Origin of the sequence: Salinadaptatus halalkaliphilus, assembly GCF_006543045.1 — an archaeon.
Lineage (GTDB): Archaea > Halobacteriota > Halobacteria > Halobacteriales > Natrialbaceae > Salinadaptatus > Salinadaptatus halalkaliphilus.
The window spans coordinates 109,873-318,400 of the sequence record NZ_RBZW01000003.1; the positions used below are offsets into that span (position 1 = coordinate 109,873).

General features: G+C 63.4%; 194 protein-coding genes, 6 tRNA genes and 9 pseudogenes (1 of these 209 cut by a window edge). 108 read left to right on the forward strand and 101 right to left on the reverse strand.

Annotated features, from left to right (window positions below; all coding sequences use genetic code 11):
• The 4 genes from D8Y22_RS00630 to D8Y22_RS00645 all read left to right on the forward strand — a co-directional run.
• Positions 1-139: the end of a cupin domain-containing protein gene (locus D8Y22_RS00630; RefSeq protein WP_141462627.1), read on the forward strand. Its footprint begins 233 nt before the window's first position; the window shows 139 of its 372 coding nt (coding positions 234-372); the start codon falls outside the window, past its left edge; the stop codon is at positions 137-139.
• Between the two features lie 87 nt (positions 140-226).
• Positions 227-1,336 carry a FecCD family ABC transporter permease gene (locus D8Y22_RS00635; protein WP_141462628.1) on the forward strand — a complete coding sequence of 370 codons (1,110 nt, stop codon included), beginning with the start codon at positions 227-229 and terminating at the stop codon, positions 1,334-1,336.
• On the forward strand, positions 1,336-2,223 hold the full coding sequence (locus tag D8Y22_RS00640) for an ABC transporter ATP-binding protein (protein ID WP_141462629.1): 888 nt from the start codon (positions 1,336-1,338) through the stop codon (positions 2,221-2,223). Before D8Y22_RS00635 ends, D8Y22_RS00640 begins: the two co-directional genes overlap by 1 nt.
• 90 nt (positions 2,224-2,313) lie before the next feature.
• Positions 2,314-3,450 (forward strand): ABC transporter substrate-binding protein, encoded by a 1,137-nt coding sequence (locus D8Y22_RS00645; protein ID WP_141462630.1) that lies wholly within the window; start codon positions 2,314-2,316, stop codon positions 3,448-3,450.
• Positions 3,451-3,473: 23 nt separating this feature from the next.
• Here the strand turns inward: D8Y22_RS00645 and D8Y22_RS00650 are convergent, their stop codons facing one another.
• Positions 3,474-3,992: a DUF2062 domain-containing protein gene (locus D8Y22_RS00650; protein WP_141462631.1), complete on the reverse strand. Its 519-nt coding sequence runs from the start codon at positions 3,990-3,992 to the stop codon at positions 3,474-3,476.
• A 166-nt stretch (positions 3,993-4,158) separates the two neighbouring features.
• On the opposite strand from D8Y22_RS00650, the gene D8Y22_RS00655 reads away from it, so the two are divergent.
• The 4 genes from D8Y22_RS00655 to D8Y22_RS00670 all read left to right on the forward strand — a co-directional run bounded on the left by D8Y22_RS00655 (position 4,159) and on the right by D8Y22_RS00670 (position 11,151).
• Positions 4,159-6,225, forward strand: a complete 2,067-nt coding sequence (locus D8Y22_RS00655) for a DEAD/DEAH box helicase (RefSeq protein WP_141462632.1) — start codon at positions 4,159-4,161, stop codon at positions 6,223-6,225.
• A gap of 103 nt (positions 6,226-6,328) precedes the next feature.
• Entirely contained in the window at positions 6,329-7,975 is a 1,647-nt protein-coding gene (locus tag D8Y22_RS00660; protein WP_141462633.1) for a DUF255 domain-containing protein, read from the forward strand.
• Between the two features lie 81 nt (positions 7,976-8,056).
• Positions 8,057-8,875, forward strand: coding sequence for a TrmB family transcriptional regulator (locus D8Y22_RS00665; RefSeq protein ID WP_141462634.1), 819 nt, complete (start codon positions 8,057-8,059; stop codon positions 8,873-8,875).
• A 179-nt stretch (positions 8,876-9,054) separates the two neighbouring features.
• The gene (locus D8Y22_RS00670; RefSeq protein WP_141462635.1) at positions 9,055-11,151 is read left to right on the forward strand and encodes a bacterio-opsin activator domain-containing protein; all 2,097 of its coding nucleotides are present in this window, start codon (positions 9,055-9,057) and stop codon (positions 11,149-11,151) included.
• A gap of 386 nt (positions 11,152-11,537) precedes the next feature.
• Here D8Y22_RS00670 and D8Y22_RS00675 read toward each other — a convergent pair whose 3' ends face one another.
• Both D8Y22_RS00675 and D8Y22_RS00680 read right to left on the reverse strand, forming a co-directional pair.
• Positions 11,538-12,305 carry a protein-L-isoaspartate O-methyltransferase family protein gene (locus D8Y22_RS00675; RefSeq protein WP_141462636.1) on the reverse strand — a complete coding sequence of 256 codons (768 nt, stop codon included), beginning with the start codon at positions 12,303-12,305 and terminating at the stop codon, positions 11,538-11,540.
• 163 nt (positions 12,306-12,468) lie between these two features.
• Positions 12,469-12,541 (reverse strand) — tRNA-Pro (locus D8Y22_RS00680).
• 82 nt (positions 12,542-12,623) lie between these two features.
• Between D8Y22_RS00680 and D8Y22_RS00685 the strand changes: the two genes are divergently transcribed.
• From D8Y22_RS00685 to D8Y22_RS00725, 9 genes are all read left to right on the forward strand, one after another.
• Complete coding sequence (locus D8Y22_RS00685; protein WP_141462637.1) at positions 12,624-12,878, forward strand: pro-sigmaK processing inhibitor BofA family protein; 255 nt, start codon at positions 12,624-12,626, stop codon at positions 12,876-12,878.
• 113 nt (positions 12,879-12,991) lie between these two features.
• Positions 12,992-13,618 (forward strand): FxsA family protein, encoded by a 627-nt coding sequence (locus D8Y22_RS00690; protein ID WP_141462638.1) that lies wholly within the window; start codon positions 12,992-12,994, stop codon positions 13,616-13,618.
• A gap of 68 nt (positions 13,619-13,686) precedes the next feature.
• Positions 13,687-13,760 (forward strand) — tRNA-Ile (locus D8Y22_RS00695).
• Between the two features lie 117 nt (positions 13,761-13,877).
• Complete coding sequence (locus tag D8Y22_RS00700; RefSeq protein WP_141462639.1) at positions 13,878-14,432, forward strand: DUF192 domain-containing protein; 555 nt, start codon at positions 13,878-13,880, stop codon at positions 14,430-14,432.
• 214 nt (positions 14,433-14,646) lie between these two features.
• Positions 14,647-14,862: a MarR family transcriptional regulator gene (locus D8Y22_RS00705; protein ID WP_394348177.1), complete on the forward strand. Its 216-nt coding sequence runs from the start codon at positions 14,647-14,649 to the stop codon at positions 14,860-14,862.
• Positions 14,849-15,394 (forward strand): HTH domain-containing protein, encoded by a 546-nt coding sequence (locus D8Y22_RS00710; protein WP_141462641.1) that lies wholly within the window; start codon positions 14,849-14,851, stop codon positions 15,392-15,394. Before D8Y22_RS00705 ends, D8Y22_RS00710 begins: the two co-directional genes overlap by 14 nt.
• 94 nt (positions 15,395-15,488) lie before the next feature.
• Positions 15,489-19,088: a S8 family serine peptidase gene (locus D8Y22_RS00715; RefSeq protein WP_141462642.1), complete on the forward strand. Its 3,600-nt coding sequence runs from the start codon at positions 15,489-15,491 to the stop codon at positions 19,086-19,088.
• Between the two features lie 82 nt (positions 19,089-19,170).
• Positions 19,171-20,355 carry a 7,8-didemethyl-8-hydroxy-5-deazariboflavin synthase subunit CofG gene (cofG, locus tag D8Y22_RS00720; RefSeq protein WP_141462643.1) on the forward strand — a complete coding sequence of 395 codons (1,185 nt, stop codon included), beginning with the start codon at positions 19,171-19,173 and terminating at the stop codon, positions 20,353-20,355.
• Positions 20,356-20,492: 137 nt separating this feature from the next.
• Positions 20,493-21,902 carry a hypothetical protein gene (locus D8Y22_RS00725; protein WP_141462644.1) on the forward strand — a complete coding sequence of 470 codons (1,410 nt, stop codon included), beginning with the start codon at positions 20,493-20,495 and terminating at the stop codon, positions 21,900-21,902.
• Between the two features lie 27 nt (positions 21,903-21,929).
• On the opposite strand, the gene D8Y22_RS00730 is transcribed toward D8Y22_RS00725, so the two are convergent.
• From D8Y22_RS00730 to serS, 3 genes are all read right to left on the reverse strand, one after another.
• Positions 21,930-23,042 (reverse strand): DUF4350 domain-containing protein, encoded by a 1,113-nt coding sequence (locus tag D8Y22_RS00730; protein WP_141462645.1) that lies wholly within the window; start codon positions 23,040-23,042, stop codon positions 21,930-21,932.
• Positions 23,039-24,091 (reverse strand): S49 family peptidase, encoded by a 1,053-nt coding sequence (locus D8Y22_RS00735; RefSeq protein ID WP_141462646.1) that lies wholly within the window; start codon positions 24,089-24,091, stop codon positions 23,039-23,041. Before D8Y22_RS00735 ends, D8Y22_RS00730 begins: the two co-directional genes overlap by 4 nt.
• A 250-nt stretch (positions 24,092-24,341) precedes the next feature.
• On the reverse strand, positions 24,342-25,718 hold the full coding sequence (gene serS / locus D8Y22_RS00740) for a serine--tRNA ligase (protein WP_141462647.1): 1,377 nt from the start codon (positions 25,716-25,718) through the stop codon (positions 24,342-24,344).
• 129 nt (positions 25,719-25,847) lie between these two features.
• Between serS and D8Y22_RS00745 the strand changes: the two genes are divergently transcribed.
• The 5 genes from D8Y22_RS00745 to D8Y22_RS00765 all read left to right on the forward strand — a co-directional run bounded on the left by D8Y22_RS00745 (position 25,848) and on the right by D8Y22_RS00765 (position 34,429).
• A complete protein-coding gene (locus tag D8Y22_RS00745; RefSeq protein WP_141462648.1) occupies positions 25,848-26,342 on the forward strand; it encodes a hypothetical protein in 495 nt (164 codons plus the stop codon).
• A 150-nt stretch (positions 26,343-26,492) separates the two neighbouring features.
• The gene (locus D8Y22_RS00750; protein WP_141462862.1) at positions 26,493-27,920 is read left to right on the forward strand and encodes an MATE family efflux transporter; all 1,428 of its coding nucleotides are present in this window, start codon (positions 26,493-26,495) and stop codon (positions 27,918-27,920) included.
• A 64-nt stretch (positions 27,921-27,984) separates the two neighbouring features.
• Entirely contained in the window at positions 27,985-30,585 is a 2,601-nt protein-coding gene (locus tag D8Y22_RS00755; RefSeq protein ID WP_141462649.1) for a heavy metal translocating P-type ATPase, read from the forward strand.
• 97 nt (positions 30,586-30,682) lie between these two features.
• Positions 30,683-31,144 carry a DUF2267 domain-containing protein gene (locus D8Y22_RS00760; protein ID WP_141462650.1) on the forward strand — a complete coding sequence of 154 codons (462 nt, stop codon included), beginning with the start codon at positions 30,683-30,685 and terminating at the stop codon, positions 31,142-31,144.
• Between the two features lie 216 nt (positions 31,145-31,360).
• Positions 31,361-34,429: an FAD-binding and (Fe-S)-binding domain-containing protein gene (locus D8Y22_RS00765; RefSeq protein ID WP_141462651.1), complete on the forward strand. Its 3,069-nt coding sequence runs from the start codon at positions 31,361-31,363 to the stop codon at positions 34,427-34,429.
• An 846-nt stretch (positions 34,430-35,275) separates the two neighbouring features.
• Here D8Y22_RS00765 and D8Y22_RS00775 read toward each other — a convergent pair.
• From D8Y22_RS00775 to D8Y22_RS00795, 5 genes and pseudogenes are all read right to left on the reverse strand, one after another.
• Positions 35,276-35,905, reverse strand: coding sequence for a YdbT family protein (locus D8Y22_RS00775; RefSeq protein ID WP_141462653.1), 630 nt, complete (start codon positions 35,903-35,905; stop codon positions 35,276-35,278).
• A gap of 113 nt (positions 35,906-36,018) precedes the next feature.
• Positions 36,019-36,561: a hypothetical protein gene (locus D8Y22_RS00780; protein WP_141462654.1), complete on the reverse strand. Its 543-nt coding sequence runs from the start codon at positions 36,559-36,561 to the stop codon at positions 36,019-36,021.
• A gap of 212 nt (positions 36,562-36,773) precedes the next feature.
• Positions 36,774-37,634 (reverse strand): aldo/keto reductase, encoded by an 861-nt coding sequence (locus tag D8Y22_RS00785; protein WP_141462655.1) that lies wholly within the window; start codon positions 37,632-37,634, stop codon positions 36,774-36,776.
• 117 nt (positions 37,635-37,751) lie between these two features.
• Positions 37,752-38,258: a DedA family protein gene (locus D8Y22_RS00790; RefSeq protein WP_141462656.1), complete on the reverse strand. Its 507-nt coding sequence runs from the start codon at positions 38,256-38,258 to the stop codon at positions 37,752-37,754.
• Positions 38,259-38,538: 280 nt separating this feature from the next.
• A pseudogene (locus tag D8Y22_RS00795) lies at positions 38,539-39,192 on the reverse strand (IS200/IS605 family transposon protein TnpB); the annotation flags it as partial.
• A 53-nt stretch (positions 39,193-39,245) separates the two neighbouring features.
• Here D8Y22_RS00795 and D8Y22_RS22110 point away from each other — a divergent pair.
• Positions 39,246-39,389 carry a hypothetical protein gene (locus D8Y22_RS22110; protein ID WP_174811710.1) on the forward strand — a complete coding sequence of 48 codons (144 nt, stop codon included), beginning with the start codon at positions 39,246-39,248 and terminating at the stop codon, positions 39,387-39,389.
• 157 nt (positions 39,390-39,546) lie between these two features.
• Here D8Y22_RS22110 and D8Y22_RS00800 read toward each other — a convergent pair whose 3' ends face one another.
• A complete protein-coding gene (locus D8Y22_RS00800; protein ID WP_141462657.1) occupies positions 39,547-41,232 on the reverse strand; it encodes a sensor histidine kinase in 1,686 nt (561 codons plus the stop codon).
• A 210-nt stretch (positions 41,233-41,442) separates the two neighbouring features.
• Here D8Y22_RS00800 and D8Y22_RS00805 point away from each other — a divergent pair, with 210 nt between their 5' ends.
• Together D8Y22_RS00805 and D8Y22_RS00810 are read left to right on the forward strand one after the other, a co-directional pair.
• Positions 41,443-42,843, forward strand: coding sequence for a PQQ-binding-like beta-propeller repeat protein (locus D8Y22_RS00805; RefSeq protein WP_174811711.1), 1,401 nt, complete (start codon positions 41,443-41,445; stop codon positions 42,841-42,843).
• A complete protein-coding gene (locus D8Y22_RS00810; RefSeq protein ID WP_141462659.1) occupies positions 42,840-43,472 on the forward strand; it encodes a hypothetical protein in 633 nt (210 codons plus the stop codon). Before D8Y22_RS00805 ends, D8Y22_RS00810 begins: the two co-directional genes overlap by 4 nt.
• Before the next feature lie 184 nt (positions 43,473-43,656).
• On the opposite strand, the gene D8Y22_RS00815 is transcribed toward D8Y22_RS00810, so the two are convergent.
• The 3 genes from D8Y22_RS00815 to D8Y22_RS00825 form a co-directional block, all read right to left on the reverse strand.
• The gene (locus tag D8Y22_RS00815; RefSeq protein WP_141462660.1) at positions 43,657-44,364 is read right to left on the reverse strand and encodes a hypothetical protein; all 708 of its coding nucleotides are present in this window, start codon (positions 44,362-44,364) and stop codon (positions 43,657-43,659) included.
• A 376-nt stretch (positions 44,365-44,740) separates the two neighbouring features.
• Positions 44,741-45,712, reverse strand: a complete 972-nt coding sequence (locus D8Y22_RS00820; protein WP_141462661.1) for a DUF2800 domain-containing protein — start codon at positions 45,710-45,712, stop codon at positions 44,741-44,743.
• Between the two features lie 155 nt (positions 45,713-45,867).
• Positions 45,868-46,416 (reverse strand): hypothetical protein, encoded by a 549-nt coding sequence (locus tag D8Y22_RS00825; RefSeq protein WP_141462662.1) that lies wholly within the window; start codon positions 46,414-46,416, stop codon positions 45,868-45,870.
• A gap of 213 nt (positions 46,417-46,629) precedes the next feature.
• Between D8Y22_RS00825 and D8Y22_RS00830 the strand changes: the two genes are divergently transcribed.
• The 4 genes and pseudogenes from D8Y22_RS00830 to D8Y22_RS00845 all read left to right on the forward strand — a co-directional run bounded on the left by D8Y22_RS00830 (position 46,630) and on the right by D8Y22_RS00845 (position 49,667).
• Entirely contained in the window at positions 46,630-47,430 is an 801-nt protein-coding gene (locus D8Y22_RS00830; RefSeq protein WP_141462663.1) for an SWIM zinc finger family protein, read from the forward strand.
• 40 nt (positions 47,431-47,470) lie between these two features.
• Positions 47,471-48,199 carry a hypothetical protein gene (locus tag D8Y22_RS00835; protein ID WP_246084319.1) on the forward strand — a complete coding sequence of 243 codons (729 nt, stop codon included), beginning with the start codon at positions 47,471-47,473 and terminating at the stop codon, positions 48,197-48,199.
• A gap of 537 nt (positions 48,200-48,736) precedes the next feature.
• Positions 48,737-49,111: pseudogene (locus tag D8Y22_RS00840) on the forward strand (SWIM zinc finger family protein); the annotation flags it as partial.
• Positions 49,112-49,160: 49 nt separating this feature from the next.
• A complete protein-coding gene (locus tag D8Y22_RS00845; RefSeq protein WP_141462664.1) occupies positions 49,161-49,667 on the forward strand; it encodes an ERCC4 domain-containing protein in 507 nt (168 codons plus the stop codon).
• A gap of 144 nt (positions 49,668-49,811) precedes the next feature.
• Here D8Y22_RS00845 and D8Y22_RS00850 read toward each other — a convergent pair whose 3' ends face one another.
• Both D8Y22_RS00850 and D8Y22_RS00860 read right to left on the reverse strand, forming a co-directional pair.
• Positions 49,812-51,068 (reverse strand): RNA-guided endonuclease InsQ/TnpB family protein, encoded by a 1,257-nt coding sequence (locus D8Y22_RS00850; protein ID WP_141462665.1) that lies wholly within the window; start codon positions 51,066-51,068, stop codon positions 49,812-49,814.
• Between the two features lie 671 nt (positions 51,069-51,739).
• Positions 51,740-51,813 (reverse strand) — tRNA-Phe (locus D8Y22_RS00860).
• Positions 51,814-52,128: 315 nt separating this feature from the next.
• Between D8Y22_RS00860 and D8Y22_RS00865 the strand changes: the two genes are divergently transcribed.
• On the forward strand, positions 52,129-52,575 hold the full coding sequence (locus D8Y22_RS00865) for a DUF7344 domain-containing protein (RefSeq protein ID WP_141462666.1): 447 nt from the start codon (positions 52,129-52,131) through the stop codon (positions 52,573-52,575).
• Between the two features lie 325 nt (positions 52,576-52,900).
• Here the strand turns inward: D8Y22_RS00865 and D8Y22_RS00870 are convergent.
• Positions 52,901-52,974: transfer RNA gene (locus tag D8Y22_RS00870), tRNA-Val, on the reverse strand.
• 61 nt (positions 52,975-53,035) lie between these two features.
• On the opposite strand from D8Y22_RS00870, the gene D8Y22_RS00875 reads away from it, so the two are divergent.
• Both D8Y22_RS00875 and D8Y22_RS00880 read left to right on the forward strand, forming a co-directional pair.
• On the forward strand, positions 53,036-53,527 hold the full coding sequence (locus D8Y22_RS00875) for a DUF192 domain-containing protein (RefSeq protein ID WP_141462667.1): 492 nt from the start codon (positions 53,036-53,038) through the stop codon (positions 53,525-53,527).
• 72 nt (positions 53,528-53,599) lie between these two features.
• Entirely contained in the window at positions 53,600-55,546 is a 1,947-nt protein-coding gene (locus D8Y22_RS00880; RefSeq protein WP_141462668.1) for an ABC transporter ATP-binding protein, read from the forward strand.
• Between the two features lie 146 nt (positions 55,547-55,692).
• Here the strand turns inward: D8Y22_RS00880 and D8Y22_RS00885 are convergent, their stop codons facing one another.
• Positions 55,693-56,427 (reverse strand): hypothetical protein, encoded by a 735-nt coding sequence (locus D8Y22_RS00885; protein WP_141462669.1) that lies wholly within the window; start codon positions 56,425-56,427, stop codon positions 55,693-55,695.
• Positions 56,428-56,666: 239 nt separating this feature from the next.
• Positions 56,667-57,011, reverse strand: coding sequence for a DUF5789 family protein (locus D8Y22_RS00890; protein ID WP_141462670.1), 345 nt, complete (start codon positions 57,009-57,011; stop codon positions 56,667-56,669).
• 210 nt (positions 57,012-57,221) lie between these two features.
• Here D8Y22_RS00890 and D8Y22_RS00895 point away from each other — a divergent pair, with 210 nt between their 5' ends.
• On the forward strand, positions 57,222-58,439 hold the full coding sequence (locus D8Y22_RS00895; RefSeq protein ID WP_141462863.1) for an MFS transporter: 1,218 nt from the start codon (positions 57,222-57,224) through the stop codon (positions 58,437-58,439).
• A gap of 92 nt (positions 58,440-58,531) precedes the next feature.
• Here D8Y22_RS00895 and ppsA read toward each other — a convergent pair whose 3' ends face one another.
• Complete coding sequence (gene ppsA / locus D8Y22_RS00900) at positions 58,532-60,862, reverse strand: phosphoenolpyruvate synthase (protein WP_141462671.1); 2,331 nt, start codon at positions 60,860-60,862, stop codon at positions 58,532-58,534.
• 223 nt (positions 60,863-61,085) lie between these two features.
• On the opposite strand from ppsA, the gene D8Y22_RS00905 reads away from it, so the two are divergent.
• Positions 61,086-61,301 (forward strand): hypothetical protein, encoded by a 216-nt coding sequence (locus D8Y22_RS00905; protein WP_141462672.1) that lies wholly within the window; start codon positions 61,086-61,088, stop codon positions 61,299-61,301.
• A gap of 172 nt (positions 61,302-61,473) precedes the next feature.
• Positions 61,474-61,824 carry a DUF7344 domain-containing protein gene (locus D8Y22_RS00910; protein WP_141462673.1) on the forward strand — a complete coding sequence of 117 codons (351 nt, stop codon included), beginning with the start codon at positions 61,474-61,476 and terminating at the stop codon, positions 61,822-61,824.
• 84 nt (positions 61,825-61,908) lie between these two features.
• Here the strand turns inward: D8Y22_RS00910 and D8Y22_RS00915 are convergent, their stop codons facing one another.
• Complete coding sequence (locus D8Y22_RS00915; RefSeq protein ID WP_141462674.1) at positions 61,909-62,808, reverse strand: PhzF family phenazine biosynthesis protein; 900 nt, start codon at positions 62,806-62,808, stop codon at positions 61,909-61,911.
• A gap of 181 nt (positions 62,809-62,989) precedes the next feature.
• Between D8Y22_RS00915 and D8Y22_RS00920 the strand changes: the two genes are divergently transcribed.
• Positions 62,990-63,715: a hypothetical protein gene (locus tag D8Y22_RS00920; RefSeq protein WP_141462675.1), complete on the forward strand. Its 726-nt coding sequence runs from the start codon at positions 62,990-62,992 to the stop codon at positions 63,713-63,715.
• Positions 63,716-63,734: 19 nt separating this feature from the next.
• Here D8Y22_RS00920 and D8Y22_RS00925 read toward each other — a convergent pair whose 3' ends face one another.
• The 4 genes from D8Y22_RS00925 to thiC form a co-directional block, all read right to left on the reverse strand.
• Positions 63,735-64,163: a universal stress protein gene (locus D8Y22_RS00925; RefSeq protein WP_141462676.1), complete on the reverse strand. Its 429-nt coding sequence runs from the start codon at positions 64,161-64,163 to the stop codon at positions 63,735-63,737.
• 49 nt (positions 64,164-64,212) lie between these two features.
• Entirely contained in the window at positions 64,213-65,388 is a 1,176-nt protein-coding gene (locus D8Y22_RS00930) for an inorganic phosphate transporter (RefSeq protein ID WP_141462677.1), read from the reverse strand.
• Between the two features lie 162 nt (positions 65,389-65,550).
• The gene (locus D8Y22_RS00935) at positions 65,551-66,984 is read right to left on the reverse strand and encodes an MATE family efflux transporter (protein WP_174811712.1); all 1,434 of its coding nucleotides are present in this window, start codon (positions 66,982-66,984) and stop codon (positions 65,551-65,553) included.
• Positions 66,985-67,244: 260 nt separating this feature from the next.
• Positions 67,245-68,723, reverse strand: coding sequence for a phosphomethylpyrimidine synthase ThiC (gene thiC, locus D8Y22_RS00940; RefSeq protein WP_141462678.1), 1,479 nt, complete (start codon positions 68,721-68,723; stop codon positions 67,245-67,247).
• Between the two features lie 248 nt (positions 68,724-68,971).
• Here thiC and D8Y22_RS00945 point away from each other — a divergent pair, with 248 nt between their 5' ends.
• Both D8Y22_RS00945 and D8Y22_RS00950 read left to right on the forward strand, forming a co-directional pair.
• Positions 68,972-69,625 (forward strand): hypothetical protein, encoded by a 654-nt coding sequence (locus D8Y22_RS00945; RefSeq protein ID WP_141462679.1) that lies wholly within the window; start codon positions 68,972-68,974, stop codon positions 69,623-69,625.
• 169 nt (positions 69,626-69,794) lie between these two features.
• Entirely contained in the window at positions 69,795-70,493 is a 699-nt protein-coding gene (locus D8Y22_RS00950) for a phosphoribosyltransferase (RefSeq protein ID WP_141462680.1), read from the forward strand.
• A 162-nt stretch (positions 70,494-70,655) separates the two neighbouring features.
• Here D8Y22_RS00950 and D8Y22_RS00955 read toward each other — a convergent pair whose 3' ends face one another.
• The 5 genes from D8Y22_RS00955 to dapA form a co-directional block, all read right to left on the reverse strand.
• The gene (locus tag D8Y22_RS00955; RefSeq protein WP_141462681.1) at positions 70,656-71,000 is read right to left on the reverse strand and encodes a cupin domain-containing protein; all 345 of its coding nucleotides are present in this window, start codon (positions 70,998-71,000) and stop codon (positions 70,656-70,658) included.
• Between the two features lie 80 nt (positions 71,001-71,080).
• Positions 71,081-72,223, reverse strand: coding sequence for a hypothetical protein (locus tag D8Y22_RS00960; RefSeq protein WP_141462682.1), 1,143 nt, complete (start codon positions 72,221-72,223; stop codon positions 71,081-71,083).
• Between the two features lie 165 nt (positions 72,224-72,388).
• On the reverse strand, positions 72,389-73,225 hold the full coding sequence (locus D8Y22_RS00965) for a 2,3,4,5-tetrahydropyridine-2,6-dicarboxylate N-succinyltransferase (protein WP_141462683.1): 837 nt from the start codon (positions 73,223-73,225) through the stop codon (positions 72,389-72,391).
• Positions 73,222-73,989 (reverse strand): 4-hydroxy-tetrahydrodipicolinate reductase, encoded by a 768-nt coding sequence (gene dapB, locus D8Y22_RS00970; protein WP_141462684.1) that lies wholly within the window; start codon positions 73,987-73,989, stop codon positions 73,222-73,224. Before dapB ends, D8Y22_RS00965 begins: the two co-directional genes overlap by 4 nt.
• A complete protein-coding gene (gene dapA, locus D8Y22_RS00975) occupies positions 73,986-74,927 on the reverse strand; it encodes a 4-hydroxy-tetrahydrodipicolinate synthase (protein ID WP_141462685.1) in 942 nt (313 codons plus the stop codon). Before dapA ends, dapB begins: the two co-directional genes overlap by 4 nt.
• A gap of 344 nt (positions 74,928-75,271) precedes the next feature.
• Between dapA and D8Y22_RS00980 the strand changes: the two genes are divergently transcribed.
• Positions 75,272-76,105 carry a M48 family metallopeptidase gene (locus D8Y22_RS00980; RefSeq protein WP_141462686.1) on the forward strand — a complete coding sequence of 278 codons (834 nt, stop codon included), beginning with the start codon at positions 75,272-75,274 and terminating at the stop codon, positions 76,103-76,105.
• Between the two features lie 371 nt (positions 76,106-76,476).
• On the opposite strand, the gene D8Y22_RS00985 is transcribed toward D8Y22_RS00980, so the two are convergent.
• Together D8Y22_RS00985 and D8Y22_RS00990 are read right to left on the reverse strand one after the other, a co-directional pair.
• Positions 76,477-77,538 (reverse strand): zinc-dependent alcohol dehydrogenase family protein, encoded by a 1,062-nt coding sequence (locus D8Y22_RS00985; RefSeq protein ID WP_141462687.1) that lies wholly within the window; start codon positions 77,536-77,538, stop codon positions 76,477-76,479.
• A 111-nt stretch (positions 77,539-77,649) separates the two neighbouring features.
• The gene (locus tag D8Y22_RS00990; protein ID WP_141462688.1) at positions 77,650-78,657 is read right to left on the reverse strand and encodes a DUF5784 family protein; all 1,008 of its coding nucleotides are present in this window, start codon (positions 78,655-78,657) and stop codon (positions 77,650-77,652) included.
• Positions 78,658-78,804: 147 nt separating this feature from the next.
• On the opposite strand from D8Y22_RS00990, the gene D8Y22_RS22115 reads away from it, so the two are divergent.
• The gene (locus D8Y22_RS22115; protein WP_246084326.1) at positions 78,805-78,978 is read left to right on the forward strand and encodes a DUF5786 family protein; all 174 of its coding nucleotides are present in this window, start codon (positions 78,805-78,807) and stop codon (positions 78,976-78,978) included.
• A 97-nt stretch (positions 78,979-79,075) separates the two neighbouring features.
• On the opposite strand, the gene D8Y22_RS00995 is transcribed toward D8Y22_RS22115, so the two are convergent.
• Entirely contained in the window at positions 79,076-80,104 is a 1,029-nt protein-coding gene (locus tag D8Y22_RS00995; RefSeq protein WP_141462689.1) for a YkgJ family cysteine cluster protein, read from the reverse strand.
• A gap of 75 nt (positions 80,105-80,179) precedes the next feature.
• On the opposite strand from D8Y22_RS00995, the gene D8Y22_RS01000 reads away from it, so the two are divergent.
• Positions 80,180-80,422: a DUF7561 family protein gene (locus D8Y22_RS01000; RefSeq protein ID WP_141462690.1), complete on the forward strand. Its 243-nt coding sequence runs from the start codon at positions 80,180-80,182 to the stop codon at positions 80,420-80,422.
• Between the two features lie 177 nt (positions 80,423-80,599).
• Here D8Y22_RS01000 and D8Y22_RS01005 read toward each other — a convergent pair.
• A tRNA-Gly gene (locus D8Y22_RS01005) sits at positions 80,600-80,688 on the reverse strand.
• A 178-nt stretch (positions 80,689-80,866) separates the two neighbouring features.
• On the opposite strand from D8Y22_RS01005, the gene D8Y22_RS01010 reads away from it, so the two are divergent.
• The gene (locus tag D8Y22_RS01010) at positions 80,867-82,672 is read left to right on the forward strand and encodes a helicase C-terminal domain-containing protein (RefSeq protein ID WP_141462867.1); all 1,806 of its coding nucleotides are present in this window, start codon (positions 80,867-80,869) and stop codon (positions 82,670-82,672) included.
• Positions 82,673-82,858: 186 nt separating this feature from the next.
• Here the strand turns inward: D8Y22_RS01010 and D8Y22_RS01015 are convergent, their stop codons facing one another.
• Positions 82,859-84,055 carry a class I SAM-dependent methyltransferase gene (locus D8Y22_RS01015; protein ID WP_141462691.1) on the reverse strand — a complete coding sequence of 399 codons (1,197 nt, stop codon included), beginning with the start codon at positions 84,053-84,055 and terminating at the stop codon, positions 82,859-82,861.
• Positions 84,048-85,199: a 60S ribosomal export protein NMD3 gene (locus tag D8Y22_RS01020; protein WP_141462692.1), complete on the reverse strand. Its 1,152-nt coding sequence runs from the start codon at positions 85,197-85,199 to the stop codon at positions 84,048-84,050. The genes D8Y22_RS01015 and D8Y22_RS01020 overlap by 8 nt, the downstream gene beginning before the upstream one ends.
• Positions 85,200-85,522: 323 nt before the next feature.
• On the opposite strand from D8Y22_RS01020, the gene htpX reads away from it, so the two are divergent.
• Entirely contained in the window at positions 85,523-86,416 is an 894-nt protein-coding gene (gene htpX / locus D8Y22_RS01025; protein WP_141462693.1) for a zinc metalloprotease HtpX, read from the forward strand.
• A 180-nt stretch (positions 86,417-86,596) separates the two neighbouring features.
• Positions 86,597-86,857, forward strand: coding sequence for a DUF7472 family protein (locus tag D8Y22_RS01030; protein WP_141462694.1), 261 nt, complete (start codon positions 86,597-86,599; stop codon positions 86,855-86,857).
• Between the two features lie 207 nt (positions 86,858-87,064).
• On the opposite strand, the gene priL is transcribed toward D8Y22_RS01030, so the two are convergent.
• From priL to D8Y22_RS01045, 3 genes and pseudogenes are all read right to left on the reverse strand, one after another.
• The gene (gene priL / locus D8Y22_RS01035) at positions 87,065-88,156 is read right to left on the reverse strand and encodes a DNA primase regulatory subunit PriL (protein ID WP_141462695.1); all 1,092 of its coding nucleotides are present in this window, start codon (positions 88,154-88,156) and stop codon (positions 87,065-87,067) included.
• A 70-nt stretch (positions 88,157-88,226) separates the two neighbouring features.
• Positions 88,227-89,646: pseudogene (locus D8Y22_RS01040) on the reverse strand (RNA-guided endonuclease InsQ/TnpB family protein).
• Between the two features lie 3 nt (positions 89,647-89,649).
• Positions 89,650-89,796, reverse strand: coding sequence for a DUF2080 family transposase-associated protein (locus tag D8Y22_RS01045; RefSeq protein ID WP_394348178.1), 147 nt, complete (start codon positions 89,794-89,796; stop codon positions 89,650-89,652).
• Positions 89,797-90,158: 362 nt separating this feature from the next.
• On the opposite strand from D8Y22_RS01045, the gene D8Y22_RS01050 reads away from it, so the two are divergent.
• A complete protein-coding gene (locus D8Y22_RS01050) occupies positions 90,159-91,061 on the forward strand; it encodes an alpha/beta fold hydrolase (protein ID WP_141462697.1) in 903 nt (300 codons plus the stop codon).
• On the opposite strand, the gene D8Y22_RS01055 is transcribed toward D8Y22_RS01050, so the two are convergent.
• The 5 genes from D8Y22_RS01055 to D8Y22_RS01075 all read right to left on the reverse strand — a co-directional run bounded on the left by D8Y22_RS01055 (position 91,058) and on the right by D8Y22_RS01075 (position 94,766).
• Entirely contained in the window at positions 91,058-91,381 is a 324-nt protein-coding gene (locus tag D8Y22_RS01055) for a HalOD1 output domain-containing protein (RefSeq protein ID WP_141462698.1), read from the reverse strand. The two genes, D8Y22_RS01050 and D8Y22_RS01055, sit on opposite strands and share 4 nt — an antisense overlap.
• A gap of 90 nt (positions 91,382-91,471) precedes the next feature.
• On the reverse strand, positions 91,472-92,152 hold the full coding sequence (locus tag D8Y22_RS01060) for a helix-turn-helix domain-containing protein (RefSeq protein ID WP_141462699.1): 681 nt from the start codon (positions 92,150-92,152) through the stop codon (positions 91,472-91,474).
• Positions 92,153-92,283: 131 nt separating this feature from the next.
• On the reverse strand, positions 92,284-93,027 hold the full coding sequence (locus D8Y22_RS01065; protein WP_141462700.1) for a DNA polymerase sliding clamp: 744 nt from the start codon (positions 93,025-93,027) through the stop codon (positions 92,284-92,286).
• A gap of 337 nt (positions 93,028-93,364) precedes the next feature.
• Positions 93,365-93,829, reverse strand: coding sequence for an HTH-type transcriptional regulator Lrp (gene lrp / locus D8Y22_RS01070; protein WP_141462701.1), 465 nt, complete (start codon positions 93,827-93,829; stop codon positions 93,365-93,367).
• A 550-nt stretch (positions 93,830-94,379) separates the two neighbouring features.
• Positions 94,380-94,766 (reverse strand): DUF6841 family protein, encoded by a 387-nt coding sequence (locus D8Y22_RS01075; RefSeq protein WP_174811713.1) that lies wholly within the window; start codon positions 94,764-94,766, stop codon positions 94,380-94,382.
• Between the two features lie 338 nt (positions 94,767-95,104).
• On the opposite strand from D8Y22_RS01075, the gene D8Y22_RS01080 reads away from it, so the two are divergent.
• Positions 95,105-95,983, forward strand: coding sequence for a hypothetical protein (locus D8Y22_RS01080; RefSeq protein ID WP_141462703.1), 879 nt, complete (start codon positions 95,105-95,107; stop codon positions 95,981-95,983).
• A gap of 11 nt (positions 95,984-95,994) precedes the next feature.
• Here the strand turns inward: D8Y22_RS01080 and D8Y22_RS23270 are convergent.
• The 4 genes and pseudogenes from D8Y22_RS23270 to D8Y22_RS01100 form a co-directional block, all read right to left on the reverse strand.
• Positions 95,995-96,310 (reverse strand): annotated as a pseudogene (locus tag D8Y22_RS23270) (PIN domain-containing protein).
• Positions 96,301-97,205 (reverse strand): annotated as a pseudogene (locus tag D8Y22_RS01090) (IS630 family transposase). The pseudogenes D8Y22_RS23270 and D8Y22_RS01090 overlap by 10 nt, the downstream one beginning before the upstream one ends.
• Before the next feature lie 162 nt (positions 97,206-97,367).
• Positions 97,368-97,529, reverse strand: a pseudogene (locus tag D8Y22_RS01095) (PIN domain-containing protein); the annotation flags it as partial.
• Positions 97,530-97,538: 9 nt separating this feature from the next.
• On the reverse strand, positions 97,539-97,769 hold the full coding sequence (locus tag D8Y22_RS01100; RefSeq protein WP_141462704.1) for a hypothetical protein: 231 nt from the start codon (positions 97,767-97,769) through the stop codon (positions 97,539-97,541).
• 277 nt (positions 97,770-98,046) lie between these two features.
• On the opposite strand from D8Y22_RS01100, the gene D8Y22_RS01105 reads away from it, so the two are divergent.
• From D8Y22_RS01105 to D8Y22_RS01115, 3 genes are all read left to right on the forward strand, one after another.
• On the forward strand, positions 98,047-98,742 hold the full coding sequence (locus tag D8Y22_RS01105) for a DUF305 domain-containing protein (RefSeq protein ID WP_141462705.1): 696 nt from the start codon (positions 98,047-98,049) through the stop codon (positions 98,740-98,742).
• 195 nt (positions 98,743-98,937) lie between these two features.
• Positions 98,938-101,202, forward strand: a complete 2,265-nt coding sequence (locus D8Y22_RS01110; RefSeq protein ID WP_141462706.1) for a heavy metal translocating P-type ATPase — start codon at positions 98,938-98,940, stop codon at positions 101,200-101,202.
• Between the two features lie 406 nt (positions 101,203-101,608).
• Positions 101,609-101,965, forward strand: coding sequence for an SHOCT domain-containing protein (locus D8Y22_RS01115; RefSeq protein WP_141462707.1), 357 nt, complete (start codon positions 101,609-101,611; stop codon positions 101,963-101,965).
• A 221-nt stretch (positions 101,966-102,186) separates the two neighbouring features.
• Here D8Y22_RS01115 and D8Y22_RS01120 read toward each other — a convergent pair.
• A tRNA-Ile gene (locus D8Y22_RS01120) sits at positions 102,187-102,293 on the reverse strand.
• A 102-nt stretch (positions 102,294-102,395) separates the two neighbouring features.
• On the opposite strand from D8Y22_RS01120, the gene D8Y22_RS01125 reads away from it, so the two are divergent.
• On the forward strand, positions 102,396-102,707 hold the full coding sequence (locus D8Y22_RS01125) for a DUF7091 family protein (protein WP_141462708.1): 312 nt from the start codon (positions 102,396-102,398) through the stop codon (positions 102,705-102,707).
• A gap of 2 nt (positions 102,708-102,709) precedes the next feature.
• Here D8Y22_RS01125 and D8Y22_RS01130 read toward each other — a convergent pair whose 3' ends face one another.
• Genes D8Y22_RS01130 through D8Y22_RS01145 form a run of 4 tightly spaced genes read right to left on the reverse strand, consistent with a single transcriptional unit; the run spans position 102,710 to position 105,750 of the window.
• Positions 102,710-102,922: a CbaC protein gene (locus tag D8Y22_RS01130; RefSeq protein WP_141462709.1), complete on the reverse strand. Its 213-nt coding sequence runs from the start codon at positions 102,920-102,922 to the stop codon at positions 102,710-102,712.
• A complete protein-coding gene (locus tag D8Y22_RS01135) occupies positions 102,922-104,718 on the reverse strand; it encodes a b(o/a)3-type cytochrome-c oxidase subunit 1 (protein ID WP_141462710.1) in 1,797 nt (598 codons plus the stop codon). Before D8Y22_RS01135 ends, D8Y22_RS01130 begins: the two co-directional genes overlap by 1 nt.
• Positions 104,711-105,508, reverse strand: coding sequence for a cytochrome c oxidase subunit II (locus D8Y22_RS01140; protein ID WP_141462711.1), 798 nt, complete (start codon positions 105,506-105,508; stop codon positions 104,711-104,713). The genes D8Y22_RS01135 and D8Y22_RS01140 overlap by 8 nt, the downstream gene beginning before the upstream one ends.
• Positions 105,505-105,750, reverse strand: coding sequence for a hypothetical protein (locus D8Y22_RS01145; RefSeq protein ID WP_141462712.1), 246 nt, complete (start codon positions 105,748-105,750; stop codon positions 105,505-105,507). The genes D8Y22_RS01140 and D8Y22_RS01145 overlap by 4 nt, the downstream gene beginning before the upstream one ends.
• 99 nt (positions 105,751-105,849) lie before the next feature.
• Between D8Y22_RS01145 and D8Y22_RS01150 the strand changes: the two genes are divergently transcribed.
• Both D8Y22_RS01150 and D8Y22_RS01155 read left to right on the forward strand, forming a co-directional pair.
• Entirely contained in the window at positions 105,850-106,056 is a 207-nt protein-coding gene (locus D8Y22_RS01150; RefSeq protein WP_141462713.1) for a cytochrome-ba3 oxidase subunit, read from the forward strand.
• A gap of 6 nt (positions 106,057-106,062) precedes the next feature.
• Positions 106,063-108,558 carry a heavy metal translocating P-type ATPase gene (locus D8Y22_RS01155; RefSeq protein WP_141462714.1) on the forward strand — a complete coding sequence of 832 codons (2,496 nt, stop codon included), beginning with the start codon at positions 106,063-106,065 and terminating at the stop codon, positions 108,556-108,558.
• 82 nt (positions 108,559-108,640) lie between these two features.
• Here D8Y22_RS01155 and D8Y22_RS01160 read toward each other — a convergent pair whose 3' ends face one another.
• Positions 108,641-108,868, reverse strand: coding sequence for a CDGSH iron-sulfur domain-containing protein (locus D8Y22_RS01160; RefSeq protein WP_141462715.1), 228 nt, complete (start codon positions 108,866-108,868; stop codon positions 108,641-108,643).
• 89 nt (positions 108,869-108,957) lie between these two features.
• Between D8Y22_RS01160 and D8Y22_RS01165 the strand changes: the two genes are divergently transcribed.
• Complete coding sequence (locus D8Y22_RS01165; RefSeq protein WP_141462716.1) at positions 108,958-109,251, forward strand: DUF7521 family protein; 294 nt, start codon at positions 108,958-108,960, stop codon at positions 109,249-109,251.
• Between the two features lie 42 nt (positions 109,252-109,293).
• Here D8Y22_RS01165 and purQ read toward each other — a convergent pair whose 3' ends face one another.
• The 3 genes from purQ to D8Y22_RS01180 are packed head-to-tail and all read right to left on the reverse strand — an operon-like array spanning position 109,294 to position 111,605.
• Entirely contained in the window at positions 109,294-109,974 is a 681-nt protein-coding gene (purQ, locus tag D8Y22_RS01170) for a phosphoribosylformylglycinamidine synthase I (protein ID WP_141462717.1), read from the reverse strand.
• A gap of 59 nt (positions 109,975-110,033) precedes the next feature.
• Positions 110,034-110,285, reverse strand: coding sequence for a phosphoribosylformylglycinamidine synthase subunit PurS (gene purS, locus D8Y22_RS01175; RefSeq protein WP_141462718.1), 252 nt, complete (start codon positions 110,283-110,285; stop codon positions 110,034-110,036).
• Positions 110,286-110,336: 51 nt separating this feature from the next.
• The gene (locus D8Y22_RS01180) at positions 110,337-111,605 is read right to left on the reverse strand and encodes an FAD/NAD(P)-binding protein (RefSeq protein ID WP_141462719.1); all 1,269 of its coding nucleotides are present in this window, start codon (positions 111,603-111,605) and stop codon (positions 110,337-110,339) included.
• Positions 111,606-111,829: 224 nt separating this feature from the next.
• On the opposite strand from D8Y22_RS01180, the gene D8Y22_RS01185 reads away from it, so the two are divergent.
• Entirely contained in the window at positions 111,830-112,273 is a 444-nt protein-coding gene (locus D8Y22_RS01185) for an SHOCT domain-containing protein (protein WP_141462720.1), read from the forward strand.
• Positions 112,274-112,283: 10 nt separating this feature from the next.
• Here the strand turns inward: D8Y22_RS01185 and D8Y22_RS01190 are convergent.
• Both D8Y22_RS01190 and D8Y22_RS23275 read right to left on the reverse strand, forming a co-directional pair.
• Positions 112,284-113,282, reverse strand: a pseudogene (locus D8Y22_RS01190) (nucleoside recognition domain-containing protein); the annotation flags it as partial.
• A 50-nt stretch (positions 113,283-113,332) separates the two neighbouring features.
• Positions 113,333-113,449, reverse strand: a pseudogene (locus D8Y22_RS23275) (hypothetical protein); the annotation flags it as partial.
• 188 nt (positions 113,450-113,637) lie between these two features.
• Between D8Y22_RS23275 and D8Y22_RS01195 the strand changes: the two are divergent.
• Together D8Y22_RS01195 and D8Y22_RS01200 are read left to right on the forward strand one after the other, a co-directional pair.
• Positions 113,638-114,999 (forward strand): GTP-binding protein, encoded by a 1,362-nt coding sequence (locus D8Y22_RS01195; RefSeq protein ID WP_141462722.1) that lies wholly within the window; start codon positions 113,638-113,640, stop codon positions 114,997-114,999.
• A 20-nt stretch (positions 115,000-115,019) separates the two neighbouring features.
• On the forward strand, positions 115,020-115,235 hold the full coding sequence (locus D8Y22_RS01200) for a DUF7511 domain-containing protein (RefSeq protein WP_141462723.1): 216 nt from the start codon (positions 115,020-115,022) through the stop codon (positions 115,233-115,235).
• A 223-nt stretch (positions 115,236-115,458) separates the two neighbouring features.
• On the opposite strand, the pseudogene D8Y22_RS01205 reads toward D8Y22_RS01200, so the two are convergent.
• Positions 115,459-115,968, reverse strand: a pseudogene (locus tag D8Y22_RS01205) (NAD(P)-binding domain-containing protein); the annotation flags it as partial.
• Positions 115,969-116,159: 191 nt separating this feature from the next.
• On the opposite strand from D8Y22_RS01205, the gene D8Y22_RS01210 reads away from it, so the two are divergent.
• Both D8Y22_RS01210 and D8Y22_RS22120 read left to right on the forward strand, forming a co-directional pair.
• Positions 116,160-117,110 (forward strand): formyltetrahydrofolate deformylase, encoded by a 951-nt coding sequence (locus D8Y22_RS01210; RefSeq protein ID WP_141462725.1) that lies wholly within the window; start codon positions 116,160-116,162, stop codon positions 117,108-117,110.
• 201 nt (positions 117,111-117,311) lie between these two features.
• Complete coding sequence (locus tag D8Y22_RS22120; RefSeq protein WP_174811714.1) at positions 117,312-117,485, forward strand: DUF7556 family protein; 174 nt, start codon at positions 117,312-117,314, stop codon at positions 117,483-117,485.
• A gap of 88 nt (positions 117,486-117,573) precedes the next feature.
• Here the strand turns inward: D8Y22_RS22120 and D8Y22_RS22125 are convergent, their stop codons facing one another.
• The 3 genes from D8Y22_RS22125 to D8Y22_RS01220 all read right to left on the reverse strand — a co-directional run bounded on the left by D8Y22_RS22125 (position 117,574) and on the right by D8Y22_RS01220 (position 119,308).
• Complete coding sequence (locus tag D8Y22_RS22125; RefSeq protein ID WP_174811715.1) at positions 117,574-117,732, reverse strand: DUF7576 family protein; 159 nt, start codon at positions 117,730-117,732, stop codon at positions 117,574-117,576.
• A gap of 128 nt (positions 117,733-117,860) precedes the next feature.
• Entirely contained in the window at positions 117,861-118,073 is a 213-nt protein-coding gene (locus tag D8Y22_RS01215) for a hypothetical protein (RefSeq protein ID WP_141462726.1), read from the reverse strand.
• A gap of 170 nt (positions 118,074-118,243) precedes the next feature.
• The gene (locus tag D8Y22_RS01220) at positions 118,244-119,308 is read right to left on the reverse strand and encodes a phosphoribosylaminoimidazolesuccinocarboxamide synthase (RefSeq protein WP_141462727.1); all 1,065 of its coding nucleotides are present in this window, start codon (positions 119,306-119,308) and stop codon (positions 118,244-118,246) included.
• Between the two features lie 332 nt (positions 119,309-119,640).
• Between D8Y22_RS01220 and D8Y22_RS01225 the strand changes: the two genes are divergently transcribed.
• Positions 119,641-122,238: a methyl-accepting chemotaxis protein gene (locus tag D8Y22_RS01225; protein WP_141462728.1), complete on the forward strand. Its 2,598-nt coding sequence runs from the start codon at positions 119,641-119,643 to the stop codon at positions 122,236-122,238.
• 23 nt (positions 122,239-122,261) lie between these two features.
• Here D8Y22_RS01225 and D8Y22_RS01230 read toward each other — a convergent pair whose 3' ends face one another.
• The gene (locus D8Y22_RS01230; protein ID WP_174811716.1) at positions 122,262-123,527 is read right to left on the reverse strand and encodes an MFS transporter; all 1,266 of its coding nucleotides are present in this window, start codon (positions 123,525-123,527) and stop codon (positions 122,262-122,264) included.
• A 128-nt stretch (positions 123,528-123,655) separates the two neighbouring features.
• Between D8Y22_RS01230 and cofH the strand changes: the two genes are divergently transcribed.
• Positions 123,656-125,038, forward strand: a complete 1,383-nt coding sequence (gene cofH / locus D8Y22_RS01235; protein ID WP_141462730.1) for a 7,8-didemethyl-8-hydroxy-5-deazariboflavin synthase subunit CofH — start codon at positions 123,656-123,658, stop codon at positions 125,036-125,038.
• Positions 125,039-125,249: 211 nt separating this feature from the next.
• Here the strand turns inward: cofH and D8Y22_RS22130 are convergent, their stop codons facing one another.
• Positions 125,250-125,420 (reverse strand): hypothetical protein, encoded by a 171-nt coding sequence (locus D8Y22_RS22130; RefSeq protein WP_174811717.1) that lies wholly within the window; start codon positions 125,418-125,420, stop codon positions 125,250-125,252.
• A 53-nt stretch (positions 125,421-125,473) separates the two neighbouring features.
• On the opposite strand from D8Y22_RS22130, the gene D8Y22_RS22135 reads away from it, so the two are divergent.
• The gene (locus D8Y22_RS22135) at positions 125,474-125,617 is read left to right on the forward strand and encodes a hypothetical protein (RefSeq protein ID WP_174811710.1); all 144 of its coding nucleotides are present in this window, start codon (positions 125,474-125,476) and stop codon (positions 125,615-125,617) included.
• Positions 125,618-126,030: 413 nt separating this feature from the next.
• Positions 126,031-126,789: an SDR family NAD(P)-dependent oxidoreductase gene (locus tag D8Y22_RS01240; protein ID WP_141462731.1), complete on the forward strand. Its 759-nt coding sequence runs from the start codon at positions 126,031-126,033 to the stop codon at positions 126,787-126,789.
• Between the two features lie 201 nt (positions 126,790-126,990).
• On the opposite strand, the gene D8Y22_RS01245 is transcribed toward D8Y22_RS01240, so the two are convergent.
• A complete protein-coding gene (locus D8Y22_RS01245) occupies positions 126,991-129,177 on the reverse strand; it encodes an elongation factor EF-2 (protein WP_141462732.1) in 2,187 nt (728 codons plus the stop codon).
• A 289-nt stretch (positions 129,178-129,466) separates the two neighbouring features.
• Between D8Y22_RS01245 and D8Y22_RS01250 the strand changes: the two genes are divergently transcribed.
• Entirely contained in the window at positions 129,467-130,222 is a 756-nt protein-coding gene (locus D8Y22_RS01250; RefSeq protein ID WP_141462733.1) for a DUF5781 family protein, read from the forward strand.
• Positions 130,223-130,387: 165 nt separating this feature from the next.
• Positions 130,388-130,582, forward strand: a complete 195-nt coding sequence (locus D8Y22_RS01255) for a cold-shock protein (protein WP_090378222.1) — start codon at positions 130,388-130,390, stop codon at positions 130,580-130,582.
• Between the two features lie 214 nt (positions 130,583-130,796).
• Here D8Y22_RS01255 and D8Y22_RS01260 read toward each other — a convergent pair whose 3' ends face one another.
• Both D8Y22_RS01260 and D8Y22_RS01265 read right to left on the reverse strand, forming a co-directional pair.
• The gene (locus D8Y22_RS01260; protein ID WP_141462734.1) at positions 130,797-132,635 is read right to left on the reverse strand and encodes an acetyl-CoA carboxylase biotin carboxylase subunit; all 1,839 of its coding nucleotides are present in this window, start codon (positions 132,633-132,635) and stop codon (positions 130,797-130,799) included.
• Between the two features lie 70 nt (positions 132,636-132,705).
• Positions 132,706-133,365, reverse strand: a complete 660-nt coding sequence (locus tag D8Y22_RS01265; RefSeq protein ID WP_141462735.1) for a helix-turn-helix domain-containing protein — start codon at positions 133,363-133,365, stop codon at positions 132,706-132,708.
• A 90-nt stretch (positions 133,366-133,455) separates the two neighbouring features.
• Here D8Y22_RS01265 and D8Y22_RS01270 point away from each other — a divergent pair, with 90 nt between their 5' ends.
• On the forward strand, positions 133,456-134,886 hold the full coding sequence (locus tag D8Y22_RS01270) for a cytochrome P450 (RefSeq protein ID WP_141462736.1): 1,431 nt from the start codon (positions 133,456-133,458) through the stop codon (positions 134,884-134,886).
• Between the two features lie 53 nt (positions 134,887-134,939).
• Here the strand turns inward: D8Y22_RS01270 and D8Y22_RS01275 are convergent, their stop codons facing one another.
• Together D8Y22_RS01275 and D8Y22_RS01280 are read right to left on the reverse strand one after the other, a co-directional pair.
• Entirely contained in the window at positions 134,940-135,284 is a 345-nt protein-coding gene (locus D8Y22_RS01275) for a hypothetical protein (RefSeq protein ID WP_141462737.1), read from the reverse strand.
• Positions 135,285-135,290: 6 nt separating this feature from the next.
• Positions 135,291-136,835, reverse strand: a complete 1,545-nt coding sequence (locus D8Y22_RS01280) for an acyl-CoA carboxylase subunit beta (protein WP_141462869.1) — start codon at positions 136,833-136,835, stop codon at positions 135,291-135,293.
• Between the two features lie 285 nt (positions 136,836-137,120).
• Here D8Y22_RS01280 and D8Y22_RS01285 point away from each other — a divergent pair, with 285 nt between their 5' ends.
• Complete coding sequence (locus D8Y22_RS01285; protein ID WP_141462738.1) at positions 137,121-138,374, forward strand: ABC transporter substrate-binding protein; 1,254 nt, start codon at positions 137,121-137,123, stop codon at positions 138,372-138,374.
• A 111-nt stretch (positions 138,375-138,485) separates the two neighbouring features.
• Here D8Y22_RS01285 and D8Y22_RS01290 read toward each other — a convergent pair whose 3' ends face one another.
• A complete protein-coding gene (locus D8Y22_RS01290) occupies positions 138,486-138,761 on the reverse strand; it encodes a PadR family transcriptional regulator (protein WP_141462740.1) in 276 nt (91 codons plus the stop codon).
• A gap of 193 nt (positions 138,762-138,954) precedes the next feature.
• Between D8Y22_RS01290 and D8Y22_RS01295 the strand changes: the two genes are divergently transcribed.
• The 3 genes from D8Y22_RS01295 to D8Y22_RS01305 all read left to right on the forward strand — a co-directional run bounded on the left by D8Y22_RS01295 (position 138,955) and on the right by D8Y22_RS01305 (position 141,922).
• Positions 138,955-139,680: a queuosine precursor transporter gene (locus D8Y22_RS01295; RefSeq protein ID WP_141462741.1), complete on the forward strand. Its 726-nt coding sequence runs from the start codon at positions 138,955-138,957 to the stop codon at positions 139,678-139,680.
• 90 nt (positions 139,681-139,770) lie between these two features.
• The gene (locus tag D8Y22_RS01300) at positions 139,771-140,868 is read left to right on the forward strand and encodes an aminopeptidase (RefSeq protein ID WP_141462743.1); all 1,098 of its coding nucleotides are present in this window, start codon (positions 139,771-139,773) and stop codon (positions 140,866-140,868) included.
• A gap of 439 nt (positions 140,869-141,307) precedes the next feature.
• On the forward strand, positions 141,308-141,922 hold the full coding sequence (locus D8Y22_RS01305) for a DUF309 domain-containing protein (protein ID WP_141462744.1): 615 nt from the start codon (positions 141,308-141,310) through the stop codon (positions 141,920-141,922).
• A gap of 403 nt (positions 141,923-142,325) precedes the next feature.
• On the opposite strand, the gene azf is transcribed toward D8Y22_RS01305, so the two are convergent.
• Positions 142,326-143,069, reverse strand: coding sequence for an NAD-dependent glucose-6-phosphate dehydrogenase Azf (gene azf, locus D8Y22_RS01310; RefSeq protein ID WP_141462745.1), 744 nt, complete (start codon positions 143,067-143,069; stop codon positions 142,326-142,328).
• A 127-nt stretch (positions 143,070-143,196) separates the two neighbouring features.
• Here azf and D8Y22_RS01315 point away from each other — a divergent pair, with 127 nt between their 5' ends.
• The 3 genes from D8Y22_RS01315 to D8Y22_RS01325 all read left to right on the forward strand — a co-directional run bounded on the left by D8Y22_RS01315 (position 143,197) and on the right by D8Y22_RS01325 (position 145,412).
• Entirely contained in the window at positions 143,197-143,553 is a 357-nt protein-coding gene (locus D8Y22_RS01315; RefSeq protein WP_141462746.1) for a dihydroneopterin aldolase family protein, read from the forward strand.
• 309 nt (positions 143,554-143,862) lie between these two features.
• A complete protein-coding gene (locus D8Y22_RS01320; protein ID WP_141462747.1) occupies positions 143,863-144,291 on the forward strand; it encodes a DUF5790 family protein in 429 nt (142 codons plus the stop codon).
• A gap of 140 nt (positions 144,292-144,431) precedes the next feature.
• Positions 144,432-145,412, forward strand: coding sequence for an LLM class flavin-dependent oxidoreductase (locus D8Y22_RS01325; RefSeq protein WP_141462749.1), 981 nt, complete (start codon positions 144,432-144,434; stop codon positions 145,410-145,412).
• 169 nt (positions 145,413-145,581) lie between these two features.
• On the opposite strand, the gene D8Y22_RS01330 is transcribed toward D8Y22_RS01325, so the two are convergent.
• Positions 145,582-146,859: a DNA double-strand break repair nuclease NurA gene (locus tag D8Y22_RS01330; RefSeq protein ID WP_141462750.1), complete on the reverse strand. Its 1,278-nt coding sequence runs from the start codon at positions 146,857-146,859 to the stop codon at positions 145,582-145,584.
• A gap of 126 nt (positions 146,860-146,985) precedes the next feature.
• Between D8Y22_RS01330 and D8Y22_RS01335 the strand changes: the two genes are divergently transcribed.
• From D8Y22_RS01335 to D8Y22_RS01355, 5 genes are all read left to right on the forward strand, one after another.
• Entirely contained in the window at positions 146,986-147,240 is a 255-nt protein-coding gene (locus D8Y22_RS01335; protein WP_141462871.1) for a hypothetical protein, read from the forward strand.
• 61 nt (positions 147,241-147,301) lie between these two features.
• Positions 147,302-148,858, forward strand: a complete 1,557-nt coding sequence (gene gpmI, locus D8Y22_RS01340) for a 2,3-bisphosphoglycerate-independent phosphoglycerate mutase (protein ID WP_141462751.1) — start codon at positions 147,302-147,304, stop codon at positions 148,856-148,858.
• Positions 148,859-148,943: 85 nt separating this feature from the next.
• Complete coding sequence (locus D8Y22_RS01345; RefSeq protein ID WP_246084324.1) at positions 148,944-150,680, forward strand: histidine kinase N-terminal 7TM domain-containing protein; 1,737 nt, start codon at positions 148,944-148,946, stop codon at positions 150,678-150,680.
• A 120-nt stretch (positions 150,681-150,800) separates the two neighbouring features.
• On the forward strand, positions 150,801-152,087 hold the full coding sequence (locus tag D8Y22_RS01350) for an O-acetylhomoserine aminocarboxypropyltransferase/cysteine synthase family protein (RefSeq protein ID WP_141462754.1): 1,287 nt from the start codon (positions 150,801-150,803) through the stop codon (positions 152,085-152,087).
• A 90-nt stretch (positions 152,088-152,177) separates the two neighbouring features.
• A complete protein-coding gene (locus D8Y22_RS01355; RefSeq protein WP_141462755.1) occupies positions 152,178-152,567 on the forward strand; it encodes a DUF7522 family protein in 390 nt (129 codons plus the stop codon).
• Here D8Y22_RS01355 and D8Y22_RS22140 read toward each other — a convergent pair.
• On the reverse strand, positions 152,564-152,740 hold the full coding sequence (locus D8Y22_RS22140; RefSeq protein WP_174811718.1) for a hypothetical protein: 177 nt from the start codon (positions 152,738-152,740) through the stop codon (positions 152,564-152,566). The two genes, D8Y22_RS01355 and D8Y22_RS22140, sit on opposite strands and share 4 nt — an antisense overlap.
• A 169-nt stretch (positions 152,741-152,909) precedes the next feature.
• On the opposite strand from D8Y22_RS22140, the gene D8Y22_RS01360 reads away from it, so the two are divergent.
• The gene (locus tag D8Y22_RS01360; RefSeq protein ID WP_141462756.1) at positions 152,910-153,437 is read left to right on the forward strand and encodes a DUF5813 family protein; all 528 of its coding nucleotides are present in this window, start codon (positions 152,910-152,912) and stop codon (positions 153,435-153,437) included.
• A gap of 102 nt (positions 153,438-153,539) precedes the next feature.
• Here the strand turns inward: D8Y22_RS01360 and D8Y22_RS01365 are convergent, their stop codons facing one another.
• Positions 153,540-153,770 (reverse strand): Lrp/AsnC family transcriptional regulator, encoded by a 231-nt coding sequence (locus D8Y22_RS01365; protein WP_141462757.1) that lies wholly within the window; start codon positions 153,768-153,770, stop codon positions 153,540-153,542.
• Between the two features lie 143 nt (positions 153,771-153,913).
• Between D8Y22_RS01365 and D8Y22_RS01370 the strand changes: the two genes are divergently transcribed.
• A complete protein-coding gene (locus D8Y22_RS01370) occupies positions 153,914-154,621 on the forward strand; it encodes a potassium channel family protein (RefSeq protein WP_141462758.1) in 708 nt (235 codons plus the stop codon).
• Positions 154,621-154,851, forward strand: coding sequence for an Lrp/AsnC family transcriptional regulator (locus D8Y22_RS01375; RefSeq protein ID WP_141462759.1), 231 nt, complete (start codon positions 154,621-154,623; stop codon positions 154,849-154,851). The genes D8Y22_RS01370 and D8Y22_RS01375 overlap by 1 nt, the downstream gene beginning before the upstream one ends.
• A 45-nt stretch (positions 154,852-154,896) precedes the next feature.
• On the opposite strand, the gene tmk is transcribed toward D8Y22_RS01375, so the two are convergent.
• Entirely contained in the window at positions 154,897-155,493 is a 597-nt protein-coding gene (tmk, locus tag D8Y22_RS01380) for a dTMP kinase (protein ID WP_141462760.1), read from the reverse strand.
• Positions 155,494-155,594: 101 nt separating this feature from the next.
• On the opposite strand from tmk, the gene D8Y22_RS01385 reads away from it, so the two are divergent.
• The 3 genes from D8Y22_RS01385 to cofC all read left to right on the forward strand — a co-directional run bounded on the left by D8Y22_RS01385 (position 155,595) and on the right by cofC (position 158,636).
• Positions 155,595-156,503 (forward strand): complex I NDUFA9 subunit family protein, encoded by a 909-nt coding sequence (locus D8Y22_RS01385; protein WP_141462761.1) that lies wholly within the window; start codon positions 155,595-155,597, stop codon positions 156,501-156,503.
• A gap of 227 nt (positions 156,504-156,730) precedes the next feature.
• Positions 156,731-157,909, forward strand: coding sequence for a tubulin/FtsZ family protein (locus D8Y22_RS01390; RefSeq protein ID WP_141462762.1), 1,179 nt, complete (start codon positions 156,731-156,733; stop codon positions 157,907-157,909).
• Between the two features lie 88 nt (positions 157,910-157,997).
• The gene (gene cofC, locus D8Y22_RS01395) at positions 157,998-158,636 is read left to right on the forward strand and encodes a 2-phospho-L-lactate guanylyltransferase (protein WP_141462763.1); all 639 of its coding nucleotides are present in this window, start codon (positions 157,998-158,000) and stop codon (positions 158,634-158,636) included.
• 65 nt (positions 158,637-158,701) lie between these two features.
• On the opposite strand, the gene D8Y22_RS01400 is transcribed toward cofC, so the two are convergent.
• Both D8Y22_RS01400 and D8Y22_RS01405 read right to left on the reverse strand, forming a co-directional pair.
• A complete protein-coding gene (locus tag D8Y22_RS01400) occupies positions 158,702-159,628 on the reverse strand; it encodes a Vms1/Ankzf1 family peptidyl-tRNA hydrolase (RefSeq protein ID WP_141462764.1) in 927 nt (308 codons plus the stop codon).
• A gap of 29 nt (positions 159,629-159,657) precedes the next feature.
• A complete protein-coding gene (locus tag D8Y22_RS01405; RefSeq protein WP_141462765.1) occupies positions 159,658-160,071 on the reverse strand; it encodes a DUF5802 family protein in 414 nt (137 codons plus the stop codon).
• A 263-nt stretch (positions 160,072-160,334) separates the two neighbouring features.
• Here D8Y22_RS01405 and D8Y22_RS01410 point away from each other — a divergent pair, with 263 nt between their 5' ends.
• Together D8Y22_RS01410 and D8Y22_RS01415 are read left to right on the forward strand one after the other, a co-directional pair.
• On the forward strand, positions 160,335-161,150 hold the full coding sequence (locus tag D8Y22_RS01410; protein ID WP_141462767.1) for a hypothetical protein: 816 nt from the start codon (positions 160,335-160,337) through the stop codon (positions 161,148-161,150).
• 70 nt (positions 161,151-161,220) lie between these two features.
• Positions 161,221-161,874 (forward strand): ArsR/SmtB family transcription factor, encoded by a 654-nt coding sequence (locus D8Y22_RS01415; protein WP_141462768.1) that lies wholly within the window; start codon positions 161,221-161,223, stop codon positions 161,872-161,874.
• Positions 161,875-161,976: 102 nt separating this feature from the next.
• Here D8Y22_RS01415 and D8Y22_RS01420 read toward each other — a convergent pair whose 3' ends face one another.
• Entirely contained in the window at positions 161,977-162,177 is a 201-nt protein-coding gene (locus D8Y22_RS01420; RefSeq protein WP_141462769.1) for a DUF7835 family putative zinc beta-ribbon protein, read from the reverse strand.
• Between the two features lie 276 nt (positions 162,178-162,453).
• Here D8Y22_RS01420 and D8Y22_RS01425 point away from each other — a divergent pair, with 276 nt between their 5' ends.
• Positions 162,454-162,993, forward strand: a complete 540-nt coding sequence (locus D8Y22_RS01425) for an HIT family protein (protein WP_141462770.1) — start codon at positions 162,454-162,456, stop codon at positions 162,991-162,993.
• Between the two features lie 161 nt (positions 162,994-163,154).
• Positions 163,155-163,559, forward strand: a complete 405-nt coding sequence (locus tag D8Y22_RS01430) for a cupin domain-containing protein (RefSeq protein ID WP_141462772.1) — start codon at positions 163,155-163,157, stop codon at positions 163,557-163,559.
• Between the two features lie 12 nt (positions 163,560-163,571).
• Here the strand turns inward: D8Y22_RS01430 and D8Y22_RS01435 are convergent, their stop codons facing one another.
• Both D8Y22_RS01435 and D8Y22_RS01440 read right to left on the reverse strand, forming a co-directional pair.
• Positions 163,572-163,811, reverse strand: coding sequence for a glutaredoxin family protein (locus tag D8Y22_RS01435; RefSeq protein WP_141462773.1), 240 nt, complete (start codon positions 163,809-163,811; stop codon positions 163,572-163,574).
• A gap of 350 nt (positions 163,812-164,161) precedes the next feature.
• Positions 164,162-165,787, reverse strand: a complete 1,626-nt coding sequence (locus D8Y22_RS01440) for an acyl-CoA carboxylase subunit beta (RefSeq protein WP_246084325.1) — start codon at positions 165,785-165,787, stop codon at positions 164,162-164,164.
• A 164-nt stretch (positions 165,788-165,951) separates the two neighbouring features.
• Here D8Y22_RS01440 and D8Y22_RS01445 point away from each other — a divergent pair, with 164 nt between their 5' ends.
• Entirely contained in the window at positions 165,952-166,431 is a 480-nt protein-coding gene (locus D8Y22_RS01445) for a redoxin domain-containing protein (RefSeq protein WP_141462775.1), read from the forward strand.
• 80 nt (positions 166,432-166,511) lie between these two features.
• On the opposite strand, the gene D8Y22_RS01450 is transcribed toward D8Y22_RS01445, so the two are convergent.
• A complete protein-coding gene (locus D8Y22_RS01450; RefSeq protein ID WP_141462776.1) occupies positions 166,512-167,765 on the reverse strand; it encodes a tRNA (N(6)-L-threonylcarbamoyladenosine(37)-C(2))-methylthiotransferase in 1,254 nt (417 codons plus the stop codon).
• 192 nt (positions 167,766-167,957) lie between these two features.
• Between D8Y22_RS01450 and D8Y22_RS01455 the strand changes: the two genes are divergently transcribed.
• From D8Y22_RS01455 to D8Y22_RS01475, 5 genes are read left to right on the forward strand one after another with little or no spacing between them, the layout of a single operon-like run.
• Positions 167,958-169,049 (forward strand): M48 family metalloprotease, encoded by a 1,092-nt coding sequence (locus tag D8Y22_RS01455; protein ID WP_141462778.1) that lies wholly within the window; start codon positions 167,958-167,960, stop codon positions 169,047-169,049.
• Positions 169,046-170,698: a DUF4129 domain-containing protein gene (locus D8Y22_RS01460; protein WP_141462780.1), complete on the forward strand. Its 1,653-nt coding sequence runs from the start codon at positions 169,046-169,048 to the stop codon at positions 170,696-170,698. Before D8Y22_RS01455 ends, D8Y22_RS01460 begins: the two co-directional genes overlap by 4 nt.
• A complete protein-coding gene (locus tag D8Y22_RS01465; RefSeq protein WP_174811719.1) occupies positions 170,695-171,405 on the forward strand; it encodes a DUF7269 family protein in 711 nt (236 codons plus the stop codon). The genes D8Y22_RS01460 and D8Y22_RS01465 overlap by 4 nt, the downstream gene beginning before the upstream one ends.
• Positions 171,402-172,784, forward strand: coding sequence for a DUF58 domain-containing protein (locus tag D8Y22_RS01470; protein ID WP_141462781.1), 1,383 nt, complete (start codon positions 171,402-171,404; stop codon positions 172,782-172,784). The genes D8Y22_RS01465 and D8Y22_RS01470 overlap by 4 nt, the downstream gene beginning before the upstream one ends.
• Positions 172,781-174,199 (forward strand): hypothetical protein, encoded by a 1,419-nt coding sequence (locus tag D8Y22_RS01475; RefSeq protein WP_141462783.1) that lies wholly within the window; start codon positions 172,781-172,783, stop codon positions 174,197-174,199. The genes D8Y22_RS01470 and D8Y22_RS01475 overlap by 4 nt, the downstream gene beginning before the upstream one ends.
• Positions 174,200-174,230: 31 nt before the next feature.
• On the opposite strand, the gene D8Y22_RS01480 is transcribed toward D8Y22_RS01475, so the two are convergent.
• Positions 174,231-175,196 carry an AAA family ATPase gene (locus D8Y22_RS01480; RefSeq protein ID WP_141462785.1) on the reverse strand — a complete coding sequence of 322 codons (966 nt, stop codon included), beginning with the start codon at positions 175,194-175,196 and terminating at the stop codon, positions 174,231-174,233.
• Between the two features lie 477 nt (positions 175,197-175,673).
• On the opposite strand from D8Y22_RS01480, the gene hemE reads away from it, so the two are divergent.
• A complete protein-coding gene (gene hemE, locus D8Y22_RS01485) occupies positions 175,674-176,678 on the forward strand; it encodes a uroporphyrinogen decarboxylase (protein WP_141462788.1) in 1,005 nt (334 codons plus the stop codon).
• Between the two features lie 50 nt (positions 176,679-176,728).
• Here hemE and D8Y22_RS01490 read toward each other — a convergent pair whose 3' ends face one another.
• The 7 genes from D8Y22_RS01490 to D8Y22_RS01520 all read right to left on the reverse strand — a co-directional run bounded on the left by D8Y22_RS01490 (position 176,729) and on the right by D8Y22_RS01520 (position 182,769).
• Positions 176,729-177,211 carry a hypothetical protein gene (locus D8Y22_RS01490; RefSeq protein WP_141462790.1) on the reverse strand — a complete coding sequence of 161 codons (483 nt, stop codon included), beginning with the start codon at positions 177,209-177,211 and terminating at the stop codon, positions 176,729-176,731.
• Positions 177,212-177,736, reverse strand: a complete 525-nt coding sequence (locus D8Y22_RS01495) for a DUF7342 family protein (protein WP_141462791.1) — start codon at positions 177,734-177,736, stop codon at positions 177,212-177,214. It abuts the gene before it with no gap.
• Positions 177,737-177,857: 121 nt separating this feature from the next.
• Positions 177,858-178,919 carry a ferrochelatase gene (gene hemH, locus D8Y22_RS01500; RefSeq protein ID WP_141462793.1) on the reverse strand — a complete coding sequence of 354 codons (1,062 nt, stop codon included), beginning with the start codon at positions 178,917-178,919 and terminating at the stop codon, positions 177,858-177,860.
• A 136-nt stretch (positions 178,920-179,055) separates the two neighbouring features.
• The gene (hemG, locus tag D8Y22_RS01505; RefSeq protein WP_141462794.1) at positions 179,056-180,327 is read right to left on the reverse strand and encodes a protoporphyrinogen oxidase; all 1,272 of its coding nucleotides are present in this window, start codon (positions 180,325-180,327) and stop codon (positions 179,056-179,058) included.
• 62 nt (positions 180,328-180,389) lie between these two features.
• Complete coding sequence (locus tag D8Y22_RS01510) at positions 180,390-180,806, reverse strand: universal stress protein (RefSeq protein WP_141462795.1); 417 nt, start codon at positions 180,804-180,806, stop codon at positions 180,390-180,392.
• Positions 180,807-180,988: 182 nt separating this feature from the next.
• Complete coding sequence (locus tag D8Y22_RS01515; protein ID WP_141462797.1) at positions 180,989-181,762, reverse strand: ABC transporter permease; 774 nt, start codon at positions 181,760-181,762, stop codon at positions 180,989-180,991.
• Complete coding sequence (locus tag D8Y22_RS01520) at positions 181,759-182,769, reverse strand: ABC transporter ATP-binding protein (protein WP_141462798.1); 1,011 nt, start codon at positions 182,767-182,769, stop codon at positions 181,759-181,761. Before D8Y22_RS01520 ends, D8Y22_RS01515 begins: the two co-directional genes overlap by 4 nt.
• 127 nt (positions 182,770-182,896) lie before the next feature.
• Here D8Y22_RS01520 and D8Y22_RS01525 point away from each other — a divergent pair, with 127 nt between their 5' ends.
• Entirely contained in the window at positions 182,897-183,853 is a 957-nt protein-coding gene (locus D8Y22_RS01525; protein ID WP_141462801.1) for a TIGR03557 family F420-dependent LLM class oxidoreductase, read from the forward strand.
• 51 nt (positions 183,854-183,904) lie between these two features.
• Positions 183,905-184,105: an antitoxin VapB family protein gene (locus D8Y22_RS01530; RefSeq protein ID WP_141462802.1), complete on the forward strand. Its 201-nt coding sequence runs from the start codon at positions 183,905-183,907 to the stop codon at positions 184,103-184,105.
• Here the strand turns inward: D8Y22_RS01530 and D8Y22_RS01535 are convergent.
• Positions 184,027-185,151 (reverse strand): radical SAM protein, encoded by a 1,125-nt coding sequence (locus D8Y22_RS01535; RefSeq protein WP_141462803.1) that lies wholly within the window; start codon positions 185,149-185,151, stop codon positions 184,027-184,029. The genes D8Y22_RS01530 and D8Y22_RS01535 overlap by 79 nt on opposite strands.
• A 148-nt stretch (positions 185,152-185,299) precedes the next feature.
• Between D8Y22_RS01535 and D8Y22_RS01540 the strand changes: the two genes are divergently transcribed.
• The 3 genes from D8Y22_RS01540 to D8Y22_RS01550 all read left to right on the forward strand — a co-directional run bounded on the left by D8Y22_RS01540 (position 185,300) and on the right by D8Y22_RS01550 (position 187,695).
• Positions 185,300-185,731, forward strand: a complete 432-nt coding sequence (locus D8Y22_RS01540; protein ID WP_141462805.1) for a universal stress protein — start codon at positions 185,300-185,302, stop codon at positions 185,729-185,731.
• 105 nt (positions 185,732-185,836) lie between these two features.
• Positions 185,837-186,859 carry an NADP-dependent oxidoreductase gene (locus tag D8Y22_RS01545; protein WP_141462808.1) on the forward strand — a complete coding sequence of 341 codons (1,023 nt, stop codon included), beginning with the start codon at positions 185,837-185,839 and terminating at the stop codon, positions 186,857-186,859.
• A complete protein-coding gene (locus tag D8Y22_RS01550) occupies positions 186,856-187,695 on the forward strand; it encodes a VOC family protein (RefSeq protein ID WP_141462810.1) in 840 nt (279 codons plus the stop codon). The genes D8Y22_RS01545 and D8Y22_RS01550 overlap by 4 nt, the downstream gene beginning before the upstream one ends.
• Before the next feature lie 72 nt (positions 187,696-187,767).
• On the opposite strand, the gene D8Y22_RS01555 is transcribed toward D8Y22_RS01550, so the two are convergent.
• Positions 187,768-188,745, reverse strand: coding sequence for an MBL fold metallo-hydrolase (locus D8Y22_RS01555; RefSeq protein WP_141462812.1), 978 nt, complete (start codon positions 188,743-188,745; stop codon positions 187,768-187,770).
• A gap of 74 nt (positions 188,746-188,819) precedes the next feature.
• Positions 188,820-189,929 (reverse strand): AI-2E family transporter, encoded by a 1,110-nt coding sequence (locus D8Y22_RS01560; protein ID WP_141462815.1) that lies wholly within the window; start codon positions 189,927-189,929, stop codon positions 188,820-188,822.
• 140 nt (positions 189,930-190,069) lie between these two features.
• On the opposite strand from D8Y22_RS01560, the gene D8Y22_RS01565 reads away from it, so the two are divergent.
• Positions 190,070-190,522 carry a hypothetical protein gene (locus D8Y22_RS01565; protein WP_394348179.1) on the forward strand — a complete coding sequence of 151 codons (453 nt, stop codon included), beginning with the start codon at positions 190,070-190,072 and terminating at the stop codon, positions 190,520-190,522.
• Here D8Y22_RS01565 and D8Y22_RS01570 read toward each other — a convergent pair.
• Positions 190,503-191,168, reverse strand: coding sequence for an O-methyltransferase (locus D8Y22_RS01570; protein WP_141462819.1), 666 nt, complete (start codon positions 191,166-191,168; stop codon positions 190,503-190,505). The genes D8Y22_RS01565 and D8Y22_RS01570 overlap by 20 nt on opposite strands.
• 127 nt (positions 191,169-191,295) lie before the next feature.
• Here D8Y22_RS01570 and D8Y22_RS01575 point away from each other — a divergent pair, with 127 nt between their 5' ends.
• Together D8Y22_RS01575 and D8Y22_RS01580 are read left to right on the forward strand one after the other, a co-directional pair.
• Complete coding sequence (locus tag D8Y22_RS01575) at positions 191,296-191,745, forward strand: dCTP deaminase/dUTPase family protein (RefSeq protein WP_141462821.1); 450 nt, start codon at positions 191,296-191,298, stop codon at positions 191,743-191,745.
• Between the two features lie 278 nt (positions 191,746-192,023).
• The gene (locus tag D8Y22_RS01580) at positions 192,024-193,883 is read left to right on the forward strand and encodes an alpha/beta hydrolase family protein (protein ID WP_141462823.1); all 1,860 of its coding nucleotides are present in this window, start codon (positions 192,024-192,026) and stop codon (positions 193,881-193,883) included.
• Here D8Y22_RS01580 and D8Y22_RS01585 read toward each other — a convergent pair.
• Positions 193,880-195,163: an MFS transporter gene (locus tag D8Y22_RS01585; RefSeq protein WP_141462826.1), complete on the reverse strand. Its 1,284-nt coding sequence runs from the start codon at positions 195,161-195,163 to the stop codon at positions 193,880-193,882. The genes D8Y22_RS01580 and D8Y22_RS01585 overlap by 4 nt on opposite strands.
• A 336-nt stretch (positions 195,164-195,499) precedes the next feature.
• Positions 195,500-197,119 (reverse strand): long-chain-fatty-acid--CoA ligase, encoded by a 1,620-nt coding sequence (locus tag D8Y22_RS01590; RefSeq protein ID WP_141462828.1) that lies wholly within the window; start codon positions 197,117-197,119, stop codon positions 195,500-195,502.
• 140 nt (positions 197,120-197,259) lie between these two features.
• On the opposite strand from D8Y22_RS01590, the gene D8Y22_RS01595 reads away from it, so the two are divergent.
• The 4 genes from D8Y22_RS01595 (at position 197,260) to D8Y22_RS01610 (ending at position 200,016) form a co-directional block, all read left to right on the forward strand.
• A complete protein-coding gene (locus D8Y22_RS01595) occupies positions 197,260-197,397 on the forward strand; it encodes a DUF7560 family zinc ribbon protein (RefSeq protein WP_141462831.1) in 138 nt (45 codons plus the stop codon).
• Positions 197,398-197,509: 112 nt separating this feature from the next.
• Positions 197,510-198,136, forward strand: coding sequence for a universal stress protein (locus D8Y22_RS01600; RefSeq protein ID WP_141462833.1), 627 nt, complete (start codon positions 197,510-197,512; stop codon positions 198,134-198,136).
• Between the two features lie 102 nt (positions 198,137-198,238).
• Positions 198,239-198,817: a hypothetical protein gene (locus D8Y22_RS01605; protein ID WP_141462836.1), complete on the forward strand. Its 579-nt coding sequence runs from the start codon at positions 198,239-198,241 to the stop codon at positions 198,815-198,817.
• Between the two features lie 8 nt (positions 198,818-198,825).
• The gene (locus D8Y22_RS01610) at positions 198,826-200,016 is read left to right on the forward strand and encodes a hypothetical protein (protein ID WP_141462839.1); all 1,191 of its coding nucleotides are present in this window, start codon (positions 198,826-198,828) and stop codon (positions 200,014-200,016) included.
• A 4-nt stretch (positions 200,017-200,020) separates the two neighbouring features.
• Here D8Y22_RS01610 and D8Y22_RS01615 read toward each other — a convergent pair whose 3' ends face one another.
• Positions 200,021-201,388: a heme-copper oxidase family protein gene (locus D8Y22_RS01615; RefSeq protein ID WP_141462841.1), complete on the reverse strand. Its 1,368-nt coding sequence runs from the start codon at positions 201,386-201,388 to the stop codon at positions 200,021-200,023.
• A 201-nt stretch (positions 201,389-201,589) separates the two neighbouring features.
• Between D8Y22_RS01615 and D8Y22_RS01620 the strand changes: the two genes are divergently transcribed.
• Complete coding sequence (locus tag D8Y22_RS01620) at positions 201,590-201,982, forward strand: MoaD/ThiS family protein (RefSeq protein ID WP_141462843.1); 393 nt, start codon at positions 201,590-201,592, stop codon at positions 201,980-201,982.
• A gap of 94 nt (positions 201,983-202,076) precedes the next feature.
• Positions 202,077-203,219, forward strand: coding sequence for a thiolase family protein (locus D8Y22_RS01625; RefSeq protein WP_141462845.1), 1,143 nt, complete (start codon positions 202,077-202,079; stop codon positions 203,217-203,219).
• A gap of 186 nt (positions 203,220-203,405) precedes the next feature.
• Here the strand turns inward: D8Y22_RS01625 and D8Y22_RS01630 are convergent, their stop codons facing one another.
• The 3 genes from D8Y22_RS01630 to D8Y22_RS01640 form a co-directional block, all read right to left on the reverse strand.
• Positions 203,406-204,545, reverse strand: coding sequence for an acyl-CoA dehydrogenase family protein (locus tag D8Y22_RS01630; RefSeq protein ID WP_141462847.1), 1,140 nt, complete (start codon positions 204,543-204,545; stop codon positions 203,406-203,408).
• Between the two features lie 314 nt (positions 204,546-204,859).
• Entirely contained in the window at positions 204,860-207,079 is a 2,220-nt protein-coding gene (locus D8Y22_RS01635) for a TRAP transporter permease (protein WP_141462849.1), read from the reverse strand.
• A 9-nt stretch (positions 207,080-207,088) separates the two neighbouring features.
• On the reverse strand, positions 207,089-208,171 hold the full coding sequence (locus D8Y22_RS01640) for a TAXI family TRAP transporter solute-binding subunit (protein WP_141462851.1): 1,083 nt from the start codon (positions 208,169-208,171) through the stop codon (positions 207,089-207,091).
• Positions 208,172-208,528: the final 357 nt, after the last annotated feature.

Sequence of the window (208,528 nt, forward strand, 5' to 3'; positions counted from 1 at the left end):
GGCGTACGATGTCGAGGCCGGCGACTCGCTGTTGATCCCCGCCGGGGCCGTCCACTGGTATCGTAACGAGAGCGACGAGGACGGTGCCTTCCTCTGTGCAGTACCCAACGGCGACGACGAGATCGAACTCCTCGAGTGAGTGGGTTGTCATCCGCGGGTTCCCTCGCCATTTAGGTCCACCTAATATCGCAACACCTAACTATTATTTAGGTGGACCTAAACGCATATGTCGAGATCGCGGGCAGTCGACGTGGATACGAGTCGGTCGGGGCGAGACGGCTGGCTCACCGGAACGCTCGCGGCGTTCTGTCTGGTGAGTGTCCTGGTCACCGTCGTCGCCGGTTTCGTGCAAGTACGGTTTGGCGCGTACTCGATGACACGTTCCGAGGCCTGGGCAGGGGTGACCGACCCGGCAGTCGTACTCGAGCCCGCGGTCTGGCTGGCCTTCGTATTGGGTGGTGAGCTCCCCGAACTGAGCCAACACACGATCGTCGTCTGGGATATGCGACTGCCGCGGGTGCTCGTCGCCGCTATCGCTGGTGCGACTCTCGCAGTCTCCGGGGCGATCTTTCAGGCGGTAACGCGAAACGAGTTGGCCAGTCCCTTCGTCCTCGGGGTCAGTTCCGGCGCCGGGTTCGCCGTGCTGGCGACGCTGGTCGTCTTCGGCGGCCTCGCTCCGTTCCTGCCGCTGTTTGCAGCCCTCGGCGGGACGCTCGCGTTCGTAATCGTCTACGTAATCGCCTGGAAAGGCGGGACGAGCCCGGTTCGACTCGTACTGGCCGGCGTCATCGTCAACATGGTCTTTCAGTCCCTCCAGCAGGGACTGTTCTTTTTCGTCGACGACATCGGCGTCGCCCAGACGGCCATCTCGTGGCTGACGGGGTCGCTCACCGGCACCGGCTGGGACGAGGTTCGCATCGCGTCCCTGCCGGCCGTCGTCGCGATCACCATCGCGATCGCCGGCGCGCGCCAACTCAACGTCCTGTTGCTCGGCGAGGACACCGCCAGAGCGCTCGGGATGCGCGTCGAGCGCACGCGATTGCTCCTCTCTAGCGTCGCGATTCTGGCCGCCAGCGCCGCCATCGCCGTTGCCGGCATCGTCAGCTTCTTCGGGCTCGTTGTCCCCCACATCGTCCGGACCGTCGTCGGCAGCGACTACCGGCAGTTGATCGTCGGCTGTCTGTTCGCCGGCCCCGCGTTGCTCGTCACCGCCGACGTCGGCGCGCGGCTGGCGCTCAGTGGTACCCAGCTTCCCGTCGGCGTCGTGACGGGGCTGATCGGCGGCCCCTACTTTCTCTATCTGATGCGCACGCGCCAATCGATGGGTGAAATCTGATGACAGGAACCGATGTCGACCCAACCCCCGACCGACCCGAATCGGACGACGAATCACGCAACCAGCTCACCGACGACGACGCCCTCACCGTCGAGAGCGCACTCGTCGGCGACGACCTCGAGATCGGCTACCCGACCAGCGAGAAACCGGTCGTCGAGTGCTCCCGAATCGACATCCCCGCAGGCGAGGTAACCGCGCTCGTCGGTCCGAACGGCAGCGGCAAGAGCACCCTCCTGAAGTCGCTCTCGAATCACCTCCAGCCCGAAACCGGGACGATCCGGCTCGATGGCGACGCACTCCAGTCGTTCGACCGGAAGACGCTCGCGCGCGAGCTCGGCGTTCTCCTCCAGGAGACCGACTCGCTTGGCACTATCACGGTCGAAGACCTCGCCTATCACGGTCGCTATCCCCATCGAGGGTTCTTCGACAGCATCACGCGCGAGGATCGACGGGCGGTCGACCGTGCGCTCGAGCTTACGGGCATCGAGCATCTCCGGGACGCCGAACTCGGACAATTGAGTGGCGGACAGAAGCAACTGGCCTGGATCGCGATGGTGTTCGCCCAGGAGACCGATGTCCTCCTGCTCGACGAGCCGACGACGTTTCTGGACGTTTACCACCAGTTTCGGGTGCTCGAGACGATACGCGAGCGAAACGCCCGCGAAGGCGTCACCGTGGCCGTCGTGTTACACGACATCTCCCAGGCCGCCCGCTTCGCGGACTACCTGATCGCCATGCGCGACGGGGTGCTGTACGACTGGGGGCCGCCCGACGAGGTCGTCACCGAACAGCTGCTCGCCGATGTCTTCAACGTCGAGGCGACCGTCCAGTACGAGCCCGAACTGCAGGTACTACCGAAGCGAGCCCTCCCGGACGACTCGCGGTGAGCCGCACCCTCCACCAGGGCGTGTCTCGAGGTCGGCCACCGACTCCGATACTTTCGGAAGACTTTTGAATTTTTAGGTCGGCCTAAAAATATGGTCGCCCGATCGACGTGGACGAGACGACAGATTCTTGCAACGAGCGCTGCAGTCACCAGCGTCGGCACGCTCGCTGGCTGCATGTCAGACGATGGGATCAGCATCGATGACGGGGCCAACGACGGTACCTCAAGCGACGGCTACTCGGTAACGATGGAGCCTGTCGGAACCCTCGAGTTCGACGCGGTTCCGGAGCGATGGGCCGCGAACAACGGCAGTTGGGCGGATATGGGCATCGCACTCGGACAGGAGCCACCCGAGGCAGTCTACCTCACCGACCGATACCACACCCAGTACTACGACGAGATTCCCGGCCTGAGCGTCGACAAGAGTGACATGGACGCACTCTGGGGCGGCGAACTCTCACAGGAAGAGTTCATGTCGCTGTCGGAAGACGTGGACGTGTTCGTCATGGATCCGAACTTCATCGTCGGCCGCACCGACCACTGGGACCACGACGACATCGCGACCATCGAGGCGACGGGGACGCCGTTCTTCGGCAACAGTAGCTTCTCGCGGGGCTACGAGTGGCACGATTACGATTACCTCACGCTGTACGAGGCCTTCGAGAGCCTCGCGGAACTGTTTCAGGAACGCGAGCGCTACGAGGCGTTCGAAGCGCTTCACGCGGAGTTCCAGAACGATCTCGAGGAGATCGTTCCGCCGGAAGCCGATCGGCCATCGGTGGCCATCATGTGGCCGCAGCCGACCAACGAACCCGAGGAGTTCTCGCCGTACCTCATCGACGAGGGAACGAGCTTCAAGCAGTGGCGGGATCTGGGCGTCGAGGACGCCTTCGCGACGACGGATCTCGAGGACTTCCACGCTGGTCGTAATCGGGTCGACTACGAACTGTTGTTGGAGATCGATCCCGACGTGTTGTTGCTCCGGGCCAACGAGGACAAGAGTGTCGACGACTTCCGCGACACCGTCGTCTCGCACATGCAGTCACACAACGTCGCCAGTCAGTTGACGGCCGTTCAGAACGACGATGTCTACCGCGGCGGGCCGTTGTACCAGGGGCCGATCGCAAACCTCGTCCTGACCGAGCGCGGGGCCCAGCAACTCTACGACGCCGACGAGGCGCTGTTCGATCGCGAGCGCGTCGCCGATATCGTCGCCGGCGACCTGTAGCGATATCGATCGGTCCAAAACCGTCAACCGGATTCCGAGTCCGAATCCAGCGTCGTCTCGGCGATCTCCTCGAGTGTCTCGTCGATCGTTTCCGCGACGGCAGTCGACTGGTATCGTCTCGCGAACCGGTAGACGACGACGTAGCTCAGGATCGTCGCGAGTACCGCCAGAATCAGGTTTCCGACGAGCAACCGGACGACGATGTCGGGGCCGGCGCTGAACGAGACGCCGGCCGCCGAGACGCCCTCGACGGGACCGAGCAGGATCGTTCCCAGGGCGAAACTCGCCGCGTAGACGCCCCATTTCACCGCGGGATTGAACACGAGCACCGACGCAAACAGCGCGAGTTTGCTTACCCACCCGAAGACGTACCCGATCGCCACGAACGCGACCAGGCCGATCCCGAACGTCGGCAACATCGTGATGAACGCCCCGATCGCGAAGCTGCCGGAGAGCTCCCGCGGCGTGAAATCCTCGCGGAAGGCGTCGTGAAGCTCCCCGCGAACTCGCTCTGTGTACCGACCGATCCGACCTCGTCCCATCTCGACTACCTACATTCTGCTTCGGGTAATTAAACGTATCCAGCGAACCCTTCACACGATCCCCGAGCACAGCGACGACCGATTACCGTCGGTTCACCGCCGTTGGTACGTCGCCGGAAAACTCGAGTCCGAATCGCTCAAGTAGGCCAGCCGAGTACCGCATATCGTGTCGAAGCAGGTTCAGGAGGTCGAGACGATCTTCTGTCACGAGACCGGCGGGGACTACCTCGTCGTCGTCGAGCGTGATGGCAAGCGGCTGTTCCGTGCGAAGGTCGGTCTCTCCGAGACGTCGGCCGGCCCCCGTCCGGCGAAGTTCCGGCTGAAAGACGGCTCGAGCGAGGAGCCACGCCAGCCAGACGAGTTCGTCGAGCTCGCCCGACGAGCCAAGCGGATCCGCATCTCGGAACAGACCTCTCCCGCCGGTCGTCGCGAGGTTATGGACATGCTCGCCGGCTACCAGCTCGAGGACAAGGCGAAGGCCGTCCGGACCTGTCGCTACTGCGCCTCCGCGGGGCGGTACTCGCCGATCACGACCGAGACCGCGGTCAAGGACGACGAAGACTGGATCTGTCGGGACTGTGCGCGCCAGGAACTCGAGCGTCAGCTCTCCTACTCGGGCGGCGGACAGGTGACGGGCGCGGCCAAAGAGCGTCTCGAGGAGCTCATGATGGAGGTCCAGGATCTGGACCGGATCGTCAACCTGCTCAAGGGCCGACTCGATCCCGATCTGACGAAGTTCGATACGATCTCGGCGACGACCGACGAGGTCGACCCCGTCCGTACCGACTCGCTGGATCTGCATCCCGATCTGCAGGACCTGCTCGAGGATCGCTTCGAGACCCTGCTGCCGGTTCAGAGCCTCGCGGTGGAAAACGGCCTCTTTGGTGACGAGGATCAAATGGTCGTCTCGGCGACGGCGACCGGGAAGACCCTCGTCGGCGAGATGACGGGACTCGATCGCGTGTTGAACGGGAAGGGGACGATGCTCTTTCTCGTCCCCCTCGTCGCACTCGCGAACCAGAAGTACGAGGACTTTCAGGACGAGTACGGCCACCTCGTCGACGTCTCCATCCGCGTGGGCGCGAGTCGGATCAACGACGACGGCAACCAGTTCGATCCCAACGCCGACGTCATCGTCGGCACCTACGAGGGGATCGACCACGCCCTGCGGACGAACAAGGAGATGGGCGATATCGGGACCGTGGTCATCGACGAGGTCCACACCCTGAAAGAGGAAGATCGAGGCCACCGACTGGACGGGCTCATTTCTCGGCTCAAATACACGTGTGAACAACGGGCCAAGCGTCGGGACGAGTACTCCGGCGCGCAGTGGGTCTACCTCTCCGCGACCGTCGGCAACCCCGAGCATCTGGCAGCGTCGCTCGAGTCGACGCTCATCGAGTTCGAGGAACGGCCGGTCCCCATCGAGCGCCACGTCACCTTCGCCGACGGCCAGGAGAAGGTAAACGTCGAGAACAAGCTCGTCAGACGCGAGTTCGACACCGAATCCTCGAAGGGGTATCGCGGACAGACGATCATCTTCACGAACTCCCGTCGCCGGTGTCACGAAATCAGCCGGAAACTCGAGTACTCCTCGGCGCCGTATCACGCCGGGCTGGATTACAAACGCCGCAAGCGCGTCGAGCGCCAGTTCGGCGACCAGGATCTCGCGGCGGTCGTGACGACCGCGGCGCTGGCGGCGGGGGTCGACTTCCCGGCCTCGCAGGTCGTCTTCGACTCGCTGGCGATGGGCATCGAGTGGCTCTCGGTCCAGGAGTTCCACCAAATGCTCGGCCGCGCAGGCCGACCGGACTACCACGACGAAGGCAAGGTGTACGTCCTCGTCGAGCCCGACTGCTCGTATCACAACTCGATGGAGATGACCGAAGACGAGGTCGCGTTCAAACTCCTGAAAGGCGAGATGGAGTCGGTAATGACCCACTACGACGAGGCCGCCGCCATCGAGGAGACCCTGGCGAATGTCACCGTCGGCGGCAAGGCCGCCAAGGCGCTCAACGACCGCATGCTCGGCGACGTCCCCACGAAACACGCCATCGGGAAACTGCTCGAGTACGAGTTCATCGACGGCTTCGAACCGACGCCGCTGGGACAGGTCGTCACCGAGCACTTCCTCGATCCCGGTGCGGCCTTCACGCTGCTGGATGGCATCCGAAAAGATGCTCATCCGTACGATCTGATCGTGGACATAGAGCAACGGGATTCGGAGCTGTAAGCAGGAGCTAGCACGTAGTCGAACGACCTGATTCTGCATACGTGTACGCTGCCTCCCGAAGCGCGAACGAAGGGCTTTCCCTCGCGGCCGGCGACGCTCGAGTATGGACGATTCAACGCGCGTCGAGTGGCGCGAGTGGGGACAGGCGGCCTTCGACGAGGCGGCGGCGGCAGAGTGCCCGGTCTTGCTCTCGCTGACCGCGACGTGGTGTGATCACTGTCACGAGATGGACGCGGAGACGTATTCCGAGCCCCGGATCGCGGCGAACGTCAACGATAGCTTCGTCCCGGTTCGCGTCGACGTCGACCGCCACCCGCGGGTTCGGGATCGGTACAACATGGGCGGCTTCCCCTCGACGGTCTTTCTCGCCCCCAACGGCGAGTTGCTGACCGGCTCTGGCTATCTCGGCCCCGACGGGATGCGCCAGGTGCTCGACAGCGTCCGGACGATGTGGCAGACCAAAGGTAGCGGCGCCGGCCGGGTGCCGCGTCCGCTACGCGAGGATAACCCGCCAGCCGGCGAGCTGACCGACGACGTCGAGGCCGCGATGCTCGGCCAGCTAACCGAGAGCTACGACGAGGTCGCCGGCGGCTGGGGGACCGAGCCGAAGTTTCCCCTCCCCGACGCCCTCGAGTTCGCGCTGAAACGCGACCGGGAGATGGCGCTGCGATCGTTCGACGCGGTGAGTGCGAACTTGCTGGACGAGTACGACGGTGGGTTCTACCGGTTCGCGACCGATCAGGACTGGTCGGGACTGCAGTACGAGAAACTGTTAGATTCGAACGCCGCGCTCGTCCGGGCGTTTGCCAACGCCTACCTGCATACGGGTAGCGACGAGTATCGCGAGCCAGCCGCAAAGACGATCGAATTCCTGACGACGACGCTGTGGAACGACGACGCCGACGCCTTCGCCAACAGTCAGGCCCCGGGCGAGCTCGAGGCCCACGGGATCGACGCGACCGATCGCGAACTCGCGGACGAACCGCCCGTCGACGACGGCGTTTTCGCCGGGCCGAACGCACTCGCCATCGACGGGCTCCTGACCTATTACGGCTACACCGACGACGAGCGCGCCCGCCGGTACGCCGAGCGTGCCCTCGAGACGCTTCGAACCGACTTTCTCGTCGACGGCGTCGTCGCCCATAGCCAGGAGACCACGCTCGGTCCCGAGAGCGAACCGATTCCGCTGCTCTCTACCCAGGCCCGGACGCTCGAGGCGCTGACGACGGCTGCGAGCACGCTCGAGCCCGGCCTACTCGCGGACGCGCGAGCGGTTGCGGACGCGACGGTCGACCGCCTGCGTGACGAGCGGTCGTTCCTCGATGGGCCGGCGGCGGGCGTCGGCCTGGTAGCACAACCGCTGCGACCGCTCGATTCGAACGTCGCCGCTGCCGAGGCGCTGGCCGACCTTGCGGTTCTTACCGGCGACGACGAGTACAGAACGTACGCTCGTGAGACGCTCGAGTCCTTCGCCGGCGCGAGCGATCGGTTTGGCCCCCAGGTCGCTCGCTACGCGACCGCGACCTCGCGGCTGCTCGAAGGGCCGCTCGTGATTCGGGTCGGTGACGGGGCGGGAAGTGACCTCCACCGCGCGGCGCTCCGGATGGCCGATCACGAGAAGGTAGTCGTTCCGGGGGCGACCGATGTACTGTCGGCCGAGCAAGCGCGGGTCGAACGCGGCGAGTTCGCCTCCGACGTAGCCGAAACTCCCGAACAGTTGAGCCAGCGTGTTCAGGCTGCCCTCGAGTAGCGTTGGGCGGGAACGGTCGTGATTTCGGCCTGGTGAGCAACTACCACAGTGTTTATGTTTCTTCGGTTGCCAGACACGTACATGGCCAGTCTCAGGGATCTCGGGCTCTCGGAGTACGAAGCAAGAGCCTATCGCGCGCTGCTGAATACGGGCCCCACAACCGCCAAGGAGTTGTCTCGAGCGAGCGACGTTCCGATGGGACGGATCTACGACGTGCTAAACAGCATCGAACAGTACAATCTCGTGCGGAGCCAGACGGCGAGTCGGCCGAAAAAGTACGTCGCCGTCGAGCCCTCGACTGCGCTGGATCGGTTGCTCGACGACAAGAAACGGGAACTCGAGGAGAAGGCCGAACAGTACGAGTCGATCGTCGACGACCTGGCGAACGAACTCGACGCTGCCGAGCCGGTCGAAGAACAGTTTTGGACCGCCGCCGTCGGTCCGGACGAGACACTGGACCTCCTGTTAGAACGATTAGCAGCCGCCGACGACCACATCGTGATGGTGACGGCCGATCCGATCCCCCAGCGGGACATGCAGGCCGTCAGCGAGGAGGTCAACGCCCAACTCGAGGATGCACTCGACCGGGGTGTCTCGATCGACGTGTTGATGACGCGCAAGATGGTGTCGTCGCTTTCGGAGAAGGTCGGCAAACGCTATCGGACGACCCTCCAATCCCGGGAGAATTACAACGTCCGAACCTACGAGGACGAAGCCGATTCGTTCAACACCGGCTCGTTCAACATCATCGACGGCGTCGAGGTTTGTATCCAGGTTCCGAACCCTCTCTCTTCGGACGATGCCTTCGGTATGATCGATCTCAAGGATCCCGAATTCGCCGCGAGCGTCCACGAGGAGTTCGCCCCGAAGTGGGACGAGGCCGAGCCACTCGAGTTCTGATCCGTCTGCTGGAACCGTATACCGGGAAACCGGAGAGGTGTCGTGGTTTCCCGGTATTGACTGACAGCGGTCCGTATGAATGCTAATCGTTTAGTACATTCGAGCAGGACTGCGGACACGCGTCGCAGTAGCTGACCGTCGCTGCTGTCAGACTATCTCGATCCACAACGAGTCGATCCATGTCTCAACCGATTTCCGTTCTCGTCGTCGACAACGAACCCGGGTTCGCCGACCTCGCGGCCGAGATGCTCGAGCGCGAACGCGAGGACATCGCCGCCGAGTCGGCGACCAGCGGTCCCGACGCACTTGCCCGTCTCGACGAACAGCCGATCGATTGTATCGTCAGCGACTACGAAATGCCCGATCTCTCCGGACTCGAGTTGCTCGAGCGCGTTCGTGAGCGCGATCCGGAGCTACCGTTTATTCTCTTCACCGGTCGCGGGTCCGAGGACGTCGCCAGCGAGGCGATCGCTGCCGGCGTGACCCAGTATCTCCAGAAAGAATCCGGCAGCGAACAGTACGCGTTGCTAGCGAACCAGATCACGAACGCCGTCTCACGATACCGAACCGAGACGGCGCTGCGAGAGAGCGAGCGCCGCTACGAACGAACCGTCGCGACCCTCCACGAAGCGACGCGACGGCTGATGCGAGCCGAGACGAAAACCGATATCTACCAGCAGGCGGTCGACGTCGCCAGCGACATCCTCGAGGCGACGGTCGCCGTCGCCTACGCCTTTGATCCCGGTCGTGGCGTTCTCGAGCACGCGGCGTCGGCGCGAACGTCTCGCGAGCCGGTCGATCCGGTCGAATCGTTCGAACGCGGCGACGGACGGATCTGGGACGTGTTTTCGGCTGGCGAACGCGAGTCTGTCTCCCACGATGCCGATGACGGCGTGACGATCAACGAGACGGTCAGCCGACGTGAACTGCTCGTCCCACTCGGCGCACACGGCGTCATCGCGGCGGGGACCTCGTCGACCGACGGGTTCGACGAGACGACGACGGAGCTGTTTCAGGTACTTGCAGCCAACACGGAAGCGGCACTCGACCGCGCCGAGCGCGAGCAGCTGCTCCGGGAACACGACCGCACGCTGACCGATCAAAACGAGGAACTGACGCGGCTCAACCACATCAACGAGATCGTCCGCGAGATCAATCACGGTATTGCGCAGGCTTCGACCCGCGAGGAGATCGAAACGACGGTCTGTAACCGACTGGCCGACACCGACCGCTATCGGTTCGCCTGGATCGCCACGACTGACGACGACGCGAGCGGTCCGGACACCTGGGACGGCATCGATGCGAGCTACGTCGATCGCATCCGCAACGACGACCGGGCGCCCGAAACGACACTGGCCGAGCGAACACTCGAGCGCGGCTGCGTCCAGATCGTCGAGAACGTCCTCGAGGCCGATGGCTGGGATCGTCGACGAACCGAGGCGTTGACCTACGGCTTTCAGACGATCGTCGCCGTCCCACTGTCGGCCCAGGACCACCAGTTCGGCGTCTTGTTCGTCCACGTCGACGGCGTCGACGCGATCGGCGATAGCGGACGAGACGTCTTCGCGGAACTCGGCGAGACGATCGGTTACGCGATCCGATCGGTCGAGCGGACGCAGGCGATGCTCACCGACAGCCACCTCGAGCTCGAACTCGTCTGTCGAGACGAGCGGCTGCTGCTCAACCGGCTCGCCGAATTCGTCGACGGTGAGATCACGGTCGAGGGGGTCGTCGACCGCGATGGCGACCCCAGCGTCTTCGTCAGTACGCCGGTGACGGCCGATCTCTCCGCTCTCGCCGACGAACGCGCGACTGTCGAGGCGACGACCCTTGTTTCGTCGGGCGAGGACGAACGCCTGTTCGAACTGACCCTGACGTCGATGCCGCTCTGGTCGGTACTTCGGAGCCACAACGTCCGATTGCGAACAGCGACCGCAGTCGACGGCGCCGCGACGCTCGTCCTCGACGTGCCCCAGCCGACCGAAACTCGCTCGCTCGTCGAAGCCATCAAAGCGGAGTTTCCGGCGACGGAACTGGTCGCACGTCGCGAAACGGAACGGACGCGGTCGGCCCACCAACTCGATACCTACCTCGAGGAGCGATTGACCGATAAGCAGTTTGCCGCCCTGCAGGCGGCCCACTACGGCGGCTTCTTCGAGTGGCCACGCGAGAGCACCGGCGAGGATCTCGCCGACGCCCTCGATATCTCTGCGCCGACGTATCACTACCACCTGCGAGCGGCCGAACGCAAGCTCGTTTCCCTCGTCTTCGAGTGACCGCGCCCCTGTTTCTCGAGTGGATCGCCACCACTCCCGAGAACCATCTAAACAATTAGAACTCTCTCAAAACCATCACTAAACAGTTAGAGGACATATTTATTCACATCCCAGCCATACGCTGAAATGGCGATCTTCGATAGACTGTCGCCACCCCCAATCCCCCACCCCCACTTTCGTGACGACCGATTATGTCTCGGGAGGTGCTACCTCGTCGAACGCGCAGTACCGATACACACAGCCCGTCGAACGCGCAGTACCGATACACCACGGCCGATCCGTGACCGGCACGCGTCGTCGCCACTCGAGAGCACAGCGACGGGCTGCTATACAGCGTCCCGTCCACCCGACGGATTCGACCCAGCAGTGCAGGGATGGGACGCCACTCAGGAACGTGGATATCGCGACGGCGCTTCCCTGGCGTCGTCCCACTCGATCCACTCCTGTTCCCAACCACGACGGCTCTGGGCACGTCGACGCGCGTGTTCCCGATCTTCGCGAGTCATCCGGTTTCGTTCGACTGCGCCGGGCTGTTCACCCTCGACGAGCAACGGATCGAGCGCCACGCTATCGAACTGGACGCGGTCGCCCCCGGCCGAGATCGCCTCGAGTTGCTGGATCTGGCTCCCACGAGGGTAGACGAGTCGCCCATCCTCGTGTAACTGCTCGAGGAGGGCTTGTGGCGGCTCGACGACTGCAGCCTCGAGCAGGATGCGATCAAAGGGTGCGTACTCCGGCAGCCCGTCGGCACCGTCGCGACAATCGACGAGGATGCCGTCGTACCCCGCCGCCTCGAGGTTCGTTCGCGCTTCGAAGACGAGCGGCCGTGCGATGTCGATGGCGTGGACGTTCATCTCGTCGACGAGTTCGGCCGCGACGGCCGCCGTGTAGCCGATTCCGACACCGACGACGAGCACCGTCTCGTCGTCCTCGAGTGCCAACGCCTCGAGCAACTGGGCTGCCGTACTCGGAGCGAGCGCGCGCGTCCCGAGTACCTCGTGATCGCGGTCGGCGTAGGCTCCACGCTCGTCAGGTAGAAACTCGTGACGGGGTACCTCCCGCATCGCGACGGCGACGCCCTCGTCGCTTACCACCTCCTTCGGTGGGGACTCGAGGCCGTCGACCATATCCTCTCGGAGTACCGCGGGATCCATACTCGAGCTATCGCGCCGGCGATTATGAAAGGCGCGCTTGCTCGCTCGGTGGTGGGAATCGGGTTGCTGGAACACGGTGGTCCACAGCAACGAGCCCGCTCCGATCGAGGACACTCGAACGAACCGATATGTGCGGCTCGTGCCGTTGTGCGCCACAAAAGTATGGGATCGCCCGGATTTGAACCGGGGTCACGGGCACCCAAGGCCCGAAGTATACCAAGCTAACCCACGATCCCGTACCTACTCCTTTCGGGTGGATTAGTTAAAGGGTTTCGTTCCGTGCCGAAGGGTTTTGTCTCTCGCAAGCGTCTCTCAACTATGGGTACAGGACTCGAGATCCTGCTGTTGATTCTGGTCCTCGCCGCCGTATTGGGCGCGTCGACGCTCATCGAGACGGTCAGGCCGTTTCTCGTCAACGCCGTCGTCGGTCTGGTCGTGTTGTTTCTCGCTAATGCGGTCTTCGGACTCTCGGTAACCGTCACGCCGATCGCGCTCGCGGTCGTCGCTATCGGCGGCATCCCCGGCGCGCTGTTAGTTATTCTGCTGGCGCTGTTCGGCGTCGCGTTCGTTTGAGGCGGTCCCGTCCCTGTCACCGTGGCTCGTCTACGAACGGTCCGTGAACCGTCTGCGTCGCCGACGTGCGACGAGAGTAAAGCGTTTTCACCCTCCACCGGCTATATCGGGGTATGCTCCGGTGGATCTTCGCGCTGTTGCTCATTCCGTTTCTCGACGCCGTCTTGCTCGCGGTCGTCGTCAGCCAGACCGGTGCCATCGGCTGGGTCGGGATGGTGCTGTTGGTCGTCCTCACTGGACTGGTCGGCATGCTCCTCGTTCGCGCAGAGGGACGGCGCACCTTGCGGAAGATGCAACGCTCGTTAGCCCAGGGTGAGCCCCCGACCAACGAGTTACTCGATGGCGGCCTGTTGATCGCCTCGGGCGCGTTCCTGCTGACGCCGGGGCTCGTGACCGACGCCATCGGCTTTCTGTTGGTCGTCCCGCTGAGTCGCATCCCGATCCGGGCCGCGCTCAAACGCTGGGTCATCGTCCCCTACGCCGACAAGAAAACCGACGGCTTCGCAAGCGGCGCCGTCTGGACCTACGGTTTCCCCGACGAGGCCGGTGCCGGCGGGTCGTCCAACGCCGGTCGCAGCGATGCTGCCTCGAGTGGGGACGGCACGTACGACCTCGGCGAGGACGCCTACACCGTCGATACCGGCGATAGCTCGAGTGCGGATAGCTACACGATCGACTTCGGCGAGGACGACCCACAATCGTCCGACGATCCCGACGACGGCGATCGGTTCCCGCGGTAGCAGTTCCCACGCCATTCTCGGAAAGAAACGTTTAAACATACCACCCGGCAACTATCGAGTGCAGACGCGGGCCGATAGCTCAATTAGGTTGAGCGCCACTCTGATAAGGTGGAGGCTCTCGGTTCAAATCCGAGTCGGCCCATCCTTCTCGCCGCAGCGTCGTCTGGGTTCGAGTGTTGCTGTCTCGTCGCACTCGAGGGAACTCACGAGAACACTCACAAACACTTTTTATCGGCGTTGTGGTCACACGGATCGGAGGATGACGTCACAGCGCTACCTACGAACGGACCGTCGGACGATGCTCGCTGGGCTTTCGACTGGCCTCGGTCTCACGGCAGTGGCTGGCTGTACCGGAATCTCTGACGGTGACGAAGCGACGATAGCGGATTCGGATGCCGACGACGCCGAGCCACCGGCCCACGCGGAGTACGAATCGACCGACGTTCGCGTGACAGATCCCGATGGCGACGAGTTGGGCGAAGTGACGGCGGCGATCGCCGATACGTCGGAGTTACAACGAACCGGGTTGAGCGACACCGAAACGCTCCCCGAGAACCGAGGAATGCTGTTCGTCTACGACTCGGTCGAGGAACTGACGTTTTCGATGCCGGAGATGGCGTTTCCGATCGACATTCTCTTCGCCGACGACGCGGGCGTCATCACGAGCATCTACCGCGCTCGAGCGCCTGCGCCACGCGAAGACGGCACCGAGCAGATCTACTACGGCGAGGGACAGTACGTGTTGGAAGTCGTCTACGAGTGGACCGCCGATCGCGATGTCCAGGTGGGTGACAGTCTCGAGTTCGAACTGTGAGGGCGGAGCGCGATACTGGTTCCCGTCGCTCACCGTTTCTCGGCCGGGGACTTGCTACGTGCCCAACCGCCACCACCTCTGTCTCTCGCGCTGGCAAATCCAGTTGTTCGCCGTCGAATCCCCGCCGATAATTACACCCTCCTATCTTCATGCGATATGAACACATGGCTCATCCAACATTTATGCGCCCATCCGTTGGCGATGTTGGTGGTTGTTGTCAACACCCGAACACCAAGTCACGGTACCGGATACTATCGACTCACCCGCAACCAAGCTCGTGTACGTGGCGATTACCGTGATCGAGACGGCGACAGTCTCGAGACTCCACCGCCTGCTCGATCTCTCGAAACTGACGTTGCTTCCGATACTCTGGTCGCTCGTCGACGCCGGTTTCATCCAGCGACAGGAGGGACGCTATGTCCGCCGATAACGGTCGTGCGAGGCTGCCGATGGCCCTCGAGGCACGGGAGTCGGTCCACGTCGAGTGCTACGTTCGCTCGCAACTCCCCGGACCGGTCGCCGAGCGGGCCAACACGATCGTCGGGCGGCTCAGGCGACTTCGCGACCACGACCGCCTCGACTCGTTTCGGGTGGTCGACTGGCCGCCAGTACATCGCCACCTTGAGTACTCGGTCAGCGAGCCGACGCGAGACGAACTGGTGCGGACGTTCGAACGGTGGGCCGACCGCAGCGAGGTCACGCTCGAGCCGGCGTTTCGCCGACGGGAGTCGCTCTCCTCGCCACTCGAGGGCGACGAGCTCCACGGTCGCCTCCGGGTGCCGGTCGTGGCACTCGCGGTGTACGACGACGTGGGGCCGTCGGAGACGCTCTGTGGCGTCGTTCCGTATACGGAGCCACGCGAGCAGGGTCAGGACCGAACGGTCACGGTCGCCGACTGGCTCGCTGCTGTCGAGCCGCCGGAGCTGACCGGGCAGGTACAGGTCCCGAAACCGACGACCTGAGGAGTGACGTAGCCGTTCTGCGAGGGATGATCTCAGTAGGCTGCAAGCGAAACGAGCGCTTATATGTGTTCACTGGATATACTCGAACGGTTACATGCCCTCCAGGCAGTCTGCACTGCTCGTCGGTGCAGTCATCGTGGCCCTCCTCGTGGTCGGTGGTTTCGCCGCTATGCCGAGCGGGAACGCCAATGGGGTCGCCGTCTCGGATGACGACATCGACGATACCACACCCGCTGACGACCCTCGACCGACCGGTGACAGCATCACCGTCGCCGTCGTCGATACCGGCATCGACGACAGCCACGCGGCGCTCGAGGGGCAGGTCGTCGACCGCATCGATCTGACGGACGACGGCGCCGACGCTGAGGGTGGCGTCGACAAGCACGGCCACGGCACCCACGTTGCAGGCGTCGTGGCCGGACAGGACGTGGACGGAGCACAACCGGGCGTCGCTCCCGGTGCCGATCTCGTCGATGTCCGGGTTCTGAGCGAGGAAGGCGAAGGCGACGCCGAACGGATCGCGGAGGGAATCACTTACGCCGTCGAGGAGGCCGACGCCGATATCGTGCTGTTGAGTCTCAACGTCGCGGGCGTCGACGACGAACCGATCGACGAAAGCGTCGCTCGAGCGACCGACCAGGGCGCCGTCGTCGTCGCCTCGGCGGGCAACACGGGCGCGACGCGCTCGATTACGACACCCGGGCGCACGCCAGAGATGATTACCGTCGGCGCGACTGCCGAGAACGGCTCGGTGCTTTCACACTCTTCACGTGGACCGACCGAGGAAGGCCATCTCAAGCCCGAGCTCGTCGCCCCCGGCCAACGAATCCCCGGGCCGGACGCCGGAACCGGGACCGAGTATACGACCCGAACCGGCACGAGTCTCGCCGCGCCCCAGGTCGCCGGCGCGGCCGCACTCGTCCTCGAGGCCGAGCCGGAGCTGCCGCCCGCCGCAGTCGAGAGCCGACTCGTGACGACCGCTCGGCCGATCCCGGATGCCGACGTCTTCGCGGCCGGCGGCGGCGAACTCGACGTCGATCGCGCGCTCGAGCCGGGTATCGTCGTCCACGATGGCGTCCTCGACTTTGGCTTACTCGAGGACGACGCGCCGGTCGAACGAACGGTGACGGTCGAGAACCGCGACGACCGGCCCCACGAACTCACGCTCGAGACATCCATCGAAAATCTCGACGCCGACGGCCCGGCAGGCCCTGCTACCGGCGAGACGCTCTCGGCGAATCGTACCGACCTCTCACTCGATCCCGGCGAGACGGCCGATATCGCGCTGACGGCCGATGCTGACACGTCGTCGGGCGTCTACTCGGGAGCGCTCGCGTATACGGTCGACGGCGAGGCACGGACGGCGCCGGTCGGGTTCGTCCGTGGCGGGACGCTGACCGTCGAGAAGCGGCCGTTCTCGGACGACGATCGGATCGACGGTGACCCGCTGTTTTTCTTCACCGAGGAGGGGACGCATTCGGGCATTCAGGACTTCGAGGACGGCGAGACGTCGTTCGTCGCTGGCAGCGGGACCTACGTGCTCTGGACGCGAGGCGTCGACCAGGAAACTGGCTCGATAATTTTCGTCTCCGAGCGAATCGACGTCGACGGGACCGAACGCGTCGTCCTCGACGAGGCCGAGACGGATCCGATCGGCGTCGACGCCGGCCCGCTTGTCGAGGCGTACGGGCCGCTCGAGAACCACACCATCGCGGTCTCGATGAGCGCAACGTCCGGCGATCAGCGGATGGAACTCTCACGGACGGTACTCGACGCCGACAACCGAACCGTTCGCGTCTCCTCGGAGCCGAGTAGCTCGATCGCGACCACGTACTTGCTCACGACCGACCCCGGCGGCGCGGGCAGACTCGAGGCCGGAGACGTGTTCCAACTCTCTCACGAGGCACCCAGCGCGGGCTGGAGTTCTCCGGTGACGGTCGAGCCCGCGGATCTCGAGACGACCGAACACCGCCTCCACCGAACGACGGCCGACATCGGTCCGGAAGTTCAGGACCGGACGGTGACGGCGACGGTCTGGAACAATCCGGCGCGGTACTGGTTCGACGCCGGCACGCAAGACGTTCAGCACGTCCACCGCAACACCGATCGCGCCAGTCACGAGCGTCGCGTCCGTGGGGACGGCTGGCAGGCCGTCGTCGACGATCGCGACGCCGCGTCGGTCGACATCCTCGCCCACCCCATGATCGCACAGGTCGAATCGCTCTCGGTGACCGACGGCACCGCGACGGTCGAGGGAGAACCGCTCGCCGACGGCGCCGGAACGGCGTTCGATCCGGGCCGGGCCCACGCCGTGTCACTCGCCATCGACGACGAAATCGTCACCGAGCGCGAGACCGACGCCCTCGAGCTCGTGGCCGAGGCCCCGGTCGAGCCGGGCGAGTCGGTCACCGCCCGACTCGAGGGCAACAACTCTGACGGGCGACTGTCGACACGGACGGTGACCGAAGTGAGAATCGACGAGTACGATCCCGAGCGCCCCCATCGAGCGCCGCTCGTCAGCGACGTCGACGTCGACGCGGATACAACAAACGCGGCCGGGCCGGGCGAGACGACCGTCGCGATCGACGCGACGGAACTCCGGTCGGTCTTCGAACCGATCGTCTGGTACACGACCGAGGATCGGGAGACGGCTCCCTGGGCGGACCCGACGGGCTGGAACACCGCGTTGACGGGCTACGCTGACGGCCAGCTCCTGGCGACGCTCGAGGTCCCCGAGGACGCAGCTACCGTGAGCCTGGCGGCGGAACTTGAGGCCCACGGCGACCGCACGCGCCTGCTGACGACCGACGCCTTCTATGCGGGTGCGGCCCCGAACACGTCCACGCGGACGATCGAGGGCCACCTCCAGGGCGCCGACGGGACGCCAGTCGCCAACGACAGCGTCCTCGCGACGCCCGTCGACGGCGACTCGCCGACGGTCACTCGAACCGACGCCGACGGCGCGTTCGCCCTCGAGGTGCCCAGAGACGAGACCTACGATCTCGAGTACCGCCGGGGAGAACCCTGGCGGCTCAACGCCTCCCTCGAGGACGATCGGCCCGCACTGGCGGCCCTCGAAGGGGTTACCGTCGGGGACGAGGACGTCGCACTCGAGCGAACGCTGCCGGCGGCCGAGCCATTCGACCCGCACGTCGTCGACGAGCGCGGCGAGCCCGTCTCGGGTGCGCGCGTCGAACTCGAGCACCGCGGCGACAACGTCACCGTCGATGTCGCCGGCGAATCGAACGACGACGGGCGGCTCCAGGCGGCAGACGCCGATCGTAGCGGGTTATCGATGGCCGGATCGATCGGCCTCACGGTTATCCCGCCCGAGGACGGGCCCTACGTCCAGGGCGCGTATCGGGCGAACCGTACGGTCGGCGACAGCCCGGAGCCGACGGTCGTCCTCGAGACGGAGCCGCCCGAGGCCGCCCTCGAGACGAACCGTAACTGGATGCTCGAGGGAACGCCGGTGACGCTCGATGCGGGCGACAGCGATGTCCCCGCAGGCGTCGCGGCGTATCGCTGGGATCTCGACGGCGACGGCTCGATCGATCGGACGACCGACGAAGCGCGCATTCGTCACGAACTCGAGCCCGGCGAGACCGAACTGCGCGTCACGGTCGTCGACGACGCCGGCAAGACCGATACGGCCCAGCGGACGGTCCAGGTCGACCCGCTCGAGGAGTCGTGAGGACGAGACGAGCCGTCGTGGATCGATGACGATACGTACCGGAACTGAAGCCCTTATGTGCGGCCGGACGACACACGGTGATATGATTCCCGGCGCGAGCGAGTACGGCGTCGACATCGCGGTCGCGGACGACGCCATCGACGACCTGCTTTCGGTCGAGCCCGCGGACGTGGAGGCGCCGCCGGCGTTGACGTTCGCGCGCAACGTCTTCGTGCCGCTGACGACCGCGTGTCGCTACACCTGCACCTACTGCACCTACTTCGATCCGCCGGGTCAGGCCTCGCTGCTCTCGCTCGAGGAAGTCCGTGAGATCTGCCGACAGGGTGCCGACGCCGGCTGCACGGAGGCGCTGTTTACGTTCGGCGATGACCCAGACGAGCGCTACACGGAACTGTACGACCAGCTTGCGGAGTGGGGCCACGACTCGATTCACACCTACCTCAGAGAGGCCTGCGAGGTCGCCCTCGAAGAGGGACTGTTGCCCCACGCGAACCCGGGCGACCAGACTCGCGAGCAGATGGCCGAAGTCGCCGACGTCAACGCCAGCATGGGCGTGATGCTCGAGTCGACGGCCGCGGTCGACGCCCACGCAGGGCCGCGCCGGAAGGAGCCGGGTCAACGGCTGCGAACGATCGAGAACGCGGGCGAACTCGACGTGGCGTTCACGACAGGCATCCTCGTCGGCATCGGCGAGTCCTGGCGCGACCGCGCCGAGAGTCTGCTCGCGATCGCCGAGATGCACGACCGCTACGACCACGTCCAGGAGGTGATCGTCCAGCCGGTCGTGAACAACGAGCGCTGGGACGATGGCTCGCCGGACCTCGAGACGATGCGCCGGGTGACGGCGATGGCGCGTGCGGCCTTGCCCGAGGAGATTTCGGTGCAGGTGCCGCCGAATCTCGCACCCGCTCGCGAGTTGATCGATTGCGGTGTCGACGATCTCGGCGGCGTCTCGCCGGTCACCGCCGATCACATCAACCCCGACTACTCGTGGCCCGCCCTCCGGGAACTCGAGGGGATCGCCGATCACGCGGGCGTCCCACTGGGCGAGCGACTGCCGGTCTACGAGCGATTCTTCCCGGCAGAGATGCGTACCGACGACTTCGAGGGCGTACCCGCCGAGGGGACGAGTCCCGACGACGCGAGCGATCGCGAGTGGCTCTCCCCGACGATCCGTGCGGCGTTGACGGCCGACGACGGGGCCGGAAACCGGTATCGACGTGTGCTCGAGTCGAACGCGGAGTTACTCGAGTCGAGTGCGGATTGAGACGGATTGCCGCCACGAAGTTGGATTTCTGACACGTTACTGTCGGTATCGCAGTCATTTACTATCGGCCCAGTGGCGGTGCAGTCGGACGTGACCAGCCCTCCAGCTCGAGCGAACGGAGTTGAGCAGCGGTGCGTGTGAGGACAGTCCTGCTCGTCGCCGTGCTCGTCGTCGGTGCCGTCGCGGGCGGTACGAGCCACGGTGTAGCGGCCCAGTCGAGCCCACCACCGGACGCTGTCGATAGCTACGTCGTTGAACAAGGCGACATCTGTCAGCCGATCGAGGCCCTCGAGACCGACGGGACGGTCGGCTCGCTCTACGATTACCGGAATCACGAGACCCATCCCGACAGCGACGACAATCTCTACAGTTCCTACGGTACACAGCACCTGCAGGCGGACGACACCAGCATCCTCATGCTTCACGAGGGAACCGACGGGACCAGCCTCGTCGTGGTCCACGACCGTCTCGAGGGCCAGACGGCTGGCGGCATGGTCTCGTTCGATGTCGTTGGCGTCCCGCCCGAGGCCGACTGGGTGGTCAGAGACGACGCCTACGAAGGCGAAACCAACATGGCCGAGTGGTACGGCGGTGAGGGCTGGCTGGGGGCGTCCTGGATCTGGGCCGACGGCCGAACCGACGGTGGCGCGATTAACGGCGGCCTCTCCGAGGAGTTCGCCCTGACGATCCATCCCGGGTTCAACGAACACTCGGCCTTCCACGACAACCCCGACCTCCACGACCCGGACTGGCACGACGACGGCCGCATCGAACGCTGGGAGGTCCTCTCCGGCGACATCGAGGACCCGGAGCGAACGACGCTCTCGCTCGCGGAACCGGTGACGATTCGAACCGGTACCTGTGACGGACCGGCGGTCACGTACGATCGAACCGCCGACGGTATCTCGGCGACGATCGACAGATTCGACGACGCTGCGGGCAACGGCGCCAACGACAGCAACTCGTCGCCCCACTCGAGCGACGCCGTCCAGTTCGAGCGGCTGGAACTGGCGGATGTCGGCCCCGCCGAACCGATCCGCGCCGACATCGATCCGGTTGACGACCTGCCGGCGCTGCCGGACGACCGCGACGCACTCTCGTCGCTCGCCGTCGACGGCGCCCACGGGGCCAGCGGAACCCTCTCGTTTAGCGTCGACGCTGTCGAACTCGAGGACGCGACCGGCAAAGAGAGCCTCGAAGCGGACGATTTCGTCCTCTACGAGGCCGACGGCGACGGCTGGGCCGAGGTATCACTCGAGGTCTACACCGCCGAGGACGGTACACTTCGGTTCGACGCGACGGTCGCGTCGGTCGAGCGACTCGCGGTCGCACTCGCGGAGCCGCCGGATCCGCCGGCACAGAACGCAACGACCTCGTCGGAGCCGGCTACGGAACGCGATACCGAGACGACTCACTCCGAGACCGACGGTTCACAGCAGAGCGTCGACGCCGACGTGCTGTCGATACCCGCCATCGCGGTCGTCGGAGTCGCCGTTACCGTGCTCTGTGGGCTGTTGTGGCTGTACTCGAGCCGGCATCTGGAGTGACCGACCGTCGCCGGTCGGTGGCGCAGATCAGTCGGTTTCCTCCTGACTGTCGTCGACGGATTCTTCGTCCGCGTCTGTCGTCGCGTCGTCCGCACTGCCATCGCCGTCGGCTTCGTCGAGTTCGTCAGCCAGTTCGTCGGGAATCTCCTCGTCGACAGCCGTGTCGGCTCCGGTATCGTCCGTCGGGGTTCCGGCGGGCGCGGTTTCGGCACCGACGAGGAACTCGAGGAGGTTGCCGATGAAGGCCTCGTTGTCGGCGCGGTTGTAGTGCTCGCTGGTCATGAATCCGACGTCGCCGACGGCGACGGCATCGTCGTTTTCGACGGCGACGGGGTAGACGCCGGCCTCGCGGCTCTCGGAGTGTTCGGCCGACGCGCTCGTCGTCAGTAGCGACTGGCCTGCCGTCGCGACCTGCGTCGGCGTGTCGAAGACGACGCTGTCGACGCCCTCGGTGAGCGGGCTCTCCGCGTCGGGCGTCGCTTCGATGGTGCGATAGTTGTTGTCCGATTCCATATCGTAGACGTAGCCGGTATCGTATCCGATGGCGAACTGGGAGGTGACCGAGGCGAACTCACCGTTGTCGGTCGGCGTACTCGTCCCGGCTGGCTGCGTCGTCGGCGCCAGGAGTGTGTCGCCGGCAGTGTCCGGACCGCCGGCGAACAGGACTCGGCCGTCGCCGCCAGCAAAGTCCGAAACGGCGTCGGCTTCGCCGGGTGTGTACCGTATCTCGGGTTCGACGACGACGAAGGCGTCGGCGCCCTCGAGCGCGTCCGAAAGCGCTTGCTCGCGTTCCTCGGCGGGCGCGTTCGGATCCTGGTTCGGCGGATCGAGGTACTCGACGGTGTGACCGCTGGCGGTCAGCGCCGAGACGACCGGCTGGAGATCGGCTTTCGAGATGTCGTTAGCGTGGGCGGCGTCGATCAGAACCGTCTGCGAACCGGCGGCATCGACGGTGATCTCGCCGCCGCGCTCGAGGTCGTGGCCCTCGACGGTCTCGGGCTGGAAGTGAGCGTGGTCGACGGACGGACGGTCGGTCGATCCCTGGTTCGTGACGATGCCGGCCGCGGCGACCGCGGCGACGGTCACCACGACGATGACGCCGAACAGTACGAGTCGGGACTGGACATCGTCGCGATTCACGGCGACGCACCTCCGTTCTCGGTGGCCGGTTCGTCGCGCGTCGACTCGGTGGCCGGTTCGTCGCCCGTCGGCTCGTCGGTATCCTCGTGTTCGGTGGCCGTGGCTTCGTGCGTCGCGGTTGCGGATGGCGGCTCGCGCGTATCGGCGATCGGTTCGCCGCCGACCGAGCCGTACATCGCGAGGAACGCGACCGTCTGGATCTCGCCGTAGTCACCGAACGTCTGGGGGTGGGCGTGTGGATCCTCGAGTGGCTCGCCGCCCTCCTCGATGAGGATGGCACCCGCCTGGGGTGGCTGGTCGTCGCTTAACTCCTCGACCTCGTAGTCGTCGAGGCCGGCCTTCTCCGCAGCGGTGCCGATCGCGACGTCGGTGTCACCGATCTCGTCGGCGAGACCGTTTTCGACGCCGTCGATGCCGGTATAGGTGTTTGCGTGGGCGAGTTCGTCCTCGGTAATCGTCAGTTCGTCACCGCGGTGCTCGAGGACGGCACCGAGGAAGGCCGCTTTCATCGTCTCGGCCTGGGCCGTCGCGTGGGCTTTCGTCGGCCCGGCTTTGTCCGGCCCGGTCGTGATCTGTTGGTCGGTCGTCGGCTGGTCGACGTGGGTCGCGACCACGCCGATGCTGCCGATCATCGAACCGGGATTGACGTAGATTTTGTCGCTGGGGGCGCTCATGTAGTAGCCCCCGGAGGCGCCCATCGACTGGACGCTGGTGACGACGGGCATCTCCTGGGCCGTCCGTTCGACGGCGAGATAGAGGCTTTCACTGGCGGTGACGCCACCACCCGGACTATCCACGACGAGCACGACCGCGTCGATCGACTCGTTCTGACGGGCCTCCCGGAGGTCGTCGGTGACGGCCTCGGCGGTCGGTTCGGTTATCGAACTATCCATCTCGATCACGGCAACCGTCCCATCCGGCCCGCTCGCTGCGCCCCAGGCGACCGGAGCGATCGCGGCGCCGACGAGAAGGGCAACGACGACGATCGTCACGTACGACCGTGCGACCGTCTCGAATAGGGACCGTATGGTGGGTAGCGTTCCACTCATGTGGCGAGTTACGGCATCGACTAGACAGTATAAAAAACATTCTGTTTAAATAACTAGTCAGTCGTCGGTCCATCCCGGAGTGCGAACGGCGGTCGAAACCCGTCCACGGAACGCTACGAGCGGCCCACTATGACAACCAACGGGAGAAAGAGCCCTCTCACGACGAGTGTGGGCAACGGCAACCTGCCAGACCGAACTGTCGGACGATACAGACTGGCGGTATCGTCCCGTCGATGCGGGGCTGCTGGTGCTACTCGCGCTCGCCCGCACCGAGTGCGCTCTCGCCGACCTTCTCGTGGCCCTCGATAACCTCCTGGCCGTCCATGTACGGTCGCAGTGGCTCGGGAATCGTCACCGTGCCGTCCTCGTTCTGGTAGTACTCGAGGATGGCGACCATCACGCGGGGCAAGGCGACGCCCGAGGCGTTCAGGGTGTGCAGATACTCGGCCGATTCGTGGCGTTCGGGTCGGTAGCGCAGGCCGGCGCGACGCGCCTGGAAGTCCTCGAAGTTCGAGGCCGAGGAGACCTCGAGCCAGCGCCCGCCCTCGTCGGGACCGTCCTCCATATCGTCGCCGGGCGCCCAGACCTCGATATCGTAGGTCTTGGCCGAGGCGAAGGTCAGATCGCCGGTACAGAGCTCGAGAATGCGGTAGGGAAGCCCGAGGCGTCGGAGCACTTCCTCGGCTTCGTCGAGCAGTCCCGCGAGGCGGTCGTAGCTCTCCTCGGGTTCGACGAAGTTGACGAGTTCGACCTTGTTGAACTGGTGGACGCGGACGATACCCCGCGTCTCGGTACCGTGCTCGCCGGCCTCACGCCGGAAGTTCGGGGTGTAGGCCTGGTGTTTCAGCGGGAGGTCGTCGTCTAACAGGATCTCGTCGGCGTACATGTTGGTGACGGGGACCTCCGCGGTCGGACAGAGCCAGAGATCGTCGTCGTCGTAGCGTTCGTTGTCGCCGCCGAGTCGGTAGGCATCGTCCGCGAACTTCGGCAATTGGCCGGTGCCACGCATCGACTCGCTCGAGACGGGAACCGGCGGGAAGACATCGACGTACTCCTGCTCGCGGTGGAGATCGAGCATGAACTGGATCAGCGCATGCTCGAGTCGCGCGCCGTCACCCTTGAGGAAGTAGAAGCCGGCGCCGGTGGTCTTCGCGCCGCGGCTCTCGTCGATGATATCCAGGTCTTCCCCGAGTTCGTAGTGGGGGACGACCGTCTCGGGCAGCTCGTGGTCGTCGTCGAATCCCCAGCGGCGATCCTCGACGTTGTGGCGCTCGTCGACGCCAAGCGGAACGCTCTCGTGGGGAATTTGGGGGATCTCGAGCAGGCGCCGGTCGAGTTCGTCCTTTTTCGCGTTGGCTTCCTCCTCGACCTCGACGAGTTCGGACTTGAGTTCCCGCGAGCGCTCGATGGCTTCCTCGCGCTCGTCCTCGTTGTCCTTGCCGACGAGTTTCCCGATCTTCTCGTTGATCCGGTTGCGGTCGTGACGCAGCGAGTCGCCGCGGGCTTTCAGTTCGCGCCATCGTTCGTCCAACTCGAGAATGCCGTCGAGATCTACGTCTGCGCCCCGATTGTCGAGGGCCTCGCGTACTTCCTCGGGGTGCTCGCGCAGATAGGTCCGGTCGATCATCGCCTGTGGCTTCTTTGTGCCCGTCCAAAACCGTATCGGAAGGCGTCGTGGAGCGCCGACGGACCCACGGCGTCGGCGGCCCGCTCGCAGCGAAAGACCTATTCTGGACTCGCGTGAATTGACACCCAAATGGCACGACCCCGCCGTCACTCGAGCGCCGCCGACGGGTTGGTCCGCGTGGCGGATTACGCCGGGTTCGCTCTGCTGTGGTGCTGGATTCTCGTCTCCGTCTTCTTTGTCCCTACCTGGTTGGGCTACTGGTGGGTCGGCACAGTGCTGTTCGTGCTCGGACTCGTCGTCTGCTGGCAGGCCGCGGACGCTTCCCACGATTCGGTTACGACGGTCGGCACGAAACGCGACGTTCGGACCGGCACGGTCGAAGACCCCGACATCGACTGCGACGAGTGCGGTCGTCGCGCCAAAGGCGGCGAGTCTCGCCGATACGAGCAGCGTCGTGTTCTCTTCGGGACCACGATCGCCGTCCTCGAGTCCGGCGAGAACGTCTACTGTCCGCACTGTCTGGACGATCCTCGCGATCGAATCGAACTCACGGAGGAACGACGTGACGAGGCCGACTCGAGTGTGGATCGCGACGACCATAACCGCGAGTTCGAACGCTCGTGATCGGTGCGGAGTCGATACGCGTCCGACAATATTGGTTGGCGATACCACATATCACTAGCGATCAAGTAGGTCTGGCTCTACGGTGTGAACGTGCCCGCCGCTTCGCAACCGGCCGAGAGCGATCTCACCGAGGGATCGCTCCTGGGGCCGATGTTCAAGTTGGCCTGGCCGCTCGTGGTCATTCAGCTCCTGCAGGTCGCGTACAACGTCGGCGACACCTTCTGGCTCGGTGCGCTCTCGCCCGACGCAGTGGGAGCGGTGAGTCTCGCGTTTCCCTTACTATTCCTGCTGATCGCCGTCGGGAGCGGCTTTACGACGGCCGGCGCGATCTTGATTGCCCAGCATACGGGTGCCGACAGCGGCAAGGGTGGGCTGATCGCCGGCCAGACGCTCTCGTTCATCTCGCTGCTCGCTATCGTTCTCGGGATCGTCGGCTATCTCGTAACCGATCCGATGCTCGCGGCCCTGCCGGCCGACCCCGACACCGAGGCCGCGATCATCCCGCTTGCAGCCGACTACCTGCGGGTGTTCTTTCTCGGGCTCCCCTTCGTCTTCGGCTTCTACGTCTTCGTCGCGCTCATGCGAGGCTACGGCAGCACCCGCATGCCGATGCGCGTGATGGCCATAAGCGTCCTCATCAACCTCGCGATCGACCCGCTGCTCATCTTCGGCGTCGGCCCGCTGCCCCGCCTCGAGGTCGCCGGTGCAGCCGTCGCGACGGTCATCTCCCGCGGGATCGCGACGGCCCTCGGGTTCTACCTGCTGTACTACACCGACGTCGGGCCCACGATCGACGCCGAGCACCTCCGGCCGCGGCTGGAGTACGTCGGCGAGATCGTACGATTGGGCGTCCCGACGGCGTTCGAGCAGTCGATGACGGCGCTGGCGATGGTCGCGATGACGGCCATCGTCGTCACGTTTCCGTCGGCGGTCGTCGCGGCCTACGGCCTCGGGAATCGGCTCATCTCGCTGGCGTTCCTGCCGGCGATGGGGATGGGCCAGGCGATGGACTCGATCGTCGGGCAGAATCTGGGTGCGGACAAACCCGATCGGGCGGCCTCGGCGACGTGGATCGGCGCGGGGGTCATCGGCGCCATCATGGCCGTCGCGGGTGCGATCGCGTTCGTCTTCCCTGAGCCGTTCGTCTCGGTCTTTCTCACCGCCGAGGCCGAGGGCCGGGCGGCGACGATCGCCTACGGCACCACCTACCTCCAGTTCGCCGCCGTCGGCTTCGTCTTCATGGGCGTTATGCAGGTCATTCTGGGCGCGTTTCGCGGTGCCGGCAACACGAAAACCGCGCTCGCCTTCGCCGTCTTCGGGCTCTGGCTCGTCCGCGTCCCCGTCACCCTCGCCCTGATCGTCGTCGCGGACTGGGGGACGACCGGGATTTGGGCCGGCGTCCTCATCGGCGACATCGTCGGCGCGATCGCCGCCGTCGCCTGGTTTACGCGTGGCACCTGGAAGGCGTCGCTCCTCGAGGACGACGCTGACGGTTCCGACTCGAGTGGTGGTCCCGAAGCGAGCGCCGACGCCGACGAGATCGGCGATTCCAGCGAGAGCGAGACGATGGCGGAGTGACGACCGCCGACACGCCCACCAACTCGCCGGACATCGTTATTAGCCTCGAGCGCGCACTGCCACTGTGGCACACGATCCGGAGACAGCCGACCAGTGTGCACTCTGCGGCGAGCAGCTTCCCGACCGGGCCGTCGACCGTGTCGGCGACACGTTCTGCTCGGACGGCTGCCGACATGTCGCGCGGGAGCTACCGCTCCCCGACGGGTCGGCGTCGGTGGACGTCGAGGAAACGCCGCCCGTCGACGCCCGCTCGTCTTCCGACGACGACCTCGAGCGGACGTTCTTCCGGATCGACGGCATGTACGCAGCGACCTGTGAGGCGTTCCTCGAGGCCGTCGCCGAATCACGAGACGGCGTCGTCGAGGCGACTGCAAGCTACGTCACCGAAGCCGTTCGCGTCGATCACGATCCCGACCGGTGCTCGGCAGCTGACTTGGAGGACGCACTGACGACGACCGGCTACACGGCGTATCGGCGCGATCAGGCCGATACCGGCGACGAGGACGCGGGCGGGACGCGACGCGCTCGAGAGATGTCCGGCCTTCGCAAACGGCGCTCGGAGGACACCCTCGAGATACGGTACATCGTCGGCGTCGTCTTCGGGACCTTCCTCCTGGTGCCGTACGTGACGGTCTTCTACCCGGTTCATCTCGCCGCATTTTCCGACTGGGGGATGCTCGGCCTGTACGGCGAGACCTTCGCCGACTTCGATGGCTTCCTCTTTCTCCCGCTGTCGTTCGTCGTGACTGGCGTCGTGCTCTATCTGGCCGGGATGCCCCTGCTTCGCGGTGCTTACATCAGCCTGCGGCTGCGGCGGGTGAACACCCACGTCCTCGCGGCGTGGACGATCGTCAGTGCGTACGTCTACGGCACGCTTGCGCTCGCGCTCGGGCGGACCGACGTCTACTACGATCTGACGATCGTCGTCGCGGCGCTGGTCGTCGGTGCGATCTTCCACGAATCGACGTGCAAGCGCCGGGCGAGCGAGCGCCTCACCGATCTCACCGCCTCCCAGGTGGCCGAGGCCCGCGTCTACGAGGCCGACGGCTCGACGCGGACGGTCCCGGTCGACGACCTCGAGGCCGGCGACCGCATTCTCGTGCGAGCGGGCGAACGAATCCCGGTCGACGGCGTCCTCCGGGAGGACGGCTGCACGGTCGACGAAGCGGTCGTGACGGGCGAGTCGCTCCCGGTTCCGAAAGCGCCCGGCGACCCGGTGATCGGCGGTGCCGTGGTGACCGGCGACGCGGCGGTCGTCGAGGTCGGCGCGGACGCGACCAGTACCATTGCTCGGCTCACCGAACGCGTCTGGGACCTCCAGAGCGTCGATCACGGCGTCGGCCGGCGGGCCGACGCACTCGCGACCAGGATCGCGCCGGCCGTCGTCGGTGCCATCCTCGTCGTCGGAATCGCCCAGTACGCCACCGGCAGTGCGTGGACGACGGTCACTATGGCGACGCTTCTGACGGTCGTCGTCGCGAGCCCGTGGGCGCTCGCGTTCGCACCGCAACTCTCCGTCGCCGAGTCCATTCGCGAGGCGGGCGAGCGCGGCATCGTCGTCTTCGACGAGACCGTCTTCGAGCGGCTTCGCGCCGTCGATACCGTCGTCTTCGACAAGACGGGGACGCTCACCGCCGGCGCGATGACCATCCACGAGGCCACGGTTCCCGACGACCTGCTCGAGGCTGCTGGGGCGCTCGAGCGCCGTGGATCACATCCGGCTGCGACGGCTATCGCGGCGGCGGTCGACGGCGACGGGACAGCTGTCGGTGACACGAACGACCGGGCGACGACTGACGGCGGGACCGACGAGGAACCGCCAGCCGACGAGAGAGCGGACACGGAAGCGACAACCGAGGAGGTGGCGACGGGAGAGACAACCGAGGATGGGGGCACTGGAGCGACCGCGGGAACGGAAACCGCGCCGACGGTCGAGGCGTTTCACAGCCACGCGACCGGCGTCTCCGGCGTCGTCGACGGTGGGGAGATACTCGTCGGCCATCCAGATCTGTTCCGAGAACGAGGGTGGGAACTCGAGGACCGGCTCGAGCAGCGCGTCGATCACGTGCGAGAGCGAGGACAGCTGCCGGTCGTCGTCGGCCGGGACGGCACCGCGGCGGGCGTGGTCGTGCTGGGCGACGAGCCGCGACCGAACTGGGAGGCGACGGTCTCGAGTCTCGAGGACGACGGTGTGTCGGTCGTCGTCCTGACGGGCGACGAGGCGTCGGCGGCGGCGTTTTGCGAAGCCCACTCGGGCGTCGATCACGTCTTCGCGGGCGTCTCGCCGGCCGGCAAGACCGCGGCGATCGGTCGGCTGCGAGCGTCGGGGACGGTCGCGATGGTCGGTGACGGCACGAACGACGCCCCAGCACTCGCCGACGCCGACCTCGGCATCTCGCTTGGCGGCGGGACGGCGCTGGCCGCCGACGCTGCCGATCTCGCCATCGTCGACGATGACCTTGCGGCGGTCGAAGACGCGTTCACTCTCGCACGCGCCGCTCGAGACCGAACCCGGCAGAGCCTCGGGCTGGCGCTTGGCTACAACGTGGTGCTTGTCCCCGTCGCCCTCGCCGGGCTGTTGAACCCGCTGTTCGTCGCCGTCGCGGCCGGACTGACGGCGACGCTCGTCGGTCTGAACGCCACCCGACCACTACTCGACTCGTGATCAACGAAGCGACGACCGGACGGATCGACGCTTGCGAGTTCCGGTACAGGGTCTATGCGATGGACGACCGTCGTACCGACGCGAGCACTGAGTCACCATGGGGACGAGCTACACGGAGTTTCTCGGCGAAGTACAGCACCGCATCGAAGCCGACACCCAGGGCGAGGCGGCCCGAACGACGCGTGCCGTCCTCGAGACCCTCGGTGAACGGGTCGACGAAGGCGGGGCGACGGACATCGCGAGCCCGCTTCCGATGGAGATCGATCGGTACCTCCTCGCGGTCGACCACGGCCAGCAGTTCGACTACGACGCGTTCGTCGACCGCGTCGGCGACCGGTTGAATTACGACGACCTCGAGCTCGAGACCGGGTACGGTGGGCCCGCAGCCGTCGACGACGCCGACGTGGTCTACCGGAGCAAAGCCGTTGTCGCGCTGGTGAGCGAACTGGTGCCAGGGGGCAAACTCGCGAACGTCGACCGACAGCTTCCCGACGACTTCGAGGACCTTTTCGAGTTCACCGAGGCCGAAACGACGCCCTGGGACGAATTGAGCCAGTAACGGCGTCGGTCCCACTACCGGAGTCGCCGGTCGTATCGAACACTGTATTCGAGACGGGACGGGTTCGGATTCGGTCGTCGCCGGATTCGCCGGCGACACGCACCCCAGCGCGACACGAGCCACTATCTGCAGCCGACCCGGTTCCGCGAAGCGTATCCATACATTGACCAGCCGTGAGTCCCAACTGCTTCACAAACTGATCGCGAGCGCTACCCAATGACGACCACACCACCGGACCGACCAGACCCCGCGACCGACCCAGCAGCGACCTACGACTATCAAAGCGACGACGTCGACCGACCGGCACTCGTCGACGATTTGGAACGTCTCGTCGAGGGAGAGGTCAGATTTGACTCGTACTCTCGAGAACTGTACGCGACGGACGCGAGTATCTACGAAATGACGCCGATCGGCGTCGTCTTTCCGACTTCGACCGACGACGTCGCCGCGGTCGTTTCCTACTGTGCCGATCGGGGAATTCCGGTCCTTCCCCGCGGCGGCGGGACGAGTCTTGCCGGCCAGTCGGTCAACGAGGCCGTCGTCCTCGATTTCACGACCGACATGGACGACGTCCGCTCGATCGATCCCGACGAACGACGGGCCACGGCCGAGGTCGGCGTCTACCTCGAGACACTCAACGAGGCACTCGCCCCCCACGACCTGAAGTTCGCGCCCGACCCAGCCTGGGGCGACAAGAGCGCGCTGGGCGGTGCGATCGGCAACAACTCCACGGGCGCCCACTCCCTGCAGTACGGCAAGACCGACGCCTACGTCGAGGAGTGTGAGGTCGTCCTCGCGGATGGCACCGTCACGACCTTCGGCGAAGTCGCCCTCGAAGATCTCCCGGACCTCGCCGATGGCGACGGCCTCGAGGCCGATATCTACGCCGAAGTCGCTCGCATTTTGGACGAGCAAGGCGACCTGATCGAGGAGAGCTACCCAGACCTCAAACGCAACGTCTCGGGCTACAACCTCGATTGGCTCGTCGAGGACGCCCGCGGTGCCAAGCGGGGAATCGGCGAACCCGACGCCGACGGCGGGACGGTAAATCTCGCGAAACTGCTCTGTGGCAGCGAGGGCACCCTCGCGATCGTCACCGAAGCGACGGTCTCGCTCGAGTCCGTGCCAGCCGAGAAGAGTATGGCCTTGCTCGCATACGACAGCGTCCTCGACGCGATGAGCGACGTGGCGCCGATCGTCGAGCACGACGCAGCCGCCGTCGAGGTGATCGACGACGTGCTGATCGACCTTGCGCGTGACACGCCCGAGTTCGGTCCCGTCACGGAGATGCTCCCCGACGGGACGGCCGCGGTCTTGCTCGTCGAGTTCTACGCCGACGATGTCTCGGAAGGCCAGTGCAAGGTCGCGAACCTGCTTGCCGATCGCTGTCCCGCTGTCGATCCCGCCGGTGAGCCCGACGACGAGGACGAGCGGACCACCACCGACGCCGATATCGTCGCTTTCGACGCCCTCGAGGCCTACGACGAGCAACGCCGCACGGAGATCTGGAAGCTACGCAAGTCCGGCCTCCCGATCTTGCTCTCGCGGACGACCGACGAGAAACACGTCGCGTTCATCGAGGACGCGGCCGTCCCGCCGGCGAATCTCCGCGAGTTCGTCGCCGACTTCCAGGCGATGCTCGAGGAGTACGACACCTACACGAGCTTCTACGCCCACGCCGGCCCCGGCGTGCTTCACATTCGGCCGCTCGTCAACACGAAGACCGAGGCGGGCATCGAACAGATGGAGGCGATCACCGACGCCGCGACGGACCTCGTCGTCGAGTACGACGGCTCCGTCTCGGGCGAGCACGGCGACGGGCGAGCCCGCACCCAGTGGAACCGCAAACTCTACGGCGAGCAGCTCTGGACGACCTTCCAGGCGCTCAAGACCGCCTTCGATCCCGACTGGCTGCTCAACCCCGGCCAGGTCGTCTTCCGCGACGACGACCCGACCGATATGACCGAGCACCTCCGCTACGGTCCCGACTACGCGTTCGATCCCGGCTTCGAGCCCACCCTCGAGTGGGAGAACGACAACGGCTTCCAGGGGATGACCGAACTCTGTCACGGCTGTGGGGGCTGTCGCGGCGAACAAGAGACTACCGGCGGTGTCATGTGTCCGACCTTCCGGGCGGTCGACGAGGAGATCCTCTCGACGCGCGGCCGGGCGAACATGCTCCGCCAGGCCATGAGCGGTGACCTGCCCGACGACCCCACCGACGACGAGTTCGTCGAGGAAGTTCTCGACCTCTGTATCGGCTGCAAGGGCTGTAAACACGACTGTCCAAGCGGGGTCGACCTCGCGAAACTCAAGGCCGAGCTCTCCCACCAGCACCACGAACGCCACGGCACCTCGCTTCGCGACCGGCTCTTTACCGACTTCGAACGCCTCGCAAAACTCGGGAGCGCGACCGCCCCCGTCTCGAACTGGCTCGCGAACCTCCCCGGCTCCGGCTTCCTCGCGGAGAAAACCCTCGGCATCGCTCGCGACCGAGACCTCCCGACCTTCCACCGCCGAACCTTCGCCGACCGCGTCGCCGACCACGACCCTGCTGTGGCGCTCGAGGACGCCGTCCGGCGGGCCGTCTTCGTTCCCGATATCTACACCAACCACGAGTATCCCGCGGCCGGTGAGGCCGCCCTCGACGTGCTCGAGGCCGCGGGCGTCCACGTCGAGGTGGCCGAGCCACGCGACGTCGGCCGGCCCGCCTTCTCGAAGGGGCTGCTCGACGACGCCGCCAGCCGGGTTCGCGACACCGTCGACGCCCTCGAACCGTACGTCGAGGAAGGGTGGGATATCCTCCTGCTCGAACCGTCCGATGCAGTCATGCTCCAGGCCGACGCTCTCGAGCTACACAGTAACGAGGCGACCGAACGAGTCGCGGCCAACACCTACGGCGTCTGTGAGTACCTCGACCGATTCGGCCTCGACGGCGGCATCACCTTCGACGCGCCCCAGGTACACCTGGCCTATCACGGCCACTGTCACCAGAAAGCCCACGCGAAGGATCACCACGCCGTCGGGGTCCTCCGTCGGGCGGGCTATGCCGTCGATCCGCTGGACTCGACGTGCTGTGGCATGGCGGGCAGCTTCGGCTACGAGGCCGAACACTACTCGATGAGCAAGGCGATCGGCTCTGTGCTCTACGAACAAGTCGACGAGAGTCCCGGCGACCGCGTCGTCGCCCCCGGCGCATCCTGTCGCGCCCAACTCGGTGACCGACCCGGTGCCCGCGACGAACCGCCGACACCGGTCGAGGTTCTCGCCGAGGCGATCAAGTAACACTTCTTAGAAGTATGCGCCTTCTCGAGAGCGTTCGGGATGCGGGTGCATAGCCCCGACAGTCCGACCCTGGGACTTACCTCCTGGTAACTGCCCCACTCATGTCACAGTTGCCTGACTATTATTGCACGCCAGTACCCGTATCCAAGACAATGGGATTGATGCGAACGGGCCGGCCGGCTCTCAACCGGTTCACCGTCCCCACGTTCCAATCCACCCACGAGACGGCTCGCGATTGCGTCAGAGCAACCCGACAGCCGCCCGCGCGAGTGGTCGGCGGCGCTACACCGCTATCTTCACCGTCTCCAGGCAGAATCGCGTTCGCTGGCAGGCGGTCTCCTGGGCGATAGGGACCGCTTCTGCATTTCTTATCAGATTTCGTTATAATATATACATCGGATAGTATCACCATACTCTATCATCGGTGGAAGGACGAGTTTCCCAGAACGACGAGCCGCGTGCGATCATGCAGAGAGAATTGCGACGGTTATAGAGTAACAACTGCAACGATTTGCACACTGATCGCACAGCCCTCGTACGATCGGATGTGCAGCGACTTGCAGTGGCTACCAAAATTGGAGACGCTGTCACTGTCAAACAACAGACCGTCTCGAGCAGTACCGATCCAACGTCAGCTCGAGTCGTAGTTGCGCCGGTAGACCGGTACAGCGGTCCGTATCACAGGCCGCTCGAGACGATGGACACGTGGTAGGGGCGTGTGCTTCCTTGCTAGACTCCCCGGTCACCAGGCATCCAGATTACGACTTGCTCCGCTGGTGCGACCTGTTGTTCGTCGTGAGCCGGAGAAAATGTTGGCCTACGGACCAAGGCACCTCGTTACTCGCGTTACCGGCCGACCGTGCCTTGTTGGACCCTGCCCTGTTGCATACCGCCGACGTCGTCGACCTGTTCGGCCCCCGCAATCTGTTGCTGGGCCATTCGATGTACCGCCTCTGAGTTCGGTACGTCGTTGATAGATAGATTTCCAGCCCTGCCTATCCCCTGGATATGGATGTCTCCCGTATCGAGCATCTTGTCCCATCGGTCCTGTCTAAATTTGGCGGTTTTGGCACGATTGATGGGAAGACTTTCACTCCTCGTCGTCGATGGCGTCTCTTTGTATTTGATGAACTGTTCATCCGTCGCCGCATACTCGATAGTGGTGTTTTGCAAATAGTTGTATTTATAGACAATATATCCGGCCGGAGCACCGATTCCAACCACGAGGAACGTCAGCAATCCTAACAGTGGACCGCCAACCCCTATTGCAAAGATTGCGGCGACGAAACCAGCGACGAGCATCATCACCATCACTTTTAGTTTGTGTAAGATCAGACTGAACCACGCCGTCCGCAAGTCCTGCTTGGCGACCCACTGTATCTCTTCGTCCGGTGGGACCTGGTTTTTCAATCCCCGAGACGGCTCCGCCCGTTTCATCTCTTCTTCGGCCTCTCTGAGCGTGTTCTCTGCGGCCATGCATACATTCTTGAAATACAATATATTATAGCTTTCTAGGTAAATCAGACATGATAGATATATTAGTAACTCGATGGTAGATTGGCAGCTTCTGATTGTGGGAGTGGGTCCTGCTATCGATCGTCGGCGTGTTGGCCGTCCGTCTCGACGGCGTCCCCGCGCTGACGCATCGTCTCGAGTCGCTGGGCCTCGGATGCGTCGTAGGAGGCACCGAGTGCGATCATGAAACCGACGCCGGCAGTCAGTATGGCGATCGCACCGACGGCGACGACCGCGACCGAAAGCACCGCCTCCGATAGCGCCTGTGCCGAGGTCAACAGCGAGGCCCCCGTCACGACGGCGATCAACGCGAGCAAGCGACCGAACCGGCCGCTATCGAACCCGTCAGTCGAATCGGCCTCACCGGTGTCGAACAGTTCGTTTAATACGCCGCTGTAATCGTCGTCGCTCGTCACGTTTCCGAGCGAGTGAATCGAGTGGGCAACCCACAGCCCGGCGGTGAAATTGAGTAACGCGACGAACGACACCACACCAAGCTGTCCGCCGACGAACAGTCCCGCCAGGATCGCATTGACGAACGCGAGTACCATGATCCCGTGAACTGCGAGCGAACGCGTGCCGAAATCTTCTAACTGTGTTACGTGAGCAAGCCTCATAGTAGTCGTAGGGCCCAGAAGGATATACCCACCACCCCTACCAATGCAGCCAAGACAGACCAGGGCAGCCATAGCCCGGCTCTCGGTCCGTGTCACCCGTCGGCGGGTATTCGGCTCTCGCCACGGCGGAGCAGGGCTCGAGTCGCGTCCACTGTGACGGTCGTAGGTCGTATCGTGGACGAATCCGGGATCGGATCGGTTTGGCACCTCGGTCAGTCCGCCGCCTGGGTCAGCCGGTCGATCTCCTCGGCTTCCAGCGAGAGCGCCGACGCGGCGAGATTCGACTCGAGGTGGTCCGGATCCGACGTCCCCGGAATCGGGAGCGTCACGTCCGAGCGCTCGAGAAGCCACGCCAGTGCGACCTGTCGACGCGTCGCGTCGTGGGCGGCACCGATCTCGTCTAACAGGTCGCTGTGAGCCTCGAGGTCGGCCGCATCGATCGGTGCCCACGGGATGAACCCGATACCGTTGTTCTCGCACACTTCGAGGACGTCCGCACTCGAGCGATCGTCTACGTTGTACCGGTTCTGGACGGTGGCGACGTCGACGTGTTCGCGCGCAGTCTCGAGTTGCTCGACGGAGACGTTGCTGACGCCGACCTGCTCGATCAGTCCATCGTCCTGTAGTTCGGCGAACGCCTGAATGGAGTCCGCGTAGGGTGTGTCGGGATCGGGGCGGTGGAACTGATAGCAGTCGATCGTGTCGGTTCGCAGCCGGTCGAGCGACGTCAACACCTGATTTCGAATGTAGTCCGGATCGCCGTGGGCAAGCCACTCTCCCGCACGATTTCGGAGGATCCCGGCTTTGGTCGCCACGAGAACGTCGTCGGCGTCCCCGATTACCTCCCCGATGAGCCGTTCGCTCACACCCGGTCCGTAGGAGTCGGCCGTATCGACGAAATCGACGCCACACTCGAGGGCCCGTTCGAGGACCGCTCGAGCCTGGTTCTCGTCCTCGGGCGGCCCGATGATGTCCGCGCCACAGAGGCGCATCGCACCGAACCCGAGTCGGTGGACGGTCGTTGCGCCGATATCGAACGTCTCGCTCTCGTTCGTGATCGAATCGCTGCTCACACGCGTGGTACTGGCGGGAGTGGCATAATCGTTGGCCCCTCGCCGACCGGGCGGGGGTAGCTCTGCACGTCCGATATCACCGACCGATGCACGTTCGATACCGGCAACCGGTGGCTGTCAAAATATCGTCTGGACTGCACCGACCGCGACGACGACGATCACCGTGTGGTAGATCAGCGTCGAGGTGGACGAAAAAAACACGAGGCGCGAAACGGGATACTGCGTTATCCCCGCCGGAATGATGATCAGCCCGCGGAGGTACGGCACGAAATTCGTGACGAACACGCCGATACCGCCGTACTCCTCGAGCCAGCGCTCCGACTGCTCAATCCGCTTGGACGGAATGTGGATCCGTGGCGACGATTGGAGCGCCGACAGTCCCTCGCGGCGCGCGAGATAGTAAATAACCACTTGCCCGGCGACGTAGCCGGTGCTCGAAACGAGGATGACGATCGCGGTTTCGACGGAGTCCGCAGAGATGGCCAGCACGTATCCGGGGAGGATCACCGATGTCGGGAGCGGTTTCCCGATGAATGCGCCCTTCAAGACGAAAAACACGAAGAGGGCAGGGAGGCCGATATACAGGAGGACGGTAAATACCGCCTCAACGAAGGCATCAAACATACACCATCTGCAGAATGGTTGGACTGCAACGGGTTAACAGCATCTGTCGGAACGAGGCACGTTATTGACTTCTGTCCGACAGTATCAGGAACCGCTCGAGACGCCATATTGACATCCTCCACGCGCCTAAAGGCGCGGGAATCCTCACATTGGGGGTCTCGGCTCATGCCGAACCACCACGCGAGCGACTTTCCCCTACGCCGATTGTAGGATACTCTGGTTTGTGCGCGCTTCTTTGGGACGTTCGTGAGGGTGTGGTTTCCCCGACCATCCGTGGTCGTCCCACTCGAATCGCACGGGCCGTGCCATCGGCCGTGGTACGTCTGTTTCGTGCCGTTGACGAGACACGAAGTGTCTCGTCCGCCAGTGGTGAATCCAGTCGAGAATGATCGACGCTGACTGGCTGAAAGGCCCTGAATTGGTCCGAAGACTCGTCGTAGTACAGTTCCAACCGGCCCTGTTTGCCGTCCCACTTCGGATCGCCTGCAACTTCGAGGCGAAGACGCTCGGTGTGTCCGAGGCCGTACTTTTCCTTGAGTTTCTTCCCGACGGGAATCTCGAGTCGAGAGCGGTCGCCCATTTCCAGTGTGTACTGGTCGTTTCGAATGTAGGTCCGCAATGTTCGACCGTCGTCCTCGTTGCCCCAGTAGCCGGGCGGGGAACACTTCTCGCCGTCTTCTTTGAGTGAGAAGAATGAGTTCCACGCGCTCTTGCTCTTTCGGATGAGCTGCTGGGCGGTTGCACTTCCGAGAACGCCGACGTACTGTTTGCGGTAGTCGGCGGTGTCCCAGACGCTTTCGCCGTCGAAGTATTGCTGGCGTCGTTCGTAGGTGAGTTCGTTCCAGAGACTAGCAGAAGCGTCCAACAGTTCGTGCAGTAGCTCCCGGTTCTGTTCGGATCGGGGGCGAACGACGAACTGATTGGTCCGCTTCATCAACTATCTCTTGTGGCGCAAGACACATAACTGTGTGGTTTGTGTGATGGTGTATGGTTGAGATCCGAATTGAGTTCGACGACGATGAACAGTACGAGCGGTTGAAGGAACTGAAGCAACACCACGGGCTGACGTGGAAGGGTTTGCTCCTTGAAGGCGAGAAGCGCGTCCGCGAGGAGACCCCAGACGGCCAGTAGTCGGCGATTGTTCGGCAGTGCCTACCGCTCGATCCCCGCCTGAAGGCGGGGGCATGCGCTTTATTTTCTGTCACAACTGCAACGATTCCGACGCTACTCGAGTGCCAACATCCGAGCCAGTAGCGGGACAGACGCCTTCCACGAGGACTGGTGACGGCTACCCGGGGGTGTCGTCGGGATTTGGTTCCCCGCCGAACTCGGCGTCCGAGATTTCGAATCGGGCACCACCCTCCCGTCCCTCGGTGACCCGAATCGACCAGCCATGAGCGACGGCGATCTGTCGGACGATACTGAGCCCTAATCCCGTTCCTGTCGGTGAGTTTGTGTATCCCTTTTCGAAGATACGCTCCTGGTCTTCGGGCGCAATTCCTGGACCAGTGTCTTCGACGTAAAATCCCTCGGGCAGAGGCCCGACTGTGACGCGGACGCGCTCGTCTGCACCCTCGCTCGGTGCGGAGAACCGCTGCCCGTCCCGACCACGTGAACGCGTGTCGGCCGGTTGCCCAACGGCGCTCGAACTGTGCTCGACACTATTTCGAAATAAATTCTCGAACAACTGTTGTATTCGACTGGGGTCGCCCATCACCGTCTGGTCGGTTTCGACGACGAGCTCGCCCGTCGGCGTCCAGACGTGCCTCCATGCAGTGTCCGCACAATCGGCCAGATCGACCGATTCGTGCGTCTCGAGTTGCGGACCGATACGCGAGAGTTCGAGGACATCGCTGACGAGTTCGTCGATCCGATTTGCAGCGTCGAGAACGTGCTCGATGTGCGTTATGTCCCCCGACGACATCGCTAGATCCGCACTGCCACGAATCTCCATCAGTGGTCCCTGCAAGTCGTGTGAGACGATTTCCGTGAAATCTTCCATCTGGTGGAACGTAATTACCGTTGTCCCCGACGTCTTTCCTACCTGAATCGTCCGGACTTCGACGTTTCGGTCGACACCGTCGACGGTGAACAGCCGCTGGACGACGTCCGGGTCGTCCGAATTGGGGAGTGCCTCGGGCGCCTGCTCACCCAGTAGTTCGTCGGTGTCGTACCCGAGAATGCGTGCCGCAGCCGGGTTGACATCCACGACCAGTCCGTCGGCGTTGCGTACCACCATCCCCAGTTCCATCTGTTCAATGAGTTCCTTGCGACCGAGTTCCCGGGTTGCCGGAACGAGTCGACCGAAGTCAAAGCGGGAGATGATTGCGACGGCAATGGCACTCGAGACGAGGATCGCAAGCGGCGTGATCGCGAATCCATTCGGCGGCACCGGGAGGAAAAACAGCGCGTCGGCAACGACACTCGTCGAGACCGCTCCGGCCAGTGTACACGTCTGCCACCGGTAGACATCTTCGGCGACAATGGCGTATCGGACGAACGCTGCAGTGGCAACGACCACGATCACAAACGCGTAGGCGATCCAGGGGGCGGCGACGAGTCCGTACTCGTAGGCGACGTGTTGGGGGTTCGACGCCGGCGTGACGCTTGCATAGAAGAGGCCGTGGAACGAATCGGTGAGCGCCAGCAGGAGCGCCCCGAGAGCCGGCAGTGCGATCAATCCCCGGTGCCACGGCGTCAGCCACTCGTCGTATCCGGTGTAGGAAAGGGCGAAAAACAGTAACGCGATCGGGATGACGGTGATCCCCACGTACCGGATCTGGAGCATCGCCGTCGAAACGACGAGTGAGTGACTGGCGTAGTTGACACCGGCTGCAACCATCCAGACCGTATCGCCAAAGAGAACCGCCACGAGCCAGATCATGCCAGGGCGCTCTCGCCGTCGGTACGCGTACACCCCGAGCCAGATCGCCACCACCGCACCGAGTAACTGGACGGACGCCAAGACACTCATGCTGGTCGTTTCCTATCCGTTCTTACCTGACCGTGAATGTTCTTTGGGTCGACCGACACCGACCGTTTGACGCGAAACTGGTTACACAGACGACACCTGTCCGTCTCGTTCGTTTCGCTTCGTCCCAGGCACGGCGGTCACTTTCGACGTACTGACTCACTTACACGGCGGTTAGCTGAAGGACAAGTAGGTGGGATTCACGCAGAGCGTATGGGATTGCAACCCGAGAAGACGATGAACCGCCGTCGTGTACTGCAAACGGCTGCGGTAGCAGGACTGTCCGTGATAGGTTCACTCGGTGTCGGGACCACAACTGCGACAGCCAGCGGTGGCTCGCTCGAGTGGACGTACGAAACGGACCAACGGGCACGAACGTCGCCGACAGTCGTCGACGGCGTCGTCTATACGGGGATGTCCGATCAACCCTCTCACCGGCTGCACGCGATTGACGCCGCGACCGGCGACCCCCTCGAAGAGATATTTCAGGGACGTCCGATACGCGAGGTGAGCGTCGTCAACGGGATCATTTTCGTCGCCCAGGATGGCGGTGACGCGGCGATCGAGGCCTACGACGCGACGACTTACGACCGCCTCTACAGCGTTGATATGGAGAACGCACCGAACACACAGCCAACCGTGTTCGACGGGACGATCTACGTCGGGAGCGGCGACGGCCTCGTCTACGCGCTGGACGCGTGGACGGCGCAGCGAGAGTGGACGTTCGAGACCGACGACGACGTCGATTCGTCCCCGGTCCTGGATAGCGGAACGATTTACGTCGGCTGTAACGACGAACACCTGTACGCTATCGACGCCGAAACAGGCGACGAGGAGTGGGCGTTTGCGGCCAACGGTCCGATCCGGTCCTCACCGACCGTCCACGACGGCACGGTCTACGTCGGCGAGTCGGCGAACCGGTTGCTGGCGGTCGACGCCGGCTCGGGGCAAAGCGAGTGGCAGTTCGACACAGCAGGATCCGTCAGTTCCTCGCCGACCGTCTCCGACGGGACTGTCTTCGTCGGCGACTGGGAGGGGAACGTCGTAGCCGTCGACGCTGACAGCGGTGACGAGTTGTGGACCTTCGAAACCGAGGACAACGTGCGGTCGTCGCCGACCGTCGCGGGTGCGACCGTCTTCGTCGTCAGCGACGACGGCCATTGCTACGCGATCGACGCGACCAGTGGGGACGAACGATGGGCGTTCGACACCGGAAACCCCGTCGGTATCGTCCACCACCAGCCCTCGCCGACGGTCGTCGACGGGATCGTCTACTTCGTGAACGGAAACACCGTCTACGCGCTCGAGGCCGGGGTCTCCGGTTCTAGCGAGGGGACGCGAATGCAACTCGGAACGCTCGGCCACCACGATGTCTGGGCCGACACCGCGGCGGCCGGTGATCGGCCGTCGCTCGACGAGATCGAACAGGAACGCGAGTCGAACGATCGCTCCGGCGACAGTGACGACGGCACGGCCGGCGGTACCGGCGGCTCGGGTGGAGGGACCGCCGAGGCCGACGGGTTGCCTGGACCCGGCGTCGTGGGCACGCTTGGGGCTCTCGGCAGCGTCTCGTATCTGCTGGCTCGGCGGGGATCCAGGGAGGAAAACCGATGAGCGATCGTGTGACTCGGCGTCGATTGCTGGCCGTCTGCGGCGTCGGCGTCGCTACCGGGCTATCGGGCTGTACCGGCAGTGACGTAGGGAGCGAAACCGAAACCGGCGACCAGAACGGAACCACGGACACGACCGACGGTGCCGAACACGATGGCGGTGGCGACTCCGGCGAGACCCAGATCAGGTACGGCACCTCCTACATCGCGGAGATAACCCTTCACGAGGCTGGAACGCCCGAGATTACCCAGACGCTCCACGACGGCGACCACTACACCCGTACGGTGTTGGGCGACGGCGAAGTACTCGAATCCTATTACGTCGATGGCAAGTCCTACTCGATCGTCCAAGGGAACTGCCTCGTCGACGAGGAGCCGGCGGCGGAGACATCGATACCGGACATCCAATCACCGAGTGGCCAGACGGGAACGCTTTCGGCGTCGGAGACGACCACGATAGATGGCGAATCCGTCGAGGTGTACACACACCCCGAGGACGATGCCAGCTGGTACGTCAGCACCGAAACCGGCTATCCGGTCCAGTTCGAGTCGGCGGTCGCGACGGTACGCTACCACTCGTGGGGCGACACCGATCCGATCTCCCCACCCGATATGGAGTGTCTCGAGATGTGATGGCCGCTTCCTGACGGATCGGGCATCCGATTTGGATTTTCCCCGCGTTACAGCCCACGACGTACCCGGTCAGTCGATAACTCATAGGGATTGTCGTAGCCAACCGGCGGGTTCGAAGTGTGGTCTGTAACGACGTTTCTCGGTTTGTCGTTGAAAAAACGATGAACTCCGACGATAATCCCTATCAGTTTTCGTACCTGCTAGGGTCGAGCACCACCGACTCCATGGTGTTGGTGTTTACCGCCAGCGATTCCTCGAACGTCGGCGTCCCGGACGCGGAATCGTATCGAACCTCGAGTTCCATCTCCGTCACCAACGCGCCGTCCGCGGAGACCGCCGCGCCGTCGTCTGCCGAAAACTCGGCAGTCGGCGGGGCTTCGAACGCGTCTGTGATGTCGCCGTCGTCCTCGTGGACGATCTCGACGGGCGTCGTCTCGAGGGTCAGCGAAGTGTACGTGCCCGCGGGAATGCCGAGATCCCACGTGAGCGTGACGGTGTCGCCGGCCGGCCCGGTTTCGTAACCGGTAAGATCGACGGGTACGCCGACGGGAACGGTGACATCGGCTCCATCCGCCCTGGACAACGTGGCGCTTTCGACGGTGACGGCGAAGCGGTCGTACTCGCCGACATCGCCGTGGCTCCTGATCGTCGTCGCAAGGACATAACTCGCCTCGTCGGACGGCCCGTCCACGTCGGGATTGGCCAGAAACGCCGGATCGTCCGGCGTCTCGACATCCCACCGGTCGGCACTGTTTCCGTCTGTTCCGGAGTTGTCGGTTCCAGTTGGCCCGGTCTCGTCGTCGCTACTCCCCGTACAACCTGCCAGCACGGCGAACGCTGTCGTCGACCCAGCGACCAGCAGGCTGCGGCGGGTTCGTCCGTTCCGATACATACCCACCTATCCCGTGGGGATAGTATATCGTTCAGCTAACGTCACTGTAATCGCACACATTACCCCGACACAATAGCGACCGTCACTACGTTCGTCCTCGAGGTCCGCCAGTCTCGAGGACCGTCGGCCGTGTCGTCCTCGACGCGGGGTGGAGTCACTGACGACGCGTGGCTCGTTCGGCCCGGTCCCACGGAGCGGGTCGAGGCGTTCGGGAAACTCTCCCGGATTGTGACCTCGAGCACGCTCGAGACTCCCGGATTTGAAGTACCGTATTACTATCAAGCATTACAGGGTAGTCGATTCAGCAATTTCGAGGGGGAGCCCCCGGCCTCAAGGAGCGAGGCGCGTATGCGCCGAGGGAGTAGGGAGGGGTAGTTTACCGTTGCAGTTGTGATCCGGTACTAAAACTCGTGAGGTCGTCAATCCGGTCTTCGAGTGCGTCGATTTCTCGTCGTAGATCGTCGGTCTCTTCCTCTTCGCTCGCTGCTAGGCGGTCTTTCAGCCCCTGGAGACGCGACTCTTTGACGTCTTCGTCGACCTCGGATTTCCGGACGTATTCGCTCTCGTCGATCTCGTAGACGGCCGACTCCGGGAGCTCCGTCACCTCCAGAGCCTCGTCGACCTTGCTCGAATCGACGCTCGTCACACGTTTCCGGTCGATCCCTTCGTCCTCCAACACGGCTAGTACTTCCTCGTCATCCTTGAGCGAGCGGTTGCGGCGTGATGTCCGCTGAACGGATCCGTACTGGCCGTGGACCGGTTGGTCGTGATGCAGTCTGTCGAGCAACACGTCAGCGACATCCTGTCGGAACTCGTTGGCGTTTCGCTGAACGTCCGAACACAGCGTGTAGAGATTCACGAGCATGTTCGTCTCCAGTTCAGAAAGATCGGACACGTCGTGACGCTCGAGCGCGTCGATGAGAAGTAATGCGTCCGAATAGACGTCCACTCCATCAGGTTCGACGCGCTCGCTTTCGTCCGTCCCTGTCTCGTCACCAACCAGTTGCGTAGCAGTCGTGCCTTCTTTTTCCGTGATGGTCCCCGTCTGCTCGTCGATCTCGAAGCGAGGATGAAGACTCAGTACAGCGGGGTATGGAGCGGCATCTGGTGGAAGTCGATCGAGGTCGAAACCACTGTCTACCTCCCGTATCCGCCGGTAAAGGGTTTCGAACTGTTCGCGCTGAAGGGGCATTCGTTCCTCCGTCTCCGTGAACGTGACGACGACACGGTGTTCCTGTACGTCTGTGATGCGGAATCGGTCGTGAGAGAGCGGTGTGATGAGCTCGGCACCGTTGGAGAGATCGTCAAGTTCGTCGAGAAGCGTGTGCCAACTGACGCTGAACGGCATGGATATGTGTTGGTCCGCTTCGCATAAAACCTTCAGGACACTCATCATACGGACTGCTGTGATTACGTTCGGCAGGATTCGACAGACCAGCCACGACAGGGGTTGATACGGGAGGGTCGTGACAGCATGGCGGGAAAGAGTCACAGCAATCCGTATCAATCGAGGCCTGCTCGCCGCCGGAACTCCGCCTCGAGTACGGCGAGTATCTCGTCCAGTTGGTTATCGGGCAGGTCGGCAAACGTGGCTCGATAGAACGTCTCTGTGACGGTTAGTTGCTCGTCGAGTACTCTCTTCGGGCCGTCCGCGTCTCTGGCGCGGTCGATTGCCTGGTCCCAGATGTCCTTATTCGGTAGCCGTTCGAATTCCGCGCCCACGAGCAACGCGGGGTCGAAATCGAACTCCCGCATGAGTTCGGTCACCTCCCACTCGCCGGTCGTAAGATCGTAGGTGTACCGCTTGCGGACGTGCCACCGGGCGGGCGTCGGCATCCTCTTCCCCGTCGAAGAGGTCGAGGAGAACGGTCCCGACGGATGGCGCTCGATGCGGAAACTGAACGATTCCTCGTCGATGGCCCACCAGCTTCCCCGGGACTTGATTGTCTCCATCGTTAGCCCGTCCGGAAGCGAGATGTCGTTCCGTTCGAGAAACCAGATGACGTCGTCACGATCGACGAGATCCGGCAGATCTGAATTGTGATCTGCCATGTCGGTACTTGGAATCCCTCCAAGAAGACATCACCGACGAACTCACAACCGTCCGAGCCGAAGAAGATACAAGAGAATGACAATCTACCGACTCAGCGGCAAGTACGAGTACGATCCGACTTCGCTGTGGCGCGACATCGTCGTCGGAGCAGACCGCACGCTCGGCGACCCGACACCAAAATCAGATTAGGTTCTCGTATCGAAGGACAACACATGAACGTCGACCGAAAAACGGTCCGGAATCGAAGCTCCGACGCAGTATTTGATCGCGGAGAAACCTATCGGGAGGAGGGACGCGTTCGGGAGCTCGACCGTTTCGACGACCTCGTTACCGCGACTGTCCGGGGATCGACACTGTACGATGTGACGATCGAATTCGGCGGGCAGAGCATCGACACACAGTGTACGTGCCCGTACGACGGCGGCGGCGACTGCAAGCACGTCGTTGCAGTATTACTGGACGTTGCCGCAACCCCGCCACAGGACGAAAGCGAGGACATAGAGACGGTCTTGGACGACGTGTCGGCTAACGACTTGCGTGCGTTTGTTCGTGACGCCCTCGCCGAACACTCGGAGTTGCGCGAACAGTTTCTCGCACGATTTGGTGACGACCACAAATCAGTCGACGCGTACCGCGAGGAAATCGCACAACTGTTCGAGCAGCACGCTGATCCGGTTGTGTACGAGGCCATCGACTTTTCGCGGTTTTTCGGGCTCGCAGACCAGTACCGTGACCACGACCGGCACCTGGCCGCTGCGACCGTCTATCGGGCGGTGTTCGAGGAGGTCGACGAGAAATCGAACTGGATCGATGGTGCCTACGACCACTACGCACGGACGATCCAGCGAGCACTTGATAGCTACGCCGATTGCATCCTCGCAACCGATCCAACCCCCGAAGAGTTCGACACGTACGCTGGCGTTCTAGAAGCACGAACGACGACGGAACCGCCGATCAACAACGAGCAGTTCCGGCGTGAACTAGATAATCTCGAGGAACGATACAATGAGTGAGTAAACAGAGAGATTTGATATCGAGATCGGGAGTGGAACAGTGGCACATATCATCGATACGGAGGTCGATGAAACTGGGGATGACGATCCCTTCTCACTTGGACACTCTGCACCCGGCGAGAAGATGTGCAGTCGGGGAAACCGTAGCTTCCGAAGCAAACAAGTTCCGTTTCCGGAGTTTGTATCCCACCACGATATCGACAAGGAAGGCTTCGAGGGCGACGCACCGGAGATAATCTGTTCGTACTGCTGGTCGAATACGATCAACGGAGTAGCGGAAACACAACAACGAGACGATGATCTCTCCGGGCGGATCGGGACCGTCGGGTACCGTCTCCGGTGGAAGCAGAAAGGTCGCGCACGCGAAGAGTGGTACGATGTCGTTGTCAGTCCCGACACGACGATGGCTGAACTGGACCGACTCGTCTGCCGGTTCACCACGCTCGATGATTTCCACCTCCGGATGTACGGCCTCGAAGACGAATATCTGGACTCTAGCCTCAACGTGATTCCTGACCACCAGTACGAAAAAGTGGCAGATCCGACGTACACGAAAGCCAGCGAGATGACGGTCGGAGAAGTCGCCGAACGTGCCGACCTCTGGGACGGCGACAGACTCAGCCTCGTCTATGATTTCGGGACGCCGTCGTACTTCTACTGTATTATCAAGGAGATCTATGGGCCAACGGAGATCGAGGAGTTACTCGGAAATAGCGATAGTATCGTCTCTACTGAGACGGCTGCGATATTGACCTCCTCCACGCCCTGAAGGACGTGGAATCCGACCATCGGATTTCCGCCGAGCGTGGCGTTCGAGGTCCCAACCCGCACTCAAGGGGAACCGGCAGCATCTCGGAAGACACAGTCTTCCGACGGTCCGCGAGAGCTTTGCTCTCGCTTGATACCGGCGAAACTATCCTTTTCTCCCCTGTGTAGGGCTGTGGCCCGGCCAAACAGGCCCCATCGGAATCCGTGTCATCGCCGTGCGAACCACCGCTGGTTCGCCACCCCTTGTGGTTCGGGGCCGGCATCTCACCGATTCCGTAGCGTTCCATGCTACACGGGGCCATACAAAAACACTTGCGGTCGGAAATCCGTCATCCACCGTCCGTGGTCGGTGACTGATACGGTTTACTGTAAGTCGTTACCGCCGAAACCGCGACCCGTCTGCGGTTTCGCCGGTAAATCGTTACAGCAATCCGTATGAGTTGTCCGCTCAACCCCCGCCTGTTCGCTCCTCGGTTCCGACGGAGCGTCGGAACACTCGTCACTCACGGGAAGACGGGGGTATGCGCTCGTACCCTTATCACTCTACGAGGAGTTCGAACGGCAGTTCGAGGATGACCGACAGAACCTCATCAGGATGTACGTCCACGAAGGTGAGCGCGAAAAAGCGTTTGCGGAACTGAAAGAAAGCGAGAATCTCTCGCTGGTTCGTCAGTATCGGGAGTCAGTCGCAACCGTCGATCCAGTCGAGTACTTCGAGTTTTACCGGGAACTACGCATTCCGTTTGCCGCTGGTGAGACCGGACGGCGTCACTATCGGAAGATTGCCGACCACCTCGAAGAGATGCAGTGTCTGGTCCCCGAGGAGCGATTCGAGGAGTTCCTCGACTTTCTGAAGGACAAACACTCGAACCGACCAGCGTTTCTCGACGAACTGGAGAAGGCGGGATTTTGATCGTCTCCGACCGAACGTTTACCCGTGATGCCAGGTCCAGCCCCAACTGATGGCTGAAACTCGAGAGACCGATTCAATCCCAACAACTGTTCTCCGAGATACGCGCGAGCAGCGCCCGTGGGGATTCGACAACCTGCCAGTCGAGACACGAGACGTGACGCTCTCGACGGGTGACTACACCGTTCCGGAATACTGTACACACGATTCCGAGCTCGACACGTATCGTCCACACTTCGCAATCGAACGCAAGTCCGGCCACGATTTTCTCACTGCGATCACCTGGGAACGGGACCGATTCGAACGCGAGCTACAGCGGGCGGCCGAATGGCCACACCCTCTTCCTGTGATCGTCGAGACATCGTGGCAGACACTACTCCGGAATCGTGGTTGCATGGCAAGACGGGACATCCATCCGACTCAGATCGTGGGGACAGTCACAGCATGGAGCCAACACTACAACGTCGCCTTTCATTTCGTAGAGACACGCAAACGTGGCGCACTCTGTGCATTCCTGCTGCTCGTCCGCTACAGGCTGGTTCGGCAGTTTGAGAAGTAATCTCGATTTTATTATTGCGACCAGTGAACACGTCGAAGGCTCCAAAAATCATCCGCTTCAAATCGGCGGAGCACTCGGTGTCGAATGACACGCATTGACATCCTCACCCGCCTGAAGGCGGGGTGAATCCCGAGCGTTGGGATATTAGGGTTTGCAGTCGACCTGTTCTTGTGGGTGAAATGCACCCGTGGTTGTATCGAACAGGTAGACTCCGGGCTGTGCCAAGCAGCCGTTACTCATATCCCCGGTTGGGGGAGTTTGAGTTATCTTTCGGCGGATATTCACCGCACCATTGATGTCTGCGTTCATCGTGGTTTCGCACGATTCACAGACATACAGCCCACGCTCGACGCGATTGGCTTCACGAATCTGTCCACAACACGAACAGGTTTTCGAGGTGTTTTCTTCGTCCACCCGGTCCACGAGGATTCCGTGTTCTTCGGCCTTGTATTCCAGTAGACGAGTGCAGCGGTCAAACTCCCACCCGTGCAACTTTTTGTTTCCGCGCTGGCCCCAATCCCGTGAGTCGCCGTCCTCATCCTCACGAATGTCGCTCAAGTCGCCCACGGCTATCGTGCCGATTTCTTCCTCGATACATCGATCAACGATGTGTTTCGAGAGGGTGTGCAGGAAGTGGTCTTTTCGGCGAGAGAGTTTCCGGCGAGCGCGTCGTGCCCGCTTGGATGGACCATTCTCTCCTCCTGTCTGGTATTCTTCGCGGGTGAAGTAGTGCTTGTCCTCTTTGAGCCGGTTGCCCGGATACAACTCGCTTGGACCGTCTTCGTAGTCGATAGCGAGGTAGTTACTGATCCCAAGATCGATTCCGGCGGTCTTGTCACCGGGTGCATCTTCGACGGGAATTGCTTTCTCACAGACGAGGTGCAATTCCCATTGGTCGCCGTTCCAGACCGCCCGTACCTGCTGGATGTTCTCGATAGTTACGTCCGGGCGCGTCTCGTATTCCACGAGAATGAAATCTGAGCGCCCGTCTTTGAGGTTCCAGCCTTTCGAGAGGCGAACCTGTCCGTGCTTGTCGTCGTGTTTGATGCCTTTCTGTTTCCAGGTGACGGTCGAGCGCGGGTGTCGGTCGCCACGTTTCCGGTAGCCCGGTGGGTTGTTGCCGTTGTCGGAGTTGTACCAGCCCGTCAACGCCTCAGCAAGCTCTTCGAGAACTCGCTGACTTGACTGAGAATGGAGGTCACTGTAGCGTTCGTGGTCTTTCAACACCGATTTGAGTTCTTTCTCGTCGGGAATCTCACCGTCGTCGTCCCACCGGCCCTGGATGTAGTAGCGACCAACGTTCCACAGTTTCGATGCTGCAAACCCGCACTGGTCGAGAGCGTCACGAACCTGCTGGTAGTTCGTGATTGTGGCAACGTAGGTGCGGGTCGTTTCTAGCATCGCCCTGCTTTATAACTAGTTATGGGTAGAATAGTATTAATAGTATCGGTTGACGGTGGAATATCCTGCCGGGCTGTCACTCGGTGGTCTGTTGCTCACCGTGTCGGCTTCATCCCCCGCCTGTTCAGTCCTCGGTTCCGACCGCTCAGGTCGGAACACTCGTCCCTCACGGGAAGGCGGGGGTATTCGCCTTGACTTTCTATAATTTGGGGAGAAATAGTACGGTTACGCTCGAGCGAATCCTGTCACGTATGTCACCCGAAGAGATGTCCAACGACGAACCCGAGTGGGTAGGGACATGGAAAGAGCACGCATCGGCGTTCGATCGGGTGAAGTCATACGGATTGCTGTAACGGTTTACCGGCGCAACCGCCGCCCGGGTCGCGGTTGCGCCGGCAATGACTTACAGTAAACCGTATGAGTGACGCACATACCGGTCCGGTTGCCGGAACGACGCGAGGTTCGAACGGCCTCCGTTCAGAACGTAGAATAGCTGATCGGTTCCTGCTGCGCACACGCAACGCTCGCAGGCATTTGAACCGTGAGTATGATGCCGCCTCCCGGATTGTGAACTACGCCTGAGAACCTGCTCACCTCGCTCGCAGAACCTCAGCCTAGTTCAAATCCGCTCGGATAGATTTCTCTCGCTCACGGATTGTTCGCGAGAGAAATGCCGCCTCCCGGATTTGAACCGGGGACAGCTCGATCTTCAGTCGAGTGCTCTCCCAGTCTGAGCTAAGGCGGCGCACTTCTACCTCCGTCCATGGTATAAAAAAGGATTTCGAATTGGGATTCCTCGGGTAGGGATCACGATCACGGGTCGGGCGATGGGTTTGCACGATCGCAGTCCAATAGTTCGACAGCGGACGTGTCACGCTGTCGTCCAACCGTCGTTCGTGCCGGCCTCGATGACATTCCCACCGTTGCGCCGCCAGTGCGTGTGCAAGCACCAGACTCCTAATGGTGAGGATACAGCCGGAAATCACGGGTTTGGATCCTGCGTATCGGATTTCTGGATATTCAAGACACCCTTTTCCGCTCACGGGAGTAAGATCGTGTTATGGCAGCACTTACCTCGAGTCAGGGGACGCGTGAGCTCTCGGCTGACACTATCCTCGAGTTGCTCGCCAACCGGCGGCGCCGGTATCTGCTGTACGCGCTCCGGGGGCGTGAAGAGCCGATCGAGCTGTCGGCACTGGCCGAGCGCGTCGCTGGCTGGGAACACGACATCCCGCCTGACGAAGTAGCGAAGAACGAGTACAAGAGCGTCTACGTCTCTTCCGTGCAGTGTCACGTTCCAAAACTGGCCGACGCCGGCGTCGTCGACCACGACGAAGACAACCACACGGTGATCCTCGACGACAACTTCGAGCAACTCGAGCCCTATCTCAGAGTCGTCATCCGTGACGAACCCGAAAATTCGACATTACACGCCGCACTCGAGGCTGAATCCGGTGACAGCTTCTTCAGCCAGATCAAAGAAAACGTCGCGCGGCTCAAGCACTGACTACTCGCTCCAACCGCAGTCGGACTCCCGGCAGTGTGGTATTAGGGCCGCTCCGTCTCGTGGCATCGATTCGACACCCTCGGGTTGTTCGAACCAGTTCGAGTAGGGCCGTTCGTCGAGAGTGAGTGCGTACCTTGTCACCTCGAGGTCCTCGGTCCACGTACCTGCTGCTCGCGAGTTTGCTCGCAGCAGGAAGTGGGCTCGGGCGGGTTCGAACCTCGCCCAGACGATCGGCCTCACTTCGTTCGGCCGCTGCGACTGGTCTGGTTCGAACCGCCCTCACGTCAGATTGCTGTCGCTCACGAATTGTTCGCGACAGCAATAGTGGGCTCGGGCGGGTTCGAACCACCGACCTCGGCCTTGTAAAGGCCGCGTCATGACCAGCTAGACCACGAGCCCGCATTCGATGCAAGTCCCCGCGTCCGAATAACCTTTACTTTCTCGTGGCACACCACAGCGCATGGTCGCTGTCCGCGTCTGGAAAGTGATACTGCTCGTCGGTCTTCTCTCGGTACTCGGCGTCGCACTCGTTCAGGCCGGTGTCCTCCCCGCTCTCTGGGGTGAGGACCGGGCCGAGGTTCGGGTTCTCGAGGCCGACGGCGAGCCGAAAGCCGTCGTCGACGCCGCCGTCGCAGACACCACTCGAGAGCGCTATACCGGGTTGAGTGACCACGAGTCGCTCGAAGCGGGCCACGGTATGCTGTTCGTCCACTCGAGCGAAGATGACCGAACCTACGTCATGCGCGAGATGGACTTCGACATCGACATCGTCTTTATCGACGCCGATCGCGAGATCACGTCGATCGAGCACGCCCGCGCTCCCGACCCCGGCGAGGACGGCGAGGATCTCCAGTACAGCGGCCGAGCGCAGTACGTCCTCGAGGTCCCACGCGGCTACGCCAACGAGACGGAGATGGCGGTCGGCGACAGGGTTGAAATCGAGTACACGTGAGCGAATCCGCGCCAGCGCAGTGTTTCGATTCGTCGCAAACCCTTATTGCCAGCCCTCCCCGAAATGAACGCAATGGAGGGCGTCGATTGGGACGACGACGATCCGTTCGAAGAGCAACGGGATCAGGTCGAGAGCCCGATGCGACGGTTGCTCTTCGAGTACGGCCGCCCCTACTGGGTTTCGATGAGCGTCGGTCTCGCCTCGAGCGTGCTCGCCCGCGCGCTGGATCTGCTACCGGCACTCTTGCTGGCCGTCGCCATCGACGCGATTTTCGGCGATGCGGCGTTCGCCGAGCAAGTGCCGCTGGTGGTGCTTCCGGAGGCGTGGCTCCCGACGACCCAGGACGGGCAGTTCTGGTTCGTCGCGATCACGATCGCGGCCTCGTTCGCGTTCGGCGCGATCTTTCACTGGCTACGCAACTGGGGGTTCAACTCCTACTCCCAAGAGGTCCAACACGATGTCCGGACCGCGACCTACGACAAGATGCAGCGGCTGGATATGGAGTTTTTCGCGAACCGCCAGACCGGAGAGATGATGTCGGTTCTCTCGAACGACGTCAACCAGCTCGAGCGCTTTCTCAACGAGGGGCTGAACTCGGCGACGCGGCTGCTCGTGATGGTGCTTGGCATCGGCTTGCTGCTGTTCTGGCTCGAGCCGCAACTGGCGCTGGTCTCGCTCGCGCCCGTCCCGCTGATCGGGATCTTCACCTATATTTTCGTCAAGAAGATTCAGCCGAAGTACGCCGCCGTCCGCTCGTCGGTCGGCAAGGTGAACTCCCGGCTCGAGAACAACCTCGGCGGGATCGGCGTCATCAAGTCCTCGAACACCGAGCGCTACGAATCCGACCGCGTCGAGGATGTCTCGAAGAAGTACTACGACACGAACTGGGAGGCGATCTGGCTGCGCATTCGATTTTTCCCGACGCTGCAGCTCATCTCGGGGGTCGGCTTCGTCCTCACGTTCGTCGTCGGCGGTTACTGGGTCTTTACGGGTAGCGGTCCCGGTCCGTTCACGGGCACCTTACAAGAGGGTGTCTTCGTCGCGTTCATCCTCTACACCCAGCAACTCGTCTGGCCGATGGCCCAGTTCGGCCAGGTCATCAATATGTATCAGCGTGCGGAAGCCTCGAGCGAGCGTATCTTCGGCCTGATGGACGAAGAGGGGCGCATCGAGCGCGACGCGGACGCGGACAGGCTCGAGATCCGAGATGGACGCGTCGAGTATGACCACGTCAGCTTCCAGTACGACGACGAGACGGCCGAGCGGATCATCGATGACGTCTCGTTCGACGTGGCCGGCGGCGAGACGGTCGCACTCGTCGGTCCGACGGGTGCCGGCAAGTCCACGGTCCTCAAGCTCTTGCTCCGGCTCTACGACGTCGATCGGGGCTCGATTCGGGTCGACGGCCAGGATATCCGTGAGGTGTCGCTCTCGAGTTTGCGCCAGTCGATGGGCTACGTCGGCCAGGAGTCGTTTCTGTTCTACGGGACCGTCGAGGAGAACATCGCCTACGGGTCGTTCGACGCGAGTCGGGAGGAGATCGTCGAGGCCGCACAGGCTGCGGAGGCCCACGAGTTCGTCCAGAACTTGCCCGACGGCTACGACACGATGGTCGGCGAACGCGGTGTGAAACTCTCGGGCGGCCAGCGCCAGCGCGTCGCCATCGCTCGGGCCGTGCTCAAAGATCCCGATATCCTCGTGTTAGACGAGGCGACCAGTGACGTCGATACGGAGACCGAGATGCTCATCCAGCGTTCGATCGATCACCTGACCGAAGAACGAACCACCTTCGCCATCGCCCACCGTCTCTCGACGATCAAGGATGCCGACCAGATCCTCGTCCTCGAAGGCGGACAGGTCGTCGAACGTGGTACTCACGAGGAACTGCTCGCAAACGCTGGCCTCTACTCGCACCTCTGGGGCGTTCAAGCCGGCGAAATCGACGAACTCCCCCAGGAATTCATCGAACGCGCCCAGCGACGGCAGGCTCAAACCGAACTCGAGGACGACGACGACTGACGTGAGTCATACGGTTTACTGTCAGTCATTTCCGGCGCAACCGCGACCCGGACAGCGGTTGCACCGGTTGACTCGCTTCGCTCCTCGACCGAGGCTCGTCTCACACAGTTCGACTCACCGCCGGGACATCGGTACAGCAACCCGTATCACTGCTGTCCGAGACTGTTGTAGGAGTCGTATAACAATCCTCGAATGCGGTTCCCGCTCGTCGTATCGACGAACGGATTTTTCGTTGGTGGTTTCACGGTCACCGGATACGCGGCGATTGCATCCGCCGCAGGTCGTGTTCCAGCGGCGATGTAGCCGATCGGGAGATCGAACGCATCGATAAGACGACAGATGCTCCGGGCATAGAGGTTCGTCACCGTCCGATGGGCGGTCATGAGATCGTTCTGGTTCTCACCGTTCCAGTAATCCGGATGAAACGAGACGAAGTGGGCGAGAAACACGTACTCGACGCCCATCAGGAGGAGCGAAAGGGCCTGCCCCAGCCCAGCGTAAAAGCCGTCGTTGGAACGGAGTTTCGGCATGACGCGTCCATCTCCCGTTTGTTTGGCAAAATGCTTCGCTTCAACTGCCACGAGTGGGCTTTGTTGGGTCGCCCCATCAGTCTCGCAGTAGAGCAGATCGATATCCGGCTGTATCGGGTGTTGATACTGTTTTCCGACCGCATCTGGACGCTGTCGTCCGTCCAACACCTCGATCATTTCCCACAGATTGACTTCCCGTCGCGCCCACACCGACTCGTCTTCTCGTAACCGGCCGATAATGCCGCTGACGATATTCGCTTCCTGAACGTTGTCGGGGGGAGCGTGGTCGTATATTTTCACCGGCGTTTCAGAAAACAGATCTATAAATCGCTCGTACGGTTGCTCTCCCATACCGGTTCCTCTCGTACGGCACGTGTATCGCTTGTGGCAGATCGGACGACGACGGGACGGCCCCATCGGCTGTGATGGTACCGTCGCTGCAAGCACGGTTTCGTCCATCGATCTGTCAGCACCAATACATGGGAAGAAAACCGATCAGCGCCTGCTACGAACGACGATCGACATCGCGCATCTCGTCGCGCGGAATCAGTGAGTAATCAGCTCCGAATCCGAGTGTTCGTCACACGGAATCAAAACGACTCCTGTTCGCGTTGGCCCTCTTGCTCCGGCGCACCCTCGTCCTGTCGGTCCTCGCCCGCCGCCGGCGGCGTTCGGTCGCTGTAGTTCTTCCGTCCGATTGCCTCGTCGCTCACCATGTTCATGATCGCCTGCTCGACCTCGTCGGCCGACTCGTACTCGTCTTCCCCCATCGGCCCGATAAGTTCCTCGAGCGTCATCGTTTCGTCGCCCATCACCACCTCCCGGTCGCCGTATTCCTCGAGGAGATCGTCCTGACTCGTCGGGTAGTCGTGGCTCTCGAGCTCGTCGTCGAGAGCACCGACATCGACGCCGAGTTCGCGGCCATTGTCGGTCATGCTCGGGCATATCGTAGCGATGGACAAACCCGTTGGGCCTGCCTTCGCGGGCTACCCGCCAACGGGTAATCGAAAGACACAATCCGGTGGCCCGGTGGATCGGTGACATGCACCGAAATCGGGACCGACCGACGGCCGGTGTCGACCCCGACGGCGACGCTCGAGGTGATAGATCTGAACGCTAACGATCGGTCGATCACGGGGTTCGTAATGGCCGCTCACGGGCTCGTCCACACCTACGAGCTGTCGATTCCGATCCTGATGACGATCTGGCTGCTCGAGTTTTCGGTGACAGCCGCGGTCCTGGGAGCCGTCGTCACCGTCGGCTACGGGTTGTTCGGCGTCGGGGCCTTGCCGGGTGGCATCCTCGTCGATCGGTACGGCTCTCGACGGCTGATCGTCAGCTGTCTCGCTGGCATGGGGCTGTCCTTCCTGCTGTTGAGCGTTTCGCCGACTGTCGTCACGATCGCGCTGGCGCTTGGCGTCTGGGGAATCGCAGCGAGCGTCTACCATCCGGCAGGACTCGCACTGATCAGCAACGGGGTTCAGGACGACGTCCGCGGGACGGCCTTTGCCTACCACGGCATGGCGGGCAACGCCGGCATCGCGTTTGGGCCGCTGGCGACCGCGCTCCTGTTGCTCGTCGTCGACTGGCGACTCGTGGCCGTCGCCCTCGCGATCCCCGCACTCGTGGCCGCTGTCGTCGGCGTCCTGGCCTCGTTCGACGAGACCGCAGCACTCGAGGCCGAGGCGGCGACACAGGACGAGCCAATTCGATCGCTCACGGCGTTTCTCGGTGGCTCCCGGCGGGTGTTTACGGTCGGCTTTACGATCGTCTTCGTGCTCGTCATGTTCAACGGCCTCTACTACCGGGGGATTCTCACCTTCCTTCCCGAGATGCTCGATGAGTTTCTCACGACGCATCTGGGGGCGATCGAACTCGGTTTCTTCGGACCTGACAGTCCCGTCGCCGACGAGTTCGATCTCGCCCAGTACGTCTACGTCGGGCTGTTGACCGTCGGCATCGGTGGCCAATACCTGGGTGGGAAACTCACCGACCGACTGCCGCCCGAACGGGGTGTGGTCGCCTGTCTGAGCGCCCTCGTGGTCATCGCGCTCGTCTACACGCCCGCTGCCGAGGCCGGCCTCGCACCCCTCGGTGCGATAAGTGTCGCACTCGGATTCGTTCTCTTTGCCTTACAGCCGTTGACCCAAGCGACCATCGCGAAGTACTCGCCGCCGGATTCGCGCGGGCTCTCGTTTGGCTATACCTACCTCGGCATCTTCGGTGTCGGCTCGCTCGGCGCGACCATCGTCGGTGGGGCGCTCACGTATGGTACTACTGTCACCGTCTTTTTGATCCTCGCCGGCTTCGCCACAATAGCCTGTACGCTCGCGATCGTCCTCGTCGCTCGAGACGGGTTCTAGTACCCCAAAGATCGATTGCAGGATAGGATCGACCCACGCTGGCGAATACGAGCCTACAGTACAGCCGTGAGGCGCCACCAGCCGTCCGAGCGTTACCGAACCGAATCGAGCAGCAGCTTCTGCTCGACTCGCTTTACTTCGTGTTGGACATCGCGGACGGCGTCGATGTTCGCCGAGACCGAACTGATGCCCTCGTTGACGAGGAACTGGACCATCTCCGGCTTCGAGCCGGCCTGGCCGCAGATGCTCGTATCGACATCGTGCTCGCGACAGGTTTCGATGACGTCGCCGATCAGTCGCAAGACGCCGGGGTGGAGTTCGTCGAACCGATCCGCGACGTTCTCGTTGTTCCGGTCGACCGCCAGCGTATACTGGGTTAGGTCGTTCGTCCCGAACGAAGCGAAGTCGATGCCCGCCGCCGCCATCTCCTCCACACAGAGTGCGGAGGCTGGCGTCTCGATCATCACGCCCCACTTGCGTTTGTCGGGGTCGATCCCCGCGTTCTCGAGTTCGCGTTTCGCCCGGTAGACATCCTCGGCGTCGTTGACCAGCGGGAACATGATCTCGACGTTGTCGTAGCCCAACTCGTAGAGCCGACGGAACGCCTCGAGTTCGTGGCCGAAGACGTCGGTCCGGTCGAGCGAGCGGCGAATGCCTCGGTAGCCGAGCATCGGATTGTGTTCGGCTGGCTCGTCCTCCCCGCCCTCGAGTTGGCGGAACTCGTCGGTCGGGGCGTCGAGGGTGCGCACGCGAACGGGTCGGGGGTAGAACTCGTCGGCGACGCCGCGGATGCCCTCGACCAGTTCCGTGGTGTAGTCGTCGGGGCTGTTGTTCGCGATGTACTGTTCGGGCGTCTGATTCAGCGAGAGAATCATGTGCTCGGTTCGGAGCAGACCAACGCCGTCGGCACCCGTCGCCGCCGCGCGCTCGGCGGCTTCCGGAATCGAGACGTTGACTTTGACCTCCGTGGCGGTCATCGGCTTGACCGGCGACTGCGGGCGGACCTCCTCGACGGGTTCGGTCTCCTCGTCGGGGTCGACCTCGCTCCCCTCGAGGACTGCGCCTTTGTCGCCGTCGAGTGTAACGACGCGGCCGTCCTCGAGGATCGAGGTGGCGTTGCCGGTGCCGACGATGGCGGGGACGCCCAGTTCCCGGGAGACGATGGCGGCGTGGCTGGTCATGCCGCCCTCGTCAGTGATGATGCCCGAGGCGCGTTTCATCGCAGGCACCATGTCGGGCATGGTCATCTCGGTGACGATGACATCGCCCTCGCTGACTTTCGCGAGATCGTCGAGTTTCGTGACGATCTTCGCGGGCCCGGAGACGGTGCCCGGACTCGAGCCCAGCCCGTCGACGATGACATCGCCGGAACCGCTCCCGGTCCCCGTCTTGGCGCCGGTCGCTTGGGTGCCGCTGCCGTCGGTGACGCCGTCGACTGGATCGGCGGTTGCGTCTGTGGCGTCGGCGTCGTCGGCGTCGTCGATCGTCGTGATCGGGCGCGACTGCAACATGTAGATCTCGTCGTCGGCGATCGCCCACTCGACATCTTGGGGATCACCGTAGTGGTCTTCGACGTGTTCGCCGAGTTCGACGAGACCGTCGATTTCGTCCTGGTCGATGACGCGCGCGTTGCGTTTGTCTTCGGGGACCGCGCGTTCGATCGTCTCGCCAGTGTCCTCGTCTTTGACGTGCATGACCTTCTTGTCGGCGACCGTGACATCGACTTCTTCTTCGTCACGTGGGATGACGTAATTGTCCGGTGAGACGGCACCCGAGACGACGGCTTCGCCAAGCCCCCAGGCAGCTTCGATGATCATCGTCGGCTCGCCGGTCGAGGGATGGCTGGTGAACATGACGCCGGATTTTTCGGCGTCGACCATCTGCTGGACGACGACGGCGATGTTGACCGTCGAATGATCGAACCCCTGCTCCTGGCGGTAGTAGATCGCTCGCTGTGTGAACAACGACGCCCAACACTCTCGAACGCGATCGAGAAGGTTTGCCTCGGTGACGTTCAGAAACGTCTCCTGCTGGCCGGCAAACGAGGCGTCGGGCAAGTCCTCTGCCGTCGCCGAGGAGCGAACCGCGACGAAGGCCGCCTCGTCGTCTTCACCAACCTCGTGGTAGGACGCGAGGATTTCCTCGCGAAGCTCGTCGGGAAACGGCGTCTCGAGAATGAGTTCCTGTGCGCGCTCGGCGGCGTCGGCCAGCGCGGTCGAATCGTCGGCATCGACGTCGACGACCTCGAACAGTTCGTCGTCGATGTCGGCCGATTCGATGAACGATCGGTACGTCCCCGCGGTCACCACGAACCCCGGTGGGACTGGCAATCCAGCACCAGTAAGTTCGCCCAGGGAGGCACCTTTGCCGCCGACCGTCTCGAGGTCGTCGGCGCTGATCTCGTCCAGCCAGAGTACAGCCATTGCTATCTACGTGGACTGGTGAGTGAATAAAGAAGGTTGCGAACGATAGCCACGATTCGCAACTCGCCCTCGAATGAGTTTTGGGCGTAACTGGCGAATTTCGCCAGTCGGTCCCGAGCCGTCCGGCATTCGTCGAGCCGATATCGTTATATTCGCTGCACGCCCCGGGGACGTGTGGAGGTTACACCCGGACCCAACGTCCGATTTGTCCCCTCTGATACCAATGACTCCTCCAGAAACCACTCGAGACTCGACACGTCAGCCCTCCTTCGAAGACGCACTCGAGGCCCTCGTGGTCAGTGCCTTTGCCAACAACGAACGGGTCGAAGGGGAGTGGCAGATTGTCACGCCGCTGACGGCCGCGCCAAACTGGCTCGTCACTGTCGAAAAAGTCTACGACGACGAGGAACCGGCGTACGATCCCGATCTTCTCGAGTGAGACGGTCGCTATGGGAAGTATATCAGCTCTCGATGACAGTCTCCGTAATATTCAGTTTCGAGAACCAGAATTTATTTGTATTCGCCGGCTAGTTATCAATCAACGCTCCGCTGAAGTCGCGTAATGACGAGTTAGTCGCGGGGACGCCGCGTAAGCCGAGTACGGAGTCAGCATGAAGTCCTACGCAATCGATCCGGACGACGGTACTGATAGTCCCGACATCGACCCGACGACGATGTTCGACGTGCTCTCGAACGAACGCAGACAGCATGCATTACGGTATCTTAGCCACAAACCAGCTGCAGTCCCGCTCGGTGATGTCGCCGAATACATCGCCGTCCACGAAGGCGAGCCGACCAGGGACCGATACGAGCGGGTTCTCACCGGCCTCTACCACCTGCATCTCCCACACCTGCTCGAGGCGGCTCTCGTCACCTACGACGACGACCAACAGACGGTCGGACTGCGCGTCGACGACGACGAACTCCGCCCCTATTTCGACCTCCTGACGACGGCCGAGTGATTTCGTTCGGAGCGCTGTCCGGCAGTATCGGCGACCCCCCGACCAGTCTATAATTTCGCCGGTAGATCCCCGCCCCAGACCGTATCAGGCCTCGAGAATCTCGTCGTCCTCGTCGTCGGGAACGACGAGCGATCCGTCCAGTGCGGTCACCCCGCGACCGCCAACCCGCACGCGCTCGTCGAGTCGAACGCGGACCGTCCCCGGCCGGTCGACGTAGTGACCTTGCTCGAGTCGTACCTCCTCGGGCAGATCGCCGTCGAACGCGCCAAAGTGCTCGAGGTAGGCAGCGACGGCGCCACTCGCGGTGCCGGTGACGGGGTCTTCGGGGACGCCCGCACCCGGTGCGAACATCCGGCCGTGCAGCGTCGACTCGGCCTCGAGGGCGTCGAAGGTAAAGCAGTAGATCCCAGTCGCTTCGATGTCGTCGGTTAGCGCTTCGATCGTGGCCATGTCGGGGTCGGCGTCGCCGAGGTCGGACAGATACGTAATCGGCGCGATCAGGAAGGGGAGCCCGGTCGAGGCAACGGCCAACGGAATATCGTCGCTGGCACCCTCAAGGGCGGCCTGTTGGACACCCAACGCATCGGCGACCCGGTCGTAGCCGACCTCGACCGTGCGAATCCGGGGCTCGTCCTGGGTCATCCAGACGGTACCATCCGATTCGACCTCGATCTCGAGGACGCCGACGTTCGTCTCGAGCGTCGTCGTGCCGGGTTCGAGACCCTCATCCTGTAAGTGGGCGAACGAGCCGATCGTCGCGTGCCCACAGAGGTCGACCTCCTGGGTTGGGGTGAAATAGCGGATGCGGCGGTCGGCCGCCTCGCTCGAGCGCAGGAACGCCGTTTCGCTGACGGCCAGTTCGGCGGCGATCGACTGCATCTGTGCTGGCGAGAGTTCGTCGGCGTCGGGGACGACGCCCGCGGGATTGCCGGCGAGAGGCTCGTCCGTGAAGGCGTCGACCTGGAGGACGCGGGTCGTTTGCATACGGTGTGCATCGCTCGAGGCGCGTATGAATCCTGTGCTCCGTGTGCTCGACATCTCGCCGCGTTCGGCCGACCGACTGGTTTTCGTTGCCCGCCCTCGAGCAGTTGCCAAAGAATATCAACGATCCTGCCGAACAGACGGTCACTAGTATGTCTTTCGTAGACGCAGGTGATCGGCGTCGATGCTGAATCCGGTTCGCGTCGACGCGGTCGTCGATCTGGCCTACGGCGCACTGATCGCGCTCTCGATCGTACTGATCATGGTCCTCGAGACGAACATCGGGATCGCCTTCGGTGTGGGCGTCTTTGCTTCCTACGTCGTCCACGTCGTCTGGAAGATGGCCCGATTTGACCCCGACTGGATGACCCGGACCGTCCAGGAGACCGTCCAGGAGACCGTCGGCGAAACCGTCGAAAAGCAGGTCGACGAGTCGGTCGAGAAGACGGTCGGCGATACCGTCGAGGAGACCGTCCAGGAGACCGTCGGCGAGTCTGTCGAGCGGACGGTCGGTGAAACCGTCGAGAAGCAAGTCGAGGAAGTGCAGGCCCAGGTCGAGCAAACGGTCGGTGAAACCGTCGAGAAACGGGTCGGCGAAACAGTTGAGGAGACAGTCGGTGAAACGGTCGAAGAAACCGTTCAGGAGACCGTGGGTGAAACAGTCGAGGAGACAGTCGGTGAAACGGTCGAAGAAACCGTTCAGGAGACCGTGGGTGAAACAGTCGAGGAGACTGTGGGTGACACGGTCGAGGAGACCGTCGAGGAAACGGTCGGCGAGACGGTCAAAGAACAGGTCGAGGAAGTCCAGGCGCAGGTCGAAGCCGTCGACGAGCGGGTCGATCGTCGCCCTCGAGAGGACGAGGTCGAAGAACTCGTCGAGGAGTCGGTCGAGGGCGAGTCGGAATCCTAGCAGCTCGAAGACCGAGCTCTTACCGGACGATCGTCACCGGTACCGGCGCTCGCTTCGACACCGTCTCGGCGACGTTCCCGACGAGGTATCGGCGGGTCGCCCGGTTCCAATCGGACCCGTGACTACCGATCACGATCGCATCGTAGTCGTCGGCCCGGTCGAGAACGTGTCGCGCCGGGTGGCCGACGCCGACGGTCGTCTCGATCTCTCGGTCGCGGTCGGCGGCGATATCCCGAGCCCGCTCGAAGACCGACTCGGCGCGGGCCTCGGCGGCCTCCTCGAGGTCGTCCTCGAGGGAGAGCCCCACCGCATCGCCCATCATCATCGACGGCACGCCGACGACGTGAACGACGGTTATCTCGGCGTTCGGATGGTTCTCGAGGGCGTACTCGAGGGCGTTGCCGGCGTGCTCAGAGTCGTCCATCGGGACGAGAAGGCTCGAGAGCATACGCCGCCTACACCGACCAGCGACGTAAGTCCTCAGGATCGGCCACTCGTCAGGCGACCCCCGGCACGAGCGTGAAGAAGCCGTAGGCCAGCAGCGTGGACATCGATGGGCCGATGATCCACATCGAGACGTACTTGATGATCGCTCGCGGGTTGAACAGGTTGGCCCCCTCAAGGACCTCGTCGGATTCGGCCTCGCCGATCGGGGGTGCGTTTTCGCCTTCTTGCTCGTCCGTGACGATCGCACCGACGGCGATCTCGTGAGTTGTGTCGCCGGTGACTGCCTCGCGGACGGTGACCGGGCGGGTCGCGCGCCCCCAGCCGATGCCGACGATCGTCATCACCGTCGCCATCACGAGGCTGATGGGGATCCCGATCCAGGAGAGGGCGGTCGTGATCGTCGAGGCCGTCGCCATGACGAACAGCGCCGCGAGCAACGGAATGTCGCTCAGTTCGCCGCCGACCGACTCCATCGTCCGGCGAGCGATGGTGAAGCCGCCGAGGCCGATCGCGAGCGTCGCGACGATGATCGCGACATCGACGTCTAGGCCGCCTTCACCGCCGACCAACGGTGCGGCAGCGTTCGGGACGTTACTCGCACCGGCGCTGAACGCCATGTAACAGCCGATAATCACGACGACGATCGTGGTCCCGAGCTCCGACCAAGTCGTGTTCGGGCCGAGCGTCGGCGACGGAATCGTCGCTTCCCGATCCAGCGCCAGGAGCGGCCCGTCAGACGTCTCGATCGTCACGCGTCGGTTGATTGCGGGGTAGATGTAGCGGCCGATCAGCACGCCGATCCAGAGTCCGAGTATGGGCGTCACGATCCACCAGGAGATGATCTCCGCGATCGTCGCGTAGTTGAGGGTGCCGGTCGCCAATCCGAGGCCGGCGATCGCTCCGACTGTCGTCATCGACGTCGGGACGGGAACACCGAAGATGTTGGCCACGAGGATTCCCAGCCCGATAAAAAAGAGGATGGCGACGCCCGCCGATAGCGTCAGATCGATCGTGATGATGCCTTCGCTGAGCGTGTCCATCACGTTCCGACCGACGGTCCAGCCGCCGAAGAAGACGAAAAACGTCATGATCGCCGCCGCCGTCGTCTTTGTGACGATTCCAGCACCGACAGACGGGCCCCACGTGATTCCCGTCGACGAACCGCCGATATTGAATCCGACGAAAATCGAGGCGACGATACCGACGAGCAACACGGTCTCGACCATCGACAGCGACTACGATCGGTTTCCTGAAATATGCTGTCGTTCGATACTGGTTCTGCGAACGGGTAGCGGATGGAACTGGCACTCGTACAGCCCGTTGTAACGATTTCCCGGAGACCCCGACCAGCCTGCGGTTGCACCGGCTACAACGGACAGCCGTCCGAATCAATCGCTACTCGAGGGCTCGCGCTCGAGGGACGGTCCGCGGATGCTGTCGCCGGCGAGGTCGTCCGTGCGCCACGTGCCGCGTCTGAACCAGCCGATGGCGACGAGCGCGCCGACGAGGTGCGAGACGACGAAGGAAAGCCAGATCCCGGTCGGGCCGAGGACGCTCGCGCCGAGCCAGGCGACGGGAAGCTGGACCACGCCGAAGGCGACGATGACGAGTCCGGCTGCGGTCATCGTCATCCCGGCTCCCCGGAAGCCGCCCATGTAGGTGTACATGACCCCGAAGAGGCCGAAGGTTGGCGCGACGAAGTAGAGGAAGTTCGCGCCGGCGTCGACGACCGCGGGATCGTTCGTAAAGAGGGCCACGAGCGGTTCGGCCACGAGCGTCGAGAGCAGGCCGACAGTGGTGAGGCTGACGAACAGCACGAGCGCAGCGAAGCGATTCGCCGCTGCCGCCCGGTCGGGGTTGCCGGCACCGATGTTCTGGCCGGTCATCGTCTCGACGCCTTGCGAGAGCGCGACCGCCGGCAGGATGATCACCGAGAGGATGCGGGTCCCGATGCCGTAGGCTGCGACGACCGGCGTCGAAAACAGCGCGACGATGAACAGCAACAGGGTGATCGAGAGCGCGCGGCTGGCTCCCTCGACGGACGCCGGCAACCCGAGCCGGACGAGTTTCCAGCCGTAGCTCAGATCGGGCACCATCTGTGAGAGACGAATCCGAACCCCGCGATAGCCCCGGAACATCAGCCAGAGCCCGAGCACGAGCGTGACGGCTCGAGCGAAGATGGTCGCGTAGGCGGCGCCGGCGATGCCGAGTTCGGGGAACGGGCCGACGCCGAAGATAACTAGCGGGTCCAACACGATGTTGATCACGACCGAGACCAGCATGATCAGCATCGGCGTCACCGTATCGCCGTAGCCCCGCATGAGCGAGATGAACATGAAAAAGCCGAAGACGAAGACGAGCCCCAGCGAGTAGATTCGCATGTAACTCGTCGCGGCCGCGACAACCGCGGGTTCGGCGCCGAACAGTGCGAGCAGGTCCTCGACGACGAAGTAGCCGCCAACGCCGATCGCGAGGGCCCCGATGATCGAGAAGACGACGGTCTGGGAGGCCGCGTACTCCGCGTCGGACTCGCGGTCGGCACCGATGTACTGGGCGACGAGGATGCTCCCGGCGACCGACAGCCCCATGGCGACCGAAATCAACAGGAAGACGATCGGAAACGCGAAGCTGATCGCCGCGACCTCGGTCGTCCCATACCGGCCGAGCCAGAACGTGTCGGCGACGTTGTACGCCGTCTGGAGGACGTTCGTGATGATCAGCGGAATCGATAGATACAACAGTGGCGTGACGATGCCGCCGGAGGTGAGGTCAACCTCCTCGCGGTCCAGAAACATCCGCTCGAGGTGGTCCCGAACGGTCACTGCAGCCTCCGTCTCGACCGACCCTGCCGTAACTTCGGTATCGCTTTGCGCTCAGCCACTACCCTAACTAACCGGTCAGTCAGGTAAGTATGTTCTGTTCGCAGAATAGCATGTTCCGTGCGGGCAGGTATCGCGGCGGACGCGAGACCGTGTCTCATACGGTTTACTGTAAGTCATTGCCGGCGCAACCGCGACCCGGGCGGCGGTTGCGCCGGTAAATCGTTACAGCAATCCGTATCAAACGCGTGGGTGTACAGCGATCAGTCGTCGCTGGCTCCCTGTGTACTCGAGTCCTCGCTCGAGCGGCCACGAGCAGCGTCGTCACCGATCGAGTCGGCTAGTTCGAGGAAATCGCCACTCGAGTCGTGGGTCCCGACCGGCGGCAGGTTGACCGCGGCGGCGGCCGAAGCCTCGAGGTCGGTCGTGGTCTCGAGAGCCGCCATCTCGCCGCTCTCGAGGTCCCGTGCATCCTGGTCGATGCGCATCGAGCAGAACTCGACGCCGCACATCGAGCAGAAACGGGCGTCCTTGTAGTTGTCTTCGGGGAGGGTCTGATCGTGATACTCGCGGGCGCGGTCGGGGTCGAGCGCGAGGGCGAACTGCTCGCGCCAGTCGAACTCGTAGCGGGCCTCCGAGAGGGCGTCGTCCCAGTCGCGTGCGCCGGGTCGACCGTTACCGACATCGCCCGCGTGGGCGGCGATCCGGTAGGCCGCGAGGCCGTCGCGGACATCTTCTTCCGTGGGGAGGCCGAGGTGTTCTTTCGGCGTGACATAACAGAGCATCGCCGCACCGGCCTGGGCCGCCATCGCGGCGCCGATAGCGCTCGTGATGTGATCGTAGCCGGGCGCGATGTCGGTTACGAGCGGCCCGAGGACGTAGAACGGCGCGCCGTCACAGATCGACTGCTGGCGCTCGACGTTCTCGGCCACCTTATTCATCGGCACGTGGCCGGGGCCCTCGACCATCACCTGGACATCGTGGTCCCAGGCCCGGCGAGTCAGTTCGCCGAGCGTATCGAGTTCGGCGTACTGGGCCTCGTCGCAGGTGTCGGCCAGACAGCCAGGCCGGAGACTGTCGCCGAGGCTGAACGTGACATCGTGTTCGGCGAAAATCTCACAGATCTCGTCGTAGACCTGGAAGAGCGGGTTCTGTTCGCCGTGGGTCTCCATCCACGAGGCCATGATCGAGCCACCGCGGGAGACGATACCCGTTTTCCGGCCGTCAGTCAGGGGCAGGTGCTCGGCCAGAATTCCCGCGTGGATCGTCATGTAGTCGACGCCCTGTCTCGCCTGCTTTTCGATAACCTCGAGTAACAACTCAGGTGTCAGATCCTCGGGACTCCCCGCACGCTTGACGGCCTCGTACAGCGGCACCGTCCCGAGTGGCACGGGTGAGTACTCGAGGTGTGTCTCACGAATCTCGTCTAAGTCGCTGCCCGTCCCGAGATCCATCACCGTATCCGCGCCGTAGTGAACCGCGGTGTGGAGCTTCTCGAGTTCGGTCTCGAGGTCGCTCGTGGTCTCGCTGTTGCCGATGTTGGCGTTGACCTTCGTCGCGAACTCGCGGCCGATGATCATCGGATCGAGCGCGTCGTGGTGGCGATTGGCCGGGATGACGGCCTGTCCGTCGGCGATCTGTTTGCGAACGAACTCGGAGTCGCGGTGCTCGCGTTCGGCGACCCGTTCCATCGCGTCGGTTACCGTCCCTGCTCGAGCGGCTGCAATCTGGGTGTTCGCCATCGATAACTAGGTTGTACTATCCAGTTATAAATAGCTGTCCCGTCGAGAGACGCCGCCGCTGATCGGACGATGCCCGGTCTCGAGGACCCACGTACTCGACGGGCTGTGTCTTCGAGGGAACCCGGCCCGTCGGATCGTACTCGAGCGGGTGATCGGAATCTCGAGGAGGCGACCGCAGACCGGTGTTCGAACGCGCCGACCCGGAAAATGTCACAACGTTTATTGTGCGATCGAGACCATCGCCGAGCATGTCCCTCCGCCACGCGTTCACGTCGTTGCTCGCCGCCCTGCTACTGCTCCCCGGGACGGCCGTCGCACAGGCCGACGGCGGGGAGTCGATGCTCGAGGGCGTAGTCGCGCTCGTCGTCATCGGGCTCCTGATCTACGGGGCCAACGTCGTCTTCTCCGCGGGCTTCGGACTCGTGGTGATGGCCGTTTCGACGGTCGTGGGCTCGGGTTCGTACGTTCGGTCGATCGAGCACCGAATCTACGACCGGCCCGTTCGGTCGAGTGTCCTCGGGATCGGTGCTCTCGTCGGCGGCCTCGCCGGACTGCTCGCACTGTCGCTTGTGGTCCTCCTGCTCGTCGAGGTTGGGCTGCCGGAGCCAACCGGTCTGCTCATCATGATCCCCTTCCTGCTCGGGATGCTCTTCGTCTACGTGGGTGTCACACTCGGCATGATCACGATCGGCGCGTATCTCCTGGGTCGGCTCCGGGGCGGCGAGGCGAACCTCTGGCTCGCCGTCGTGGTGGGCGCACTCGTCGTCAATATTCCGGGACTCAATCTCGTACTCGGCTTCGTCGCGCTCTTTACGGGCACCGGCGCGATGGTCGGTCATCTGTGGCAGCGCCGCCGTGGCGGTGCCGGTAGACCGGACTCACCGCAATTGATCGACGGGTAACCTCCTTGGACAACGCGACCGGAAAGCAGCCACAGCGATCGACGACCGGTGACGAGTCGCGACTAGCCGTGTCCAGAGACGGTCTATCGAGGGCACGTATCGTGTCCCACCGAGCCGTGTTTCAGCCCACTTATGAGGATCGCTGATGGCTAGACGAGTAGGAGACACGATGTCCGACCTACCGGACGATTTCGACTGTACGATCACGAACTGGGAGTACATCTACGGGCTGTGTCGCGACGTGAGCGACGACGTTCGCCGCGATGAGTTCGAACCCGACGTCGTCGTCGCGCTGGCACGCGGAGGCTGGTTCGCGGGCCGGTGTCTCTGTGACTTTCTCGGACTCGACGACCTGACGAGCCTGAAGATGGAACACTACGTCGGCACCGCCGAAACGTCGGGAGAGCCGACCGTTCGCTATCCGATGCCCGAGGGAAGCGTCGAGGGGAAGGATGTCCTCATCATCGACGACATCGCCGATACTGGCGGCTCGATCGAACGCGCCCACGAGTACGTCACCAACCGCGACGCCGACGAGGTCCGGACCGCGACGCTCCAACTGCTTGGCACCAGCGAGTTCGAACCCGATTACGTCGGCGAATCCCTCGCCGAGTGGACGTGGGTCGTCTACCCCTGGAACTTCATCGAAGACATGATCGACCTGCTCTCGAGTGCGATGGCCCGCGCCGACCAGGAGGCGTTCACCCCGGACGAACTCCGCCACTATCTCGCCGCGTTCCACGACGTGCAACGCATCGAGATGGAGATTGCCCAGCCCGACCGGCTGACAGAAGTACTCACCGAGATGGAACGTCGCGATATCGTCGACTCGAACGACCACGGCGAATGGCGCCTGCTCGAGGACTGATACGGATTGCTGTAACGGTTTACCGGTGCAACCGCAGGACGGGACGCGGTTGCACCGGAAACGACTTACAGTAAACCGTATGAGACCGTTTACTGGCCGTCAGTTCCGGCCCACCCGCGACCCGGGGCGACGGGTGCGTCGGTAAACCGGTACAGAATCCGTCTAAAGTGGCGCGCCGACGAGGACGAGTTTCGCGCGCTCGTCGCCGCGGTTGTGGAGCTGTCGGCTCTCGTCGAAGTCGAGGCGGATCATCTCGTCAGTATCGAGTGCGACGGTCTCGTCGCGGTCGGTCAGTTCGACCTCGATGCTTCCCTCGGCGACGTAGTATATCTCTTCCTGATCGGTGTGGGTTTCGTCGTGTTCTTTCCCCTTCCCGCCGGGCTCGAGTTCGAGGATCGAGAAGCCGACGTGGTCGGTTTCGAGTGCGTCCTTGAGAAACCACATACCGCCGAACTCCTCGGGGACGACTGACTCCGGGTCGGTCTTCGCTGCGGTGTCGTAGCCCATAGCCGACGGGACGCGTGCCAGCCCTAAATTGCTGCGGGATCCGGAACCCGACGGGCGAACGGTCTCACTGCGCCCGGCCGTCAGAACGGTCCCAGCCACGACAGCTCCTCGGGCCGGCGGTCCGGCTCGAGGTCGTCGGGCAACGTCTCCCACGAGAGCGTGTCCTCCCCGGGTTCGGCGTCGGTCTCGAGATCGGGATCGTCCGCGGGTGGGTAGTCGCGGGACGCGGCCGGCGGGCCGTCGTGTGCATAAACGCCCTCGGGGTGGTCGACGGTCCAGACGTGCATCATACACGGCGTTCGACACGGCAACTCGAGGTCGCCGTCGGCGTACGATCGCCCGTAGACCTGCTGGTAGAACCACCACGCGAACCGGCCGGGGAGGCCGGCGTGGTAGTGCCAGGGCGAGCAGCGATCCGGGTCGCCGTCGGGGTGATCGTGGCCGTGGCCGTTCTCCGAGTGGCCATGGCCGTCCTCCGAATGGTCGTGATTACCCTCCGAGTGTCCCTCGCCGTCACCGGAATGGTGACCGTCGTGGTGATCGTCGGGGTCGTGGCCGTCGTGGTCGTGACCGTCGTGGTGGTCCCCGTGGTCGGTCGGTGGCTGTTCGTCGTGATGGCCGTCGCCGTGGTGGTCGTGACCGGGACCGTCCGCCGTGACGTCTATCGGCGCTGCCGTCGCTGCGTCCGGCACCTCGAAGCCGTCGTCGCCGGCCTCGTAGACCGGCGGCGCCTCGATCGGTTCCCCGCCTCGAGTCGCGATGAACATCACGCCGATCGATCGCCACGAGTCGTTGTCGACCAGCACCGACTCGGGTCGCGCCGGGTCGAGGACCGCGTCGTCGCCGATGTAGTCGGGACTGAGCCAGTGGGACCAGCCGTCCTCGTCGCCGAGGTCCAGCGTGTCGAAGTACGGTTTGAACCCTGCTTCCGCGAGCGCACCGGCGTCGGGATAGCGCTCTGTGAGCGTTTCCTCGACCGCCGCCTGCAATTCGAGGGTGGCCGGGTGGTCGTTCGCACAGCCCTCGAAACTTGCCCCACGGCAGTGACCCATGCTCGGGCGCAGTGTCGCGTCCGGGCAGTCGCGCTCGAGGGCGCCCCCGAGCGCTCCGTCCGGGTTCGCACTCGCCTGTCCCGTGCCGACGGCCGACGCGCCGATCGTGACGGCCGATGCCCGTAACAGCCGCCGTCGCGTGACCGACGGGCTGTCGTCGCTATCGTGCATGCGGGTACCCCGACACCGACGACATCCGTTAAGCCCTGTTGGGACTCGTCGTGACTGTCGCCGTGGCTGATGGGCAACCACGTACCGAAGGTCGTTCGGAGAGAGCCCGAGAATAGCCGCGATCGGGACGGAAATGACGGACGGCAGTCCCTCTGACGGGGCCCGTTACTCGCGAAGCGTGTCTTCGCGCTCGGTCGCTTCGAGCGTCTCGGTTTCGACGTCGGTGGCGACGACGGCGGGTTTGTACGCGCCGCCCTCGAAGAGATCGTGGTCGCTGATCGAGGACTGGACGAACCGCGTAAAGGCGCGCCGGTTGGCGGGCAGTTCGCCGTAGATGACCTCCTCCTCGACGAGGTCGTAGACCGGGATGCGCGGGGTCAACAGCGTGTTCTCGCCGACGATGCTGTTCTCGCGGACGACGAACCCACTCGTCACGCGACAGCCAGCGCCCAGCGAGACGTTGTCCTCGACGATGACGGGCGCGTCCTCGACCGGCTCGAGGACGCCGCCGATGAGCGTGTTCGCGCCGAGTTTGACGTTTGCGCCGATCTGGGCACAGGAGCCGACCGTATCACAGGAGTCGACGAGCGTGCCGTCGCCGACGTGGGCCCCGATGTTGACGAAACTCGGACTCATCATGATGCAGTCGGAGCCGAGGTAGGCACCGCGGCGGATCGTCGTCCCGTCGGGCGTGTTGCGGGTGCCACGCGCGCCGAGATCCTTGGTCTCGCGCAGTGGGAGCACGTCGTAGTGGTCGACGCCGCCGTACTCGAACGGCTGGTTCTCGCGGAGACCGAAGTTCAACAGGATACCCTGCTTGACCCACTCGTTGGCCACCCACTCGCCATCGTCTTTTTCGGCGGCGCGAACGTCGCCATCCTCGAGCGATTCGAGAAAGGCCTCGAGGGTCGCGTCGATGTACTCGTCCCCGGCGCTGGCGTCGACCTCGTCGTTCTGGTAGCGCTCCCACAGATCAGTGACGTCGGACTCGAGCGTACTCATTCGTCGATCACGTCCGCGAAGTCGTACCAGCCCGCCTTTGCTCCTGCGATCCAGGCCGCCGCATCGACTGCGCCGGCGGCGAAGACGCCCCGGTCTTCTGCGCGATGAGTCAGTCGCACCTCCTCGTGGTTGTCCGCGATGACGATCTCGTGTTCGCCGGTCACGTTGCCCGCCCGGAGGACGTGGACGCCGATCTCGCCGTCCTCGCGTGGATCGAAGCCCTCCCGGCCGTGCTTTCGGCCAGCAAAGTCGCCGTTCGCTTCGATCTCCTCGAGCAGCCGGTTCGCCGTCCCGCTGGGAGCGTCTCGCTTCGCGTTGTGATGGGTTTCGACGAGTTCGACGTCGTAGCCCTCGAGTTGCTGGACCGCGTCGCCGACGACGTTGACCAGCGCCTGCACCCCACGGGCGAAGTTCGGCGCGTGCAAGACCGGAATCTCGTCGCTCGCGGCCTCGAGGGTCGCACGCTCGTCGTCGTCGAACCCGGTCGTCCCGGTGACGAACGCGACGCCGGTGTCGACGCAGGCCTGAGCGTACTCGAGGGCCGACTCGGGACCCGTGAAGTCGATCACGACGTCGGGTTCGGACTCGGCGAGCAGCGTCGCGAACGTCTCGGCGGGCTCGAGGGAGACACCCTCGACGCTCTCGCCGTCCGGCTCACGGTTGACCGCGAACGCGACGTCACAGTCGTCGTGATCGTCGACGGCCGCCAGTACCTCTCGACCCATCCGGCCGGCCGCGCCGGTGACGGCGATACCGATCGTCATCGATCGGCCTCCGACCGCGTGTCGGGTTCGCCGCCGTCGGTAACCGCAGCGCGTTCACCCTCGAGCTCCGCGAGGACGCCCTCGAGGTCCTCGCGATACTCGTCGGCCAGTCGCGACAGCGGCGAGCGCATTCGAGCGGGACCGTAGCCTCGAATTTCCATGGCTTCCTTGACCGGAATCGGGTTGGTCTCGACGAAGAGTTCGCGAAACAGCGGGCCGAGTTCGTGATGGAGCTGCCGGGCGCGTTCGTAGTCACCGTCGAGTGCTGCACCGACCATCGCACACGTGCGCTCGGGTTCGATATTGCCGGCGACGCTGATCGTCCCCGTCCCGCCGACCGAGATGATCGGCAGCGTCATCGCGTCGTCGCCCGAGAGGACCGCAAACTCCTCGTCCATCGTCCGCTCGGCGATCTCGCCGATCTGACCGAGGTCGCCGCTTGCAGCCTTGTAGCCCGCGATGTTCTCGTGGCTGGCGAGGGAAACGGCCGTGTCGGGTTCGATGTTCCGACCCGTCCGCGAGGGGACGTTGTAGACGATCTGTGGCAGGGAAACGGCGTCGGCGATCGTCTCGAAGTGCTCGATCAGCCCGCGCTGTTCGGGCTTGTTGTAGTACGGCGAAATCAGGAGGAGGCCGTCCGCGCCCGCCTCGGCCGCACGTTCGGAAAGCTCGAGCGCTTCGCGCGTGTTGTTCGAGCCCGTCCCTGCGACGACGGGAACGTCGTCGACGGCCTCGATGACGGCCTCGACGACCTGGACGTGTTCGTCGTGGGTCAGCGTCGCCGACTCGCCGGTCGAGCCGACGGGGACGAGACCGTCGACACCCGCTGCCTCGAGGCGTTGGGCGTCGGTTCGCAGCGTTTCGAAGTCGATCTGTTCGTCGTCGTCGAAGGGCGTACACATGGCCGGGAAGACGCCCGAGAGGTCGAGTTCAGTCATGATTGCGTGCTGGATTGTCGTTGGAACGTCGCTGTGTCGTCTCAGTCAGCGAACCTGGAGTCGTCGGTCGAACGTGGCGAGCCAAACCGCGCCCGAGACGGGGGTGCCACGCCCGCCTCGAGCACACTCACACACGTTTGCGTTTCGGAAAACGAGGGGACGCGCCGCTCCCGTCGCGGTCGACGACCACCGAAGCGACGCGGCACATACTCGAGCAAGACACGTGCGGTAACTTATCCGTTTTGACTTCCGTCGACCGCTGGCGCCGGTATCGGTCCCGTCGTCGGAAATCCTCCCCGGGACCGGCGACCTTTATTAGATCGAAGCCCAACGATCGGATGCATATGAATAAGACTGGCTTGCACCTGCGAATGGCGGTCGTGGGAAGCATGCTGTTTGGCCTCTATCTGGTCGCAGCGTGGTTCATCTCGCTGTTCTTGGGGGTTGACTTCCTCTTCATCCTGGTCCCAGGGATCGTCTTGCTCCCTGCCGTCCAGTACAAACTCGGCAAGTACATGGCGGTCAAGACCTCGGGTGCGGAAGATATGCCCGAGGAAGGACAGTACAAAAAAGTCCACCAGATGACCGAATCGCTGTGCCGTGATATGGGGATGGACAAGCCTCGGCTCATGGTCGCCGAGATGGGCGTTCCAAACGCCTTCGCGACCGGCCGGAAGGGGTCCGGCGTCGTCGTCGTCTCGAGCGAACTCATGCGTCTACTCGACGACGACGAACTCGAGGGCGTCGTCGCCCACGAGCTGGCCCACTTGAACAACCGGGACACGATCATGATGACGATCGGCCAGTCGATCGCGACGATCGTCGGCTACGCCGTCTTCTTCCTCGTCCAGGCGCTGGGCGAGAACAATCCAGGGAGTTTTATCATCGCGATGATCGCCTCGACTGTCGCGAACTTCCTCGTGATGATCCTCGTAATGGCCATCTCCCGGTACCGCGAGTACATCGCCGACGACACCGCACGCCAGTACATCGGCAGCGGCGATCCGCTCGCGCGAGCCCTCGAGAAGATCTCCCAGGGAGCCCAAAATCGCGACCCGAAAATCGAGGACAGCGGCGTCAACGCACTCTGTATCTTCAACGCCGACACGAGCATGCTCCAGCAGGTCTTCTCGACGCATCCGCCGACCGAAAAACGGATCGAGAAACTCCGAAACTGACGACGACTTCGATCTCCGAGCCGGACGTGTTGGCGATCGAACGACAACACGAGTGTTTATATTCAGGGGAGAAGGAAAAGTATTTAGCGGCTGCAGCGGTGGATAGTACCGCGACGAACGCAGCCGTTTAGGGTCGGTCGACAGGCCACCCGACAGGAAGACAGGGAACGGCGTGTGCGTCGTCACCGCCTTCGATTTTCGTGCAGTCGTCCCAGAGGGACGATCGTAGCCCGGTGGCGGTGGGCCCGCGATCGTCCTGCGAACTACGGGAGACCGGGACAAAAACCGTCTCGTACGGTGTAGTATTGCCTCGTACCGGTGATCGCTGGACCTATTCGAGCGACCACCGTACAGAACGCCACCACTCCGTCTCAGAAATCGTCGATGACCGGAATGCCGTCGGTTTCGTAGTCGGTCATCGCCGCGAGCGTGTCCGAGACATCCTCGAGCGCGATCGTCTCCGAGACGACGGCTTCGGGACGCAGTTTACCGGTCGAGACCATCCGGAAGATTTCGTCGTAGCGCGTCGGCGGCATGCCGAAGGAGCCGATGAACTCGATCTCCTGCATGACCATCGCGTCGGAGGGAACCTGGATCATCCCCTGTTCGTCCTCGGTCGTGAGCCCGACCTGGAGGTGCTGGCCGCGGGTCCCGAGACTCTGGATCGAGTTCGCGCTCGTCGTCTGGATGCCCAGCGCGTCCATCGAGATGTCGGCCCCGCCGTCGGCGATCGCTTTGACTTCCCCGGGTACGTTGTCGGCGTCTGCAGCGTTGACCGTCTCGGCGGCTCCGAGTTCGCGTGCCGTCTCGAGTTTGCCGTCGTCGAGATCGACCGCGATTACGTTCGCCCCGAGTGCGTCGGCGATGTGGACCGCCGAGAGGCCGACGCCGCCGACGCCGTGGACCGACACCCAGTCACCCGCGCTGATGTCCGCACGGTGGGCCAGCGCGTGGAACGAGGTCATGAACCGGCAGCCGAGCCCGGCCATGTCGACCGAAGAGACGCCCTCGGGAAGTTCGACCAGGTTGTGATCGGCGAAGGGGACGTGGACCTGCTCGGCGAAGGCTCCCTGGACGAACTCGACGAACCCAAGCGGCATCACGTTCTCGCAGGTGTTCGAAAATCCTCGCCGACACTCCGGGCAGGTGCCGTCGCCCAGGTTGAACGGCACCGCGACGTGGTCGCCTTCCGAGACGCCGGTTACCTCCTCGCCGACGGCGACGACCGTGCCCGCGGGTTCGTGTCCGAGGATCTGTCCAGGCTGAGTCTCGATACCGAGCCAGCCCCAGTCACCCTGCCAGCCGTGCCAGTCGCTGCGACAGACGCCACAGGCTTCCACGTCGACGACCGCACCGTTCGGGTCGGGGTCGGGTGCGTCGACATCTTCGATCGAAAGCGGTTCGCCGTGTTCTTCGAGGACTGCTGCGCGCATACCGTTCGTGTCTACTGTTACCAACACCCAAATAGTTACGCCACGGGCAGCCGTCTCGAGACCGGTATCAGGAACTCGAAACGAAATTACCGTACCGGAACGGACCTCGCGTTAGTCGAGGACATCCATCGCACCCTCGAGCTCGAGGGGGACCGATCCCTTCCGATAGCCTTCGACGTGGCCGTTCGGACGACTGCGATAGACGACGGCCGGGCGGTGATAGACGTCGGGTCGTTCGCCGCGGACGGCCTGCCAGTCGTCGTCGCGGAAACTCGAGCAGTCGACGAACAGTACGGCGCCGCCGCCGTGTTTGGCGAGTTGGCCGTCGGATTTGGTCTCGGCTGTATCGCGGACGGCGGCAACCGGACCGGCAGCCACGCGGTTTTTCGGCGGCTGCGGGCGAGTGACCTCGACAAGCACGTTCGTGTCACCGTCCGAGGCACGAAAGTCCAGCGAGTGACCGGTCGTGACCTCGATTTCGGGTTCGATCTGGTAGCCCGCATCGGTGAGGATCTTCGCGGCGATAAATTCACCCATCGCCGCGCTCATCCGGACGCGATCCACGTGATCGCTGGTGCCGAGTTTCCCGGACATGACGTGACGGTGGGGGTCGAGAACCCCGGTCGAAAGAAAGTCCTCGAAGAAGCGGGTCGTCTCGCGGCGACCGGCGTCGGGAAAGCCAGCGGCGTGTTCACGAAAGAACGCACGAGTCGCCTCGCGGCCGTCTTTTGACATGAATACGGGGAGGAAAAACCACGAGATGTGGGGATAGTCGGCGAGCCACGGATCTTCCTCGTGCAGCGTCGCGAGCAGTTCCCGTTTGGTCCAGCGTGCGACGTGATAGGGGACCTCCTGCCAGCCGAACTTGTCGGTCTTCCACAGCGAGGACGGCGTCTCGGTGTTTCCCATCCAGTAGGCGTCACCGTTCTTCCGGGCGAACAGCGCCAGATCGCCGTTTTGCATCTCGAAGCGATGGGTCTCCCAGTCGGCGCCGATCTCGAAGCGCGGCGACACTGCTCGAGCGCCAATGTTCGATCGGAGCGGCTGCAAAATCTGCTGTCTCACCCGTTGCTCACTCCAGGACTCGGGCGAGTATCGAAAGCGAAGCGGCCGTGCCACGGGCGTCTATACGAAACGGGATCGGATATACTGTTCGTTGTCCCTGCTCCGAAGACGCCGCTTCGAGTCCCCCGACAACCGGCGACTACGATCGGTGAACGACCGTTACATTCATGTGTGGCAGGTACCAACGTGTGTATACTTACCATGTCAATGGGTGCCTATGATGAAGACGAACACGAGCGCCGGGAACACCAGGCCTCGAGAGTGGATGCGGATTTCGACGACGAGCGGACGATCTATCACGGACAGGTCGAGTACGATGCCGGCGACTCTACGGACGAACTGCTGAACAAGTTCGAGGAGATCAAGTCGGACTAGTGGTCGACCGACTCGGCCGCTTTTTTCCACACTGAGGTTGACGGTCACCAGCTGTAGCGTCGCGGCTATCGGCCGCGTCGACCGTCGAACACGGTGACTATCGACCGTCGTCACTCCGTTCGCCGTCGATCGTTTCCCAGCCAGGTGTTTCGGGCGCGCCGCGGGCGTCTTCGATCGTCCTCGCGAGTTCGGGGTCCGGAACCGCCCCGCCCGCCCGAATCCGCCGTCGCTGCCACGCTCGGATAGCGGGCCCGACCCACGAGCCGGGGTCCTCGTCGGTGTCGGTATCGGTGCGATCGGTCGTGACGGCCTCGAGCGCCCGCGCCCTCCCCCACTCGTAGTGAAAGTCCGAAATCGCGAGGGTCCCGGTACTCGAGGCGGCGGCGACCGCGAGACACTCGGCGCGATCCTCGGGCGTCGATTCGCCCACAACGAGGCGGTCGATCGCACCCTCGAGGGCGTCGGGATCGGGGTGACAGAAGCACTTCTCACCGATTGCCTGGGGCCCGAGCAAGAGATTCTCGAGGTCGGTCTCGATATCGGCCTCGAGCAGCCGATCGCCGCCGAAGGTCGCCTCGACGCGTTCGCACTCGGTCTCGGCCTCGAGGGCGAGCGTGTGCTCGGGATAGGCCCCGCACTCGGCGGGAAACAGGTCGTGCTCGTAGAGGCGACACTGCAGCGTCGTCGGATCGAGGAAGATACAGGTCGGTAACCACGCGGGCTCTTTACGGCCGAACGGGGCGACCGGCTTCGGCGGCTTGCAAAGCCCGACGAGGAAGACCGGTCGACCGGCGATAGCGGCGATCGATCGGCCGTCGACCTCGACTGCAGCGTCCGCGTCACCGGCCATCCAGAATCGCGGCGTCAGGGCCGCCGCGTAACCCCCCTCGAGGAACGCCCGAATCTCGTCGCGGGCCAGCGGGACGAAGTTCGGATCGTCGTCGAGGGGCTCCCGAAACCGATCACCCTCGAGGCGAGCGCCGACCGTCTCGTGGTCGGTCGCAGAATCGTCCTCGTGGTCGTCTCCGGGGTCGATACCGTCCTCGTCCGCGACCATCTCCGACGCCTCGAGCAACGGTCGCCAATCCATACAACAGCCCGCACAGCCGGCACAGTTCACCTCCATGGGCGCGCTACGGCGTCGAACCAGATAACGGATCGGTGGGGAACGACTTTCATCGCCCACCACCTACGTTCGCGTATGGTAACGAACTCCTGTGACGGCTGCGGCCGAACGGTCTCCGTTGCGGGCGGCATGGAAAACATCTGGACCTTCGGTGAGGACGACGGCAGCGAGGGGACCGCGATGACGCTGGAACTCGCGGACGGCACCAGCCACCTGCTCTGTTATCCGTGTCTCGAGGCACTTCCCGAGGAGCCGACCGCCGACGATATCGCCCGCCTCGAGCAGGTCGACGCGGAAACGTCGACACTCGAGGTGTGAGACGTTTTGAGACGGACTGCTGGACGGGTAGCGGAACGGCCGCGAGCCGCATTCCGGTCGTTCCGCTAACACGTTACAACAGACCGCACGAAAGGACAGGGGTGGGTAGGGGTACAGAAGGCAGACACTGGCGGCGGCCCGAACCCAGTCCGGGCCGACTGCAACTGCAACCGCAAGCGGAAGGGGTGGGAATTGAACGCCACGAGGCTGTGAGGCCGCCGCGGGCCGAATGGCACCGCGGTGCTCTACCGCTGAGCGACCCTTCCGCACGTCGATTCGATGGCGGAGTTGGTATTTGTAATCGGTCGGCTACCGTCGCGTAAGTGTCGCCTACGCCTTCGAAATCACGTAGAGGCCGACGTATCGAACGTGGCGAAACCACGCTCGTTCAGCGAGCGCGACGCTCCGTAGCCTTTAGGACGACCCCGCTCCGTGCAACGAACGGTGACCCCCGACCGGATCTTCGAGGCCTTTCCCGCCCCCAGTTACCGCGGAAACCAGGAGCGGGCCCTCCGCGACATTCGCGACGCCTTCGCGGCCGGCAACGACGTCGTCCTCGTGCGCGCGCCGACGGGCAGCGGCAAGTCGCTGCTCGCTCGAGCCATCGCCGGCTGTGCCCGTACGATCGAGGCGGCCGAGCCGAGCGAGGCGTCGGGTGCCTACTACACGACGCCGCAGGTCTCGCAGTTAGACGACGTGGCGTCGGACGATCTGCTCTCGGATCTGAACGTCATCCGCGGGAAATCGAACTACACTTGCATCCTCCCCCAGGAGCGAAACACGCCGGTCAACCAGGCCCCCTGCGTTCGCGAGCGGGGCTACGACTGCTCGGTCAAGCATCGCTGTCCGTACTTTTCGGATCGCGCCATCGCCTCGAACCGAGAAATCGCGGCGATGACGCTGGCGTATTTCATGCAAACCGCTGGCAGCGAGGTCTTTCGAAAGCGCGATGTCGTGGTCATCGACGAGGCCCACGGCCTCGCCGAGTGGGCCGAGATGTACGCGACGATCCAGCTCGACCCCCGGTCGGTTCCCTTCTGGAACGACCTTCGGGTCCCCGATATCGACAGCATCGAACGCGCGGTCCGCTACGCCGAGAACCTCGCCCAGACGTGTGGCCGCCGAAAGGACGACCTGCTCGCCCAGAAGTCGCTGTCTCCCGCCGAGGTGCGCGAACGCGACCGCCTCCAGGAACTCATCGGTGAACTCGAGTGGTTCGTCTCGGATTTTCGCGACCCCGAGAGCCCGACGACCTGGCTGGTCGACCAGTCGGAACCCCAGCAGGCCGATTCTCGAGGGGACGGCGACGAAGGCGACGAGCAGGGCGGGCCACTGACCATCAAGCCGATGAACCCCGAGAAGTACCTCGCCCACACCGTCTGGGATCGGGGCAACAAGTTCGCGCTGCTGTCGGCGACGATCCTCAACAAGGAGGCGTTCTGTCGTCACGTCGGCCTGAACCCAGACCACGTTGCGCTGGTTGACGTCGGTCACACGTTCCCCGTCGAGAATCGGCCGCTGTACGACGTGACACAGGGGAAGATGACCTTCGAGGAACGCTCGGAGACGATCCCGAAGATCGCCCGAACGATCGTCCGTCTGATGGCCCACCACCCCGACGAGAAGGGGTTGATCCACGCCCACTCCTACGATATCCAGGAGCAACTCGCCGACCTCCTGCGTGATTTCGGCGTCGGCGACCGCGTCCGGGTCCACGACCGAGACGGCCGCGACGACGCCTTAGAGGCCTGGAAAGCCAGCGGCGACCCCGACATCTTCCTCTCGGTGAAGATGGAAGAAGCGCTCGATCTCAAGGGCGACCTCTGCCGGTGGCAGGTGCTGTGTAAGGCCCCCTTCCTCAACACTGGCGACTCCCGCGTCGCCCACCGGTTGGAGGAGGGCCAGTGGGCGTGGTACTACCGGGCGGCCCTGCGAACGATCATCCAGGGCTGTGGCCGGGTCGTCCGCGCGCCCGACGACTACGGCGCGACCTACCTCGCGGACTCGAGTCTGCTGGATCTGTTCGAGCGCGCCCGAACCGACATGCCGGACTGGTTCGAAGCGCAGGTCGATCGGATGAGCCAGCCGGATCTCCCGGCGTTCGATCCCCAGGCGGCACTCGGCGAGTCGGGATCGTCCGGGAGCGAGAGCAACGATGAGGGCCAACGCGGTCGATCACGAACGCGTCGGCGCTCGCGGCGGTCGTCGAGCACCTCGAGTCCGCTGGCCGACGTCTGGGAGACAGAGTGATCGCGTTACAGCGCGGCCAGTCCGCCCCAGGCGATCATCGAGGTGGCCATGAGGCCTGCGAAGACGACAGCGATGATCTGGTTTCTGTCCATACGTGACCGCACAGCCTCCGGGAGCATGAATGTCACGACCGACCGGCGCTTTTCTGTGTTCGAGCGCTGACGGCGCGCTGCTGGCGAGCCGCGACTACTCGAATCGGGCGTCGACGACGACGTGGGAAACGCCCGCACTGTGGCTCTTGACGCGGCGTTTCTCGAGTATAGCCAGTTCACGACCCGCGTGCTCGCCGGCCGTCTCGAGTCGTTCGAGCGGGCGCTCCCACAGCCGCGACTCGGGCGTCGCCTCGTGGTAGTGGACAACGCCGCCGGGAGCCAGCGCCTCGAGGGCCGCGGGCAGGAACTCGTGGGCCTCGCCGGTGCGGGTGCCGTGGTCGTCGACGGTGTCGGAAGCGGCCGACTCGTCACGTCCGTCGCCGCTGCCGTAGTACCCCATCACGACCCGATCGGCCTCGAGATCAGTTACGAGGTCCCGACAGTCGGTCATGTAGGCGTCGATCCGATCGCCGACATCGTTCAGGACAGCGTTCTCGAGCAGGTAGCGAAAGGCCGTCGGGTTGATCTCCGCGGCGGTCACCCGTCCGCCGGCACGAGCCATCGGCAGCGTGAAGTAGCCGATGCCGGCGAACATGTCGAAGACGCGCTCGTCCTCGGCACAGATTTCGCCCATCCGCGCGCGCTCGGCTTGGTTGCCCGGCGAGAACATGACCGTCGACGGGTCGAGCCCGTACTGCGTGCCGTGTTCGGTGTGGATCGTCTCGGTATCCGACTCGCCCGCGAGCAGTCGCGTCCGGGGCTCGCGGTGGGTTCCCGCCGTGCCCGCGGTCGCGATCCCCTCGTCGGCCAGCACGCTGTCGGCCTCGCCGTGACATTCGAGCAAGGCCTCGGCAACGGCGGTCTCGTCCGGACAGTCCTCGGGGATCGACACCAGAATCACGGAGCCGACGACGGCCCACGACGACGGTGTCGCCTCGAGGTCGGCCTCGCTCCAGCCCCGTTCGGCGAGTCGGTCCGCGAGGTCCGGGCTCCGGCGCTCGGGATCGAGTTGTCGGACGACCTCGAGGACGCGCGTCTCGGCGGGTGGGTCGGTGATCGGAAGCGCGATTCGCTCGAGGGGCTCCGAATCGCTTCGCTCCGCGTTTGGCGCCTCGCGAACCCGCCTCGAGTCGTCGTAAACGCCCTCCGCGCGAAGGGACTCGATCGCCGTCTCGGTGCGGTGTTTCTCGACGATGGCGGCCAGGGGCGTGTCGGCGTCCGGATCCGGAAGCGTGCGCTCGAGTGCGTCTTCCCCGGCTGTGTCAGCCCCGGGACGATGCTCGTCAACCATCGTTGCGCTCGGGGAGGACGTGCAAGCCGGCACGGCTCTTCAGGACGGGGACCGTCTCGGCATCGGGGTCGAAATAGTCCGGACGGGCGACGGTCGTTGCCTGGTAGGTCTCGGGATCGAGCACCTGGACGGCGTTGTCGTCCTCGACGGTGACGACGGTCGTCTCGACGGCGTCGTCGTGCTCGCCGAGTTTCCGGGCGTCGGGTGAGGCACCGTCTTCGTACCCCGCTTCGTAGCGCTCGCCCGTCGTTATACGGACGCCCTTGAGGTTACCGTGGGCGCTGCGGACGAGAACGGGGCCACCGTCGTCGGCCTCGTCGGCGAGGGAGATGATATCGCCGGGGGGATAGGGTGGGAGCCGAACGGCGAAGGTGACCCGGTAGACCTCGTTCCCGTCTTCGTCCTCGGTCACCAGGGTCTCGGCGTCGTTGATCGTCCCGCCGAACTCCTCGACCATCTTGTTCGAGATTTTCTTGCCGATCTTGTTGGTCGAGACCTTGATGTTCAGCCCGTCGTCGACCTCACCCATCTCCGTGACGAAGGCGTTGCGGTCGCCGGTGGCCTCCATCTCGGCGACCACGGTGTTGGCGATCTCCTTCGCGCGATCGATCTCCTCGCTCGTCGGCGTCCGATCCTCGGCGCGGATCTGGACGATGCTGGCGTAGTAGTCGCCAGCGATCCGACCGCAACGCGTACAGGTCTGGCGCGCGATCTTGACGGGGACCACGACCTCCTCGTCGACCGGCGTTCCGCGGGCGACCCCGGTAAAGTAACAGTGCATCCGGATCGTGTTCTCGTCGACCTGTTCGGGTTCGACCTGCCAGGCGATATCTTCGACATCGACGTGGACTCCCAGGGCTTCGCTGACCTCTTCGATCGCGATGTCAGTGTAGTCCTGTGCACCGACATCGACCCATCGATTACCTCGGTGGACCGCACCGCACTGGGCACAGACCCGAACGTGGATCCGATCGGGTGCGTCGACGAACTCGAAATCGTCGAAGTAACACGACTCACAGAGGTCGACCTCGCTTCCGGGCCGGAGCGGATCGTCCGCGGTCGATCCCTCACCGCTCGCGTCGTTCGCCGACCGCTCGGTCATCGCGTCTCCACACCGCGGGCAGAACGCACGCGACTCACTCATTGCTCCCCGTTTGAGCGTTAACGAGTTAAGCACCCCGCTCTGGGTGACACTCCGACAGCGACTGACGCGTGATAGCAAATCACACGTTCTGAGAACTCCATGCGAAACGAGGGGGTTCGACCGATGAACGTGACGATCGATCGAGACTGTCAGACACTCGTCAGACGCGCCGTTTCATGAGGTCGTCAGACGTTGCCACGTGACGTGGTCTCCATGCGAAATGAAGGGGTTCGGACGTCGCCGCTCGGGACGTGATAGGTGAGCTAGATGTGGTGCGGGTCGAGTCGGTGACACTTATCTCTCTCGCGTCCGTAGTTGGGGGTATGAAATGGCAGGCGGACTGGGGACTCCGATTTAGAATGTTCCTGACGATGTTTCTGCTGTTTGCGCTGTACATCGTCTTCGCGGGCGTCCTCACGATGTATCTCACGGGTGGAGCGGGCAGTCTCCTCATCTTCGGCGCGTTGTTCGGGAGTATGTCGCTCGTGCAGTACTACTACAGCGACAAACTAACCCTCCGGAGCATGGGTGCGAACAAGGTTTCGGCCGACGAGTATCCACAGTTACACGGCTCGGTCGAGCGCCTCTCCCAGCAGGCCGACGTCCCGAAACCCGATGTCGCGGTAATCGACTCGGACGTCCCGAACGCCTTCGCGACGGGGCGCAACCAAAAAAACGCGGTCGTCGCGGTGACGACCGGCCTCATGCGAACGCTGGATTCGGACGAGTTAGACGGCGTGCTCGCCCACGAACTCGCCCACGTCAAGAACAGGGACATGATGGTGATGACAATCGCTTCGTTCCTCTCGACGATCGCGTTCATGATCGTCCGCTACGGGGCCTTCTTCGGCGGCGGCCACAGAGGCGGCAACCGGGGCGGTGGCGGCATCGTCGTCGCCATCCTCGTCTCGCTGGTCGTCTGGATCATCAGCTATCTGTTGATTCGGGCGCTCTCGCGATATCGCGAGTACGCCGCGGACCGTGGTGCGGCCGCGATCACCGGCAACCCCGGCGCGCTGGCTTCCGCACTGATGAAGATCTCCGGCCGGATGGATAAGGTCCCGAAAGACGACATGCGCGAGGAGGCCGAGATGAACGCCTTCTTCATCATCCCGATCAAGTCCGGCGTCGTCGGCCAGCTGTTTAGCACCCACCCCTCGACCGAGAAACGCATCGAACAGCTTCGCGAACTCGATCGCGAACTTGCAACGGCCTGATACCGATTACTGTACCGATGTATCGGCACACCCGCCGCCCGGGTCGCGGGTGCGCCGGAACTGACGGACAACAAACCGTATCAGACGGTCTCGAGGAGCAGTTTCGCCGCCCCCTCGAGATTTCCCGACCGCTCGAGCCCTTCGAAGCGCTTTTGAGCCAGCCACAGAAAGCACGTAGTAATGCTCGAGCGCGAGCGGCTCATCGAAATCGTCGTCGCCGTCTCCGTAGTGGTGATCATGCTCGGAACCATGATCGCCATCGGTTCGACCTACAGCGCCAGCGACGATAGCGTCCTCACACCCGACGGCGCGGAGATGCTCGTCGGCGCCATCATCGGCTTTATCATCTTGTTGACCGGCGTCGGTATCGGTCTGGCGTACATCCTGAACGAACCCGGTGACGGACTCGAGGAAGACGCTGAGGCCAGCAGTACGGCGTAGCTTCGGTACCAGCCGTTTTGCATTTCTGAACTGACATTCGATGTGGCTAGTCACGTCGAATCCGGCGGGCTCGCCACCGACGAACAGGAACGGACGCTCCGGGACATCAAGAAACAGGCCGACGAGCCATCACGGGACGACCCCTAACTATCCGCTGCGAGACACCCCGTAACCAACTCCCGTGAGGGCCGTCACAGATTGCACGCCTCACTCGGCGCTCGCCGTCTCGCCGTCCGCCTCGCCCTCGTTCTCACGCCAGTCCTCGAGGTCATCCTCGTCGGCGTCGTCGACGCGCTGTTCGTAGTACGCCATCGGATGAGGGATCCGTTCACAGAGATCGTCTTTGTTCACGCAGTCGCCGTAGGATTGCATCGTCGCACACGAGGGGGGCGAGTACTCGGTCGGGGAGGTTTCGCCGGCGATGTGGTCTGTCTGGTAGCGGGTCATCTCCTCGCCGAACCCGGCGTTGACCCGGTAGAGGTCGACGATCTGGTCGGTCGTCATCCCGATGCTCGTCAGGAAGGCCGTGATCGCAAAGCGGGAGTGGTGGGGCAGGTGTTCGCCCTTCTGAATGTCGTCGAGCAGGGCCTTCATGCAGGGCGGAAAGAGGTCGGGGACGACCGTATCGATCTCACGCGTGAGCTCGAGGTCCGCGAGCACCTCGCGGACGGCCTCGACCTCGGCCTCGAGTTCGTCGGCGATGGCGTCGGGAACGTCGAAGGGGAGCCCGTCCTCGATCCGCGAACGGATGGCCTCCCGCAGAAGCGTCCGCAGTTCGGTCTCCTCGAGTGGCACCTCCCCGTCGGTCAGCGGTCGGTTGACGAGTCGCCACTCGTCGTCCCACAGGTCCTCGGCCAGCGGGAGGTAGGTGCCGACCGCGATCCGATACTCGCCGTCGGCCCGCTCGGTGACGGCGTCTGCGAGGTCGAACTCGTCGAGCAGTTCGGCGAGGTCGAGGCCGCTCGAGTCGACGCTCTTTAACTCCGTCGTCGACTCGAGGTCATCGACGAACTGCTCGTGTGCGCGGTCGGCCTCGGCGCGGGCGTACTTGCGAACGAGGACCCGTTCGTCGACCAGCGAGACGAGGACGCGTGCGACCGGATACGAGAGCAACTCGATCCGAGCGTCGCGGTGTGGTTCGCCGGTGGTTCCCTCCTCGAGGGCGGTAATAACGCGTTGTCGGGCGCGCTCGACGACGGCCTCCTCGCGCTCGACCACGGTTCCCAGATCGACCGCCGCCGTGGCGACGGCCTCGCGAGCGGCCTCGAGAAACGGGTACCGGGCGTGCAGTCGCTGCATCGGTACAACGATATTACTCCGACGGGATAAACGCGCTGGTTGGGTGGGACGCGTAGTGAACTACCCCACCCTACTCGCTCACCGCTGACGCGGTTCGCTCCTTGAGGGTGGGGCTTCCTGTTTCCACGACACGCTTTGCAGACACAACGGTGTCCACAGGGAGCGCAGTCTCCACAGGCGTTCGAAAATCGCCGAGCGATTTTCGCAGCCCATCAGAATCTTCCGATTCTGAGGACGTTGATTCGGAGTGACCCACTCCTACATCTTCAAGACCGCGAGAAAGAATATTCCACGCCGTCGCAAAATCGCACGCGATTTTGCTGCCCGTCAGACGTAGTCTGACGACCGCATTCGCATCCCTATCCGCCTCGAACCCACACGAGGGACACGAGTGTTCACGAACCCACAGCGGTTTGTCCGTCTTGACACCACAGGACGCGCATGCCTTCGTCGTATCTTTCGGGTCAACCGCGACGAAGTGCGTTCCCTCACGCTCGCACTTGTATTCGAGCATCCGAAGGAATGTCCCCCACGCCGCGCCTGCTCGATTCCGTGAGTTACCAAGGAGTTCGACCAGCCCCTTCGCATCCAAGTCCTCAACAGCCACTAATACGGTTTACTGTAAGTCGTTACCGCCGAAACCGCGACCCGTCTGCGGTTTCGCCGGTAAATCGTTACAGCAATCCGTATAAGTCGTACTCGGTGGCGTAGTAGTTCGACAACTTGTGGAGGAAGTCTCGTCGCTTTCGCTTGAGATTGGCGTGTCGTTCGGCCACGACCTGCCGTTGTTTCTCCCAATTCGCAGAGCCGTGTTTCTTCCGCGAGAGGTCACGTTGTGCGCGTTCGAGTCGTTCGCGCTCGTCGCTGAAGTCGGGACTTTCGATGGCGTACCCATCGGTGTCGTGGGCGTACTTGAGAATCCCCACGTCGATACCAACGACCTTCTCGGGCGTCTCTGGTTTTTCAGGCGTGGTTTCCTCCACGTCGATGCCAAACGTGGCGTACCATTCACCCGTGGGTTCTCGTTTGACCGTGACCTGTTTGATGGTCGCATTCTCGGGGATGTCTCGGTGGAGGTGAATCGGTATCTCACCGATCTTGCTCAACCACAAGACAGGCCGACCACTCGTATTCTTGAGTTCGAAGCCGGACTGGTTGTAGGTGAGCGACCGATACTCCCGAGGCGGTTGCCACTTGAGCATTCCCACGGCGCGTCCGTTCTCCTTCTGTGCTTTGAGCGTGGAGAGGTTGTCGTAGACGCGCTTGACGACCATCTGGAGGACTTTCGAGTGTACGTCAGTCAGGTCGTCCCACCACGTTTTGAGGTCGGGGAGTCGTCCCTGAACCTCGTAGCGGGCGGGAATGTCGTCTGTCTCGTTGAGCAGGTAGAGGACGTGATTGTACAGTTGCCTACAAGTATCGACGTGGTTCAGAAGCGTCTCGGTGAGGGCTTCTGGCGGGTTGAGTCGATACTTGTAGTTGTACTGCATAGTCTACTCGTCTGAATCGGGTTCGGAGATGCGGACGACTTTTACGTCGGCTCCGCGCCAGCGTTTGGGAACGATGACGTGGGCGCTGTTGCCCGACGGTTTTGCCGTTCCATCGAGGACTTCCTCGCCTTCGATTTCAAATCTATCCATCACCGATGTATAGACCATGGATAGACATAAAGATGGCGGTGGGCCTGTGGGCCGAGTGTCGCGGGTGTATGAGAACCGTGCGGCGCTGTATCCCCTCCCTACTGCGTCCTCAGAAATCGGAGATTTCTGATGTGCGAACGAGAACGAAGTTCTCGTCAACGCTACTCGGTCGCTTCGCTCCCTGCGTGGCTCCTTGAGGAAGGGGACTTAGCGCCTAATTCCAGTTAATGGCGGGTTACAGCGGTAGCGAGGCGAAAGCCCACCCGTTCCCGGGTGGGATGACGCCAACGACGGATGTGTACGCTCGAGGAGCGGTCCGTCGAAGGGTCGATTTCAAGAGGATCCGACACGTCGACTCGAGTATGCCCCGGGCTTCGAGCGACGGCGTGTCGATCTACTACGAGTACGACGAGCACGAGGGCGACGGCGCGCCGGTCGTCTTCGTGCAGGGACTGGGTTTCGGCCGGTGGATGTGGCGCTGGCAGCGCGAGGCCGTCGCGGACCGCCACGACGTGATCGCGCCGGACAACCGCGGCACCGGTCGCTCGGAGGCCGGTCACCCACCACTCGTCGCGCGGCTGCCCGGAACAGTTCGCGGACTCGTGATGCTCAAACTCACCGGCTATTCGGTCGCGGGCATGGCCGCCGACCTCGAGGCCGTCCTCGAGGACGCGGGCGTCCGTGACGTCCACCTCGTCGGTGCGAGTCTCGGCGGGATGATCGCCCAGCAGTACGTACTGGAGTACAACCGGGCGCAGACGCTGTCGTTACTGTGTACGACCCACGGCGGGCCCGACGCCGTCCCCATCCCCGAGGCGACCCAGGAACACATCTTCGACGTCCCCTCCGGAGCGAGCGAGCGTGAGACGATCCGTCATCGTATGCGACCCGCGTTCACCGACGCGTTCACCAACCGGAACCCCCACCTGATGGATCGCATCATCGAGTGGCGACTCGAGCAAGACGCCGACGACCCGGCCCGCGAAGCACAGGCGGCCGCCGGCCAGGCCTTCGACATCGGCGATCGCGTCGATCGGATCCGGGTCCCGACGCTGGTCGTCCACGGAACCGACGACGGCGTCGTGCCCTACATGAACGGCCGACTACTGGCCGAGAAGATTCCGGACGCACGACTCGAGACGATCGAAGGCGGCTCACACCCGATGTACATCGAAGATGCACCCCGGGTCAACGAGGCGTTACTGTCCTTTCTCGCGACACACGATCGGGCACTCGAGACGGCCGAGACCGAGCCGTCGCGTTAGGTAGCCGATTCCGCCGTCGGATCGACGATTTCGATCTGTCCGTCGCTTTGGACGCCGATATCGAAGCCTTCGTAGGCGAACCACAGTCGGTGTGTGCCGGCCTCGTCGACGCGGTTGGCGTGATCGACCAGCGCATCGAGCGCCTCTGGTTCGACGGCGTCGTACAGCGGCGAGAGCTCGAGCGGATCTTCGTCGCGGAGGGAGGCAACGGCCGAGACGACGCGCTCGCTGGGTTGATCGTCGGTGCTCGGATCGAACGTCGTCACGTAGCTCGAGTCGGCCGAAGCTGGTGTATCGGTGTCATCGTCAGCGGAGACCATACTCCCCGTAGGCTCGAGTCGGACGTAGGTTGTATCCTTACTATGTAATATTTTTAACTGCGACGGGTTGGGGCCCTAATTCGATTGGTGTCAATCTTGAACCGATGCAGTCGCTCGCTCGGCCGATCCAGCCGGATAGCGAAACAGATCGGCGAGGAGATTTCGGTGGCCTCGTCGGAGTCGACCCGCGAGCGACTGGCGCGTAATTTCGAGTTCGGCCGCCAGTTCCGACAGCGTCGCCCGCCGCGGATCGTCGAAATATCCTTCCCGAAAGGCGAGCTCGAGGGCCTCGAGTTGGGCACTCGTCATGTCGCGTTCGTCGTCGACCTGCTCGAGCGGCTGGAGTCGCGAGAGCGCGATGTGAACGCCCAGGTCGTGACACCGGTCCTGGAACGCACGCAGCTGGTCGTACTCGTCGATGCGAAGCCTGAACGACCACTGGTCTCGCTTGCCCGTCGCCGATAGTAGCGTCACGTCGGCGTCGGCAATCGCGCTTACTACCCCGTCCTCCTCGGCAATCCAATTCGTCCGATAAAGCAGGCCGCGGTCGCCCAGATCGTCGACGAGTTCGAAGCCGGCCGTGGCCGACGAGCGCTCGAGTGCGGTTTCGACCGCGTGCTGGCTGGCGCCACGAATCCAGACGTAGGGAAACAGCGAGTCGTCAGTCGGCACGATTCGCTCCAGTTCGACCGAGCTCCCGGGGATCGATGCGAACAGTTCGCCAAGTGGAAACTCCTCGGCCGGGACGGAAAACTCGACGAGCGTGGCCATTGGCACAGGGTGACGACAGCGATTCGGATAAATCCGTGGGTACTGATCACTGGGCGTGACGGTCGTTCTGGAAACGAGTGACTACCGACGACAGCCTGATACCAGTCTCACTCGAGGCCTCGAATCCGCTGTTAATCGCTCTGGATGCGCGGCGCAAGCATGTAGGTGACCTGGCCCTGTCCCTCTGCGAAGCCGAAGTAGATCTTGACCGGGAACTCCTCGCCGAGTGCCAGCGTCACTTCGGCATCGGCGGGGATGGCCTTGTTCATGTCTTTGAGGTAATCGAGGCTAAACAGCGAGTGGGCCGGCCCCACCTGCAGGTCGATCAGGTCTTCCTGGGTCAACTCGAGGTGGACGTCGTCTGTGTCGCCTTCTGCGTCGACATAGAAGTACTCCGCTGCGTCGTCGACGCCGAGTGCGATGTGATCGGAGACCATGTCGGCGGCGGTCACCGACCGGTTGACATCGCTGCCCTCGAGGACGACTTCGGCGGGGAGATCCAGATCCGGAATGTCGGGTTCCTGGCGGATCGAGTCGGGGTCGATCAGCGCGAGCGTGTACTCGAGACCGTCGATCTGGATGTGGAGTTTGCGCGTCTCTTCGTCGAGTTCGAGCTGGATGAGCTGGCCGGAGTCAGCCATGCCGGCGATGTCCTCGAGCCGGGAGAGGTCGACGCCGATCAGCCCGCCGTCGGCCTCGTAGGATTCGAACGCGGCCGCGTCGAGCGAGAGATCGACCATCCCAACGTTGGCGGGATCGACGGCCCGAATTTCGAGTCCGTCTTCCTCGAGGTGGATCTTACACTCGTCGACCAGCACGCTCACCGAATCGAGCGCGCTGGTGAGCGTTTCCGCGCTCACGATGGCCTTGAACATATACGCCGGCCTACGGACGGTCGGCATAAAAAGCCACCCTTTACTCGCGAGAGCAGTCGAATCCCTCCCCTATCCTGTCGTCGAAACTGAAGTGCCCGCCACACGGCGAGTGTTCGTTCGGCACGTCCGGGGCAACGCTGATACGGATTGCTGTACCGATGTCCCGGCGGTGATACGGTTTACTGTAAGTCATTGCCGGCGCAACTGCGACCCGGGCGGCGGTTGCGCCGGTAAATCGTTACAGCAATCCGTATGAGTGGGGCGAGATGATTCGCGTCGACTTCGAGCCCCCTCATGCAAACTGCCGTACCGACACCCAAGCACCGATCAGACAGGATCAGTCGTCGCTGCCGGACTCGAGTTCGAACTGTTCGTTTTCCGTGACACCATTGAGGACGATACTCGTATTCGACTGATTGATGTCGGGATCGGTGATCAGACTCTTGATCTGATCGTTCATATCGTCCGTGTCACGGAACTTACCGATCGCGATCACATCGTAGTCGCCGGTAACCTCGTACACCGAGATCATCTGTCGGTGCTCCTTCAAGGTTTCCGTGATATCGGGAAGGGCACTCCCTTCGGCTTTGAGTTGCATCACGGCTGTCACGTCGTACCCGAGTGCATCGTAGTTTACACGTGGTGTGTATTCCTCGATTACCCCCTCTTCCTCGAGGTCTGAGAGGTGGTTGGAAATGGTAGTAACGGAGACGTCGAGTTCTTCAGCGAGACTTCGCAAACTTGCACGGCCGTCGCCAAGAAGTTCGTTCACCAAATCCTCGTCCAAGTATTCATAGGTCATTAGTGGATATGAACACCTAAACGCAGAAAACACTTCTGGATGTCGACTTTGTCGTATGCAGCTGACAACCGACACCGATCTACGAGTGTGACTTCCCAGAAGTTCGGCATTCGTTGCTCACGTCCGTTCGTCGTCGAGTTCGTGGGCCCTGACGGGGATCATCGGCGTACATCGGTACAGTACGTAATTATTCGAAATGAAGAGTTTTATCTAACTACCACCAACGGAGTTGGTGCGTGCGTTCCCCAAAACGATGTGGTCCAAAATGTCTAAGTTTCAGGTTACCACTTCCCAAGGAACCCCCGAATCATAGCACGCTCTTGAATTCAGGTCCAATCACTGGAGGTCCTCAAGTCCTTCTGTGTAGGCATTGGTGGACATCTCAGCAGTAAGTTCGCACGTGTGGTGAACTGATGATTTATTGTTTTATGTAAAATAAACGAGGCAGATCGCCGACGCGCGCCGAACGCAGACGAGCGAGTCCATCGAACTGACCCAGCTGCTGCAAAGTGTCGCTACTATCAGTGACTGTTGTATTACGGGATGAATATCAATCCTCGTGTGGAGCCAGCACGGCCATCTTCCAGCCGTCTTCGGTGCGACGGAACAGGTGTGTCGCCACGAGATGCTCCAGTTCCTCTCCGGTGGTTGTGTATCGGATCCACTCGACTGTTGCCCGCGCCCGATCGGGTCCCAGTACTTCGACGTCGAGATCACCGACCTCCGAGAAGTCGTAGTCCCGTTCGCGAAGCCCGTCGAGAATTTCCGTAAAAAGGATCTCGACATCCGCTCGACGTTCGAGAACGATGGCACCATCACCCGTGAGAAGCGTCGCTGGCTCGTGGAAATGAGTCGCGATGACCTCCGGATCGGCGGTCGAGAACTTCTCGGCGTACTCGTGGACGAACTGCTCGATCTCATCTGCGGTCTCCGTCATGATGACTGTCCTCATACTGCCGGACAAAAATCCTATCGGATTTTTGCTCACCAGTATAACGAGCCCCCCATTCGTATTCGGTCAAGAAGTCAAATCGCAAGCCGACAGCGATCTGAACTCGTAGCACGAAGGAGAGGTGAATAGAGCGCTATATGCTGGCTTCACGTCTTAACCGAATACGAATGCTCGTGGAGGACCCGCGCTGTGTATCTTGCACCCTCAGATCAACACCTCCAGAATCTGGTAGAGCCGGAGTGTAGACATAGAGGATGGGCTTAACGAATCGACGTCGTTCGTTCTGAGTGTTTTTCGCTGAATCAGGCGATCAGTAGATCCGCGTGCTGACCACCAAGTTCCATTCGCTCGATGGCGCGAACGCAGCTCGAGACCGGTACCCGGATGCGATCGATCATTCGGGTACTCGCCGAGAGAAAACCGTTCGCATTCGGGGTGATGCACCGGACGACGTGATCGACGCGATCGCGATCAAGGCTGCCGAGAGTCGAGCGCATCGAGCTGATCAGTTCGGTCAGGCCGAGCTGACGCGGTCCGAGCGATCGCAACTCGAAGATCGTCCCGACTGGAACGGACGGCTGCTCTTTCACGCCCAGTCGGCGAAAGCAGTCCTCCAGGGGAACGGTGTCGACGACTGGCTCGCCTACTACGATCCGCAGCTGACCGTCGACGAACATCGGTCAGTTGCCGAGCAAGCCCGCCGCGACGAACGCGGCGCTCGGATGGACGAGCACGCACGCGAGGGTGCGTTCGATGCGATGGCTGCCGGTGCTGTCGGCGCACCGGTCCAGCAGCGCGAGCGAGCTGCCGACGAAGTGATCGAACTGTGCATGGAACTGAGCGACGAACACGATCCCGACGTGTTCCGGGCGATTCTGGCCGGCGAGGATCCCGATGTCTCGAGTACTCGTGTTCGACGTGCCCAGGAGACGATCGCCGATATTCGAGCCGAGTATGGTCACGAGTTCGTCGAACGGGCCGCCGAGGAGTGTCACCGCGAGCGTCGGCCAGCTCCCGAGCCACTCGATCCGGTCCAGTTCGAACGCGACGCACGGACGGGTTGGTTCACACCACCAAATCCGCAACCAGATCCCGCACCCGGTGTCGATCGGTCGGCTGACACCGGCTTATTCGTGACGCAGGATCGTCTTCCAGCAAACGTCGGGCGAGGAGATAACAGCGGCCGGTTCTGGTCCTTTTGACCGAGAGGTGTTTAGATCAGGTCCGCTGGTCGCTCAGCACCATATTCTCGTAGTTCACTATCGAACGAAACGAGCGTCGCATCCGCCGCATCGGCGGCAGCCAGCACGAGTGCGTCCATTGGATAGAGGAGCGTCTCGTTTTGCAGTTTGTTGGCTGCGATCATGTCCGACGCATCGGGGAACGTCACCGTCGTGCGTGAGCTAATTCGCTGCTCGATTTGGTCGACACGTTCCCGTTCGAATTTTTTTCATCAGAACGCTTCGAAGATCCATGAGATTTAACACAGACGTGTAGGTATCATCGAAGTCGTTGATACTTACGGATATAAATACGTAAAGACATTTGGAACTTCGATTCGGTTGAGTGCAGAGAGCGCAGCATCACGAAGATCGTCGAGTGTGTCGAACAGACGGTTCCCAAGTTCTTGATTGAGTTGTCGCCAGCACTCTTCCGCGGGGTTCACCAGAGCTGAACCCCGCGGAAGGTAGCACAGTTCGATCGGCGTGTCTTCGACGAATTCCTGCACAGCGTTGGCCGTGAAATACGACGCATTGTCCAAGACAACGCAGATTTTCTCGCCGAATTCGGTTTGGAGAGCGTCTAGCAAGCGAATCGTCGTGTCGCTGTTGAAGTTCTCGCCGCAAGGCAGAAAGAACGTCTCGCCGGAATCGCTGACTGCACCGAGCTGCTTGATGCTGTCCCACGCGCCCGTCACCGGGAATAACGGGCGCTCTCCTTCCGGAAACCACGCATAGATCAGCGTCGAGAGAACCTGGCGCATCTGATCGATGGTCAGGATCGTGTATTCGTCGTCCAGATTGTCGCGCTTTTTTTGAAGCCTTCTTGCCAGGCTTCTTGGGCTCTCTCGTCGGATTTGTGGAACTCTGGCCGGGCTGTCTTCCAGGACAGCCCGGCCTCAGACATCAATCGTCGAACGTGCCGCTCACAGTACTCAACGTCGAATTCCTCGGAGAGGTAGTGACGCGCCAACGGAACTGACCACGCGGGCGCGTCATAGCCGATTTCTTCGGGTGATTCGTGAAGTACCTCCACGAACTGCTCGTGCTGTTCATCAGAGAGTTCAGTTGGTCTACCTTCACGCGGGTCGTCCTCTTCAAGGTAGTTGATCACTGCCATCAGCCGCTGTGTCGGCTTCTTGTCCTCGACCTCCGCGAGAGCGTCGCGGAGGTCGTCGAGAGTGGCGGCGTCAAGCATGGCCATATCTCCCAATCACACTCTAGCCTAAAGAATATTCAGCCGACAGTATTAGCTAGGTCTCGACACTGCTCAACGAAGTCGAGGATATCGATTTCCATACCAACCTCGATTTCCTCGGCTTCATCCTTCTAACCCGTGATATCAGCTGATTAGATCGCTCTTCAACAGAGCAGATTTCTCCACGATCAGGTCTTGATAGCTCTCGATTTCGTCGTAGACGAACGCGGGTGTCAAAAGATCCGGTTCGAGTGTAACGAGAAGCTCCCGCGTTTTTGAATCCGCAATGAGCGCAGAGATGACGACGTTGGCGTCAATGACCAGCTTCATTCGTCGAGTCTACGCCGATTCTTCTTCGACGCGCTTGCGTCCACGTTCGTTGATCTTGTCGGCGATTTCCTGAACGTCGCGCTCGGTGAGTTCGCTCTCGCTGGTGAGTTCGTCCATCATTTCGAGCGCCTCGATCTTCTCTTGAATGGCCTGTCGCGTGACCTCGCTCCAGTTGATCTCCGGGTGGTTTTCCATTCGCTCTTTGAGGTCGTCGTCCACGTTGACCGTGATACTGGGCATACAGAAATCTATCGTCACACAGAATACTGTGCCTTCCGGTGTGCTCTGCTACCTTGCACACAGGAGTCTCATGTTACAAAGATCGATCCGTTAGCCAGTCGGGCTGGAGCCGCTGTTCGAATTTTGTCCGAATTGAGGTACTGTAAACTCGAATGCCGATAGTGCCATCGCTCACGGATAGCCGAGCACAACAAAAGGTTGCGTATTCCAGTCCGCGTTTTACTAGATTGGTGGGTGGGATCATAGAACTATGGCGGATAACCCAACACGACGGCAGATGCTCTGTGCGACTGGTGCGGCGAGCACGGCTGGATTCGCGGGCTACGTAACCGCTGGAACACAGGAAAACGAGAATGAGGACGAAGACACCGAATTCAACGTTGTGGACATCATGTTCGTGCGAATGATGATCCCGCATCATGAGGGAGCGATCCAGATGGCCGAACTCATCCCGGAGCGAACCGACCGGGAGGAATTGCTCGATCTCCGGACAGAGATCATCGAGGAGCAAGAAGCGGAGATCGATCTTATGTGTGAGTTACTCAACGATGCTAACGTCGCCGGTTGTGACGAGGTGGGGAGTATGATGCCCCACGAGATGGGAGAGATAATGCGCGGCGGCGGGATGCACGACAATGGTGAGATGCACGGCGATGACATGGGTGACGGAATGCAAGACGGCGACGACATGAGTGATGGAATGGGTCCCGACGAGATGGAGGAGATGATGCCACGAGAACACATGATGACCCACGACGACAGGCGGGAACTCCGTCGCGCCGAAAACGAGGAGTTCGATTGCCTGTTCGCCGAGCACATGATCCGCCACCACGAAGGTGCCGTCGCAATGTCCGAACACGTCTTGGACGAAGTCGAATCCGAGCGTGTTTCCGATCTCGCGGATGATATTATCGACGCCCAGCAGGAAGAGATTGAACTGATGGAGGAGTGGCGAGACGATTGGGATTGTTGATTTACAACCCCCAACTTGGCCTCGTTCGGAGGGACTTCTGGCCATTCAAGGAGGTAGCACCCCAATAATTAGGATTCTGTGTGACGAACAACAAGAACAGCGGCCGTTAATGAATTGTTCCGTTCGTTCCTCGCGGACTCCCTCCAGTGAAGGACCTGATGAATCTGGGGAACGGCTGCAAGGGAGGCACTACCCATGTCACAAGACGATCCCGCGGACACGCCCGATTCGCATCACATCCACGAAGAGCAAACACGGGATGAAAAGCCGACCGACCGTGATTGCCCGTGCTGTCGAGTCTGTGGACTGACCACCGAGAGGGACGACCGTTCTGAAAAACCACCGGCTCGACACGAACCTCGGGAGGAACAGCATGCGGAACACGCTCACGAGCCGTCTGACCACGCACACGAAGATCACGCTGACCACGATCACGAGGCGCACGTTGATCACGCCGGTCACGAGGAGATATTCAAGCAGCGCTTTTTCGTCTGCCTCGTCCTCTCACTCCCGGTGCTGTACTACAGCCCGATGCTCCAGGAGTGGTTCGGCTACGCGGCCGTGACGTTCCCTGGCAGCGAGTTCTTCGGACCGGTTCTCGGGACGATCGTCTTCCTCTACGGTGGAATTCCCTTCCTGCGGATGGGCGCAATAGAGGCGCGGAACCGCGAACCGGGGATGATGCTGTTGATCTCGCTGGCGATCACCGTTGCGTTCGTCTACAGCGTCGTAGCGGTCGCGTTCGGGATCGGCGAGCCGTTCTTCTGGGAACTCGTCACGCTGATCGTCATCTTTCTGCTCGGTCACTGGATCGAAATGCGAAGCGTTCGGCGGGCTTCGGGCGCGCTCGACGAGCTGGCTGAGCTGATGCCCGACACGGCTGAACGCATCGCTGAGGACGGGGAAGTCGAAAAAGTCCGCGTCGATGAACTCGCGGAAGACGATCTGGTGCTCGTACGACCTGGAGCTAACGTTCCCGCCGATGGCGTCGTCGAGGAGGGTGAGTCGAACGTCGTTGAGGCGATGATCACCGGCGAGTCCCGACCGATCAAGAAGAAACCTGGCGACGAGGTGATCGGCGGGACGACCAACCGCGACGGGAGCCTCCGTGTCCGCGTCACCGCGACGGGCGAAGAGACGACCCTTTCTGGAATCATGCGGCTGGTCGAGGAGGCCCAGCAAAGTCGGTCCCGAACCCAGGTGCTCGCCGACCGAGCGGCGGGCTGGCTGTTCTACGCGGCGATTGCCGTGGCGGCTCTCACCGCCGTCGCGTGGACCGTCGCCGTCGGCTTCGGGTTAGCGGTCGTCGAGCGGGTCGTCACCGTTCTTGTGATCGCCTGCCCGCACGCGCTAGGACTCGCCGTTCCGCTGGTCGTCGCCATCAATACGACGATGGCGGCACGCAACGGCATGCTCATCCGCGATCGGATCGCCATGGAGGAGGCGCGTAATCTCGATACGATCGTCTTCGACAAGACGGGCACGCTCACGAAAGGCGAACAAGGCATCGTCGATGTCACCACCACCGACTGGGACGAAGACGAACTGCTGGCGGTAATGGCTGCCGCCGAAAGCGACTCCGAACACATGATCGCCGAAGCGATCCGTGAGGAAGCCGACGAACGGGGGCTCTCCGTGCCGACCGTCCGCGAGTTCGAGGCGCTCGAAGGTCGAGGGGTTCGCGCAACCGTGGAAGTCGAAGCCGCTGTGGCCCCCGGCGTGGACGGGGACAGCGTTCGGGATGGCGATACGGTGTACGTCGGCGGCCCGAACCTGCTTCGCCACCTTAACGTCGAACTCGACGCCGAGCTTGAGGCGTTCGCGGACGAGGCCGGCGAGCGCGGACAGGGGGTCGTGTATCTCCTTCGAAACGGGGAGGCGGTGGGCGCAGTCGCGCTCGCAGACGTGATTCGGGACGAGAGTTACGAGGCGATCGAAGCCCTCCACGAGATGGGCGTAGAGGTTGCAATGCTCACTGGTGACTCCGAGGATGTCGCCCGCGCTGTCTCCGAGCAACTCGATATTGACACGTACTTCGCTGAAGTCCTCCCAGAAGATAAGGACAAGAAAATCGTCGAACTACAAGACCAAGGCAAACTCGTGGCGATGGTCGGCGACGGGGTGAACGACGCACCCGCACTGACGCGTTCCGACGTCGGCATCGCCATCGGGTCGGGAACCGACGTCGCCGTGGAATCCGCCGACGTCGTCCTCGTGGAGAACGATCCGCGAGACGTCGCACACCTCGTGCAGTTGAGCCGGGAGAGCTACCGGAAGATGCAGGAGAACCTCGTGTGGGCGGCCGGCTACAACGTCTTCGCGCTGCCGCTCGCAGCTGGCGTGTTGGCTCCGATCGGTATCTTGCTCTCCCCCGCAGTTGGTGCGGTCCTGATGTCGGCGAGTACAGTCATCGTCGCAATCAACGCACAACTCCTGCGACGGGCGGATCTCACAGTATGAGTTAGCCTCCGATCAGTAGCTTACTGGCGAGGAAGACCGTTGAGAAACGGTGAGAGACGCTCACGAATTCATTAGTGGGATGGTGTAGTACCGTTCCAACCGTCGACTGCTGAGTGAAACCGGACAACTGCCGCCGGTTTCACCCATCAGTTCAGGGTTGGGACGCCAGTAGTACTTCCACTATGCCAGCTGTGAGGTCGTTGAAGCCCTCGAAGGGGACAAGTATCAACTCACGACTTGCGTCGGAAACGAAGCTGGAAAACTCGTGACACACGGTACGGTGACCGTGCTTATCAACGAACTTCCTGAGTGTGATATTGTTCATAATAATATCTGATCGCACTACGTTTCCTGATGCGTGGGATTCGGGGGTTAGCTAACATACTTGGACAGCGTATCTCGGAGTATGGCAACCGATGATTCACTGGTTCGGACGATCCTGATCGTCATCGCTGCAATCCTGCTTCTGCCGTTCCTCATGATGGTAGTGATGATGCCGATGATGGGCGTATGGGGGTGGGGACACATGTGGGATGGCAGTATGTGGAACGGCACAGGAGCTACGTGGATGTGGCTTCTCATGTCAGTAGTACCCTTACTCGTGATTCTCGGGATCGGGTATCTCCTGTACAGTTCGATTCGCGAGTCCAGTATTCAACAAAGTGATACCGCACTCGAAGAGTTGAGGACGGCCTATGCCCGTGGCGACATTTCGGATGAAGAGTTCGAGGAACGCCGCAAGCGACTCCAAAGCAAGGTGTAGTCTCTACGCAAACAATCAGCTCAGAAGATCATTGATTTTTGAGAGTAGATCCAGTTTCTCAGAACCGAAATCAGTAAATCATGCACGTATCACCGTCCCAAATTCGGCTGGCTCAGAACCCCGCACATTTTGGATGGCCCCGTCAGGCCGAAGAGGCCCGACATAGAATAAGTGCCTATTTTGGCCATTAAAGAGTTTCTTACGCCATTTTTCTCAAGCCATGGGCCCTGACGGATTCGAACCATCGACCACTCGGTATCCCACACAACCGAACCACGTCCGACCGTGTTATGAGCCGAGCGCTCTAACCAGACTGAGCTAAGGGCCCGTTGTCGGGAGAAAACCGGGGCCAGCAGTTAACTGTTACTCTCTGTCGGTACGTACCAAAGACGGCGACGGGACTATGGGGACCGGGCCCGAATGATCGCCAATGGCGGATCGGCGTCGACTCGAGCGGTTCCTCCGGTCGAAGCTCCAGGAGGCGGGCGAAGGGTACGAACAGTTACGCGACTCGACCGATGGACAGCTCGAGGAGGCTCGGGACGCCTACCGTGTCGCGAAAAACGCTCGGGGATTGCCGTCGGACGAGGCGGGACGCGTGAAGATCGTCTGTCGGCGCTACGCCGAACAGCGAGCGGCAAAACTCGACGAGCAGTATCGGCCGGCCTGCTACGAGGCTGGCCATCCGGATTGTGAGGGGTGTGCAGAAGACGTTCGGGAAGGGCGTATCGAAACCTGGTGACGTTAGCGTGGGCTCGAGTCCGACGTGGGGCCGTCGTTGCCGTTGTCCGGCCAGAACGCCCAGACGAAGATCGCGACGACCAGGATGAGCCCGATCGCGGCCGACTCGAGGACGCTGAGTTCGACGTTGACCCACGCTAGTACGGTTCGGAGCTCGACCAGCAGCGGCGCCAGCAAGGCGAGGACGACGAGCAGACCACCCTTCGAGATCCGCATCAGGGGATCACCCCTGCGATAACCGCCGTCGCAGTGTCAGCCGTGGTTTCGAGTGTGGCGATCGTGGACTGTTCGACGGCGAGTGCGAGTGCAGATATCGACTCGAGGTCGAGCGTGCTGAGGGGGAGTTCGACGAGTTCGGGACCGAACAGGCCGCCGCGGTCGATGATCGAGAGCAGCGGGAAGGTGTAGGCGAAGATCACGAGCACGACCGCGATGGCGGTCCAGAGTTTGAGGTTGTCGAGGATCTGCGGTGCATCCTCAGGACCCGACAGCGTCCCGGCGTAGCTGTTGTCGGGCAAGTCGTCACTCCGGCCGTTGAGTGCCGTCCCGACGACGTTGGCGAAGAACAGCACGAGCGAGAGGGTGAGCAAAACCCCGCCCAGAGCGATCTGGGCGTCGAGTTCGGCGACGCTACCGACGGCGGCCTCGAACTCGAAGCCGTCGTACTGCGGTTCGGCGGTTCGTCGGGGGATGCCAAGCAGGCCGCCTCGATGCATCGCGTTGGACATGAACGTCATGCCGACGAACCAGAGGACGACCTGCCCGAGCGCGACCGATCGACTCCAGAGTTGCTTGCCGGTCACTTGGGGAAGGAACCAGTAGGTGACGGCCATGAACGTCAGCGCGACGGCGGTGCCGACGGTCAGATGGAAGTGACCGACGACCCAGAAGGTGTTGTGGACGAGGTAGTTGATGTTCATCCCGGCGTTGATCATCCCCGAGAAGCCGGCGGCGGCGAACATCAGGCCGGCGAGGGCCATGCCGGCGAAGACCGGGTCGCGCCACGGGAGGGCTTTCAGCCAGCCCAGATAGCCCTCGCCCCCGCGCTGGCGCGCGCCGTGTTCCATGCTCGCGACGACGGTGAAGGCGGTCAACAGGCTGGGCAACAGCAGGAACATCGTGTTCGTCATCGCGATAAACTTGAACCCTTCCGCGATGCCGGGGTCGAGATACTGATGGTGGATGCCCGTCGGCACCGAGAGGATCAAGAAGAGCACGAAGACGACACGCGCGAGCGGATCGCTGAACAGCTTGCCACCGGATATCTTCGGCAGCAAGACGTACCACATCATGTACGCTGGCATGAGCCAGAAGTAGACAACCGGGTGGCCGAAGAACCAGAACAGCGTCCTGGTCAACAGCGGGTTGACCGACTCGATCAGTCCGAGCGACCACGGCAGCAAGAACAGCAGGATAGCCGCTGCGACGCCGAGTGTCGCGATGTACCACATCAGCATCGTCGTCAGCACCATAAACGCCGGAAGTGGAATCCGTTCGTCCGGATTTTCGGCTTTCCAGGCCCACCACGAACGGAACCAGTCCACGCCCGCGAACCAGGTCCCGACGACGAACAGGACGAGTCCGAGATAGAACAGTGGATGTGCCTGCAGCGGCGCGTAGAACGTAAACAGCACCGACGCGCTGATATCGGTCGCGTCAGTGAAGCCAGCCAGAATCGCGACGCCAGTTAGCGTTATTCCAACCGCCATCAGTCCGTACCAGCCCCAGGTAAACCGGAGGTCTTCGACGCCCCGATCGAGACTGGTCGTTATTGCCCACGTGAATATGCCGACGAGGAAGAAGATCGTAAACGAAATCACGAGGAAGACGCCGTGGGCGGTGAGAACGGTGTAGTAATCCGCCGAATCGATAAATCGATAATAGCCGGTTCGGTGAAGCGTTTGGATGATTCCGAACACACCACCAAGTGCAAGCGCGAAGAAGGAACTGTAGAACGCTGCTCGAATAACCTTTGCCTCCGCAGGGAACTGGTCGATGTAGGCGTTACTCATCGTCGTCACCTCCGTCGTCTTCGAGGTCGTCAGCAACGGTCACCGTCCCGCTGTCGGTGTGATCGTCGACGGTCACCGTCCAGTCGTGGTCGCCCTCGCCGAGGGTCGCCGAATCGACCGTGAACGTCGTCTCGAGGGTCTCGCCACCCTCGATCGTCACGTCTTCGGTGAGCGTTTCGTCGCCGATCTCGAGGGTGATCGTCGTCTCGATGGCCTCGAGTTGACGGTTCTCGGTGGTCACGTCGACGCTGATTTCGTCGCCGGTTTCGACCTCGTCGGGGCCGTCGGCCTCGAGTTCGGTCAGATCGAACTCATCCTCCGAGACGACGTGAACTTCGCCCTCCATGTCGTGATGGCCGGGGCCGCAGTACTCGTTACAGACGACGCCGTACTCCGCGGGATCGTCGAATTCGACGGTCATCTCGGCGACCTCGCCGGGGATGACCATCGTGTTGACGTTGGTGCCGACGAGGCTGAAGCTGTGGATGACGTCGCGGCTAGTGACGTAGAACGTCACGTCGCTGTCTTCGGGCACCTCGATCGGATTCGGCTGGAAGCTAAACGTCTGGGCGACGACGTAGGCTTCGTACTCGTTTTCACCGACCTGTTCGACACGCGGATCGTCGAATCGATCATCGTCGGCCAGTTCGGTCGGTTCGACGGTGTCTTGCTGGTCGCCGACCATCGTGATACCGAGTGCGACCGAGCCGTAGGTGATCGTCGCGATGAAGCCGACGATCAACAGCATGGCTGCGACCAGCCACAACTTCTCGTAGGCGTGAATGTTCATGCCAGCCCCACCCCACCAGTGACGACCGACACGATACCGCTGACGACCGTCGGATCGTTACCGAGGAATTCGACGAAGTACATGAAAAACCAGAGGAAGACCAGTATCAGGAAGTACAAGCCAATCAGCGCAAGCGCTCCCACCGGATCGAACTCGTCGTGTCCGATCTCTCGAACTTGATCCGAATCCGTGGGCTGATCTGGATCCTGGATCTGCGTCGATTCGTCTGTCGCGTGACTCATACGGCGATGTTAGGAAAGTCCCATCTTAACCATTCGAGTAATTCCCATCTTCCAAGAACGGGGATAGTTACTAATGTGGTCTGGTCCTAACTTGCCATCATGGAATTCGAGGCGCTTTCTCCACGGGCAACGTTGTTGGTCGGCTTGCTCGCACTGGTGCCGGTTGCCTGGTACGCACTCGGAAGCTCGATGGCCGCTGGCGTCGTCTCGGCGATCAACGTCGCGCTCATCCTCTCGTGTCTCTACCTCGCGTTCAGCCCGGTCGAGAGCCACCACGGCCACGGATCGAACGGATCGTCGACGTAAGCGTCGATGGCCCACGAGCCCGCCACTGACGACGCTGGGGCCACAGGCGGTCCCGGATCGACTGATCCATCCACCGACGCGTCGACGGCCGACGGCTGTACCCTCTGTTCGCTCCCGACGCCAGTCGATCCGATCGTCGATCCCGACGTCGATGGCGAATTCTGCTGTCGAGGCTGTCTCGAGGTTGCCCGCGCGCTCGATAGTGTCGACGATGTCGAGTCGGCAGTCGACGCGGCGACGCTTCGGGACCGACTCGAGGGCGATGATCGATCGCCGAGGGAGCCAGAAAGCACCGAGCGTGACCGCGGGACCGACGACGCCTTTCTCGCCGTCGAGGGGATGCACTGTTCGACCTGCGAGGCGTTTCTCGAGACGACCGCCGAGTCGGCCGACGGTATCCTCGCGGCCGAAGCCAGTTACGCGACCGAGACCGTCCGGCTCGTCTACGATCCCGACCGACTCGAGGCAGACACGCTCCCCGATATCGTCTCGGGCTATGGTTACAGTGCTCGTGAGCGGACGATCGATAGCGGCGACGACGCCGAGACCGATCAGGCACTCGTAACGTTCCTGATCGGCGGCGGGCTCTTCGGGATGATGGTGATGGTGTGGTACGCCGTCTTCCTCTATCCGACCTACTTCGGGTACGAGCCGGTCGTCGACTTCGGCGGCTACGACGGCTACTATCTCGCGGTGAACATCTGGCTGATGACGTCCTTCGTCCTCTTTTATACGGGGTATCCGATCCTCCGAGGTGCCTACGTCAGCCTTCGGGCGGGGATGCCCAACATGGATCTGCTGGTGACGACCGCGGCGGTCGGCTCCTACGCCTACAGCACGCTCGCGATGGGGCTCGGTCGGACGGACCTCTATTTCGACGTGACCGTCGCGGTCGTCCTCGCCGTCACCGCCGGCACCTACTACGAGGAACGGATCAAGCGCCGGGCCGCGGGATTGCTCTCGGAACTGACCGAGCAACAGGTCGACGAGGCCCGCCTCGAGAACGGCGAGACGGTGCCGATCGAGGCCGTCGAACCCGGCAACCGGCTGCTCGTCCGCCCTGGCGAGCGGGTCCCACTCGACGGCGAACTGTACGAGGGGACGGCTGCAGTCGACGAATCGCTCGTTACCGGCGAATCGCTGCCCGTCGAGAAGAAACCGGGCGACGACCTCCGCGGCGGTACCGTCGTCACCGACGCGCCGATCATCCTCGAGGTCGGGGCGAACGCCGAGAGCACGCTGGACCGACTCGTCTCCGTGCTGTGGTCGATCCAGAGTTCCCGGCCCGGCGTCCAGCGGCTCGCGGACAAACTCGCGACGATCTTCGTCCCGCTCGTGCTCGTCCTGGCAGGCGGCGCGACCGCCGTCCTGCTCGCCACCGGCTCGAGCCTCTCGACGGCGCTGCTGGTCGGACTCACCGTCGTGATCGTCTCCTGTCCCTGCGCGCTGGGTCTGGCAACGCCGCTTGCGATCGCCTCGGGGATACAGGCCGCCGCGAAACGTGGGATCGTCGTCGCCACGGAGACGATCTTCGAGGACGCTCCCGAGGTCGATCTCGTCGTCCTCGACAAGACTGGAACGCTCACGACCGGTTCGATGAGCGTCACGGCCGTCCACACCACCGAGGGCGTCGACTCGAGCGAGCTCCATCGCCGAGCCGCGGCGGTCGAGTCACACTCGGCACATCCGATCGCCGACGCGATCGTCGAGGCGGCCGCCAGCGACCACGAATCGCCGGCAACGCCGGTCGCCGACGGCGGCGCTGGAACGGCTGCCTCGGTTGCACAGTTCGAACGCGACAGTCGTGGCGTCAGCGGCGTCGTCGCCGGCGACCGCGTCACCGTCGGCCACCCGGACTACCTCCGAAACCGGGGTCAGGTGTGTCCAGCCACCCTCGAGTCACCGATCGACGACGCTCGAGGCGCCGGCGACGTGCCGGTCGCTGTGGGTTGGAACGGGCAGATCAGAGGGATTCTCGTCGTCGGTGACTCGCCGCGGTCTGACTGGCTCGAGGCAGTCACGACGCTGTCGGTGGGCCGTGAGATCGTGGTGCTGACCGGGGACGACGGCGCGGCCGCCGACCGATTTCGGGACATCGACGCCGTCGACGAGGTGTTCGCCGGCGTGCCGCCGGAGGCCAAAGCCGAGACGGTCCGCCGACTTCGCTCCCGTGGCACGGTCGCGATGGTAGGCGATGGCAGCAACGACGCACCCGCGCTCGCAGCCGCCGACGTCGGTATCGCGATGGGAACGGCGACGAAACTCGCGACCGACGCCGCGGACGCGGTCGTCGTCAGTAACGACCTCGAGGGCGTCGCGGCGACGTTCGACGTAGCTACCGGGACCCACCGCCGCATTCGGCAGAATCTCGGCTGGGCGTTCGTTTACAACAGCGTCGCGATTCCGCTGGCGCTGGCCGGCCTCCTGAACCCGCTGTTTGCGGCCCTGGCGATGGCCGCCAGCAGCGCCCTCGTTGTCCTGAATTCAGCGCGTTCGATCTGAGGGTGTCCGGTATCCGCTCTGTAGTCCGATGCCCCAGTCGGTTGAAGTCGCGCCGACACCTGCTCGGCCTCCAGGCGCATGCTCACTCGTCGGCCGTCTCGAGTTCCTCGAGTACTCGCCGCTCGCCGTCTTCGTAAACGTAGATTTCGCCGTCGGCCTCGTCCCGCGTTCGGCGGTGGCTCCCGTCACAGAAGGGAAACGAGTCGGACAGTCCACACTGACAGACTGCAACGTCACCCTTCTCGTCGTCGATATCGTCGGGTTCGAGTTTTCGCGGACCGGTCGCCTCGAGTTCGATGAGTCGTCCCATACCACGGTATCGGGACCGTACCGAGGAAAACCTTCGTTCGAACGACAAACTACTTGGTCGCCGTCACGAATTGCGAGGATACAGTAGCAATGAGTCCCGAGGTAGCAGGAGCGACGGTATCTATCGCGCTCGCGGTCGTCAAAACGCTCAGTTTGGTCGTCGGAAGTCTCATCACCTTCTTCGCGTTCAGGGCCTACCGACGGACCCGACAGCGAGCGCTTGGCTACCTGGCGGCCGGCTTCGGACTCGTCACGCTCGGACTCGTCCTCGCCGGGACGCTCTATGAAATCCTCGACGTGCCGTTGCAGATGGGGATTCTCCTCGAGAGCCTGCTGATGCTTGGGGGCTTTCTCGTGATCGCGTACTCGTTGTACGCATCCTGAGCCCTGAGCCGACGGATGCGAGGGATCGGGAACAGGCCGCGATCAAGCTGTCTCGAATCCACGGAGGATACCCTGGCCGTCGGTCGGGCCGATGTCGGGTAACGTCGCGCGTTCGGGATGAGGCATCAACACGGCGACGGTCTCGCGATCGCCGAGCACGCCTGCAACGTCGTGTTTCGAGCCGTTCGGGTTCGCCTCGGGACTCGTCTCACCGTCTTCGTCACAGTAGCGAAAGAGGACCCGATCCTCGGCCTCGAGCGTCTCGAGGCGGTCGTCGTCGATCTCGTAGCGACCTTCGCCGTGGGCGATGGGGACCTGAATGACCTCGCCCTCGTCGTAGGCAGCCGTCCAGGGGGTATCCGCGCGTTCGACTCGCAGGGAAACGTGTTCACACTGGAAGCGGGCGCTCTCGTTGGTCGTGAACGCACCCTCGGTGAGTCCCGATTCGCAGCCGATCTGGGCGCCGTTGCAGACGCCGAGGACGGGCGTTCCCTCGATAGCGGCCTCGCGAACCTCGTTCAGAATCGGCGAGCGCGCGGCCATCGCCCCCGCACGGAGGTAGTCACCGTAGGAAAAGCCCCCGGGAAGGACGATCCCCGAGGTCTCGGCGGGGAGCCCGTCTTCGTGCCAGACAATTTCGGCGTCGATTCCGAGGTGATCGAGGGCGCGTTCGGCATCGCGGTCGCAGTTCGAACCGCCGAAGCGGACGATCGAGACCGTCACAATCCCCACCCCATGGTGTTGGGACCGACGGGTTCGATCGTCGTGATCGAGACCGTCATTTACCGAGCGTCGACCTCCACGTCGTAGTCGTGGATGGTCGGGTTCGCGAGTAGCCGTTCGGCCATCTCGTCTGCGCGCTCGCGCGCGGCGTCGGCGTCGTCGGCCTCGAGGTCGACCTCGAAGCGGTCGGCCGAGCGCAGGTCCTCGAGTTCGAAGCCGAGTCGCTCCAAGGCCTGCTTGGTGGTCTCGGCTTCCGGGTCGAGGACGCCGTGTTTGAGTCGGACGGTCACCGTCGCGGTGTAGGCGGTCATCACCTGGAATCCCGTAACCGTGCTCAAAAACGCTTTCGCCTTCGGTCCGTATTACACGTTCGTGGATACTGCCGGTGCCGGACGACGGGGACGGCACTCGAGTGCGCCCGTGATCCGGTCGGCGGCCCGGCGCGCACCGGCGATGTTGCCGGCCAGGGGCCCGACGGTGCCGGCCGCCAGCGCCCCCGTCACGTACACCGGGCTCGCATTCCCACGTTCGTCCCGCCAGGCCAGCGTCTCGTCGTCGAGGACGGGCATGCCACGGTAGCCGCGCTCGAGGGCGAGGCTGTCGGCGACGCGGTCGACGAACGGATGCTCGAAAACGGGCTCGAAGCCGGTCGCCAGCACGACGCGGTCGCCGCTACAGTAGCCCCCCTTGGCCAGCAACAATCGAACGCGACCCGCGACGGTTCGGGCCGAGCGAACCTCGCCGTGGCGGATCGTCAACTCGTCGGCCTCGCGTGCGCTCTCGAGGCGCTCGGCGAGTCGCGGCGGCACCGTCCCATCGTTGCGTGCCTCGCGAACCGTTTCGTACCGAGTCTGCGAGCCCGGCGGATAGCGGTGGAGCTGCGAGTCGGTGTGGTTCCAGTTGATCCAGCGCGGGTCGGCTTCGATGGCCGCTTCCTCGAGTTCACCCCGCGAGAGCAACGTCACATCGTCGCCCTCGCACAGACAGAGCGCGAGCTGGGCGGCGGTGATGCCGCCGCCGACGACGATGGTCTCGCCGTCGGTTTCTTCGGGCGCGCCGTCGCCGTCCCAGACGTGAGCGATGGCCTCGAGGTCTTGGGCCCACGCCGGCCGGTGGTAGCGGCCGCCGTGACCGATCGCGAAGACGCACGTTCGGACGTGAATGCGTTCGTCGACAGCGTCGCTCGGGGCGTCGACACTGTTGTACGAGGACGAATCGGTCGTCTCGAGGACGAGGCCGGTTTCGTCGGCTGGTCGGTCGATCGAACGGACGGCGGCCCGTCGATGCAGTGCCGAGAGATCGGTACGCGCGATCACGTCGTCGGCGTAGTCCAGAAACAGCGAGAGCGACGGCCGGCGCGGATAGCCCTGGGTCGACAGCAGTTCGTCCTCGCGGTCCTGGCCTTCGGCGAAGCTCTCGAGGCCGAACGGATCGGTGCCGACGTGGTGGACGAACGTCGACCGGAGCCCCTCCATATCGCAGGCGCGGGCTTTCCGTCGAAACGACGCCAACAGCTGCTCGTTTGGGTCGACGATCAGCACGTCCTCGCGCTGGAGGTGCGTCTCCTCGAGCAGTCGCTGGGCGAGATAGGTGCCGTGGATGCCGCCGCCGACGATAACGCACTCGAGCATCTACTCGTCGCCTACGACGCGTTATTACTTTATAGTTTTGAGTTGTTAATGATGGGCGTGTATCGGTGTTCGTGTTGATACGAAGGCCCGATTCGTCTCGAGTACACACTATCCGTCTCCAGTGTGCCCGCTGTCCGATCGACGATTCGATCACGAAATCGAGACCGTTCGGGACGTATTGTTGTCGAGTTGACTTTAGGTGGCTGGAGCGCTTCTGGGGCAGTATGGCCGACGATCGTCCGGTCGTACACCTCTCGACGCCCGCCGTGGTGATCAGCGTCGTCGCGGTGTTGACGGCGCTGGTCGCACTCGCCGCGCTCAACACCGGTCTCGCGGTGATGTTCGGGATCGTCTTGCTCGTCTTCGGGGGCGAATACCTCGAGAACGTCCGGACTGACCTGGGATCGGACGTGGCGGAGCATGTCGTGACCGAGCCAGCAGACGACGCTGGAGACGCCCTCGAGGTGTTGCGCCAACGATACGCGGCCGGCGAACTCTCCGACGACGCGTTCGAACGCAAGCTCGAGCGACTCGTCGAGACGGAGACGGTCGCCGACGCCGAACGCCACGTCACGGCGACGGCCGAGGACCTCTCTGGGCGGACAGGCGAGGGAGCGTCCGTCGGCGACCTCGAGCGCGAACGCGAAACCCAGTTCGACGGCCGATAGGCGCCTGCTGTCAGAACAGCAGTGTGCCGACCCACGCGATGACAAGTGCGAAGCCGATCGCGGCGAGCGCTTGTTGGGCGAGCATCTTCGCGACGAACCGGACAGAGACTTCTCGAGCGACGGTGATCGCGGTCACGAGACAAGGCAGGAGCACGCCGGCGAGGTAGACAGCGACGAGCACCTGGATCGGCGACAGTGCCGCCATGCCCGCAGTATCGGCGGTCAACAGCGCGATTCCGTCTTTGCGGATCGCCGCGAGGACGACCGGCAAGGCGGCCTCGGTCGGCAACGCGAACGCGCCCATCGCCGGGGCGAGACCCGTACCCAGACGCTCGAGCGCACCGACGTACTCGAGCAACGCGGCGACGACGCAGATACCCGCGAAGACCGGCAGCGCCGCCGTCAGGAAGCTCGCGAGCGAGGTCCGAGCTTCCCGCCAGATCGCTCGGGGTCGGGGCCACTCGAGGAACGTTCGTCGGTCGACCGACAGCGTTGTGGTTCGAGCCTCTGGAGGGGCAATAAGTCGGACGTAAATCAGGGTCGTCGCGGCGAGGATGGCGAGGTAGGGGCCGACGAGCCACGGCATGCCGACGGCGGCAAAGACCGCGAGCGTCGCGGGGAACTGGTAGGAACAGGCCGCGCCGAACGAAATCGCGGAGATGGTCGTACACCGCGTACAGTCCGAACAGCTGCGGGTGCTGGTCACCGCGGGGACGTTACAGCCAAAGCCCATCACGACCCGGACGAGGTCGCGACCGGTCAGCCCGACCCGTCGCATGATCGGGTGCAAGGCGGTCGTCACTCGCGTCACGAGGCCGCAGGCCTTGTACGCGCCCATAAAGAGCGCGAAGATGAGCATCGTCGGTAACGCCCAGACGAACAGAAACGGCCCCATCGCGAGCAGTCCGTACTCGCCGCCGATGACGGCCGCGAGCGGTCCTGGAAGCGTCTGGGCCCAGCCGACTGCCGGCTCGAGAGCCGCACCGACGATCGGATCGAGTTCCCCGGCGTGTCGACGATATTGAGGCCGCCGGTTCGATAGCGTTCGCTCGAGACCGTCGATCCGCCGACGTTCTCGTCGGTCGGCATCGTGCCCGTCAGCCCGGCCGCGAGCGCCGATTTCCCGACGCTTTCCTTGCCGACCAGGGCGACGCGGTCGCGGTCAGTGTCGCTCATTCGTCGCCGTCTCCCCGCTGTGTCGGCCAGTTTGGTGTCGGTACCTCGAGCCGTCGTCGCGACAGGCGGCCACCGCGACAGCCGCCGTTGTATCGGTGCATGCTCGAGTCGATATCGACGGCCAGATTTAATAATATTTTTGGATGGAATAATAACTACTATTATCCACGGGGTGTTGTTGGTAACTGATGGGAGACGATACGACTCCAGTGACGGTGTTGTCCGGAACGCTCGGTGCGGGCAAGACGACCGTGCTGAACCACGTATTAGCCGAGAGCGACCGCGATCTAGCCGTACTCGTCAACGACATGGGCGAGGTCAACGTCGACGCCGACCGGGTCGCCGAATCCTCCGACATCACCGACGAGGACGAGGAACTGATCGAACTCTCGAACGGCTGTATCTGCTGTGAACTGCGCGGCGATCTGCTCGACGCCATCGGCGAACTTACCCGCGACCACGACCGGGAGTTCGACGCCATCGTCGTCGAATCGACCGGCGTCGCCGAGCCGCTGCCGGTCGCCCAGACACTGACGCTTGGCTTCGATCAGTCCGATCTTGACCCCACGGAATTCTACGAGGAAACCGGTATCGAACCGCTCGAGAACTGCCATCTCGATACGACCGTCACCGTCGTCGACGCCCACCAGTTCGACGCGGCGATGGAATCCGACGAGATTCTCGACGACGATGGGACCGAAAAGCACCTCGGCAACTTGCTCGTCGAGCAAGTCGAGTTCTGTGACGTCTTGCTCTTGAACAAGTGCGATCTCGTCGACGAGACGACCCTCGCCGAGATCGAATCCACCCTCGAGGTGCTCCAGCCCCGAGCCGAGATCGTTCGGACGGAACACGGCCGCATCGAGCCCGAGGCGATCGTCGAAACCGACCGATTCGACTTCGAGGACGCGAGCCGGTCGGCTGGCTGGATCCAAGAACTCGAGGAGCCCCACGAGTCGGCCGAGGAGGAACACGGCGTCACCTCGTTCGTCTTCGAGGCGCGCCGGCCCTTCCACCCCGAGCGCTTCGCCGACCTCCTCGACGCGTTCCCCGACGAGGTCGTCCGCTCGAAAGGTCATTTCTGGATCGCGGGTGGCGAGGCCGAACGCAGTGAGGCCTCAGATCGAGCGAGCGGTGGAACCGCGAGCCGCGAGGACGAGGCGCTGACGGTCAACGTCGCCGGCCAGTCGATCCGGATCGCCCCTGGCGGCACCTGGATCGACGCCCTGCCAGCCGACGAACGCGAGGCACAGCTCGAGGCGAATCCCGAGCTCGAGGAGGGCTGGCACGAGCGCTGGGGCGACCGAAGCGTTGGCCTCGTCGTCATCGGTGTCGAGATGGATCACGAGACGCTCCGTGGCGATCTCGAGGACTGTCTCCTGACCGACGACGAACTGGACGAGGACTGGTCGAGCTACGAGGACCGGTTCCCGACGTTCGAACACCCCGGGGAAGACGCGCCAGACGAGGCGGAATCGACCGAGGACGCAACGGCCGAGACGACGGCCGACGACCACGACAGCCACGAAGAGATCGGTCTCGCGGACTGACCGACGAGGTGACGACTCGAGTGACCACACACGACACCGACGATCCAGACGCAGCCGGACCGGCGAGCGAGCCGCCCGAACGCGACGTCTCGACGTGCTATCAGGCCTACCTCGAGTGCAACGACCATCGACCGGATAGCTGTACTATCTATTCGGAGCTGACGGCCGCGACGGCCCGGACACGCTGGATCAAAGCCGACGAGGATGCGTTCGTCTCGCGCGAAGAGATGCGATAGTCCGGGACACCGATCGATCAGTTCGACTCCCCCACACAACCACCGACCACATGTCGACTCATACTGTTGGACAGAACTATTCAATGATCGGTCGCAGTACTGCGGCCGCCACCGTAAGGACGGCCGCGAATTCGCGACCGACGTTTCACTGACTTCTGTCCGACAGTATCACTACCAGACCGCTGTCACGCCGGCCATTTCGGCCACGCGATGACACGACGCGATCGACCGACGAGATGTGGACGGCGTGGGAGCTGGCTGGAATCGAGCCGTCGGACGGATACTGGAACTGCCCCGCGGCCCAGACGACGTAGTCGCTCGTGATCGTCCCGTCGGCGGTCTCGAGCGCGAAGCCGGAGCCGTCGGCGTCGGTCGCTGGCCCGGGCGAGACGGACTCGACATCGACTCCAGTTCGAACGGGCAAGTCGTGAAACTCGGAGACGGCCTCGAGATAGGCGGCGTACTGGTCTCCGGTCGGATGCTCGCGATCGAGTGCAAACGCGGGCGAGGTATCGGGCGTGATCGCGTTCAGGTCACGGGCGCCGAAGGCGTTGGCCGGAAACGACGGCGTCAATAGTCGCATCTCGGCCGGCCACTGGCGAAACGACGCGCCGATGCAATCGCGCTCGAGGACGATGGAATCGACCTCGAGATGGTCGATAGCGACCGCCGTCCCGATACCGGCCGGTCCGGCACCAACGATCGCAACGTCGTAATCGAAACCACTGCTCATGAACAATGCGTAGGTCGCGACTGTTTTAATAATATTGGCTCAAAAATTACTAACATACAGTATTGAGTTGTTGTGATGTAGTGTGGTGTACAGTCGCTTGCAAGCCCGAGAAAGAAAGCAGGACTTTTCACCGGGCATAGACTGGAATCCATACTGATGCATCGACGTACGCTCGAGCGGAGGTGGCCCCGATGACGACCGACCTGACCGAAATTACGGTTATTGGAGACGACGACACGGGGCTGGTTGCCCGTGTGACCAGCCTCCTGTTCGAGCGCGGGATCAACATCGAGGACATGGACCAGGCGGTTCGTGACGACGTCTTTCGGATGTATCTCGCGGTCGATACCTCGGAGATGGTCTGTACCGAGGCTACCCTGCGCGAGGACCTTCACGATCTGGGTGCGGATCTCGGATTGGACGTCCAGGTCCGGTTCCCGGCCGACCGCGAGACCCAGCAGATCGCCGTCCTCGTCACCAAGGAGAGCCACTGCCTCGAGGCGCTGTTCGAGGCGTGGGCCAACGACGAACTCGGCGCGGATATCGGCGTGGTCATCGGCAACCACGACGATCTCCAGCCGCTTGCCCAACACTACGATGTCCCCTTCCACGACATCGGCGACGAGTCGGGCCAGCAAAACGAGGACGAGCTGCTCGAGTTACTCGCCGAGTACAACGCCGACCTGATCGTGCTGGCGCGGTACATGCGCATTCTCAGCCCGAACGTCGTCTTCCGGTACGAGGACCGGATCATCAACGTCCATCCCTCCTTGCTACCGGCCTTCCCCGGCGCCGAGGCATACCGCCAGGCGGTCGAGGAGGGGGTCCGCGTCGCTGGCGTCACCGCCCACTACGTGACGACGGACCTCGACCAGGGCCCGATCATCACCCAACGCGCATTCGATGTCCCCGACGACGCCGACGCGGCGGAGATGAAACGCCGCGGACAGCCCTTGGAAGCCGACGCCCTGCTCGATGCCGTTCGGTTGCACCTAAGCGGTGATATCTCGGTCCACCGCGGACGGACATCCGTTCGGGCCGCAGGTACCGAGTACCAACTCGGACTCCCCGACGAGGTAGACGATATTACACCGGATCGGCCGGTCGATGGTATCGGGAGTGCAGTTGCCGACGATCAGTAGAGAGTAAATTCCACCATTTGTTCGGTTGGAATATTTTAACCTGTCCAAAACGGATGCGTTATCGGATAGAACGAGTTAATATGTCCACCACTGCCCGAGTTATGAGTAAAAACAGCACATAATACGATTTCTGGTGTCCAGTTGGTCGCTCTATTGAGTTATTTCGGAACGTTCTTAAACATCGACTTCGAAGCCGTAGATATGACTCCCAATGTGGGATCGGTCGGACGGGAATCGGCAGACGACCGTGACGTGGTTACAGCAGTCGACGAGATCGACGGTCGAGACCATCTCGTCATCGCTGATCTCACGCAGGACGAAGCGTGGCTCTCCGCAGCCGAGTGCGACGCCACGTCGCTCGAGGAGTGGCAGTAACACGTCTCGTACCCGACGGGAGCTATGTGGGGCGTCTCTGACTAGCCGAGGCGTGTCGAATCGATCGGCAGAAACCGTGTCGCTCGAGTTACTGACTCCATTTCTCGAGACAGTTCTCGTCACAAAAGTGGCGGTGAACGGCCGTTCCGTCTTCGATGGAGGTTACGACTCGCCGTTCGTTCGAGTCGCCGATCGGTGCTGTACACTGTTCGCATCGGTGTGAGTCCTCGTCCGTCGAATCAGCCATTATCCATAGGTAGGACGAGAGCTACTTGAACGAACCTGTTGCGGCGGTATCGACCACCGACGGTCATGGATCCGCCACTCGAAACTGGTTCGGACTGCTAGATACGAAACGAGAGCCGAATCGACGGTTCAGTCGGCGTCGCCGACGTCTGCCTCGAGCGTCGGACCGTCGTTCGGGGTCGCGTGTAGCTGCTCGGTCCACGTCTCGGAGATCACCGGGGCAAGGGCCAGAAATGTGACGAACGCGACGAACAGTGCCAGAAAGATGCTGGCAACGCCGGCGATAGCGATTGTCGGGTCGAACGGAACGATGCTCGCTGTGACGATACTGGCGAGGGTCATGTGGGGTCAATCGTATCTCTCAACCCCCGCCATATGAGGATTTCTGTTTCGGTCGAGTGCGGCTCGATATCGCGCTGCTCGAGGGCTGTGGCGTGTCAACAACACGTTCGGAATGTGGTATCTAGTCAGTCGCTATCGAGGGCAAAGATACCGATATCGGTCGTCGACGTTTAGAGTCGGCGAACGGCACCGATTGCACTCGAGAGCGGTGGGGCGTCGAACCACTCCTCACCGGTGTAGGCGTTGGTGCCGGCACAGTAGAGATCACGAGCCGTCTCGAGAACGGACGCCTCGAGTGACACCGGATCGGTCTCACACAGCGATTTCCAGTCGGCGACATCGGTCCGCTTTGCCTCGGCTTTGGCGGCTTCGACGGCCTGGACCCACTCGGGCTGGGTACGTTTGTGATACTGTCGAAGCACTTCTTTCGAGAGTTGCGTCCCTTCGTAGCTAAAGCGGTTCTCGTCGAAGGTACCCACGACGTCAGCTACCCGAAGCTCGCCGTCGACGTAGAGACATTCGATCTTGCCGTCCTCGTGTTTCAGACCGGCCTGCTGGGCGCGATCGGTAAGCACGCGGTTGACCTCGCGTGCGAGCGTCTCGAGGTCGTCGATCGAGGCTAAACCGGCGATGGCGTCGGCTTCCTCGCGCTCGAGATAGCGATCGCTTTCCTCGTACTTCGTGGAGAACTCGACGATCGGTTCCGCGAGGTCGACGGCGTCGTCGGGCCAGCGATCGAATCCGAGGTCGTGGTCGGCCGGCTCCGTCCGCTGGCGAAGACTCGAGCCCACGGGGACGCGATTCCGAAAGACGATCTCGAGGGGGATCAGGTAGTTATCGGCGGCCGCGTCGTGATAGTGGTCGTAATCATACTCCCGGCCATCGTTTGGCAGGTCGGGGACCTGCGTCAGGGCGATCGCCATTTCTCGTGGCGGCTCGGTCGTTTCGGCGAGCGAGACGACCTGTCTTTCCTCGGCGGTGCCCGCGGAATCGCTCGAGCGCGCATTCGCGGCTGGATCGACGACGCCCCGGTAATGGGTCGGGATGTCGTCGGCTTCTAGCAGCTCGAAGTTGTACGCCCCCATCGTACAGAGACTCGCGCCTTTCTGCGGGATCTGATCGGGCATTTTCCCCCAGTCGAACACGGAGTAATCGTCGGTGAAGATGAACGCGCCGCGACCAAGACTGTCGGCTGTTGGCGACGTTTCGACGCGAAATTCCTTGACGCTCGTCACAGCTGCCACCTCGAAGTGGGCCGATCGCCATCGTTCATACCCCAACTCCCGGCGTGGTGATCCAAGAAGGTTTCAGTATCAACTCGGGGGCTGGCGGACTCGAGTCTCACTGCCTGTATTGAACCGCTCATCAAGTTGACCAGGTGTGGGGACAACTGCAGCGGGGGAGACACCGATCGCACAGCTGCCGCCCGACCAGGAGTACAACGACTTCTGGGGACGTATCGTATCGACGAGGAGCCCGGCGCATTTGCCCGGACACGGTCTGCAGCCACGTATTAGCGCGAGCGGGGCCACAAACTCTTTTGTATGACAGGAAAATTTCTCGAGAAATGTCGTCGTTAGCCAGTCGGGCAGTTCCCGATCGGATCAGGGAGAGTTACGTCGCTAAATTCGGCCTCGTCATACTCGTGGTCTTGCTCATCACGATCGGGGCTGCAATTTTTTTCTACGTCGATATCACGGCGGAGTTGACCGACAACGCACAGAACGAACTGCAGTTGACGGCCGAGGACGATGCCAACGAGTTGAGTAACTGGATCGAAAACCAAGAGCAGACGACCGAGATGCTCGCCGCTGACAACGACATCGTCAACGGCTCGGCCGACGACATCGAGACTCGAATAAGCGAGGAACGACAGGCAATGAGGGCCGACGTACACGCGATACACTACATCGAAACCGCCTCCGATGAGATCGTTCACAGCACGTCCGACGATGCGGTCGGGACGGACCTCACCGACCTCGAGCTCAGCTACCACATTCGGTTGAGTGATGGATCCGTCTCGGAACTGGAGTATCACGGGGAACTGAACGCCGAACGGACCTATACGGACACGTACGAACGCAACGGGGAGAAGTATATCGCGTTTCTCAGCCCCGCCGACGAACCCACGCAGAGCGGCCTCATCATGATCGAATTCGCCGTCGATGACGTTCCGAGCATGTTCACCGAGCCGGTTGCGGGCAGCAACACGGTCGTCGTCGATGGCGAGGATGGCGACGTACTGATCGCCGACGACGAAAGCGAGATTCTGACGACCTACCGCGATGGGACGGATACGCTGCCCGTCGAGGCGGTCGGCAATCTCGGCATCGCCAATTTCGGTTCGATCGAGTACGACGATACGGACGAGGTAATCGGCTACTCTCGGGTTGGTGGCACTGATTGGGTTCTCATTACCCACGCGCCACAATCGAACGCGTACGCAATTACACAGGACGTCGCAACCTCGCTCGGTGCCCTGATCGCGATCGCACTCGGTGGCTTTCTGCTCATCGGTGCGACGATCGGCCGATCGACGGCCCACGCGATGGATAGCCTCGCCGACGAGGCGACCGCCCTCTCGAATGGCAACACTGCCATCGAAATCGCCGACGACGACCGTCTCGACGAAGTCGGCCAGGTCAGAGCGTCTTTCGCTGGCATCCAACGATACCTCGAGACCGCAGCCGAGCAGGCCGACGCCATCGCCAACCAGAACTTCGACGATCCCGTCCTCGAGGAAGACGTACCCGGAAAACTCGGCGATTCCCTCCAGACGATGCACGTCGATCTCGAGCGCTACATTGAGGACATCGAGGCCTCCAAGGTCGAAGCCGAAGCCTCCCAGGCGGACGCCGCCGAAGCGCGACGCGAGGCCGAGGAACTGGCCGACCGCCTCGAGCGAAAAGCGACCGAGTTCGGTGCGGTGATGAACGAGGCCGCTGCCGGCGACTTTACCCAGCGGTTGGACGAAGACGTCGATAACGAGGCGCTCGGCGAAATCGCCACCGCGTTCAACGGCATGCTCGAGGACCTCGAGCGGACGATCGTCGATATCCAGACGCTGGCCGAAGACGTCGATCGCGTCAGTGGGGATGTCACCGGTCGCGTCCAAGAGATCGAACGGGCGAGCGACGAGGTCAGCCATTCGGCCGAGGAGATCGCGACGGCGGCCGCCGATCAGAGCGATCGCTTTCAGGAGGTCTACGGCGAGATGAACGACCTGTCGGCGACCGTCGAGGAGATCGCCTCGACCGCCGACGACGTCGCGTCGGTTTCGAAGACCGCCGCGGCCGAAGCCGACGACGCCAACGAGGCGACCACCGAAATCCGTGACGAGATGGACCGCCTCGAGCGCCGCGCCGACGAGATCACCGAGCAAGTCGCCCAACTCGACGACCAAATGGCCGAGATCAGTGAGATCGTCGACCTCATCGACGACATCGCCGAACAGACGAACTTACTCGCGTTGAACGCCTCGATCGAGGCCGCAAGCGCTGGCGAGAGCGGCGACGGCTTTGCGGTCGTCGCCAACGAAGTCAAATCGCTCGCCGAAGAGACCGGCGAGGCCACCCAGGAGGTCGACGAGCTGGTCTCGAGCGTCCAGACATCGGTCGACGAAACCGTCGCGGAGATCGATCGCATGCGCAAACAGGTCGATCGCGGTACGGCGGTCGTCGACGACGGCATCGAGGCTATCGACGCGATCACCGAACAGGTCGAGACCGCAAACGAAAGCATTCAGTCGATCAACGACGCGACGGACGAGCAGGCCCGGGCCAGCGAACGCGTCGTCACGATGGTCGACGACGCCACCGAAAGCAGCGAGGAAACCAGAGACGAAACCGAAACCGTCGCGGCCGCCGCCGAAGAACAAGCCGCGACCGTCTCCGACGTCGCCTCGGGCGCCCAGTCACTGACCGAGATGGCAGACGAACTCAGCTCCTCGCTCGACGCGTTCGAAGTCGAGGTCGACCGCGATCAGATCGACGACGGCGTCGCGCTCGAGTACGACGATTCGGACCTCGAGACGGCTGCCGACGACCCGACGGCGCTCGAGACTATCGACGACGAATCGACCGAGCTCGATACTGTCGACGAGCAACCGACTGATCTCGATACCGTTGCGGACGAATCGACCGACTTCGAGGCCGACGACGGGTAGGGTCGCCGGTCGAGTACCACCGATTATCCGCGTTTTGCTCGAGCCCTGAGCCCCAGTGCGACGACGATCGACGCGGCGACGATCAAGAGTCCGCCGACCGCCACGAAGGCGGTAAAGACCGAGCGAGCGTCGATGAGCGCACCGAGTAGCGTCGGACTGATCACGGCGCCAAGCGAGAGGCCCGTAAAGAAGAAGCCGAAGCTCTTGCCCGTCGATCCGGCGTCGCTAAACGAGTTCGCGAGCGTGTCCCGAGCCGGGAGCGCAATGCCCATTAGCAAGCCGACGAGTCCGAAGATGGCGACGAGCGCGAGCAAACTCGCCGTCGCTGCGGTTGCGACGCTGTACCAGATCCCGACGGCAGCAAGCCCGAACGCGGCGACGATGACCCACTGGAACGGGAGCCGATCCGCGAGCGGACCGCCGGCGAGGACGCCTACCGCCGACCCGACGAGATACGCAGTCAGGACGGTATTTGCGGCCGAGTCGCTAAATCCGAGATCGACGGCGAAGACCGTGGTAAACGACTGGAGGGCGACGATAGCCATCATCGAGACGAAATAGAAGGCAAAGACGAACAGCAACGCCGGTCGCAACAGTCCAGCTACCGTCGCTCGGAGGGTGGCGGTACCGTCCTCGTCAGTCACGTCGGTGTCGGCCGTCACAGACGACTCACGTGCGTCGATCTGTCGTTTGTAAACCGGCGCCGCCAGTACGAGCAGGGCAGCCGCGTAGACGAAGCCGAGCACGCCGACGGTCGGCAACGCGACGCGCCAGCCAAACTGGATCCCGATCGTTCCCGTCACGACGGGTGCTGCAGCGAAGCCGGCAAACCCGCCGAACGTGTGCATCCCGAACGCCGTCCCCTGGTTCGCCGCGTCGGTCACGCTCTCGAGGAAGGCATAATCCGCTGGATGAAAGACCGATTGGCCGATCCCCGAAAGCAGTGCAAACGCCAGCAGCGTCCAGTAGGTCGGCGCAGTTCCCGACAGCGAGACGCCCAGCGAGGTGACGACGAGCCCGGTGACGAGGATGCGTTTGGCACCGATCCGATCGACGAGTTCGCCGAGTGGCAACTGTAAGACCAGCGTCGGGACGTAGATCGCCGTCACGAGCAGGCCGAGCTGGGTCGTCGTGAGACCGAACTCCGCGCCGATCAGCGGAAACAGCGGCGGATACGCGAGCAAGTACACGTGCGAGAGAAAGTGTGCGATCGAGACGGCACCGACGATGAACGTCGTGTCGCTTCGACCTCGTCCAGCGCTGGTTTCGGGTGGCGTCTCGGTGGTCACTGGAAACTGCCTCGGGTCGTTCCTATTCGATGCGCTCGCGAAATGATCGTTTCGAAACCACACAGGTGGGCCGCGATCGATCTCCGGGACCAGTATCCTTTTCTCACTGTACCGGTATCGTTGCCACGATGGAGCGACCGGTGACCGAGGCCGACCTCACGTTCGAACACGTTCCCGAAAGCGACCAGTCATTCGAGAACGCGCTCGAGAAAGCGCGTGCTGGTGACCGACTCACGGTCGACGATGCGATCGAGTTGTTGACGACCGGAACGGACAGCGATGGGATCGATCGACGGCGCAAAGAGCAGGTTTTGACGGCCGCAGATCACCGGCGAGCCGACGTCGTCGGCGAGGAGGTAACCTTCGTCGCGAACGTAAACAACAACGTCACCACCGCCTGCAACGTCGGCTGTCTGTTCTGTAACTTCAAAGACGCCGCACACACGTTCGAGCACGATGCCGAGGTCGAGACAGCAGGCTTTACCAAGACACCAACCGAATCGCGTGACATCGTCGCTGATGCGGTCGACCGCGGCATCTACGAGGTCACCTCCGTCTCCGGACTCCACCCTGCGTTCGCCCTCGATACGGAACACCACGAGATCCTGGCGGCTACGCCGAATCCGAAGGAAGTCAACTACAAGCCGCCCGAACGTTACGCCACCGATCCCGGCACCTACGCCGAGCAGATGGCGGCGATGAGCGTCGACGGCGTCCACGTCCACTCGATGACGCCCGAGGAAGCCTACCACGCCCGTCGGGGCACCGACTGGTCCTACGAGGACGTCTACAGTCGCCTCCAGAACGCCGGCCTCGATACCGTCCCCGGTACGGCCGCCGAAATCCTCGTCGAGGAAGTCCGCGAGGTCATCTGTCCCGGCAAGATCGGTACCGACGACTGGCTCGAGGCGATGGAAGCCGCCGCGACCGTCGGTCTCGGCCTGACGGCGACGATCATGTACGGCCACGTCGAGAACGAAGCCCACCGCGCGATGCATCTCAAACGGATTCGGGATCTCCAGGACCGTGTCGACGGCGCGATCACGGAATTCGTTCCGTTGTCCTTTATCCACCAGAATACGCCGCTTTTCAAACACGACGTGGTTTCGGGCGGTGCCAGCACCGACGAGGACGAGCTCATGATCGCCGTCTCGCGGCTCTTCCTCGATAATATCGATCACGTCCAGTCGTCGTGGGTCAAGTACGGCGACGAGCAGGGGCTCAAGATGCTTTCGTGTGGCGCCGATGACTTTATGGGGACGATCCTCTCCGAGGAAATCACGAAACGTGCCGGCGGCAGCTACGGCGAGTTCCGCTCGTTCGAGGACTACGTCGACCTCGTCACGTCGATCGGTCGTGTTCCCGTCGAACGCTCGACCGACTACGAAACACGGCGTGTCATCGATCCCGACGAGTCGCCGATTGGCCCGCAACTCGGGCCACGGGCCGACGGCACGCCACTGTTGACCGATACCGAGCAATCCGATCGAACCGCGCTGGCCGACGACTGATACGGTTTCCTGTACGTCGTTTCCAGCGCAACAATCGTGGGACGGATATTGGTACATCGGTATCCCAGGCCGTCTGATACGGTTTACTGTACGTCATTGCCGGCGCAACCGCGACCCGGGCGGCGGTTGCGCCGGTAAATCGGTACAGCAATCCGTATGAGACAACGGAGGACGGATCGATCGCGACCGTCACTCATGCTGCCAGACAGTATCAGTTGCGAGACCGCCGTAGGGACGGGCCGGTCTCGAGTGAGGTTTCGGGCGTCGCTTGCGACGTGGGGCAGTAGGCGCGTGCGAGCCCGCAGACGCAGCCGTAGACAAGAAGTAGCTCCCGGTCCTGTTCGGATCGGGGGGGAACGACGAACTGATTGGTCCGCTTCATCAACTATCTCTTGTGGCGCAAGACACATAACTGTGTGGTTTGTGTGATGGTGTATGGTTGAGATCCGAATCGAGTTCGACGACGATGAACAGTACGAGCGGTTGAAAGAACTGAAGCAACACCACGGGCTCACGTGGAAGGGTTTGCTTCTTGAAGGCGAGAAGCGCGTCCGCGAGGAGACCCCAGACGGCCAGTAGTCGGCGATTGTTCGGCAGTGCCTACCGCTCGACCCCCGCCTGAAGGCGGGGCATGCGCTTTATTTTCTGTCACGGCGACCGATCCTGCGAGCAGGAGTTGAACTACAGTCGGACCGCTGGCTGCGCCAGCCGTTCCAGTACCGAGACAGACTGCGTTCAACCCGACGGTTCGGAGGTTGGGTCGGCGCATGGTCGGCAGTTCGGTATCTTTCACGGCGATACTAAGTATGTTGTCTAAATTAATAAAGGTTGTTGAATTGGTCCGCATGGGTCGCATACACCGTCCCGATCGAGACTCCCACCGGGAGATTCCTACTGGATCGGTAGCGAATTGCAGGTGCCACGCCCCGTGAACGAGCCAGGGCCGATCTATCGGTCCAATCATTTATGATAGTTCTCGAGGAGTGTATGGTATGCGACTCCAAGACAAGACAGCGTTTATCACCGGTGCCGGCTCCGGCCTCGGTCGCGAGGCCGCCGAACGATTTGCCGACGAAGGGGCGACGATCGTCGCCGCCGACATCGACCTCGAGGCTGCCGAAACGACGGTCGATCGGATCGAGAGTGCGGGCGGCGACGGGACCGCGGTCGATCTCGACGTCCGCGACGCCGACGCGGTACACGCGGCCGTCGACGAGACGGCCGAGACGATGGGTCTCGACATCATTCTCAACAACGCTGGCGTAAGCCACGAGCGAGCGGACGTCGAGGATATCGACGAACCGGAACGCGATCAGGTCATCGACATCAATATCAAGGGCGTCTGGAACGGCTGTCACGCCGCGATCCCACACTTCAAGGAACAGGGATCGGGCGCGATCGTCAACACGGCGTCGCTGGCTGGCGTCATCGGCTCGCCACAGCTCAGCGCGTACTCGCTGTCGAAAGGCGCCGTCGTCAACTTCACGCGAGCGATCGCCGCGGAGATCGGCCCCCACGGCATCCGGGCGAACGCGGTCTGTCCCGCCGTCACGGAGACATCGATGGCCAGATCCGGCCGCTCCGACGAAGAGTGGGCCGCACTCGAGGAGAAGATGGCCCAGCAGTATCCGCTCCGGCGGCTCGGCCAGCCCGAAGACATCGCCAACGCGATGTTGTTCCTCGCCAGCGACGAGGCAGCCTGGATTACGGGCCAGAAACTCGTCGTCGATGGCGGGTTCTCCTGTGCCTAATACGGGTTGTCGTACCGATGGACCGGCCCAACCGGACCTATGGCGTCCCAACCCTGAACTAATGGGTGAAACCGGCGGCAGTTGTCCGGTTTCACTCAGCAGTCGACGGTTGGGAGGGTACGAGTGGCGGTCCAAGGCTGAACTGAAAGAGAACGCAGAAAGTCGAAAGCGAGCCGTCGGGTCGCGAAACGCGATCGGCCGTTAGATGTAGTCGACGATCTCGGGCAGCTCGAGTTTCATACCCTTGCGCTCGCGGATCTCCATGATCTTCTCGCGCTGGAGGGAGTCGGACATGACCTCGAAGCCGGCGTTTTCGGTGTTCCAGGATGCTCGACCCTCGGTCGCGGAGCGAATGTCGCTCGCGAAGCCGATCATTTCGCCGACGGGCGCGATGCCTTCGACGACCATCAGATCGCCTTCCTGGTACATGTCGTCGACGCGGCCACGACGACCCTGGATCTCGCCGGAGGCGGCACCCATGTGGTCGTTTGGCACGTCGATACGGACGTCCTGCATCGGCTCGAGCATCTTGATCGTGCCGTCGATCAGGGCGTTGTGGACCGCCTGCCGGACGGCCGGGATGACCTGTGCCGGACCGCGGTGGATGGTGTCCTCGTGGAGGCGGGCGTCGTGCAGGCGCATGAGCGTCCCCTGGACTGGCTCGTTCGCGAGTGGACCGTTGTCCAGTGCTTCCTCGAGACCCTCGACGACGAGTTCCATCGTCTCGTTCAGGTGCTGGATACCCTTCGTGTCGTCGATGAGGACGTTCGTCCCGTGGATGGTCTCGACGTTCTGGGAGGTATCCTTGTCCATGCCAGCCTCTTGGAGGGCTTCACGGCGGTCCTGCTCGGGCATATCCATCGATGCTTCGCCCATCTTGATCGTATCGACGAGCTCCGTGCCCATCGGCTCGATCGAGATGTAAAAGCGGTTGTGGCGGTTGGGCGAGATACCCTCGACCTCCGCGCTGGCTTCCTGGGGCTGCTCGCGGAAGACGACGATCGGTTCGCCGGTGATGACCGGAATCCCCTGGTTCTTCTCGATACGCTGGGTGATGACCTCGAGGTGGAGCTCACCCTGTCCCGAGATCAGGTGTTCACCAGTGTCTTCGTTGATCTCGATCTGGATCGTCGGATCTTCCTTGGACACTTGCCGGAGCGTCTCGATCAGCTTCGGCAGGTCGTCCATGTTCTCGGCCTCGACGGCCTTCGTGATGACCGGCTCGGAGATGTGCTCGATCGACTCGAAGGGCGTCATCTCCGTGCTCGAGACGGTCGAGCCGGCGATAGCGTCTTTGAGGCCGGTGACGGCGGCGATGTTCCCCGCCGGGACCTGATCGACTTCCTCACGTTCGCCACCCATGTAGATGCCGACGCTCTGGATGCGGTTCTTGCCCGCAGTACCGGAGACGTAGAGCTCCTGGCCCTTCTCGAGGCTGCCCGAGAAGACGCGACCGGAGGCGATTTCGCCGGCGTGTGGATCCATCGAGATGTCGGTAACCATCAGCACGACTTCGCCGGATTCGTCGACGAGACGCATCTGCTCTGCGAGATCTGACTCGGCGTCACCGCGCCAGACCCGCGGAATACGGCGGGGCTGTGCGTCGACGGGGTTCGGGAAGTGCTCACAGACCATGTCGAGGACGACGTCCGAAAGCGGCGTCTTCTCGTGAAGCTCCTGGCGCTTGTCCGAGCGCTCGAGTTCCATGATCTCGGCGAAGTCCATCCCGGTGCGTTGCATCGAGGGCATGGAGACGCCCCACTTGTAGAGTGCGGAGCCAAAGCCGACGGTGCCGTCTTCGACGGAGACCGTCCAGTCTTCGATGTCGTCCATGTCCTGGGTCATGCCACGGATGAGTTCGTTGACGTCGTGGATGACCGAGAGGAGCCGCTGTTGCATCTCTTCGGGGCCTTCCTGCAGTTCGGAGATCAGGCGGTCGACCTTGTTAATGAACAGGGTCGGCTTGACGCCCTCGCGCAGGGCCTGCCGGAGGACCGTCTCGGTCTGGGGCATGGCACCTTCGACGGCGTCGACGACGACCAAGGCACCGTCGACGGCACGCATCGCACGGGTCACGTCGCCACCGAAGTCGACGTGGCCGGGCGTGTCGATGAGGTTGATGAGGTGGTTGGTCCCCTCGTACTCGTGGGTCATCGAAACGTTCGCCGCGTCGATGGTGATCCCACGTTCTTGCTCGTCTTCTTCCGTGTCCATCGCGAGCTGTTCGCCGGCAGTCTCGTCGGAGATCATGCCCGCACCAGCCAGCAGGTTGTCAGAAAGGGTCGTTTTTCCGTGGTCGACGTGAGCGGCGATGGCGATGTTCCGGATGTTCTCCGGCTCGTCCATCAACCGTTCACACTCTTGAACGATCTTCTTACGTCGGCCCATATGTCCCCCTTTACCGCCAGCGGGGTCAAAAGGGTAGTGTTTCGTCGCCGCCGGAATTCGACGCGTATTCCGGCTTGCGGACGTGAAAATGCAATTTACGTGAGTGAATGCCACGCAGCCAACGGGACGAGTATCGGACGGACTACCGTACGTCGGTACCGGAGCGACTGCAGGACCGCTCGCGGTTGTGCCGGGAACACGGTACAACAGCCCGTATCAGTCGAGTCGCCTGCGATCCGTAACGATGGGCGTAAGAGACATACAGCATGGATCCCTGTGATAGATACGCATGGAGATCCGAATACAGGGTTCCGGCCCGACCGCCCCGTTTCTCAGCGCTCGAGGGCTCTTCGAAACCGAACACGACCTCTCGCTCCCCGTCGACGTTCACATCCGTGAGGACCCCGACGAGCGCACCTGGGCGGCTCACTACGACGACCGCCACGTCCTGAACATCTCCCAGCAGGCTGCCTCGAGTGCGATGGCTCGGGAACTCGCTCTCCACGAGTTCGCTCACATGGCCAGACACGAACAGAACCATCCATCACACACCCAATCGACCGAGGAAGTTCTCTATCTCGCACTCGCCGGCAAGTCCGTCGAGCGTCGCAAACTCTCTCACTGCTATCAGATCGCCAATCACATGAAAGATATCTACGCCGACGATATCACGCTCTCGGTCGGACCCGGCGAGAAACTGCTCGCCTTCCTCGAGTCCAGTCTCGCGATGGCCGTCGCGGATCGTCCGGCCACGCCTACTCGAGCGGGCCTCGAACGGCTCTCATCCGGTTCCGATCCCGATATCACGGCTGTCAACGCGGCGTTCGCTCTTGCACTGGCCGAACGCCACGATCTCCTCGAGGACGATCACCGGCTGTACGATCTCGCGTACGCGGCCGCGATGGATGCCCCCGACGTCGACTTCGAGGGGTTCAAATGCCGCTTCCGAGAACTCGGCCGCGAAACCGACTCGAGCACCTACCGCCAGACCCTCGTCGACGCAACGCGGTCGTACGTCGCGAGCGAAGGCCAGGCGGCCGACTGAATCTGAGTTTGTGACAAAATCGCCTCAGAAACCAGTTTGGTTCGGGTACCACATTTCGATTCGCCATAACCGCTGATACGAACGTTCGAAGATATTTTGTTCGATTTTCGATTAAATACGCGTATCGCCACTATTATACGTGTAGCGAGGTTGTGTTCAAGAGCAATGGCAGAAGGCAACGTTGATTTCTTCAACGACACTGGCGGCTACGGTTTCATTTCGACGGACGACGCGGACGATGACGTTTTCTTCCACATGGAAGACGTTGGCGGTCCGGACCTCGAAGAAGGCACAGACATCGAATTCGACATCGAGCAGGCCCCCAAGGGCCCCCGGGCAACCAACGTCACCCGTTTGTAAACGGCTGCGCGATTGACCGGTTTTCGTTTTATTGTAGCTATCGACGACAGTCGTTACTGTACGCTGGCGACGCATCGTTCGATAGCCCTGCGACTAGACACCACGTCGGTCCCACCGACAGCGACACGACCGGTTCTAGCGACGTGAGTCGGGGTACGCATCCCGGACGGCGCTGAAAACATCGATTCTCCGCTCGCCTCGACGACGGGACCGGTTACTCGAGGACGACCAGCGTATCGCCCATATCGACGCTCTGGTCTTCCTCGATGGCGATGTCGGTGACGGTGCCGCCGCGTTCGGCGACGATGTCGTTTTCCATCTTCATCGCCTCTAAGACGACCAGCACGTCGCCGGCGGCGACCTCGTCGCCTTCCGCGACCTCGATGTCGAGAATGGTTCCCTGCATCTCAGCGTCGACGGTCTCGCCGTCGCCGGCGACATCGGCGTCGCCACCCGAGGAGCCCCCGGCCGGTTCCGGCGCGCTCGCCTGGCCGCCACCGACGTCGACGTCGCCGGCCGGAATCGCCGGTGCGCCGTGTTCCTCGAGTTCGACCTCAAATCGCTTGCCGTTGACCTCGACAGTGAACTCGCGTTCGACGGTCTCCTCGTCGTCGCTGGCGCCGTCGCCCGTGTCGCCGCCCCACTGCTGCTGAGCTTCTTCGATGCGGCTCTCGTCGAGTTCCTCGTCCAGATATTTCGTCGTGTGTGTGCTCTGGACGAACTCCTCGTCGGTCAGCATCAGGCGGTGGAACGGGATGATCGTCGGGATGCCCTCGATGTCGTACTCCCGAAGGGCACGCAGCGAGCGTTCGATACACTCCTCGCGGTCTTCGCCCCAGACGATCAGCTTCGCGATCATCGAGTCGTAGTCGGTGACCAGTTCGTCACCCTGTCGGAGCGCGTCGTCCATCCGAACGCCGATTCCCCCCGGCGGGTCGTAGGTCTCGAGCGTGCCGCCGGTCGCGGGCGCGAAGTCTTCGGCGGCGTTCTCGGCGTTGATGCGGAACTCGATAGCGTGGCCGTCGAACTCGACTTCCTCCTGGTCGAAGTCGATCTCCTCGCCGGCGGCGATCCGGAGCTGGCGTTTGACGATGTCGATACCCGTGATCTCCTCGGTGACGGTGTGTTCGACCTGAATGCGGGTGTTGACCTCGAGGAAGTAGAAGTTTGCGTCGGGGCCGAGTGGCTCGTCGGGGCCTCGTCCGGGCGCTTCCTCGACGAGGAACTCGACGGTGCCGGCGTTCGTGTACTCGGCTGCGGCGACCCCGCGGCGAGCGGCCTCGCCGATCTGCTCGCGGAGCTCGTCGGTCAGGGCCGCCGACGGCCCTTCCTCGATGACCTTCTGGTGACGGCGCTGGAGCGAACAGTCTCGTTCGCCCAGATGACGGACGTTACCGTGGGAATCGGCGACGATCTGGACCTCGATGTGGCGCGGGTTCTCGAGGTAGCGCTCGAGGTAGACCGAGTCGTTGTCGAAGTAGGCCTCACCCTCCCGCTGAGCGCTCTCGAGTTGGTCCTCGACCTCGCTTTCGTCCCAGACGACCTTCATCCCGCGGCCGCCGCCGCCACCTTCGGCCTTGATGGCGATCGGGTAGCCGTGTTTCTCGCCGAACGCCTCGACCTCCTCGGGGTCGGTGACGGGGTCGGTCGTCCCCGGGACGATCGGCACGTCGGCCTCGTCCATGATCGTTCGAGCTTTGGTCTTTTCGCCCAGCGACTCCATGGCGTCGCTCGACGGGCCGATCCAGGTGATTCCCTCCGCGTCTTCGACCTTGCTCGCGAATTCGGCGTTTTCGGCGAGGAAGCCGTAGCCCGGGTGGATCGCGTCGGCGTCGGCCTTGCGCGCGGCGTCGATGACAGCCTCGTGGTCGAGATAGGAGTCGGCCGCACGCGCGGGGCCGACGTTGTACGCTTCGTCGGCGTAGCGGACGTGCCCCGAGTCTTTGTCGGCCTCCGAGTAGATGGCGACGGTGCTAACGTTCAATTCTTCGCACGCTCGCATCACCCGGACGGCGATTTCCCCGCGGTTCGCGACGAGAACCTTCCTAAACATTCCTGTCAGAACCGTCGTGGGGGCCCTACCTTACTTTTTCGCTACCAGTAGTACTGCCATCACCAGCCCCTCACCCGACGAGACGCTGTACGATCGCGGCTTCTGCCTTTCGAAGGTGATTCGAGGCCGTCGACGACGCACAGCCGAGCGCGTCCGCAACGTCCTCGATCGACCCACTTCGAGGGAGCTCGTAGTAGCCACACTCGAGGCCGACAGTCAGCGCTTCGAGCTGTCGATCGGTGAGCGAGCCGGTCACTCGCCGGTGTCGCCGATCGAACTCGCCGATCTCCTGAATCGCTGTGTCTACGTCTGTCGGCACGTTCTCGACCAGTTGTTGGAGGTTCGTTCCCTCGCCGACGATGGTCATCCGCATCGTCCCCGTCCGATCGAAGCCGATCGGCGGCAGGACGACGAGCTCGAGAGCTTCGAACGCCCGCCGGAATTGCCGGTCTTCCTCGCGAGTCTCCTGACAGACGTAGACGTAGAACGACGTATCGTCGATCGGCGTCAGATCGTACCAGCGAACGCTCTCGACCGTCTCGATGGCCGATCGATACCGGTCGCGATCCGAGGCCTCGACGTAGAACAGTTCGTACTCGACGGGCTGGCCGGGCAGGAGATTCCACGTCAGCAGCTCCTCGTACTCGACGACATCGGTGTCCCGGATGAACGCCTGCATCGGGTGGAGCCACCGGTCGGGTTTTCGAAAACTGATCTCGAGGAACTTCACGGTACGTGCCTCGAGTGTTGGGCCTGGGAATATAAATTACCTAGTGGGTTCGACGCTACGCTCTCCTCGCGGGATCACGTAGCGATACGTATGAGCGATTCTCGTTCCCGACCGAGCAACCCTGGATCCGAATCGGCGGACGCACGCAGCGACGATACTCGCGGTGACCGTGGTGGGGTCGATGAGGGCGCGCCGCTTCCGCCCGGCCCGGCTGGGCTTCCCGTCGCCGGCAACGTCCTACAGATCGTCTCGGATCCGCTGGGGTACGTCGACCGGCTACGGTCCTACGGCGATGTCGTCCACTACCAGATCTTCGGTCGCAAGTTTACTGCACTGCTGCACCCCGACCACGTCGAACGCGTTCTCGTCGGCGAGCCCGAGCGATTCGAGCAGTACGCCTTCGAAGAACTCAACGTCGACTTCGCCCCGGAAGGGCTCTTGATGAGCGAGGGCGAGCAGTGGCGACGACAGCGAGAACTGATACAGCCAGCGTTCTCGCCGGCCAGAATCGCCGCCTTCGCCGACGCCATCGTCGATCGAACGGCCACAGCCGCCGACGGCTGGGCGGACGGTCAGACCGTCGCCGTCGACCGCGCGTTCTCCGAACTCACCCTCGAGATTCTGACGACGACGTTGTTCGATCTCGAGTTGGCCGAGCGTCGCGAGACCGTCGCCGACGCTGCCAGCGCGATCAACGATCTCAGCGACGGCCGCTCCGTCTCCGCGTTTCTTCCAGGCTGGATCCCGACGCCGAGAAACGTCCGATGCAAACGACGACTTCGCCGGTTCGATGCGCTCGTTGCGGACCTGATCGCCGAGCGACGAGCGGACACGGGCGGTGCGGACGACCTGCTGTCGACCCTGCTCGAGGCTGCCGACGAGGCCGAGCCCGACCAGGGACTCTCCGACGAGGAACTGCGCGATCAGCTCGTCACCTTCCTCTTTGCCGGCCACGAGACGACCTCGCTAGCACTGACGTACGCGTGCTGGTCGCTCGCACACAATCCCGACGTCCGCGAGCGACTCGAGGCGGAACTCGAGGACATCTGTGGCGACCGGGAGCCGACGATGGCCGACGTTTCGGACCTGACCGACACTGAGCAAGTGATCGAAGAAACCCTGCGATTGTATCCGCCTGCGTTCATGATCGTCCGGAAAACGCGCGAAGACGTGGTATTCGACGGCTACCGCGTTCCCGAGGGAACGTCGATCACGCTACCGCAGTACGCCCTCCACCGAGACGAGCGATTCTGGGATCGTCCCGACGAGTTTCGACCCGATCGGTTCGCCGAAGGCAACGGTGGCGACGACCGGCCGGCGTACGCCTACTTCCCCTTCGGCGGCGGTCCCCGCCACTGCGTTGGGATGCGATTCGCGATGCTCGAGCTCAAGTTGGTGTTGGCGACGCTCCTCCGGCGTGTTCGGTTCGATGCGGCCGGTGACGCCGATCTCGAGTTGCGACCGACGACGACGCTCTCGCCCGATGATGACATTACGTTGACCGTCCGGCGGCGCCACTGAACGCGATCGAAGCGTCGAAAGAACGTGGTGAAGACGTGAAAGTGCAGTCCGTATCAGAATCGGTCGGTTCGCCCGGCAGCCGTCCAGGGGTCGGTCGGTGTGTCACGTGGGACTCGAACGTGGCGCTGTTGCTGGGCGCGGACGCGACTACTAAATGCCCAGCGTCTGTCGTCCCACGTCTCCTCCTCGTCGGCCGCTGCGGCGGCGACTGCCAGCGCGTGGTCGTGGACGTGGGCGCCGATGGCGGCGACGATCGCCGCCGCTTCCGCGTCGTCGGCGTCGTCGGGTAGCTCGAGGTCGACGTCGCCCGGCAGCCTGGCCGCGACTGAGGCGGCTGTGGCACCGTCTGTCGCCACCTCGCTCGACTCGCCAGCGTCCGTCTGATTCTGTGATGCCATCGGTCGTTACAGCGGGATGTTGCCGTGTTTCTTGTCCGGGTTGGTCTCGCGTTTCGTTTCGAGCATCTCGAGGTCGTCGATCAGGCGCGGACGGGTTTCAGTCGGCACGATGACATCGTCGAGAAAGCCCTTGTCGGTTGCCGTGTAGGGGTTGGCGAACTCCTCGCGGTACTCCTCGATGAGTTCGTCCCGGAGTTCGTCGGGGTTGTCCGACTCGGCGAGTTCCTTGCGATAGAGGATGTTGACCGCGCCCTGTGGGCCCATGACGGCGATTTCGGCGGTCGGCCAGGCGTAGTTGACGTCGGCACCTAAGTTCTTCGAGGCCATCACACAGTAGGCGCCGCCGTAGGCTTTCCGCGTAATAACGGTCAGGAGCGGGACGGTCGCTTCCGCGTACGCGTAGAGAAGTTTTGCGCCGTGACGGATGATGCCGCGGTGTTCCTGGTCGGTCCCGGGCATGTAGCCGGGGACATCGACGAAGGTGACGATCGGGATGTTAAAGGAATCACAGAAGCGGACGAACCGCGACCCTTTTATCGAGGCATCGACGGTGAGCGTGCCGGCGTTGACGCGGGGCTGGTTGGCGACCATGCCGACCGAGCGGCCGTCCAGTCGGCCGAAGCCGACGACGAGTTCCTTCGCGAAGTTGTCGGCGACCTCGAAAAAGGAGCCCTCGTCGACGACCGAATCGATGACATCGACCATATCGTACGGTTTCTGCGGGCTCGGGGGAACAATCGATTTGAGGTCCTCGTCGCGGCGGTCGGGATCGTCCCACGGATCGACTCGCGGTGGATCTTCGACGTTGTTCTGTGGGAGATAGGAAAGCAGTCGTCGAATGTCGTCTAAGGCCTGTTCTTCGCTCTCGCAGGCGAACTGGGCGACGCCGGTCTTGCCGGAGTGGGTCATCGCCCCGCCCAGTTCCTCGTGGGTGACTTCCTCACCGGTGACGGTCTTGGTGACGCCGGGACCGGTGATGTACATGTGGCTCGTGTCCTTGACCATGAAGATGAAGTCCGTAATCGCCGGCGAGTAGACCGCACCGCCGGCACACGGGCCCATCGTCGCCGAGATCTGGGGCACGACGCCACTTGCTTCCTGATTGCGACGGAAGATCTCGGTGTAGCCGGCCAGACTCTTGACGCCCTCCTGAATGCGAGCGCCGGCGGAGTCGTTGAGCCCGATAACGGGTGCGCCGACCTCCATCGCCATATCCATGACCTTACAGACCTTCTCGGCGAACACCTCGCCGAGCGACCCGCCAAAGACGGTAAAATCGTGCGCGAAGACGAAGACGGTTCGTCCGTTGACCTCACCGTAGCCCGTCACGACGCCGTCACCGGGAATCTGCTTTTCCTCCATCCCGAACTGGCTCGTCTGGTGAGTCCGAAGCTGGTCGAACTCCGTGAAGGTATCCTCGTCGAGGAAGTAATCGATCCGCTCGCGAGCGGTCATCTTCCCCTTGTCGTGTTGTTTCTCGATCCGCTCTTGCCCACCACCGAGGCGTGCCTCCTCGCGAAGCTCCTCGAGTTCGTCGATCCGGTCTTCCATTGTCATGATTGATCCCTCACGTTGTTGGTCATCGGGCGGAGAAACGGTGAGGCAAATGAAAAACGTTCTGCAATTAGCTATGGGCGATCCGGCCGGCGAGTTGGGTATCTCGTTTCATGCTTTCGACTCGATCATAGATTGTCGGCCAGCGACCAATCCTCCACTATTTTATACTTTTGTGAGGCGATAACGGTTTCTACCGACAGTTAATGTCCCGAACCGGGAGAGGTGCCGTCGTACTGTTGTACAAACCCTTATATATTGGTACTCACCATTATGGGTCGTATGGGACGAAACGTCAGCAGACGAAGGGTGCTTGCTGGAATCGGTGCTGGAAGTGCGATAACGCTTGCGGGCTGTCTCGACGGCGAGGCAGGGAACGGTAACGGCAACGGCAATGGCGGCGGCGCGAGCGGCGATGCCGACGCAATGGTGGGTGTGTTGGCTCCGGTGACGGGTGACCTCGGCGATCTCGGTACCCCGATCAGGGATGCCGGTATTCTGCCGGGAACGCAACTCGAAGATGCCGGCGTCGACTTCGAGATCGACATCCGCCAAGAGGATACCGAAACGGACCCCGAAGCGGGGATGACCGGCGCTCAGTCGCTGGTTGATGCGGGCTACCCAGCCATTACGGGCGCGGCATCGTCGGCTGTCACGATCGCAGTCGCCGAAGACGTCTACTTCCCGAACGAGGTCGTCGGAATCTCGCCGGCAAGTACGTCTCCGGATATCACAGACATGAACGGCGACTTCCTCCTTCGAACCTGTCCGAGCGACGCCTGGCAGGGCGAAGCGATGGCCGAAATCGCCTACCAGGAAGAGGGCGCAGAAACAGCCTCCACGTTCTTCCTCAACAACGACTACGGCCAGGGACTCGCCGACACGTTCGTCGAAGCTTTCGATGCCGAGGGCGGCGAAATCTACGAAGAAGTCGCGTTCGAATCCGAACAGCCCTCTTACAGCTCCGAACTCGAGTCGGCACTCGGCGACGACCCGGATCTGTTGATGATCGTCGGCTACCCCGACAGCGGCGAACAGATCTTCCGTGACTACTACGCGGACTTCGACGACGGAACGACGATCATGGTGCCCGACGGCCTCCAGAGCAACAGCCTCCCCGGCAACGTCGACAACGAAATGGCAAACGTCATCGGGACGGCCCCATCCGCGGCCGGCCCCGGCATCGAGACGTTCACCGATCTGTTCGAAGCCGAATACGGTTCCGGTCCGGGCGTGTTCAACGCACAGGCCTACGACGCGACGGCGCTGCACATCCTCGCCCAGGTCGCCGGCGGTGGACAGGGATCGTCGCTCAGCGACCAGATCCGAGAGATCGCCGCCCCCGGCGGCGAAGTCGTCGGGCCGGACAACCTCCCCGAAGCCCTCGAGATGGCTGCGGCCGGCGACGAGATCGAGTACCAGGGTGCCTCGGGCGACGTCGTCTTCGACGAAAACGGTGACCTCGACGCCGTCACCTACGATATCTTCGACTTCGACATGGACGGGTACAACGTCACCGACGAGTACGTGTTCTAACGCGACTCCACAGTGCGCGACCGGCGGCGTGTGATCGCCGGTCGATTTTTCGTGCCACTCGAGGCGCCTCGAGTGGTGCACGGACGCTACCAACCGACAGCTGTGGCGCTGTCACACGTCGAAGTACTGGCGTTCCCAGGCTCTGCGGGCGTCGATCGACTCGCGGCCGGCGTCGGTGATCGCGTAGTAGTTGGTCCGCCGATCGAGTTCACCTTTCTCGACGAGCCCCTTGTTGACGACTGTATCGAGGTTGGGATAGAGTCGGCCGTGATTGATTTCGCCCTCGTAATACGCCTCGACGTCGTCTTTGATTGCCTGGCCCGACGGCCGGTCGCTGCCGGCGATCACGTACAGCAGGTCGCGCTGAAATCCGGTTAGATCGTCCATGGTCTACCCATACGACCGTTCCGGCGGATCGGCTATTTGTTATCGATTACGTATTGGCACTCTCGAGGCGTTCAGGCCCTAGATACGGTGTTGTGGGGCCGACTACTCGATGGTAGTCGGTCGTGTCCGTCGGGGCCGATCGGCTCGACCCGTCTCGAACCGTTTACCATCCCTCGCTGGCTACGAGGTGCGTATGACGACCGGATCTTCCATCCGCGCCCCACCGTCGGCCGCCCAGGTCGGGCTGATCGGCCTGTTCGTGACGGCACTGGTGACGGCACAGTTGACCGCCTCGAAGGTGCTGGCGTTTCCGCTGCCCGTCGACCTCCCGCTCACAGGCGCCGAACTGGTGTTGCCCGGCGCGGCGCTTGCCTACGCGCTGACGTTTTTGGCGAGCGACTGCTACGCCGAGCTGTACGGCCGCCGAGCGGCTCAGATCGTCGTCAACGTCGCGTTCGTGATGAACTTCGTCGTCCTCGCGCTGGTGTGGTCGACGATCGCCGCACCGGCCGACGCGACCAGCATCGATCCCGGGATGTTCGCCGATGTCCTCGGTGCGTCGACAAACATCGTGCTCGGGAGCTTGCTCGCGTACCTCGTGAGCCAAAACTGGGATGTCGTCGTCTTCCACCGAATTCGCGAGTACACCGGCCGCGAAAAGCTCTGGCTGCGAAACATCGCTTCGACGGCGAGCAGCCAGGCTATCGACACCGTCATTTTCGTGGCCATCGCTTTCGCCATCGCCCCTGCCATCCTCGGCGTCGGCGTCGTCCTCGGCCTCGAGACGCTGCTTGCGCTGATGGTCGGCCAGTACCTGCTGAAACTCGGTATCGCCGTCCTCGATACGCCGATCGTCTACGCCGTCGTCCACCTCGTGCGCTCGCGTGACGGCCTCGAAGTCGCGGAAGCGACCACCTAAACCTCGGTAGGTGTCGCCATCTGCACTGTGTGCTCGAGTTCCCGTCGACACCAACGGGAGCGTTTTGCCCGTGGCGTCGTATCGGCACATATGGACGAACGTGTACGCGAGCACGCCGCAGTACTGGTCGACTGGAGCGCGCAGGTCGAAGCGGGCGACGACGTCGTACTCTCTGTCGGCCCCGACGCACACGAACTCGCGGTCGCCGTCGCGGAGCAACTCGGGGAGCGCGGGGCGAACCTGCTTGCGACCTACAGTTCCGGCGAAGTCACGCGGGCGTACCTCCGTGCCCACGACGGCGAGTTCGAGGAACCCGGACACGAACGGGCGCTGGTCGAACAGGCGGATGTCTATCTGTCCCTCGGTGGCGGCCGAAACACGAGTTCGACCGCCGACGTACCCGGCGAGACGCGGCAGGCCTACGACACCGCTCGAGCGGACGTTCGCGAGGTCAGATTCGACACGCGGTGGGTCTCGACGGTCCATCCGACGCGGTCGCTCGCCCAGCAAGCCAACATGGCCTACGCGGCGTATCGTGAGTTCGCCTACGATGCGATCCTTCGCGATTGGGAGTCGCTGGCCGAGGAGATGGACCGGCTGAAGACGCGCTTGGACGAGGGCTCGAGAGTCCGACTCGTCTCCGACGAGACCGATCTCACGATGTCAATCGGGAACCGAACCGCGGTCAACAGCGCCGCCTCCGTCGCCTACGACTCGCACAACCTGCCGAGTGGCGAGGTCTTTACCGCGCCCACCGCGACCGAGGGGACGGTCACCTTCGACATCCCCATGACGATCCGGGGGGAGCCGGTTCGCAACGCCCGCCTCGAGTTCGAGGACGGCGCAGTCGTCGACTACGCGGCCGAACAGGGCGGTGGCGTGATCGGGGACGTACTCGAGACCGACGCCGGGGCGCGTCGACTGGGCGAACTCGGCATCGGGATGAACCGCGGCATCGATCGCCAGACCGACAACATCCTCTTCGACGAGAAGATGGGCGACACCGTCCACCTTGCGCTCGGCCGGGCCTACGACGCCTGTCTCCCCGACGGCGAGTCCGGCAACGACTCCGCGGTCCACGTCGATCTCATCACCGACGTTAGCGACGACTCCCGCCTCGAGATAGATGGCGTTGTCGTCCAGCGAAACGGGCGGTTCCGCTGGGAAGACGGTTTTCAGGAGCCCTAACTGACATCGAGAAGCGATCGGTCTGGACACCTGCCCCAAGTATGGTTCCGTCCCCCATCGCCACCGAGAATATCGGTCGCGAAGTAGCGGCCACCTATATGCCGAATAACCAGGTCCTGGCGTCGGAAACCGGCCTATACTAATGGTGGACTCGGCCGTTCGATCGAATACCGCCTCTGACCGGTGGCGGCCAGTAACCGGTTGGGGCGTTCGCTCGACGCCCCCTCTTCCCCGTTTCCACAGTTGTCTGCCCGCCCTGCCGGAGGCGGCACGTATCCGGCACTTCGCGTTTCTTTCATCGCACTCGAGTGAGACCGATCACTGTAGCGTGTTACCGGCGATCACTACCCGGTTCGCAATCGGGACTCGAGCCGATATCAGCCCCGACACGGTTACGAACCCGCGCGGTTTTGTCCCTCACGCGCGTACCACGACCACAATGTGGCCATCGCTTCGGGCCGGCATCGCCATCTACAACGACGGCTACTATCACGCGGCCCACGACGCCTGGGAGGACCACTGGCTCGAGCTCGAGCAAGGTACCGACGACGAGCGCCTGCTCCACGGGTTGATCCAGTTCACCGCAGCGATCTACCACGCCCGCGAGCGCAACTGGGCGGGCACGACCGGGCTCGCCGAGAGCGCCGGCGACTACCTCGCCGATCTGCCCGACAGCTACCGGGGCGTCTCGCTCCCGCCGCTTCGCTCCGCGCTCGAAACGATTGCCACGGATCCCGAGATCGTCGAGCGCCGCCCCCCGCCACTGCTCGAGCACCAAGGCGAGATCCCCCAACTCGACGATCTCGAGTTCGAACCGACCACGATTGCGGCCATCGTTCTGGCCGAGGAACTGGGATACGGGAGGGCAATCCTCGAACAGGCGGTGGCCTACGCTCGCCAGGATCTCGAGGCGGGCGACGACGACAGCCGGTTTATCGCGCTGGTGTTCGACTTCGTCCGCGAGGACGACCACCGGGGGATCGTCTTCCAGCGAGTGAGCGAGCACGTGAGTCGGCGCCAGGCACGCGAAGAAGATGTCGAAGGGTTATTCTGACGATCGGGTAGATTCGGCGACCGGGATCGGCGTCTGGACCCATCAGTTGTCGGGGCTGTCCCTGTTCGGCTCGCCGGAAAAAGTCGATCCGCTACAGGCTTGCAAAACCTGTCGAATGTGGAAATCCTTCTCTGATGGGTCGTCGTTCCCTAGAGCTTTCTCGAGGTGATCTTTACATTCTTTACTCAGCGTAACCATTGTCTCGTCTCCACGATACGGGATCGAAGTGGAAAAAACATTCTATATTAGGTGATTATTTCCCATGGAGATATCTGTCGAAGACCAAACCGGCAACATCGGTCTCGACTCGAGGGAGCGTATCGTACGGTTTCCTGTCCGTCATTGCCGGCACAACCGCGACCCGGACGACGGTTGCGCCGGTACACCGGGACGGTAATCCGTATCAGTCGTGTTCGGCCGAGTTGTCCTGTGGATCGTAGCCCAGAGCCTCTCGAGCGGACTCGATCGAATAGTATTTCCGGTCGTTGTCGGAGATGCCGTAGACGATTTCGTACTCGTAGTCGGCCTGGATACAGCGATCGAAGAGGTGGGCGCAGTCGCGATAAGAGAGCCACATCGCCTGCCCGCGTTCGTAGTCGATCGGTGGGTGGTTCTGTGTCAGATTACCGATGCGGACGTTGACGACGCTGATGCCGTACTCGTCGTGGTAGTACCGTCCGAGGGATTCGCCCGCAACCTTCGAAACGCCGTAGAGGTTCCCCGGTCGTGGGAGTTCGGAGCCATCGAGCAGGTAGTCGTCGTCGGCGCGGTACATGTCGGGCGTTCGCTCGTCGGTTTCGAACGCGCCGACGGCGTGATTCGAGGACGCAAACGCGACTTTCTCGACGCCCGCATCGACGGCGGCCTCGTAGACCGTCTGGGTGCCGTCGATGTTGTTCGTGAGGACGCTGTCCCAGGGCGCGGTTTTACGCGGATCACCCGCGAGATGAACCACGACATCGATGCCCTCCATCGCCTCGCGGATGGCCTCGTCGTCGGTGATGTCCGCGACGACGAACTCGCCCGGCAGGTCCTCCGTAGGTGGATCGCGATCTAGCAACCGCCACTCGTATGCGTCCGCGAGGTCACCGAGAATCGCGTCCCCAACGCGTCCCGCTGCCCCCGTAAGCAGGACCGACTGTGCCATTCGTGTGGAGCCAGGGAAAGCGCCGATAAGAACCATACGATTCTCCCCCGGCTGTGTCCGATAGAGCGTCGAAACTGTCGCTTGCCAAACCACAACCCCCTTTTCGACGGCCCGCGAGCACTCGCGTATGACCGACCCAACCGACGCCGAAACCGCCTGCTTCGAAGCCGGTATCAAGTTCGGCTCGCTCTACCACCAGTTCGCCGGCACCCCGCTCTCGCTCGAGAGCGCCGCGAGTATCGAGGCCGCGATGGAGGAGTCGATCGAGAACCAGCCCCACTGCGAGTCCGTCACCGTTTCCGTCCAACGGGACGCCCTCGAGGCCGAACTCGCCGCCTCGAGCGCCGACTACACCGAACTCACGGGTCGCTTTCTCGAGGTCGAAATCGTCGTCGACTACGAGGGCCAGACGGTCGTCACCCGGATGGCGATGGAAGATGGCTACCCGTTGATGCGCCTCGAGTCAGTTCATGATAGGGAATAGCGAATAATCCATAGTTTTGCGTCAGTGCTCTTCATACGGTTTCCTGTACGTCATTGCCGGCGCAACCGCGACCCGGGCGGCGGTTGCGCCGGTAAATCGTTACAGCAATCCGTATAAGTCTTGCACGCCGAGTTCAACAGATCCGTGATCTGTCACGCTGGAACGGAAGAGAATCTACGCTAAGGCCTATGAGTGACGACCGCTCTTTCGAAACCGATCTGCCATTCCACCTGCTTTGGCGCGCTCGAGTCGAATTTCACTTTCACTTTCGGGCGACCTTTTAAACACCGTGACGGTAAAGTCACTGGCATGAGTCAAGCGACGTTCGGCGACGACGACGAACTGTTCGGCGAAGCAGCCAGCGAAATGCGCGAGGATGTCGAGGCCTCGCTCGAGCAGGCCTGGGAGGCGCTCCCGGCCGCCGACGATATCTGGGAGAGCGACGCCGGCAACGTGTTGGGCGTGCTCAACGGGCTCAACACGGCACTGGACGCCGGGGACGCCGAGGACCACCTTCGGGACGCCAAGAAGTGGTTCACGATGGGCCAGCGCGCCGACGCCTTCGACGACGCCGCGGACTTAGAGGCCGAGATCGCCGACCTCGAGGAGACGATCACCTCCGTCTCCGAGGCGAGCGAGCAGGTGGGCGACCTGACCGCGACGATTCCGGAGCTTCGCGGCTCGCTGGAGGACGCCGGCCCGGACGACGCCGACGACGACGCCGACGACGAGGAATAAGGTCCACAGCAGTCGTCGCAAACGCCGCTGTCTCCGAGAGCCAGTCTCCGGACTCGAGCGTCGGCAGTATCGATCTCGAATTCGATCGCCGGACTGCCGGCACACTGCCCTTTTTTATGGTGGCTGTTCTCACCCCGCACATGAACGTCGGACTCATGGTGTCCGCAGCCGGCGAGGTCGATGCAAGCACGGTAGCCGTTCGTGCCGAAGCAAACGGCTACGACGCGGTCTGGGTCGGCGAACTCTGGGGCGAAAGCGGCGTCGTCCAGTTGAGCGAGATGGCCTGTCGAACCGAGGAGATCGGCCTGGGAACCGCGATCGTCAACGTCTTTTCGCGGTCGCCGGCCGTCCTCGCGATGACGGCAGCCTCGCTTCAGCGCGTCTCCGACGGCCGGTTCACCCTCGGCGTCGGTACGAGCACGCAGAAGGCGGTCGAGGACCTCCACGGCGAGTCCTTCGAGCGCCCCGTCCGGCGAACCCACGAGACGATCGAACTCGTCCGCGAGTTTACCGCTGGCGAGGGTCGCGTCGACTACGACGGCCAACTGCTCGAGGCGGCGGACTTCCCCAGCCTCGAGACGCCGGTGCCGATCTACAACGCGGGGCTCGGTCCTGCGAACCGGCGAGTCGTCGGCCGGCTCTGTGACGGCTGGATTCCACACAACATTCCGTTTTCCCACCTCGAGTCAGCCTTCGAGGAGATCGAGACGGCGGCTCGAGAGCGCGACCGCGACCCCGAGGAGATCACGACCGCACCCTACGTGCCCGCGGCGGTCAGCGACGACCTCGAGGATGCTCGAGAGATCATCCGACGACACGTCGCGTACTACGTCGGCAGCGGCGAGGGGTATCGAAACGCCGTCTCCATGGTCTATCCCGACGCGGCGGATCGGGTCGCCGAGGCCTGGCGCAACGGCGACAAAGCCGGCGCCGCTGGGGCCGTCACCGACGAGATGGTCGACGACCTCGGCGTCGCCGGAACGCCCGAGACGGCTCGCGATCGACTGCGGACCCTCGTCGAGGAGACCGGGATCGATCATCCGATCGTGGTCATTCCGGCGCCAGCACCGGACGACATCGCGACGACGACGATCGACGAACTCGCACCCGATCAGCTGTGACAGCCTGGCCGGTGGGTAATAAGTGACGGCGGAGGCAAATTATTCGCTTCGCTCGCAGTTTCGTCTCGATCGGACAGCGTCCAACTTAGTGGCATCCCAAGCCTGCACTGCTGGGTGAAACCGGCGGCAGTTGTCCGGTTTCACTCAGCAGTCGACGGTTGGGAGGGTACTAGTATGTCTCGCCGTCCCAGCGCAGGTCGTCGTAGGTACGGTCCTGGCTCGTATCGAATCGTTGCTCGAGCGTTTCGCGAAGGGATTGTTTTTCCGCGGCGCCGATCCGGGCGAGTTCGTCGGCTTTCTGGACGATCGTCGGCGGGCCGTGGGCGACGGCGATCTCCTGCAGCAGGTGCATGGTGAGTCGCTCGCGTGTCTCCGGATCGCGGGTGAATCCGTAGGGCGCTTCGACCCGGTAGACGAGGTCGTCGCGGGGATCGTAGACGACGAAGAAGGTGACCTCGTAGTCCTCGAGTGCCCGGTTGCGCTCGACGCCGAGTGCGTCGCCGTCGATCGAAAGGGGACGATCGACGCCGCCACGCGACCGAAACCAGTTCGTGTAGGTGAGCGCCTCGGTGTTTCGTTCCCAGCGGTCGCCGGTGACATCGTCGACGTACTCGCCGCGCTCGAGCAGGCGGGTAAACAGCGCCGAATCGTCGCTCCAGGGGACGCTGAGTCCGGCCTCGTCGTCGCGCTTGAGCGCGCGGGTGATGACCCGTGTCGCCGGGTTCTTCACGAAGCCGACGAGGGGAACGTCGCGCTCGCGGAAGCGCTCGACCAGCCGGACGTAGTTCTCGAGGACCGTCGTCGGCCGGGGATCCTCGAGGAGGAAGTCGGCGAGATCGGGGTGCTGGTCGGCCCAGCGAAGCAGGCCGCGGGGATAGATCGGACCATCGAGGACGAGCAGATCGGAGACGCGTTCGGCGTGAGCCAGGGCGTGTTTGCTCTCGGCGAGATAGAGCGCGAGCGCGTGGACGACGCCCTCGGCGAAGCGCGGCAGCGGTGGGGTCTTGACCGCGCGGCTGCGGCTGTAGCCCTCGTCGAACGTCCCCCAGTCCTCGTCGACGGTCATCGTCTCGTCGTTCGAGTGAACCGTCATGACGGCCGTTCGCGAGCGATGGAGATCGAGATCAGTCGGCGTGGCGCTCATCGCGGTCTGGGCGACGTCGATAACCAGCCCGTTTTTGAACGTCGTCGGGTTGATCGTCCCCGCGTCGAGCCCGTGGACGGTGTCGAACTCCCGGTTCCGGAGGGCGACGTCTTCGCAGTCGACCAGCCGTCGCGATTGCTCGTCGACGGGCTCGAGAATCGACCGACCGTCCACGGTGAGCGGATCCAGAAAGGAATCCCAGACCGTCTCGGCAAACGCCCGCCGGTCGCGCTCATCGGCTCCGTGATCGATCCGATCGGCCAGCCCCGCGATGCCGTCGAAGTGGACCGGATCCAGCGTCATACTCGGTGGCTCCCAGCCCACGCACAAATAGCCAGTGATCCACCCGGATCGGCTGATAACTCGCAGGCGAGTAACGATTTTATCAGAAATGTTATATGTGGTGGCGAGGTGAATCCGGATATCCCGATGGCGACGCGAGAGCCGACCGCCGACCTCGAGGGCGAGGCGGTCAACTGGCGACAGACGAACGGTGGCGTGACACTCTACGACGAAACCAACCCCGACGCCTGGATCGAGATGGCCTTCGAGGCGGGTGTCGATCCCGAACACCGACTCTTTATGATCTGTCCGGACTGCGGGGCCGTCTTCGCCCAGCGGAGCAAGCCGGGCAGCGGAACCGTCTGTGGCGACTGCGGCGCGGCGTTCGACCACGAGGAGTGAGTACTCGAGCATCGAGGTCGGTTCCGATAGCTAGTTACCCGCCGACGCTGACCCGTCGCACATGGATGCAGCGTTGATCGTCCTCGACGGCTGGGGACTCGGCGATGGCGACCGAGACGCCGTGGCGGCCGCCGACACCCCGGCGTTCGACGGACTCGCCACTGCCGGTGCGTACGGCACACTCGAGGTCGCGGGCCGCCGCGTTGGCCTGCCGGAAGGACAGATGGGCAACAGCGAGGTCGGCCACTTAAACATCGGCGCAGGGCGGGTCGTCCATCAGGAGTACACGCGGATTTCGGATTCGATCGCGGACGGTTCCTTCCGCGAAAACGACGCCATCAACGGCGCATTCGAACGGGCTCGAGCACACGACGGCCGCGTCCACGTCGTTGGTCTCGTCAGCGACGGCGGCGTTCACTCGGATCACGAACATCTCCACGCGCTGCTCGAGCTGGCGGCCGACCGCGACGTCGAGGCCGTCACGCACGCGATTACCGACGGCCGGGACACCTCTCCGACCGGTGGCCGGGGGTACCTCGCGACGCTCGAGGACGTGATCGACGAGCAGGGAACGGGCCACGTCGCGACGGTCTCGGGGCGATACTACGCGATGGATCGCGACCAGAACTGGAACCGGACGAAACGGGCCTACGACGCCATCGTGAACCGGGCGGCCGAATACGAGGCCGATTCGGCGGTCGCGGCAGTCGAGCAATCGTACGACCGCGGTGAAACCGACGAGTTCGTCGAACCGACACTCGTCGCCGACCGACCAGCCCTCGAGGACGGCGACGCGGTCGTCTGGTTCAACTTTCGATCGGACCGCGCTCGCCAACTCACGCGGATGCTCGCCGATATTCGTCCCGAGGACTGGGCGGATGGCCAGGGTGGGATGGCCGGACGGGATTCGGCCACCGACCTCGAGACCGACCCGCCCGAGGTCGAGGTCGTCATGCTGACCCAGTACGACAAGACGTTCGACCTTCCCGTGGTGTATCCGCCGAACCAACCCGAGAACGTGCTCGGCGAAGTGCTGGCCGACGCCGGCAAAACGCAACTACGGATCGCCGAATCGGAAAAGTACGCCCACGTCACCTACTTCCTCAACGGCGGGCGCGAGATCGAGTTCGACGGCGAGATCCGGGAGATCGTCGAGAGTCCCGACGTCCCGACCTACGACTTGCAGCCCGAGATGAGCGCGCCCGCGGTGACCGACACCGCGATCGACGTGATTCGGTCGGCTGATCCCGACGTGCTCGTGTGCAACTACGCCAACCCCGACATGGTCGGCCACACCGGCGACTACGAGGCCGCGATCGCGGCCGTCGAAGCCGTCGACGAGCAGCTGGGACGGCTCGTCGCGGCGCTCGAGGACGCCGGCGCACACGTCTTCGTTACCGCCGACCACGGCAATGCCGACGAGATGGGGACCGAGGACGATCCGCACACGGCTCACACGTACAACGACGTCCCGGTCGTCTATACCGCCCCCGACGGCACAGACGGCGGCCGCACCGTCCGCGAGGGCGGCACCCTCGCCGATCTTGCGCCGACGATACTCGAGACGATCGACCTCGAATGCCCGCCGGAGATGACCGGTGAATCGCTGCTCGAGTGAGCGTCGTCCACCGCCCAGTTCCCGCCGCTCACCCGTTGGCCACAACAGCAAAGATCCCGACTACTGAACACCCACTGTTGTGTTGGTGCCCCCCTGGCCCGTCACCGGTTCGTTGCTCGCGGGGGCTGGATCCGTTCTGCTGTTAGCGTACCTCTGGCGTCATCGGGGGAAACCCGGAGTCAACTGGTTCGTATTGACGCTGGTCGCACAGTCGGTGTGGTGTTTCTCCTATGGCATCTCGTTGCTCGTCTTCGATCCGACCCTCCGGATCGGCATGGAAATGCTGACCTGGGTCGCGATCATGTGGACCGGGCTGCCGTTCCTGGCGTTCGGCCTCGAGTACACCGGTCGAGGATCCCTTATCCGGACGCCGTGGTTCGGGCTCTTGGCACTCCTGCCGGTGGTGACGACCGTGCTCGTGGTGACCAACCCCGTTCACTCGCTGGTCTGGAGCGAGTTTCGGATCGATCCCGTCTTCGGCGCGGCGACGGTTTCCTACGAGTTCGAGGCCTGGGCCTACGTCGCGATCATGATCGGGACGGTGTTTGCCGCCTCGGGGACGCTCCTGCTGTTCGACACCGTCGTCAGCTACGGGCCGCTCTACCGGCGAGAGGCGCTCGCGGTCGGACTCAGCACGCTCCCACCGGGGATAGCCCTGCTCGCGTGGCTGTTCGAGATCGGGCCGGTTCCACAGCTCAATCTCTCGGCGGTCATGTTTCTCCCGCACGTCCTCTTCGATGCGTACGCGTTCGTCGGGAGCAACATGTTCACCTTCAGTCCCTCGACCCGTCGCAGGGCCGACCAATCCGCGATCGAGGACCTCGAGAACCCGTTTCTCGTCGTGGATCCCAACGAGCGGATCGTCGATCTGAATCCGGCGGCCGAATCGGCGTTCGACGTGACCCAGTCGGCGGTGCTCGGGCGCGACCTCGAGGCGGTCGTGGAACTGGAGATCGACCTCACGGCGGACAACCAGATCATCACCCGCAACGACGCTGGACAGTACCGCGAACTAGCAGTCTCGACCTCGCCGCTTCGGGAATCGACCGGGGGCGTCGTCGGCTACACCGTGTTACTACAGGACATCACGGACCGCCGTCAGCGAAAACAGCGACTCGACGTGTTGAATCGGATCCTCCGGCACAACCTTCGCAACGATCTAAACGTCGCCGAGGGCTACGTCGGCATCGTCGCGGATCGAACCGACGACGAGGAACTGCAGGCGATGCTCGAGGACGCCCACACCGACATCACGGGCGTCATCGGGATGGCCGAGAAAGCGTGGGCATTCGAACGAGCCCTCGACTCCCTTCAGGGTGAGCCAGAACCCGTCTCGCTTCAGGCGGTACTGGAGACGGTCGCCGCCGACGTCGAATCCACAACCGACAGTCGCGTCGACGTCGACGTCCCCGCTGGATTGACACTCGAGAGCCAGCGAGCACTGCTCGTCCAGCTGTTCACGAACCTCGCCGAGAACGCCGTCGTCCACACCGACGCGGCGTCGCCGTCGGTCGCCATCACGCTCGAGGGGACCGCGGACGGCGTCGCCGTCGTCTCGGTCGTCGACGACGGCCCCGGCGTACCAGCCCACGAACTCGAGGTTCTCGAACAGGGCGAGGAGACATCGCTCGAACACGGAAGCGGACTCGGGTTGTGGCTCGTCGTCTGGTGCGTCCGAACGCTCGGTGGCGACATCGAGTTCGATACCACGGACGGGACGACCGTGACCGTCCGCCTGCCGGGTGTGATCGACCGTCCCGAAACGGACCGGAACGAGGGCGGGGACTCGTACGGACCGCTGTCGGCGGACGGCGAAGCCTAACCCACTCGAGGGGCGACCGAACGGATTGGGGCGCGGCTGCGAAGACCGTCGTCCGCGTGTTCCGTTCGACCGGGACTGCCCACAACACTGTTTTACGCCGTGCGTGTCAGAGTACGATACATGAGCGACGAGACTACCGACCGAGAGTTCGCCACAGACAGCATCCACGCGGGCCAGGAACCCGACCCGACGACCGGCGCTCGAGCGCCGCCGCTGTACCAGACGACCTCCTACGAGTTCGACGACACGGACCACGCCGCTGCACTGTTCGGCTTAGAAGAATTTGGCAACATCTACTCGCGGATCATGAACCCGACGAACGCGATGTTAGAAGAGCGCATCGCGACGCTGGAAGGCGGCGTCGGCGCACTCGCCACGTCGTCGGGAATGGCCGCGTTCGACCTCGCAACCTTCATCCTCGCCGACGTTGGCGACAACATCGTCTCGGCGTCGTCGCTCTACGGCGGCACCTACACCTACCTCACCCACACCGTCTCGAAGCGCGGCATCGAGACGAAGTTCGTCGACACGCTCGATTACGAGGCCTACGCGGAGGCCATCGACGACGACACCGCCTTCGTCCACTTAGAGACGATCGGTAACCCCGCGTTGGTAACGCCCGACATCGAACGCATCGCCGACATCGCTCACGATCACGACGTGCCGTTGTTCGTCGACAACACGTTCGCGACGCCGTATCTGTGCCGCCCGCTCGAGCACGGTGCGGATCTGGTCTGGAACTCGACGACGAAGTGGATCCACGGCGCCGGCTCGACGGTGGGCGGTATCCTGGTCGACGGCGGCTCCTTCCCCTGGGACGAGGGCGACTACCCCGAGGTCGCCGAGCCGAATCCAGCGTATCACGGCGTCAACTTCTACGAGACCTTCGGCGAGCAGGCGTTCGCGCTGGCAGCCCGAACGCGCGGCCTGCGCGATCTGGGGAACCAGCAGGCGCCCTTCGACGCCTGGGTCACCCTGCAGAAACTCGAGTCGCTCCCCCTGCGGATGGAAAAACACTGCGAGAACGCGATGGCCGTCGCCGAGTACCTCGAGGATCACGACGATGTCGCGTGGGTCAACTATCCCGGCCTCGAGAGCCACGAAACTCACGAGAACGCCGAAAAATACCTCGAGGGCGGCTACGGCGGCATGATCACGTTCGGCCTCGAGGGCGGCTACGACGCCGCTGAGACGGTCTGTAACGAGGTCGATCTGGCCAGCCTGCTCGCGAACGTCGGCGACGCGAAGACGCTGATCATCCACCCTGCGAGCACGACCCACCAGCAACTCACCGAGGAGGAGAAACTCGCGAGCGGCACCACCGACGACCTCGTGCGTCTCTCGGTCGGCATCGAGGACGTCGACGACGTGATCGCCGACCTCGAGCAGGCCATCGCGCAGGCCTGATTCGGGACACTACTCGATAGATCGATCCGGTACTATCAGCGCGTTCAAAATGCCCCCCGTGATTAAGGTCTCCCGGTCCAATCGTCCGGTATGGGCACTGGCCTACTCACCTCAGGGGCAGCCGATCGAATCGTCACGACCTGCCGGACAGCGATCGGGGACAGTCTCCGATCGGTCACATACTTCGATCGGGACGACTTCGAGCAGGTGTACCTCCGGGAGGATCTCGAGCGGGATGCGGACCTCTCGACGTTTATCGGTCACGAGTGGCGCGGCTTCAAGACCGCCCAGACCGCCTACGAAGGGTCCGAACTCGGCGATTACAACTACACGATTCGAGTCTTCGACAACGGCTTTCTGATCCGAGTTACCACCGACAGCGAGGGCGTCTTCGTGACGACCGACGGACTGACGGTCAAAGACTTCGAAGAAGTCGCGACGGCGCTCAATTCGTTCCTCGAGGAACGAGAAGTGTCCTAAGGAGGAGAGCGACCGGGTTCGGTACGGTCGACATCGGGAACGGGGTCGTCCGTTCGCGAGTCGTCAGACGGCGTCGTCTCGGAGCCGATCGGTAACCCAGAGCCGGGTTCGCCATCGGTACCGAGCAAGCGAGCGAACCGACGGCGTTCGGCAGCATGTCTATCGAGAGCCATATCACCGACCAACGTCGATATCGATTGTAGTAATGAACGGCGTTTACATCGGAAAGGATCTGCTACCGTCTCGAAACGGTCCGGTAACCGCCGGGTTCGGTTCCCCTTTCCGGGCACCGAATCGATCGTAGCGTAACATCCTTTGCCGTCTCGCCAGTAATCCGTGTTAATGACCGACGCCGAACGTCCATCCGCCGTCGAACGCGAACTCGAGCGCCACGACGCGTTCGAACCAGCCGACGACACCTATCGACTGACGACGACTGTTTTCGACGCCGCGGTCGACGTGACACCCGCAGACGGCGCTCGCGACGGGGAATTCGCGGTCACCGTCACCCTTCCGACCCTCGATAACGCCGTCGCCGGCGAACGCGTCGCTACCGCCGTCGAAGACGGCTGGTACGAGACCCTCAAGCGGCGACTCGCCGACATCTTTACCGTCGCACAGACAACGACGCACGACAACCCTACCGTCTCGCGCGACGACGACACCGTTACCGTTCGCCTCGAGTATACGGCGCGGGATGCTGGCGAGGGCGTCGCGGACGCGAAAACACTGGTCGAGTTCGTCGAAGGGACCTACGCACAGGGGATCATTCCCGGCTACGAGTACCGCGGGCCGGCCGGGACGTTGCTCGAGAACGCCCAACAACGCGGGGAGCAGGCGGACGGTGACGCTGGCGGCATGCCCATGTGAGTTCCGACGATAGCCCGACTCATACGGTTTACTGTAAGTCATTGCCGGCGCAACCGCGACCCGGGCGGCAGTTGCGCCGGTAAACCGTTACAGCAATCCGTATCAATCCATCGCGATGTACGTTTTTGTCTCGGTGACGCCCTCGAGTCCCTGGATATCCGACGAGACGGCCTTGAGCACGTCGTAGACTTCCGGGGCGTCGGTTTCGACGATGATGTCGTAGTTGCCGGCGACGATGTGGGCGTTCGAGACCGACTCGAAGCCCCTGATCGACTCGAGCAGCCCCTCCGACGATCCGGCAGCCGTCTTCACCATAATAAATGCGTGAACCATCGGTCGGGGTGTGGTACTCTCCCACACGACTAAAGCCTTTGCCCGCCGCCGTGTCGACCTCGATCGGCGGCCGATAGTATCATAAATCTGTGGTGTGTGGATTGGGGACAACCTTATTGCCAGGGGCCACCGTATAGCGCCCTATGCGGTTCGTGATTATCGGGGCCGGACGGGTTGGGCTGCGCACAGCGCGAGTCCTGCGCGAGGAGGGTCACGAGATCGTCCTCGTCGAGCGTGACGGTGCGTTAGTCAGACGCGCTCGCAACGAGGAGTTTACCGTCATCGACGGCGACGGCTCCAAGGAGGCTATCCTCGAGGAAGCCGGCGTGACGAAAGCCGACGCGGTCGGCGCGCTGACCAGCGATCTGAACGTCAACTTCACCGTCTGCATGATCGCAAACCACTACGGCTGCCGGACGATCATGCGCATCGACGAGGCCTACCGCGAAGAGATCTACCGGAAGTACGCGGACGAAGTCGACGAGGTGGTCTACCCCGAACGCCTCGGCGCTATCGGCGCGAAAAACGCCCTGCTTGGCGGAACGATCCGAGCGGTCGCCGACATCGCGCCCCACCTACAGATCGTCGAGCTGACGATCACCGACGACGCACCGGTCAACGGCTACACGATCAGTGAACTCGAGCTGCCGGCGGACGCGACCGTCCTGGCCTTTGGGAAGCGCGATGGCGACCTCGAGATACCGTCCGAAGACGAATCGCTCGCGGCCGGCGACCGACTCGTCGTGCTCGCGGACTTCGACGTCTTGAGCGAGGTGCGACAGCTGCTCGTCGGGGCGGATCCCGAGCAGATAGTTACGACTGCCGGATCGACGAATGGAGGTGCTTCCTGATGGTTACAGCATTTATCATGATCAAAGCGAACACGGGCGACGCGGATCGGCTTCGAGACGAAATGACGGCGATCGCCGGCGTCGAGTCGGCACACATCGTCGCCGGCGACGTCGACATCATCGCGAAAGCACAGGTCGAGACACCGGCGGCAGTCAAAGAGATCGCCGCGACCCAGATCCAGGGGATCGAGGGCGTCGAAGATACACAGACCTACATCGCGATGGAGTAAGTTCCACTATCGAACGAGCGCCGTCGACCGGCCTGGGAGCGATCGTTACGGGACGTTCTCGGCAAGGACGTCTTTGACGGCCTCGAGCACCGCAGCCGGCTCTCGATTCGCGTCGATACGAGCGAATCGGTCGGGGTCGCGCTCGAGCAGTCGTTCGTAGTTGTCACGGACGGCAGCGAGGTAGTCGGCGTGTTCGAACTTGTTCGTCGCGCCCGCGCGTTCGGCTCCCGTTTCCGGCTCGACGTCGAGGTAGATCGTGAGATCGGGTTCGATCGAGAACGGCTCGTGGACATCGACCACGTACTCGAGGGGGTCTTCGAGCGCGAGCCGATCCGACGCCGCAAGCGTCGCGCCCTGATAGGCGAACCGCGAGTCGGAGTAGCGATCCGAGATCACGAGATCGCCGCGCCCGATGGCGGGTTCGATCACCCGCGAGAGGTGATCGGCGTGGTCGGCGGTGTAGAGAAAGAGTTCGGCCAGCGGATCGGCATCGGCGTCCTCGATCGACCGGTAGACGGCCTCACCGTACCAAGAGTCGTCGGTCGGTTCACGAGTGAACGTCGCGTCCGGATACGACTCCTGGAGGGCCCCCCAGACCGTCGTCTTCCCGCTGCCGTCGAGTCCCTCGAGCGTGACCAGCATATCCACGTCTCGGTGGGTGTGGTACTTAGATGGTGCCTATCCAGCCTCACCGACGCTGGTTACCGATCAGCTATTTATCGCTGGGACTGTTCGGTTCGTGTATGCGAATCCTCGTCGCCGGCGGCACCGGCTTTATCGGGACGAATCTGTGTCGTGAGCTCACCGCACGCGGCCACGAGGTGACTGCGCTCTCGCGGAATCCGGACGACGCCACGCCCGAAGGCGTCCAGTCGGCGGTGGGCGATGTCACGGCCTACGACTCGATCGTCGACGCCGTCGCGGATCACGACGCCGTCGTCAACCTCGTCTCGCTGTCGCCGCTGTACCAGCCGACGGGCGAACTCGATCACGAAACGGTCCACCTCGGCGGAACGAAGAACCTCGTGCGGGCGGCCGAAGCGGGCGATATCGGCCGGTTCCTCCAGATGAGCGGTCTCGACGCCGATCCGAACGCCGCGACCGCCTACCTCCGTGCGAAAGGACAGGCAGAGACGGTCGTTCGCGAGTCCGATCTCGAGTGGACGATCTTCCGCCCGTCGGTCGTCTTCGGCGAGGGCGACGAGTTCGTCGGCTTTACGAAGACGCTGACGACGCCGTACGTGACCGGGCTTCCCGGCGGCGGAGACACTCGGTTTCAACCGATCTGGGTCGGCGATCTCGCCCCGATGCTCGCCGACGCCCTCGAGGACGACGAGCACGTCGGCGAAATCTACGAGGTGGCCGGGCCGGACGTGCTCACCCTCGCGGACGTGACGAAACTCGTCTACGCGGCCGAAGGCAGGTCCGTGACGGTCTTGCCGATCCCCACGTCGCTCGCCAAACTCGGACTCTCCGTGATCGATCCGATTCCCGTTGTTCCCTTCGGGACGGATCAGGCGCGCTCGCTCGAGATCGACAACACCGTCGCCGACAACGACGCGTCGGTCTTTGGCTACGAAGCGGACGATCTCCGGAGCCTCGAGTCCGCACTGGGTGTGGACTCGCGACAGTCACGCCGTGTGGCTCCCTGACAGAGTCCCAACCGCGGCACCGATACACGGCAACACGGCCCAAACCATTATTATAAAAGCGCAAACACGTCAGTGTGTCGCTTTGCCCACAGGTAGCGTGCACTGACGAAAAACGGGCGCTGTCTGTCGATTCTTCCTGACATTCGGTTATGAGAGAAACTCACATCATCAAAAGATTTATAGTCTTAATCACTCTGTTCCTATCCAACGGAGCCCCCTGACAAATAATGAAGCTGGCGATGATCGGATTCGGACAGGCCGGTGGCAAGATCGTCGATCGTTTTCTCGAGTACGACGATCGGACGGGTAGCGGAATCGTCCGCGCCGCGATCGCGGTGAACTCCGCGAAAGCAGACCTCATGGGTCTCGAGCGCATTCCACAGGAGAACCGCGTACTCATCGGCCAGGCCCGAGTGAAGGGCCACGGCGTGGGTGCAGACAACGAACTCGGCGCGGAGATCGCCGAGGAGGACATCGACGAAGTCCAGAACGCGATCGATCAGATTCCGACCCACGAGGTCGACGCGTTCCTGATCGTCGCTGGGATGGGCGGTGGTACCGGATCCGGTGGCGCACCCGTCCTCGCGAAACACCTCAAACGGATCTATACGATTCCCGTCTACGGACTCGGCGTGCTTCCGGGGACGGACGAAGGTGGAATCTACACGCTCAACGCCGCTCGATCCTTCCAGACGTTCGTCCGCGAGGTCGACAACCTGCTGGTCTTCGACAACGACTCCTGGCGTCAAACCGGCGAGTCAGTCGAAGGCGGCTACGACCAGATCAACGAAGAGATCGTGAGACGATTCGGCATTCTCTTCGGTGCAGGCGAAGTCGGCGAAGGCGAAGATGTCGCCGAGAGTGTCGTCGACTCCTCGGAGATCATCAACACGCTCTCGGGCGGCGGCGTCTCGACGGTCGGCTTTGCCAGCGAACAGGTCGAACTCGAACAGGGGGGCGGCCTCCTCTCTCGGTTTACCGGCGACGACAGCGGCAACGACGATCTCGACGCGGCGAACACGACAAACCGTATCACGAGCCTCGTCCGCAAAGCCGCGCTCGGACGCCTCACGCTGCCCTGTGAGATCGAAGGCACCGAGCGAGCGCTGCTCGTCCTCGCCGGCCCCTCGAACTATCTCAACCGAAAAGGCATCGAACGCGGCCGCAAGTGGCTCGAGGAGGAAACCGGTAGCATGGAAGTCCGCGGTGGCGACTATCCACGCGGGGAACCGGAAGTCGCCGCAGCTATCCTGCTTTCGGGTGTCACCAACGTCCCACGGATCAAGCGACTCCAACAGGTCGCGATCGAAGCCCAGGACAACATCGACGACATTCAGGCCGAAAGCGAGGAGAACTTAGAAGAACTCGTCGAAGACGACGAGGACGAACTCGAACCGCTGTTTTAGGCAGCTGCGTTCGTGTCGGGGGGCACGAACCGGTTGCGGTGGCACGCGGTCGACGTACTTTTGAGCAAGCACTCGATACTCCGGATAGATGCAGGTCGTCGTTCCGTTCGCCGCCGAGTCGCCGAAGACGCGCCTCGAGCCGGTGCTCTCGCCCGACGAGCGATCGACGCTCGCCCGCGCGATGCTCGACGACGTTCTCGAGGCGATTCTCGAGACGGGTCACGAGCCGACGGTCGTCTCGACGGCGCCACTCGATGCTGCAGCGTCCGTCCTCGCGGCCGACTCGGTGTCGGTCGAGATCGACGATCGGTCGCTGACGGCGGCCGTCGACGCCCGGTTACCCGCACCCGGCGACGACCCGGTCGCCGTCGTCATGGCCGATCTCGCACTGGCGACGCCGACCGCACTCAAGGCACTCTTTACGTCCGTCGCAGACGTCGCCATCGCGCCGGGTCGTGGCGGCGGCACGAACGCACTCGTCGTGTCCCATCCCGAATTCTCCGTCGACTACCACGGTGGCTCCTATCTCGATCACTGTGCGATTGCCCGCGAGGTCGATGCGACGCTCGAGACGGTCGACTCCTTCCGATTGGCTACCGACGTCGACGAACCCACAGACCTCGTGGAGATCCTGATTCACGGCGAGGGTCGAGCCCCCGCACGGCTGCGGTCGTTCGGGTTCGAACTCGACACCGACGCGGGTCGAGTCGCCGTCAGCCGTCGCTAACCGAGTGGAGACCGTCAGCGACAACGGCTATAGCCGTCGATGTTCGCGCTGATTCGCCGTGACAATCAAAGCACGCGAACGTCGGTCGTCCAGAACGATCGATGGGCGTCCTCGAGCGCCGATTTCGGCTCGCCGGTCGCGTCGACGGCGCCGGTCGCGACCGGATCGACGGTCGATTCCGCGACGAGCGTCTCGAGGACGCCTCGTTGGCCCACCAGATAGAGCCGATCGGCGGCCGCGTCGTCGACGTAGGCCTCGAGCGTCTCGCGACAGCGCTCGAGGTGGTCGTCGATCTGTTCGTCACGAATGCGTTCGAATCGGGCCTGCGAGAAGCCGCCTTTGGAGTGGCTGCCTTTGACATCGCTTTCGAACCCGCGGTAGTCGGTCCGGTCGCCGTCATCGTAGCGGCCGACGGCGAAGAGGTCGGCTCGAACGAGTGCGAGGACGTAGCGTCCGGTCGGCAAAAACCACTCGCGCTCGAGTCGAAATCGATCGTCCCAGGACTCCTCAAGATCCGGGCGGACGGGCGGATCGAGGGTGATCGCGAGGAGGCTGGCGTCGTCGAGACAGCACAGACAGGGCGTGGCGTCCTCGAGCAGGGCAATCCGGTCGCCGAGCACGGCCTCGAGGTCGGTATCGATGTCGTCGAGTCCGGCGTCGACGGTTGTCGTCAGCGCACCTTCGGGGCCGGTCCGAAACGACGTGAGTCGGTCGACGATACCGTCGAGTTCGGCGCCGCGAACTCGCTCACGCCGGCGATACTCGAGATCGGTCTCGTCCTCGCGGACGCGCTCGAGTTCGCCCTCGAGCTGGGCGATGCGATCCTCGAGTCGGTTCAGTTCCCGCTCGGCGTCCTGTCTGGCCGTCGCAGCGTCGGCTCGGCGTTCGGATTCGGCCTCGTACTGGGCCTGCAGGCGTTCGTTTTCGGCCTCGAGTTCGTCGATACGCTCTTTCAGCGATGCGCGGCCGAGCAACTCGTCGACGTCGAACATCCGGGCGAACACGCGAAGCGAGACTACTTTTAGGTTCCGACGCCGGGATAGCCATCGTCTGGTTCCGGGCCGTCACGGTCCGCTGTTTCGACGCCGGGTGGCTCCCAGCCACTCGCAAACTCGAGCAACTGTCTGGCCCGCTCTCGCCGGGCGAGAAACACTTCCCGAAGCGACGGCGGATTTCGTATTTCGCTTCCCTCGAGCAACGACTCGGGAAGCGCGAGCGTATTGGCCGGAACCGATTCGTCGCCGTGGACCGCGAAGTGTTGGGACTGGAGTTTCATCACCAGCGGCGTCTCGAGCGACTCGATCCCGTCGCCCGTTGTATACACTGCTTCGTTGATTCGTTCGTGTTGGTCGCTGTGCATGATGGCGTGATCCCGGTCGGTCGGGGTCACGTAGAGACGTCCGAGATAGTAGCTGCGTGAGAACACCTCGAACATTGGTACCAGTACACAAGGACCGGAGCCGTATAACTATTTGCGAACAGATTTAAATTGACCTGTCTATCGATCCCAGCGTCGGGATCGACGAACTCCGAGGAGACTCCCGAGCAGTGGTCTCGAGTCCGTGACGTGTGGCGACTCGTTTAGGCTAGAAGCGAGTCTAATAAACGCTTTTGATCACTCTCGTCGCGTTATAGTGGCCGATGAACGATTCGAACGAAAGTCCGTCTTTTTAGGATGTTCGACGGCACAGAGACGTGATGCAACCGATCCGGCTGCTCGTCGCGCTCGTGATCGTTGGCGTCGTCGGGCTGGCGATCGCACCGGCCGTCAGCGCCGGTCCCCAGACCGGCGGCCATACCGCGGCGAACGCGACCGAGTCGGGATCGAATACGACGGTCGCGACGTTCATGCAAACCAGTGCTGCCGAAACCGAACAGACGGTGGAGTCAGGGATGTTCGAGGCGGCGTTCGAGAACGCGTCCAACGAGAGTCAGGCCGAGATGGTCGCGGACAGAACTGCCGCGTTCGAGGACCGACTCGAGCGACTCGAGCAGGACTACGACGAACTCAACGAGTCCGGGCCGACCTACGAGCCACGATCGGCGAAATTGATGGCCGAAATATCGTCGCTCGAGCGAGCTATCAACGCGACCAAACCGCGAGCGGCCGAGGCAGGCGTTAGCAGTGACCGACTGAGCCAGCTCCACGCGAACACGTCGACGCTTGCTGGATCCGAGGTCGCCGCGATCGCACAGGAACGCGGTGGCGGACCACCGGTTGGAACCCATTCGCAGAACCAGACACCAGCCCAAAATCAGACCCCACCAGGTGACACAGGCGCCGACGACACGGCCGACGGCGCTGGCTCCGGCGACGAGAAGCCGCCGGCCGACCGTCCGGAACCGACCGAGGGGATGCCCGGATCGAGCGCGAACGGCGACGACACGAGCCCCGGCGCCGAGCCGGATACCGTTGGATCGGAAGACGCCAGCAACGGAGCGGGACCACCCGAGGCTGGGACATCGGGTTCGGCTTCCGACAGTGGTCCGGCGGCGACGACGCCCGAGCGGTAACTGTTCGTACGCTGTTGTATTCGCCCGCGAGCAGACACGCTTTTCAGCACCGATGCCATACGGCCCTCCGATGGACTCCGCCGCGCTGTTGGACTTACTGGGCAACGAAAACCGGCGGCGAATCCTGCGGCTTCTCGCCCGCAAGCCGTGTTACGTCACCGAAATATCGGATTACATCGGTGTGAGCCCGAAAGCGGTCATCGAACACCTCCGAAAACTCGAGGAGGCCGGCTTGATCGAAAGCCGCATCGACGACCAGCGTCGAAAGTACTTCCACATTGCTCGCAACGTTCGTCTCGAGGTCACCGTCTCTCCCTACGGTTTCGCGAGCAAGAGTGCCTATCCCGAAAACAACAGTTTCGATATTACGACCTGCCGTCATCTCACGCTCGATGTCACGTCGGACGAAACCGACGAACTCGAGGCGTTGCTCGGTACGCTCGAGGATCTCGAACGACTCGAAAACGAGTTATCGTTGGCCCAACGCTGGGTGCAGGGACGCCTCTGTGATGTCTTGGATCAAATCTCGGAGACGGCCGGTATCGGCCCCGAAAGTCGAATTTATGCCGACGTTCTCGCGAGCGTTCGAACGCAGCCGAAATCGATCGGCGAACTCAGCACCGACGTGGAGGCGCCACGCGAGGTCGTCGCCGAACTCCTCGAACGAATGGCCGACGAAGGCGTCGTCAGGCGAACCGAACGCGGCTGGGAACTCACGACCTAGGTCGTCACTCGCCGGGTTGTACGCCGAAAAGTGTAGGGGGGTTTTGTGGGGGTGTCGGTGACCGGGCACGTTGCCAACGGTCGATCGGCGCGGTTCGTCGTCTTACGCGTTGTTCATCCGCTGACTCGAGCGGTGGCCACACTGCTGGCACTCGCTCACGCGGTAGGGTTCGCGTGAGAACTGTGCGTTTTCTTCTTTGATGCTTTCGGTGCGAATCTGGACCGACACCTCGTGTAAGGTATCCAGGCCACAGCTGTCACAGTGCTCGGTCATTCCGTTGAATGAGCCATCTGTCGTTGCCATTACCTGCCTACTTGCGGTAGTGCTGTCTTAAAAGCACGCGTCATTTCGAGTCGTGAGTCGTCCCAGCCGTGACGGTATCGGCGCCACGAGACCGTTCGATACCGTTTAATAGCCAGTCTCGGCTGTCCGAAGGTATACGCAAACACAAGTAAGAGCTGCTTACCCACGTGGTCAGTTGGCCCACCGCATACCGACTGCTGTTGGCCGTTTCGCACGATCGCGACGGGTTACGGCTGACATCACCACACTGACTTACAGTTGCGACGTAGTCGTCGTATGGACCAGGTCTTTGCACCCTGGCGGATCGAGTGGATTAGACGGGAGGAAAAGAATCCCGATATCGACGACTGCGTCTTCTGTGAACTCCCTGCTCAGTCGACCGATCGGGAAAACCTCCTCGTCGCTCGCAGCGACCACGCCATCGTGTTGCTCAACAACTATCCGTACAATCCCGGCCACACGATGGTCATTCCACGGTTACACACGGGCGCGTACAGCGACCTCGACGACGACCAACTGCTCGATCACGCCCGCTTGAAACAGCGGACGTTCGACGCGCTCGAGGTCGCACTCGAGCCGGACGGCTTCAACGCCGGCTTGAACCTCGGTGACGGCGCGGGTGGATCGATCGACGACCACCTGCACACGCACGTCGTCCCTCGCTGGGAGGGAGATACCAACTTCATGCCGGTACTCAGCGAGACGTCGGTCATCGTCGAGGCCCTGGACGACACGTACGATCGGCTGCGAGATGCGTTTGCGGCCCAAGACGACACGCGGCTTCCGGACGCCGACAGCGCGGTTATCGTCGAGTGATCCGGTCTGCTGTACCGTTTCTCGGAGCGACCGCAAGCGCTCGCGGTCGTTCCAGTACCGACGTACAGCAGTCCGTATAACACGGCCGAGAACCGGGCAACCAGCAAGGGAGACCGTCGGTCCGTACACTTTTCAGTTATTGATGCGTGTTCACTAGTGGCATGGAATACAAGGTCGTACACACCGACGACGTCCCGATGACCGATCTCTCGGCAGTCGACGAGATTCCACCGGACCTCCAGATTCGAGCGATCGACGAGGTCTTAGAAACCGACGATGTCCAGATCAAACTCTGGTACTTCGAACCCGGTGAGGAGATTCAGTATCACGCACACAGCGAGCAAGAGGAGCTATTCTACGTCGTCGAAGGCGAGTTCTCGCTCAAACTCGGTCGCTCCGGCGAGGAGGAGTTCGTCGACGCAGGGCCGGGGACGTTCTGGATCGCCAAACCCGAAATCGGCCACGGCCATCGGTACGTCGGTGACGACCAGGGCGTCGTTCTCGCACTCGGTGCGCCCGCAGTCGAGGACCCGGGACTGGACCCACACGAGATCGAAGCCGAGTAACCGACGGCCCAGTCACGACGCGTACGTTCGGTCGAGGAACTCGAGGATGCGTTCGGATTCGGCCATCGTGACGCCCTGGTCGTCGTCGACGACGACGGGTACCTGTCGCTGGCCCGAGACGCGTTTGACCTCGTTACGTTTCGAGTGGAGTCCCTCGACCCAGACGCTGTCGTATTCGAGATCGAGTTCTTCGAGTCGATCGACGACGATCTCGCAGTACGGACAGCCTTCGAGACGGTACAGTGTGACCATGGCCGTGATTCGGCTCGGACGGGCAAAAGTGTCGGTGTCACTGGGTCGTCACGGTCGGTCACGAACTCGCGGTGGGGCCAAGCGCCGTCTCGGTCGATCCAGAGGGAGTGTCGTCGGCGGTCATCGTTTCCAACGACGAACCGAAAGACGATGCCACACACAGGAACCGAGAGACGACGGCACAAACAGGATTCGAAACAGTCATACGGATTGCTGTAACGGTTTACCGGTGCAACCGCGTCCCGTCCTGCGGTTGCACCGGAAACGACTTACAGTAAACCGTATCAGTGATGCCCGTCGGATCGCCGCCGATCCGGATCGGTCCGTCGTGCCCGCTCGTCTCGAGGCGCTCAGATCGGGTTGATGCCGTGTTTCTTCGGCGGCCACTCGTCGTCGTACGCCGTTTCCGATCGAGAGAACGTGTCGGCGACCCATTCTCGCGTTTCGACCGGATCGATAGCGGCGTCGACGCCGAACGCCTCGACGGCTCGTATCGCCCCCGTTCGGTTCATGAACTTTCGGACGAGTTCCTCGCGTCGTTGCTCCGGGTCGTCGGCACGCTCGATTTCGCGCCGGTAGGCGATATCGACCGCGCCTTCGATCCCCATCGCGGCGACTTCCGCGGTCGGCCAGACGACCGTCAACTCGTTGCGTGTCGATCGGCCGCCGCCCATCAGGACGTATCCGGCGCCGTAGCCCCGCCGGAGGACCACGCTCACCTTTGGGACGGTCGCGCGGTTTATCTCGAACATCACCTTCCCGGAGTGGCGGGCAATCCCTTCCTCCTCGGAGTCCGGCCCCGGCAGGATCCCCGGCACGTCCATTAGGAACAGCAACGGCACCCCGAACGCGTCACACATGCTGACGAAATGCGAGGACTTGTCGCAAGCCGGCACGTCGAACGTCCCCGCCTTCAGGCGAGGGTTGTTGGCGACGACGCCGATCGGCTGGCCCTCGAGGCGGGCGAACCCGGTGACGATGTTCGGCGCGTACCGCGGTTTGAGTTCGAAGAAAGAGCGCTGGTCGACGATCCCTTCGATCACGTCGTAGATGTCGTAGCCTTTCTTCGTATTAGCCGGAATGATGTCCGTGAGCGCGTCGATGGCGTCCTCGGTCGGCGGCTCGTACCGTTCGCGACGCGGCGGGCTTTCGGTGGCGTTGCTGGGAAGATACGAGAGGAAACGCTTGATGCCGTCGAGACACGCCTCGTCGTCTTCGTACGTGACGTCTGCCATCCCTGTGACGCTCGTCTGGAACTCGGCGCCGCCGATCTCCGCTTTCGAGAGTTCGACGCCGAGGGCAGCTTCGACCAGCGACGGGCCGGCGACGCCCATCGTCGCCTGATCTTCGACCATCGGAACGAAGTCACACGTCGCGGCATAGTTCGTCGGTGCGGCGAACCCCGGCCCCATCATCGCCGAGATCTGTGGTGCCCAGCCCGACAGTTTCGCCTGAAAGACGAAATCGCCGCCGGAGGCGTACGGTCGGGCGTCTAACCCCTCCTGGATTCTGTGTCCCCCGCCGTCGTGCAGCAGGATGAACGGAAAGCCTCGGCGCAGCGCCAGTTCGCCGACGCGGCGCATCTTCTTCCCACCGGTGTGGCCGATCGAGCCGCCTTTGACGGTGAAATCCGTCGCGCCGACGGCGACGGGTCGGCCGTCGACCTCGCCGGTTCCCGTGATGATCCCGTCTGCCGGCGCGTCCTCGCGCTCCCAGTCTCTGGTTTCCGGCGTCGTCGGTGCCGGCGCTGCGAGCTGGCCGAACTCCTTGAAACTGCCCTCGTCACAGAGATACTGGATTCGCTCTCTGGCCGTCAACTTCCCGGCTGCACGCTGTTTTTCGATCGCGTCCGCTCGAGCGTCGTCCGTCACCGCTTCTTTCGCCGCCGCGACGCGTTCGCGAAGCTCCGCCGTCGAGAGCGTTCGCCGATCCGGTTCGTCGTCAGTCATCGGTGCCCGTGAGTCGGTGACCTGCATCGGTCCGTCCTGGTTGTACGCCCACGGCCGCGACTGGCTGCAACTGAATCACACGGATCGTATACCGAGGAGACGTACAAATCAATTTTGGTACCGGGTACCACGGGGACCGACCTCGTTGCTGGGTGACGAGGATTTTTCACGGCGGCGACGCAGATGGTGGTATGCCACCGACAGTCGGCGAGACGGTTCCGAACTTCGAGGCACCGTTGTGCGACGGCGAGACATTTCGGTCGACGACGCTCTCTGCTGCCGTCGGCGCTCGAGGCGCCGTCGTCGTCTGTACCGGCTTCGCCTTCAGTGCGATCGCACAGAACTGGTGGAAACAGTTTGTTCGGGCGGGCTGGGACGAGTTCGAGGACGTTTCGATTCTCGGCGTGAGTCGGGACGGCCCCTACGCCCAGAACGAGTTTCTCCGCTGGCTCGATCGACCGGATTTTCGATTCTTCGCCGATGTCGACGGCGCGGTAGGCGAGTCCCTCGAGTTACTGGCCGACCGCGACCACATGGCGAACGTCTCGACCCCGTGGCGCTCGGCGTTCGTCCTCGATGCCGACCGCGAGGTCCAGTACGCCTTCGTCGCCGACGACTGGATCTCACCGTTGCCCCGGGAAGAGATCGAAGACGCACTCGAGGCGCTGTGAAGAACGCTTCCCCAACGCCACCTCCCTGGAGACGACCAGAACGTAGTTTCCCCGATGGTACTGACTTACAGTAAACCGTATCAGACCGGCTTGCCGAAGGCGTACATCGTCTCGTGGGCCGTGATCTCGAGGTCGACGAAGTCGCCCGGCTCGATACCGTGCTCGCTGGCACGTTGGACGATGATCTGGCGGTAGGCCGAATCACGACACTTGACGGAGTCGGCGGTGCCGTCCTCGACGACGAGGACATCCTCGCGGCGCGTTCCGACCATCGACTCGTAGGCGTCGCCGACGATGTCGCGCTTGGCCGCGCTCATCGCTTTCGAGCGTTCCTTCTTGACCGTCCCGCCGAGGCCCTTCAGGTCGGCGGCGTCGGTGCCCGGCCGCTTCGAGAAGCGGGTGACGTTAACTTTCTCCGGCCGGGTCTCCCGGAGCAGCGCCATCGACTGCTCGTGATCGTGTGCGCTCTCGGTCGGGAAGCCGACGATGAAGTCCGTCGAGAGCGTCCAGTACTCGAGGGCGTCGTCGAAGGTGTCGACGACCTCGAGATACTCGTCGACCTGATGCTGGCGGCGCATGTCACCTAACACGTCGTCCGAGCCCGATTGAACGGGCGCGTGCAGGAAGTCGTAGAGTTCGTCGTGCTCGGCGAAGACGGCGGCCAGTTCCTCGCGGATACCGTGGACGCCTTTCGGGTTGGCCATCCCGACGCGGACGCGAAAGTCGCCCTCGAGGTCGCAGATGCGCTCGAGCAGGCGGTGAAGTTTGCGCTCGCCCTCGTCCCAGCCGTAGACGCCGGTGTCCTGGCCGGTGATCCGGATCTCCTTCGCGCCGGCGTGCAACAGGGCGCGGGCCTTTTCGACGTTCTCTTCGATCGAGGGTGAGTCGATCTTGCCGGTGGCCTGCTTGGTGATGCAGTACGAACAGTCGGACATACAGCCGCGTGCGATGGGGAGGATGCCGACGACGCCGTCGAGGATGGGGTCGGCGTCGGGCGTGGTCGTCGGACACTCGCCGTTGGTGACCGCTTCGGGGACCTTGTCCCAGTGGAGGACCTGGCCGTCGACGTCGGCCTGGGCGAACTCCTCGCCCTGGGCGAGGGCCATACAGCCGGTGATGAACAGATCGGCGGTCTCGTCGGCCAGTTCTTCGGCCCGCCGGAGCATGTTGCGCTCGGTCTTCTCGACGACGGTACAGGTGTTGAGGATGGCCACGTCGGCCTCGTCGGCGCCCTCGACGCGGTGATGGCCCGCATCTCGCAGCCGGCGCTCGATCTCGCGGCTCTCGCCGCGATTTGACGTACAACCGTACGTCTCGATGTGATACCGGGCCATCTGTCTGAACGACTGTCGGGTCCGGGAGGCCAAAAGGCCGACGGATCTGCTCGCACGCCCGAACCGTGGGGTTCCGGAGCCGGTGGTGTGGTATCGCACGTCGCCTACCATCGGTCGAGAAACGGGTCGCTACGAGCGACGGTCACGGAAAATTTTTGGTTGTCGACTAGTGATGTCTGGGCGACGCCCTCCATGAGCCTCCACCTCCGAATCGGAGCCGTCCTCGGCGTTTTCGTCGCCGTCAACGCCCTCTTCGTGATCGCGTTGCTGTGGGCCTACGGGACGTTGGTGCCGGGTCTGGTCGCCGGCGTAATCGTCCTCGCGCGCCACGGGACGCTACCCTACGACTTCCTCCAACTGCCAGTCTCCTGGCCGACGGTCGCGGTCGTCGTCGCCGGCTTTCTCGTCGCCCAGGCGTACTACGGCTATCGGCGCGTGCTGGCGGCGACCCACGGCGGCGACGGCGAGGCCGAACACGCCGTCGCTCGAATCGTTCGCCGGCTGTCGATGACCGCCAACGTCCCCGAACCCGACGTCCGTGTGGTCGAGGACGACGTGGCCACCTGTTACACGGTCGGCCGACTCACCGACGCCACCATCGTCGTCACGACTGGCCTCGTCGAGTCGCTCGACGCCGACGAACTCGAGGCCGTTCTCGCTCACGAACTCGCCCACGTGAAAAACCGGGACGTGACGCTGATGACGGTCACGACGCTGTTTCTCGAGATCGCGGATCGGGCCTATCACGCCGCGAGACTCGCTCGGCGCGCGCTGTTTGACCCCGGCGAACTGTCGACGGAAGGGACGGTCGCCGTCCAGTGGTTCCTGCCGCTGGTCGCGTTGACCTACGTCTTCGTCGCACCGATCCTGTGGGTGTTCCCGACGATCGCCGACTGGTCGACCCGAACGCTCTCCCACGCCCGGGAGTTCGCCGCCGACGCTGGCGCCGCCGAGATGACGGGCAACCCACTCGCGCTCGCGACGGCGCTGCTTGCAGTCGCCGAGGAGCCGACGCCGGCGACGGATCTGCGGACGGCCAAGATTCGAGCGCTCTGTGTCGCCCCGATAGAGCCGGTTTCCGGGACAGCGGCGACCTCGGTGCCGACGCCCGCGGCCCCGAGCGAGGCCGTCAGGCGGCGCGAACGCGTGACAGCCTGGCTCGAGGGCGAGACGCCGACGACGGCCGAGCAATCGGCGACGACGAATACGGCGACGCATCCGCCACTCGAGCGTCGAATCGCACGGCTCCAGGAGATCGCGACCGATATGGAGGGGGGACGGTGACCGCCACGCGGCGGCTCCTGTTCGTCCTCGCGTGTGTCGTCTGTTTGATCGCCGTCGCCAGCGCGCTTCCCGCAGCGGATCCGCGTCTCGACACACCGGGCGGCGGCGAACCGACGGCGGGTGAGTGGGACTCGATCGACGCGACGCCCGAGTTCGAGACGGAACCGGTCGACGACCGCGCTGTGGACGACCCAGACGACGGTGACGACGAACCCCACCACACGATCGAGATCAACGGCGACCTCGAGGCGGGCAACGAGGTGACGGTCGATATCGACTCGGCGACGCCGTTCAACGAGCGCGAGATCGACGTCGACGGCGAGCGTGTCGGCCAAACTGACTGGGGGCGACTCGACGTCACCGTGCCCTACACCGAGGAGATGACCGTCGACATCGCGGGCGAGAACACTTCACGGACGGTCGACGTCGAGACGAACGCGACGATCACCCACCACGACGGCGCGGCACCGACCCAGCCCTACGAGATCTCGGCCGCCGTCGGAGAGACGCCGGTCGAGAACGCGACGGTCCGTCTCGACGGTGAGGCCGTCAACACGACCGACGAAGACGGCCACGGAACCGTGGTGCTCCCCGACTCCGCGGGTCCGGCCGAGCTCGAGGTCGAACGCGGCCCAGTCGAGGGAGCAGATACCGTCGACGTCGCTCAGCCCGAAGTCGCGTTCACCTCGCCCGCACTCTTCCCCGGCTTCCCCGCGCCAGTGCAGGTGTCGGCCGACGGGGCGCCGATCGAGGGCGCGACCGTCGAGCTCGAGGACGGCTCGAGCGCCACGACCGGTAGCGACGGCCGGGCCTCGGTCTGGCTGCCACTCGAGAACGAGGCGACTGCCACCGGGACGGTCGGCGAGGAGACGACGACCGCGACCGCCGGTAACCTCTACCAGCGGCTGGCGATTCTCGCCGTTCTCGTACCGGGGTTCGTCATCGGGGGCCTGATCACGTACCTCCGGCTGGTCGCCGCCCGCGAAAAGCGTCGCGGGGGCGCCCTCGACGAGCTGTTCGTCGGACTGGCGGACGCGCTCGGCGGCCTGGCGCGAGCGGTCGGTCTCTTGCCGAGGGCACTCGCTGGCCTGCTCGAGAGCCTCTCTGCGGTCCGGTTCCCGTCACTGCCACGGCTCTCGGTCCCGCAGTCGGGGCCGGGGCTCGGACTGTCGTCGATCGGCAGTTCGGTATTCGCACTCAACAGGACGCTCACGAGCCTGCCCTCGATCGGATCGATCCGCGGCTCGTCCGGTCGTACTCGCGGCTCGCTCCTCGAGAACTCGCCGCTGGACACCGTGTTCGGCGACGACGACGACCGGGACGACGAGGAACCGTCGGCCGGCGTCGGCGGTCCGGCGCTGGCGGCGGAACCCCTCGAGCCGCGACGGCCGCGGGCCGAAATTCGTGCCGCCTGGCACGCGTTCCTCGACCGCCTCGAGGTCGACGACCGCGAGACGGCGACGCCGGGGACCGTCGCCCGTCGTGCGCTCGCGGCTGGATTTCCGGCCGACAGCGTGCGAACGTTGCTCGCGCTCTTTCGGGACGTCGAGTACGGCGGCCGGGAGCCCTCACCCGAGCGAGTCAGGACGGCACGCGAGACCGCGGCGGAACTCCAGAATCACGATTCGGACGAGGAGGGATCACAATGAGTCGGCCGACGGGTTCGAGTCCTCGCGGCGACCGCGCCCAGACCAACCCGAATCGGATCGGGACGGTGCTCGTGCTCGGTGGCGTCGTCCTCGCGGTCGCAACCATCGTCATCGGCGGGTTTCTTCCGACCGCCGACGCGCTCGTCGCCACCCTCTATCCGCTCGCGCTGTTGCTCCCGGTGATCGGCGCGATACTCGTTCTGAGCGCGGGGTGGCTCTTGCTCGCCACGCACGGCCGAGCCGAGACATCGCCGCTGGTCGAGGGAACACCGCCCGAAGATGCCGTCACCGTGACCGATCACCGCGTCGGCCGCGAGATCGACTGGGACCTCGACAACGCCGGCTCCCAACGATATCGGTGTCAGACGAACGAGGCCGCCGCCGACATCCGTCGGCGACTCGTCGACGGCACGGTTCGGATCCTCACCACCACTTACGGCCTCGAGCGCGAGGCGGCTGCCGAGGCCGCCCGAACCGGCACCTGGACCGACGATCCGGTCGCAGCCGCGTTTCTCGCGACGGGCGAGCGCCAGCCACCCGCGGAGCGGTGGCGCGGCGCCGTCGACCCCGGCCGGGCTTACGAGCGTCGCGTTCGGCGCACGCTCGCGGCGGTCGAAGCGCTCGAGACCGGCGAACGGAACGGACCGCTCGAGTCCGACAGTCTGTCTGTATCGGTCGAATCGAGGAAGACGGAGGTGAGCCGATGACCGATCGAACGGTCGAGCGACTCGAGGATACCGCCTGGGCGATCACCGCATCGCTGGCGCTTGCCGGCGCTGGTATCGTTCTCGGGAGCCAGTTGCTCGTCGCGGCGGCGACGATGCCACTGTGGTACGTCGCGGCGTCCGTCTTCGGGGGCCGGCAGTCGGCGATGATCCGCGTCCACCGCGAGGTCGTCGTCGACGAGGACCGCGCCGTAACCGACGGCGGTGCCGTCGCCGCGGGGAACGACACCGAACCACCCGACACGACCGACATCACCGCGGACGAATCCGGGATCGTCACCGCCGATCCGGGCGACGCCCTCACCGTTCGGACGACGATCCAGAACGACGGGGCCGAGACGGTCGTGGATCTTCGCGCGATCGACGGCGTTCCCGACGGGTTGGCGGTCGAAGACGGCTCGCCCCGAACCTGTGTCACCCTTGAGCCCCTCGATCGGACGACGATCGAGTACACGCTCGTGTGTCGACGCGGTAAGTTCGCGTTCGACGACGTGACGGTTCGAGCGCGGGATCTCACGGGGACCGTCGCCGAGACGTGGACGACCGGGGTGACTGGCGAGGATGTGATTCGCTGCTCGCCGGTCGTCGAGGACGTTTCCGTGGGCGAGGGAACAAACGACTACGCCGGCGACGTGCCGACCGACGAGGGCGGTACCGGCGTCGAATTCTATTCCGTGCGCGACTACGAACCGGGTGATCCCGTCGGTTCGATCGACTGGCGACGGTACGCCGCCAGTCGCGAGCTGGCGACCGTCGAGTTCCGCGCCGAGCGCTCGACCCGGATCGTCTGTCTGGTCGACGCCCGCCCCAGTCAGTTTACGGGGGCGACGGCGACTGCGCCGCCGGCGATCGAGCTGTCGGCGACGGCTGCCAGGCGGACGCTCGAGGCGCTGATCGCGGCTGGCCATCCGACGGGCGTAACGGCGATTCACGACGGCCACGTCGATGCCGTCTCGCCGGGAACCGATCCCGTAACGCGCCAGGAAGCGGCGTCGCTGCTCACCGATATCGCGAGTTCCGTTAGCACACCTCGCTCGAGAGGCGATCTGCGATCGGACGAGCCGATCGAAGACGTTCCGCAACGACTCCCCGGCGAGGCGCAGATCTACCTGTTTTCCTCGTTCGTCGACGACGAGCCCCTCGAGCTGACGAAACGGTTACGGAGCCGCGGCTACACCGTCCGCGTCGTCTCGCCCGACGTTACCGATTCCGACGATGTCCCCACTCGGCTTCGAGCCATGGAGCGACGAACGCGTCTCGCACGGGCTCGAGCGACCGGGGCCCGCGTCGTCGACTGGGAGCGCGAGCGATCGCTCGGGTTGTTGCTGCGAGACGCACTCGGGGAGGGACGATACCGATGAGCGCCGTCGAAACGCGGCTGCCGTCGACGACGGCGTGGGCGGTCGCGCTCGCCGCCGCATTCGGTACGATCGCGCTGGCGATCTCTCGGCCGGTGACCGTCCTGGGGGCGTTCTGTGGGCTCGCTATCGCCGTCACGGCGCACGGGTTCAGCGGATCGCACCGACGAGTCGCCCTCACGGCAGCAGTCCTCCCCGTTGTCGTCCTCGTTGCAGTGGGTTCTATCGGCGCGCTGGCCGATCTCGCGGGTGTCGCGCTCGCGATCGTCGGCGTCGTCGTCGGCACTACAACCGGTTTCGTCCTCGGTGGCCATCCGTCCTCGTGGCTCCTCGAGCGAGCGGGGTCGGCGTCCCTGGGCGCGTCCCTCGTCGCCAGCGGCGTCGCGCTGGTCGCACTCGGGATCGACGCGTTCGACGGTCTCGGATCGGCAGCGTCGATGGTACTGTGGCTACCTGGTTCGGAATTGTTCGGCCTCGTCCTGACGCTCGTCGTCGCCGGCAGTGCCGTCGTCGCGGGCGTCGTTGCCGTTCCGCCGGCGATGCTCACCGCACCGAAGCGACGGTTGGCGTACGTCAGGAGCCGAAACGCACTCGCGTGGTGGCTCGCCATCGGGACGGCCGCCGCGCTCGTAGTGCTTGCGATGCTTGCGGTGCTCACCCGACTCGTCCCGCCGCTTGCGTTCCTCGAGAGCTGGCTTACCGGTAGTGCGCTCGTGCGCGCCACCCTCGTCGCGCTGACGGTCGGTGGCGTCGTCGTCACCCTCGCCAGTGCGATCGTCCACGTCTCGTGGTCACAGACCGAGGGGCGTGAGAACGCCGTCGTTCCGGTCCTCGCCGGAGCAGGCTGTGGCGTGGCTTGCTCGGCGATACTCGTCGGTAGCGGTGCCCTCACGAGTGAATTCGTTGCCGGCGGTGCCAGCCTCTCGGCCGGCCTCGTCGGCGCGCTGTTCGGCGCGACTGCCGTCGTCCTCGGCATCGGCGGCTTTCTCGTCTGGATCTACGCCGAAGAACGTCGATCGACACAGCCACTCGAGACGACCGTTCTCGCCCCCATCGCACTCGCGGCCGGGAGCGTCGTCGTCGCCGCGACGGTCGACATCGGCGATGGCGGCCTCGAGGCCGCTCGGGGCGGGTTGGGTCCGTTCGTTGCCCTGGCAGCGGCGCTGTTTGCGTTCGATGTCGGTCGGTACGGTCGCGCTCTCGGTCGGGAGGTCGGTCGCGGCGGCGTTTCCCGGCGTCCCCAACTGGTTCGAATCGGCTGGAGTGGCGTCGTCGCAGCGCTTGCCGTCCCGATCGCGATTTTCGGTGTGGTCCTCGCGACGGTCGTGGCGCCGACGCTGTCGGTCCCCTCGACCGCGGGCGTCGTCCTCGGACTCTGTGCGGTCGTCGTCGCGGCCTGGCTGCTCACTCAGGAGTGACGACTCGTCCTCGAGCCGGCCGGACTAACGCCTACGGCGCGGACGCGGGATCCATCGCCGGGACCTCGACCGACTCGAGGACATCGTCGATCACGGCTCGCCGAGAGATGCCCTCGACGCTGGCTTCGGGGGTCAACACGAGTCGGTGTGCGAGCGAAGGGGCGGCGATCCGCTGGATGTCGTCGGGAACGACGTACTCCCGCCCGTCGAGGGTGGCTCGAGCGCGGCTCACTTCGAACAGCCGCTGGACGCCCCGAGGCGAGACGCCGACGTCGACGCGGCCGTCGGTTCGCGTCGCCCGACAGAGATCGGCGATGTAGTCTCTGATCGGCTCCTCGACGGTGGTTTTCTCGGGCACGGCCTGTAGCTCGAGGACCCGCTCGCGGTCGACGACGGGGCCGACGGTCGGATCCGGCCGGTCGCGGTCGGCCCGTCGGTCGATCAGTTCTCGGGTACCGTCGCCGTCGGGATAGCCGAGCGATGTCTTGATCATGAATCGGTCTCGCTGGGCCTCGGGGAGTTCGAAGGTTCCTTCCTGTTCGACGGGATTCTGCGTCGCGATGACCAGGAAAGGATCGGGTAGCTCGTGGGTCTCGCCGTCGACGGTGACCTGATCCTCCGCCATCGCCTCGAGCAGGGCCGATTGGGTTTTCGGCGGCGCGCGATTGATCTCGTCGGCCAGCACGACGTTGCCGAAGACGGGCCCGGGCGTGAAGTGAAACTCGCCGTGTTCCTCCTCGAAGACGTACGATCCCGTCACGTCGGAGGGCATCAGGTCGGGCGTAAATTGGATGCGAGAAAACTCGAGCCCGAGTGCGGTCGCGAGCGAGCGGGCGGTCAGGGTCTTGCCGGTGCCGGGAACGTCCTCGAGTAAGACGTGACCGCGAGCGAGGAGGGCGGCAGTGATCTCCTCGAGGACGGTTTCGTCGGCGACGACGGCAGAGCGGACTTCCTCGACGACGGCCTCGGCCGTCGCCGCAGCGTCGGGGACTGACATACGGGGACACCGTACTCGTGCTGACTTATAACTCATGCAACTGGCTCTGGCGGCCGGTTCCGTGCGATCAGCGCTGCAGTGACGTGTAGTGGCTACGAGAGCCAACCGCGAAGTGGGGACCGCAGTCGAGTGGTCACTCGCGTCCGAGCCGCCGCTTGAGCGTCTGGAGTAAGCCGACCGACTCCTCCTTGCGGTCGGGATCGGGGATGGCTTTCTGTCTCTTCATAGGTGTATGTTCCCGTCCCACATGCATAAATCGTCATGATGAATATGCCACTTTCAACAGCCCCGCGGCTCACGGCCGAAACCCGATAGCGATGTCGAGACGGGGGACCGCTCGTCGCCGCCGGCACCCATCATACGACGGGGAAGCCATCCACACGAGACCCTCGAGCGGCGACGATTACGGGAGCGTTGGCCGTCGACGATGCCGACAGTTTCACAACTATTAGGCACCTGCCACGCGAACGAATCGCTATGAAGGAACTCTTTCGGAAAGCGGCCCGGGGCGACCGGACCGAACGCCCGCCGGTGTGGATGATGCGCCAGGCCGGGCGCTACCTGCCGGAGTATCGCGAACTCCGGGAGGACTACACGTTTCTCGAGGCCATCTCGACGCCCGAGATCGCGGCCGAAATCTCGCTACAGCCCTTCGAGCGGTTCCAACCCGACGGCGTCGTCATGTACTCCGATATTCTCACCGTGCTCGAGCCGCTGGATTTTGCCTACCACCTCGAGTCCGGCGTCGGCCCGGTCGTCGAGAACCCCGTCGACTCGCCGGACGACACCTACCGCGAGCGCGGCGACGTCCGCGAGGAACTATGGTACGTGGGCGAGCTGCTCGAGCGCCTCTCGGCCGAACTCGGCTCGGACGCGGCCGTGCTTGGTTTCGCCGGCGGCCCGTTTACCCTGTCGGCCTACGCCTGTGAAGGGACGCCCTCGCGCTCGTTTATGGCGGTTCGTCGGCTTCGGGCCGAATACCCCGAGGCCTTCGAACGGCTCCTGCAGGCCTTCACCGACGTACTCCTCGAGTACGTCACCTATCAGGTCGAGGCCGGCGCCGACGCGATTCAGCTGTTCGATACCTACGCCGGCCTCCTCTCGCCGGCGGATTACCGCGAGTTCCTGCTGCCGTTGCACCAGGAGATCCTCGCGGCGATCGATGTCCCCACGATCATCTTCGCGCGCAATATGAGCGGCAACCTCGAGTTGCTCGCCGACAGCGGGGCCGACGTCGTCGCACTGGACTGGACGGTCGACGTAGAGACGGCCCGGACGGAACTGGGCGACGTGGCGATTCAGGGCAACCTCGACCCGGCGCTGCTGTACGGCAATCCCGAGACGGTCCGAGAGCGCACGCTCGAGGTCGTCGAGGCCGCGGGCGAGGCCGGCCACATCCTGAACCTCGGCCACGGCGTCGATCGCAACACGCCCGTCGAGAACGTCGCGGCGTTCTTCGAGGCGGCGAAAACGGACGCTTGATGCAGTCGCAATTCGCCCGTTCGACGGCGTATCACAACTAACTGGATCGCTTACGGCGGGTTTTCTACCGCGTTGATCGCCTCGAGTTCGCCGTCGTCGTATGCCAGTCGCCAGCAGGCGTGGACCGCTCGAGCGACGAGAACGACTTCGGAGACGGCGATGCACGACGGCGCGACGTCGTCGGGGGTGTTCGATGCCCTCGGTGGTGGATGGAAATGGTGGTCCGTCGCCGGGCGGGGGAAGTCGTGTGGATGCACATCCCAGCGACAGTTTCGATCCTGAGAATCGGTATAGTGGACATTGTAGTCGTCGACGGTGGTCCAGCTGACGTCCAGTCGTGCGGAACTCGCCGAACCGATACCATCGGCCAGCTGCAGCGTCAACTCGGTCGGATCCACCGGGTCGTCCAGTTCGCCCGTCGCCATCGGCTCCAACCGCTCGAACGTCGCTCGAAAATCGTAGAGCGACGGGCCGTCAATCGGTCCACGGAGCGAGTGAGACGGCTCGCCCGTGTCGTCTTCCGGCGCTTCCATCTACGGCACCTGTGATGCGTGCAGGTCTTGCTCGGCGTTGCTCACCGCCAGCGCGACCCTGGCGAAGTGCAGGTTACGCCGTGTCGTTTGCCACGCTTGCAACGTTTCACCGTCGATTGCGGTCTCAGAGAGGACAGCGTCTTCCGGCGACTCGGCGTCGTACTCGTCGCGGTACGTTCGAACCGTCTGTTGCATCTCGGCGACCCGTGTAGCCAGTGTGGCAGCATCGACCTCTGACCGGATACGATTTGCCTGTTCGAGGACAAGCGATTCGTTGGAGCGTTTGTAACACGCTCCCCTCGAGTCGGGGGAGGCGGTTTCGACGACGAATCCGTCCGCTGCGAGGTGACGAAGGTGCTTTCGTGTCGTGTTCTCACTGGTTCGGGACCGCTCGGCGAGTTCACTGACGGACTGGGGTTCGTACGTCCGCTTTACGGTTTCTCGGACGCGTTCGAACGGCGTAGTCTCCTCGATCCACTCGGCCACCACTCGCTCGTCGACGTCCGTGGATTCGTCCTCGGCCATCGTCTGGAGTAACGGTGGCGAAATATATTACGCTTCGGGTGCCTATTTTGATCTCTCCGCGAGAGTCGTCTCGGTCGGACACCGACACGATACTGACCCATCGTAAGACCCGTCGTCCATGCTACTGCGGCGCCAGTCCGGCGTTGAAACAGTACGTCCCCGGCTCATCGCGACACTGACACTGCCGAAGCTGGTAGTACGATGGCTCGAAGCCCGAGAGAAACGGCTCGAGGACATCTGCAAGCAGCGTCGGGAACCGGTCGTCGTCGTGGGGGACGGGGACCCGATAGAGCTCGAGGCCGACATCTGTGGCGTCTTCCCGGAGGTCGACGTCGAGTTCGACGAGCGTTTCCGACTGTTCGTGCATGAAGCTCATCGGCTCGACGACGACGCGGTCGGCCTCGCCCGCCAGTCCCTCGACGACATCTTCGGTGTCGGGTTCGGTCCAGTCGATACCGCGGTTGGCATGATTCTGGTAGCCGAGTTCGTACTCGTCGATGCCGAGCATGCTAGCGATGGTTTCGGCGTGTTCCTCGACGTACTGGTCGTAGCGACTGCCCTCCTCGAGATACTTTGTGGGCGTGCCATGGGCCGAAAAGACGAACGCGGTGTCGGGATCGGTCAGGTCGAGACCCTCCTCGTCGACGTAGTCTCGGATCCCTTCGGCGCGAAGTCGGTTGTAGGCCGGCACGCGGTGCCAGCCCGTGACCGCGGCGAAGTCGGGATCGTAACCGTCGGCGTCGTCGATGGCGTCCTCGAGGTTGTCGATCGCCGAGACGGTCGTCGAGGGACCACACAGTGGGTAGATCGGAACGGCGACGACCGACTCGATCCCGTCCGCTGCCAGCGTCTCGGCCATGTCTGGGATCAGCGGCTCCATGAACTGCATCGCGTGGTAGACGCTGACATCGTGGCTGCGCTCCTCGAGGCGGGCGGCGAGCGCGTCGGCCTGGGCGCTCGCCTGGGCTTGCAGCGGCGAGCCGCCGATTTCCTCGTACTCCTCGAGCAGACTGGGAAGTCGCCGCTCGGCCAGCTCCCGAGAGCGTTCCCAGGCGGCCTCCTCGGAGTCGGCCTCCTCGAGATCCGCGTTGTCGAAGAAGATGCGGGTGAGGTACTCCTGTACCACGTCGGGCTCGGGCGATGCGGGCTCGCCGAAGTTCAACAGGACGATTCCGGTGTGCATGTGCGGGCGTTAGGAGAGCGCCGGTATATGCACTTCGGACCCGAAGTGCGAGCGGACGCGATACCGACGCTCGAGTGTGAATACGGACGAACCAGTTCGGCTCGCACCGATCGGGTTCGTGGCGACGAGTGCGGTGTCACTTCTCAGCCAGCGTCGCCGCCAGTTGCGTCGCGTTGCGAATGCGCCCGGGGATCCCCGGACGGCCGACGTAGTTCGCACAGAGGTGGATACCGGCGGGGGGCTCGAGGTCGTCCATGGCGGTAAAGGAGCGGTCATAGGCCGGCATTCCAGGCTCCCAGCGGTGGACGTGGATCGGGGTCGCCCGAGCGCCGGTGAGCCGTTCGAACTCGGTCGCTGCGAGCTCGCCCAGGCTCTCGTCGGAGCGCTCGAGCATGTTGGGATCGCTGCCGGGATCGACGTAGCAAGTAAAGAGCCGGTCCCGGTCGAGGAAGCTCGCGTTCCAGGTGCTGCCGCTGATTCGGACATCCGATCCCGAGGGGACGAGCGCGCCGATTCCCTCGCCGTCGAAGTCGGACTCGAGATAGACCATGCCGATCGGGTTGTACGAAAATCGCTCGAGCGTCGCCGAGAGTCCCTCGTCGACTGGCTCGAGCAAGTCTGCGGCGGTTGGGGCGGGCGTGGTCACGACGACCTCGTCGACGCGTTCGGTGCCACTCTCGGTGACCAGTTCGAACTGCTCGTCCCGTTCGTGAACCGACTCGACGGCCGTCTCGAGCGAAATTGCGTCGGCGTGGGCGTCGTAGAGCGCCTCGGCAAGCTGGCCGAGTCCGTCCTCGAACGTACAGATCGGTGGCGTCTCCCGGCCCCCCAGACGTTTGCGAAGGGCCCACCAGAGGACGCTGCCGTCGATCCCCGCGTTCTCGAGGGCCCGCCCCAGCGAGTACTCGACGAGCATATCCGATGGATCGGTGCCGTAGAGGCCGCTGTAGAGGGGACCGCCGAATCGCCGGGCGGCCTGCCGGCCGAACGAACGCGTGAGGTACGCCTCGACGCTTTCACCCGCTCGAGGCGGGTCGGCGAGTGGCTCTTTGAGGATCCGAAGCTTGCCGCGAAGACTGAGCAGATCGGTCGTCACGGCCTCGCGAAGCGATAACGGGACGACCGATAGCGAGCCGTCGTGGTAGACGTACAGCGGCTGGTCGTCCTCACCCGCTCGTAACTGCTCGCGGAGACCGAGATCGTCGACCAGCGATTCGATCGTCGGCGAGAGCCGGAGCCGCTGAGGGCCTAACTCGAGGAGACGGCCGTCGACGCGTCGACTTCGCATGACCCCACCAGGTTCGCTGGCGGCGTCGAAGGCGACGACGTCGGCGTCTCGAGTGGCCAACGCTCGGACGAGCGTGAGCCCGGAAATCCCGGCGCCAACGACGCCGACTCTCGGTGGCATGTCTGCTGGTGGTTTCCGTCGGTCGTAGGTCAATGTAGCGATTCCCGGACCCCGGCACCGACTTACCGGGCGACCGTCACCGGCACCGGTGCTCGCCGGACGACCTGCTCGGCGACGCTGCCCAGCAGGACCCGCGAGGCACCGGACCGGCCGTGACTTCCGATGACGATCCGATCGGCATCGTGTTCGACCGCGTAGTCGACGACCGCTCGAGCGGGGCGACCGACGACCGTGTCCGTCTCGATGTCGACGCCGTCCTCGGCTGCACGCTCGCGGACATCCTCGAGTAATTCCTCTGCTTGTTCTTTTTTCGACTCGAGGAGACTGTCGTAGGCGTAGACGCCGCCTTCCCCGTACATGCCGGCGCTCGGATCGACGACGTGGATCGCCGTGATCGACGCGTCGGGATGCTCCCGAACCGCGTGCTCGAGTGCCGTTCGTGCCGGCTCGGAGTCGTCCACTGGGACCAGAATGTCCATACTCGAGATTGGGTCTCCGGGGGTATAAACGCGCCGTCAGTTCCCGCGCGACGATGCTTCTCGAGCGTGGCCCGAGCACCCGCAAGCGATTGGACCGTCTCATACGGTTTACTGTACGTCAGTTCCGGCGCACCCGCCGCCCGGGTCGCGGGTGCGCCGGTAGATCGGTACAGGAATCCGTCTCAATCCGTTCGCGGAATCGACCGCGCGCCGAGCGCGAAGGCGACGACAGCGAGGACGGCGAGGATGGCGAGGTTCCCAAGCGCCGGATCGATTCCGGCCACGGGCGCCGGAGTGGCGGCCGGATCGGTCGCCGCGCGGACGCCGCGAGCGAAGTACGTGAGCGGTGAGACGTTCACGAGCGGTTCGAACCAGTCGGGCAGTAGCTCGAGGGAGACGAACGTCTCGGAGAGAAAGAGCAGCGGGAGGCCGATGGCGTTACTGGCGGCGATGGCCCCGTCCTGGGAGTCGGTGTAACTGCCCAACATCGCCCCGATCCCACAGAAGCAGACGACACCGACGAGAATATAGGGAACGAGCAACGGCGAGAAGCTGATCTCGGCACCGGTTACGACGATAACGAGTGCAAGAATCAACAGGCTCGCGAGTCCGATGATGACGGCGTTGACGATCGTCTGCGCGAGGAGCCACTCCCCTCGAGTCAGCGGCGTCGTCGAGAGTTTCTCGAAGCGATTCCCCTCACGATGACGGGCAACTTCGCTCCCCATCCGAGAGAGGGGCGTAAAGAGGACGACAACCGCCAGATAGCCGGGGACGTAGTACGCTGGCGGCTCCGCGAAGAGACCGCCGCCGGTGGGGTCGGTCTGGACGAGCGCGCCGAAGATGGCGATCAGGATCACGGGGAAAAAGAAGGTGAAGAAGACGGCCGTCCGCCGACGGACAAACGACCGCCAGCCGGCGCCCGTCTCCGCGCGGACGCGACCGACGCGACTCACGCCGACCCACCCGTTTGTGTGGGCTCCGTCTCTGGCGAACGCTCAACGTCGTCCGCTGGGCCATCGTTCGAGTCCCGAGCCCGGTCGGTCCGCTCGAGCTCGGTCTCGTCCGCGAGTTGGAGGTAGACATCCTCGAGGTCGGGTTCGGCCCACGACAGGCCCGTGTACTCGATTCCGTTCGCCTCGAGCGCGTCGACGACAGTTCCGATCTCGGCAGGATCGATGTCGCGAACGACGAGGGCGGGCTCCGCGGACCGGCCCCGGTCGCGCTCGCGCTCGACGACCAGGGACGAAAGACACGCGAGGGCAGCGGGCTCGGCGTCGGTCTCGATCGTGAGCCGACTCGAGCCGCCGTACTCGGCGATGAGATCCTCGGTCGGTCCGTGGGCGATCAACGAGCCGTCCGCGAGCAGGCCGACGCGGTCGGCCAGGCGTTCGGCTTCGGCCATATCGTGGGTGGTGAGCACGACGGTCGTGCCGGCGGCGGCGAGTGATTCGACGAGTTCCCAGACGGTTCGACGGCCTGCGGGATCGATCCCCGTCGTCGGCTCGTCCAGAAAGAGGACGTCGGGATCGTTGACCAGCGCCGAGCCGACACAGACCCGGCGTTGTTGGCCGCCCGAGAGGTTCTCGTACCAGGTGTCGCCGACGTCTGCGAGCCCGACGTCTGCCAGTACCGTCTCGGGGTCGCGTGCGTTCGCGTAGAGGCCCGCGTAGTAGGCGAGTAGTTCCCGCGCAGTAAGTCGATCCGGCGGCGAAAAGTCCTGTGGGAGGACGCCCAGACGGTCCCGGTCGATCGCCGTCGGAGGTTCGCCCAGCACCTGCGCCGTTCCCGCGTCGGGGTCGGTCGTTCCGGTCAGCGCCCGGACGAGCGTCGTTTTCCCGGCGCCGTTGGGACCGATCAGTCCGAACACCTCACCACGCTCGACGGCCAGCGAGGCTCCCGACAGCGCGGCCGTCTCGCCGTAGGTTTTCTCGAGTCCCGTCGCGTCGACTACGGCTTCCATACGGTCGGCTATCGGTCGACCGGGCGTAAGGCGTTCGGTTTCCGTTCTCACGAGTGCGACCGGAACGGTCGCGAGCTCTTGCCGTCGCAGGGCCAACCGTTACTCACCCGCCGGTGATAACGGGGGTATGTCCCGCATCGGATACGCACTCTCGAGCGAGGAGCACGGCCCGACGGAACTCCTCGAAAACGCCCGGCGTGCGGCGGAGGCCGGCTTCGACTTCTGTTCGATTTCGGATCACTTCCACCCCTGGACGTCGACGCAGGGCGAGTCGCCGTTCGTCTGGTCGACGCTGGGTGCGATCGCGGCGACGACCGACGAGATCGACGTCGGCGTCGGCGTCACCTGTCCGACGATCCGCATCCACCCGGTCAACGTCGCCCACGCCGTCGCCACCGTCGACGAGATGTTCGGGGATCGGTTCACGTTCGGCGTCGGCACCGGCGAAAACCTGAACGAACATGTCGTCGGTGAGCGCTGGCCCGAACACGACGTCCGCCTCGAGATGCTCGAGGAATCGATGGCGCTCATGCGCAAACTCTGGACCGGCGAGACGACGAGCCACCACGGCGAGTACTACACGGTCGAGAACGCGCGCCTGTACACCGTCCCCGACGAGCAGCCGACGACGATCGCGAGCGCGTTCGGCCCCCAGACCGCGGAGTGGGCCGCCGAACACGGCGACGGACTCTGGTGTTCCGGGCCGAACGGCGAGGTCGTCGACGCCTACGAGGACGCCGGCGGCGAGGGGCCGAAACTCACCCAAATGCACGTCTGCTACGCCGACAGCGAGGACGAGGCGGTCGACACCGTCTACGAGTACTGGCCAAACGGCTCGCTGCCCGGCGAACTCGCACAGGTCCTGCCAACGCCCGCCCACTTCGAACAGGCCGCCCAGATGGTCGAGCGCGAGGACGTCGCCGAGGGCGCAACGACGACCGACCCCGATCCGCAAGCCCACATCGACAGTCTCGAGCAGGCCCTCGAGGCCGGCTACGACAACGTCTACGTCCACCAAATCGGCCCCGAGCAGGAGCCGATGCTCGAGTTCTACGCGAACGAAGTGTTGCCGTCGTTTCGGTAACGCCACCGAAATTTCGTTGGGTTGAAACGTTCTGTCGTGGGTGGACTGTGTATGGCAAAGACGATATCACTCACGGACGAGTCGTACGCACGACTACAGGCAGAAAGACGCCACGACGAAACGATCAGTGATGTCGTCTGCCGGCTCACCGGGAGCGCACCCCTCGAGGCGTACTACGGTGCGTTAGACGACGAGTTCGCGGCCGAACTCGAGGCCATCGTCTCGTCGTCCCAGGGCAACGGCCCGTCGTAGCCCGCTGGCACGTGCGGACAGAGCGGATCGCTCTCGAGTGGGTTCCCGGTCGTCGCGTACGCTCTCGAGCGACTGCCGCCACAGACGTGGCGGTACGAACAGGCGCCACACTTGCCCTCGAGTCGGTCCCGATCGCGCAGCGATTGGAACAGCTCCGAGTCGCGATAGATGTCGACGATCGACTCCTCGCCGACGTTGCCGGCGGATTCTGGCAGGAACCCCGAGGGGTAGACCTCGCCGGTGTGGCTGACGAACGCGAAGCCGTCGCCGGCGACGATGCCGGTGCGTCGGCTGACGCCCTCGTTGCGGTCGGTGTTCGAGTGCTGGCGCTGAAGCGAGACCCGTCGATAGTGGGGCGCTTCGGTCGTCTTGACGCCGAACGGTTCGCGCTTGCTGACATCGTCGAGCCAGGCCATCACGGCGTCGGCCTCGGCCGGGTCGATCGGCTCGAGCACGCGTCCCCGGCCGATCGGCACGAGAAAGAAGACGCTCCAGAGGACGGCCCCGATCTCGGCGACCAGATCTCGAATCGCCGGCAGTTCGCCGACGGTCTGGCGACAGACGGTCGTGTTCACCTGGATTGGAAGCCCAGCCGCTTTGGCGTCCTCAACGGCGCGGATCGTCTCCGCGTAGCTGCCCGCCTCGCCGCGGAAGGCGTCGTGGCTGGCGGCCGTGGCCCCGTCGAGGCTGACGGCCATCCGTCTGAGTCCGGCGTCGGCCAGGGCCTCGATCCGGTCGTGGGTCAGCGAGTGCGTGCCACTCGGGGTGATCGTCATGGTGAGCCCGCAGTCGTCACCGTGGGCAACCAGCTCCGTGACATCGTCGCGAACGAGCGGGTCACCGCCCGAGAGAACGACCAACTGTCCGTCGCCGAAGTCGGCGGCGTCCTCAAGTAGCGCCTTTCCCGCCGTCGTCGAGAGCTCGTCGGGATGGCGCTCGAGCGTTGCGTCGGCCCGACAGTGATCGCAGGCCAGCCCGCAGGCCTGGGTAAGCTCCCAGATGAGTACGAGCGGCCGCTGTGTGGTATCGAGCTGCCCGGTGTGCATATATCCGCGTTCCAGCCCCCAAACCGAAAGCCGTCCGCCGGTTCTCAGCGGTCGGGAAGACGGGAAGATGTTCGACCGGCGATTCATACGCTCGATACGCTCCGTGTTGTATGTGCATTCTTATCACACTCGCGCTCGAAGATCGAGTATGACGACACACGTCCTCGTTCCCGTCGATGGCTCGAGCCGATCCGACGAGGCCCTCGCGTTCGCCCTCGAGCAGTATCCCTCGGCCAGGGTGACGGTCTTGCACGTGGTCGAACCGGTGAGTCCCTACGGCTACGCCGGCGAGGACGCGTTCGACTACGAGGCCTACACACGGGAAGCGACCCACCGGGAGGGGCAAGCCGAAAAACTGCTCGAGGGCTACCAACAGCAGGCGGCCGAATACGGCACCGACATCGAGACCACGGTCGAGATGGGGAAACCGACCAAGGCGATCCTCTCGAGCATCGACGAACTAGGCGTGGATCACGTCGTCATCGGGAGCCGCGGCCGCTCCGGCGTCGGCCGAGTGGTCTTCGGCAGCGTCGCCGAGACGGTAACGCGGCGCTCGCCCGTCCCGGTCACGATCGTGTAATCTCTTCTCATGCGTCGACTCCAGGGCCGAATCGATCTACCCTGCCGGAGTTCTGTCCGGCAGTATCACTACGCTAATCGTGCTCGAGATGGAATACCCTGCTCGATGCCAACTGAGAGCAATCGACAATGGGTGCTGTCGAACAGACCGACCGGCGAGCCGACGCTGTCGAACTTCGAACTGGTCGAGGAGCCGGTTCCCGAACCGGGGCCGAAAGAGGTGCTCGTCCGAACGTCGGTGCTGTCGGTCGATCCGTACATGCGCGGTCGGATGCGCGATAGCGAGTCCTACGCCGACCCCTGGCCCGTCGGCGAGCCGATGCGAGCGCGGTCGGTCGGAACCGTCGTCGAGTCGAACCACGCCGCGTTCGAGGCCGGCGACACCGTCACCGGCAACCTCTACTGGGCGGAGTACGCCGCCGTCGACGGAGCCGATCTCGAGGCCGTCGACGCGGGCTCGGCACCGGATTCGACGGCGTTGCACGCACTCGGTATGCCCGGGCGGACCGCCTACGTCGGCACCGTCGACGTCGGTCGCGTCGAACCCGGCGACACCGTCGTCGTCTCGGCCGCGGCCGGTGCGGTCGGCTCCGTCGCCGGCCAAATCGCCCGGATCGCCGGCTGTCGAGTCGTCGGGATCACGGGGCGAGCGGCGAAAGTCGACTGGCTCACCGACGACCTGGGCTTCGACGCGGCGATCAACTACCGGACCGCGGACGACCTCTCGGACGCGGTAGCCGAGGTCTGCCCGACCGGTGTGGACCTGTACTTCGAGAACGTCGGCGGTGAGATCTCCGACGCCGTTACCGACCACCTGGTCGATCACTCTCGAGTGGCCGTCTGCGGAAAGATCGCCCTGTACAACCAGGAGGACGGCGACGACGAACTGGTCGGCCCGCGTCGGCTCCACCAGCGGACGCGAACGCGCGTCGAGGGGTTCATCGTCAGCGATCACGCCGATCGGTTCGATCACGTCGACGCGCGACTGCGTCGATGGGTCGAAGATGAGGCGATCCGGTACCGCGAGACGGTCACCGACGGCATCGAGAACACTCCCGAGGCGTTTCTCGGCTTGTTCGAGGGAACCAACCTCGGCAAACAGCTCGTCCGTCTCGAGGACGGTGAATGACCGAGAAACCGCTGTTGCCCGCGGGAACGACGATCGGTCGGACAGCGCTGCGTGTCGGGGAGCTCGAGTCGATGCTCGAGTTCTACCGTGACGTCGTCGGACTCGCGGTCCAGACTCGAGGGGACCACAGAGCGACCCTCGGCGTCGACGACACGCCGCTGCTCGAGTTGTATCGTGACGAAACCGCACGGCCGAGAGCGCACGCGCAGGCGGGGCTGTTTCACAACGCGTTCGCGCTTCCCTCGCGGGCCGCACTGGGGGGTGCCCTCGAGCGCGTTCGAGCCGACTGGCGCCTCGACGGCGCGTCCGATCACTTCGTCAGCGAGGCGCTGTATCTCACCGACCCTGAAGACAACGGCGTCGAACTCTACGTCGACAAACCGAAAACCGTGTGGCCGCGCCGCGACGACGGCACGGTCGAGATCGGGACGGTCCCGCTCGATCTCGACACTCTCCTCACCCAGTCCGACGGCTCGAGCGAGGTTCCCGCCGACACGACGGTCGGCCACGTCCACCTGGAGGTGACGTCGCTCGAGGCGGCTCGAGCGTTCTACGTCGACGCGCTCGGCGTGACCGTCCAGACGAGCGTCTCGTCCGCGCTGTTTCTCGCCGCGGGCGATTATCACCATCATCTCGGCCTTAACACCTGGAACGGCCGGACGGAGCCGGCTGGCGGTCGCGGACTGGCGTGGTTCGAGTTCGTCGTCCCCGCCGGTACACTCGAGACGGTTCGAGAACACCTCGCCGAGGCCGACGTGTCGGTAACCGAACGCGGCGACGGCGTCGAACTGACCGATCCGGACGGAACGTCGGTTCGTATTCGGACGCCATCCTAGGGGCGCCTGGGATTGACCGTCGGGCCGTGGCCGTCGACCGGAAGTACGCTGGGAACGGGCGTGTCCCGGCAGTTAGCCGTCCGTTGGCTCGAGGAGTTCGTAGTGGTCGACGCCGTCTCGCTCGGTGATCCGAACGCGATCCTCGTCTGCTAACAGATCCAGGTGGCCGATCACCTCGGACATGCCGGAGAACATCTCCGTCGCGGGCAGTTCCGGAAACATCTCTTTCATGATCGCGTACGCAGTCACCGGTTCGGCGTCGGCGACGAGCTCCGCGACGTGCTCTTTGCGCTCCTCGTGGTGATCGATCGTCTCGCGAACGCGGCCGTGGAGATCGGACATCGGCTCGCCGTGGCCGCCGTAACCGACCGTCGCCTCGAGCTCGAGGACGGTCTCCAGCGCCTCGATGTAGGCCGGCAGGCTTCGCGTGCGCTCGTCGGTCGCGTCGGGCGCGACGGTAAGGAGAGGGTTTGGCGTGATATCGGGCAACACGTGATCGCCGGTGAACATGGCGTCTTCGGCGGCCGCGAGAAAGCTGACCGAGCCGGGAACGTGGCCGGGCGTCGACACGCACTCGAGTGTAACGCCGGCGTCGACGGTGTCGCCGTCGGCTACCGGGTCCGTAACCGTAACCGGGGCCTGGTACTCGGTGTACGGTTCCGGCAACTCGAGGACGGTATCGACCGCGTCCGTCGGCATACCCATCGAGCGCAGGAAGGGCCGGAAGTACGCCTGTTCGCGCTTGAAGTGTGCAATCGGATCGGCCAATCGGTCGACGGCGTGTTCGTGGGCGACGACATCGGCCCCGGACGCCTCGACGAGCCGGCTGGCCTGCCCGAAGTGGTCCATGTGGGGATGGGTGATGAGGATGCGGTCGATCTCCGCGATCTCGTAGCCGTCTGTCGCGAGCGAGTCCGCGACCACCTCGTAGGCTTCGTCGGTCGCCGGGCCGGGATCAACGACGGTGACTCCGTTTCCGGTGAGCTGATAACAGTTAACGCTGCCGACGCTGAACGGCGTCGGAATCCGTGTCCGGGTCAGCTGGTCCATGCGAACAGTTGCACGACGATCGCTAATAATCCCCGTCGTCGCGGCAGTTCGCCATCGCTGTGGCGCTCGAGCGTTCACCGTGTGGTTTGGGGGCTCTCGTCGGCGACTTCGTCGAAGGATTCGACGACGGCCCCGGATTCGGTCCGCTCCGGTTCGGCGGCGGATTCCTCCATGCGGTATTGGGTTCGGAACGTCTCGATAATCGCAACGAGGACGCCGATCAGGATCGGGCCGACGAACAGGCCGACGAACCCGAGCGTGTAGACGCCGCCGAAGACGCCGACGAGGATCACCGCCGGGTTCAACCGCGCCTGCTTGTCGATCACGATCGGTCGAACGTAGTAATCGATGAAACTCACCACGACGAGACCGTAGGCGGCCAGAAAGATCGCCGACGACGTCTCGCCGACGATATACAGGTAGCCGGCGGCGGGCGCCCAGACGATGAACACCCCGATCAGTGGGAGGAATGCCAGTATCACCATGACGATCGTCCAGAAGACGACGTTTGGGATACCGACCAGGTAGAATCCGAGACCAGCAATCAGCGCCTGGACCACGGCCGCGAAGGCGTGCCCGATGACGGCGCCCCACGTCGTGCGATCGATCTGTGCGACTAACGTGGCGCTAACCGCCGGCTCGAGCGGGCTCGCTTCGGTGAGCCAGGTGACCAGCGAGGAGCCATCGACGAGCAGATAAAAGACCAGAAAGAGAACGAGCGCGACGCCGAGCGAGACGTGTAACAGCATCGCGATCAGCCCCGGAACGTCCCCAAAAAAGAGGGTGAACAACCAGTCGGTCGCGAGTATGACCGGTTGCTCGAGGTCGATAGTGGCGTCCGTGAACTCGGCGAGTTGGGCTTCGATCGGCGCCATCTGGATACTGCTTTCGCCGCGAGAGATTTCGCGAAGATCCTCGCGCAACGCCGTAAGAACGTACAGCACCGGCAACACGATGGCGACGAGACTGGCGACGATCAACGTAATCGCCGAAACCGATTCGGCGATCCGCCGGCCCGGCGTATACGGTCGAAAGACCGCGACGAGTCGATTCTGTAGTGGGAGCAGGACGTACGCGAAGACAAGCGCCAGCAGAATGTACTCCAGAAACGGCCGGACGATGACGAAGACGACGACGCCGAAGACTGCGAAAAGAGAGAGCAAAAATGCGTGCCCACGGTTCATACGTTCGAGTAGCGTTCACTATAAATGAACGTTTGGATGGACAGAGTGTGTCTTCTTGAGACGGAATCGCCACACGTCGGGACCGGAGCCAACAGCTATATATTCGGTCGACAATACGTGCCAGCAAAGCGGTGCACGACGTGATTTCGACTACACTTCGTTCGGGTCGACGCCTGCTCGCCGTCTCGTTCGCTTGCTTTGCCGTCGCTGGCCTCGCGAACGCGACCGTCGACGCGGTCGTTCCAACCGTCGCGGCGACCGCCGTCGCGGTCGGCGGCGTCTACTGTGTCGCCCGCTATGCACGCCGAGTCAGTCGCCGGACGCTCGCGCAGCTGTCGCTCGCCCTCTGGGTCGCGTTCTTGGGCGTCGCCGGATTGCACGCGATCGGCCTCGAGACGGTCGCCGGCACCGTCCCCGGCCCCGATAGCGCTCTCGTCGGCTCGTTGACCGCCGTGACGTGGGCCACGCTGTTGCTCGCCGCCTCGACGACGACCTTTCTCGGCTTTCGCGAGTACGGCGCGACGACCGGCACCGAAACGCCCGAAGAACAGGTCCTCGAAGGCAACCCCCGGACTACGCGACGCGATAACTGATCGCGATCCCCTCGCCGAGCGGTAGTACGGTGGTCTCGAACGCTGGATCGTCGGTCACACGCTCGAGGTAGTCGCCGATTCCTGCCGTGTGGTCGTTCTGTTCGGGGTCGCCGCCTTCCACGCGCTCGAGCAACGCGTCGAACTCGATGATACCTGCCGTAATCGCGTTGTCCGCGACGACGAGTCCGCCGACGGGAATCTGGTCGCGAACCGCCTCGAAGGCATCGACGTACCGGTGTTTCTGGTGGTCGATGAGAACGACATCGAACTGGCCGTCGTACTCCGCGATCGTCTCGAGGGCGTCGCCGAGTTCGTATCGGGCCAGGTCGTCGTAGCCGCCCCGGGCCATGTACTCGCGGGCGTGCTCGAGTTCGTCGTCGTCGACCTCGGTGAGGACGATTTCGCCGTCGTCGGGCAGCGCCTGGGCGAACCAGTACGCCGAGTAGCCGAAACCGGAGCCGAACTCGAAGATGCGCTCGGCGTCGGCCAGCCGGGCCAGCAGCCGCAACGTGGCGCCGACCTCGGGTCCGACGTGGGGGAACCCCTCGGATTCGGCGTAATCGTCCATTTCCGCCAGTACGTCGTCGGGATCGGGACCGACCGCGCGAACGAACCGTTCGATATCGGATGCGAGCACGTCGACCATACCGGTCCTACGTGGAGACGCCCAAAGAGCGTGCCGAACGCGAACGACGGCGCCGTCCGATCGATCCCGGTTCGGCGGTGGTCTCGAGGCCAGTTTTTTGCCGGTCGACACCGTGTTATCGACCGACATGTCCGCCGATCACTCGCTGGCCGAGGCCGTCGACAACCTCGTCTACGAACCGGTACAGGTCCACGACCACGGGATCGACCTGACCGTCGGTGCGATCTACGCGGTCACCGCCCCCGGGCAACTCGATTTCGGTGGCGACGAACTCGAGGATGCCGACCTCGAGCCGATCCCGACCGAACAGCGCGACCCCGACGACGAGTACGGCTGGTGGGATCTCGAGGGCGGTCAGTACGTCCTCCAGCACAACGAGTTCCTCGCGGATCTCGAGGCGCCGATCCAGCTCCAGCCTCGCAACGAGTTGCTGGCTCGGGGCGCCTCGCATCCGTCGGTCAAGATCGCCTCACACCTGCCGTTGCTCCCGCTGTCGGTCGCGGACGGCGGCATCCGGATCAAGGAAAACGCCCGCGTCTCGACGCTCGTCGCCCCGACTCGAGCCGATCGGGATTGATCGCGATACTGGTGGGCAGAACTACGTGAAGCCGATCGTACTGTGGGGTCGTCACCGTCGGCGACGATCCCGAATTCGCGATCGGCTTCGTATTGACTGCTGTCCGACAGTAGGGTTCATCTCGAGAATCTACCGTCGGCCTCGTCTCTCGACAGCTGCCTAACGTCGATTTCGTTCTGCTACAGTGAATTACCGCCGTTCCCGAATTCGAGTTCTTCACCGAACAACGTTAATATCAACCGATAGTTTTCTAACAGCGTGCTCGAGAGTGTCACGCAATGACGAACCAGCCGACCGAAGACGAAGCGGAGGAACCGAATCGAAGGGGGAGATCGACGCTTGCAGGGAGACAGCTATTCGTCGTTTTCGTGGTCGGTCTCACACTGGTCGCCGGTGGCACCGCACTCGCGAGTTGGACGGCCACGAGCGGCGGCGACGTCACCATCGAAGAGACGACGATCGAGACCGATTCCGGCCTCGAGCTATCGGCGACTGTCTACGAGCCCGAGAGTGCGAGCGCCGACAACCCCGCGCCAGGGGCCGCGTTGATCCACGGCTACACCGGCCAACAGGGGACGATGTCCTCGTTCGCGACCGAACTCGCCGATCGCGGCTACGTCGCCGTCACCGTGGATCAGCCGGGCCACGGCGGCTCCGAGCCGCCGGCCTTCGCCGACGGCTTCGGCGGCCCGGCGACGCTCGAACACACCCGCTCGCTCGAGATCGTCGACGACGATCGGGTGGCTATGGCAGGCCATTCGATGGGCGGGTTCGCCGCGCTCGAGGCCGCCGATGACCAACCCGAGGGCTACGAATCGATCGTGCTGATCGGCTCGACGTGGGGCGAAGTCGATCTCGCAGAGCTCCCGGACGCCGATCAGGAGTTCCCCCGCAACATGGCCGTCGTCTTCGCGCCGTACGACGAGTACGCTCCGGAGATGTGGGGCGAGCGCGTCCCCGCCGACGTCGATGAAAGCGAGAAACTCGCGAGCGCCTTTGCGAGCGAGCCGCCGATCGAACACGGGAAGATCGATGGCACGTTCGAGGACGGCACCGCCCGCACCTTCACCGCGCCGCCGACGATTCACACCGGGATGCACCGCTCGACGACGACCGTCGGCGACACGCTCGAGTGGGTCGAACTGACGATCGGCGACCCCGACGACGCCGCGAGCGAACGCCCCGAGAGTCAGACCTGGTACTGGGCCTCGATCGGGCACGCAATCGCGTTGTTAGGCGGACTCATCGTCGCTGTCGGATCGACCGGGGCCGTCTGGCATCGACTCGAGGGACGCGGGCGACTCGATCCGACGCCGACGGGGACGACTGCAGCGGAGTCAGTGGAACCGGACACGACGACAGCGGGGTCGACGGCACCGAACCGGGCGACTGGCTGGCCGCGACCGACGCTGCTCGTCCTCTCGATTCTCCCCGCGGTGACGATCTATCCACTGTACGCGATCGGTACCGCCGCCGTGCCCGTCACACGGCTCACCCACCAGGATCTCACGCACGGCTACGTCTGCTGGGCGCTGGGTACCGTCGCTATCGCCGCCGGTATCGTCGGCTGGCGCCACGGCGGTCTCGACCGGGCGAGCCTCGAGGCCCTCGCTCCGAGCCGACGCGACGCGGGTCGATCGCTCGCCGCTGCGGTCACTGGCGTCGGTGTCCTCTACGTCGTTCTCGCACTCGTCGACGCCGTCCCTGGCGGCGGACTGAACGCCTGGGTCGTCGGGCTCGAGTCGCTGTCGGCGCTACGGTGGTTCTCCGCCGCGGTTTATGTCGTGCCGGTGTCGCTCGCTACTGTCGGCCTGGCCGCCGGTCTCGAGCGAGCGACCGCCGGAAGCAGGTCGCTCCCTCGAGCGCTCTGTCGCGGGCTCGTTTTCAGCTGCGGCGGGCTGGTCGTCTTCCTCGCAGTGCAGTACGGCCCGCTGTTTCTGGGCTATGGCATGCCCCTCCCCGAGGCGGGCCCGCTCGCGATCACGACGATCAACGCGACGGCCATGCTCGGCGTCGCGACGGTGGTTACGATCGCGGTGAATCGATCGACGACATCGGCGCTGACCGGTGGGCTCGTCGCCGGGCTGGTCGTTACCTGGATGCTCGTCGGGACGGGACCGATTCCAGTCGCGTTCTAGATGTCTGTTCGTTCCTCGGACGGCGCTTGCTCCGGTTCGACATCCGGCTCGACCCCCAGCAGCGTAACCACCACGAAGAGGAGACAGCCAAGCGCCATCCCCGCACAGAGGAGATACTCCATCCGATAGCCGACGGCGGCGCCAAGCGGCACAGCGATGACGGGACCGACCGCCGCACCGAGATCCCCGAAGACATTGTAGATGCCCCCCATCTTCCCGACATCCGCCTCGGGACTAATATCGCCTAGATACGCCAACAGCGGCGGGTTCGTTCCGCCGACGCCGATCCCGATGCAGACGACGCCGACGATGGTCATCGAAAGCGTCGGCACGAAGCCAAGCAGTGCAAATCCGAACGCGAACAGCGCGAGTGCGGGAACCGTCACGAGGGCGCGGTCGCCGACGTAGTCCGACAGATTCCCCGAAACGACCGTCGTCGCACTCGAGGCGAGGACGGTCACCGCCATGATGAACCCGCTAGCGCCGACTTCCGAGAACACGCCGATCGAGATGTCGTTCGCCTCGAGATACAGGACGACCGTCGACAGCAGGATGCCGGAGAACAGAAACCGGATGGTGAAGTTGACCGAGCCGATCATGAGAATGCGCGAATCCGAACGGACGAGTCGGGGAAGGTCACGGATTCGAACCGGGTCGTGGGCGACGTTGTGGACCGTCGGCAGGGCCAGCGCAGCGACCACCGCGGCGAACAGTCCGGCGGCGCCCGCGCTGCCGAACGCGACTTCGAAGCCGTAGAGATCCGACAGCACGCCACCCAGGATGAGCCCCGACGGAAAGCCAAGCGCTTGCCCGCCTCGAAAGTAGCCGATCCACTTGCCGCGGTTGTCGTCCGAGGTGACGTGGATGACGATGCTGTAGGCGCCGACGAAGACGAACGCCGACCCGATCCCCCACACGATCCGGGCGAGGATGAAAATCGCCGCCGCATCGAGGAGGGGAACGAAAGACGGGTAGAGACCGACGATATAGCCAAACGGTGCGACCCCCTGCAGTACTAACCCGATTATCATCGGTTTCCGCGGCCCGACGGTGTCGATGATCTGGCCGGCCGGCGTGTTCATCACCAGCCGCGTGAATCGGTTCGTCGACAGGATCACGCCGACGAGAAACGGGGAAATGCCGAGTATAGCCCCGAGGGTCGGCAGGGTCGGGAACGCGACACCGCCACCGACCCCGCCGAAGAACACGCCGGCGATCAGGCTCCCGACGACCAGCGGAAGGTTGTACTCTCGAGGCGGATCGTCCGAGGACGCTGTCAATGCGGACCAACTCTGGGTTGCGTTTGCCGATCAGTTCGCTCGTCGCAGCGACGAGCGAGTCTGTCGGGAGTGTACTCGACCACGATACGCGGTGGCGTCGGCGACCGACCCAGCAGACGACGTCGTGTGGAGAGGGGAGACACGTCGGCAGCCGATCTCGCTCCGACCGAAAGTGTCATTAGGTAACACACTGCCGGGAAGGGTGAGTAGCTATTGCTCACGGAGGTTTTTGCTACATTTCGGGCTCGCGCGGTCACCGGAGTACGGATCGTCTCGGCTGGCGGACACACCGTCGGTCGGCAGCAAAAACCGATCGGCGAGCGTGCTGTTAGCCGATTAGTTCTCGTCTTCGTCGCGGAGCTTGAACTTCTGGACCTTGCCGGTCGTCGTCCGGGGCAGTTCCTCGACGAACTCGATCTCGCGGGGGTGTTTGTACTCCGCCAGGTTGGTCAGACAGTACTCTTTGAGTTCGTCGGCCGTGATGTCGGCGTCGGGCGTGGGAACGATGAACGCCTTGACGGTCTCGCCGCGGCGCTCGTCCGGAATGCCGGCGACGGCGGCGTCGGCGACGGCCTCGTGCTCGAAGAGGAGTTCCTCGACTTCACGCGGGTAGACGTTGTAGCCCCCGGTGACGATCATGTGTTTCTCGCGATCGACGACGTAAAAGAAGCCGTCCTCATCGTGATAGCCGATGTCGCCAGTGTGGAACCAGCGCCGGCCGTCGGCCTCGGTGAAGGCCGCTTCGTTGGCCCCCGGCAACTCGTAGTAGCCTTTCATCACGTTCGGTCCCGCGACGACGATTTCGCCGGTGATCTCGCGCAGATCGGTGTTCTCCTCGTCGACCGGTCCCTCCGCGACCGGCTCGACATCCTCGAAGTTCTCGTCTTCGGGCGGCTCGTCACCGCCCGAACGGTCAGCGGAACTTCGTTCCGCGCTATCGACGACTCTCGAGTCGACGCCGGGAACCGTTTTCCCCACGCTGCCGACGCGCCGGCCTTCGATCGGGCTGTTGAAGTGGGTGATCGGACTGGTCTCGGTCAGGCCGTAGCCCTCGTAGATCGTCGGCTCGTACAGTTCCTCGAACCGCCGAAGCACCTCCGTCGGGATGCCCGAGCCGCCGACGCCACAGAGCCGCACCGAGGAGAAATCGAACGCCTCGGCGTTTGGCTGGTTGATGACGTCGTTGTACATCGCGGGGACGCCGTGCATGAGCGTCAACTGCTCGTCTTCGATGAGTGAGACGGCCTCCTGGGCGTCCCACTCCGGCAGCGGGTAATAGGCCCCGCCGTTGAACAGCGTCGAGTTCATCACGACGGTCATTCCGTAGATGTGAAAGAGCGGGAGCACGCCGAGCTGTTTGTCGTCCGGCCGAATGCCGTCGGGGATGAGCTCCGACGCCGCGTTCGCGTTCGACGCGAGATTCTCGTGGGTCAACTGGACGCCCTTTGGCCGTCCGGTCGTCCCCGATGTGTAGGGCTGGACGGCGACGTCGTCGTCGGCCCGGTCGGCGACGGCCGGATCGCCTGCCTCGAGGAACTCGCTGAACTCCGTTGCGCCCTCGGCGTCGCCGCCCACGCTGACGACGTGTTCGACATCGGTCTCGTCCCGGACCTCGGTGACGAAGGGAACGAGGTCCGCGAGCGCGACGACGACCTTCGCCTCGCTGTCGCCGAGCAGGTGGCCGATCTCGCGGGCCTTGTACTGGGGGTTCATCGGAACCACCGCACCGCCGGCTCGCAGGGTGCCGTGGAAGGCGACCACGAACGGCGGGAGATTCGGTAGATAGAGCGCGACGCGGTCGTCGTCCCCGACACCCCGGCTCTCGAGTGCCGTCGCGAACGCCCCCGTCTGTGCCCACAACTCCTCGTAACTCGTCTCGGTCCCCTCGTAGCCGATCGCCGTGTTGTCACCGAACGTCTCGACAGCGGTCGCGAGATGGTTCACTAGATTCGTCATCGCTCGTCCAAGTCGTCGTAGCGTGTCCCCAAAAGAATTTACATCGTTGATATGCGAAAATTCGGTTACGGAACGCACTGTCTTAAATACCCCCGATATCGTGTGCAGAACGCTACCCGATTCGACGACCTAGCTCCGGTATGACGATGCCCACGCTCACCTGTCCCGGGTGTACGACGCGACTCGAGCTCGACGAACCGGCTCTCGAGGCGACGATCGATCACGGCTGTCCGCTGTGTGGCGGCTCGATATCGGAACAGAACGTGATGAGTTATTGAGGGAAACCGAACGGGTGAAAACCGTGTATTTTGTGGCGTATCCGCGGCGTATCGATCCTCGGTCCCGGACGAGTGACTGGATCTATATGTTTGCGCGCCGTAGATATCGACGATGTACCAGGACGTCCTCGTGCCGACCGACGGTAGCGACGGAACTCGTCGATCGATCGCGCACGGACTGACGATCGCCGATCGATTCGATGCAACGATTCACGCGGTATCGATCGTTCCCGAAGGGCCGCTCGGAACGCTACAGAGCGATCGGGCGGCTCCCGCCGCACACCGGGCCGTCGAGTACGTCGAGGTCGAGGCCAGCCGTGCGGGGATCGAATCGACCACCGCCGTCGAGCACGGCGTCCCACACGAGGTGATCCTGGCGTATATCGACGCTCACGACATCGACATGGTAGTCATGGGGACGCAGGGACGAACCGGACTCGACCGCGTTCTCGTCGGCAGCGTCACCGAACGCGTCGTTCGAATGGCGGACATCCCCGTCGTAACGGTCCGAATGACCGAGGAAATCCAGGTCGACGACGCCGACGACGCCGAGCAAATCGCTCGCGACGAAGCCGAACAAGCGGGCTACGACGCCGTCAGCGTTCGGGAGGCTCCACATCGAACCTCCGGCGCCTGGCTCGTCCACCTCGAGAGGGACGGCGACGATCTCGCGGTGTCCATCGACGCCGTCACCGGCGAAGCCAGTATCGCCGACGAGCGCTACGGGACCGACGGATAATCGGACAGGAAACGCCAGTCGCGTCCGGAACGCCATCGAACACGTCCGGCTGACGGTCGCACTGACGACGGCGACGATGGGGGAATACGGTGGCCCAGTAACATGTTCGGGAAGAGCTACTGGGGTGTTGCCCGCGTTGGTTCCGGTATGAATCCGTTCTCGAGCGGGCGATTCCGCAGCGACGACGGCACCGAATTCGACTCGTGGCGGAAGTTCGACGCCGAGACGATACCCGATCCCGGCCCCTTCCTCGAGGGCCAGACGGTACTCGAAGGCGACGCCCACGCCGCGTTTCACCGGCTCACCCGCGATCTGTTCGAGGAGCGGGGCGTCTACGACGCGACCTTCGGCTACAATCTCGCGAGACTCAACCTCGATAGACGCCATCCCGAGGCCGGCTACCGGTACGCGATCGACACCGACGAGGCGACCGTCTTGCGAGCCGAGTTTACGCCGACGACCGAATTCTGCCCGCAGGCCGAAGCGCTCGTGAAAGGGTCACTTCGCGCCTGGAACGGCCTCGCAGACCGCCACGAGTACGACCACGTCCGGGTTCGGGTCCATCCCTCTCACCACCGAGCCGAGCCGTTGAACGAGTCGCTTACCGACCTCGAGGCGACGATCCGCGAGACGGGAACGGTCCCGGATCCGGAATCGACATCCCACTCGGCCCCGATCTGAGAACGACGATGGCGAGTCAGACGGCGACGGTGTCGCGATGGTCACGAGCGCTGGTCGTCGCCGGGATCGTGTTCTTCGTCGCCTGGCACGTCGCCGTACTGGCGGGGGCCACACGGGATGGGACGCTCGTTCTCGGCCTGAACGGCTTCGTCTTCTCGATCGTCTTCGGCAAGGCCTACGGGCTGGTACCCTCGTACTTCGCCCGCGAACTCGCCGTTCCGTACGCGCCGGCGGTCCACCTGCCGCTTGCCGTCGGGGGAACGATCGCTCTCTTCGTTGGGCGTCTCGAGTTCGGGCCGCCGATCTTGTCTGCTGTCGGTGCGACGCTCTGGCTCGCGGGCTGTCTGGTCTTCGTCGGAACGCTCCTCTGGACCATCCGCGGGAATCCCACGGGCAGCGAGACCGGCACGGGCGCGACCGATCGTCACCGCAAGCGCGTCGATCGCATCGCCAACGCCGCGGTCCCCCTCGTGCTCGCCTCTCTCCTCGCGGGCGCAACGCTGCTTGCGCTTCGAGCATGGGAGCTCGAGCCACCCATCGGCGTCTCGAGTGGCCCGGCCACGACACACCTACTCGCGGCCGGCGCGGCGGCGTTGCTGGTCTTCGCGATCGGCTTTCGACTGTTACCCCGCCTCCTGGTCGTCACGTCGCGCTCGAGTCTGGTCGCCGTCGTCCTCGTGGCTGGGGCTGTCGGTCCGGTATTGCTCGCGATCGATCTCTACGGCGGCCGGCTGTTTCGACTGGGGGCGACACTGCAGGCCCTGGCGCTCGTCGGCTTTGCAGTCGCCTACGCGGACATGTTTCGACGCAGCGATCGTCGGCGAGTCGGCGGCTGGGTGATCCTGGCGGCCGTCGGCGCGGGGACACTCGTCGCGGCACTCGGCCTCTCGTTCGCCATCGGCGACGCGACCGCCGCCACTACCGACCTCCACTACCGACTTGCCGTCGGCGGCTTTCTCGGGTTGACGATCGTCGGCGTCACCTACCACTTCTATCCGCCAGCGATCGCCTCGAGTCGGTTCGTCGACGACCGAACGGCCGCACTCGCGGCGGGGGCACTCGTGGCCGGTCTCGCACTCGAGACCGTCGGTGCGATCGGAAACGTACCGGAGGTAGCGACCGGCGGCGTCGCCCTGTCGACCGTCGGCGGGGTACTGTACGCGACTGTTATCGGAACGGTACTGCTCGAGCGTCGATGAGCGACTACTCGGCGGGGTGACTGCCCTCGTCACTGGCCCCTTCCGGTGGGGTCGAGTCACCCCGGTCGACGAGCACGCCGCCGATCCCGTTCGGTCCGTGGCGGTGAATCGTCAGCAGCATGTTGACGACGAATAGGCAGAACCCCATCGTCGCAAGCGCGCCGCCAACGACGGTGACGGCCGTCGGCAGCGCGAACACGGGGCCGCCGGCCAGTCCGAGGAAGCCGACGACGGTTAGCCCGAAATCCGCCCGCTCGAGGCGGTCGTCGTAGCAGTCGTCGATCATCGGCACCTGCTCGAAGCCTAACCGGTCGCTGTAGGACTCGAGCCAGACGATAAAGGGGACGATGTGGTAGAGCGAGCCGACGACGACGAAGCCGAAGACGCCGACGACCAGCACGTTCATCGCGTCCGGATGTCCGAACAGCCCCGCGTAGCCGGTCGGCTCGAGCACCCAGGCGGACGTCGTCAACGAGAGCCACGTGATCAGCGAGGCGACGACGATCCAGTAGCGATCGGTCATCGGCGAGCGGCCGGCCGTCGCTCGGCCGAGCAGCCGGGCGATGGCGACGGCGAACCCGAACAGCCCGATCAGGACCGCGACCGCACCGACTCGAGCGATCGGCTCGACGCCCAGTCCGCGTCCGAGCGCGAGCATGAGGACGCCGACGGGGAACAGGGGTTCCTCAAGGCGATACAGTGCGTTCTCGAGCGCGCCGGGCTCGTACTGAGCGAACATCGTCACCAGTTGGGCGAGCGCGCCGACGATCGTCGCGAGCACGGCGCCGTAGAGCGCGAGCGTAGCGTGGACCAGGAGAACGTCCCCCCGACCGACGGCTGTGCCGTCGAAGACGGACATCGCGAAGTCGAGCGCGAGGAGATAGCCAAGCGGCGCCAGCAGGCCGAAACAGCCCAGCGCGAACGCAAAGTGCCGTTCGGTGAAATCCAGCGGTCGGGCCGCCGCGAGCGTCCGGCCGACGTTGTAGACGAACAGCCAGAGTCCGAGCAGTATCGGCGCGGCGACGACCGGCAGCCACGCGAGCGTGCCGGCGAGCAACGCGACGACGAACCCGACCAACCCGCCGGCGACGAGCCACAGCTGGACGCGTGCGAGTCCCCTCGAGTGGATCGAGACCCCCGACCAGACGGGGACGAACTGGGTCATCGCGCCCATGATCGTCAACCCGATCCATCCCAGAAGCGTGACGTGGACGTGGGCGACCCCCGACAGTCCAGGAAGCGTCGCCATCGCCATCACGGTGGCGCCACCGACGCCCACGACGAGGAAGCCGAGTCCGACGACGAAGTGCCGGAGCGGGATCGCCATCGGCGGCTGCTGGTCCGTCCGGAGGCCGCCCGGAATACCGTTCATATCGGTCGTTCGTCCCCCTCGCCCCTCCCGTTGTGCCCGAATACGTTCGTGCGCTGTGCCCGAACGTGTTCGTGGCCCACTCTCGAACCCGATCAGTCCTCGATCCCGAACGCGTTCTCGTTCCGGTTTTGAACCAATTCGCTCTCGGACACGAACGTGTTCGCACTCGAGCGTTTGTCGCTGGCACACCTATCGAACGGTATGTCCACCGACGCCGGCTCGAGCCACCCGGAATCGACGACCGTCACCGTCCGCTGTACCGGCCACGTCCGCGACGCCGTCGGTACGCACGAACTCGAGTATACGTTCGAGGGAACCCGGCTCCGGGCGTTTCTCGAGGCCTTCTTCACAGAGTACGATGTCGCTGATCTTCTGATCGCCGAAACAGAAGCCGACGCGACCGCACGTGGGTGGGCCAGACCGCCCGACGAACTGCCGGGGACGTGGCGAAAGAACCCGCCGGGCGACCAGACTCGAACCTTCGCCCGCGTCTGTGTCAACGGTCGCTTCAACGAGCACCTCGAGGGGTTCGAGACGCCACTCGAGGACGGCGACCGCGTCGCGCTCATCTACCCATTCATGTTTTGTTGCTGACTCGCCCCCGTTATAGTCATAGATGTGATTCATGGGCCGACGCCGTTCGAACGGAGCGCCTTTATTCGCGGACCGCAAGCGATTCACACACACAATGAGTGACGACCAGCCAGTCATCGTTGCAGCAGTTCGAACACCCCAGGGGAAACACGGCGGCGCGTTCGCCGAGACCGGCAGCGAGGAACTTTCGGTCCCGCTCGTCGATGAGATGCTCGCAGAAACCGGCCTAACCGGCGACGATGTCGACGACATCAGGTGGGGCTGTGCGAAACAAGTCGACGAACAGAGCAACAACATCGCCCGCGTCATCGCCTTGCTCTCGGCGCTGGGCGAGGGCGTGCCCGGCACGACGATCGATCGACTCTGTGCCTCCTCGGCGGAGGCGATCATGAGCGCCAGCGACGCGATCCGGGCTGGCCAGCGCGAGGTCATCGTCGCCGGCGGCGTCGAAAACATGTCCCGCAACGAGCGTCGGAAGGGGATCGGCTCCTACGACGGTATCGCCGAACAGTACGACGCCGCCGGCCTCGCGATGGGCCAGACGGCCGAAAAAGTCGCCCGCGAGTACGAGATCTCCCGCGACCGTCAGGACGCCTACGGCGCGCGCAGCCAGCAACGCGCCTGCGAGGCCAACGACGCGGGCAAATTCGAGGACGAAATCGTCCCGATCGAAACTGAGGACGGGCTGATCGAGGAAGACGAAGGCCTCCGTCCCGGCACCACGAAAGAGAAAATATCGGGCCTACCGCCCGCCTTCGACGACGATGGCACCGTCACCGCCGCGACGGCGTCCCAGATCTCCGACGGCGCCGCCGGGGTCCTCGTCACCTCCCGCGAATTCGCCGCGGACAACGACCTCGAGATCCGCGCCGAGATCGAGGACCACAGCGTCGCCGGCGTCGATCCGACGGTGATGGGGATCGGCCCCGTTCCCGCCGTTCGGGAGCTCTGGGAGCGAAACGGTCGCTCGGCCGACGACTACGACCTCGTCGAACTCAACGAAGCCTTCGCCAGTCAGACGTTGTACTGCCAGGACGAACTCGGCTTCGAGGACGACAGCTTCAACGTCAACGGCGGCGCGATCGCACTCGGCCATCCCCTTGGTGCATCCGGCGCTCGCCTCCCCGTCACGCTCATCCACGAACTCGAGCGCCGGGGTGGCGGCCTCGGCCTCTCGACGATGTGTGTCGGCTACGGACAGGGCGGCGCCGTCGAACTACGAGTGCCGTCGCAGTAACGGTCGAGTCATACGGTTTCCTGTACGCTATTTCCGACACAACCGCCATCCAGGTCGCAGTTGCGCCGGTATATCGGGACAGCAATCCGTCTCGAACCGCGAGACACTCGCTCGAGAAAACGATACGGCTCTGTTGATCCGTCAAACCGAGAAGATACTCAGATAGAAGAAAGGTAGGCGACCAGCTTACAGGATCTGGTCGGAGATGATGTTCTTCTGAATCTCGCTGGTGCCTTCGTAGATTTTCGTGATGCGGGCGTCACGGTAGTAGCGTTCGGCGGGGTAGTCCGTGACGTAGCCCGAGCCGCCGTGGACCTGGATGCCCTCGTCGGCGACTTCGACCGAGATCTCGGAGGCGAACAGCTTGGCCATACTCGAGTACTGGGCGGCGATGTCCTGGTTGTTCTGCTCGACTTCGGTCGCGGCGCGGTAGGTCAGCGATCGGGCGGCCTCGACCTTGGTCGCCATCTCGGCGATCTTGTGTTCGATGGCCTGGAAGTCCTTGATCTTCTGGCCGAACTGCTCGCGTTCGTTCGCATATTCGATCGCGGCGTCTAAGGCACCCTGTGCGGCGCCCACGGCCTGTGCAGCGACGCTGGTACGCCCGGAGGCGAAAAACTCCATCAGCTGGTAGAAGCCTTTGTCGACTTCGCCGATGACGTGTTCCTCGGGGACGCGAACGTCGTCGATGACGACTTCTGCGAGGTCGGAGGCACGGATCCCGAGCTTGTTGTCGATTTTATCGGTGCTGATGCCGTCGAAGTCCATCTCGACGAGGAAAGCGGTGATGCCGCGGTGGCCCTCGTCGGGGCTGGTCTTTGCCATCAAGACACCGACGTCGGCGACGGTCCCGTTGGTGATCCACATCTTGTTGCCGTTGAGGACGTACTCGTCGCCGTCTTTCTCGGCGACCGTCTCGATGCCCGCAACGTTCGAGCCGTGTGCGGGCTCGGAGATCATCGAACAGGAGGCAGCCTCACCGTCGGCGATCTGCGGGAGCCACTCCTCTTTCATCCACTCGTCGCCGAACTCGATGATCATGTCCGTCCCGAAGCCCGCCGAGCCGACGGCCGAGCCGATACCTGGGTCCGCACGCCAGAGTTCCTCCGTGACGATCGTACTCGAGATCTTGTCCATGCCGGCACCGCCGTAGTCGAGCGGAATACTCGGCGCGACGAAGTCGTACTCCGCGGCCGTTTTGCGGAGTTCCTCGGGATACTTTCCGGACTGGTCGTACTCTTCGGCGACCGGCTTCATTTCGTTTTCACCGAACTCACGAACGGACTCACGGATGGCCTCGTGCTCGTCGGATAGACTGAATGCCATATGTCACGATTTGCCGGGACAGACAAAATAGCTTTGGATAGGGACATACGATGCAAATGTAATTCGACAGTAATTGAACGTTGTAAAGGAACCTGGACGCGTGGGCGTCCACTCGAGACGGTGACGCGGTTCGTCGTTCAGCACTGTCTCGGAAACTGCCGGCAGTGATACGGATTACTGTACCGATGTACCGGCGGTGAGTCGAACTGTGTGAGACGAGCCTCGGTCGAGGAGCGAAGCGAGTCAACCGGTGCACCCGCCGCCCGGGTCGCGCGTGCGCCGAAACTGACATTACAGTAAACCGTATGAGCCGGTCAGTCGGCCGAGGCTTCGGCCGGTTTTGCCTCGCGGTCGAGATCGTAGCCGACGATCACGATGGCGTAGACGAGTCCGGCGACGATCGCGCCGGCCGCGACGATCTGGACGCCGACGTGGACGAGCGACCCGAACATCGCAAGCGCCGCGAGGGCACCGTAACCCAGTCGCCACGGAATCGAGAGATCGTGTGCGCCGTCGAAGCCGACGGTCATGACGACCAGTCCGGTGGTTCCCGCTAACACGACTGGGAACGCGATCAGCGTGTCGGGGAACGACCAGTAGATGAGGCTGTTGTTCGTGACGAACGCGAACGGAATCACGAAGCCGGGAGCGCCGATTCGCAGCGCCTGCACGCACGACTTCGCGAAGCTTGCGCCCGCGATGCTCGAGCCGATCGCGACCGAGACGGCGACCGGCGGCGTGATCGCCGACAGCATCGCGAAGTAGAAGACGAACATGTGGGCCGTGATCTCCGGGATATCCATCGCGATGACGCTCGGAACGATCAACATTGCGACGAGGATGTACGCTGCCGGCGTCGGCATGCCGAGGCCAAACAGGATGCTGGTAAGCATCGCCATGATCAGCAACAGGACCAGGACGCCACCGGCCAGCGAGACCATCTCCTGGCTAATGGCGCCAGAGAGGCCGGTTCCCTCGATCAACTGGAGAATGACGCCGAGCGAGCCGAGGATACCGACCAACGGAGCCATCTCGACGGCACCCTGCTTGAACCCCTCCAGCGTCTGCAGCACCGTCTCGAACGCACTGTATCCGATCGCTCGTGGCGTCGATCGGTCGACACCGCCGAGGACATCGGCAACCGCCTTCGGAACGAGCAACAACAGGGTGAGCAGGGCGCCACCCTTCGAGTCGGCCTCCGTCACCTCGGCGCGCGCAGTCTCACCGACGCCGAAGACATCGACGAGGACGTTCCGGAAGAACATGACTGCGATAATCGTGACGATCGTGTAGAAGCCGGCCGCAAGCGGCGTAAACCGGAGCACGACGAGCGTGTATATCAGGACCGTAAGCGGAATTGCAAAGTGAAGTCCGCCCAGCAACGACGTGTAATCGAACGCCTCGAGCTCGTCGGTCGTCCAGCCAAACTTCAAGACGAGGAGATAGACAGCCATCCCGACGCTCAGGTAGAACAGTGCGGCCGGTATCACGCCGGCCTGAATGATCTCGACGTAGGGAACACCGAGGATGTCTGCCATCAGGAACGCCGCGACGCCCATCACCGGCGGCAGCATCTGGCCGCCGCTCGAGGCAACGGCTTCGATCGCGCCAGCGAAGTCGTCCCGAATGCCCTGTTCTTTGATCATCGGGATCGTGAAGCTCCCGGTCGTCGCCGTGTTGGCTGCGGCGCTGCCCGTGATCGAGCCCATGATCATGCTCGCGACGACGGCCATCTGGACGACACCGGTTCGGAGCGTCTTGCTCGCTTCCCGGCCCACGTCGAGGATGTAATCGAGCGCGCCGTAGGCCTTGGCGATGCCGGCGAACATGATGAAGATCGCGACCCAGGTCGCACCGATGTCCAGAATGAAGCCGTAGGTACCCTGCAAGCCGATCGCACCCTCGCGGGCGATCCGGTTGGGACTCATCCCGCTGTGATTGAGGATGCCGGGAAGCAGCGGGCCCACGTATGCGTAGACGAGTGCAAAGACGACGACCGAGGTGAAGAGATAGCCGAACGCTCGGCGAGTCGCGTCGGTGACGATGAAGATGATCAGAAAGCCGACGAGGATGTCGGTCGTGGTGTACCCAACGGTGTAGGCTTGCTCGAGTCGTACGAAGTGGTAGTGAACGTAGGCAGTCGCACACAGCGACAGCGCTGCGAATACCAGTGCGACCACGGGGCCAACACGTGTACTGATCCCCCGGAACCACGATGCATCGGGGACGACGGACTCGAGGCGGGTGTCGGCAAACGGATCCGTTCCCAGCGACTTCCGCGCCTGGATAAGATAGTACAGCGCGAGGCCGACGCCGAGGAAGACGTTCGAGTACTGGGTCGGCTCCGTAAACGAAAGCGTATACGCGTAGTGAACCGTCAGCGTGGTCAGACCGATCCCAAAGAGATAGATCAGTACCGTTAGTACCTTCTCGGCCGTTACCGGTCCCGGCGAGCGCAGATGCTCGAGGCGAAGCTCGGTGAGGCCGATTCGATCCGCACCGCGACCGTCCTGAACGGAAGCGTCCTCGGTCATGGCGACGCGTTAGTCGCCCACGACGAAATCATCGTCCCAGACACCCAGTTCCTGGAAGAAATCGGCCGCAGCGGGGTGGAATGGGAAGTCGTCGTACATCCGGGCAGTCCACCACTCGTCGTCGACGAAGTAGCCCAGGTAGGCGTGGTCGTCGGCCATCTCCTCGCGGTGATCGTACAGCGTCTCGAGGAACTCGTAGACGGCGTCGTACTCGAGGTCGTCGCGAACGATGTAGTTGTAGGCGATGTTGATGCCGATCGCTTCGTCCGGTGCGTGTGCGTAGCCCTCGAGGTTGTCCTGGGTCATGTCGATCGGCTCGGCGGCGATGCCCGGATCGTCTTGTAGGTCGTCGACGACATCGTCGGGCCACTCGAGAACGTAGGTGTCGACGGTCTGTTTCATCTCCTGAATCCAGGCCGCCTCGAAGTCGAAGTTCGAGATCGTAATGGCGGCGACGTCGAGCTGTCCTTCCTGCATGGCGCCGGCTTGCTCGCCGTACTCGACACTGATAACCTCGTAGTCGTCGAGCACGTAATCGAGGGCATCGGTGATCATGTCACGGGTTCCGGACTGGCCAGGCGTCGGGGAGATACGAGCACCCGCTTCGATCTCGTCGATCGACGTCCAGCCCTGGTTGTTCACGAGCAGCCACGGTAGGTCGTTGTAGTTCATGATCTGTTGTGGCTGGTAACTGAGGTCGTGATAGGGCTCTTCCTCGTTCATGATCATCCCCGCCGAGTGGTTCTGGATCATGCCGATGTCTGCCTCCTCACGGTCGAGTCGGCCGATGTTGTCCTCGGTTCCCTGACTCGGTTGTGCGTCGACGCTAAGTCGATCGGAGTTGCTGTCGACAGTCGAAGCGATCCCCTGGGAGGCCGCTTGCGTTCCGGTTTCGGCCTGGGACGTGACCATGACGAGATTTTCCGATCCATCTCCACCGCCGCCGTTACCGTTGCCGTTGCCGTTACCGTTCCCACCGCCCAACTCCTCGTCGAGACAGCCGGCCAGTGCAGCCGTCGTTCCAGCACCCAGTGCTGTCAAAAACGCCCGACGGCCGGTACTATCGTCACCGCGGATCGGATTCTCCACCATAGATATGCCATGTTAATGTCCCATTATAACGGTACCGGTTTCCGCAAAACAGCGGAAAGTGCGATTCCACTCGGCCCTCACATCGTATGCAGACCTTGTGATTATATCACACACCGTAAATCCTCTTCGAGAAATTGCCAAAATCGTAAGAACGTTGCGGATCTTCGTACAGACCCGGCCGTGTCTGTGCCGTGTCCGACCGGAAAGGCGGCGAGCAAACCACAATAGCTTTGCGTCTCATTCCCAACCGTCTACGTATGCTGGATTACGTTCAGCTCGAGGCGGATCTGGACCAGGAAGAGCGAATGATCCGGGATACGGCCCGGGAGTTCGTCGAGGAGCACGTCAAACCCGACA

What these genes read in the sequence shown, in the direction of transcription:
- D8Y22_RS00635 (WP_141462628.1), top strand. Translation starts at nt 227, where the DNA reads ATGTCGAGATCGCGGGCAGTCGACGTGGATACGAGTCGGTCGGGGCGA.
- D8Y22_RS00640 (WP_141462629.1), top strand. Translation starts at nt 1,336, where the DNA reads ATGACAGGAACCGATGTCGACCCAACCCCCGACCGACCCGAATCGGAC.
- D8Y22_RS00645 (WP_141462630.1), top strand. Translation starts at nt 2,314, where the DNA reads ATGGTCGCCCGATCGACGTGGACGAGACGACAGATTCTTGCAACGAGC.
- D8Y22_RS00650 (WP_141462631.1), bottom strand. Translation starts at nt 3,992, where the DNA reads ATGGGACGAGGTCGGATCGGTCGGTACACAGAGCGAGTTCGCGGGGAG.
- D8Y22_RS00660 (WP_141462633.1), top strand. Translation starts at nt 6,329, where the DNA reads ATGGACGATTCAACGCGCGTCGAGTGGCGCGAGTGGGGACAGGCGGCC.
- D8Y22_RS00665 (WP_141462634.1), top strand. Translation starts at nt 8,057, where the DNA reads ATGGCCAGTCTCAGGGATCTCGGGCTCTCGGAGTACGAAGCAAGAGCC.
- D8Y22_RS00670 (WP_141462635.1), top strand. Translation starts at nt 9,055, where the DNA reads ATGTCTCAACCGATTTCCGTTCTCGTCGTCGACAACGAACCCGGGTTC.
- D8Y22_RS00675 (WP_141462636.1), bottom strand. Translation starts at nt 12,305, where the DNA reads ATGGATCCCGCGGTACTCCGAGAGGATATGGTCGACGGCCTCGAGTCC.
- D8Y22_RS00685 (WP_141462637.1), top strand. Translation starts at nt 12,624, where the DNA reads ATGGGTACAGGACTCGAGATCCTGCTGTTGATTCTGGTCCTCGCCGCC.
- D8Y22_RS00690 (WP_141462638.1), top strand. Translation starts at nt 12,992, where the DNA reads ATGCTCCGGTGGATCTTCGCGCTGTTGCTCATTCCGTTTCTCGACGCC.
- D8Y22_RS00700 (WP_141462639.1), top strand. Translation starts at nt 13,878, where the DNA reads ATGACGTCACAGCGCTACCTACGAACGGACCGTCGGACGATGCTCGCT.
- D8Y22_RS00710 (WP_141462641.1), top strand. Translation starts at nt 14,849, where the DNA reads ATGTCCGCCGATAACGGTCGTGCGAGGCTGCCGATGGCCCTCGAGGCA.
- D8Y22_RS00715 (WP_141462642.1), top strand. Translation starts at nt 15,489, where the DNA reads ATGCCCTCCAGGCAGTCTGCACTGCTCGTCGGTGCAGTCATCGTGGCC.
- cofG (WP_141462643.1), top strand. Translation starts at nt 19,171, where the DNA reads ATGATTCCCGGCGCGAGCGAGTACGGCGTCGACATCGCGGTCGCGGAC.
- D8Y22_RS00735 (WP_141462646.1), bottom strand. Translation starts at nt 24,091, where the DNA reads ATGAGTGGAACGCTACCCACCATACGGTCCCTATTCGAGACGGTCGCA.
- serS (WP_141462647.1), bottom strand. Translation starts at nt 25,718, where the DNA reads ATGATCGACCGGACCTATCTGCGCGAGCACCCCGAGGAAGTACGCGAG.
- D8Y22_RS00745 (WP_141462648.1), top strand. Translation starts at nt 25,848, where the DNA reads ATGGCACGACCCCGCCGTCACTCGAGCGCCGCCGACGGGTTGGTCCGC.
- D8Y22_RS00750 (WP_141462862.1), top strand. Translation starts at nt 26,493, where the DNA reads ATGTTCAAGTTGGCCTGGCCGCTCGTGGTCATTCAGCTCCTGCAGGTC.
- D8Y22_RS00760 (WP_141462650.1), top strand. Translation starts at nt 30,683, where the DNA reads ATGGGGACGAGCTACACGGAGTTTCTCGGCGAAGTACAGCACCGCATC.
- D8Y22_RS00765 (WP_141462651.1), top strand. Translation starts at nt 31,361, where the DNA reads ATGACGACCACACCACCGGACCGACCAGACCCCGCGACCGACCCAGCA.
- D8Y22_RS00775 (WP_141462653.1), bottom strand. Translation starts at nt 35,905, where the DNA reads ATGGCCGCAGAGAACACGCTCAGAGAGGCCGAAGAAGAGATGAAACGG.
- D8Y22_RS00780 (WP_141462654.1), bottom strand. Translation starts at nt 36,561, where the DNA reads ATGAGGCTTGCTCACGTAACACAGTTAGAAGATTTCGGCACGCGTTCG.
- D8Y22_RS00790 (WP_141462656.1), bottom strand. Translation starts at nt 38,258, where the DNA reads ATGTTTGATGCCTTCGTTGAGGCGGTATTTACCGTCCTCCTGTATATC.
- D8Y22_RS22110 (WP_174811710.1), top strand. Translation starts at nt 39,246, where the DNA reads ATGGTTGAGATCCGAATTGAGTTCGACGACGATGAACAGTACGAGCGG.
- D8Y22_RS00800 (WP_141462657.1), bottom strand. Translation starts at nt 41,232, where the DNA reads ATGAGTGTCTTGGCGTCCGTCCAGTTACTCGGTGCGGTGGTGGCGATC.
- D8Y22_RS00805 (WP_174811711.1), top strand. Translation starts at nt 41,443, where the DNA reads ATGGGATTGCAACCCGAGAAGACGATGAACCGCCGTCGTGTACTGCAA.
- D8Y22_RS00810 (WP_141462659.1), top strand. Translation starts at nt 42,840, where the DNA reads ATGAGCGATCGTGTGACTCGGCGTCGATTGCTGGCCGTCTGCGGCGTC.
- D8Y22_RS00815 (WP_141462660.1), bottom strand. Translation starts at nt 44,364, where the DNA reads ATGTATCGGAACGGACGAACCCGCCGCAGCCTGCTGGTCGCTGGGTCG.
- D8Y22_RS00820 (WP_141462661.1), bottom strand. Translation starts at nt 45,712, where the DNA reads ATGCCGTTCAGCGTCAGTTGGCACACGCTTCTCGACGAACTTGACGAT.
- D8Y22_RS00825 (WP_141462662.1), bottom strand. Translation starts at nt 46,416, where the DNA reads ATGGCAGATCACAATTCAGATCTGCCGGATCTCGTCGATCGTGACGAC.
- D8Y22_RS00830 (WP_141462663.1), top strand. Translation starts at nt 46,630, where the DNA reads ATGAACGTCGACCGAAAAACGGTCCGGAATCGAAGCTCCGACGCAGTA.
- D8Y22_RS00845 (WP_141462664.1), top strand. Translation starts at nt 49,161, where the DNA reads ATGGCTGAAACTCGAGAGACCGATTCAATCCCAACAACTGTTCTCCGA.
- D8Y22_RS00850 (WP_141462665.1), bottom strand. Translation starts at nt 51,068, where the DNA reads ATGCTAGAAACGACCCGCACCTACGTTGCCACAATCACGAACTACCAG.
- D8Y22_RS00865 (WP_141462666.1), top strand. Translation starts at nt 52,129, where the DNA reads ATGGCAGCACTTACCTCGAGTCAGGGGACGCGTGAGCTCTCGGCTGAC.
- D8Y22_RS00875 (WP_141462667.1), top strand. Translation starts at nt 53,036, where the DNA reads ATGGTCGCTGTCCGCGTCTGGAAAGTGATACTGCTCGTCGGTCTTCTC.
- D8Y22_RS00880 (WP_141462668.1), top strand. Translation starts at nt 53,600, where the DNA reads ATGGAGGGCGTCGATTGGGACGACGACGATCCGTTCGAAGAGCAACGG.
- D8Y22_RS00885 (WP_141462669.1), bottom strand. Translation starts at nt 56,427, where the DNA reads ATGGGAGAGCAACCGTACGAGCGATTTATAGATCTGTTTTCTGAAACG.
- D8Y22_RS00890 (WP_141462670.1), bottom strand. Translation starts at nt 57,011, where the DNA reads ATGACCGACAATGGCCGCGAACTCGGCGTCGATGTCGGTGCTCTCGAC.
- D8Y22_RS00895 (WP_141462863.1), top strand. Translation starts at nt 57,222, where the DNA reads ATGGCCGCTCACGGGCTCGTCCACACCTACGAGCTGTCGATTCCGATC.
- ppsA (WP_141462671.1), bottom strand. Translation starts at nt 60,862, where the DNA reads ATGGCTGTACTCTGGCTGGACGAGATCAGCGCCGACGACCTCGAGACG.
- D8Y22_RS00905 (WP_141462672.1), top strand. Translation starts at nt 61,086, where the DNA reads ATGACTCCTCCAGAAACCACTCGAGACTCGACACGTCAGCCCTCCTTC.
- D8Y22_RS00910 (WP_141462673.1), top strand. Translation starts at nt 61,474, where the DNA reads ATGAAGTCCTACGCAATCGATCCGGACGACGGTACTGATAGTCCCGAC.
- D8Y22_RS00915 (WP_141462674.1), bottom strand. Translation starts at nt 62,808, where the DNA reads ATGCAAACGACCCGCGTCCTCCAGGTCGACGCCTTCACGGACGAGCCT.
- D8Y22_RS00920 (WP_141462675.1), top strand. Translation starts at nt 62,990, where the DNA reads ATGCTGAATCCGGTTCGCGTCGACGCGGTCGTCGATCTGGCCTACGGC.
- D8Y22_RS00925 (WP_141462676.1), bottom strand. Translation starts at nt 64,163, where the DNA reads ATGCTCTCGAGCCTTCTCGTCCCGATGGACGACTCTGAGCACGCCGGC.
- D8Y22_RS00930 (WP_141462677.1), bottom strand. Translation starts at nt 65,388, where the DNA reads ATGGTCGAGACCGTGTTGCTCGTCGGTATCGTCGCCTCGATTTTCGTC.
- thiC (WP_141462678.1), bottom strand. Translation starts at nt 68,723, where the DNA reads ATGGCGAACACCCAGATTGCAGCCGCTCGAGCAGGGACGGTAACCGAC.
- D8Y22_RS00945 (WP_141462679.1), top strand. Translation starts at nt 68,972, where the DNA reads ATGTCCCTCCGCCACGCGTTCACGTCGTTGCTCGCCGCCCTGCTACTG.
- D8Y22_RS00950 (WP_141462680.1), top strand. Translation starts at nt 69,795, where the DNA reads ATGTCCGACCTACCGGACGATTTCGACTGTACGATCACGAACTGGGAG.
- D8Y22_RS00955 (WP_141462681.1), bottom strand. Translation starts at nt 71,000, where the DNA reads ATGGGCTACGACACCGCAGCGAAGACCGACCCGGAGTCAGTCGTCCCC.
- D8Y22_RS00960 (WP_141462682.1), bottom strand. Translation starts at nt 72,223, where the DNA reads ATGCACGATAGCGACGACAGCCCGTCGGTCACGCGACGGCGGCTGTTA.
- D8Y22_RS00965 (WP_141462683.1), bottom strand. Translation starts at nt 73,225, where the DNA reads ATGAGTACGCTCGAGTCCGACGTCACTGATCTGTGGGAGCGCTACCAG.
- dapB (WP_141462684.1), bottom strand. Translation starts at nt 73,989, where the DNA reads ATGACGATCGGTATCGCCGTCACCGGCGCGGCCGGCCGGATGGGTCGA.
- dapA (WP_141462685.1), bottom strand. Translation starts at nt 74,927, where the DNA reads ATGACTGAACTCGACCTCTCGGGCGTCTTCCCGGCCATGTGTACGCCC.
- D8Y22_RS00980 (WP_141462686.1), top strand. Translation starts at nt 75,272, where the DNA reads ATGAATAAGACTGGCTTGCACCTGCGAATGGCGGTCGTGGGAAGCATG.
- D8Y22_RS00985 (WP_141462687.1), bottom strand. Translation starts at nt 77,538, where the DNA reads ATGCGCGCAGCAGTCCTCGAAGAACACGGCGAACCGCTTTCGATCGAA.
- D8Y22_RS22115 (WP_246084326.1), top strand. Translation starts at nt 78,805, where the DNA reads ATGTCAATGGGTGCCTATGATGAAGACGAACACGAGCGCCGGGAACAC.
- D8Y22_RS00995 (WP_141462689.1), bottom strand. Translation starts at nt 80,104, where the DNA reads ATGGAGGTGAACTGTGCCGGCTGTGCGGGCTGTTGTATGGATTGGCGA.
- D8Y22_RS01000 (WP_141462690.1), top strand. Translation starts at nt 80,180, where the DNA reads ATGGTAACGAACTCCTGTGACGGCTGCGGCCGAACGGTCTCCGTTGCG.
- D8Y22_RS01015 (WP_141462691.1), bottom strand. Translation starts at nt 84,055, where the DNA reads ATGGTTGACGAGCATCGTCCCGGGGCTGACACAGCCGGGGAAGACGCA.
- D8Y22_RS01020 (WP_141462692.1), bottom strand. Translation starts at nt 85,199, where the DNA reads ATGAGTGAGTCGCGTGCGTTCTGCCCGCGGTGTGGAGACGCGATGACC.
- htpX (WP_141462693.1), top strand. Translation starts at nt 85,523, where the DNA reads ATGAAATGGCAGGCGGACTGGGGACTCCGATTTAGAATGTTCCTGACG.
- D8Y22_RS01030 (WP_141462694.1), top strand. Translation starts at nt 86,597, where the DNA reads ATGCTCGAGCGCGAGCGGCTCATCGAAATCGTCGTCGCCGTCTCCGTA.
- priL (WP_141462695.1), bottom strand. Translation starts at nt 88,156, where the DNA reads ATGCAGCGACTGCACGCCCGGTACCCGTTTCTCGAGGCCGCTCGCGAG.
- D8Y22_RS01045 (WP_394348178.1), bottom strand. Translation starts at nt 89,796, where the DNA reads ATGGATAGATTTGAAATCGAAGGCGAGGAAGTCCTCGATGGAACGGCA.
- D8Y22_RS01050 (WP_141462697.1), top strand. Translation starts at nt 90,159, where the DNA reads ATGCCCCGGGCTTCGAGCGACGGCGTGTCGATCTACTACGAGTACGAC.
- D8Y22_RS01055 (WP_141462698.1), bottom strand. Translation starts at nt 91,381, where the DNA reads ATGGTCTCCGCTGACGATGACACCGATACACCAGCTTCGGCCGACTCG.
- D8Y22_RS01060 (WP_141462699.1), bottom strand. Translation starts at nt 92,152, where the DNA reads ATGGCCACGCTCGTCGAGTTTTCCGTCCCGGCCGAGGAGTTTCCACTT.
- D8Y22_RS01065 (WP_141462700.1), bottom strand. Translation starts at nt 93,027, where the DNA reads ATGTTCAAGGCCATCGTGAGCGCGGAAACGCTCACCAGCGCGCTCGAT.
- lrp (WP_141462701.1), bottom strand. Translation starts at nt 93,829, where the DNA reads ATGACCTATGAATACTTGGACGAGGATTTGGTGAACGAACTTCTTGGC.
- D8Y22_RS01075 (WP_174811713.1), bottom strand. Translation starts at nt 94,766, where the DNA reads ATGACGGAGACCGCAGATGAGATCGAGCAGTTCGTCCACGAGTACGCC.
- D8Y22_RS01100 (WP_141462704.1), bottom strand. Translation starts at nt 97,769, where the DNA reads ATGCCCAGTATCACGGTCAACGTGGACGACGACCTCAAAGAGCGAATG.
- D8Y22_RS01105 (WP_141462705.1), top strand. Translation starts at nt 98,047, where the DNA reads ATGCTCTGTGCGACTGGTGCGGCGAGCACGGCTGGATTCGCGGGCTAC.
- D8Y22_RS01110 (WP_141462706.1), top strand. Translation starts at nt 98,938, where the DNA reads ATGTCACAAGACGATCCCGCGGACACGCCCGATTCGCATCACATCCAC.
- D8Y22_RS01115 (WP_141462707.1), top strand. Translation starts at nt 101,609, where the DNA reads ATGGCAACCGATGATTCACTGGTTCGGACGATCCTGATCGTCATCGCT.
- D8Y22_RS01125 (WP_141462708.1), top strand. Translation starts at nt 102,396, where the DNA reads ATGGCGGATCGGCGTCGACTCGAGCGGTTCCTCCGGTCGAAGCTCCAG.
- D8Y22_RS01130 (WP_141462709.1), bottom strand. Translation starts at nt 102,922, where the DNA reads ATGCGGATCTCGAAGGGTGGTCTGCTCGTCGTCCTCGCCTTGCTGGCG.
- D8Y22_RS01135 (WP_141462710.1), bottom strand. Translation starts at nt 104,718, where the DNA reads ATGAGTAACGCCTACATCGACCAGTTCCCTGCGGAGGCAAAGGTTATT.
- D8Y22_RS01140 (WP_141462711.1), bottom strand. Translation starts at nt 105,508, where the DNA reads ATGAACATTCACGCCTACGAGAAGTTGTGGCTGGTCGCAGCCATGCTG.
- D8Y22_RS01145 (WP_141462712.1), bottom strand. Translation starts at nt 105,750, where the DNA reads ATGAGTCACGCGACAGACGAATCGACGCAGATCCAGGATCCAGATCAG.
- D8Y22_RS01150 (WP_141462713.1), top strand. Translation starts at nt 105,850, where the DNA reads ATGGAATTCGAGGCGCTTTCTCCACGGGCAACGTTGTTGGTCGGCTTG.
- D8Y22_RS01155 (WP_141462714.1), top strand. Translation starts at nt 106,063, where the DNA reads ATGGCCCACGAGCCCGCCACTGACGACGCTGGGGCCACAGGCGGTCCC.
- D8Y22_RS01160 (WP_141462715.1), bottom strand. Translation starts at nt 108,868, where the DNA reads ATGGGACGACTCATCGAACTCGAGGCGACCGGTCCGCGAAAACTCGAA.
- D8Y22_RS01165 (WP_141462716.1), top strand. Translation starts at nt 108,958, where the DNA reads ATGAGTCCCGAGGTAGCAGGAGCGACGGTATCTATCGCGCTCGCGGTC.
- purS (WP_141462718.1), bottom strand. Translation starts at nt 110,285, where the DNA reads ATGACCGCCTACACCGCGACGGTGACCGTCCGACTCAAACACGGCGTC.
- D8Y22_RS01180 (WP_141462719.1), bottom strand. Translation starts at nt 111,605, where the DNA reads ATGCTCGAGTGCGTTATCGTCGGCGGCGGCATCCACGGCACCTATCTC.
- D8Y22_RS01185 (WP_141462720.1), top strand. Translation starts at nt 111,830, where the DNA reads ATGGCCGACGATCGTCCGGTCGTACACCTCTCGACGCCCGCCGTGGTG.
- D8Y22_RS01195 (WP_141462722.1), top strand. Translation starts at nt 113,638, where the DNA reads ATGGGAGACGATACGACTCCAGTGACGGTGTTGTCCGGAACGCTCGGT.
- D8Y22_RS01210 (WP_141462725.1), top strand. Translation starts at nt 116,160, where the DNA reads ATGACGACCGACCTGACCGAAATTACGGTTATTGGAGACGACGACACG.
- D8Y22_RS22120 (WP_174811714.1), top strand. Translation starts at nt 117,312, where the DNA reads ATGACTCCCAATGTGGGATCGGTCGGACGGGAATCGGCAGACGACCGT.
- D8Y22_RS22125 (WP_174811715.1), bottom strand. Translation starts at nt 117,732, where the DNA reads ATGGCTGATTCGACGGACGAGGACTCACACCGATGCGAACAGTGTACA.
- D8Y22_RS01215 (WP_141462726.1), bottom strand. Translation starts at nt 118,073, where the DNA reads ATGACCCTCGCCAGTATCGTCACAGCGAGCATCGTTCCGTTCGACCCG.
- D8Y22_RS01225 (WP_141462728.1), top strand. Translation starts at nt 119,641, where the DNA reads ATGTCGTCGTTAGCCAGTCGGGCAGTTCCCGATCGGATCAGGGAGAGT.
- cofH (WP_141462730.1), top strand. Translation starts at nt 123,656, where the DNA reads ATGGAGCGACCGGTGACCGAGGCCGACCTCACGTTCGAACACGTTCCC.
- D8Y22_RS22130 (WP_174811717.1), bottom strand. Translation starts at nt 125,420, where the DNA reads ATGAAGCGGACCAATCAGTTCGTCGTTCCCCCCCGATCCGAACAGGAC.
- D8Y22_RS22135 (WP_174811710.1), top strand. Translation starts at nt 125,474, where the DNA reads ATGGTTGAGATCCGAATCGAGTTCGACGACGATGAACAGTACGAGCGG.
- D8Y22_RS01240 (WP_141462731.1), top strand. Translation starts at nt 126,031, where the DNA reads ATGCGACTCCAAGACAAGACAGCGTTTATCACCGGTGCCGGCTCCGGC.
- D8Y22_RS01245 (WP_141462732.1), bottom strand. Translation starts at nt 129,177, where the DNA reads ATGGGCCGACGTAAGAAGATCGTTCAAGAGTGTGAACGGTTGATGGAC.
- D8Y22_RS01250 (WP_141462733.1), top strand. Translation starts at nt 129,467, where the DNA reads ATGGAGATCCGAATACAGGGTTCCGGCCCGACCGCCCCGTTTCTCAGC.
- D8Y22_RS01255 (WP_090378222.1), top strand. Translation starts at nt 130,388, where the DNA reads ATGGCAGAAGGCAACGTTGATTTCTTCAACGACACTGGCGGCTACGGT.
- D8Y22_RS01260 (WP_141462734.1), bottom strand. Translation starts at nt 132,635, where the DNA reads ATGTTTAGGAAGGTTCTCGTCGCGAACCGCGGGGAAATCGCCGTCCGG.
- D8Y22_RS01270 (WP_141462736.1), top strand. Translation starts at nt 133,456, where the DNA reads ATGAGCGATTCTCGTTCCCGACCGAGCAACCCTGGATCCGAATCGGCG.
- D8Y22_RS01275 (WP_141462737.1), bottom strand. Translation starts at nt 135,284, where the DNA reads ATGGCATCACAGAATCAGACGGACGCTGGCGAGTCGAGCGAGGTGGCG.
- D8Y22_RS01280 (WP_141462869.1), bottom strand. Translation starts at nt 136,835, where the DNA reads ATGGAAGACCGGATCGACGAACTCGAGGAGCTTCGCGAGGAGGCACGC.
- D8Y22_RS01285 (WP_141462738.1), top strand. Translation starts at nt 137,121, where the DNA reads ATGGGACGAAACGTCAGCAGACGAAGGGTGCTTGCTGGAATCGGTGCT.
- D8Y22_RS01290 (WP_141462740.1), bottom strand. Translation starts at nt 138,761, where the DNA reads ATGGACGATCTAACCGGATTTCAGCGCGACCTGCTGTACGTGATCGCC.
- D8Y22_RS01295 (WP_141462741.1), top strand. Translation starts at nt 138,955, where the DNA reads ATGACGACCGGATCTTCCATCCGCGCCCCACCGTCGGCCGCCCAGGTC.
- D8Y22_RS01300 (WP_141462743.1), top strand. Translation starts at nt 139,771, where the DNA reads ATGGACGAACGTGTACGCGAGCACGCCGCAGTACTGGTCGACTGGAGC.
- D8Y22_RS01305 (WP_141462744.1), top strand. Translation starts at nt 141,308, where the DNA reads ATGTGGCCATCGCTTCGGGCCGGCATCGCCATCTACAACGACGGCTAC.
- azf (WP_141462745.1), bottom strand. Translation starts at nt 143,069, where the DNA reads ATGGCACAGTCGGTCCTGCTTACGGGGGCAGCGGGACGCGTTGGGGAC.
- D8Y22_RS01315 (WP_141462746.1), top strand. Translation starts at nt 143,197, where the DNA reads ATGACCGACCCAACCGACGCCGAAACCGCCTGCTTCGAAGCCGGTATC.
- D8Y22_RS01320 (WP_141462747.1), top strand. Translation starts at nt 143,863, where the DNA reads ATGAGTCAAGCGACGTTCGGCGACGACGACGAACTGTTCGGCGAAGCA.
- D8Y22_RS01325 (WP_141462749.1), top strand. Translation starts at nt 144,432, where the DNA reads ATGAACGTCGGACTCATGGTGTCCGCAGCCGGCGAGGTCGATGCAAGC.
- D8Y22_RS01330 (WP_141462750.1), bottom strand. Translation starts at nt 146,859, where the DNA reads ATGACGCTGGATCCGGTCCACTTCGACGGCATCGCGGGGCTGGCCGAT.
- D8Y22_RS01335 (WP_141462871.1), top strand. Translation starts at nt 146,986, where the DNA reads ATGGCGACGCGAGAGCCGACCGCCGACCTCGAGGGCGAGGCGGTCAAC.
- gpmI (WP_141462751.1), top strand. Translation starts at nt 147,302, where the DNA reads ATGGATGCAGCGTTGATCGTCCTCGACGGCTGGGGACTCGGCGATGGC.
- D8Y22_RS01350 (WP_141462754.1), top strand. Translation starts at nt 150,801, where the DNA reads ATGAGCGACGAGACTACCGACCGAGAGTTCGCCACAGACAGCATCCAC.
- D8Y22_RS01355 (WP_141462755.1), top strand. Translation starts at nt 152,178, where the DNA reads ATGGGCACTGGCCTACTCACCTCAGGGGCAGCCGATCGAATCGTCACG.
- D8Y22_RS22140 (WP_174811718.1), bottom strand. Translation starts at nt 152,740, where the DNA reads ATGGCTCTCGATAGACATGCTGCCGAACGCCGTCGGTTCGCTCGCTTG.
- D8Y22_RS01360 (WP_141462756.1), top strand. Translation starts at nt 152,910, where the DNA reads ATGACCGACGCCGAACGTCCATCCGCCGTCGAACGCGAACTCGAGCGC.
- D8Y22_RS01365 (WP_141462757.1), bottom strand. Translation starts at nt 153,770, where the DNA reads ATGGTTCACGCATTTATTATGGTGAAGACGGCTGCCGGATCGTCGGAG.
- D8Y22_RS01370 (WP_141462758.1), top strand. Translation starts at nt 153,914, where the DNA reads ATGCGGTTCGTGATTATCGGGGCCGGACGGGTTGGGCTGCGCACAGCG.
- D8Y22_RS01375 (WP_141462759.1), top strand. Translation starts at nt 154,621, where the DNA reads ATGGTTACAGCATTTATCATGATCAAAGCGAACACGGGCGACGCGGAT.
- tmk (WP_141462760.1), bottom strand. Translation starts at nt 155,493, where the DNA reads ATGCTGGTCACGCTCGAGGGACTCGACGGCAGCGGGAAGACGACGGTC.
- D8Y22_RS01385 (WP_141462761.1), top strand. Translation starts at nt 155,595, where the DNA reads ATGCGAATCCTCGTCGCCGGCGGCACCGGCTTTATCGGGACGAATCTG.
- D8Y22_RS01390 (WP_141462762.1), top strand. Translation starts at nt 156,731, where the DNA reads ATGAAGCTGGCGATGATCGGATTCGGACAGGCCGGTGGCAAGATCGTC.
- cofC (WP_141462763.1), top strand. Translation starts at nt 157,998, where the DNA reads ATGCAGGTCGTCGTTCCGTTCGCCGCCGAGTCGCCGAAGACGCGCCTC.
- D8Y22_RS01400 (WP_141462764.1), bottom strand. Translation starts at nt 159,628, where the DNA reads ATGTTCGACGTCGACGAGTTGCTCGGCCGCGCATCGCTGAAAGAGCGT.
- D8Y22_RS01405 (WP_141462765.1), bottom strand. Translation starts at nt 160,071, where the DNA reads ATGTTCGAGGTGTTCTCACGCAGCTACTATCTCGGACGTCTCTACGTG.
- D8Y22_RS01410 (WP_141462767.1), top strand. Translation starts at nt 160,335, where the DNA reads ATGCAACCGATCCGGCTGCTCGTCGCGCTCGTGATCGTTGGCGTCGTC.
- D8Y22_RS01415 (WP_141462768.1), top strand. Translation starts at nt 161,221, where the DNA reads ATGGACTCCGCCGCGCTGTTGGACTTACTGGGCAACGAAAACCGGCGG.
- D8Y22_RS01420 (WP_141462769.1), bottom strand. Translation starts at nt 162,177, where the DNA reads ATGGCAACGACAGATGGCTCATTCAACGGAATGACCGAGCACTGTGAC.
- D8Y22_RS01425 (WP_141462770.1), top strand. Translation starts at nt 162,454, where the DNA reads ATGGACCAGGTCTTTGCACCCTGGCGGATCGAGTGGATTAGACGGGAG.
- D8Y22_RS01430 (WP_141462772.1), top strand. Translation starts at nt 163,155, where the DNA reads ATGGAATACAAGGTCGTACACACCGACGACGTCCCGATGACCGATCTC.
- D8Y22_RS01435 (WP_141462773.1), bottom strand. Translation starts at nt 163,811, where the DNA reads ATGGTCACACTGTACCGTCTCGAAGGCTGTCCGTACTGCGAGATCGTC.
- D8Y22_RS01440 (WP_246084325.1), bottom strand. Translation starts at nt 165,787, where the DNA reads ATGCAGGTCACCGACTCACGGGCACCGATGACTGACGACGAACCGGAT.
- D8Y22_RS01445 (WP_141462775.1), top strand. Translation starts at nt 165,952, where the DNA reads ATGCCACCGACAGTCGGCGAGACGGTTCCGAACTTCGAGGCACCGTTG.
- D8Y22_RS01450 (WP_141462776.1), bottom strand. Translation starts at nt 167,765, where the DNA reads ATGGCCCGGTATCACATCGAGACGTACGGTTGTACGTCAAATCGCGGC.
- D8Y22_RS01455 (WP_141462778.1), top strand. Translation starts at nt 167,958, where the DNA reads ATGAGCCTCCACCTCCGAATCGGAGCCGTCCTCGGCGTTTTCGTCGCC.
- D8Y22_RS01465 (WP_174811719.1), top strand. Translation starts at nt 170,695, where the DNA reads ATGAGTCGGCCGACGGGTTCGAGTCCTCGCGGCGACCGCGCCCAGACC.
- D8Y22_RS01470 (WP_141462781.1), top strand. Translation starts at nt 171,402, where the DNA reads ATGACCGATCGAACGGTCGAGCGACTCGAGGATACCGCCTGGGCGATC.
- D8Y22_RS01475 (WP_141462783.1), top strand. Translation starts at nt 172,781, where the DNA reads ATGAGCGCCGTCGAAACGCGGCTGCCGTCGACGACGGCGTGGGCGGTC.
- D8Y22_RS01480 (WP_141462785.1), bottom strand. Translation starts at nt 175,196, where the DNA reads ATGTCAGTCCCCGACGCTGCGGCGACGGCCGAGGCCGTCGTCGAGGAA.
- hemE (WP_141462788.1), top strand. Translation starts at nt 175,674, where the DNA reads ATGAAGGAACTCTTTCGGAAAGCGGCCCGGGGCGACCGGACCGAACGC.
- D8Y22_RS01490 (WP_141462790.1), bottom strand. Translation starts at nt 177,211, where the DNA reads ATGGAAGCGCCGGAAGACGACACGGGCGAGCCGTCTCACTCGCTCCGT.
- D8Y22_RS01495 (WP_141462791.1), bottom strand. Translation starts at nt 177,736, where the DNA reads ATGGCCGAGGACGAATCCACGGACGTCGACGAGCGAGTGGTGGCCGAG.
- hemH (WP_141462793.1), bottom strand. Translation starts at nt 178,919, where the DNA reads ATGCACACCGGAATCGTCCTGTTGAACTTCGGCGAGCCCGCATCGCCC.
- hemG (WP_141462794.1), bottom strand. Translation starts at nt 180,327, where the DNA reads ATGCCACCGAGAGTCGGCGTCGTTGGCGCCGGGATTTCCGGGCTCACG.
- D8Y22_RS01510 (WP_141462795.1), bottom strand. Translation starts at nt 180,806, where the DNA reads ATGGACATTCTGGTCCCAGTGGACGACTCCGAGCCGGCACGAACGGCA.
- D8Y22_RS01520 (WP_141462798.1), bottom strand. Translation starts at nt 182,769, where the DNA reads ATGGAAGCCGTAGTCGACGCGACGGGACTCGAGAAAACCTACGGCGAG.
- D8Y22_RS01525 (WP_141462801.1), top strand. Translation starts at nt 182,897, where the DNA reads ATGTCCCGCATCGGATACGCACTCTCGAGCGAGGAGCACGGCCCGACG.
- D8Y22_RS01530 (WP_141462802.1), top strand. Translation starts at nt 183,905, where the DNA reads ATGGCAAAGACGATATCACTCACGGACGAGTCGTACGCACGACTACAG.
- D8Y22_RS01535 (WP_141462803.1), bottom strand. Translation starts at nt 185,151, where the DNA reads ATGCACACCGGGCAGCTCGATACCACACAGCGGCCGCTCGTACTCATC.
- D8Y22_RS01540 (WP_141462805.1), top strand. Translation starts at nt 185,300, where the DNA reads ATGACGACACACGTCCTCGTTCCCGTCGATGGCTCGAGCCGATCCGAC.
- D8Y22_RS01545 (WP_141462808.1), top strand. Translation starts at nt 185,837, where the DNA reads ATGCCAACTGAGAGCAATCGACAATGGGTGCTGTCGAACAGACCGACC.
- D8Y22_RS01550 (WP_141462810.1), top strand. Translation starts at nt 186,856, where the DNA reads ATGACCGAGAAACCGCTGTTGCCCGCGGGAACGACGATCGGTCGGACA.
- D8Y22_RS01555 (WP_141462812.1), bottom strand. Translation starts at nt 188,745, where the DNA reads ATGGACCAGCTGACCCGGACACGGATTCCGACGCCGTTCAGCGTCGGC.
- D8Y22_RS01560 (WP_141462815.1), bottom strand. Translation starts at nt 189,929, where the DNA reads ATGAACCGTGGGCACGCATTTTTGCTCTCTCTTTTCGCAGTCTTCGGC.
- D8Y22_RS01570 (WP_141462819.1), bottom strand. Translation starts at nt 191,168, where the DNA reads ATGGTCGACGTGCTCGCATCCGATATCGAACGGTTCGTTCGCGCGGTC.
- D8Y22_RS01575 (WP_141462821.1), top strand. Translation starts at nt 191,296, where the DNA reads ATGTCCGCCGATCACTCGCTGGCCGAGGCCGTCGACAACCTCGTCTAC.
- D8Y22_RS01580 (WP_141462823.1), top strand. Translation starts at nt 192,024, where the DNA reads ATGACGAACCAGCCGACCGAAGACGAAGCGGAGGAACCGAATCGAAGG.
- D8Y22_RS01590 (WP_141462828.1), bottom strand. Translation starts at nt 197,119, where the DNA reads ATGACGAATCTAGTGAACCATCTCGCGACCGCTGTCGAGACGTTCGGT.
- D8Y22_RS01595 (WP_141462831.1), top strand. Translation starts at nt 197,260, where the DNA reads ATGACGATGCCCACGCTCACCTGTCCCGGGTGTACGACGCGACTCGAG.
- D8Y22_RS01600 (WP_141462833.1), top strand. Translation starts at nt 197,510, where the DNA reads ATGTACCAGGACGTCCTCGTGCCGACCGACGGTAGCGACGGAACTCGT.
- D8Y22_RS01605 (WP_141462836.1), top strand. Translation starts at nt 198,239, where the DNA reads ATGTTCGGGAAGAGCTACTGGGGTGTTGCCCGCGTTGGTTCCGGTATG.
- D8Y22_RS01610 (WP_141462839.1), top strand. Translation starts at nt 198,826, where the DNA reads ATGGCGAGTCAGACGGCGACGGTGTCGCGATGGTCACGAGCGCTGGTC.
- D8Y22_RS01615 (WP_141462841.1), bottom strand. Translation starts at nt 201,388, where the DNA reads ATGAACGGTATTCCGGGCGGCCTCCGGACGGACCAGCAGCCGCCGATG.
- D8Y22_RS01620 (WP_141462843.1), top strand. Translation starts at nt 201,590, where the DNA reads ATGTCCACCGACGCCGGCTCGAGCCACCCGGAATCGACGACCGTCACC.
- D8Y22_RS01625 (WP_141462845.1), top strand. Translation starts at nt 202,077, where the DNA reads ATGAGTGACGACCAGCCAGTCATCGTTGCAGCAGTTCGAACACCCCAG.
- D8Y22_RS01630 (WP_141462847.1), bottom strand. Translation starts at nt 204,545, where the DNA reads ATGGCATTCAGTCTATCCGACGAGCACGAGGCCATCCGTGAGTCCGTT.
- D8Y22_RS01635 (WP_141462849.1), bottom strand. Translation starts at nt 207,079, where the DNA reads ATGACCGAGGACGCTTCCGTTCAGGACGGTCGCGGTGCGGATCGAATC.
- D8Y22_RS01640 (WP_141462851.1), bottom strand. Translation starts at nt 208,171, where the DNA reads ATGGTGGAGAATCCGATCCGCGGTGACGATAGTACCGGCCGTCGGGCG.